Here is a 218,026-nt window from a genome sequence, read left to right on the forward strand (position 1 = left end):
CAGCGCGGCTGAAAGACCGTTTCTTGCCGAATGGGCCGGGCCCCTAACCTGGGTCCACCCTTACAGGCAGGATAATAAAAGAAACGGTGTAAAATTCGGCGAGCGCAGCAGTCGCCGACGTAGGTTTCTGCGGAAGGTGATGGATGAGCGGCGGACCGCGGTGCGGACTATGGATTCCCAGGTCATGATGCGGGGCGTACAGGAGGCACTCTCCTCCTATCGGATCGCAGCCGGAAGCCTGGACACCCAAGCCATGATACGCGGCGCACAGGAGAAGAATCGCCCAACTGGGCCTTTTACCAATCAGCGCCGTGGTTGGTAGACGGTGTAGCACGATTTGGCGAACGGCGGGTCCTTACCTCATAGGAGACACAGATGTTATAGGAGCCACGGTGCCCTTCAGGACATCCTCCCGTTGACATATTTTTTGGGCATCCCGCAAACACCCCGACGTCTTCCGGGATGGATCTATGTCCATGATCGGCTGTACCCAGAGGCTACAACTGAAAAGGCAAATTTCCAGCACAAGCAACCTCAGGGTGACGTCGATATTGGCACCCGCTCCTACCCCAGCCTTCTCTGCCGGAACATAGGAAACTGTTCCTTCACCCGCGCCACCGTCCGCAGCGAAACCTCCACCGACCGCACCCCTGGCTCCAGCCCAAGATCCGCCTCGACGTACCCCATCGGATCCACCAGCAGGCTGCGCCCCACCGACACGGGCGGCGCCTGGCACACCCCGGCCACGTACACGCTGTTCTCGATGGCACGGGCCGCGTTCAGGGCCAGCCACTGCTCCGTCTTGTGAGTCCCCGGCACCCAGGAGGAGCAGACCAGCAGCACCTGGGCCCCGGCGTCGGCCAGGGACCTGGCCAGCTCCGGGAACCGGAGGTCGTAGCAGGTCATGAGGCCGAACACCGCTCCCCCGGCCTCGAACACCACCGGCTCCGTGGACGGGCCGGGCTTGATGTACGCCGACTCCCCGAAGCCCTGCGCGTCGAACAGGTGGATCTTCCGGTACACGGCCAGCCGTGCACCGCAAGGTCCGAAGGCCACCAGGGTGTTGTACGCCCGGTCCTCGTCGGACGTTTCCACCACACCCGCCACGAGCGTAATCCCGTGGCGGGCGGCGGTGGCCGCGAGTTCCCGGCAGACGGGGCCGTCCAGCGGCTCGGCCACCGCCGGGAACGAGGCGTCCACGATCTTCTTCTCGTACGTGGCGTACTCCGGGAAGGCCACCAGCGTGGCGCCGTCGGCTGCGGCGGACGCCGCGAACCGGTCGATGGCGGCAAGGTTCGCCTGAATGTCCGTGCCGGACTCCAGCTGCCCGAGCGCTATCTTCACGCCGGTTCCTCCAGTCTCGTCAGCATCCAGTACAGAACCTAAAGCACCTCCGCCCTAGGCGGCGGCCTCCACGGTGGCCTTTTCCGTCGTCGTCATTTCCGGCGGCGCGGCCCGGAAGCCGCGGGTGATCAGCGCCAGGACCACCACGCCGAGGGCCAGCCAGGACAGTCCCAGCGTAATGGCGTTGCTGTCCAGCTGGGAGAGGAGGTAGGCGCAGATGATGGCGCCGACCGCCGGGACCGCCACGTAGGAGACGGCGTTCAGCTGCTCCCCGGCCCGGCGCCGGCGGACGTAGTGGAACACCACGGAGGCGTTGACCAGCGTGAAGGCGGTGAAGGCGCCGAAGTTGATGAACGAGGTCGAGGTGGCCACATCCAGGAAGATCGCGATCAGGCCCACGATGCCGGTGACCACCAGGTTCACCACGGGCGTGTGGAACTTGGCGCTGAGCCGGCCGAAGACCGCCTTGGGCAGGACCGAGTCGCGGCCCATGGCGTAGATCAGGCGGGAGGCGCTGGCCTGCGCGGCCAGGCCGGAGGCGAACTGCGCCACCACCAGCCCGGCGAGGAACACCGCGCCGAAGAGCTGACCGCCGATCTGCAGCGCGATGGCGCTGGCCGCCGACGCCGAGTCCTCGAACACGCCGCCCGGGTGCACCAGCTGCGTGACGTAGGAGACGGCCACGAAGATGCCGCCGCCGATCAGTGCGATGAGCATGATGGCACGGGGCACGTTCCGGCGCGGGTCCACCGTTTCCTCGGTGAGGGTGGTGACGGCGTCGAACCCGAGGAAGGAGTATGCCGCGATGGCCGCGCCGGCGGAGATGGTGGCGAAGCTGGACGTGCTGTTGAAGAACGGCTCCGTACTGGCGAGCCCGCCCGCGCCGGAGGTGGACACCACGTTGCCGATGGCCAGCACCACGAAGAACACGATCACCAGCAGCTGGAACGCCATCAGCACATAATTCGCCTTGTCCGCCACCTTGATGCCCAGGATGTTCAGGACCGTGGTGATGAGGATGAACGCGACAATCCACAGCCACATCGGGACGCCCGGGAACTGCGCGCTCAGGTAGGAGGAGCCGATCAGCCAGATCACCATCGGCAGGAACAGGTAGTCCAGCAGGATCGCCCAGCCCACCAGGAAGCCCACCCGGGGATCGATGGACCGGCGCACGTACGTGTACGCGGAGCCGGCCACCGGGTAGGCGACCGCCATCCGCCCGTAGCTGTGCGCCGTGAACAGCATGGCCACCATCGCCACGAGGTAGGCCGACGGCGCCGCCCCGCCCGTGGTCTCGGCGATGAGGCCGAAGATGGCCAGGACGATCAGCGGGGTCAGGTACGCCAGGCCGAACAGCACCAGCGAGGGCAGCTTCAGCGTGCGGGTCAGGGTTGGTGTGGTCACGTGGTTTTCCTTAGGCATTGAAGGACGGGGGTGTCCAGGTCACCGGATTGATCCGGCCCTGGTAGACGGGCAGTTCGACGGCGGCCTCGCCGTCCCGGAACTGGGACCAGGGCCGGTTGAGGTTCTCGGTCCCGTGGGTGCGGACGTGCCCGACGGCGGCCAGGTCCAGGTCCGCTGTCAGCAGCACCGGGGCGTCGCCGTCGGCCTCCGTAATGGTGTTGCCCTCGGGGTCGACGATGATGCTGCGGCCTTTGCCGGTGGGGCCGGCGCAGTTGACGCTGACCACGAACACCTGGTTCACGATGGCGTTCGCCCTGGCCAGCACCAGTTCCTGGCGGCGGTCCGGCGTGGTGGTCTTGACGACGTTGAGGATCACCTCGGCACCCATCCAGGCGAGCTGGCGGGAGACTTCCGGGTACCAGGCGTCGTAGCAGATGTTCAGGCCCACCCGGCCGATGCCGGCCAGGTCCACGGTGGTGAACCGGTCGCCGGGGTCGTACGGCTCGAACGGGCGCCAGGGGAAGATCTTCCGGTAGTAGCCAGCCAGCCCCCCTTCCGGGGACAGCACCAGCTGGGTGTTGAACAGCTGGCCTTCGGGGCCGCGCTCGCAGACGCTGCCCGGCACCAGCCAGATGCCCAGGTCCGCGGCGAGCTGCTGCAGTTCTTTGACCCGCGGGCCGTCCAGCGGCTCGGCGGAGTCCTGCAGGGCTTCGGTGCGCTGCTGGTCGGGACTCCCGTCGCCGAAGAGGTGGAGCTCCGGGAAGACCACGAGTTTGCTGTCCGGCTTGGTTTCGAGGGCAGCTTTGACCTCGTCCGCGAAGGCCGATACGGGTTCGCCGATGAGCCGGGGCGCTGCCTGGGCGGCAATGAGGGGAAGGATGCGTTGCATGGATTTGTCTCCGCGTTGGGGTGTGATCTGCCTTATATTAGATCAGAATGATCTAATAATGGGAAGGGTCTGCAGATGGGCCGTAAAGTAGCGGATATGACCCGTCAGTTGGAGGACACCGCCTCTCCCGCCGGCGCCTCAAGCAGTGGCGCATCGAGTACCGGCGCATCGCGCATTGGCGCCGGGGCGCTCGCCGGCATCGACCGCCGGAGCGCCATCGATGCCGTGCGGCTGCGCATCGGCATGGCCATTTCACTGGGACTGCTGAAGCCCGGCGAGCGCCTGCCCGACCAGGAGGACGTGGCACTGGGCCTGTCCGTCAGCCCGATCACCGCCCGCCGTGCGCTGGCGAGCCTGGCCGACCAGGGCGTGGTGGTCCGCCGTCGCGGCCGGGCCGGCGGGACCTTCGTGGCGGACGAGCCGCCCCGTCAGGTCCTGGCGGAACTGACTGCATCGCCGGCCGAGTCCCAGGCAGTGAACGGGCTGGTGGACCGGCGGCTGCTCTTCGAATGCGCTGTGACCCACTACGCAGCCATCAACGCCACCGCGGAACAGCTGGACGAGCTCGAGCGGCTGACCCGGGACATGGCTTCTTCCGCCAACTGGTCGGACTACCATCAGGCGGACGAGCAGTTCCACCAACTGGTGGGCACAGCGTCCGGGCTGGGGACCGCCGTCGAGGTTTACCACGAGACGCTCGCCGAGCTCTATGCCTACTTCATCCCCTACCCCATCGAGCTGCTGCACAAATCAAACTGCGACCACGTCGCGCTGGTGGCTGCCCTGCGCGCCGGCGACGTTCCCGGCGCCGTCGAGGTGTCCCGCAAGCACGTGGACATCCTGCACCGCACGATGTTCATGGGCCTGGCAGCGCGAACGAACACTTAAGCCCCGCGGACGTGGGCCTCAAGTGTACGTTCGCGCTCCGGCCCACGGTCCTGCTGGACGGACCCTACTGCCCCGGGGCCCGGTACGACGGTGTCTTCTTGACCGCTTCGTCGATGTCTTCAGGCGTCATGAGGGGCTTCAGCCGCACGTTCACGTTGCCCGTAGAATTGATCATCAGCGACAGAGCTGCGGCACCGGCCTGGTCGGGGACATCAAAAACACCCAGAACGTCGGTCTCCCCGAAGGCGTAGTAGAAACTCTCAAGGGATCCGCCCACGGAATTGAGGGCCTCGGTCAGCGCGTCACGCCGCTTCGTGCCGCCCTCGCGCATGAGCCCCTTGATTCCATCGCCCACGTAGTTGGCTTCAAATAGGTACTTGGTCATGGTCTTTTCCTGTTCCGCGATGTCCAGGACAGAGGCAACCGCGGGCGCGCCTGGCACCCTCGCCGGCAGGTCCTGGAAAAGGTCCCCCGAATGGGGGCCGTGCGCACAGCGTAGGCCCACTTCCATGCGCTGACAACGGCCCGCGGAAAGTCCGCGGATAGAGGCCCGGGCGTTCCCCCACAAAGTCACGACGGTGACAGGTCCTTCCCTTGTAGGCCCACGCGTGCAGCAGTACCATCCCCTCACCTGATGGCTGCGTGCCATATATGACACTGTGCTGCATAAGAACTGCGGAGGTGGGCAACGATGCTCGAGACTGCGCGCAACACCCGAACTGACGGTCGCCGGGACCTGGTCACCGAACTCCTGGGCCTGTGGCTGCTGCTGGCCGTTTTCCTCGACGGCTGGGCTCACATCAACCTGCCCGGCCTGGAGACGTTCTTCACCCCATGGCATGCCGCCCTCTACTCCGGCATGCTCGCGACGGCGGCGTGGACCGCCGTCGTAATCTGGCGCAACCGGACGCCCGGGCAGCCGCTGCTGCAGGCCGCTCCGCCGGGCTACCGCGGGACCGCCGTGGGCGTGGTCCTGTTCGCCGTCGCCGGCGGCCTGGACCTGCTGTGGCACGAGATTCTGGGCATTGAAGTCTCGTTGGATGCCCTGGTCAGCCCCACCCACCTGCTGCTCGGCTTCAGCCAATTCCTTATCCTGGGCACCGCGGTCCGGAGTGCCCGCGCCGCCAGCCACGCCGGAAACCCCGAATTGACCCCAGCGGCGCTGTTCGCCGTCGTTCTCATGACGGGGCTCGGAGCGTTCTTCCTCATCTACGTCTCCGCGTTCGTCCGGCCGGGGCCGACAGCCGTCTTCACCCCGACCCCGGTGGGAACGCCCGGCCGCATCCAGGCCGAGCTGCCGGTGGTCATCACCCTGGCGAGCTACCTGCTGACCACCGCGCTGATCATCGCGCCGTTCCTCTTCACGCTCACCGCGGCCGGACGGCCCGCCCGCGGAATCGTCACCATGCTGGTCGCGGCGGCGGCCTGGCTGCCGGTGGTGATGATCGGCCTGCGCCCCACGTCGATCGCCGGAGCCGCGGGGACGACGGTGGCGGCCATCGTCGTCGACCTCCTGCTGACCAGGGTTCCCGAAACCTGGCTGGGCAGGCGGCTGCCGGCGGTCACGGCAGGAATCGCCGCGCTGCTGTGGACGGGCCAGCTCGTGGCGTTCGCGGTGACGGACGCGATCCGCTGGCCGGTCTCGCTCTGGCTGGGCGCGGTGGTGCTCAGCGCGGCAGTGGCCGCGGGCCTCGCCCTCCTCAGCTCTTGGGGTTCGGCGCGTCCGGTGCCGGACGCCGCGGGTGACAGTACCGCCGTCGGAAGTTCCTGACTGGGGGCGCAGCCCCCTACCCCGTGAGCTTTGACGGCAGGTCCGCTTCCGGGCCCGCCTCGCCACCCATGGCGGCGACCAGCCGTTCCCGCGCGCGTCCGAGGTGTTCGTCCAGGAGCCGCGCGGCGGCCTCGCCCTTGCCCTCCCCGATCAGTTCGAGGAGCTTCTGGTGCTCCGCCTGGATGAGGTTTGTGTCCAGCAGATGCAGCGACTGCACCCGGGACATGCAGAACCGCACCTCCCCCACCAGCGAGAGGTACATCTTGCTGATGCGCTCGTTGCCCAGGGCGTCCACCAGGCTGGTGTGGAACCGCATGTCCGGCTCCACCACGTCCAGGGGCGCGCCCGTCTTCAGGGCAGCGATGTCCTTGTTGGCCCGCACGGCCTCGTCGGGCACGGTCCGGCCGGACGCCAGCCGCCGGAGCACTTCGCTCTCCAGGTAGGCCCGGGCAAGGTAGATGTCGCGCACGGACTCCGGGCCGAGGTCGGCCACGCGGGCGGTCTTGTGCACTCCCCTGACCAGCAGCCCTTCAGCCACGAGCTTCTCGATCGCGGCTTTGGCTGTGGGCCGGGCGACGTCGTAGGAGGATGCGACCTCGGTCTCCGTCAGCGCATGCAGCGCCGGGAGTTCGCCGGAAAAGACCCGGGCACGAATGTCTGAGGCGATCGCCTCGACGATCGATACAGCTGAAACACGGCTCACGGCTCTCCGCTTCTCCACGTCTTCTACACGTCGCTTGAGGGGCTGGCTTCCTTCATTTTGCCAGACAAGCCACCAAAGTAGTCTTGACCGACTTGTGTACTTGTTAGACAATCGAAGGGCGCCACGAAGCTGTGACGCCTCACACATCCTGGAGATCTCATGTTTCAGCAGATCCTTGACCCCATCGGCGGGTCGCTCTTACTCTCGGCCCTTTGCGCCGCGCTACCGCTCGTCCTGCTCTTTGTCCTTCTGGGCGTCTTCCGGGTCAAGGCACCCAAGGCCGCCATTGCCAGCCTGGCGGTGTCGCTGATCCTGGCGATTATTGGCTGGCAGATGCCTCTCGGCCAGGCCCTCAGCGCCACCGCCGCCGGCATCTTCTACGGCCTCTTCCCGATCCTCTGGATCCTGGTCAACGCCCTGTGGATCTACAAGCTCACCGTCGCCACCCCTTGGTTCGAGGCCCTGGGCCGCACCATCCGCTCCATCTCCGACGACCTGCGCATCCTCTCGATCCTGATCGCCTTCTGCTTCGGCGCCCTGCTGGAATCCCTGGCCGGCTTCGGCGCCCCGGTGGCCATTTCCGCGGCCATGCTGATGGCCGCCGGGATGAAACCGCTGAAATCCGCCATCGTCTCGCTGCTGGCCAACACGGCGCCCGTCGCCTTCGGCGCCATGGCGGCCCCGATCATCGCGCTCAACGGCGTCACCGGCCTGCCGCTTCACGACCTCTCCTCGATGGCCGGGCGGCAGACCCCCTTCATCGCGCTGATCGTGCCGCTCCTGCTGGTGTTCATCGTGGACGGGCGCCGCGGCGTGAAGCAGGCCTGGCCCGTCGCGCTGGTGGCCGGCGTTGCCTTCGCCGTGTCCCAGTTCGTCACCTCCAACTACCTCGCCGTGGAACTGACGGACGTGGTGGCCGCCGTCGTCACCGTCGCCGCGGTCCTGGTGATGCTGCGCTTCTGGAAGCCGAAGGAAACCATCGGCATGGCCGGCGGCGTGACGTCCGGAGCAGCCCAGGCGGGCACCGGGGCCGTACCCGTCGAGGCGAACGTCTCCCGGGCCGCTGTTGGATCCGCGACAGGAACGACGCCGGCCTCCCGCGGTTCCGAAGGCACCGCGCCGGCAGGCACCGCGCCCGCCGACGCCGCGCTGCCAACGGACAGCACCCGCCCGGAACCGCGCCAGATCTGGATGGCCATTGCCCCCTAACTGATCATCATCACGGTGTTCTCCATTGCCCAGATCCCGGCCATCAAGTCCTGGCTGAACCAGGTGGGCACCGTGACGTTCCACTGGCCGGGCTTGGACGTCGCCGACTCTGCCGGCAAGCCGGTGGCGGCCACCAAGTTCAAGCTCGACCACCTCAAAGCCACCGGCACGCTGCTGCTGTTCTCCGGCCTGATCACCATGGCCCTCTACAGGATCACGGCCGGCCAGGCCTGGCGAATCTACCGCGAGACGCTCGTTCAGCTCCGCTGGACCATCGTCACCGTGACCTCCGTCCTCGCCCTGTCTTTCGTGATGAACCTGTCCGGCCAGACCACCACCCTGGGGTTCGCCCTGGCCTCCGCGGGCGGATTCTTCGCCGTGCTCTCCCCGCTGATCGGCTGGATCGGCGTGGCCCTGACGGGTTCCGACACCTCGTCCAACTCCCTGTTCGGTCAGATGCAGGCCACCGCGGCCCAGCAGACCGGGCTGTCCCCGGTCCTGATGGCGGCGTCCAACTCCTCCGCCGGCGTCATGGGCAAGATGCTCTCGCTGCAGAACCTCGCGGTGGCCTCCGCCGCCGTCGGACTGGACGGCTCCGAAGGGACCCTGTTCCGTAAGCTGATCGGATGGAGCGTCGGGCTGCTGGCCCTCATCACCGTCCTGATCCTCCTGCAGTCCACCCCCGTACTTGGCTGGATGGTTCCCTGATGACAACACTGCAACTTGCCGGGCTCCGTGAGGCCGTGGCCGATCCCGCCCAGGTGAAAACCCGGCCCATCGACCTGCACGCCAACGCGCACGACGCCTCCCATTTCCTGCTCATCCCGCAGGCAGTGGTGGTGGCCGGGAACGCTGACGAGGTGGGCCGCCTGCTCCGCGCCAGCGCCGCCCAGGGCGTTCCGCTGACCTTCCGCTCCGGCGGCACCAGCCTCAGCGGACAGGCCGTGTCCGACGGCGTCCTGGTGGACGTGCGCCGCAACTTCCGGAACATTGAGGTGCTCGACGGCGGTGCCCGGGTCCGTGTCCAGCCCGGCGTCACGGTGCGTGCGCTGAATGCCCGGCTGGCGCCCTACGGCCGCAAGTTCGGGCCGGATCCGGCCAGCGAATCGGCCTGCACCGTGGGCGGTGTGGTGGCGAACAACTCCTCGGGCATGAACTGCGGCACGGTGGACAATGCGTACCGCACGCTCGAGTCCCTCACCGTGGTACTGCCCTCGGGCACCGTGATCGACACGGGCGCGCCGGACGCGGACCACAAACTGCGCACGCTGGAACCCGATCTGTACGCCGGCCTGGCCGAGCTGGCGCGGCGGGTGCGCGGCAACAGCGGTTCGGTGGGCAGGATCCGGCAGCAGTTCGCCATGAAGAACACCATGGGCTACGGCCTGAACTCCCTGCTGGACTATGACAGTCCGGTCGAAATGATGGCCCACCTGATCGTCGGCAGTGAGGGCACGCTCGGCTTTGTGGCGGAAGGGGTCTTCCGGACGATCCCCCGGCCGACCCACGCGGCCACCGGGCTGCTGGTGTTCCCCGACCTGCAGACAGCCAACGAGGCACTGCCCGCACTGGTGGAATCCGGGGCAGCCACGGTGGAGCTCATGGATGCCCTGTCCCTCAAGGTGGGCCAGACGCTCAAGGGGACTCCCGCCGTCGTACAGGACCTTGCGGTCCGGGACCATGCCGCACTGCTGGTGGAATACTCGGCCGAACGGCCGGACGAACTGGCTGCACTGCAGCAGGGCGGCGAGCGCATGCTCACGGGCCTGGGCTTGGCCGCCCCGGCGCAGTTCACCGGCGACGCCTCCGCCCGCTCCCAGCTGTGGCACCTGCGCAAGGGCCTGTACGCCTCGGTGGCCGGAGCCCGTCCGCAGGGAACCACGGCCCTGCTGGAGGACATCGTGGTTCCGGTGCCCGTGCTTGGCCGCACGTGCCGGGAGCTGATCGGGCTGTTCGACAAATACAGCTACGCCAACAGCGTCATTTTCGGCCACGCGAAGGACGGCAACGTCCACTTCATGCTCACCGACGGCTTCACCACCCAGCAGGAGCTGGACCGCTACAGCTCGTTCACGGAGGACATGGTGGACCTGGTCCTGGGTGAAGGCGGCTCGCTCAAGGCCGAACACGGCACCGGCCGGGTCATGGCACCCTACGTGCGGAGGCAGTACGGCGACGAGCTGTACGCGGTGATGCGCCGGATCAAGCAGCTGTTCGACCCGTCGGGGATGCTCAACCCGGGCGTCCTGATGGACGACGACCCGCAGGCGCACCTGCGGCACATCAAGACGGCGCCGCCGGTGGCCGAGGAGGTGGACCGCTGCGTCTCCTGCGGCTACTGCGAGCCGGTGTGCCCCAGCAAGGACCTGACCCTGACGCCGCGCCAGCGCATTGTCACGCTGCGGGCCATCGAGCAGGCCCGGCTGGCGGGAGACACCGCGCTGGCCAGGCAGCTCGAGAAGGATTACGACTACGAATCGGTGCAGACCTGCGCGGTGGACGGCATGTGCCAGACCGCGTGCCCCGTGGAGATCAACACCGGCCTGCTGGTGAAGCGGATCCGGCGGTCCGAGGCCGGGCCCGTGGAAAACGGCGTGTGGAACGCCGCGGCGAAGCATTGGGGCGGAGTCACGCGCGGGGCATCCCTGGCGCTCACCGTGGTGAACAAGCTTCCGGCCGCGGCGGTGGTCCCGCCCAACAAGGCGGCCCGCGCGGCCCTCGGGACGGACACGGTTCCGCTGTACTCCTCGGAACTGCCGGGCGGCGGTTCCGCGCGGAAGCGGCCGACGCCGGATGGCGCACCGGACGCCGTCTACTTCCCTGCATGCGTGGGGACGATGTTCGGGCCGGCCGGGTCTGGCTCCACCGGTTCCGGTGGCGCCGGTGGCGCCGGTGGCGCCGGTGGCGGCGGCGCGGGCCGCGGCGTCCAGTACAGCTTCGAGCAGCTCTGCGAGCGGGCTGGGGTGACACTGCTGGTGCCGGAGGGCATCGACGGGCTGTGCTGCGGAACGCCCTGGTCCTCCAAGGGCATGGCCGCCGGGCAGGCAACGATGCGCGAGAAAACCCTGGCGGCGCTGCGGCAGGCCACCCGCAACGGGGAACTCGCCATCGTCTGCGACGCGTCCTCGTGCACCGAGGGGCTGCTGCAGGCGGTGGAATCCGACACTCCGCTGCCCGGGCAGCGTGAGCTGCGGATCGTGGACGCCGTGGACTTCGCCGTCGAGCACATCCTGCCCAAGCTGCCGGAGCACGAGAAGCTGGATTCGCTGGCGCTGCACCCCACCTGTTCATCCACCCGCATGGGCATCAACAGTTCGCTGACGGCCATTGCCCAGGCCGTGGCCGAGAAGGTGGAGGTGCCGGAGAACTGGGGCTGCTGCGCCTTCGCCGGAGACCGCGGCATGCTGCACCCCGAGCTCACGGCCTCCGCCACCAGGAAGCAGGGCGAGGAAGTTGCCGAAATGGGGGCGTCGGCGCACGTGTCCTGCAACCGCACCTGCGAACTGGGCATGACCCGGGCCACCGGAAAGGACTACCGTCACGTGCTGGAACTGCTGGAGGAAATGACGCGGAACTAGTGCTCTATGGCGGCTGGCCACTTGGTATTGGGGCGGCTACATCGGCATGCCTGGCGCCGCACCGGGCACCAGCGCGATTCCCACTGCGATCAGCACCAGCGCCGCCGAGACCGAGCGGTTGGCCAGCCGCTTCCAGGGCAGCATCTTCTCCACGGCGATGAAGGCGCCCACCAGCGCCATCCACCCGACGCTCATCACGCCCAGCGCAAACAGCGCCGCCATGAGCGCCCAGCAGCAGCCGACGCACCAGGCACCGTGCTCCATTCCCATCCGCAGCGCCCCGCGGTACCCGGTCCGCATACGGTGCAGGATGAAGTCCAGAGGCGTCCGGCACTTGGTGAGGCAGACGTTCTTGGCCGGCGTCAGCTGGTACACCGCGGCCGCCAGGATCACCCCGGCCGCGGCGTAACGCCCGCCCGGCTCCGCCGCGAACGCTCCGGGAAGCAGCTGGGCCACGGCCTCGTAGAGGGCGTACGCCACCAGCCCGAATGCCGTCCACGAAACCAGGTATCCGGCGACGAACAGCGCGGTGGATCCCCGCGGGGCGTACCGCCCGGTTTCCCGACGCCGGCGGCTGATCTCGGCGTACGCCGTCACCATGGGCGCCACCGACGGAAACATCATGGCGGCGAGCATCACTACCCACGTGGTGAGGAAGAAGTCCAGCGGCCCCGGGTCCGTCCAGCCTCCCATGTCCATCCCGCTCATCCGCTCGGCGGTGAACACCCAGCCCACCGCCGCGAGGACGAGCAGTACGGCAATTAGCCCGGCCTCCCGCGCGTCGATGGCGCGCAGGGTGTGCTGCCGGGGTTCAGGCACGGCCTTTGGGTGCACCTTCAGCCATCTCGCTTGCGAAGGTATAGTCCGCCGATTCAGCGTAGACCGACTGGTAGTCGAGGCCGAAGAAGTCGGAGCCGCCTTTGCCCTTGCCGATCACGAATTCCGGGGCGAAGCCGTACATCGCATTCTTGACGGTGGTGACTCCCCCGCCGGGGCCGGGGAGCGGTTCGATCGCCAGGTTGATGCGCCCATCCACCGAAGCCGACGGGGCATCGCCGTCGGAGAATGTGATGTTCCCGCGCTCGACGCCAAGCCACTCGCCGTAGAGGGCGGCGAAGTCAGCAAACGGTCCGCCCTCGTCGCCGTGGAGGATCCGCTCCAGGGCCTGCGCCTGGCCGTCGGATGCACCGCTGTCGACGACGATGCCAACCTTCCAGTTGCCTGCGGTGAGGTTCGACGGGAAGAAGTTGCAGAAGGCGAAATCAACACCGGAAAGGTCGGTGTCATCGAGCCGGCCGCTGGCAATGTGGAAGACCGCTGCACCCCGGCATTCCCCGTTCTTACCGGTGGGCGGGCCGTCCATCGCGCAGGCGCAGATCAACTGGCAGTCGCAGTTTGCGACATACTTACCGGAAATTTCCCATGACATTGAGGACTCTCCTTGGTGGCGCCGGTGCCAGGCGGGAGCGGCGAGGTCGCGCGCCGAAACTACTGGGAAACAGGGCGAAAGGGTCCTGATACCGCTGAGATTACTCCGGGCCGCATGCGTGTCAATACGCTGTATCTTCGGCCGAAGCCGTGGCGGTTCACCTGCTCAGAACGCGCTCTGACAACGCCAAAGCGACCAGCGCTGTTCGAGAAGATGGGCGTGAGGGGCCGCGGGAATTTCGTGGCCACACTGCCTGCGTGATGGGCGGCGGGTCCTGCCGGGACGGCCCTGATCCTAAGATGGGGCATGAACTTCTGGGACGTCTTGTGGACGGTGGTGGGAGCCGGGCTGATTCTGCTGATGCTCGTCGACGTCTTCCACACACTGCTTTACCCGCACGGTTCCGGCCCGGTATGCAGGACCATAATGCACGGGTGCTGGCGTCTCTCCCGGATATCCAGAGGAGGAGCCTCCTCCGTCGCGGCGCCTGTGGCCATGGCTGCCGTCATCTTCGCGTGGGCCGGCATGGCCATCCTGGGCTGGGCGCTGCTCTACCTCCCGCACCTGCCGGAGGGTTTCATCTACGGTGCGGGGGTCCCCCGGGAGGCGGATTTCCTCGAAGCCGTCTACCTCTCCATGGTCACTCTTTCCACTGTCGGGTTCGGGGAAGTCGTGGCGGGATACCCTCTGCTGAGGCTCGTCTCGGCCGCCCAGGCCGTCACAGGATTCGGTCTGCTGACGGCCACGGTTTCCTGGATTCTTCAGATGTACCCAGCCCTGAACCGCCGTCGGGCACTTGCCCACCAACTGAACCTGTTCCGGGAAGCGGCAGCGCCTGGCGACCCGTTCTCAATGGACGCAAGCCATGCTGCCGCACTGCTCGAATCGCTGTCCGGCAGCGTCGCCGCCGTCAGCATCGACCTGCTCGCCTTCCACGAAACGTACTATTTCCAGGAAGTCGAGCAGCGGGGTTCCCTGCCGGCGACGGTCACCTATGCGCAGGAACTCGCGTCCGAAGCCAAGGCCAGCGATCACCCCGATCTCCAGTTTGCCGGGCGGATGCTGGAGGCCGCGTTGGAGGACCTCGCGAAAGTTCTCCGCGGCCGGTTCGGGCATGCCGGAACCACCTCCTCCGAGGTGTTCGAACACTATTCCACGCACCACAGACACCGCCGGCCCCGTGAAGGGGCTGATTAGCGGGCGCCTGAGTCTTCACGCCAGCCGAGCCCTCTGGCGCGAGCATGGGTGGACCCCGGGCCTCGTTGCCGAATGGCGTGGGGGCTGGCAAGCCCCTCGCCCGTTGGGGCGAGGGGCCTCATCTTTGGCGGATAAAAGTCCAGCAGAGCCTTCTCCGGGTCAGTTGATCGGCGTGCCGCCGCTAAAGGTCCCCGGAATCGCAAGGGTCGCACCGCTGTCATCATCAGTGATGGAGATAGCCGTGTAGGACACCACCGTCAGGGTCGCCCTTTGGCCGGACGGGCAATCCAAAACAGTGGCGGCAGCCGGTGCGCTCAGCGTGAGCGATCCGGTGATATTGCCGTTCTTGTCGGCCTTGAATTCTCCGCTTGTGGATACCGCGGTGTTGATTGTTGTCTTCTTGGGGTCGTTCGGGTTCTTGCCGCCATTGTTGACACACTGGTAGGTCGCGCTCAGGGTCGCTGAAACCGTCACGGTTTCGGTGGCGCCGGACGGAAGACCCGCCTCCTTGAACTTGACCACCAGGCTCGTTCCCGAGAGGCTCGCGCTGGTCGCATTTTTGATGAAATGTGGATTTCCGGCCTGCGCGGGACTGGCGAGGACCAATAGAGCTGTGAAAAGGGCGGCGAAAAGGGCAAGAATACGCTTCGACATCATTGTCTCCAGATTCTGGGTAACGGTTTCAGACCACGGCCCATCGTCGAAGGGCTGGCGTCGCCAGCTTTTCGATGCGGGATGTCGTCCTGATGATCGGGACGATGGACTGGTTCCCCCAGTGGACCGGGCAGCGGGTCGGCGAGGGCTGCTTGTTATTCCAAGGCCGCCGACGCCTCATTTTTTATGCGCGGAACCTTGTCAGATTCCTGTGGTCATGTGTCTTTTCAATGGACTAAACCCCTTCTTTGGGGAGAACCCACGGGTTAAACCCCTCATTCGGGGGAAGAGCCCATGCGTTAGACCCCCCGTTCGAGGGGGAGACCCCTCTTGCTAAACCTCTTGTTTGAGAGGATTAGCGCCCATCCTTGGTTCTGCGGGCATTGACCGGCATCATATGTAATGACAAACTTACAAAGTTCACATTCCGCCCGGTTCCTTCCCGGGCCGGGGCCCGCATGCTGCATAGGCAGCCGCCTTCCAGAGAGGAAAACATGAAGATCTCCATGAATTCGACGGCTGCGTTCCACGGAACCACCGTGCGGGACATCGCGGTGGCCAAGGCCGCCGGCTATGACGCCGTCGAATTGCAGACGCCCAAGCTGTTCCGGTTCCTGGACGCCGGCTATACGGGACACGACTTGGTGCCGCTGCTGGACGGATTCCCGGTTTCCGGTGTGGGCGCCATCCAGGAAGCACCGGACGAGGAGTTCAAGCGTGATGCCGTCCGGCTCTCCGAGGTGGCAAGCATTGTGGGCGCGCCGTTCGTGCAGATGTGCACCGGACCGGTGGACGTACGGGTCGTCAAGGAGTTCCGCGCCGGTAGCCTCGGCGACAACGATCTGCGGTTCCGCGGCGCGCTTGGGCTCACCGACAAGGAGGCCCTGGCCGACACCGCGCGGCGGGTCGCGCTGGCCGCGGACATCGCCGCCGACCACGGGGTGACCCTGTACCTCGAGCCGCTGGCCTGGTCCCCCATCAACCGGGTCAGCCAGGCGCTGCAGATCTTCGAGACCATCGACCGGCCCAACGCGAAGCTGTGCGTGGATTTCTGGCACTTCTGGGCCTCGGGCGACACCCCCGAAGAGATCGCCGCCCTGCCCGCGGACCTGATCGCGGCGGTGCATGTCTGCGACGGCCTGCACGTGCCGCCGGGCGAGGTGCCCGACCAGTCGGTCTCACGGAACGTCTGGACCGGGGCGGGGAACATCCCGCTCCAGGAGTGGATCGACGCGTGCAAGTCCACGGGCTACGACGGCTGGTACTGCCCGGAAATCTTCTGCGACAAGGTGGCCGAGCTCGACGACGTCCTCGTCGCCTCCACACTGCGCAACACGGTCCAGATGCTCCTCGCCTGACAGTTCTGCGGCAGGCCTGCGATGCCGTGTGGCTAGCTGAGCAGGAATCCTCTGACGTTTCTGACCGACGGGGGTTGAAGCCCGGCCGTTAAGGACTTTCTGTCAGCATGGCCACGGCGGCTATGTCCTCCGGGGTCGTTCGGCAGCACCCGCCAATGAGCCGGGCACCAAGTTCACGCCAAAGGGCGGTTCCTTCCGCAAGGCTTGCGGCATGGTTACCATCAGGTCCTCCAATGGCCGTGGCCGGCCGCCATGTTTTACTGACGGCGTCATAGCTTTCGCCGGAATTTGGATACGCGATCAGGGGCGTGTCCGTGGCTTTGCGCAGGGCGCCCAGGGATGGGGCAACCAGCTCCAGCGGCACACAGTTCACGCCAATGGCCACGACGGACGGTTGCGCCCTGCTGAGCTTTGCCACCTGGGCAAGCGGCGTGCCGTCGCTGATGTGCCCTCCGTCCCGGAGTGTGAAGGAGAGCCAGCCTTCGACGTCGAACTCTTTCATGAGTTCCACCAGGGCCTCGGCTTCCGGCAAGGACGGCAGCGTCTCACAGGCAAGAAAGTCTGCTCCGGCGTCCACCAACGCGGCAACTCGCGGCCGGTGGAACTCCAGGAACTCGTTTCGGCTGAGGAAGTAGTCTCCCCGGTACTCCGACCCATCGGATAGGTATGCGCCGTACGGACCGACCGATCCTGCAATCAGGAGGGGGCCCGCGCCCGGGTTTTCGGCCAGGTGCTCGCTGCGGGCTTCGTCGGCCAGACGCACACTCAATGCCACCAGTTCCAGGGCCTCTTCTTCGTCAATGCCTCGCCGCGCAAATCCCTGCGGTGTGGCCTGATAGCTCGCCGTGATAGCGACCGCGGCTCCCGCGCGGAAGTAATCACGGTGCACATGCTTGACGAGCTGCGGCTGTTCCAGGAGGACTTTAGCCGACCATAAAGGGTCGTCCAGATGGCAGCCGTGCGCTTCCAGTTCGGTGGCAAGGGCGCCGTCCACGGTCAGGTTCGCTCCGGCATCAAGCATGCGGGAGAGCTTGGTGTTACTGGGCATCGTTTGGGCTCCAAGCGGTTCGTACATCCATGCCTGTCCGGCACGAGGCACCGGATACACGTGTAATTGCACGATGAATATGGTCATAATAAGCATCTTTCAATGCTTGTAATGATCATCACACCGTGCCACGATGGCATGCAAACACGTTACGAACTGATCTGGAGCCTTCCCTTGAAGATTGAAATGAAAGCAGTACGCAAGCTGCGTGTGCATTGGCCCGTAGCGTCGGAAACCTTCTCACGCCTCGCCCGCGGCGACGCAGAAGCCTTCAAAGACGAGGCTGGCATTACGGCCCTGCTCGACGCTGTCGCTGCATCCCCGGACCTCGGGGACTTTGGCAACTACCGGCATGTCTTCGAATCCGGCTTGGGCTTTGAGGGGTTCACCTGCGCTGAAGGCGCCAGCCCTACGTTGGGGCAGGTTGGTCAGCAGACAATTTCGCCGACCCTGGTCTTGACGACGTATTTCGATGCTGCGCTCGACGACGCTGCCGTGGAACGCTTGCTGCAGCACATCGTGGATATCCATCCTTGGGAGGTACCCGTCATTGAGCTGACAGGGCCAATCGGGGTTTCCAACACTGCCCTTCCGGCGTTGGTTGAAAGCCAGGCCACGTCATGACTCAAGTCACCACAACCGCCCTCTGGGACGGCCTGCAGACACTGTTTGCCGGCAGATCATTCACCGACCTGACGCACGCCTTCCACCCCGGCCAACCACACTTCCCAGCCTTCCCCGACGAAATCAGAGAAGCGGTCTTCGACCTGGAGAAAGGTGACGGCTTCACCGCTCACCGCTACTCGATCATCGGACAATGGGGAACCCACGTTGATCCTCCCTCGCATTTCATCTCAGGGGGAAGGACCCTGGACCAGATTCCGGTGGAGGAGATGGTCCTTCCGCTGGTCGTCCTGGACATCACCGAGCGCGTCACCGCTACTGCGGACGCCACTCCCCGGATGGAGGACGTCCAGGCCTGGGAACGCCGGAACGGTGTCATCCCGTCCGGGGCCTTTGTGGCATTGCGGACAGGCTGGAGTGACCGTTGGCCTGACGCTGCCGCCATGGCAAACAGGGACGATCACGGTGTCAGCCACACGCCGGGCTGGTCGCAGGAGGTCCTCTCCTTCCTGATTGAGGAGCGGTCGGTTACCGCCGTCGGTCATGAGCAGACGGACACGGACCCGGGACTGGCCACATCCCGCCAGGATTTCACACTGGAGACCTACGTCCTGGCGCAGAACCGGTGGCAGATCGAGCTGATGGCGAACCTGGACGGACTTCCAGAAGCGGGTGCTGCCCTCTTTGCCACCTGGCCCAAGCCACTGCGGGGCAGCGGTTTTCCTGCCCGGGTCTTCGCCATCCACTAGGAGGCGTTCCTCCAGTGACTAGAATCGGACCCATGTCTAAGACATCCAGCATGGGCCGGGGAATTATGGCTCTCCTAGCGGTGGGCTCCCGCAACGCAGAAGGCCTGTCTGGCGGAACGGTCGCTGACATAGCAACCGACCTGGGCAAGGACCGCAGCCAAATCGCGCGCAGCCTGCGGACGGCCCAGCAGGAGGGGTTTCTGCTCCGCAAAGACCACCGGACCTACGCCGTCGACTGGTCGCTCCTGACGGACGCGCAGCTGTTGTCCGAACAACGCCTGCAGACCGACGGCGCCACCGCGCTGGCCGGCTTGGCCCGTGAAACTGATGAAGGATGCTTCCTTGGAATTCTGAGCGGAGACAGCACCGTCACCATCGGTGAGCATGTTCCGGCAAGCAGCAACATGATCGGTTCGTGGCTGGGCCGGCCCTATCCGGCCTACTGCAGCGATGCCGGCCAGGCTCTGCTGTGGGAAGCGTCGGACGACGAGGTCCGGACCCTTTTCTCAGGTGTCGCTTTCGTGCGCCATGGCCCCAATACACCCGTTGACGCGGAGGACTTCCTGTCACGACTCCGCGCGGCCCGGGCACGGGGATACTCCATCGTCGACGAGGAAGCCGAACCCGGGCTGTATTCCGTGGCCGTTCCGATTCGGGACTTCAAGGGCGACGTGGTGGCAGCGCTGCAGGTCGTAGGCGCCAAGGCTCGCCTGCAGCCGAGGTTGGAGGCCTGCGCCACGGCCCTGGTGTCCTGGGGAAGGTGGCTTGAGTCCATGCTGGGTCAGGTCCCGCTGCAGAACGTGCCTTAGCTGGCAAGACCGTTCCGGCCAGCGCTGTTCCGCGTGCCGCCCTGGCAGGACCCCAGCCGTTGTCCTGCTTCCCACAGGGCCTTGGCTACGTCATCTGCGCCGGACGTGATCTCGGCCCGGCTGCCCAGGACGCTGAGCGCCGCAAGAATAGAACCCTTGGCGGTGCGTACCGGAACCGCCAGTTCGTAGACCCCATGCTCGAACTCTTCCTCCGCCACAATGAATCCCCGCGCCCGGTCGCGGTCCATCAATTCGACGACTTCCTGCGGCGAATGGGCCGCCCCCGGGCCGCCTACGCCAATGAAGTTGACGTCCGCAAGGAGGGCCTCAATGGCGGGCTGCTCCTCGTCCCACAGCAGGGCCCGGCCGGACCCGGTGCACCACGCGGGTGTCACCATGCCGGGTTTCACGAAGCTGCCGGGAACCGCGTCATTGCTGGAGGTCCGCAGGAGAATGACGCGGAAGCCCTCCCGGACGGAAAGTCTGGATCTAAGGCCGAATGAGGCCACCAAAGCCTCAAGTTCGGTTTTTGATTCCCGGACCCAGCCGGTATTCAAAGCGGCAGCCAGGCCGAAAAAACGTGGACCGGTCCGGAATGGCCCGCGTTCGACGCGTTCCAGCAGTCCCAGCTCACACAGTTCCTGAGTCAACCGGGAGACACGGCTTTGGTCCATTTCCAGCTCGGATGCGATCTGGGAAACGCCGAGTAGCCGCCTCCCCCGCTTCTCCCGGTCTGCGACCAGCCGAACTATCCGAAGGCCTTGGGCCATGGATGACGCTTCCGAGGAAGAATCCATGCTCCGTGCTCCTTCCGCCTGATAACTACGCCTATTCTCACATGCCCCCACAGAACGCCGAGCTTGGCGGCGGGCGACGAAAGCCTCCCGCCGCCAAGCTACGTGGACGATAGTTCGTGACGGCGTCAGGAGGGCTGGTTTGCGCGCGCCTTGCGTCCGTACTTGAAGTAGAAGAAGGCATAGCAGGCGCCAACGAAAGTGAACCCGAAGTAGAGCGCTGCCACCTGGTTCGGGTCATAGGCGATGCCGACGAGCGAGATGAGGCAGAGCGAGAAGGCCAGGATCGGCACCAGCGGGAACAGCGGGGCCTTGTAGGGAAGCGCAGCGACATCACCGCCGTTTTTGACAAAGGATCTCCTGTGGAAGAAATGCGAGGCGGTGATGGACATCCAGACCCCGACGACGGCGAAACCCGCCACCGATACGAGAGCCAGATATACCGTTTCAGGCGCGACGACGCTGCTGATGAGGGATGCCAGGCCACCGAGCATGCTGACGGAGAGTGCAGTCATGGGAATACCGCGCCGGGTCAGCTTCTTCAGCGCCCGGGGCGCTTGCCCTTCGTCGGCAAGGGAGTAAAGCATCCGTGCGCAGGAGAAGAGGCCGCTGTTACCGGCTGAAAGGAGCGCGGTGATGATGACGAAGTTCATGATGTCGGCGGCGTAAGGAATGCCGATGGATGAGAAGACCGTCACGAACGGGCTCTCATCCAGCCCGATCTGCTCGAAGGGGATGGTGGCGGCAATGACAGCGATCGCCCCGACGAAGAAGATCAGCAGACGGATGACGGTGCTGCGCATCGCTTTGGGGATGCTGGTGGCCGGGTCAGCGGTTTCGCCCGCCGCCACACCGATGAGCTCTGAACCCGAGAAGGCGTAGAACACCGCAAGCGCAGTGACCAGGACACCCGTGAAGCCGTTGGGGAAGATACCGCCGGAAGTGTTGAAGTTCTCAAACATGCTGGGGTGGTTGGCCGCCTCGCTGAGCGGGTGGAAGCCGAACAGTGCCGCCCCGCCGAAAACGATGAGAACCACAATGGCGCCGACCTTGACGATGGCAAACCAAAACTCAGATTCGCCGAAGAATTTCGAAGAAACCGCATTGAAGCCGAAGAGGACCGAGGCGAAGATAAGGCACCAGACCCAGACGTCAACACCCGGGAACCAGCGCTGCATCAGGAGACCAGACGCCGTGAACTCCGATCCGATGGCCACCGCCCAGCAGAGCCAGTAGAGCCAGGCTGTGGTGAACCCGGTGGCCGGCCCGATCGACCTCGCCGCGTAGATGTGGAAGGCCCCCGAGACCGGATAAGCGATGGCAAGTTCACCGAGGCAGGCCATCACGAGGTACACAACAAAAGCGCCAATGAGATACGCGATGACTGCCCCGAGCGGCCCGGCCTGGGAAATGGTGTACCCCGAGCTCAGGAAAAGTCCGGAGCCGATCACCCCACCCATGGCGATCATGACCAGATGCCGTGCCCCCATGGACCGCCGGAGCCCCGAATCGGTCGACGGCGGAATGGTGGGCTGAGGTTCCAGCTGGACAGGTGGTGACGGTTCCATGGTTTCTCCCAAGGTGAGTGGCGGTTCTGATGCGGGGATGCGCATGTGGCCCGGCGTGGGTCAAGGCGATTCGGGCTGCGCAATAGCGACAGTGATGAAAGTAACACGAATAGGCCGTTTTGGTCGTTAAAAACATCTTTGCATGCCTATGTTGAACGCAGGTTACGTTCCGGTACATGACGAATCGGCAGGAGGATGGTCAGTTCGCCCTGCTTTTCGGTCACAATCACATGCCTGACGGACATGGAATGCAGTCAGCATTAGAGGACCGATGTACCTGACTGAAGGAGCACCATGACCACCTACGACATTGCGTTGATCGGCTTCGGCGGCGTCAACAGGACGCTGGCCGAACTGATCAATACCCGTGGTGAGAAACTTCGTTCCGAACTTGGCTTCGACCTACGGGTCGTGGCCATCACCGACCTGCGTCTCGGATCCCTGGTCCAGCCTGAAGGCGTAGACCTCTCCGTTGCCCTCAAACTGGGCGGCGACAATGAAACCTTTGCAGCGTACGGCGGATCCGCAGACACCAACAACGAAGCCGTGATCCGCAACTGCACCGCGGACATTATCTGCGAGGCCACCTTCACTAATCCCGACGACGGCGAGCCGGCAGTTTCACATGTGCGCTGGGCACTCGAATCCGGCAAGAGCGTCTGCACCACAAACAAGGGCCCGGTCGCCCTCCGCGGCGCCGAACTGAGCTCCCTTGCCGAACAGAACGGTGTGCACTTCGAGTTCGAGGGGGCCGTCATGAGCGGCACTCCCGTCATCCGCCTGGCCAAGAAGATGTTCGCCGGGCTGAAACTGAACGGCTTCGAAGGCATCCTCAACGGCACCAGTAACTACGTGCTCGGGCGGATGGAAGACGGACTGGACTTCGACGCTGCCATCAAGGAGGCGCAGGAACTCGGCTACGCCGAAGCAAACCCCGCAGCCGACATCGAGGGCTACGACGTTCAGCTCAAGGTCCTCATCCTTGCCAACGAACTGCTGGACGCCGGCATAGAGCTCAAGGACGTTCATCGGCAGGGAATTTCGAGCATGGCGCCGGAAGATCTTCGGAAGGCAGCCCGCGCTGGGCGCCACTGGAAGCTCGTCGGCGCGGCACGACGGAATCCGGACGGGTCCGTGACTGCAGGCGTATCCCCTGTAGCGCTCCCCCTTGATCATGGGCTGGCCGGGGTTTCCGGCGCGACCAATGCCGTGTCCTTCGAGACCGATCTTCTGGGCGCTGTAACCATCTCCGGACCGGGTGCCGGGCGCGTGGAGACCGCCTACGCGCTGCTCTCTGACATCATCGCCATGCACGCAGCCAGGACGGAGGTAGCCGCAAATGCCTGAGTCCATGCTGTGTTCGACAGAAACCCCGCTGCCACAGTTCCGTGACGTGACGAGCCCCTACGACGGCAGGGTGGTCGGCGCGGTTTCGCTGACCGGAGCCACCGCCGGCAACGCCGTGATCGAAACGGCCCGCGTCGGCGCCCGGAAGGCACGGGCCCTGGCCCGCGCCGCACGCGGGAAGATCCTGGATGGTGCCGCAACGGAGATCGAACAGCGCAGCGAGGAGTTCGCGCTAACGATAGTGTCCGAGGCCGGGAAAACGATCCGCCAGGCACGGAAGGAAGTGCTGCGCGCGGTCAACACGCTCCGCCTGTCCGCTGCCGAAGCGCGCCGGAACGCAGGCGAAGTCATCCCCTTCGACTCCTATGAAGGCTCAGAGGACCGCACCGGGTGGTATTCGCGCGAACCACTGGGCATCATTGCCGCGATCACCCCGTTCAACGACCCCCTCAACCTGGTGGCGCACAAGATCGGCCCGGCAATCGCCGGAGGAAACGCCGTGATCCTCAAACCCTCTGCGCTGACGCCGCTGTCAGCCCAGCTGCTCGCGGACGTCCTCGTGAGCTCAGGGCTCCCGCCGGAGGCCCTCACACTCGTCCACGGCGGCCGGGAAATGGCCGAAACAATCATCGGGTCGCGGGACGTACGAATGGTGTCCTTCACCGGGGGATTCTCCACGGGTGAAAGCATCGCCCGCACGGCGGGCCTGAAGAAGCTGTCCATGGATCTCGGCGGAAACGCTCCCGTGATCGTCCTGGACGATGCCGACATCGAAGACGCAGTGGAATCCTGCGTCTCCGGAGCATTTTGGGCCGCCGGCCAGAACTGCGTGGGGGTGCAGCGGATTCTCGTAGCCGCCCCGGTGTACGGCGCGTTCCGCCGGCACTTCCTGGAGGCGACGGCCAGGTTGGTTGCCGGAGATCCTTTAGATGAACGGACGGACGTCGGGCCCATGATCAGCCAAGCTGCGCTGCAGGAGCTCCAAACCAAGTTGGACGAGGCCCTCGGCGCCGGCGCTGTCCTTCTTGCAGGCAATGTCACGGACGGCAGTGTGCTCCACCCGACCGTCCTGGAAGGGGTCCCGACGGACAGCCGGCTGTGGCGGGAGGAGGTTTTCGGGCCTGTGGTCATGTTCCGCCAGTTCAGCACGTTCGAAGAGGCCATCGAAGTCGCCAACGCCATCGAGTTCAGCCTTCATGCGGGCATCTTCACCGACTCCCTGGCCAGGGCCATGGACGCGGCCCAACAGCTCGAAGCAGGCGGCGTCATGATCAACGACTCCTCTGATTACCGCTTCGACGGCATGCCGTTCGGTGGGGCCAAGTACGGAAGCATGGGCAGGGAGGGCGTCCATTTCGCGTATGAGGAGATGACCCAGCCAAAGGTCATCTGCATCAGGAACTGATCGCTTCACTCGGTGGCGCGGGCACCTCCGGGGGCCCGCCTGATGTAACTGGACAGCGTCATGGCCGTCACCGTGTCCGTGACACCGGGAATGGCCGCAATCTGCTCCCAGATCTCCTGAACCCTCTCCAGCGACCGGGCCTCGACCCTCACCAGCAGATCAAAGTCACCGCTCACGACATCGCACAAAACCACTTCCGGAATCGACCGCAGGACCGTGATGACGTCCGACCCCCGCACCCGGTCCTTCCTGTAAACCATGAGGAAGGCGGACACCGACCCCTGCCCCGGCGGACCGGCAACGATCGTGTACCCCTGGATATACCCTTGCCGCTCCATCCGTTCGATCCGTTGGCGTACGGCGTTCCTCGACAGCAGGACTTTGGTCGCCAGCTCCGCGTGGCTCATCCGAGCGTTCTTCGTTAGCTCCGCAAGAATCCTCTGGTCTATCTGGTCAAGACTCACTCGATCCATGCCTACCCTTCACACCAAAATTTTCCCCGGCACACCCGGAATCGAACCAACTCCACGAGCGAAAGCACCCGAAAAAATGACACTTATGCAGCAAGATCGCCCACCTCTCACCGGCATTAGCTGCGTCCTGTTCGACATGGACGGAACGCTGCTGGATTCAGCCCCGGGCGTTACGGCAAGTGCTGCCCGAGCCCTGGCAGCCGTAGGCGCGCCGGTCCCCCCGATGGACAAACTGCGCCAATTCGTCGGCCCGCCGATGATCGAGTCCTTCAGGACAGTCTCAAAGTTGGACGAGATAACCGCCCAAAGGGCCCTCCAACACTACCGCAAGGCATACGCCGACTACGGCGCCGAGCAGTCCAGCCCATACGACGGGATCATCGAACTGCTTGACCACCTGCACTCGGCCGGCATGCCGATGGCTGTCGCCACATCCAAGGTGGAAGATCAAGCCGTAAGACTCGCGCGAAGGTTTGGAATCGAAGGCCACTTCATCAACATCTGCGGGGCGTCCGACCGCGATGGAAGAGCGAGCAAGGCAGAGGTCGTCGCCGAATTGCTGTTCCGCCTTCAATCCGAAGGCGTAGACATCTCCAGTCCCGTAATGATCGGAGACCGGAGCTACGACATCGCCGGAGCCGCCCAATACGGAATCCCGACAATATTCGCGCTCTGGGGCTACGGGGACGCTGGGGAAGCGTCGCAGGCGGCAGCCGTTGTCACGTCCGCCGCAGATCTGCTGCCACTCATCGTGACCAATCGCCGCCTGTCGGACAGATATACGAAGACGTCCTGCGCTGCGATGTGAGCACACGGATACAAGAACGAAACGTTGAATCGATGCGCTGAAACATACCGTGGCTACGCTAATTCCTACCTGAAAGAGGGTCGTCCGCACCCTCGATTGAAAGGAAATAGCCATGCTTTGGAATACCTTGAACCTGTTCTTCACCACGCGCGCTGACGGGAACTCCCAATTCGGCGAGTCCGCGTCGAATACCGATTTTCCCAAGGGTCAGCTCACGTCCGCCGCTTGGGAAGGCTGGTGGGACAGCGCCGCGCAGGTCTGACAGGTCCCACCCGGAGTAGGCTCACCGAAAAGGGAACCAGCGAGCGGGAGGGTATGGCGTGACCGAACAAGGACGCAGTACCGAACTTGAGGACCAGGGGCTGCCACTGACGGCCCTGGCCGTGGCCGCGGGCCGCGCCGTCGAGACCTCGCGGGCCGACCAGCTCGTGGCGGATCCCTTCGCCTCGGCCCTGGTGGTGGCCGCCCGCTCCCACCTGGACCTGCCGACGGTGTGGCCCGCTCAACCGGCGGAGGCCCCTCCGCTGCAGCAGCCACTCCTGCTGGCCTCCATCTACATCGGCATGCGGACCAGGTTCATCGACGACTTCCTGCAGTCCGCCCCTGCCACCACGCAGACAGTGGTTCTCGGCGCCGGGCTCGACACCCGGGCCTTCCGGCTGCCATGGCCAGAAGGCGCCAGAGTCATTGAGGTCGACAGCGCCAACGTCCTGGAGTTCAAGGCCCATGTGCTGAGCCGGCTGTCCGCGGAGCCGCGGTGCGAGCTGATCACCCTGGCTGCGGACCTTTCCCTGCCGTGGCGGGAGGGGCTCCTGGCTGGCGGTTTCGACCCGGCGCAGCCCACCACGTGGGTCCTCGAAGGCCTGCTGCCGTACCTCGATGCTGCGGCCCAGCATGCAGTGCTGAACGAAGTTGCGGTGTTGTCGGCGCCAGGTTCGCGGGCGGTCATTGAGCGGGCAGTTGCCCTTCCCAAAACTGACGGCATCGAGGCCAAGCTGCGCGAGTTCAGCGAGCAGACGGGCCTGCCCATGAGCGAACTGCTGGCTCGGGCCGATCCGCAGGACCCAATCGAGCTGCTCGAAGCAGCGGGCTGGCGCTGCACAGGACACACCGTTGAGGAGCTGTGTTCGACCTATGGCCGCGTCCTGTCGCTGGCCGCTCCCGACGCTGCCGCTCCCGTCGCCGCAGGACCCGGCGTTCCCGGGCCAGACCTGACCCGATCAGGCGGGCCGGCACCGGAACAGCAGCCGACCCCCGACCAGTCCCGGGGTGGATTCGTCACCGCGTGGATGCCGTAGGCCCGCGGCCAATCCTCCAAAACTATTCCGGCTCAGCGCCCGACGGTGCGGACGAAGCAGGCTTCGCGAGTTCGGCTGTCACCTGATCCGTCCAGGCGTCGACGGCGGCCCAGTCTCGCAAGTCTCCGAAGCGGCCGCCGGCGAGCCGGAACAGCCCCCGGAGCGGCGCCGATAACTGGCTGGCCTCGTAGACCCCGGAAAAGACAGTGTGGCCGCGAAGCTGAACTTCCTGGAACTGCGTTTCTTCCAGACGTTGCTGTTGCAGTGCAGCACCGCGCTCGCGGAACAGCTTTGGCAGGCCGTCGGACATCCCCACGCTGAAGGCCCAGACGGGCCGCTTGGCGAGCTCGGGCGCATGCTGTGTGAGGAACTCCGAAGCCGGGGGCAGCCACGCCTGATTGTGGATGGCGCTGCCGATCACCACAGCCTCGTAGCCGAAAACGGATTCGATCTCCTCCACAGACCGGCACTCGACCTCGCCCAGGGCCACCGCCATTCGTGAGGCCACATGTTGGGCTATCTCCCGGGTGGAACCCAGTGCACTCGCATAGGCAACAAGGACAGTCATGGTGGAGCCTCCCGTCTTTCCTTTCTCCATTCTGATGGAAGATGTCCCGGCTGGAACCTGGCGTACGCCCGGCACTGCCGTTAACCTCACCGCCACCTGCCCGCATGCCGCTCGCCACCTGGCCTCCCTAGGGTGAACGGGTCGGCGGCTCAGCGCCGGCCACAGCCATCCGGGAGGAACCAAAACCATGCGCAAAGTCCTGACCGCAGCAGCCGCCGTCGCGCTTTTCACCACAGCGATTGCCTCAACGGCGGGCACCGCCGTTGCCGCCCCGAGGGCGGACGCCGGCCCGCCGTCGTCGAACGCGGCAGGAACTGCAAGCTCCCCCATAAAGACGAACGAGCGCAACGGCTCCTTCGACCTGCAGTCGCACCGCGGCGGCCGCGGCGAGTGGACCGAAGAATCCCTGGCCGCGTTCGCGAACTCGCTGAAGCTGGGCGTGAGCACGCTCGAGCTGGACACCCACCTGACCGAGGAAGGCAAGGTCATCGTCTGGCACGACGACACGATCCAGGCCAACAAGTGCGTGGACACCTCTCCCGCCACGCCGGGTGACGCCGAGTTCCCGTACGTCGGCGACCGCGTGGCCGACCTGTCGCTGGCGCAGATCAAGACCCTGGACTGCGGTTTCAAGCAGCTGCCCGGCTACCCGGAGCAGGACGTCATCGAGGGCAACCGCATCGCCGAGCTCAAGGACGTGTTCCAGCTGGTCCGCGACTACGGCGCCAAGAAGGTCCGCTTCAACGTGGAAACCAAGGTGGAGGATGGCCAGGCCGGCGGCGAGGGCTCGGTGGCGCTGACCAAGGCCGTGGTCACCGAAATCTACATGGCGGGCATGTCCGGCCGCACCACCGTGCAGTCCTTCGACTGGTCCACGCTGAACTACACGAAAAAGATCGCCCCGCAGCTGCCGACAGTGGCTCTCTCGAGTGGCGACGCGTGGCTGCAGGTGGGCAGGCCCGGCGCGGCGCCCGAGCTCGGCGGCATCGACATCGACGACTACGACGGCTCCCTCGCCAAGGCAGCCAGGGCCCAGGGCTACGATGTCATCTCCCCCGCTTTCGCCTCCGTCACCCCGAAGATGATCGCCGAAGCACACGAATTCGGCCTGCCCGTCATCCCGTGGACCGTGAACACCACCGCGGACATGGCGCGCCTGATCGACCTCGGCGTGGACGGCATCATCACCGACTACCCCACCCGCCTGCGCACCCTCATGAACGGGCGCGGCCTGAAGCTCCCGCAGGCTTACGGCAAACTCTGATCGAGCCTGGGCCCACGCCAGGCGGGTTCCCTGAGCAAGTTTGCGAGCTTAGGGTGCTGGTGGGGAGCGAGATCAAAGTTTCGACAGTCGACCACCAGGACGTACGACGGCGGGCCGCGGGCATCCGCTGGCGCGGCAGGATGCCCTAAGCAAGGCAAGCTGGCATACTGCTTGGTGAGCGTTGGGGGATCACTTGAAAATCGTGCTGTACGTCGTCTGGGCGCTGTTCGTTGCCGGCGCCATCTACTCCGTCATCCACGCGGCCAGGAAGACCAGGCGGCACGAACAGCTGACAGCCGGTTGGCCACGCGTGCAGGCCACGGTGACAGGGAGCCGCGCCGGCTGGAGCGGAGGTACCGGCAACATGACGAGAAACCGGCGCTTCTGGCCCACGTACCAGTTCACCGACCCGCACGGAACGCTGTTTGTGGGCGAGTCCGAGGTCTCGTCTGCCGAAAAGCCCTTGCCCGGATCGCCGATAAACATTGCCTACAACCCGGCCAACCCGAACGAGTCTTTCCAGCCCTCCTCCGAAACGAGAACCGCGCTGGGCTGCCTGATACCGTTCTTCGCCGTCTTTGCCGCCGCCCTGTTCTGGTTCATCGGCGTCTTCCCGCTCTGACCTGGCATAAACGCCGGGCAGTGGAAATTTCAGTCAAACAACAACAGGGGGATTGTGTGAATATCGTGGGACTGCGTAAGCCCGGGCAAAATCTGGCCGCACCCCGGCCAGGAGGCGGGACCGTCGCCGCCGCTCTGCTGACAGTCGGCCTGCTCCTGACCGGATGCACTGTGACCAGTGGGCCGGGGACGCCGACAACCACCGCCACCCTAGCCCCCGGTGCCTTCTCCACCCTCGATGACGCCGGCGTAGAACAGATCAAGGCGAGCCGGACCGCCAGGCTGGACATGAGTTCCGGCACCCTGGAAAAGGCCGCCGTCAACGTCGAGGCCACCGCAAATTTCGGTCCTGAGATCAATACCCGAGGCGACGGGAAGATCAGTCTCACGATCGTTGGCCCGACCGGGGAGGTCACCGGAAAGACGGACAGGATCCGCTTCAATTCAGGAAAGACCCGGACCGACTTCAGCGAAGTCACCTACTTCCTCACCACGGATTCCAGGGAGGAGTTCTACGGGCTCATCCGCGATGGCGTGGAGCGCTACGGCATCGACAAGGAATCCGCCGAGAACTGGATCAGTTCCACGGAGAGCGATCCCGGAGACAGGAGCGACTTCTCCATTACCTCGGGCTACGCCACCGGCCTCGGGGTGAACTACGACCTGCGCTACGACGGCTCTAAAACCACCCAGGTCATCATCGTCCATGTCAGTCCGGCCGCCTGAGCCCGACGGCGGGGCGGCCGCCTTCATTTCCCATGCGCCGGTTTTGCCAAATATGGCCGCTCAAACGCGTCACATGCGACCATATTTGGCAATTCACCCCGACGTGGTTTCGACAGGCTCAACGAGCGGCGGAGAACGGCCCTTCCTGGACGAGGTTGGCCGGGCGGTTGCCTGCGGCGAGGGCTTCGAGCTGGCTGGCCAGGAGCTTGACGATCCGCGGCTCGAAGGCTGAGGCGTTGCCGCCGATGTGGGGCGTGACCAGCGCGTTCTCCGACTTCCACAGCGGGTGGTCGCTGGGCAGCGGTTCCGGGTCCACGACGTCGAGGGCGCAGTGCAGCCGTCCGGACACGACCTCCGCGGTGAGGGCGTCGGTGTCGACGACGGGCCCGCGGCCCCCGTTCACCACCAGGGCGCCGTCCGGCAGTGCCGACAGGACGTCGGCGCTGACCAGCCGGTGCGTTTCCTCGCTCAGGGGCGTCACCGCCACGAGGACGTCATGCGACGCGGCCAGGGAAACGAGCTCCGCCGCAGCGTGAACTTCACCGTACGCATCCGTGCGGGCACTGCTGCCCACCCGCGTCAGTTCCACCTCGAACGGCGCCAGTCGCTTGGCGATCTCGTGCCCGATCCCGCCGACGCCGAGCAGCAGTACCCGGCGGTCCGCCAGTGACCGGCGGCGCTGGGGACGCCAGCTGCCGGTCTGCTGGTCCCTGGCCGCCGCGTCGATCCCTCGGAGCTTGGCCAGGATGAGCCCGACGGCGAGTTCGGCGGTCGCCGCAGCATGCACACCCGCAGCGGTGGCGACGGCGGCCGCGGGACCTGCAGCCTCCGGCACGCCGTCGTACCCCGTGGACTGCGTCTGGACCAGCTGAAGGTTGCTCGCCTTGCTCAGTGAACCCAGCACGGCACCCGCATCGATGTACGGCAGGACCACCGCGTCAATCTCCGCCAGGGCGGCGTCCTTCGGGTCAGATTTCAGGTCCCAGATGGTTCCCCGGATGCCCTCCGGGAGGGGCGACAGGCGGTCGAGGAGGTCCCGGTCGGGAAAGCTGACGGTGCGGATTGACGGCATGAGGCGTCCTTTTCGTGAGTGGCAGATTTCGGAAAACGGTCTGTTGACCACCCGACTCGGATCTGCGAAACTTTTCTCATATGCGACCTTCATCGCATTCGGATGCAGACGTGGCAAGGGTGCCGCGAGAAGGATTCATCAATGACGAAGACGACTTTTCCACCCCTGGTGGTCATGGGCGTATCAGGGTGCGGCAAATCTACGGTGGGCAGCCTGCTCGCCTAGCGCCTCGGCCTGGCCTTCATCGACGGGGACGACCTCCACCCCGCGGCAAACAAGCAGAAGATGGGCGCAGGCGTGCCCCTGAACGACGACGACCGCCGCCCCTGGCTTGCCGAGATCGGCAGGACCCTGCGGGACGGTGCCGGCGCTGATGGCGGCGTCGTCGTGGCCTGCTCGGCCCTCAAGCGCCGCTACCGCGACCAGCTCCGGTCCGAGGCGAGCGAAGTGCTGTTCCTCCATCTCAGTGGCGACGCCGAAACGCTGAGCCGGCGGCTGGCGGGCCGGCAGCACGAGTTCATGCCCGCTGCCATGCTGGCGTCCCAGCTCGCCGCCCTTGAGCCGCTCGACGCCGACGAGCAGCACATCCTCCTGGATATCGGCGAGTCCCCCGCTGCCCTCGTGGAGCAGGCGCACCACGCCCTAACGGAGCCGGGCGCCGTCCGCCCCACCCGGACAAACACCTAGCCACCACCCCCGCCCGTCCGGCAAGCCCTGCCCGGAACCTTTTACATCCCCGAAACAGAAAACGCTTGACGGATGGAAAAAGAAACGCGAAACTTTTCTCATATGTGATTGGCATCTCAAGTATTGCCACCGCATTCCACCCCTCCACACCAAAGGCTGAACCCCATGGCAACAACGCTCGAACTCACCGTCCGCACCGCACAGTGGACCCGCCCGTCCCGGGAGCTGGTCAAGGCTTTCGAGAAGTTCCCGGTGGCCAACATCGGCGACGCGATGGAACGGCTGGGCCTGGTGGACGGCAACATCAACCCCGTCTGGGCCGGCGCGCACTGCGTCGGGTCGGCACTGACCGTCCTGGGTGCGGCCGGGGACAACGCGGCCGTGATTGAAGCGCTGAATTACATCGAGCCCGGCGACGTGGTGGTCATCAACGGCTTTGGCCACGAACACCGCGCACTGGTGGGCGAGCAACTCTCCCAGCGCTTCGAGGCTGCCGGCGCCACCGGAGCAGTCATCGACGGCTACATCCGCGACCGTGCCACCATAACGGACATCAAGTTCCCGGTCTTCGCCCGGGGCACCACCCCCGCAGGCCCGTTCAAGAACGGCCCCGGTGTCATCGGCGAGCCGGTGGCCATCGGCGGCATCGTCTGCTCCCCCGGTGACATCGTCGCCGCCGACGACGACGGAGTCGTCATCATCCCCCAGGCCCGCGCCGCGGAGATCCTGGAACGCGTCATCGAAGTCGCCGCACACGAGGCCGAAATGACGGCCGAAGTCACGCGCGAATACAGCTAACCCAAGCTTCTCCCACCACCGGGACCCTCCTAGACTGAGAGAACTCCAATGACTAATTCATCGACGGATTCAGTGGACCTCAACACCGCTCAAGTACAGGTCGTCACAGCCGACGGCAAGATGGTGCGGAAGGCAACCTTCGCCGGCACCGCGGGCTCCTTCGTGGAGTGGTACGACTACGGCATTTACGGCCTTCTGACCACCTACCTGGCCATCAACATCATGGGCTCGAAGGACCTCGGCTCCCTGCTGCTGACCAACGTCGGCTTCCTGGTCAGCTTCCTGGCCCGCCCGTTCGGCAGCGTGATCTGCGGCTACCTGGGCGACAAGCTGGGACGCAAGAACCTGCTCGCCGTGCTCCTCCTGCTCATCTCCGGCGCCACGGCCTGCATCGGCCTCATCCCGTCGTCGTCCGTCATCGGCTGGGCCGCGCCGGCCCTGCTGATCCTCTTCCGCATCCTGCAGGGCTTCTCCGCAGGCGGCGAAGTGGCCGGCGCCATGGCCTTCGTGGGCGAATATGCCCACAACCGGCACCGCAACTACAACATGAGCTTCATCGCCGTGGGATCGTTCTGCGCCCTGCTCTTCGGCAGCGCCCTGTCCGCCGCGCTCATCACCACCCTCGGCGACGCCACCATGGAGTCCTGGGCCTGGCGCATCCCGTTCCTGTTCGCCCTGCCGCTGGGCTACGTGGGCTACTACATCCGCTCCAAGATGGAGGACACCCCCCATTTCGCCGCACTCCGTGACCGCAACCAGGTGGAACGCAACCCGCTGCGCGCCGCGCTGACGTCCAAGCGCCACCTGAAGGCCATCGCCCTGACCATCTTCCTCCCGGCAGTCAACGGCCCCGGCTACTACCTGCTGTTCGCCTACATGCCCACCTACCTGAAGACCCAGCTGGGCACCGGCAACAACTTCAGCATGGTCCAGGCCCTGACCGTCACCGCCTTCAGCCTGGTGGCCATCATCATCTCGATCCCGCTCATGGCCCGCCTGTCCGACCGCATCGGCCGCAAGCCCGTGCTGGCATTCTCCGCAGTGCTCATGGCAGTGGTGTCCTACCCGATGTTCGCGATGATCACCACCGGCAACATGGTCCTGGCCTGCGTCGCCACCGTGGTCATGGCCATCGCCTTCTCCGGACACGCCGCCGTCGTCCACACCGTCCTGACCGAAATGTTCCCGACCACCGTGCGCTACAGCGCCTACAGCATCGGGTTCAGCATCAGCACCATCATCTTCGGCGGCAGCGCCCCGCTGGTCATGACCGAGGTCATCAAGGCCACGGGCAACAGCATGGTCCCCGCCTACGCCGCCATCGGCACCGCCATCATCACCCTGGTGTCCGTGTACTTCCTGAAGGAAACCAAGGGACTGCCGCTGCAGACTCACTAAGCAAAGCACGACGGCGGCCTGCCGCCCTTGCCGGCCGGCCGCCGTCGTCGGACCATAAGCACCACAACCTGAACCACCGGGAGCAAACCTTGAGCATCAATTCAGTGGCCGTCGTCGCAGACCTCGGCGAAAGCTACGGCAACTACACCATCGGCGACGACGACGCCCTGCTGGGCCTGGTCACCGCATCCAACATCGCGTGCGGCTTCCACGCCGGCGACCCGCGCGTCATGGACGCCACGGTGAAGTCCTGCGTGGAGCGCGGCATCGAGCTCGGCGCCCACCCCGGATACCCGGACCTGGTGGGCTTCGGCCGGCGCCTGATCGAAGCCAGCGAGGAGGAAATCCGCACCGACGTTCTGTACCAGATCGGCGCCCTGGACGCCTTCGCCCGCATCCACGGCGGCAAGATCAGCCACGTGGCCCCGCACGGCCGGATGGGCAGCATCGCCCAGACCGACGCCAAGCACGCCCGCGCCATCACCGACGCCATCAAGGCCTACGACCCCTCCTACATCGTGATCTGCCAGAACGGGCTTCTGGCCGACGAATCCCGCAAGCGCGGACTCGAGGTGGGCTACGTGTTCCTGGCCGACCGCGGCTACGGCGAGGACGGCATGCCCGTCTCCCGCAACACCGAGGGCGCCCTCCTGCACGAACCCGAGGAAATCGGCCGCCGCGTGGTCCAGGTGGTCACCGAAGGCACCGTCCGCGCCGTCACCGGCAACGTGGTCCCGCTCGGGCACGACGCCGACGTTGTCCTCCTCCACGGTGACCACCCGCAGGTCCTGGAGAACGGCACTGCGCTCCGCAAGGCACTGGAGGCCGCCGGCATCAAGGCCACCGGCCTGCAGGAAGTCCTCGCCGAAAAAGCACGTCTGGCCGCGGCCTAAACTGCCCTTCCCCGACCCGCCAGCCACAGCCGGCGCCTGACACGAACCAAGGAACCATGAACCTCCAGCCAGCGCCCGAGCAGCCGACGCAACGATTATTGGACATCGAGGCGACACCATTCGGCGACTCGGGCCTGATGCTGAGGGTGGCGGCCAGCACAGCGGAAGAACGCCAGGCCGGAAGCCGCCTGATCCGCGAACTGGTGTTCGACCTGCAGCCGCACGGACTGCTGGACGTGGTGGCCGGCGTGGACTCGGTGCTGGTGGAGTTCGACTGCCTGGCCGTCAGCCACGGCCAACTCGCCCAGACCATCCGGCTCGCCGCGGCGGGCGGCGCCCGTGTCGCCGGCGGCTTGGGCGCTGCCGGCGGACCCGCCGCTGCGGGCGGGCCGGAGAAGACCGCTGCCGAGCTCTTCGAGATCCCGGTGGTGGTCAGCGAGGCCTTCTCCCCCGACCTTCCCGGCGTCGCCGACGAGCTGGGCATCAGCCAGGAAGCCGTGCTGGGAATCCTGGAGAGCACGGAGCTCTCCATCAACCTGCTCGCCTCCGCGATGGCGCCCATGATGGGCAGTCTCCCGTTCCCCGGCCAGGTCAGCCGCTGCCGGGAACCGCGCACCAACGTGGATCCCGGATCGGTGATGGTGGCCGGCACCAGCGCCATTATCCAGCCCTTTCCCGGCCCGAGCGGCTGGAAAGTCATCGGCCGCACGCCACTAACCGTGTGCGACATCAAGGAAGACCCCGCTACGTCCTACGCCCCGGGCGACCGCGTGCGCTTCCGGGTCGTCCCGGAGAGTGAATGGGAGGCGCTGGAGGGCCAGTTTCTCCGCCCGGCTGCCGCAAATTCCAGGGGGACCACCGATGGCAACCGCTGAACAAACCGTTGGACTGAAGATCCGCGAGGCCGGCTGGCTTTCCACGTTCCAGGACCTGGGCCGTGAACACTCCGAACACATGGGTGTCCCCTGCGGCGGCGCTGCCGACCAACATTCCGCCTCGGTGGCCAACATCCTCGTGGGCAACCTCCGCACCGGCACCTGCATCGAGACCATGGGCGGCCGGTTCAGCTTCACCCCCGACGCCCCGGTGCTGATCGCCGTCACCGGCGCCCCGGCGGATGTGACCGTCAACGGCGAGGCCGCCGCCATGTGGGAACCCGTCTGCGTCCCCGCCGGTGCGCGCGTGATCATCGCCAACGCGCGGGGCGGCATGCGCAACTACCTGGCCTTCAACGGGACGCTCGCCACCGGCCTTTTCATGGGCAGCGCGGCACCGGAGGCGCGCATGGGCTTCCCGCAGCAGATCGGCGTCGGCCAGGACCTTCAGCTCGCCACCAGCTACGCGGGCTTCGAACATCCCTACCTGTCCCAGCCCCTCTTCCGGCTTCCGGTCCCCGTTCCGGCCTTCAGCCCGGGCACGTGGCACATCGACATCGTCGACGGCCCGGAAACCGGCGCGGCACCCGGCATCAGGGAACTGCTGGCCTGCCGCGAGTACACCGTCACCGCGAAATCGAACCACGTGGGCCTGCGCCTGGACGGCCCGGTGGTCCACCCGGAGGGACTCGGCGAAATCGTGTCCCACGGCGTGCCGATCGGCGCCTTCGAGATCCCGCACGGCGACGAGCTCATCATCCTGGGCCGGTACCGGACGCTGACCGCCGGCTACCCGATCGTCGCCTTCGCCACCAAGGCGTCCCTGCCCATGCTGGGCCAGGCCCGCCCCGGCCAGAAGATGACCTTCCGCTGGGTCAGCAACGACGAAGCCGTGGAACGTTACCGCGAACAGCAGCGCCTGCTCACTGTTCTGGAGGAGCGCGTCCGCAGCCTGTTCGGTGCCGTCCGGCTGCCGCATGCCTCCGTCCAGGCTGCCCGGCCCGCCGCGGCGTGAAGTTCCACTGTCAGGGTGCTTGACCGAGCCATCCAAAAGATGAGAAACTTTTCTCATATGAAGCATGAATATCACTGCGATTAGGAGCGGTAAATTGGGACTTCTCGAAGGCAAGGTGGCCGTTGTCACCGGAGCCGGCACCGGCATGGGGCGCTCCACCGCCGCGCTGCTGGCAGCCGAGGGCGCGATCGTAGTGCTGGTGGGCCGGCGCAGTGAGGTGCTGGACGACGTCGCCTCCGCCATCACAGCCGACGGCGGCCGCGCCGTGGTGCGGGCAGCGGACATCTCCTCGAAAACGGACGTCGACGCCCTGATCGAGGACGTCCGCACCTCGCTCGGCCCGGTGGACATCCTGGTGAACAATGCCGGCAGCGCCAGCAAGGTCCTCAACGTCCGCTGGATCAGCCAGGAGGAATGGAACGAGGTCCTGGACGTCAACCTCAACGCCGTCTACCTGCTCACCCAGGCCGTCCTTCCAGACATGCTCTCCCGGAACACCGGCACCATCATCACCGTCTCCTCGCTGGCCGCCGTGAACCCGAACCTCCTGGGCGGCGCCGCCTACGGTGCGGCCAAGGCAGCCGTCCGGAACTTCATGACGTACCTGCACAACACCTTCCGCAACGAGGGCCTGCGCGCCGTCACCATCCTTCCCGGCGAAACCGCCACACCCATCCTGGACAACAGGGCACGCCCGCCGCACGCCGAGGAACGCGATGCCATGGTCCAGCCCGAGGACGTGGCCCGGGCCATCCACCTCGTGGCCACGCTGCCGCAGCGCACGGTGGTGCAGGAACTGATCATCGCCCCCACCGTGCAGCGCGACACCTCCGGAGACATCGAAATCAGCCGGTGGACCGGCGCCCCCGCAGGGGAAGTACCCCAGAGATGAAACGCCGCCGCACGTACTCCGCCAGCGCCACCGCCGCCGTCACGTCCAGCAGCGTCGCGACCCCCGCAAGCCATCCCTCAACACCAGGCAGGACCACCATGACCCTCGAACCAGCCGCTACCCTCGTCAGCGCCTTCCAGCCCTCGGAGGCAGTGCAGCGCGTCCAGCGCACGTCGCTGCGCGTCCAGCAGCCGCAGTCCAAGGGGGACCTCGTGTCCCTGGCGATGGGCGAACCGGACTTCGACACTCCCGCCCAGGTACGCGCCGCGGCCGCACAGGCCCTGGAAGAGGGCCACACCCACTACTCGCCGCTGCTCGGCGAGCAGGTGCTTCGCGAGGAGCTGGCCGCCCGTATCGGCCGGCTCCTCGACGGAGTGGCCAGCCCGGGCGACGTGCTCATCACCCAGGGCGGAACCGCCGGACTCTCCGCCGCGATCCTCGGCATCGTCAATCCCGGCGACAAAGTGGTCATTCCGGACCCCACCTACTCGTTGTACGCGGACCTGGTGAGCATGGCCGGCGGCACCACCGTTCCCGTGCCGCTCGCAGAGGACCTGCACTGGGACCTGGAAGCACTGGCCGCGGCATTGGAAGGCGCCAAGCTGTTCGTCTTCTGCAACCCCTCCAACCCGACGGGCATCGTGCACAGCCGCCGCGAACTCGAAGCCCTGGCGGACATGGTGGCCGGCACCGAGACCCTGGTGCTGTCCGACGAGGCCTACAGCGACCTCGTCTACACGCCCGAGCCCTTCGTCTCTGCTCTGGAGATCGAAGGCCTTCGCGGCCGGACCATCTACTGCCAGACCTTCTCCAAGAGCTACGCCATGACCGGCTGGCGGGTGGGCTACCTCTGGGGCCCGTCCGACGTCATCGCCTCGGCGGCCCGGGTCCACAACACGTTCAACGGCTCCATGAACACCGCCGTCCAGCTGGCCGCGCTGACCGCCCTGAAAACCTGCGGTCCGGACATCGAGCGCATGCACGCCTCCTACTCCCAGCGCCGCGAGCTGATGGCCAGCGGCCTCCGGAACATTCCCGGGCTCACTGTCAGTTCACCGGAAGGTGCCTTTTACCTCTTCCCCAAGTACGACGTCGACCTTCCGGCGGCCCAGATGGTGGCCCACCTGCGAGACTTTGGTGTGGCTGTCCGTCCGGGCAGCGAGTTCGGCCGCAACGGCGAATTCCACCTCCGCCTTTCCTATGCCGCGAGCGCCGAAGCCATCACGGCCGGCGTGGAACGCCTGGCCTCCGGCCTGGCAGCCCTCCGGTAGATGCTGGTCTCCAACCCCGCCTCGGGGCTCCGGCCCGACACCCTGCGCAGCCGGACGCTCCTGGTCAACGCCGCCGGCGCCCTGTTTGGCGCCGGCACGGCTGCGTCCATGGCAGACGTGGCCGCCGAGGCCGGCATTTCCACCGCCACCGCCTACCGCCATTTCGCGTCGGTTGATGAGGTGCTGGCTGCGTACCGCTTCGAGGTGGGGCGCGAGTTGCTGACTTTCAGCGCTGCCCAGGAGGCGCACGGGCACGAGCTGCTTGAGCTGGTCTGCCGGAAATGGGTGGAGCTGGTGGTGCAGCATGGCGGCTCGATGGTCCATACCCGCTCCGCCGAAGGCTACCTCGCCCGCATGCGGGACAGCGCCTACTACCTCACCGTGCAGGCCGACGCGCTGGCGCGGCCCCTCGACGAGGTGACCCGGGTCCTCGGCGTAGAGGGACAGGGCGACGAGGCCCTGTTCCTGTGGAATCTCTTCTTCGACCCGCGCGAAATCTTCGACCTCATTGAGAGCCTCGGCCTGACGCCGGACCAGGCGTCGGAGCGGTTGGTCCGCACGTTCACCGCCGCCCTCACAGGGTGGGCCGCCGCCAAGGCCCTAAGCTAGGTGAGTACCGAGAGGGGACCCAACATGCGTAGCGACACCCAGCGCAACCGACGACAACTCATCAAGGCCGCGGGCCAGCTGTTTGCTGCCCGCCGGGGTCCCATCAGCATGACCGACATCGCCAAGCATGCCGAGATCTCAACCGCCACGGCCTACCGCCATTTCGCCTCTGTCGAGGACATCCTGTCCGAATACCGTTTCGGCGTGGGCCAGAAACTGCGGGACTTCAGCCTCAAGCAGGACGCCACCGGGCTGGAACTGCTGGTAGCCGTCAGCCGTAAATGGGTGGACCTGGTCACCCGCCACGGCGGCGCCATGCTCTACACCCGTTCCGGTGAGGGCTACCTGGCACGCCTGCGCAAAGGCGCCTTTTACCTGACCGTCCAGGCGGAGGCGCTCGAACGGCCGCTCCGGGAAACCTGCGACGAGCTTGGCCTGGAGCCGCTGGGCGACGAGGCGATGTTCCTGTGGAACATCCTGTTCGACCCCCGCGAAATCCTCGACCTCATCAACACCGTCGGCCTCACCAAGGACCAGGCAACGGAACGGCTCGTCGCCGCGCTCAAGGGCGCCATGACGGGGTGGAGCGAGGACCGCGCCAGCGGCGGACGGACCAGCGACGAGCGCGCCGGCGCGGACAGCTCACGCGCAAACAGCTCAAACGACGCCTCGGCCGAGGGCGCTGCCGAGGCGGCATCGGATAAGGCCGCCAGCTAGGATCCCAGCCGGAAGTTCTCTGAACGGAGTCCCGTTCCGCGGGTGAGTTCGCGCAACCGGTCGGCCGTTATTGCCGTTAACGCGGCAATCCGGAAGACGTCCATTTCCCCGCTGCGAAGGACGTCCACGACGTCGGCACGAAACTGCCGGTCGGCGCTTTCCTTCTCCTCGATCACCGTCCGCAACTGCTCCGCCAGAGCGGCAAGTAGGGCAATGTGCTGCTCACGGGTGAGCTCCGGAACGTGGGAATCGGAAAAAGCCTTTGCTGTTTTCTTGACCTCGGTGATCTTCAGGCCGGTGGCGGCGGCCACGGCCGCCGCCTGCACGCCGCCGGCCACCGCCGCTGCCACGGACTCGTTGCGCCTGCCCAGCAGCCCGCGGAGGCGGCTTTGCCGGTGCGCCCGGGCCGCCTTTTCCTGGGCGAGCCTGCGCTCCAGGTCCAGGATTCCGCCGGATGCGGCCCGGGCTGAGGCAGCCCGGGCCGGCGCGGCGTTGGTGCGCTCCGCGGCGACGCGGCGCCGCGGCCGGGCATCAGGAATGTACGTCACGGCGCTGCAGGCACTCAACCAGTTCCCATTCAGCCGCCCGGTTCCGGAATGCCGGCATCATGCTTCCTTCCAGCACGCGGCAGACGGTGCCATCCGCGCCGACGGGTGCCCACTCGCCGCTGACAGGGCAGTGTGTCCCCGTCGTGGCGGTGACGGTGCGGGAGCGCGTGCTGGTGGCTTGGGCTGTGGTGCGCAGCATCAGATCTCCCCTGTGGCTGTCTCGGGAATGAACGAGATCAGGACCTTGCCAGAGCGGCCGGCGTCCTTGGCCGTAGCGAAAGCCTCCAATGCCTGGCTGAACGGGTACTCGTGCGTGACCACCGGATCCACGTGGAGGCTCCCCTCTGCCAGGGCGGTGAGGACCTCGTCCATTTCCGTGTTGAAGCGGAAGGAGCCCAGGAGGTCCAATTCGCGGGTAATGGCAAGCGAAATGGCCACCGGCTGTGCTCCGCTGGGCAGCAAGCCCACCATCACCACCTTGCCGCCGCGCATCGTTCCGCGGATGGCCGAGTCCAGGCCGCGGTGGTTCCCGGAGGACTCCACGGTGACGTCGGCCTCCACGGCGGCGATAGCATCGGCGTCGGACGCCAGAATGGTGCCGGTGGCACCCACCAGGCGCGCCCGCTCCAGCGGCTCCTCATGTACGTCGACGGCGATGATTTCCGACGCGCCCGCACGCTTGAGGACGGCGACCGCCAGGCATCCAATCGGTCCGCTGCCAATCACCAGCGCGCGCTTTCCCCGGACGTCGCCGGCGCGGGCGACAGCGTGCCAGGCAACGCTGGCGGGCTCGGCCAGGGCAGCCGCCCGCAGCGGAAGGCCGTCGGGCAGCGGGCGGAGCATGCGTGCGGGCAGGGCGGCGTACTGGCTGAAAGCACCCTGGGTGTGCGGGTACCGGGCGGCGCTGCCGAGGTAGGTGCATCCCGGGGACAGGTTGGGGCGGTCCTGCGGGTAGCGGGCGCCGTCGTCGCCGGGAGTGGCAGGATGGACCGCCACCCGGGTGCCTGCTGCCGGGCCCGAACCGTCCGCCGCTGCCTGCACGACCGTGCCCACCACTTCATGCCCGAGCACGAGCGGTTCGCGAAGCACGGATTCACCGGCGGCGCCATGCAGCCAGCAGTGGAGGTCGGATCCGCAAATGCCGCCGTAGGCGATCTGGACAACGGCCTCGTCGCTTTCCGGCTCTGCGGGTTGCATTGGATCCAGCCGCAGGTCGTCCACGCCATGGACCACCAGGGCCGCGCCCGCCGTCATGCTGTGGTTGATCATCTCAAACCACCGCCGTCATTCCGCCATCGATGAAGATGGTCTGTCCGTTGACGTACGCCGAAGCATCCGAGGCAAGCCACTGCACGGGCCCCATCAGGTCCTGCACGGTTCCCCACCGACCGGCAGGAGTCCGTTTGCAGATCCAACTGTTGAATTCCGGATCGTCCACCAGGGCCTGCGTCATCTCGGTGTGGATGTAACCCGGTGCCACCGCGTTGACCTGCAGCCCGGCTCCCGCCCACTCGGCAGTCATGGCACGGGTCAGATTCCGGAGGCCGCCCTTGGCCGCCGTGTAGGCACCAATCGTGGGACGTGCCAGGTCGGACTGCACGGAGCCGATGTTGATGATCTTGCCCCGAGCCCGCGGCAGCATCCGCCGGGCAACCTCGCGGCCCACCAGGAAAGCGCTCGTGAGGTCGGTGGAGATCACCCGGTTCCAGTCCTCGACGGCGAGGTCCAGCAGCGGGACGCGGTGCTGGATTCCGGCGTTGTTGATCAGGATGTCCAGCTCGCCCAGGTCCTCCTCGATGTGGGCGATGCCCTGTGCGACGGAGTCCTCGTCCGTGATGTCGAACGCCACAGCGTCCACACGGTCCGGGCCGAAGCGCTCGGCGAAGGCCTCGTGCGTCCGCTCCAGCCGTTCGGCGTCAAATCCATGCAGCACCAGACTGGCACCGGCTGCGGCTAGGCCGCCGGCCAATGCCTGTCCGATGCCCCTGGAGGAGCCGGTGACCAGGGCGCGGCGTCCCGTCAAATCAAAAGGGGTTGTTTTCATCAGCGCTTCCTTCGTGCCTCGAAAGGCGCCGCGCTTCTCTGCGGCGGCGAAATTTGGTTCCTTCCCAGCGTAGGCACGGACTCGGGTAAATACAAGAATTTTTTCTCATTTGAGTATAAAATCTTATTTCCTTGGTCCAACTGAGCAGCAGCGTAGGGCCTTCTCAGCTGTGGGCACGCCGCTGGTGCTGCTTACCTGGGGAAGCAGGTCGGTTTTTCAGCCTGCGTATGGCACGTCGGCAGCTGGTAGCGGAACGTTCAGCTGCCGGTTCAGGTGTCGTGCATGTCCTTCAGCTGGCGTAGCCATGCCTTCAGCTGACCGATTTCCGGGGAGCTCAGGACGCGCCCTTTGATGCTGCTCTGCAGTTTCTCGACAAACTTGCCAGCGGGAGCATCAGGTGGCACGTCGGCATCAAGCCATTGGTCATGGATCTCCTCAGGGGATTCGATGCCGGCCTGCACCAGCGCGCCCACCACTTCCACCCGGTATTCATGAACCGGTCCGGCTTCCCCTTCAGCGCGGACAGCTTGGGCCCGGCGAACGAGCGCTGCCAGCCTGCACAGCCGCTTCAGCACCAGGGGGCTCACCTGAAGGTAGGCACTGACGGCACTCTGCCCCACTTCTTTCTGGTAAAGGTCGCCGGGCCTTGCGATCCCCGCCTCCCGCAACCGCTTCTCGTGGGGCTCGAACGCCTCCAGCTTCCAGTAGTCCTCACGCGGCTTCACGCCCAGGAAGTGCAGGAAGTCCCCATCCTTCCGGAGTGCCCCCAGCTCTGGGTCCTTCCGTGCCCATTCCTTGAGGTCCTGGTCAGAAAATGCAAACGTGAGCCGCCGCTTCACGTCCTCCTTCGCTGCCAAGCCTTCCTGCCGGGCGATGCTGCACGCCGCGCTGTAGGCGGTGTGCGGAGCCACAGATGCGAGCGCCTGCTTGCGCAGGTCCTCGGACTGCGGATCACTCGGATCTCCAGATCCGAGCAGGTCGCAGTAGGCCAGCGCGGCATCCAGACGCATGGCCCGGGCCAACGGAGCCGGGACGTCTAGATGCCGCGACGGCTCAAGCTTCCGCACCAGATTCGCTGCGACCTCCAGCGCCCGCGGCTGCAATTGCTGGAAGGCTGGAGAGCCAGGCGGCAAGTTGAGTACAGCGGTGAGAAACGTCTTTTCAATGCGATGCAGCAGCGGCGTATAGCCAGCCTGAGAAATGGCTCGGCGTGTGATGCCGTCCTTGATCGCCGCGGCCCTACCGGACAGCCACTCCGCGTAGGCACTGATCGTCCATGAATCTGTGCTGTCCCGGTACATGTGGTTTTGAAGTGCCACCTCGGCGAGCATGTTCGCTGCGTCGTAATCCATGGCGGCACCGAGCAGCCTCTTTGCCCGCTCGCCGGCCATGGCGCTGTCTGTGGTTGCAACGTATTGCAGCCCGAGGCTGCGCCAGTCCGTGGTCCCACACAGGCCCTCAAAACCGTAGTGCTTCCTGGCCAGCATCACGAGGATGTAGGCGGCAGCCATCTTGTGGAGTTCGAGCTCCGCGGCGCTGTCCGCCTTGGCGGCACTTTTGGCATCCTGGCTGGCTCCTTCGCTCTGACCGCCCGCCAGATGCAGTTGTTTCCTGTCAATCGTGGTGGCGCCAACGCTGGCTCCGTTTCGGGCTACAGCCACGGCCAACGAATCGTCATCGGCGGAGGAAACCACCACCCGCCATGGCCGGACGCCGAAGATGGAGAGCAGGATCTTCTGAACTGCAGCCAGCACCTTGTTGGTGAAGGTGAGAGGCATTGTGTCAGGGCCCAGCGCCGTGACGTCGGCTCCTTCAGGAATTTCCAGTCCTCGGGGCGCGTCGCCACCCAGCTCGTGGAGCAGGGCACCGATCCGTGATACGTCAACCTTGCTCGTTTCTCCCTTGGTGTCACGCACGTCCAGCGACACGCGCAGCCGGCTGCTCAGGTAGGTAGCCAAAATCAGTGAACCGGCTATTGCGAGCAAGCCACCCCCTAGCATCGGCCCGGTGGCGCTCCCCACTACGGGAGTCATTTCCCAGGCAGGCGCCAGGACGATCAAGCAAGTGCCCACCAGAATGGAGGCCAGCCCAGCGAGCGCCAAAATGGCCCGGTCCGCCGGGCTCTTCCTCGCCCCGGCGATCTTCGGCAGGAAGACAAGCAGCCTACCCAGCACCAAGAATGCAGCAATCAGCCCCAGCAGTGCGGGACCCGCCTTTGCCAGTGGATCTATTGATTCCGCGGTAAACCGGTCCCAGTTGGCGCCTACATCCTGGATAAAGGTAGTCTCGGCCGGCGGCGCTGCTGGCGCTTGTTCTATCCTGAGGACTGCCGCGAGACGCTGCGCCTCGCATGCCGTAGTTGCTGCCAGCGCGGGGCTGCGCAACTGGCCGCGGATCTTTTCTATGAGGGCAAGAGCTTCCTCAGGTTTTTTGTCCGCGGTCAGCTTGTCGGCCCGCGCGCAGAGAGAGCCGAGGCTGTCCGTTGGTGCCGGGGCAGGAGTCGGCTCCGACGTTGGAGCGGGCGCCGTAACAGAAGTAGATGAAGTGGTGACCGGCGAGCCGGCAGGCGTCGGATTAGGCAACAGAACCAGGCCCAAGCCCAGTCCCAGGAGCCCAACAATTAGGGCACTGGCCCAAGCCAACCGGTGTCGCTCAATCGGGGTTTCTGTAATTACCTCGGATATCGAAGCAGACGCCTTCGAAAGTTCTGTACCCATATAACTCGCCGGCTTTCGGAGCCCTCACGGTTATTGTGCTCTTCGGCTGAACAAAGGAAAAGACTGGTTTCGGCAGGCTCAAACAGCGGACACAAAAGGCCCCGCCGGACCGGGCTTGGTGCCGGGTCCCGCTGGGCCTCTTCGGTGAGAGCCAGGAACGCTACTTCGCCGTGATGGTCCAGTCGCCGTCGGAGTTGACCTGGACGAAGCCCGGCGTCAGCTGCACGGTGCCGCTGTAGTCGCCGATCTTGTTGACAGCCAGCTCGGGGACCTCGCTGCCGAAGCCCTGCACTACGAAGTTGCTTTCGCCCTTGTTGGTGATGGTTGCCTTGTCGCTGGCCACGTCCCAGTAGAGGACCTTGTCGCCGTGGCCGCTGACCTTGTCCGTGGAGGAGGGGACATTGTCGATGTCCTCGATTTTTAAGGTCCAGGCGGAGTCGGCGCTGACGTTGAACTCGGTGGTGGGCGCACCGGCGCTGGTGTCCACGAGGTGCGAACCGGCGTAGGCGCCTGTGGTGTTGACCAGCAGTATCTCGGCGCCGTTGGTTTCCAGGACGGTGTTGCCACTGCAGGCTTTGCAGGTGAAGGTCACCACGGCCGGGAGTCCCTTGAGGTCAACCGTCTTGACGTCATCGCCGGTACCCGTCAGCGTCTGCGCCTTGAGGTGCGGCCGGTCTTCTCCGGCGGCTGCCTCCTCAGTGGTTGTCGGCTCCGCGGAGGAACTCGCGGCGCTCTCCTGGGTGACAGGTGCGGCCGAGATGATCGGCGGGGTGGCGGCCTGCCGGACAATGGTGGCAGCAGCAATCCCGCTGAACACGCCGATCACCAGGTTGACCACCAAAAGGACAACCGTGACCACAACGGCCACCTTCTTGTGCTGCGCATATCCTGCCAGCGGCCGCCGGTTCTTGTCCGTCTGCCTCCCCGCCAGTGTGACGATCAGGTCAACAAGCGACCAGATGCCCAGACCGCCCAGGGTCAGCAGCTTGGCGATGCCCGTGCCGATCTTGCCCAGGTAGAACCGGTCCACGCCCAGGCCGCCCAGGAGGAGCGAAAACAGCCAGGTGACCAGGAAGGACTTCTGCGGTTCCGCCCCGTACTGTCCCGGGAAGGCCCCGTACTGCCCCGGATACGCCTGCCCAGCGTTCTGCCCGTCCAACAACTGCCCGTTCGCATACTGCGGCGCGCCGTAGGTGGTGTAGTCGGAGGGCGGCGGCGGGGTTGGGCCGGGGTGGCTCATTGCGGTCCTTTCAGGGCAGGCGACGGCAGGGGTCGCCGAGGTGGCGGAGTCAGGAAAGTGGGTGGGCAGTGCGGAAAGGGAGCGGCGCGGAAGGGTGGGGTCGGGCGGGAAATCCACCTGCGGAAGGAATACCGCGTAAACGGAATCCTGTGGTGAATGACACGTCGCCTGACAGCGGGCACATGGCTTCAAAAAGCCCGTTTGCTTAAGGCTTTATGGCTTGCACATCTGCTGCTGTCCCCCAGTTTGACGCTTTGGCGTCACCGCCCCCAGAAGGGATATTACAGGGCTTCCGGAGGGCTTGCGGGGACGCCACGGCGCGTCCCGGAAGACGCGCCGGAAAGACGTACGACGACGACGGTCCCCGCCCGCCGTCGTCGTACTTTTGCCCTCTATTGGGGTCGCTTTCCCGGCCCTACTTTGGCACTGCTCCGATCTGCTGCATGAGGCTCAGCGTGTCCGTCGATCCCCAGTGTTCGGCCACCTTGCCGTCCTCCACCCGGATGATGTCGATGCCCGAGAATTCCACCGACTTGCCGGTGGCCGGGACTCCGGCGAAGTCACCCTGGTGCGTCCCCGTGAGGACCGTGTGGACGGCCTCCAGGTTCCCGTCGGCGAGCGCCGGTTCGGACGTCTTCACCGCGAGGTCCGGAAACGCGGTCCGGATGGCGTTCACATAGAACTTCACACCCTCCTTGCCCGGGGGTTGGCCGGGGAAACCCTCCTCGTGGTCGACGACGTCGTCCGTCACCAACTCGTCGATGAGCGACAGATTGCCGCCCGTCAGTACCTCGTCGTAAAAGCGCTTGATCAATCCCTGTCCGCCAGCCATCTCGTGCTCCTTAGTGCTTGTGGCTGTGTATGGCAGTTGCATTGTCCTCCTGCCCGATTACCGCTTCAACGGTCAAATGCCTTCTCGGAATCCGACGGTTGTGAAGCTGGGGAGCCTACGGCAGCTTCAACGGCAGCCAAGAGAGATTGGACGTCGGTTTCGGTGGTGTCCCAGGAGCACATCCACCGGACTTCGCCGCGTGCCTGGTCCCAGTCATAGAAGCGGAAGGATTCCCGGACTTTCGCGGCTGCCCCGGGCGGGAGGAGGGCAAAGACGCCATTGGACTGTGTTGCTTGCGTCAGGGAGACGCCCTTAATGGCCGAGATTCCTTCGCTGAGACGTTGAGCCATCTCGTTGGCGTGGCTGGCGGACCGTAGCCATAACCCGTCCGTTAGCAGGGCGACCATTTGCGCGGAGACGAAACGCATCTTTGAGGCAAGCTGCATGTTCATCTTGCGCAGGTAGCTCATGCCTGGGTCAGACTGTGGGTTGAGCCAGATAACGGCTTCGCCGAACAGCAGCCCGTTTTTGGTGCCGCCAAAGGACAAGACGTCGACGCCGACGTCGGTGGTGAATGCCTGCAAAGGAACCCCGAGATGTGCTGCAGCGTTGGCCAGCCGTGCTCCGTCCAGGTGCAGTTTCATTCCCTTCGCATGGACGTGTTCAGCGATCCGTTGGATTTCTTCCGGCGTGTAGCAGGTGCCGAGTTCCGTGGGCTGGGTGATCGATACGGCCAGCGGTTGCGCCCGGTGCTCGTCTCCCCATCCCCAGGCTTCGGCGTCGATCAATTCCGGGGTGAGTTTGCCATCCGGTGTGGGGATCGGGAGGAGCTTTATCCCACCAATCCGTTCCGGGGCGCCGTTTTCGTCGGTATTGATATGCGCTGTTGCTGCGCAGATGACAGCACCCCAACGCGGGAGCAGGGCTTGCAGGGCAAGGACATTGGCCCCTGTTCCATTGAAGACCGGATATGCCGTAGCAGTTGTCCCGAAGTGGGACCGGATGACCTCTTGAAGCGCCGCTGAGTAGACATCTTCGCCGTATGCGGTGACGTGGCCTTCGTTGGCTGCCTGGACTGCTTCGATGATTTCGGGGTGAGCCCCAGCGTAGTTATCCGAGGCGAAGCCCCGGTATGCCGGGTCGTGCAGGCGCCCCGCCAGTACCTGCGGGGCGCCTGCCTTGGCATCAACGCTGACGCTCATGCCGGTGCGCCCACGAGGTGGCCGGCCGTGAGGGGCAAGCGCTGCCCGTTGATCTGTTCTGCATCCAGGCCGAAGATCCGCTGTACAGCGTCGGCAAGGACACCGACATCCGTGAAGCCCGGAAATTTCCGTTCCGGCTGGGCTGCGCGCATCCGGTCATCGACCAGAGCCTTGACGACGAAGACCAGGGCGGCTGAGTGCTGAGCGGAGAGGGGGCTTTCGTTTCCTCCCTGCAGGTGCCGGAATCCGTCGGCCACGGCCAGGGTCCACGCCTCGGCGGCGGACTTGACGGCGGCATAGGCGGCGCCGTCCACTGTCGGCGAGGAAGCGGACTGTGCAGAAACAATGGCCAGGCGACCCACCGGGGAGGCAGCCAGGTCATCGTAAAACGCGCGGCTGGTGTTCCTCAGGGTGGTGAGGACACTGGTGTGCAGGAAGTCCCAGTCTCCATCCGTCTGGCCTTTAATGCCGGTACCGCCTCGCCACCCTCCTACAAGATGGATAAGGCCGTCCACGGGACCCAGATCTTTCCGGACAGACGCCGCCAAGTCCTCAACGGCTTGCAGGTCCGCGAGGTTGCAGACATAGCCCGTGACGTTGTCATACGCCGCCGAGAGCTCCTGCACACGGTCCTCAAGGATGTCCACGGCGGCCACGCGTGCCCCTGCCTGCGAGAGGGTTCGGACTACCGCAGCGCCGGCAGCGCTTGTCGAACCGGCGACGACGACCGTACGTCCCAAGAGCTCCTGGCTCATGCGCCCACCCCGCCCTCAGTCTTCACCGGGCTCTTACCGGTGATCCCGGCAGTTGATTCAATGACCGAGGACATCTTCTTCTCCAGTGCCTCGTAGAACATCGACAGGGGGAATTCGTCATCAAGGACCTGGTCCGTCAGTCCCCGGGGAGGGCCGTCGAGCGGAAGGGCCTCCGGTCCCTTGGCCCACACGGAGGCCGGGTGGGGGGTGAGGGTTTCCGAGACGAGCTCGTAAGCAGCCAGCCAGTGTGCGGTCTTCGGCCTGTCGATTGAACGCCAGTAGAGTTCCTCGATGCGGAGACCCAGCTCGACGACCACGCCGGCGACGTCCTTCCAGTCGATGCTCAACTTTCCATCGGTCCAATGCAGAACCCGGTGCTGGTGCATCCAGGCGAACAGCAACTGGCCGCCCACGGCGTCGTAGTTCCGGACCCGGTTCCCCGTAATCGCGAAGCGGAAAATGCGGTCGAAGATCACGGCGTACTGGACCAGCTTGGCGTGCTTGCGGGCGTCCTCGGAAGCCGTTTCGTCCCGCTCGATGAGGACTGATTCGCGGAAGGCGGTCAGGTCACAGCGGAGCTCCTCCAGGGAGTACAGGAAATACGGCATCCGCTGCTTGATCATGAACGGGTCAAAGGGCAGGTCACCGCGCATGTGGGTCCGGTCATGGATCAGATCCCACATCACGAAGGTCTTCTCGGTGAGGTGCTGGTCGTCGATGAATTCCGCGGCGTCAGCGGGCAGGTCCAGGGATGTGATGTCGGCAGCAGCTTTGAGGACGCGACGGAACCGGGCAGCTTCGCGGTCCGCGAAAATGCCTCCCCACGTGAAGGACGGGGTGCTCCGGACCGCCACGCTCTCGGGGAAGAGAACCGCGGAGTTCGTGTCATAGCCGGGCGTGAAATCGACGAAGCTGATGGGGACGAACAGCTTGTTGGAGTAGCTTCCTGCCTCCAGTTCAGCGACGAAGGAAGGCCAAATGACCTCGATGAGGACGGCCTCGAAGTAGCGGTTGGTGCTGCCGTTCTGCGTGTACATGGGGAACACAACCAGGTGCGGAAGCCCATCGATGCGCCACTGCTCGGGGTGGAAGGCCACCAATGAGTCAAGGAAATCCGGTACGACGAAGCCCTCGGCCGCCCACCGCTGGAAGTCCTGCACGAGCAGTTCAAGATAGTCCGTGTCATGAGGGAGGTGGGGGCGCAGGTCATTTATTGAGTCAGTGATGATGCCGACATTCTGGCGGGCCTGGTCATGGTCGGCGGGTTCCGGAACGGAACCGTCCTGCACCTGAACCTGCTGCAGCCCGATGACGGCTGCCTTCAGGGCTTGCCATGCCGGGAGCGCCTTGAGGTCTTCTGCCCGGGTGATTGTCACTTCCGGGTTTGCGATTACAGACATGCTGGTTCCTTCCGTTGAGGGGATTCCTGAAGAAGCTAGCAGTGCGTAAGCATGCGTGAAGCATAATTCGCCAATGCATAAGAAATGCTTTTGCTAAAGCGCCCCTCCCGACTGCTTTGCTGCGCCCGGACTTAAGGTCGGGTGCAATTGGGACACCCCTCGTGGCCCCCCTGCGCTTGACGAGAGACTCCGACACCTCTCGTGCATTTTTTATCCCGGCCCCATTCGCCCAACGCTCGCGGCTGACATAGCAGATCGTCAGAGCTGCTTACTCACTGGAAAGAACCAAATCAGCAAGTCTTACGCTCAGTTCGGGTAACCGACGCCCATTCGTAAGGACTTCACCCGTCGGACGTGCAACATTCGCCACGCCAAAAGCCGCTTCCTTCACCTGTGTTAGCTTGATCACCATCCTTCCCGGCCCGGGGGCGCCGGAAGGCCTAAATCCACCGCAGCTACCTTTTCGGAGGCACCATGGGACTTGGCTCCCACACGCAAAAAAGTGACCGGGCTATTGCTCCCGGCACCCCTGAAACCGGTCTTCGCTCCGGCTCAGGACTGTTTCTTAGTTCGGGGTCTACCACCGCGCATGCAGGACCACGCGGGCAAGTTATGGCCAACCTGTTCGACCCGGCAGTCGCAGAAGCCTGCACCGGTCGAGCCGCTGGTGGCACCGAGAACCCGACCCGGCTCGCATTGATACCCCTTGGTGGTGTTGCATGACACCAATGAGCGGAATTTCCACAGACGTCAAGCCCGATGAAACAGCACAGCAGGCGTCCTCCCTTGCGATAGGGGCAGATCGCGCTTCCGGCGAAATCACCAACGAACTCAAGCGCGGGCTAAACAGCCGCCACCTGCAGATGATCGCTATCGGCGGGGCGATCGGTACCGGGCTGTTCGTGGCCTCGGGCAGCACCATTTCCCAGGCGGGTCCCGGCGGTGCGTTGGTCGCCTACGCGCTGGTGGGGCTGATGGTATTCCTGTTAATGCAGTCGCTGGGCGAGATGTCGGCCAAAATTCCCGTCGCCGGGTCTTTCCAGTCCTTTGCCACCCGTTTCGTCTCCCCTTCCTTTGGCTTCGCGATCGGCTGGAACTACTGGTTCAACTGGGCCATCACGGTGGCCGCCGAGCTGGTCGCAGCCGGAATCATCATGGACTTCTGGTTCCCGGGGGTCCCGGGATGGGTGTGGGCCGGGATCTTCCTGCTGGTGCTGACCGGGCTCAATGCCCTCTCGGCGAAGTCCTTTGGTGAGTCGGAGTTCTGGCTCTCCCTGATCAAGGTCAGCGCAGTGGTGCTCTTCCTGATCGCCGGCGTGCTGATGATCTTCGGCATCCTCGGGGATGACGCTCCGGGACTGAGCAACTGGGAAAACCGAGATGACGTTTTCCACGGCGGCTGGATCTCGATCATCTCGGTCTTCATGGTTGCCGGGTTCTCCTTCCAGGGCACCGAGCTCGTGGGGGTCGCCGCAGGCGAAGCCAAGAACCCGCGGCGCGAAGTGCCGAAGGCTATCCGCACTGTCTTCTGGCGCATCATGCTTTTCTACATTGGCGCCATCTTTATCATCGGCTGCCTGATCCCGTTCACCGATCCGAGCCTGCTGGCCTCCGGCGAGTCCGATGTTGCAGCATCGCCGTTTGCCCTGGTCTTCTCGCGCGCCGGAATCGCCTTCGCAGCGGCCTTGATGAACGCCGTGATCCTGACCGCAATCCTGTCCGCGGGCAACTCCGGACTATATGCCTCCACCCGGATGCTTTACGCCATGGCCCATGACGGCATGGCCCCGAAGATCTTCGGCCGAACCAATGCGCGTGGTGTGCCGATCGCGGCGTTGCTGGCGACCGCGGCCGTGGGGCTCTTCGGGTTCCTCTCCGCGATCGTCGGCCAGGGTGCAGCCTACTCCTGGCTGCTCAACATGTCAGGCCTATGCGGCTTCATCGTCTGGGCGGGAATTGCGGTCTCCCACTACCGTTTCAGGCGCGGCTTCCTGGCCCAGGGAAACAAAGTCAGCGACCTGCCCTACAAGGCATCCCTGTTCCCCATTGGCCCGCTGCTGGCCTTCGCCCTGCTGATACTGGTGATCGCCGGACAGAACTACGAGGCTGTTCTTGCCGGACGGACCATGGAGGTCCTTTCCTCCTACATCGGGTTGCCGGTCTTCATCGCTCTATGGCTGGCTCACCGCTTCATCACCAAGTCCAAGGTGGTGCCGCTGCTCGAGATGGATCTCGCGGCACCCAAGGACCTCGACGACGAACCTAGCGGCGGCACCCAGTAGCCATGTTGCCCGGCTACCCCACCCATTGCGGGGCCCGGTGGTAGCCGAGGGCCAGGAGGGCTAGATCGCGGAATCTAGCCCAGAAAGAGGGAAGCCGGGTGAGAATTGCGCCCGGCTTCCCTCTTCGTCCAGGTCAATAGCCTTCCTTCCGGGCAGGAAAGGTCCAGAATGTTCCTAGGGGACATGCCAGGAAACGCAGCACGAACGGAGGGAATTATCATGGCCGGACACTTCGAAATCATCGACGCTCCGGACGGCGGCTTCCGCGTCAGGCTTCTGGATGCCACAGGAACCCTGGTGGCGACCTCGGTGAAATACCCCACCAAGCAGGCGGCTGTTGCCGGGATCTCCTACACCAGGGAAATCGCCGGGACAGGCCTCATCCGCGACATGAGCCGTGGGGGCCACGGTGAAATCATCATCCCCAAGTCCAGGCACGGCCACGCAACCGTCAGAATCAACTCCCACACGCGGTTCCCGGCCGCCGATCGGCAGGCCCATTTCCGCTGACCCGCCGGGCGTGACCCGGCTGAACCGCCAGGTGGCATGACGTCGGGGCGGGCCCGGGACTAGGGTGGATTCACGGCTGAAGACACCCGGCCCCTGGAACGCCCCTACGGAGCTGCCACCATGACCGAAGCCGCCACCACCGATAGAGCCGACGAGTCCACCCTCCGCCGCATCGCCGCCGACAGACTCGGCCTCCCCCACCTCCGCGACGGCCAGCTCGCCGGCATGTGCGCCCTCGCCGCCGGCCGGGATGTCCTGGCCGTGATGCCCACCGGCTACGGCAAGTCGGCCATCTACCAGGCGGCCGCCCTGTTCATCCACGGCGGCCACGGCAGAGTGAAGCACCCCGACGGCACCGCCGCCAACAGCGCAGGGCGAGGTCCCGCCGTCGTCGTTTCCCCGTTGATTGCGCTGCAGGAGGACCAGCTCGACGGACTGCTGGAGGACCTGGGCGGGGAGTCCGCCGTCGCCATTAACTCCGGCCGGAAGGACTCCGAGGTGGAGGGCGCCTGGGAGGCCGCCGAGCGGGGCGAGGCCGCATTCCTCTTCCTGGCCCCCGAGCAGCTGGCCAAGGCTGAGACTGTGGAGCGGCTGGCTGCCATGAACGTCGCACTGTTCGTGGTGGACGAGGCCCACTGTGTCTCCTCCTGGGGCCACGACTTCCGCCCGGACTACCTCCGCCTCGGCGAGGTCCGGGGGCAGCTGGGCAATCCGCCCGTCGCCGCCCTCACCGCTACCGCTTCTCCCCCGGTGCGCGACGAAATCCAGCAACGCCTGCACATGTTGGACCCGCTGGTGCTGGTTCACGGCTTCGACCGCCCCAACATCCGGCTCGACGTCGTCCGCCACCTCGAGGACAGGGACAAGGAGCGCGCCGTCGTGGAGCAGGCGGCCGAACTCCACGCCGGACTCAACGGCCCCGGTCTGCTCTACGCCGCCACCCGCAAGGACACCGAAACCTATGCCGCCGAGCTCGCCGGGCACGGGCTCCGCGCCGCGGCGTACCACGCCGGCCGGAAGCAGAGCGAGCGGGATGAGGTCCACGAGCAGTTCCTCGACGACGAATTGGACGTCGTGGTGGCGACCACCGCCTTTGGCATGGGCATCGACAAGCCCAACGTCCGCTTCGTGATCCATGCCGACATCCCCGAGTCCCTGGACGCCTATTACCAGGAGATCGGACGCTCCGGCCGCGACGGGCAGGCCGCGTCCGCTGTCCTGCACTACCGGCCCGAGGACCTCGGACTGCGCAAGTTCTTCGGCACCCACAAGCCGGACGAGGACGCGCTGCTCACCGTCCTCACAGCCCTGCGCGCCGCCGACGGCCCGGTCACCCAAAAGGCGCTTGCCGAGCAGACCGGCATTCCCGGCCGCCGGCTCACCGGGCTCCTGAATGAGCTGCAGGAGACCCGGTCGGTGAAGACCGGCAAGCGCGGTGTCCGGCTGGACGCCGGCGCCAAACTGCCCAGGGTGGTGGAACATGCCGTCGAACTCGCCGAAGCGCGGCAGCGCGTGGACCGATCCCGGATCGAGATGGCGCGCGGCTACGCGGAGACGGACGCCTGCCGGCGCCAGTTCCTGCTTGGTTACTTCGGCGAGGACCTGCGCGAGCCGTGCGGCAACTGTGACAACTGTGCCGACGGATCTGCTTACGAAGAGGATTACGACGACGGCGCCGCGGCCGCCGCGGGCGGGGAACCGTTCCCGCTCCAGGCCGCCGTGGTGCACAAGCAGTGGGGTTCGGGCATCGTGATGCGGCACGAGGAGGACGTGATCACCGTGCTCTTCGAGCAGGAGGGCTACAAGACCCTTTCCCGCCAGGCCGTGACCGACGGGAAGCTGCTGACGCTGGCGACGTGACGCCGTCGCGCCCCACCCAGGTAGGTGGCAGCACAGGGCGTTCTCAGCGCTGGGAACGCCCTGAACTGCTACCTACTTGGGCAAACCCGGGAACCCACGGACCGTTGACATGTGACCAAATGGTCACCTATCCTGACCGTGTGGACGCCGTATTCAAGGCCCTCGCCGACCCCATCCGCAGGGACCTGCTGGACGCGCTCTTCCGCGAGGACGGCCAGACCCTCAGCGCACTGGAGGCACGGTTCGAGATCACCCGTTTCGGCGTCATGAAGCACCTGAAGATCCTGGAAGAGGCCGGCCTCGTGGTGACCCGGCGCCGCGGCCGCGAGAAACTGCACTTCCTCAATCCGGTGCCCATCAGGCTCGTCCACGACCGCTGGGTGAGCAAATATGCAGAACCATGGGCCGCTGCGCTCAGCGACCTCAAAACCCGATTGGAAAGTCCCATGGAAAAGATCTTCGAAATCTACATCAAGACCACTCCGGAACGGCTCTGGGAAGCCATCACGGACAGTGACATCCGCAGCAAGTACCAGTTCGGGAACACGCTGACGTCGGACTGGACGCCGGGCTCCCGTTTCGAGATGGGCAACCCCAAGGCCGGGGCACTCCTGGGTGAGGGCGAAAACCTGGAGGTCGATCCCCCGCGGCGGCTGGTCCAGACCATGCGCGCGCTCTGGGGCGAGGACGTCAAAGCCGAGGGCACCTCCCGCGTTACCTGGGAAATCGAGCCGGTCGGCGACGACTCCTGCCACCTCACCGTCACGCACGACCAGCTCCGCGAAGGCGCAAATGAACAGCTCTACGGCGGCTGGCCCATGATCCTCTCCGGCCTGAAGACCTGGCTCGAGACCGGCGAAAAACTCACCACGCCGGGCTCGCTGATGTACGGCTAAACGCAGCCCCCGGTTCGGCCTCTCCCGCCCGACTGACTGGCAGTAGTTGTCGTCCTGCGCGCTCAGAACGACAACAACTGCCAGCCAGTCGGGAAGGCTGGGTAGGGTAGATTCCAAGCGCTCCGCCCGAATCGCATTCAGGAAAGAGGCACCATGGAAGTTCCCCCTATCGTCTGGATCCTCACGGTCGCCGGGATTATCGCGCTCCTGGTCTTCGACTTCTTCTTCCACGTCCGCAAGGCCCACACCCCGTCCCTGAAGGAATCCGCCACCTGGTCGGCCATCTACGTGGGCATGGCCCTTGTCTTCGGCCTCGGCGTCTGGTTCTTCGGCGGTTCCAAGATGGGCACCGAGTACTTCGCCGGCTACGTGACGGAGAAGGCACTGTCCGTGGACAACCTCTTCGTCTTCCTCATCATCATGTCCAGTTTCAAGGTGCCGCGTGCCGACCAGCAGAAGGTGCTGCTGTTCGGCATCGTCTTCTCGCTGCTCGCCCGGACCGGCTTCATCTTCCTCGGCGCCGCGCTGATCAACAGCTTCGCCTGGGTGTTCTACATCTTCGGGCTGATCCTGCTCATCACCGCCGGCAACCTGCTCAAGCCGGACAACCACGACGACGACAGCGACACACTCGTGGTCCAGCTCGCCAAGAAGTTCCTGCCCGCCTCCGAGCATTTCGACGGCGACAAGCTCTTCACCGAGGTGGACGGCAAGAGGGTCCTCACCCCGATGCTCCTGGTGATGGTGGCCATCGGCGCCACGGACATTCTCTTTGCGCTGGACTCCATCCCGGCCATCTTCGGCCTGACGCAGAACGTGTTCATCGTCTTCACGGCCACGGCATTCTCCCTCATGGGCCTGCGGCAGCTGTTCTTCCTGATCGATGAGCTCCTCGACCGGCTCATCTACCTCTCCTACGGCCTCGCCGCCATCCTCGGCTTCATCGGCGTGAAGCTGATCCTGCACGCCCTGCACGAGAACAACCTGCCGTTCATCAACGACGGCGAACACGTGAACGTCATCGAAATCAGCACCGGCACCTCGCTCAGCGTCATCCTCGGCGTCCTGGCCGTCACCATCATCGGCTCCGTCCTCAGCCCCAAGGGCAAGGCCAAGAGCATGGTCTCGGGCGCCAAGCGGCACGCCACCACGTACGTCGACCTCAACTACGAGACGGACATTGCTGAGCGCGAGCGGATCTTCGACAAGCTGGTCCACGAGGAGCAGGAACTGAAGAAGCTCCCGGAGAAGTACAAGCGGCTCATCCGGAACGAGACCGAGTTCATGAAGCTGATCCGCCAGGCCCACGCCGAGCACGACCAGGCACTCGAGCGCGCCGGCGAGAAGTAGTCCGCAACAGCAACGGGGCCCACACCCGCAGGGTTCCCTGGCCGAGCTTGCGAGGTTAGGGCGCGGGTGGGGAGGTTCCCGTCACGTCCGCAATCTCCGCCAGGAGCCGGAAGCCGTGGCGGTCCACGGGTGCCGCTGTCGCGGTCAGAAGTACGACGGCGGCCCCCGCCTTCCGGTCCAGCCCCACCCAGGAGCGGAAACCGCCGGTGCCGCCGTTGTGCCAAGTGACCTCGCGGCCCTTGGCATCCAGGGTCATCCACCCGGCGCCGATGCGGGCGGCCGGCCCGGCGAAGTTCGCCACCGGGTCCAGCGCGGCCAGGCCCGGGGCCCAGCCGTCCAGCAGGGCCTGCACCAGCCGGGCCATGTCGCTGATGGAGGCGCGGATTCCGCCGGTGGGGGCAAGCGCCTCACCGGTCCACGGCTGCATCACTTTGCCCGAGCGGCTCCGGCCGGTGACCGCCGTCGGACGCGCTTCAGCGGGAGTGGCTGGCGCGTACGTAGAACCGAGCCCGAGTGGACGTGCGAGCCGTTGCTGGAGAAGCTCCCGGAAGTTCAGCCCGGCACCGGCCGCGACGGCATGGCCGAGGAGCTCGAAGCCGAAGTTGGAGTAGCGCGGCCGCGGGGCTCCCGGCCGCACCGAGCGGGCCTGCTCGAGCAGTTCCGCCAGGGTTTCGCCGTAGGGATTGGTGCCGCGCAGCATCAGTTCCAGGGTTCGGCGAAGTGTGCCCGCCTGCCGGGGCAGCCGCGGCAACCCTGAGGAGTGGCGGCTCAGGGACGCCAGCGTCACGCCCGCCGCGGGGCAGTCGCCCAGCGGCAGCCGCTGCCCCAGCGTGGTGCCCGGACTGAGCTCGCCCCGGCCCAGGGCGTCGGCATAGAGGAGCCCGGTGATGCCCTTGGAGACCGAGCCGATTTCGAAATCAGCGGCAAGGGAGGCGCCGTGGCTCGCCACGGCGACCTCCCCTGCGGAAACAGTGGCCGCAGCAAACACCGGATGGTTGCGGCCAAGGAGTTGTTGTAGTTGTTCTGACAGCCGTGCGTCGCCCTGGACGTCAGGACCCGGCAGGCGCTCCAGTGTCAGTGCCTGTGAAGCATGTGGCGGATCTTGTCTCCAAGTCCTCCGGCGGTGCGGCCGCGGCCCATGGCTGAGGGCCGTCCCGTGGTGTAGGGCTTGGTGCCCCGCGTGTATCCCCTGGTGTATCCACCGGTTGTTCCGGGCGTGGTCCGTCCGGAAATACGTCCTGCGGCATTCCTGATCATGTTGCCCAAGTTCATTGTGAACTCCTTAGGTTGTGCGTCTGTTCAGGCTGCGACCGGTTTTAGGACCGGTCTTTCCCGACTCTACGCGCGTCCCGAAGGCAGATCTACGGTCAAGTAGATTCGGGGCAACTTTCCTCAGGCCAGGGCTGCCGCTTCCCGGGCCAGTTCGGTGATCTGCTGCCAGTCCCCGCTTTCGACGGCGGCACGCGGCGTGAGCCAGCTTCCTCCGACGCACCTGACGTTGGGCAGTTTGAGGTAGTCCGGCGCCGTGGCCAGGCTGATGCCGCCGGTCGGGCAGAACGTCACCTGCGGGACGGGTGCCCCGATGGCTGCCAGGTACGACGGGCCGCCGGCAGGGCCGGCCGGGAAGAACTTCATGGTGTCCAGCCCGCGCTCCAGCACCGCCATCACCTCGCCCACCGTGGCCACGCCCGGAAGCACCGGCACCTCGAGGGAGAGCATGTGGTCCAGCAGTGACGGCGTCACGCCGGGGCTGACCAGGAACTGCGCACCCGCGGCCACGGCGGCGTCGGCCTGGCCGGGTGTGAGGATGGTGCCGGCGCCCACGAGGATGTCCGGAACCTCGTTGGCGATGGCCTTCAGCGAGGTGAGTGCCGTGTCCGTCCGCAGGGTGAGCTCGATGATCCGGACGCCGCCGTCGGCCAGGGCCCGGGCAACCGGAACCGCATGCTGCGGGTCTTCTATGGTCACCACGGGGATGACCGGGGAAACATCCAAAACACTGGTGGTGTCAGCCATGGTTGATCTCTTTTCTCAGGCCTTCGAGCCCGTGCGTGTCGATGATGGTGTACCAGTGGATGAGGAGGTCTGCGAACCCCTGGTTCCGGGCGAGTTCGGCGTCGAAGATGCTGCGGCAGCCCAGCAGCGCGGGAACCACATCGGCCGCGGCCCCCGACGCCGGCAGCGCCGCATGGAGTTCGGCGGCCAGCGGATCGTTGAGCTGGTCCGCAGGCGTGGTGGCCACGTGCCGCATCCAGGCCGCGAGGGCGAGCGCAGCCCACCGTGGTTCCCGCCCGGCGTCGAGGTTTCCGCTTACGGTGCTGAGCAGGCGCAGTCCGATCTTCTGCGAACCGTCGCTGCCCACCTTCGCCGTGGTGTGGCCCAGGGCGGGGTTGGCGAACCGCGTCAGGACTTGTGCGCAGTATTCGTCCGCGTCGAGCCCGTGCGGGAGCGTGATGGTGGGCAGGACGTCCTCGGCCATCATGCGCCGGGCGGCAGTGAAGAACGCCTCCTCGGCCACGGCGTCGCTGATGGTCTCCTTGCCGGCGGCGAGGCCGAGATAGGCCAGCAGCGAGTGGCTCGCATTCAGCAGCCGCAGCTTCGCCGCTTCCCATGCGGCGACGTCGCTGCTGAACAGCGCTCCGGCGGCCTCCCACCGCGGGCGACCCGCGGCAAAGTTGTCCTCGATGACCCACTGCATGAACGGCTCGGCCACCACGGCGGCCTCGTCCCGCAGTCCAAGTTCATGTTCGACGGCGTCCAGGTCACCCGCCGTCGTGGCCGGCACCATCCGGTCCACCATGGTGCTGGGGAACGTGACGTGGGCGTCGAGCCAGGCGGTCAGCGGTTCGGCCTCCGCGGGCGGCAGTGCGGCGGCGAAGGCGTGCACCAGCGTCCTGGTCAGTTCGCCGTTCGCGGGGAGATTGTCGCACGAAACCACGGTGAGCGGACCAGTGCCGGTACGCGACCGCTGCTGCAAGCCTCGGGCGATTTGGCCAATGGCCGTGAGCGGCGCGCGCCCCTCAAGGTCTGCGCGGACCTCCGCATCCTCCAGGTTGAGGGATCCGGTTAGCGGGTCGATCCGGTACCCCTTCTCCGTGATGGTCAGTGTGAGCACCAGCGTTTCCGGCGCGGCGATCCGGTCCACCACGGCGGCCGGGTTGTCCCGTCCGGAGATGGCATCCACGATGCTGGACACCACCCTCAGCGGCGCAGCACCCTCGCCCCGTTCGGCCACGGTGAAGAGTCCGTCCTGTGGTGCGAGCTGCCGGGCCACGGTGTCCGAGCGCTGGGTGACGCCGGTGATCCCCCAGCCGGTTTCTCCGCTGGCCAGCATGGCGTTCTCGGTGAAGACAGCGGTGTGGGCGCGGGCGAAGGCGCCGAGGCCCAGGTGCACGATGCCGGGCTTCAGTCCGCTGGCCCGCAGCGCGGCGCCCGGGAATTCGGCCGAGTTTCCAGCGGTGCCGCTCAGGTTGGCGCTACTCAGGTTGGCGCTGCTCAGGTTGGCGCTGCTCAGGCGTGCGATGACAGCTCTCCTTCGGGTGTCCCCAGCGGCTGTGCTCCCAGGGCGTGGGCGCGCGTCTGCTCGAAGCTCGGGATGAAGCCGGTGCCGCCTTTTCCGCCCACCACGAGGGAGGCCGCCGCTGCCCCATACCGGACGGCGGCGGCGAGGCTGTCGCCGAGCACCAGACGCGCGGTCAGCGTGCCCACGAAGGCGTCGCCGGCCCCGGTCTGGTCCACCACGGCAGGTGCAGGAATGGCTTCGATCCAGGCCGACTCGGAGTCGCTCTCCAGCTGGATTCCCTCAGCCCCGCAGGTCACGGCAACGTTGGCGGTGCCCAGCGAGCGCAGCCTCGCGGCGGCCTCCTGCGGCGAGGACGTGCCCAGCAAGGCGGACGTCTCCCCCGGGAAGGAAGGCGTCACCAGGAAGGCCTGCGGTGCCAGCTCGACCACGGCCGCCGTCGCGTCCTCCACGGAGGTGAGCCGCGGCCGGTAGTTCGGGTCAAAGACAAAGCGGCTGGCAACCTCGGCGGCCTTGTAGACGGCGGCCCGGGACGAAGCCGAGATGGCGCACGCGATGCCCCCGGCAATCACAGCGCCGGCTGTGGCAAACACGTTCGGGTCGACGTCGTCCGGCCCCAGCGTGGAGCCCACGCTGCCGCTGCGCGCGTAGGAGAACTCGCGCTGCCCGTCCGGGTCGCAGTGCACCAAATACACGCCCTGCTGGCCCGGACGGAACTTCAGTAGCTCGGTGGAAATGCCTAGCTCGGCGATCCGGGCGGCGACCGCCTGGCCGAGGTCGTCGTCGGGCAGTACTGCCAGCAGCGCGGTGCGGGCACCGGCCGCGGCGGCGGCCGCGGCGACGTTCAGGGCATCGCCGGAGATGCCCAGCTGCGCCGGAACGCCGTGCCCGAACGGGACGTCGGTGGCCACCTCGAGGAGGATCTCCCCCATGGCGACGACGTCGAACGGCTGTGCTTCTGTCGGGTTACTCACCAGTCATGCACCGACCCGTCGAGCCGCCGGTTGATGGGCAGGTACTTGGGGTCGAACGGGAACGCGGCGGCCGCTTCCTCGTCGAACTGAACGCCGAGGCCCGGGGCGTCGCCGGGGTGCATGTAGCCGTCGGTGAAGGTGTAGGAAGTCTTGAACACCTCGTTGGCGGGGTCGCGGTGGCCCATGTATTCCTGGACGCCGAAGTTGGGGATGCTCATGTCCACGTGCAGCGCCGCGGCGAAGGACACCGGCGAGAGGTCACCCGCGCCGTGCGAGCCGGAGCGGACGCCGTACAGGTCCGCAAGCGAGAAGATACGGCGCAGGTGCGTGATGCCGCCGGCGTGCGAGACGGACGTGCGGATGTAGTCGATCAAGCGTTCGGTGATCAGCTGCTGGCAGTCCCAGATCGAATTGAATACCTCGCCCACGGCGATCGGCGTGGTGGTGTGCTGGCGGATCAGGCGGAACGCGGACTGGTCCTCGGCCGGCGTCGGGTCCTCGATCCAGAACGGGCGGAACGGTTCCAGCGAAGCGCCCAGCCGGCCAGCTTCAATCGGCGTCAGCCGGTGGTGGACGTCATGCAGGACGTGCACACCGTAGCCGAACTGTTCCCGCACGTGCGCCAACATCTTCGGCGCGAAGTCCAGGTACGCCGTCGTCTCCCACAGGTCCTCCTGCGGAATGTTGCCGCTGGCAGGCTCGTAGGTCTTGCCGTCCACCGGCCCGATCCCGTAGGTCTTCTCCAGCCCCGGCACCGCGGCCTGGGCGCGGATGGCCTTGTAGCCGAGGTCCAGGTGGTGCTGGAAGTCGGCGCTGAGGTCCTCCAGCGAGGAGCCGCTGGCGTGGCCGTAGACCATGACGCCCTCGCGGGCGGCGCCGCCCAGCAGCTCGTACACCGGCATGCCGGCGGCCTTGCCCTTGATGTCCCACAGTGCGACGTCAATCGCGGCGATCGCGGTCATGGTCACCGGGCCGCGGCGCCAGTAGGCACCCTTGTAGAAGTACTGCCAGGCGTCCTCGATGCGGCGGGCGTCGCGGCCGATCAGCAGCGGGCAGAGGTGCTCGGACAGGTAGGACGCCACAGCGAGTTCACGTCCGTTGAGGGTGGCGTCGCCGATGCCGGTAATCCCGTCCTCGGTTTCGATAACGAGCGTGACGTAATTCCGTCCTGGCGACGAAACCACTACGCGTGCGTCGGTGATCTTCACTGGTGGGGTCCTTTTGTGTGTCGGGTTTTGCAAGTAGGTCGCAGCAGATGGCGTTATGAGCCCTCAGAACGCCATCTGCTGCTACTCAGTTGGGTCAGGAGAGAGACGCGCGGTGGGTCGTGCCCACGCTGCCGTCGTCGGAGGGCTGCGAATCCAGTCCCCAATCCGCATATTCCTTGCCTCCGAGCCTGCCCGGGGCGGTCTCGGGCAGGAATGCGAGACAGACGACGCTGACAAGGATCAGCGCTGAGACGTAGATGGCGACGCCCGTCACCGAGCCGCCTCCAGCGGCGAGCAGAGCAGTGGCAACGACGGTGAAGGGACCGCTGGCGATCATGGCGCCGAACTGCCACACGATGGAGACACCGGTGTAACGGCCGCGGACCGGGAAGAGCTCGGGGTAGTAGGAAGCCTGAGGCGCGTAGGTTCCGGCGTGTCCCAAAGCCAGACCGGCGATGAGGATCGCAATGATGGGGAGAGGATCGCCGCTGGCAATGGCGTTGAAGGCAGGCCAGATCAAGAAGAGGTTCAGCACGGCAACGCCCAGGAAGATCTTCTTGCGCCCGAACCGGTCAGTCAGATGCCCCCAGATTGGGATCATGATGAGTTCGGCGATGATGGCGATGATGATGGCCTGGAGGACGAATGCCGAGTCATTGCCGAGGTGCTTGGAGTAGGCGACCAGGAAGACGGTGTAGAACGGGAACACCGCGGCCTCGACGAACTTGGAACCCATGCCCAAAAGGACTTCACGGCGGCTCGTCTTGAAGATCACCTTTATCGGGGCCTGCTGTGAGGCAGCATTTTCCTTCACCGCTTTGAACGTCTCCGACTCATCAACGCGCAACCGGATGTACAGGCCGACAGCGACCACAACGATGCTGAGCAGGAACGGCACGCGCCAGCCCCAGAGGAGGAACTGCTCCTGGGACAGCTGGGTGGTCAGGAAAGCGAATAGGGCGGAGGGAACCAAATACGCCGCGGGAGATCCGAGCTGGACAAGGCTGGCGAAGAAACCCCTGCGGTTTGGTGGGGCAGCCTCAGCGGTAAGCAGTACCGCACCGCCCTGCTCGCCACCGACGCCAAACCCCTGCAGAAGGCGCACGACAACAAGGATCACTGCCGCCCAAAGGCCAATGGTTTCGTAGGTCGGCAGGAGACCTATGGCAAAAGTGCCAAGACCCGTGATGAGCAACGTGTAGACGAGGGCCTTCTTCCGGCCGATCCGGTCGCCGATGATGCCCCAGACGATCCCGCCCAAGGGCCGGGCGAAGAACCCGACGGCGTAGGTCGAAAAGGCGGCGAGTGTTCCCAAAAGAGGGTCAATTTCAGGAAAGAAAATCTTGTTGAAGACGAGCGCCGACGCTGTTCCGTAGATGAAGAAGTCGTAGTACTCAGCCATCGTTCCGATGAATGACGCGGCTGCTGTGCGGCGGACCTTCTTCGGATCATGCGTGGGGGCCGCGGCGGGGGTGTTTGCCGCCGACGCTGTTGGGTCGTGCATTGCCAGTCCTTCTTCCTTGGAGGTTCTGATGGCCAGGAGGCCTTATAGGCGCCGCTTCGGCGCCAGCCTGAAAAGCGGGGAATCCCGATCACGCGACTTCAGTGCATTCGGGGGAATCTGCTTCCTCCTCGCGCTTTGCTGACTACCATACAAGCACTACCATTCTAGTTTGTCAACGATGGCTACACTGGATGCATGGCAACCGGCAAACCCGAAAAAGGGCAGTCTCCGCGGCTCTCCGTGCGGGACCAGACACTGGATACGCTCCGGCGTCGCATCATCTCCCTGCAGCTCCCTCCCGGCGAGCCGCTGTCCGAGAACGAGCTCGCCCAGGAACTGGGTGTCAGCCGGACGCCCGTGCGGGAGAGCCTCATCCTGCTGCGTGAGGAAGGGCTGGTGCAGGTCTTCCCGCAGATCGGTTCGTTCGTCTCGCTCGTGGATCTGGGACGGGTTGCAGAGGCCCAGTTTGTGCGCGAGGCCATCGAGTGTGCCTCCCTGAAGGATGCCGTCGTTGACGCCGCAGGGCTTGCCGGGCTGCGGGAAATTTTGGCTGCCCAGCGGGACGCGGAATCCGCCGGCGACGTCGAGGAGTTCTTCCGGCTCGACGAGGACTTCCACCGCGAGCTGCTCCGGCTGGCGGGGCACGAGTCGGCGTGGACAGCGGTCAACTCGGCCAAGGCGCACCTGGACCGCGCGCGCCGGCTCAGCCTGATCGACACCCGGCCCGTGTCCACGCTGATTGAGCAGCACACCGCCGTGGTGGACGCGCTCGAAGCCAACAACCGCCCCGAAGCGGACAGCTCCCTGCGGGTCCACCTGCGCGGCGTCTTCGAGGACGTCAAGCGCATCCAGGCATCGTCGCCCGAGCTCTTCTCGGACGGCACAGCATCACGCCCGGTCCGCCGCAGCATCGCCCGGCTTTCCTAAGCCCGTTCGGCCCGTCGGTCCGCTGGTTGGGCTTGTCGAAACCCGACGGGCCGCTTGCTACTGCTGCTTCACCAGGGCCGCTTCAAGGTTGATCTTCACCTTGTCGCTGACCAGGAGTCCGCCTGCTTCCAGGGCGGCGTTCCAGGTCAGGCCGAACTCCTTGCGGCTGATGTCGGCCTCGGCCGAAAAGCCTGCGCGGGTGGCTCCGAAGGGGTCGACGGCCACGCCGGTGAACTCGACCTCCAGTTCAACCGGCTTGGTGATGCCCTTGATGGTGAGGTCGCCCGTCAGCGTGTAGTCCTCGCCGTCGCCGTCAATGTGCGTGCCCGTGAAAGTCATCTCCGGGTACTTCCCGACGTCGAAGAAATCCTCCCCCTTCACGTGCGCGTCACGGTTGGCGTCGCCGGAATCGAAGCTTGCGGTGCTGACGGTGGCATGCAGCGAAGAATCGGCCAGGGAGTCCCGCACGTGGGCTTCGCCGGTTGCTTCCCGGAACCGCCCGCGGACCTTGCTGATCCCGGCGTGCCGTACGCTGAAGCCGATCTCACTGTGGGACATATCGAGTGTCCAAATACCGGGAGTCAGGCCTGCGGGAAGAGTCATGACGCATCTCCTTTGAAGGAAAAACCTGCTGGTCAGTGCGATTTCAACACTGGTTTAGCCCGGCGGTGAAGTCAAGGACGAGTAGCTTCATCGGGAGCGCATTCGAGCGGCAAGCGGACCCACCGGGAAGAACACATTCCTAGCCAATTTTCAGGAAACTTCTCTAGCCTAGGAACAGGCCCACCGCGTATCCCCCATCCGGGGTGGTCCTGCCGCTAGGAGAAGCCCCGCAAAGCCGTCAGGCAGTGCGGGGCTCTCTGCGTTTCGGGCACGTCTCCCGCGTGGCACCGCCAGCTCCGTCGCGCCGGCCAGTACGATCGACCGTTGAATCGACGACCAGCGCCACGGGAGTAAACCGCCTTGCATCAAGCACCACCCCGCAAAAGAAACTGGTTTGCCGCTGGCGCCCTTGCCGCCGTCATCCTGGCCACCACCGCCTGCGGCGGGGTTATCAGCGCAACCCGGCAGCCGTCGTCGGACGCTGTCCCCGGCGGGTCAACCGGAAACGCACCGGGGTATGCCGTCAAGGCAGCCGACCTCCTCGCCACCCTGCCCGTCAAAGGCCGCGCCCCGAAAACCGGCTACGACCGGGAGAAGTTCGGTCCGGCGTGGTCGGACACGGACCACAACGGCTGCGACACCCGCAACGACATCCTGGCCCGGGACCTCACCAAGACCACGTTCAAGCCCGGAACGAAGAACTGCATCGTCCTGACCGGCACCCTCGCGGATCCGTACACCGCCACCAGTATCGCTTTCACCCGCGGCAGCAAAACCAGCAGCGCAGTCCAGATCGACCACGTCGTTGCCCTCAGCGATGCGTGGCAAAAGGGCGCCCAGCGCCTCAGCAAGGCACAGCGGACCGCGTTCGCCAACGATCCCCTCAACCTGCTCGCCGCTTCCGGTCCCGCCAACCAGCAGAAGTCCGACGGCGACGCCGCCACCTGGCTGCCCGGCAGCCGTGCCTACCGCTGCCCGTACGTCGCGCGGCAGATTTCGGTCAAGGCGAAGTACAAGCTGTGGGTGACGCAGGCCGAACGCACCGCGATGGCCTCGGTCCTGGCCCAGTGCGGCGGCACTGTAGCTGGAGGTACAGCGGCTGGAGGAACGGCGGCTGGAACCAAGTAACTGGAACCGTGTAGCCGGACCCGCCGCCCGGCGACCGGCCAGACGGGCCGCTCCTCAGCCCTGCTCCGGCTCCACCTCCCCGGCGAACGGGTAGTCGTCCTCGTCGCTGCCAGGCGTGCCCGCGGCCTGCTCAATGGCGTCGGCCTCGGCAGCTTCCTCGGCGGAGAGATCCGGCGCCGCCGGCGGGCCGTTGGACCGCAGCGGGGTCCGCTGCTCCAGGGCGTCCGCCTCGGGAACGTCCTCGGGCAGCGGCCGCTGTTCCTCCTCCCCGAATTCCCCGCCCGCCGACTGGCGCTGCTCAAACGCGTCGACTTCCGGGACTTCGAGAGGTGTTTCGTCAGGCTGGCTGTTCATGGATCCTCCTGCGGCTGGGTCGGTTGTTCCACGAGTCTGGCCCTACTCTACGACGACGGCAATGGGGGCCGCGTGCTGCCCAACCCCTATGTGGAAAACTGCACGCGGCCGCGCATTGCTGCCCTACGTCAGCTGAGGTATCCGTTCGGGTTCAGCACGTACTTGGTGGCGGCGCCGGCGTCGAACTCGGCGTAGCCCTTGGGTGCGTCCTCCAGCAGGATCGGCTTCGCGTTGACGTTCTTGGCGATGTGCACGCGGTCGTTGAGGATGGCCATCATCAGCTGCCGGTTGTACTTCATCACCGGGCACTGTCCTGTAGTGAAGCTCAGTGACTTCGCCCAGCCCGTGCCGAGGCTCAGGCTCAGCGATCCCTTCTTGGCGGCCTCGTCGATGCCGCCCGGGTCACCAGTGACATACAGTCCCGGAATGCCCAACGCCCCGCCGGCGGCAGTGATGTCCATCAGCGAGTTCAGCACCGTGGCCGGCGCCTCCTTGGCACCCTCGCCATGCCCTTTCGCCTCAAACCCCACAGCGTCCACGGCGCAGTCCACCTCCGGGACCCCCAGGATCTGCTCGATCTGCTCCGCCGGGCCGCCCTTGGTCAGGTCGACGGTTTCGCACCCGAAGCTGCGGGCCTGAGCCAGGCGATCGCCGTTCATGTCGCCCACAATTACGACGGCGGCACCCAGCAGATGCGCGCTCGTCGCCGCTGCCAGTCCAACCGGACCGGCCCCCGCGATGTATACGGTGGAGCCGACGCCGACCCCTGCCGTCACAGCACCGTGGAAGCCCGTGGGGAAGATGTCCGAGAGCATGGCGAGGTCCAGGATCTTCTCCATGGCCTTGTCCTTGTCCGGGAACTTGAGCAGGTTCCAGTCTGCGTACGGCACCAGGACATAGTTGGCCTGGCCGCCCACCCAGCCGCCCATGTCCACATAGCCATAGGCGCTCCCCGGCCGGTCAGGGTTCACGTTGAGGCAGATGCCGGTCTTGCGCTCCTTGCAGTTCCGGCACCGGCCACACGAAATATTGAACGGCACTGAGCAGATGTCCCCGACCTTGATGAATTCGACGCCGGGCCCCACCTCCACCACTTCACCGGTGATTTCGTGGCCCAGCACCAGGTCCGGTGGAGCTGTGGTCCGGCCGCGGACCATATGCTGGTCCGAACCGCAGATGTTGGTGGCCACAGTTTTTATAATTGCTCCGTGGGGAACCTGGCGCCCCACGTTGGCCGGATTTACGCCCGGCCCGTCCTTGAGTTCAAAAGTGGGGTAGTCGATGTCGATGACTTCCACCTGGCCGGGTCCCTTGTAGGCAACGGCTTTGTTCCCTTCCATCTCTTTCCTCCTGGCGTCACGGACCCTTCCCGGTGAAGGGTCGGCGGTGAATTCCTGAGTGATGTGATGCGCCCTCCAGGGCATTCCCTTGAAAGGCCGGACGGCGCCGTCGGGCCCTAAAGGTGGAGGGTCCTGCCAGTCTAGAACGGTGCCTGCCAAGGGTCCATGGGGCTCCTGCTAAGCCATGCCGGGCGACTACGGGGCAGATCCTGCAATTACGATAATTACGCAACACAATTGGGTCTTTTTGATCCGGCGCATCGGGCCTACGTTGGGAACAGCGAGTCGCCCAGCCAGGGCGTCCGGAACCGTGGAGGAATCCCATGAGCACGCATGTAGCCGATTGCAGCGTTACCAACTGCTCCTTCAACGACCACTCTGAATGCAACGCCGAGGCCATCACAGTTGGCGGCACCACAGACCACGCTTCGTGCGCCACCTTCATTGACACGGGCACTCACGGCGGCCTTCCGAAGGTCCTTGCCGGTGTCGGAGCATGCCAACGGGCCGAATGCGTCCATAACAACCATCTGATGTGCAGCGCACCGGAAGTCCACGTCGGCCCCGGTCCGGACAACGCCGACTGCCTTACCTACTCCCACAACGGCAAGCAGCCGGTCACCTAACCGGCAGGCACGTAGGGTCCCCCATTGGCGCAGTCCCCGGCCGGTGGGGCTTGATTGTCACAGCCTCTTGCTAGATTCGAATCAGCGCACCGGGAACCGTCCCGGAGCGAGGCTGCCAATGGGGAGGCCCCATGTTCCTGCTCGACCCAACCACGCCGGGAGCCCCGGCTGATCTGGTCTTTTCAGCCAGCGACCTCGTGGCCGCCAGCGAATGCGAGTACCGCACGCTCCGGATCCTGGACGAGAAGCTGGGCCGCTCCCCTAAAGCCGACTTCCCTGCCGATGAGATGCAGGCACGGGCGGGCAAGCTCGGCGACCTCCACGAGCACAAGGTGCTCGCTTCACTCGTCGACCGCCATGGCACGTGGGATGCCTCGCGCGGAAACGGCGTCTACTGCATAGAACGTGGAACTCCGGACCGGGCCAGCCTGACGGACAAGGCGCGCGAAACCGCCGCTGTGCTCCGCGCCGGGGCCGACGTCGTCTTCCAGGCCACCTTCTTCGACGGCGAGTTCCTCGGCTACGCGGACTTCCTCGTGCGTGAGGAGCCTGCCTTGCCTGATGGAGTGCCTGATGGAGTGCATGAAGCGCAGCGGTACGCGGTCTGGGACACCAAGCTGGCGCGTCACGCCAAGGTAGGGGCCCTGCTGCAGCTCGCCGCCTACGGCGACCAGCTGATCGGCCTCGGACTGGAACCGGCCCCGCGCGTCACCCTGATGCTGGGAAACATGGAGCGCAGCTCGCACTCACTGGACGATCTGCTGCCGGTGTACCGCGAGCGCCGGGCGCGCTTCCGCGAGCTCACTGCTAGGCATCGTCGCGGGGAGACCGCCGTGGCGTGGCAGCAGCCGGGTGTCAGCTACTGCGGCAGGTGCGACTACTGCGCCGAGCAGGTGGCCAGGCACCGGGACCTGTTGATGGTGGCCGGCATGACGTCCGTCCAGCGGAAGAAGCTCGTCGCGGATGGCATCACCACCATCGACGCCCTCGCCGAACTGCCGCCGAACCTGGCCACAGGTTCGCGGCGGCGCCTGCGTGACCAGGCCAGGATGCAGACCGGGCTGGAGGCGGCCGACGGCTCACGCACCTTCGTGAAGGAGGGCCAGCCGCACACCGTCACGTACAGGGTGCTGGCGGACAACGCGCTGGCCGGCATCCCTGCCCCGAGTGACGGCGACATCTTCTTCGACTTCGAGGGCGACCCGCTCTGGCAGGATCCCGCTGGCCAGTGGGGCCTGGAGTACCTCTTCGGCGTGATTGAGGCCGCGCGGCCCACCGACCCGCCAGGCCAGGAACCGGTCTTCCGTCCGTTCTGGGCTCACTCCCGGGCGGACGAACGGCAGGCGTTCCTGGACTTCCTCGCCTACGTGGAGGAGCGCCGCGCGCAGTATCCGGACATGCACGTCTACCACTACGCGCCCTACGAAAAAACGGCCCTGCGCAACCTCTCGCTGAACCACGTTGCCGGCGAGGATGTGGTGGACTCGTGGCTGCGTGACGGGCTCCTCGTGGACCTCTACGCCACGGTCCGGCATTCACTCCGGATTTCCGAAGCCTCGTACTCCATCAAGAAGCTCGAGCCCCTGTATATGGGGGACAACCTGCGCTCCGGGGACGTCAAAGACGCCGGAGCCTCGGTGGTGGCCTACGCCGCTTACTGTGCGGCGCGCGACGCCGGCCCTGACACGCAGGCGGAGGCGGCCGCCATTCTGGCCTCCATTTCCGACTACAACCAGTACGACTGCCTGTCCACGCTGCGCCTGCGGGACTGGCTGCTGCAGCTGCGTGGCGGTGCGCCTGCCGCTCCTGGCGAGGCGGGCGCGGCGGACGCCGCGGGAATGCCCGGGGTGGACGCAGTCCCGGGGATGCCCGGTGCGGATGCAGCTCCGGACGCGGGACCTTCGCCGGAGGAAGCAAGCCTGCGCGCCTTCCTGGACGCCATTCCGGAGCACCGCGAGCTGGGGCCGGACGAGCAGGCCGTGGCCATGGTCGCGGCGGCCACCGGCTATCACCGGCGGGAGCGCAAGCAGTTCTGGTGGGAGCACTTCGACCGCCTCGAATCCGAGGTCGACAGGTGGCGGGACCAGCGCAACGTCTTTATCGTGGAAGCGGCCGAGGTGGTCTCGGACTGGGCGCCGCCCACCTCCCGGGCCCGGACTGAGTCCCGCACCTTGCAGCTCACCGGGATCATGAGCGAGGGCTCGGAATTCAAGCCGGGCTCCACCTGGTTCCGGATGTTCGAGGACCCCCTGCCCGACGGTCTGGGGGAGGTCGACGGCGGGCGGACGCCGAGGCGTGCGGGGACCGGCCAATCTGCGGGTGCGGGCACAGCGGCCGGGGGCAGCGTGGCAAGCACGGACCCGGGCACGGTTGGGGCCGGCTCGTCGGCAGGCGCGGAGTCAGCACGCCATGAAGCCGCCATGCCGCCCTCCCGTGACGGCATCTTCGGCACGCTCGTGGTGGCCGTCGAAGACCATCCTGATCAGCCCGGCCGGACCGTCATCACCATCACGGAGAAGTCCACGGGCAAGGTGCCGCCGTACTTTCAGCTACCCATGGCGCTGACGGACGACCGCCCCATTCCCACCGTCAGCATCGAGGCAGCCCTGACAGAGCTCGCGCAGCTTGTCGGCTCCACGCTGCCGGAACTCCCCAAGCATCCCGGAGTGGACATCCTGCGGCGCACAGCACCCAGGCTGGCCGGCATCCCGAATCTGCCTGCCGTCGGCAATGATGAATCGGGGCACGCCGACTACGTCTCAGCCATTACCCAGGCGCTGAAGCACCTGGACCGGTCCTACCTCGCGGTGCAGGGACCTCCGGGGACCGGCAAGACGTTCGTCGGCTCCCACGTTATTGCCCGGCTCGTGGAAGCCGGCTGGAAGGTTGGTGTGGTCGCCCAGTCCCACGCCGTCGTCGAGAACATGCTCTGCACGGCCATTACGAAGGCCGGGGTGGATCCTGCAGCCGTGGCCAAAAGGCTGGCGCAACCGCACGACGTTCCGTGGACCTGCATCGCCGACGAGGACATCGCGAGGCTCTTGAACGCCGACGGCGGCTGCCTGGTTGGCGGAACCGCCTGGACCATGACGGGCAAATGCGTCCCGGCAGGGTCGCTGGATCTGCTGGTCATTGACGAGGCCGGCCAATATTCGCTGGCCAACACCCTGGCTGTGGCCCGGTCCGCGAAGCGGCTTCTGCTGCTCGGCGACCCGCAACAGCTTCCGCAGGTCACCCAGGGCTCCCATCCGGAGCCGGTCGATGAATCGGCACTCGGCTGGCTGTCGGCCGGGCATGCCACGTTGCCTGCAGAGCTGGGCTACTTCCTCGCCGATTCCTGGCGGATGCATCCCGAGCTGTGCCGCAAGGTGTCAGTGCTCAGTTACGACGGCCGGCTGGAGTCCGCACCGGCGGCATCCCTGCGCCATCTCGACGGGGTGCCGCCGGGCGTCGAAACCGTCCTGGTGCCGCATGCCGGCCACACCACGAGTTCGGCGGAAGAGGCAGCCGCGATCGTCGGACTGGCACGCGAACATATCGGACTCAAGTGGACGCCGGGCAAGGACGAGCCGATCCGGCGGCTGGAAGCCAGGGACATCCTGGTGGTGGCTGCCTACAACGCCCAGGTCCAGACCATCCGGCATGCCTTGGATCAGGATGGCCTGCCGGGCGTGCGGGTGGGCACCGTGGACAAGTTCCAAGGGCAGGAAGCTCCCGTGGTGCTCGTGTCCATGGCATGCTCGGCCATTGCCGAGGCACCCCGGGGAGCCGAATTCCTGCTCAACCGCAACCGGATCAACGTGGCTGTGTCGCGGGGCCAGTGGCGGGCCGTGATCGTCCGCTCCCCCGAGCTCACGAACTACATGCCCTCGCGCCCCTTCGCACTTGAGGAGCTCGGGGCCTTCCTGGGCCTCAGCCCGGGTGAGCTCAGCCGACGACCTGAAAGCTCCTGAATCCGCCCTCAGCCGGGGAAACTTTCTCATCGACGTGGGCCACCCTGCCCGGCGCCTGGGATGAACCAAGCCAACGCCTGAATTCGACGATGTCGGGCTGCGGGCCCTCCGCGACGACGGCGACCGAACCGTCGTCGTCGTTCCGGACCGAACCGGTCAGCCCCAGCTCGTCGGCCTTTCGCGCGGTCCAGTAGCGGAAGCCGACACCCTGGACCATTCCCGTGACGCGTGCGGTGAGGCGGACGCTGTCCGGGTCTGCTGCCTTCGAGTCAGTCATGGAACCAATGTAGCGCCGGCGGCTTGGGTCTAGACAGGCTCGACCAACGCACAGCGAAGCCCCGCTGCAGCGTGGTGCTGCAGCGGGGCTTCGGCCGGATGGGGTCAGTTGACGGTGATGTCCCGGGTCCGGTGGTCGTAGCGGATCGTGAGCTGTCCGCCGGAGTGGTGCAGTTCGTGGTTGGCTCCATCGAACGCGCCGAACGCGCCATAGTTCTCATCCCAGGAACGGTTGAGGGCGATCTTAAAGGTGTAGTAGCCAGCCGGGACTTCAGCCGAAAGCTTCCACAGCTGGTCCAGCTCGTCCAGCTTCATCTGCGCTTCGTCGTACTGCGGTGCCCAGTTCTCCGGGGCTCCCAGCAGGGTGTTGAAGTCGCCGGCCACAGCTACGGCGGCGGGCTGGTCGATGGCTTCCGCGGAGCTTTCGACGGCGGGAGCCTGCGCTTCAGCGTCGGCCTCTGCCTTCTTCAGGACAGCCTTGGCCACGGGAGCGACTGCATCCTCGATCAGCTTGGCGGCCTTGTCGACAACCTTCGCTGCCTTGGACGGAGCCTTCTCTGCCTTGGCTGCGGCGGCCTTCGCGGGCGCTTTCTTGGCTGCCGGCTTGGCAGGTGCAGCCACCGGAAGGGGCGTGTCGGCAGGGACCGGGGTACCGGCGTCGAGCGCTGCCGAGAAGCTGGCTGCGTCCGGGAAAGCAACCGTAGCGCGCTGCCCGTCCTCGGTGATGGTCCAGCCGGAGCGTCCCTTGACCAGCCAGCCGGCCTTGACCAGCTTGGCCGTGGCGGTGGTCAGCGATTTGTGGCCGCGGGGGATCCCGCCGCTGAGGAGTTCAGCTTCGTAGGCGTTCAGCGGAACCCGGACGAGGGCTTCAGCCAGCACGGCGCCGGCGTTCTGCGACTCACCGGACAACACCCCCTCTGCCAGAACGTCCAGCACGGCCTTAAGGCGGATGTTGGTGTTTTCGGCGGCAGTCTTGCGCATGGTTCCCCTTACAGAGCGATTGTTCCCCCAGTAGTTTGCCAAGTACTGGGCAAATCTGGCGACTTTGTTCGGTAAACATTGTGTGTCGTGACCGACTATGACGGGGATTACACCGAAACCGAGCCGGAAATCTCGGTTTCTGGAGATTTGCGGGGACTAGCTTACCCCTCGAAATTTTCTGGCGGCGGAAATAGAAAGTAGGCTTACGATACAGAGTGAGGCACTAGTCGGAAGGGATGAATTCAGTGAGTGAACACAGCAGCAAGGCAGACGGCTTTATCGTTCCGGACCCCTCGAAGCTCCGGGACGACGTTCCCGGCGATGCGGGTGATGACGCCAACGCCATCCGCTTCAGCGAGGAGCAGGCGCTCATCGAGGAACAGTCACACGGCATCCGCCCGCAGCGCTACAGCGTCCCGTCCGGCGGCCCCACCATGGAGGAAGCCCGCGGCAACATGGACCTGTCCGACGACACCGGCGACGCGGCCTCCTCAGACAGCAGCGACGACGGACTGCACAGCGGCCAGGAACAGTAAGCACTGACCGCGGATCAGCGACACGGAAGGGCGGCTGCCGGCGGCGGCCGCCCTTCCGCATTACCGGCGACTTACTGCACGTAGCCTTCCACCTCATTGACGGGCCGGGCATCCGCCTCGTTGGGATCTTCGCCGGCCTTCGCCTTCGCGCGCCGCTGTCGCAGCAAATCCCAGCACTGGTCCAGCGCCTCCTCTACCTGCCGCAGCCGCGCGCGGCGTTCACCCCGATCCTCCTCGTCCCCATCCTCCCCATCCCCGTCGGAACCGTCCCCGCCGGAGCCGCCGGCCGGGCCCGACGCCGCCCGCTCACGGAGCTGGTGTTCTTCGTCAACCAGCGCCTGAATGCGCTGCAGAATGTCCTGGTCGTCCATCGCCTTCACTCCTTAGTTACCGCGTGCTGGTCACCGCATGCTGGTCACCGCGTGCTGGTCACCGCATGCCGGATTCACTCATGAGGACCGCCACCGGCGCGTCGCTCGCCCGTGCTGGGACTGCCAGCCTAATGAGGTGCCGCAGCCCGCGGAAGAGACTGCCGGATGCCCTTCGCAGCGGGAGCCTGCGCCTCGCATTCCGAACTGCGGCACCACTGGCGGCGCCGCCGTCGTCTCGTTAGGGTAGACGGTAAGCATGCTTAGCATTATCCCGATGCCAGCACCGCCCGGAGCACGATGATCCTGTCCGCGTTCAACACCATCTGGAGGAGAACCATGACCGACCAGTACACGTTCAAGAATCCTGTCACCGCCTACGAGCACATCGAGCCGCCCAAGCAGCACCAGCCCGAGCCCGGCCTGGACGCCAAACTTGAACCCAAGGCCGACCTGGGCGAGGACACCTACCGCGGCACCGGACGCCTCGACGGCCGGAAGGCAATCGTCACTGGCGCGGACTCAGGCATCGGCGCAGCGACGGCGATCGCGTTCGCCCGGGAAGGGGCCGACGTCGTACTTTCCTACCTGCCGGAGGAGGAGGAAGACGCGGCAAAGATCGCGAACCTGATTGAGAAGGCCGGCCGCAAAGCCGTGAAGGTGCCCGGAGACCTCAAGGACGCCGCAATCTGCCAGAAGCTGGTGGACACCGCACTGCAGGAACTGGGCGGACTGGACCTCCTCGTGAACAACGCCGGAAAGCAGGTGGCGCAGGAGGACATCGGCGACATCACGGACGAGCAGTTCGACCACACGCAGAAGACCAACGTGTACGCCATGTTCTGGCTCACCAGGGCCGCGGTTCCACACCTTCCCGCTGGCTCCACAATCATCAACACCACGTCGATCCAGGCCTACAACCCGTCGCCGACACTCCTGGACTACGCCACCACGAAGGCGAGCATCAACAACTTCACCAAGGGACTTGCCCAGCAACTGGCACCGAAGGGCATCCGCGTGAACGCCGTGGCTCCCGGGCCGATCTGGACGCCCCTGCAGGTCAGCAGCGGCCAGCCCAAGGAAGCGCTGCCCGAGTTCGGCAAGGACACTCCCCTGGGCCGCGCCGGACAGCCCGCCGAACTCGCCCCGGCCTACGTGTTCCTGGCCTCGGCGGAATCGAGCTTCGTGGTCGGAGAGACCCTGAACGTCAACGGCGGCAGCCCCACGCCATAGCTGTCGCCCCGCTCTGCGTCAGGTTGCAGCAAATATCCGCACCACTTCAGGTAGCAGCACCGCCGCCAGCCACCGGGAAAACCGCACCAGCATGCGGAAGACCCGGGGCCGGCGGCATTTCGGCGCCACGAAAGTGGAGCAAGATTGCCGCGAATCGACTTATAGTGGCGACTAGACCGCACCTCCCTGAGCCACTCCCGCAACCTACCTGAGGAGAGCCCCATGGAATCCCGCACACTTGGTCCACTTTCCGTCTCCAGCCTGGGCCTCGGCTGCATGGGCATGAGCGAGTTCTACGGAAGCGGCGATGACAGCGAGTCCATCGCCACCATCCACGCCTTCCTGGACGCCGGCGGAACCCTGCTGGACACCGCAGACATGTACGGCCCGTTCACGAACGAGTTGCTGGTGGGCAGGGCCATCGCGGGCCGGCGCTCCGACGTGGTCCTGGCCACGAAATTCGGCAATGAGCGGCGGGAGGACGGTTCCTGGGTGGGCATCAACGGCCGCCCCGACTACGTCCGCGCCGCCTGCGACGCCAGCCTGCAGCGGCTCGGGGTGGACCACATCGACCTCTACTACCAGCACCGGGTGGACAAGACCATTCCGATCGAGGACACCGTCGGGGCGATGGCGGAGCTCGTCGAGGCCGGCAAAGTCCGTCATCTCGGGCTGTCCGAAGCCAGCGCTGACACAATCCGCCGGGCGCATGCCGTCCATCCAATCACCGCGCTGCAGACCGAGTATTCACTCTGGGAGCGGGAGCCGGAGACGAAGGTCTTCCCCGTGCTGGCCGAACTGGGAATCGGTTTCGTGCCCTACAGCCCCCTGGGCCGGGGCTTCCTCACCGGCCAGCTGCGCAGCCCCGACGACTTTGCGGCGGATGACTTCCGGCGGCACTCCCCCCGTTTCCAGGGCGAAAATTTCACCCGGAACCTGCAGCTCGTGGACCGGGTCAAGGAACTCGCAGATGAGAAGCAGTGCACTCCGGCGCAGCTCGCTCTGGCCTGGCTGCTCGCGCAGGGCGATCACATCGTCCCCATTCCCGGCACCAAAAAGCGCGAACGCCTGGCCGAGAACCTGGGCGCGGCCGCCGTCGAGCTTTCAGCCGGGGACCTTGCCCGCCTTGATGAGCTTGCCCCGGCGGGCGCTGCCGCGGGAGCGCGCTACCCGCACATGGCCTCGATAGATACTTAGAACCCGGCGCATCCGCCGGGATCACCGCACCAATGAGTTAGAGACGAGCAGGAAAGGTAATCCAATGACAGGCAACACCGAAGGCGACGGCGGCACCGCCTCCGCCGGAGCGACCGGCACCGGCGACACTGACCAGGACCTCGCAGACTGGAGCCATCGACTCATCCAGGCGCTGCAGATCCTGGATCTGAAGGTGGACCAGCAGCTGGTCGCTCGCCTGGCCGACGAGTCTTCCCGCGCGGTGAACGGACGTGCCGCTCCTGTCACCGCGATGCTGGTCGGCTACGCCGCCGGACTCCGGGCACACGGCAGCAGCGCGTCGCCGCAGGAGGCGGTGCAATCGGCGGCCGACGTCGCCCTGCGGCTGTGTGAGCACGGCACCGAGGGCGGCCCGGACAGCGAAGGCTGGTCACGCACCGCCCAGTAAGGGCGATGCGTGACGGGGCGGTCAGGAAGCTTCGGGAGCTAAACAGGCTCGGCGGTGGGCTCCAACCGCACGAGCACAGCTTTGGACGCCGGCGTGTTGCTTCCCTCCGCGACGCTGTCCAGGGGCACCAGCACGTTGGCCTCCGGGTAGTAGGTGGCCGCGCAGCCGCTGGCCGTGGGATACGAAACGACGCGCAGCTTCCGCATCACCCGCTCCACGTTATCCTCGTATACGCCGTGGATATCCACGAACTGGCCGTCGCTGAGGCCAAGTTCGGCGATGTCCTCGGGGCTCACGAACACCACGTCGCGGCCCTTCTTGATGCCGCGGTAGCGGTCGTTGTGCCCGTAGATGGTGGTGTTGAACTGGTCGTGCGAGCGGACGGACTGCAGGATCAGCGTGCCGGCTGGCCGCTCGATGCTCTCCAAGTGATTGACCGTCAGTATGGCCTTGCCCGTGGGAGTGGGGAAGGTCCGCGAATCGCGCGGGCCGTTGGGCAGGACGAAGCCGCCTTCCTGCCGGATCTTGTCGTTGTAGTTCTCGCAGCCGGCCACCACGTGGGAAATGTGCTCGCGGATGAGGTCGTAGTTCTTCTCAAACCCTGCCCAGTCCGCGCTGGACTTCCCCGCCACCGTCTCCCGCGCGATCCGGCAGACGATCGCAACCTCCGACAGCAGGTTCGGCGCAACGGGCTGCACCCGCCCTGCCGAGGGATGAACGGCGCAAACGGTGTCCTCCACGGAAACGAACTGCGGACCGGACTCCTGGAGGTCGATTTCCGTGCGCCCCATGGTGGGCAGGATGAGGGCTTCCCTCCCCGTCACCGTGTGCGAGCGGTTCAGCTTCGTGGAGATTTGGACGGTGATGTCGGTGTTCTCCATTGCCGCTTCGGCGGCGTGCGTGTCCGAAATGGCGGCCACCAGGTTTCCGCCCAAGGCCACGAAAACCTTGATCCCGCCGTCGCGCATTCTTCGGATGGTTTCCACGGCATCAGCGCCGTGCTCGCGCGGCGGGTCGAAGCTGAACTCCTTGCCGAGCGCGTCGAGGAAGGCGGGCGGCATCTGCTCCCAGATGCCCATGGTCCGGTCCCCCTGCACATTGCTGTGCCCGCGGATCGGCGAGGCGCCGGCCCCCGGCTTGCCGATGTTTCCACGCAGCAGGAGAAGGTTGATGATCTCCTTGATGGTGGCCACACCCTTCTTGTGCTGGGTGATTCCCATGGCCCAGGTGATGATGACCCGGTCGGCTTTCAGATACCGGGCGGCCAGCTCATCGATCTCGTCGCTGCGGAGTCCCGTGGCGGCCAGGACGGTCTCGTCGTCAAGACCCTCTAGATGTGCTTTGAGGTCGTCCAGCCCCTCACAGTGCTCCTCGAGGAATTGATGGTCCAGCACGGTCCCCGGGTTCTTCGCCTCGGCGTCGAGGACCCGCTTCGAAATGGCCTGCAGCAGCGCCATGTCGCCGCCCACGCGGATCTGCAGAAACTGGTCCGCGAGGTCGGTGCCGTGGCCGATGATGCCTTTGACCTTTTGCGGGTTCTTGTACCGCAGCAGCCCGGCTTCCGGCAGCGGGTTGACGGCCACAATCTCCGCGCCCGCCTCCTTGGCCTCCTCGAGGGCCGTGAGCATGCGCGGATGGTTGGTGCCCGGGTTCTGCCCCATGATGATGATGAGCTGCGCCTTGGCGAAGTCGTCGTAGGTGATGGTGGCCTTGCCGATGCCGATGGTCTGGCCCATAGCCCAGCCCGACGATTCGTGGCACATGTTGGAGCAGTCCGGCAGGTTGTTGGTGCCGAAGGCCCGCACGAACAGCTGGTAGATGAAGGCGGCCTCGTTCGACGTCCGGCCGCTCGTGTAGAAGGCGGCCTCGTCCGGGCTGGCCAGTCCGTTGAGCTTTCGGCCCAGAATCCCGAATGCCTCGTCCCAGCTCACGGGACGGTAACGGTCTTCGCCTGCCGGCTTGTACACCGGCTCCGTCAGGCGGCCCTGCATCCCGAGCCAGTACTCAGTCCGCTGGCGCAGCTCACTGACAGTGTGCTCCGCCCAGAAGTCCGACTCGATCACCACAGGTGTGGCTTCCCAGGTGACAGCCTTGGCCCCGTTTTCGCAGAACTCAAAAGTCTTCCGGTGGTCCGGGTCCGGCCAGGCGCAGCTCATGCAGTCGAAACCGTGCTTCTGGTTCAGGGCCAGCAGCGTCTTCTCTGTCCTGCCCAGGCCCATGTGCTTGATGGCCGGCTGCATCGAGTGCAGGACGCCCGGGATGCCGGCGGCCCACTCCTTCGGCTTGCCTACCTCGAGGTCCTTCTCGTCCGCCTCTTCAACGTCTGGGTTCTTGCGCGGCATGCTGCACACTCCTTGACTCGGCATGGTCCAAGTACTGCTGTCCGCGGCTCCGTCGCCGCCGTTTGCCTCCCTCACAGGACTAGCAGTTATGGAAGGCGCCTGCAAGCATTCGGCCAGCTGCCGGGCCGGACGGTCCTGCCTGGGTCCTGCCTGCTGGCGCGTCGAAGCAAACGGGGCGGACAATTGGAGCACCTGCAGACCGTTTGGAGCCGCAATGGGCCGTTCAATGGGCTGGCTAAAGCACCACAGGCTTCTGGCTTTCTTTATCGTCGCCTACGCAATTTCCTGGGCCTCCTGGCCGTTCTTCGCGGCCGGGCTGTTGCCGCGAATGGAATTCCTGCCGGTTGGTCCGCTTGCCGCGGCAGTCGTCGTCATGGCCCTGACCGAAGGACGTCCCGGGTTCCGTGCCTGGGGACGGCGGTTGATCCGGTGGCGCGTCGGGTGGATCTGGTACGCCGTTGCACTCCTTCTCCCCGCAGCACTCGTCCTGGTTACCGGCTTGGTCACCATGGCACTCGGCGCCGCCGCCCCGGGCCTGGAACGGCTGACGTGGAGCGGCCTGCTGACCGTGTTCGCGGTCAGGCTGGTGAATCCGCTGGACGGACCACTGGGCGAAGAGCCCGGTTTCCGCGGCTACGCCCTGCCCCTGCTCCAGGCATCGCGTCCGCCGCTGCTGTCCGCGGCGATCCTCGGTGTGCTTGTAGCGCTGTGGCACCTGCCGCTGATCCTCTTCGGTGGGCTAAGCCCGATCGGTCTGCCGACGACGTTCGCTATCACGTTCCTCTACGTGTGGCTTTTCAACCGCACCGGCGGCAGCGTCCTCTTGACGCTTCTGTTCCACAACAGCCAGGGCACCTTCACCGTTGGTTCCTTCGGCTTCAGCACCGCCGCCGCTGGCCGCGCCGAGCTGATTTACTTCCTGGTGGTGGTCCTGGCAGTTCTTGCAACCGTGGTGCTGGACCGCCAGGCGTGGCGCAAGGCACCCCGCTCGGCCACCGCCGTCGGGCGTTTCCCGCTTGCCATGCGTCCCAAGTGAACGACGGCGGGTGATTGGCGCCGGATGATCGGCGCTGGGTGATCGGTACCGTGCGAACGGCGCCGGCGCTCCCATTCAGGAACCGGTAACCCATACCCCAGGAGGAAAAATGTCCTCACCGTTAGCTAGATCCGCCGGTCCCATCGCGCTGGTGTCCGGCCTTGTCTTTGCCGCAGCGGACGTGGCGCGCCTGCTCGCTGCCGACCTGAGCCTGGACCGGATCGAGATGATGCGGCAGGCGCCCTTCCAGATCACGAACGCCCTGTACTGGGTGGTCTTCATCGGCCTCACCCTCGCCCTGGCATCCGTCTACTTCAGGCTCGGTGGCAGGGCAGGCGGACTGGGCGCCGTCGGCTTCTGCTTCGCGCTGGTGGGCACCCTGGACATGGCCGGCAACATGTGGTTCGACGGTTTCGCCGCCCCCTGGATCGCAGACGTCGCCCCTGGCGCGATCCTCGCCGGAGGGTCCGGAATGCTGGCGGTCGGAGGGCTCTCCAGCTACGTGCTTTTTGGCTCTGGGCTGGATGGTCTTCGGCATCACCGGCTGGCGCTCAGGCATGTTCCCTTGGTGGCTGGGTGTGGCCTTCGTCGTCGCCGGCTTCCTCGGTTACAACGCCGGACTGCCGCCCTACGGGATCCCCGTCGGGCTGGTCATGGCGGCGCTGGGCTGGTGGATCATCCGGACGGGCGCGCCGGCGGTCACCAAGCCGCTGACCACCCCTCCCGATTCCTAGCCCGACAGTTCGGCCAGCAGCTCCTGCTTCCGTTCCTCGCTGGCGAAGGACGACCTGATCGAGTTGGCGGCCAGCCTGACCCGGTCGAATTCGGACAGGCCCAGAACCGACTCGAGCTGGGCAAAGTTGCTGTCCACGTAGCCGCCAAAGTACGCCGGGTCGTCCGAGTTCACGCTGACGTTGAGCCCGGCGGCCAGCATCGCCGGCAGCGGATGGGCGGCCAGCATGTCCACGGCGCGGAGCCGGACGTTCGACAGCGGACAGACCGTCAGCGGCACCCTGTCATTGACCAGCCGTTCCACGAGCTCGGGATCCTCCATGCACCGGATTCCGTGGTCGATCCGCTCCACGGCCAGGACATCCAGCGCCTCCACAATGTACGACGGCGGGCCTTCCTCCCCCGCGTGCGCAATCTTCCGCAGGCCTGCTTCGCCGGCCCGGGCAAACAGCCGGGTGAATTTCGACGGCGGGTTGCCCACCTCTGCGGAATCCAGACCGATGCCGGCGATCGGCGCGTTCATCGCAAGAAGCCCCTCCAGGACCTCGAGCGCCGAGTCCTCGGAGAGGTCGCGCAGGAAGGCGGCAATCAGCAGCGTCGAAACGCCGAACTCCTCCTCAGACGTGGCGAGCACCGACGCCACGCCGTTGACGCACGTCTCCAGGGAAACCCCGCGCGAGAGGTGCGCCTGCGGATCCATCATGATTTCCGCGTGCCGCACCCCGGCCGCCGCAGCCCGCGCCAGGTAAGCCCGGGTCATGTCCGCGAAGTCCTGCTCCGTCCGCAGCACAGCCATGTTGGCGTAGTACAGATCGAGGAAGGACTGCAGGTCGGTGAACTCGTAACGGCTCCGCAGCTCGTCCAGGTTCGCGTACGGCAGCTCGATCCCGTTCCGTTCAGCGAGCGCAAAAATCAGTTCCGGTTCCAGCGTTCCCTCGATGTGAAGGTGGAGCTCGGCCAAAGGCATCGGCGACGCGGCCGCCACCAGCTCCTCTTCACCAGAAATCGCAGTTTGATCTGAAGGCCCAGTTTGACCTGAAGGAGCAGTGGGATCGATCGGTTCGGCGGCGGCGTCGTAAGTGTTCACCCCGACAGAATAGTCCCCGGACCGGCTATGACCGCTAGAGTCGAACAGATGCGGACTGAAGAGTATGCTGCCCCCTTGGCCGATCTGGACTGGAGCCTGGAAGCCGGCCCCGGAGCCGCCCACTCCATCGGTGCCCACCATTCCGCGGACGGCTTCGTCCGCGTGCGCGGTGCCCGCGAGAACAATCTTCGCAACGTGGACGTGGCTGTGCCGCGCGACGCGATCGTTGCGTTTACCGGCGTCTCGGGATCGGGCAAGTCCTCGCTGGCATTCGGCACGATCTACGCTGAAGCCCAGCGCCGGTACTTCGAGTCCGTGGCGCCGTACGCCCGGCGCCTCATCCAGCAGGGCCACAATCCCAAGGTGGAAATGATTACCGGGCTGCCTCCCGCCGTCGCGCTTCAACAGCGCCGCGGGACACCGAGCAGCCGTTCCACGGTGGGGACGGTGACCACGCTGTCCAACTCGATCCGCATGCTGTTCTCGCGCGCCGGCAGCTACCCTGCCGGTGCCGGCACCCTGGACTCGGACGCCTTCTCTCCCAACACGGCCGCCGGGGCCTGCCCCGAGTGCCACGGCCTCGGCGTTGCGCACACCGTGAGCGAAGCCTCCCTGGTCCCGGACCCGTCCCTGAGCATCCGGGACGGGGCCATCGCCGCCTGGCCGACGGCGTGGCAGGGCAAGAACCTGCGCGACATCCTCACCCACCTGGGCTATGACGTCGACACCCCCTGGCAAGAGCTGCCCAGGAAGGACCGCGACTGGATCCTTTTCACCGAAGAGCAACCGGTCGTGGAAATCACCCCTCAGCGCGACCGCGTAGCAAAGCCGTACAAGGGCAAGTTCTGGAGCGCCAAGAGCCACGTGCTGCACACGCTCGCGGACTCCAAGAGCACCACGATGCGCGAACGGGTGCTCCGCTTCATGGAAACCGGCCCCTGCCGGCGGTGCAGCGGCAGCGGCCTCACGCCGGAGGCCCTGGCCGTGACCTTCGCCGGAAAGACCATCGCCGAACTCAACGCAGTGCCGATGGCCGAACTGGCGGACATCATCCGCCCGACGACCGAGCTGAAGGACGCCGGAACCGCCTCCCGCAAGCTGTCCTCCGGCGAAAGCAACGAGGTGGCCGTGGCCATCACGCGCGACCTCCTGCAGCGGATCACCGTCCTGCTGGATCTGGGGCTCGGCTACCTCGCCCTCGGCCGGTCGACACCCACCCTCTCCCCCGGCGAAATGCAGCGCCTCCGGATCGCCACCCAGCTCCGCTCGGGTCTGTTCGGCGTCGTGTACGTGCTGGACGAGCCGTCGGCCGGGCTGCACCCCGCCGACGCCGAGCCCCTGCTCGCTGTGCTGGAGCAGCTCAAGGCGTCGGGCAACTCCGTGTTCGTGGTGGAACACAACATGGACATCGTTCGCCGCGCCGACTGGCTCGTGGACGTGGGGCCGAGGGCTGGAGAGGGCGGCGGTGAAGTACTGTACAGCGGGCCGGTTGCCGGTCTCGCCGCGGTGGAGGCCTCCGTCACGCGTCCGTTCCTCGTGCCGGATGGCCCCAGCGGCGGCGCGCCGGGCACCGACTTGCCCGGCACCCGTGCCACCGGCGCCGGCGAGCCCGGCAGCAGCGAGCCAACCGGCCGCCGTCGGGAACCTGGTGCTTGGCTGGATCTGAACGACATCACGCGGCACAACCTCCGCAGCCTCGACGCGTCCTTCCCGCTGCAGGTCCTGACCGCCGTTACCGGAGTCTCCGGCTCGGGCAAGTCGACGCTGGTCAGCCACGTTCTCGCCGAGGTGGTGGGATCGGAACTGCACGGCGACGCGGGCGCGGGCGGCCCGGATTCTGCCGGCGAGGACCAGCCCCTAGACGCCGTCGAAGCGGGCACCCCGCTGAGTGTGGGAACGGTGACAGGCCTGCACCACGTGGACCGGCTGGTGACGGTGGACCAAAAACCGATCGGCCGCACGCCCCGGTCCAACCTGGCCACCTACACCGGACTGTTCGACGCCGTGCGCAAGGAGTTCGCTGCCACGGACGAAGCCCGGTCCCGCGGATACGGCGCCGGACGCTTCTCCTTCAACGTGGCCGGCGGGCGCTGCGAGACCTGCCAGGGCGAGGGATTCGTCGCCGTCGAACTGCTGTTCCTGCCCGGCAGCTACGGCCCCTGCCCGGAATGCGGCGGTTCCCGCTACAACCCGGAAACCCTCGAGGTCACCTACCGCGGCAAGAACGTGGCCGACGTCCTGGGAATGACCGTGGACGCCGCCGCTGAATTCCTGCAGGACGTTCCCTCAGCCGCGCGCAGCCTGCAGACGCTGCGGGAAGTCGGGCTGGGCTACCTGCGGCTCGGACAGCCCGCCACCGAACTCTCCGGCGGTGAGGCCCAGCGCATCAAACTCGCCACCGAACTGCAGCGGGCCCGCCGCGGCCACACCCTGTACCTGCTGGACGAGCCCACCACCGGGCTGCATCCGGCCGACGTCCGGCTCCTCATGGCCCAGCTGCACCGCCTCGTCGACGCGGGAAACACGGTGGTCGTGGTGGAGCACGAAATGGACGTGGTGGCAGAAGCGGACTGGGTGATCGACCTCGGACCGGCCGGCGGGGACGCCGGCGGAAAGATCATTGCCTCCGGAACGCCCGCCGCAGTCGCCGGTTCACCCGACTGTCGGACAGCGCAGTACCTGGCTTCCGCGCTCGGCCGGAGTGCCCCATAACCACTTGACTGTCAATAAAGATCTCGATTTGATAACGGCGCGCAACACCTCTAGGGTGGGACACATGCCCGCGCACGCGGGCCCATGAATGCCCGGTACCGCCACCACCAGTTACTGCCCGGCCGGCGGATACCGAATTGACCTCTAGTTCGTCAGGGGCGGGCAGTAGCGCGACAACGTCCGGGGACGGACCGAGCGCGGGTGGCCTCAGGAGCATCCCAATGAAGAAGTCCACTCTTAGTACTGCCGCGCGCCGTGGAGTCACCCTGGCCGCCGTTTCCGCCGCAACTCTGGCGCTTTCGGCCACTGCCGCCAACGCTGCAACGCCCACCGCCACGAGCGGCTCCACTTGGGATGCCCTCGCCCAGTGCGAGAGCGGCGGCAACTGGTCCACCAACACCGGCAACGGTTTCTCGGGCGGCCTGCAGTTCACCCCGCAGACCTGGGCCGCTTTCGGCGGAACCGGCTCACCCCAGAACGCTTCCCGCGCCCAGCAGATCGCCGTGGCCGAAAAGGTCCAGGCCAGCCAGGGTTGGGGCGCATGGCCCGCCTGCTCCGCCAAGCTGGGCCTGAACGGTGGCGGTGGCGCTCCTGCACCGCAGATCCTGCCGCAGAGCGCACCTGTTCAGGCAGCACCGGTCCAGGCCGCACCCGTCCAGACCGCTCCCGTTGCCCAGGCCCCCCGTGGCCGAAGTAGCCCAGGCTCCCGTCCAGGCCCGTCACGCCGCCGCCATCGCGGTGAGCGGCGAGACCTACACCGTCCAGGATGGCGACACCCTGAGCAAGATCGCCGACAAGCTTGGCATCCACGGCGGCTGGCAGCACCTCGCCGACGCCAACGCTGACACCATCAGCAACCCGAACCTGGTGTTCGTGGGCCAGGTTCTGCAGCTCCCTGCCTAATCTGCTTGGTCAGGCCGCTTAGCGGCGCTGCCTTAAAGCACGACGCCGGGCGGTCCCTTTTGAGGGGCCGCCCGGCGTTGTCGTGTCCCGGCCGTTGTGTCCGGCTTCGTTGTGTCCGGCTTCGTTGTGTCCGGCTTCGCTGCGTCTGTCTTTCTTTAGAGATAACGACGCCGGGCGCCCCCAGAGTGGGGACGCCCGGCGTCGTTATTTATTCACTACAGCGTGACGGCTGGAAGCGTCAGTGTTTGGCCTTAGGCCGCGGCGGGAAGTTCCCGGACGATGCGCACCTTCCAAGCGGCGTCGTCGCTGGTGTCCAGAAGGGCAACGGTGCCGGACGCGAGGTGCAGGGCAACCCGCTTAGCGTGCAGCAGCTCGAGGTAGAGGTGCTCGTTGACGCGGGCCGGGCTGTCGACGACGAACTTCACGGCGTCGCGCACCTTACGGTAGTTGTCGCTGCGTTCGCGGTGCAGGTGCAGCTCGAGTTCGTGGCGCTGCTTGACGCGCGGCTCGTGCTTGTTCAGCCAGTTCACGGCGGCGTGGACACCGATCACCAGTGCCAGGGACACGGCGTAGATCCACCAGCCGGTGGACATCAGGAAGAGCGGCAGGTTGGCGACCGCCACCACTGCGATGAAAACGCGCAAAGCCACAAGGCGGCGCAGGGTAAGCGCAACGGATGCAAGCGCGGTGCGGAAACGGTGCTGGTCCTTGCGCGCAGCCGCCGGGTCCAGAGTAAACTCGTCGAGAACGAGGATCCCGTTCGCGTCGGCGCCCAGCATTTGGCCGTACTTCGGAACGAACAGCTGGGGCTCCTGTGGCGCATGTGAAGTCGTCTCCGCGGGGGCGGAGGACAAGGGTGCGGGAGAGGTAAGAGTCATGAGTTGGCTTCCAGACGCTGGTGAGGTTTCGGATATCTTAGTGGATTAATCAACCTTCCGTATGCATGGGTCCACTATGTGAACACCGGACCGTCCATTTTGGCCGCTGGCTGTGCCGTCCGGCACTTCAATTGGCACAGGGCGCCAGGGACGGCAGACTGAAGGGATGCAAACCTTCCTTCCCTATCCCGATTTCCGGCAAAGCGCGGCCGCGCTGGACACCCCCCGGCTCGGCAAGCAGCGCGTAGAAGCGCTGCAGACACTCCGTGCGCTGGTCATCCCGGAATACGGGTGGCAGTCACACCCCGCTATCCGCATGTGGATGGGGCACGTGCCTGCGCTCACCATGTACGGCCTGGCCATGGTGGACGAATGGACTAAGCGCGGCTTCGACGACACCACCCGGGACAACATCCGAGAGTTCGCACCCCAGGCCGCGCACCCAGACTATGCAGCCAAGATCCTGCTTCCGCCGTGGCTCGGAGACCCCGACTTCCACCTGAGCCACCGCTCCAACCTGATCCGCAAGGACCCGCACTTCTACGAACAGGTGTTCCCCGGCACCGAGCACGGGCTGGAGTACGTCTGGCCGGAGCCCAAGCACGAGTTCCTGCCGGAGGATCCAGAGGGTGACGTGCTGTGGATTCTCCGCGAGCACGTCGGCCAGGGCGACCCCGAGAAGCTGGTCAAGGTCGGGCTTCCCGCCGTGGGGCGGGCGGCGCAGGGTTCCGCCGTTGCTTCGGGCGGCGGGGCTGCTGGGTCTGGGGCCGGGGCTGGTTCGGGCGCCGGCGGGGATTCCGCGGACTCCGGGGACGACTACCAGTTCGTCTACGCTGAGGAAACATCGCGCCGCCCCGCCAAGGTCGCCCGGAAGGCCGCCCCCAAGCCGCTGGTCAAGAAGCCGTCCCGGAAACGGCAGCGCCAGGAGGCAGCCTTCTCAACACTTCCGGGCAAGTCCCCGGTGGCCGTGCCGTTCGACGGCGGCAGCAGGTTCGCCGTCGGAATGGTCGTGGGCCGTCCCATCACGCTCGACGACGGGCGCTTCGGCCGCAACTTCCAGCTCACGGACATCATCGACCGGTCGGAATTCGACTACCCGGCGCTGCTGCAGGACCCCCGCGTCTTCTTCCCCGTACCGGCGCTCTGAACCGCAGATGACTATCCTTCTGGCCGGTTGCGGCGATCTGGGCACCGAGGCGGGTTTGCGGTTCGCCGCAGCGGGACACCGGGTGGTGGGATGGCGCCGCTCGCCGGACAAGCTGCCGGCTGCGATTGAGGGCGCCGCGGCGAACCTAAGCACCGCAGAACTGCCGCCTGTCCCGGCGGACACCACCGCCGTCGTCATAGCGGTGGCAGCGGACGCGTCCACCGAAGAGGCCTACCGAAGCGCGTACCTGGACGGCGTGGCGCATGTGCTCGACGCTCTTGATCGAGACCGCGTTACCCCCGAACGCGTCCTTTTCGTCTCCTCCACGGCCGTGTACGGCGACGCCGGCGGCGGATGGGTCGATGAGAACACGACGCCGGAACCCGGCGGATTCTCGGGCCGCATCATGCGTGAGGCTGAGGAGCACCTGCTCAAGCGGCTCCATGGAACCGGAACCACACCTGTCGTGCTCAGGCTTGGCGGAATTTACGGGCCGGGCCGCACGCGCCTCATCGACCAGGTTCGAACTGGCGCCGCCGTCATTCCTGACCAGCCCCGTTACACCAACCGCATCCACCGCGACGACGCCGCGGGTGCCATCGTGCATTTGTGCACCATGAACGCTGTGCCGTCGCCGGCCTATCTGGGGGTGGACAACGATCCAGCCGAGTTGGGCGACGTTCTGCGCTTCCTGGCGGCCGAATTGGGGTTGGACGTACCGCCGACGGATTCTCTGGGCAGCGCGCGGGGTGGCAACAAGCGGTGCAGCAACGCGCTGCTTCGGGATACAGGGTTTTCATTCAAGTACCCATCCTTTCGCGAGGGGTACCGCGACATTCTGGCCGGCGTCGGAGTTCGCCACCCATGAGTACACGCGTCGCCCAGGTGGAGATGCCGGTCAAATGACCGGGCCAAAAAAAATTTTCAAAAGTTTTTCACGTTTAGTTCGCAGTGACGCTCCTCACCCCTAAAAATGTCAGACCCCGCTGAGAGAGTTTCTCTATGGAAGCTATTGGGGAGCACGGAGCGCATAGCTCGGCGGGGACTGACGTCTCCGGTCTGGGTTCCGCGGCCCTGCTGCCTGGCCGCCGGCTGCGCAGCGTCCCTGCAGCTCCCCTTTCTGACGCACCGGCCAAGGACGTGTCCGACGGCGGTGCTGCCGCCGGCTTTGCAGCTGGCTCCGGCCCTGCCACTCCACACCTCGGCACGGACGGCCCGGAGTCAGCTGCCCTGTTGACCGCTGAACTGGCGCTGGCAACGACTGATCTGAACGCGGCCCTGGCGCTGCTGGAGTCCGCCACCAGCTCGGCGCCGGAGGAGCTCGCCGCGGCCAACTTCCTTCAGACGGCCGATTTCGCGGAACTGACCGAGAAGCTCTCCCGCCGCGTCGAACACCTGCAAGTACTCGCCGCCGCGGCGGTGGACCGGACACGGACCGAGGCGATCAACGCCGCCGCGACCGCCAGCCGCGCCGCAGGCTGGACCACAGGCTGGTGCACCGAACCCGGGCCTGTCCCGGATCCTGGCGCTCAGCCCTCCGATCCGGCCGACACGGCTGGAGCCTCTGGCTCCTCCTTAGCCGCTGCCGCCGCCCCTGCTCCAACCCCGGCGGCCTCTGCCTCTGCGGTGGCCTGGTCCCCGGCCGATGACGGAGCCCGAAACACCGCCGAGTTCCTCCGCACCCGGCTCCGGATCAGCACCCCCGAAGCACGCCGCCGCCTCGCCCTCGCCAACGCCACCCTCCCCCGCACCGGACTCGCCGGCCGGCCCATGCCACCCGAACGCGAAGAAACCGCAGCAGCCCTCACCACCGGAATCATCTCCTCCCGCGCCGGAACCACCATCACCACCGCCCTGGACAAAGTCCGCCACATCCCCGACCCCGCCCTGATCACCGAAATGGAACACAACCTCACCCAAACCGCGATCGAAAACGACCACGACTTCCTCACCCGCATCGCCCACCGCTGGATCGACGCCCTCGACCAGGACGGCACCGAACCCTCCGAAGAAAACCTCCGCCACCGCCAAGGCGTCTTCCTCCACCACAAACGCGGCGGCCTCCACCACCTCGAAATCCGCGCCACCACCGACCAATACGAAGTCCTCACCACCGTCATGAACACCGCCACCAACCCCCGCACCACCACCCCCAACACCACCACCTGCCGGAATACCGACAACGGCACCAGCGGTGACGGCGGTACCGGCAGCGCCGACGGTATCAGCGCCGCCGCTGCCGACCCCGACGCGGCCTTCAACGCCCCCACCCCGGAACCGGACCTGGACCGCCGCACCCTCGCCCAGCAACGCCTCGACGGCCTCGTCGGCGCGTCCAAGGCAGCCCTCGCCGCCGGCACCCTGCCCACCACAGGAGGACTCCGCCCCCAAGTCATGGTCACCATCGGCTACCGGGACCTCCTCAACAGCATCCAAACCACCGCCAACCGCGGCCCCCGCTACGCCTCCAAAAGACATGACAGACCCAGCAGCATGCGGCCCGCCAGCCCGGAGACATCACAGACCACCGACCCCTGGCTCCCGCCACGCACCTGGCAGACCACCGAACCGGACACCAGCACAGAAGCCGCGCAAACAAGCGAACCCGACGCCCCGACAGGCCACCAGCCCATCACCAACGCCGCCAGCATCACCCCGCCCGGCACCGACTGGTCCGGCACCGACCTCTTCGCCACACCCCTCCCCGGCGGACCGAGCGGCGCGGCCACCGGCAGCGGAACGTTCAACTACACCGGCCCCGTCACCGCCTCCACCATTCGCAAAATCGCCTGCGACGCCGACATCATCCCCGTCCTCCTCGGCAGCCAAGGACGCATCCTCGACATCGGCCGCACCACCCGGATCTTCCCGCCCCACATCCGCAAAGCCCTCAACGCCCGAGACCAGGGCTGCGCCTTCCCCAACTGCACCATCCCCGCATCCTGGTGCGAAGCCCACCACATCACCTACTGGTCCCGCCGCGGACCCACCAGCACCGACAACGGCGTCCTCCTCTGCACCCATCACCACCACTTAATTCACAAGGAACAGTGGAAAATCCACGTCAAAAACGGGGTCCCGTGGTTTATCCCGCCGCCCCACATCGACCCCCGCCAACAACCCCGACAAAACCACCACCACAAAACATGACTCTGCGGACAAGAGGTAGCCGGACCACCAAAAACAGAAGCGCCCAGCCTCCTAAACCAGGAGCCAGGCGCTTCGGTGAAACGATCCTTTGCAGCCGCTACGCGTCCTGCCAGCCACTGCCTTCCGTGAAGGTAGCTACGAGAGTGCCCACGCCTGCCTGAAGCGAATTCGAGGGGTCCTCATACAGGGACGCCTCCGTCGCCCGGCTGTGGGTGATCAGCTGCTCGGCTTCGAGCTTCGCTTCGGGCACGGTGGCACCGATGATGCCGGTACGGGCGGGGAGCTCGGGGGTGTGCACTACGTCGGCGTTGGTCTCCGAGAGCGGGATGGTGGTCCCGGGTCGAATCTCGTCGTGCGGGAACTCGAATTCGGCGTTGTCGGGGGCAGCGGGAATCGTGTAGTCCAGGAAGTAGTTCATGCCCCCAGCCTTGCAGATAACCGCCACGCCAGAAACCCCGCCCCGCGGCCCGCGGGCACGTATATTCGCTGCCCACCCAGCGAGAACGTGAGCGGAAAGGGATTCCGCGCCTACCGGCCCGCCGCGTATCCCTGAGCGCCCCGCGGGTTCGCTGCAGCCTGCAGCACGCCGGTCCTGGGATCGCGTACGGCGGCGGACAGCCGTCCCAGCGTCCAGTCACCTGCCCTGGTGATCCGGTGTCCCCGCCGCTCGAGTGCGGCGATAACGTCGTCGCCCAGTCGATCCTCGACGACGGCACCGCCGGGTTCCCATGTGCGCGGCCAGAAAGACCCGGGCATGGACGTCGTGTGGAACGCCGGCGCATCGATGGCCTGCTGTGGGGTGTACCCGCCGACGATGGTCCGCAGCAGGTACAGCAACTGCCACTGGTCCTGCTGGTCTCCCCCTGGCGAGCCGAGCGCGGAGACAGCAGCGCCATCGCGCAACACCAGCGTCGGCGTCAGCGTGGTCCGCGGCCGCTTCCCCGGCGTCAGCGTGGACGGCGTTCCGGGCTCAAGCCACGTCATCTGCAGCCGCGTGCCCAGGCAAAACCCAAGCTCAGGGATCGCGGGCGACGACTGCAGCCAACCCCCGGACGGTGTGGCCGAAACCATGTTGCCCCACCGGTCCACAACATCGATGTGGCACGTGTCGCCGCGGGTTTCCCCGTTGGCCGTCACGCTGTGTTCGCCGGGCGTGGGTTCACCGATCGTCGGATCACCAACCGCGGCGTCGCCATCCGACAGCACCGCCGCCACATACTCGGTGCGAAGTGCGGGCACATACGGCTCACGCCCGGGCACGGAGCCCGGACGAAACTCGAGCGACGCATTTTCCGTGATCAGCTCCCGGCGCGACGCCGCATACTCATCTGACAGCAGGTAATCGAGCGGGACATCCGCGTCGCCGTAGTAAGCCTCACGGTCCGCCAGTGCGAGCTTCTGGGCCTCCAAGATGACGTGTGCCCCGAGCTCGGTGGAAGGGTCGAGGCGGTCGTCGTCGAAGCCGGCCAGGATAGCGAGCGTCTGCAGCAGGGCCGGCCCCTGCCCCCACGGCCCGGTCTTGGCGATGGTGTACCCGCGGAACTCGAGGGTGGACGCTTCCTCGTACGACGCGCGGAATCCGGCCATGTCGGCCATCGTCATGACACCGCGGTGGTTGGTGCCGGATGAGTGCCGGTGCGGTATGCGGACGCTTTCGGCCACGGCCCGGGCCACGAAGCCCTCGCCCCATTCCCTGCGGGCGGCGTCGATACGCTCCTCGCGGGTATGCGCCGGCTCGGCGGCGAATGCCTCGCCGAGGCCGGCACCGGCCTGGACCAGTTTCTGGAGCGTGCGGGCAAGCGCGGGATTCCGGACCAGTTCGCCCTCCACCGGGATATGTCCCTCCGGCATCCACAGTGCGGCAGAAGTGGGCCAGTGCTCGCGGAACGACTCCGCAACTGCCGAAATGGTGCTGCAGACGCGTGCCAGCACCGGGTGGCCATCGCGCGCATAGCGGATGGCGAAATCCAGGACTTCGGCCAGTTCCCACGTTCCGTGGTCCCGCAGCAGCAGGAGCCAGGCATCGACGGCGCCGGGAACCGCAGCGGCCAGCGCACCTGAGCCGGGCACCAGTTCCAGGCCCTCGGCGCGGAAGTGTTGGACCGTCGCGCCCGCGGGAGCCGGGCCCTGGCCCATCAGGACCACCGGTTTCCCGGGTTCCTCCGCCGTGCAGAAGACACCGGTCATGTCACCGCCCGGCCCGTTGAGGTGAGGTTCCGCCACATGCAGCACGAAGGCGGCGGCCGTGGCCGCGTCGAACGCGTTGCCGCCCCGCTCCAGCACCGCCTGCGCCGTGCCTGTAGCAAGCCAATGGGTCGTGGCGGACATGCCGAACGTGCCCTGCAGCGTAGGACGGCTGGTAAAAGACTCCGGCCTCGTAAAACTCATAGGGGCCACTGTAGTCACCGGCGTCCACCCAGCCCGGGATACGGCCAGCGACACGGCTGCCCGCGAGCGGGAGCCTACTTACCCAGACCGGCCCGGCGCAGGGCTTCGGCCATGGCTGTGTCCGCAGAAGCTGGCCGCTGGCCGGACTGCTTCGGCTGTCGCTTTGCGCTGTTGCGCTCTGCCGCAGCCTGGCCTGAATCACTCCCCTGGCGCGCCCCGGGCTTTCCGGCAGCCTGGCCGGGAGTACCCGCCCGGTTCCGGCCGCCGTCGCGGTTGCCGCCTGCTGAACGTTCGGCGGCGCGGCCGCCTTCCCGGTCCCGGTCGCCTCCGCCGCGTCCCCCAGCCGGGCGTCCCCCGGCTGGGCGGCCGCCGGAAGGGGCCGGTTCGTCGTCGAGCCTTAGCGTGAGGGAGATGCGCTTCCGCTCCGGATCGGCCTCAAGCACCTTCACCCGAACCACCTGTCCGGACTTCACCACCTCGCGCGGATCGGCAACGAACCGGTTCGCGAGCGCCGACACGTGAACCAGCCCGTCCTGGTGGACCCCCACATCCACGAACGCGCCGAAGGCAGCCACGTTGGTGACGGTTCCTTCGAGGACCATGCCAGGTTTCAGGTCGGAGATCTTTTCGATGCCCTCGGAGAACGACGCGGCCTTGAACGCCGGACGCGGATCGCGGCCCGGCTTCTCGAGTTCGGCAATGATGTCGCGCACGGTGGGGAGCCCGAACGTTCCATCGACAAAATCGGCAGGGTCCAGCCGTCCGGCGTCGGCCAGCGGAGCAAGACGGGCGGTGCCGCCGGAAGCGCCGGAAGTGCCGGACCCGCGAGAGGCGCCGGCGGCAGTCAGGACTTTGCGGGCCACCGAGTACGCCTCGGGGTGCACACTGGAGGCGTCCAGCGGCTCCGCTCCCCCGGTGATCCGCAGGAATCCGGCACACTGTTCGAACGCCTTCGCTCCGAGCCGTGGCACCTTCTTCAGCTCGCTGCGCTTGGCGAACGGTCCGTGCTCGTTGCGGTACGCCACAATGTTCTCGCTCAGCAGCGGCCCGACGCCGGCCACCCGGCTCAGCAGCGCCGGCGACGCCGTGTTCACGTCCACGCCCACGGCGTTCACGCAGTCCTCCACCACGGCGTCCAGGCTGCGGTCCAGCTTCGCGGCCGTGACATCGTGCTGGTACTGCCCCACGCCGATCGATTTCGGATCGATCTTCACCAGCTCAGCCAGCGGATCCTGCAGGCGGCGGGCAATGGACACCGCGCCGCGCAGGGATACGTCCATGCCGGGGAGTTCGGCCGCGGCCAGGGCGGACGCCGAGTACACGGACGCACCTGCCTCGGATACCACCAGCTTCTGCGGCGCTGCGGCCGCCCCGGAAGCGCTACCGGTGCCGGCACCTGCGGACAACTGCTTGATCAGTTCGGCCGCGAGCTTGTCCGTTTCGCGCGACGCCGTTCCGTTGCCGATGGCCACGAGTTCGACGGCGTGCTGCCGGGCCAGGCGGGTCAGCGTCGCCAGGGCTTCGTCCCACTTGCGCGCCGGTGCGTGCGGGTAGACGGTGTCCGTGGCCACCACTTTGCCGGTCTTGTCGACCACTGCCACCTTCACGCCCGTCCGCAGCCCGGGGTCCAGGCCAAGGGTGGAACGGTTTCCGGCAGGCGCCGCCAGCAGCACGTCGCGCAGGTTGGCGGCGAAAACGCGCACGGCCTCGTCTTCCGCGGCGGCGAACATCCGTCCCCGCAGGTCGGCCGTCAGCCGGGCAAGCACCCGGGAGCGCCACGCCACCTGGGCGGTTTGAAGCAGCCACGAGTCGGCGGGCCGGCCACGGTCGGCAACCCCGAGGAACCGCGCCACGGCGGATTCGTAACGGGAGCGCGCGGCGGCGAGGGCGTCGTCGTCGGCAGGGTCCGCTTCGGTGAGGTCCAGCTCGAGCACCCCGTCCTTCTCACCGCGCAGCAGCGCCAGCACACGGTGCGACGGCATTCCCGACGGTGCCTGCGAAAACTCGAAGTAGTCCGCGAACTTCTGCCCCTCGGATTCCTTGCCCTTCTTCACCCGGGACACCATCCGGCCCCGCGTCCACAGCCGCTCTCGCAGGTTCTCGGCAAGGTCGGCGTCCTGGGCCACGCGCTCCACGATGATGGCGCGGGCGCCGGCGAGCGCCACAGCGGCGTCGTCGACGGCGTGGTCCGCGTTCAGGTACTTGGCCGCCTCGCGTTCGGGGTCAAGTTCCGGGCGCTTGAGCAAGGCGTCCGCGAGCGGTTCCAGCCCGGCTTCGCGGGCGATCTGCGCCTTGGTGCGCCGCTTGGACTTGAAGGGCAGGTAGATGTCCTCAAGCCGCGACTTCGTGTCGGCGGCCACGACGGCGGCCTGCAGTTCCGGGGTCAGCTTCCCCTGCGCGGCAATCGCCTCCAGGACTGTCCGACGGCGGTCCTCCAGTTCGCGGAGGTAGCGCAGGCGCTCATCGAGCTCGCGGAGCTGGCCGTCGTCGAGCGTCCCGGTGGCTTCCTTGCGGTAGCGGGCGATAAAGGGAACCGTCGACCCGCCGTCGAGCAGTTCCACGGCCGCCTTCACCTGCCACGCCTTCACGCTCAGCTCGGCGGCGATCTGTTCCGCTATTCGGGCTGCGACATCGTCCATGCCCTGGCCGCCGGCCGGCGCGGGTGCGGGGGTGTCCTTCGGCTTTGTCCCGGCGGCGGAGGCAGGGCTGGGCGTGGGCGTGGCGGGGTGCTGCGGCTGTTGGGTCACCAGAACATTTTGCCCTACGCACCCGGATCGGGAGCGTTCAGGCGTCTGAGGGCCGACTAAACCGCACTACCCACAACGGCCCTTAAGTGGTGTAGTGACTTTATGCAGCGGAGGTCAGCGACTTAGGCGGCGCATCATGCAGGAACTGCTCATCATTCTCCAGGACGGCTTCAACGATGATGAAGTCGCCATCACGGTCAACGGCAAGGAGGCCCGGTACGACCGCGAAGTCACCACCCGGGAGCTTTTGGGCATGGCCGAGGAAGTCTCCGTTGAACTGCCGGCAAAAGGCGCAACGGTGGGGGTTGAGGTCACCAGCCGCAATCTCAGTGCGGAAATGAAGCTCCACGGCAGGCCACGGAGCCTCCTGGTCTCCATTGAGGACGGGGAGCTCGTGCTCAGCGAAGGGACGGGCCGGGAGGCATTCCTTTAGTGCTCGCTGTCAGGAGCCCTCCGCGCCGCCAGCGACAGCGCTTCGTCCAGCACTTTTCCGAAGTTCGCGGCGTCGTGCGCGAACCGGCCCAGGAACAGCCCCGACACCCCGTCCAGGGAGGGCAGCAGGCCCGGTTTCGCGGAGCCGCCATAAATGACCGGCAATCCCTGCAGCCCGTGGGCACCAAGCAGTTCCCGCAGAATACGCACGACGGCGGACACGTACGCCGCGCTGGCGGGCTCGGCTGCTCCGATGGCCCAGACGGGTTCATAGGCGATGACCAGCCGGGCGGCGAGCCCCCAGTCGCCGCCGACCGCGGCCTCGATCTGTCCGCAGACAAACCGGGCGGCGCCTTCCGCGCCCGCCGTACTGTCGGCGACGGCTGCTCCGGTACTTGGGGTGGTCTCCGTGCCGCGCGACTCCTCCCCCACGCACAGCAGCGGGGTGACGCCGGCGCCGTCGGCCGCCCTGACCTTGAGCGCGATCATGGCGTCGTCCTCGCCGAAGTGCCGCCGCCGTTCGGCGTGCCCGATCTCCACGAGTCCCACGCCCAGCTCGGCAAGCAGCGACGGCGAGAGCTCACCCGTCCACGGGCCGTCGGCCCAGCCGCAGTTCTGGGCACCCAGGACCAGCGGCGACCCGGCAATGATGTCCCCGGCCGCCGGAAGCATGGGGAAGGAGGGAATCACGAACGGAACCACCCGCCCGGCCGCGAGGGCCGGGCGGGTGTCCACCTGTTGGCGCAGTTCATCCAGCCAGCGCAGGCTGTCCCGGTAGCCCAGGTACATCTTGGTGCTGACGCCAACGAAAGTCGTGCCGGGGTCCTTGCTAGCCTGGCTGAGCTGGGTCACGGGGTTTCCTGCCTTCGCTGGAGGTACTGAGCGCCGGGGTTGCTGCGCTTCTGTGCTTTGCTGCTGACTACTTTTCCAGCAGTACTTCTTCTTGGGCAGTGCCTGCCTTCCCGGTGGCGCTGGTTTCGAGCAGGTCGTCGGCCTTGTTCTTGAACTTCCGCGTGCCGATCATCATCACCGCGGCGAGGAACGGCAGCACGCCGAGTGCGTACACGCCCATGGTGCCGGTGTCCGAGGCGGTGACCTGGTTGACGGTCGTCCGCAGGATCGGAGCCACGAAGCCGCCCAGATTGCCCAGCGAGTTGATGAGCCCAATGCCCGCCGCTGCGGCAGTTCCGGTGAGGAACGCCGTCGGATACGACCAGGCGATGGGGCCGATGGAGAGGAAGCTACACACCGCGAGGGTGATGAACACGATGCCCAGCGCAGGCAGGTGGTTGGCGCCGGCCCAAGCGGAGCCGAAGATGCACAGGCCGGTGGAGATGAACAGGCCGGTTCCCCAGACGCGGCGGCGGATCACGGTGTTGGCGGCCTTGCCGATGAAATAGCAGGCGAAGATGCCGAAGAACCACGGGATGGCAGCCATGAGTCCGACGGCGAGGCCCACCTTCTGGCCGGTCAGCTGGGCGACCTGCTGGGGCAGGTAGAAGGTCACGCCGTACACGGCGATCTGGAGGCAGAAGTAGATGACCGTGAAGTACCAGACGCGGCCGTTCTTCATGGCTGCAAGGACACCGCGGGGGCCGGACTCTTCCTTGACGTTGTCCTCAAGGGCCATGACGTCCTGCAGCGCCTTCTTCTCGTCCTTGTTGAGGAACTTGGCGTCCTGCGGGCTGTTGATCAGGAAGAAGAAGGCGGCGATGCCCGCCAGCACGGCGAGCATGCCCTCAACGAAGAACATGACCTGCCAGCCCTGGACACCGGGAACCTGGTCGCCGATGTTGATCAGCCAGCCGGACAGCGGGGCGCCCATCATCTGGGAGAACGGCTGCGCCAGGTAGAAGATCGCGAACATCTTGACCCGGACCTTGTTCGGGAACCAGGCCGCGAGGAACATGATGACGCCGGGGAAGAGGCCGGCCTCGGTCACGCCCAGCAGGAACCTCAGGATCACAAAGGAGGTCTCGTCCTGCACGAAGGCGAAGCAGGCGGAGACGATGCCCCAGGTGACGGCGATACGTGCCAGCCACACCTTGGCGCCGAACTTGGTCAGGAGCAGGTTGCTGGGGATCTCGAATAGTGCGTAGCCGATGAAGAAGATGCCGGCACCCAGCGCGTAGGCACCCGCGCTGATGCCCTTGTCGGCTTCGAGTGCGGCCTCGGCGAAGCCCACGTTGGTGCGGTCCAGGAAGGCCACGACGTACAGGATGACGAGCATCGGCATGAGCCGGAAGGACGCCTTGGAAATGGCCGATTTGAGAACCGGCGAGTCCAGCAGCTCCTTGGTGGTGGATGGGTTGGTGACAGTCATTCAAACTCCTCTTTGAGTAAAAGTGAGCAAATCAGGTGCCTGCGGGAAAAACCTCAGAGTGAAAAGGCGATGAGCAGTACGCCCGCCAGGCTGGCGAGGACGCCGATGGCCAGGTAGATCTTGCGTTCCCTGGTCCACGAACTGATGCCCGCGGGGACCGCTTGTGCGGTTGCTCGCCGGGTGGAATTGGTGTTCCGGTTGGAAGCCATGGCCGGTCCTTCCTAGTGCATGTAGAGGCCGCCATCCACATTCAGCGTCTGGCCGGAGATGTATCCGGCGTCCTCGCTGATGAGGAAGGCGATGGCTGCTGCGATGTCGCGGGTGGAACCGACCCTGTTGACCACGAGGTCCTTGACCAGTTCGTCCTTGCGTTCCTGGCTCAGGGTCCCGCCCATGATGTCGGTGTCGATGGGGCCGGGTGAGATGGCGTTGACGGTGATGTCGTACTCCCCGAGTTCACGGGCCGTGGCGCGGGTCAGGCCGATCACGCCGGCCTTCGCCACGGAGTACGGGGTCTTGGAGAACGTCCCGCCGCCGCGCTGCGCGGAGACGGAGGAGATGTTCACGATGCGGCCGATCCGGTGCTTGGCCATGGATTCGGCGACGCGGCGGGTGGCGTAGTGGACGCCGTTGAGGTTGATGTTGAGCACGCGGTCCCATTCGGCGGCGTCGAGTTCCAGGTACGGGACGGGAGAGCTGACGCCGGCAACGTTGGCCAGGGCCACGATCTGGGGCAGCTCCGCCTCGATGGAGTCGATCGCTGCGCGGACTGATGCCTCGTCCGCGACGTTCGCGCCCACGCCGTGGGCCTTGACGCCGTACTGGCTGGCGATCTCTTTGGCCGTGGCCTGGCAGAGGGCGTCGTCGAGGTCGATGATGCCGATGTTCCAGCCTTGTTCTGCCAGGTAGTTGGCGGTGGCCCGGCCGATGCCGCGCTCCGAGACTGCGCCGGTGACGATGGCTGTGCGCTCGGATGGAAAAGTACTCATGGCTGTGCTCCTAAGTCGTGGGAGAAATGGGCAGCACAACAGAAGGGCAGCCGCCCGGGGGCGGCGCCCAACTGCTGTGGTGCTCGGTTGATCAGTGCTTAGTTAGATGGCGCGCCTAGTTGATCGGGGCCGGGCCGAGTTCCTCGATGAGCTTCTGCATGGCGACGTAGGCCTTGTTGCGGTACGCGATCAGCTCGGGGGTGCGCTCGGCCGGGACGTTCAGGAAGCCCGCGCCGGTCTTGGTGCCGAGCTTGCCTGCCTCCACGAGGTCCGTGAGGATCTTCGGTGTGGCGAAGCGCTCCGGGAAGTCGGTCTGCAGCGACTTGTAGCAGAAGTTGTAGACGTCCAGGCCGGCCATGTCGGCGATGGCGAAGGGGCCGAAGAACGGCAGCCGGAAGCCGAAGGTGGTGCGGACCAGGGTGTCCACATCCTCCGCCGTCGCGATGCCCTGCTCCACCAGCTGTGCGGCCTCGTGGAAGAGCGCGTACTGCAGGCGGTTCAGCACGAAGCCGGTGACGTCCTTGACCACGGCCGTCTGCTTGTTGGCGGAGTGGACCAGGTCGCGGACAGCGGCAACGGTCTCGGTGGAGGTGCCCTCGTGCGGGATGATCTCGACGCCGGGGATGAACGGCGACGGGTTGGAGAAGTGCACGCCGAGGAAGCGCTCCGGGTTGGCGACCGGCTGGGAGAGTTCGGCGATGGAGATCGTGGAGGTGTTGGAGCCGATGACGGCGTCCGGCCGGGCGGCGGCGCTGATGCGGGCCAGCGTCTCGTGCTTGATGCCAATGACCTCGGGCACCGCCTCCTCGATGAAGTCGGCGTCTGCCACGGCTTCCTCGATGTCCTTCGCGGCCCAGAGGTTCTGTTTGAGGATCTCGGTGGATCCCTCGGGGAACAGCCCGTCCGCCACGAACTGGTCGGACTCGGTGAGCAGGCGCTCGTAGTTCTTCTGTGCCACCTCGGCGGATACGTCGGCGAGGGCAACGCGGGCCCCTCCGAGGGCGAGGACCTGGGCGATGCCGCCGCCCATGTAGCCGGAACCGACGACGGCGAACTTGCGTGAGCTGGTGGGTGTATCGGTCATGTTCAGTCGGCCTTCGTGTAGTCGGGTTCGTAGGAGCAGATGGCGTCCACCTTGGCGGCGGAGGAGGAGTTTTCGTCGAAGCGGTGCTCCAGCCATTCGCCCACGAGCTTCTTGGCAAGTTCCAGCCCAATGACGCGCTGGCCCATGGTGAGGACCTGGGCGTTGTTGCTGAGGACGGAGCGTTCCACGGAGTAGCTGTCGTGCGCCGTGACGGCGCGGATGCCGGGGACCTTGTTGGCGGCGATGGCCACGCCAAGGCCGGTGCCGCAGATCAGGAGTGCGCGGTCCGCTTCGCCTTCGGCCACCTTGCGGGCGGCTGCCACAGCCAGGTGCGGGTACGCGGTGGAGTCGTTGGCCGCGACGCCAATGTCCTCGACGGAGGCAACGCGGGGGTCCGCCTCCAGCAGGGCCTTCAGTGCTTCCTTGTATTCAACGCCGGCCTCATCGTTGCCGATGACAATGCGCCAGCCTTCTGTGTTGCTCATTCCGTTGCTCCGTTTCCGGCCGTCGAGGCCATGTGGGACGCGGCCGGTGTGGAATCGGCCGCATCAGATGCGAGGTAGGTGGCTACGCGTTCGGCGATCAGTCCGAAGGAGACTGCACCGGGGTCCGGGTGGCCAAGGCTCTTTTCAGCCAGCGGGCGGGCGCGGCCCTTGAGCGGGCGCAGGTCCGCGGTCCGGCGGGCTGCTTCGTTCGCCGCGGCAGCGGCGGTGGTGAGGGCACCGGTGAGGGAGGCGCCGCCGTCGAACGCGTCTTTGAACGCGTCCCGGAACGGCAGGAGGGCGTCAACCATGGTCTTGTCCCCCGGCTCTGCCTTGCCGAGCTCGGTGATGGCGTTGCTGAAGGCGGACACGGCGGCGGACGCGTCCCCGGCGGCGTACGAATCCCGGTTGCCCAGCGCGAGGCCGGCGGCCATCACGGCGGTACCCCAGAGCGCCCCCGACGTTCCGCCGGCGCGCTCGCTCCAGGCCTCGCCGGCGGCGGTGAGCACGCGTTCAACCGAGGTTCCGGCTGCTGCATTCTGCTCGCCGGCCGCGGCAGCCGCATCAACGCCGCGGCGCATGCCGATGCCGTGGTCGCCGTCGCCGGCGATCGCGTCCAGGTCACCAAGCTCCGCTTCATGCTCGACGACGACGTCCCGCACCTGGGCGAGGACGGCGGCTGCCAGCCGGCCCAGGTCAGCGGACGCAGCGGTGGCCTTTTCGGTCTCCTCGGCGGCTGTGTCTTCGGCGCTGGAGAGTTCGCGGCGGGCGCGCGGCGCGGTGTTGCCCTTGCGGAAGGCAGGGGTGTCGGCCGGCGCGGCCCAGAACTGTTCGAGTTCGTCGTCGAGCCACAGCAGGGTGAGCGAGAGTCCGGACATGTCCAGGCTGGTGACGAGTTCGCCGCACTCCGGTTCCACGACGGTCAGGTTGGCGGCGATGAGGAGCTTTTCGATCTTGCCGAAGAGGAGGAACAGCTCGTCGTACTTGACCGTGCCCAGTCCGTTGACGATGGCAACCACGCGGTCACCGGCGTCGTCGGGTTTGTCCTCGAGAAGCCGGGAGACCAGCAACTCGGCGAGCTCGGACGCCGTGGGCATGGGGTGCTCGGAGATGCCCGGTTCGCCGTGGATGCCCAGGCCCAGCGACATCTGCCCGGCCGGGACGTGGAACAGCGGCTCGGACGCGCCGGGAAGGGTGCAGCCGTCAAAGGCGACGCCCAGCGAACGCGTGCGGTGGTTCGTCTTGATGGCGAGACGCTCCACCTCGTCCAGGCTCAGACCGGCCTCGGCCGCGGCGCCTGCGATCTTGAAGACCGTCAGGTCGCCGGCGATGCCGCGGCGCTTCTCGATCTGGTCCAGCGGCGCACTGGCGATGTCGTCCGTGACCAGCACCGTGCGCGTCTCGATGCCTTCGGCGTTGAGCCGCAACTGTGCCTGGCCGAAGTGCAGGACGTCCCCGGCGTAATTGCCGTAGCTCAGCAGCACGCCGCCACCCGCGTTTGCCGCCTTGGCCACGCGGTAGACCTGTCCGGCGGCCGGCGAGGCGAACATGTTGCCGCACGCGGACCCGGCGGCCAGGCCAGGCCCGACCAGGCCGGCGAAGGCGGGGTAGTGTCCCGAGCCGCCGCCCACCACGAGGGCCACCTGGCCGGCGGGGATCTCGGTGGAGCGGACGACGCCGCCGTCCACGCGGGCAACGTATCCGCGGTTGGCGGCCACGAAGCCGTCCAGCGCCTCGTCTGCGAAATCAGCGGGATTGTCGAAGATCTGGGTCATGGTTCCTCATTGAATCCGGGTTGGTTGGTCGGTTCTGCTGCGCTGTCCTAATGCGCGACGGCGGCGGGCTGCTGACGGCCCTGCGCCACCTGGCTCTGGCCGAGGGCGTAGCCTTCCTTCTTGGGCAGCACGTGGCGGCGCAGGTAATCCTGGTTGCTGGCCGTCACGGAGAGGCCGTCGCCGCCGTAGTGCTCAGTGCAGAGGATGCCCTGGAAGCCCACAGAGAGGGCCACCTTGAACGCCTCGCGGTAGTTGATCAGGCCGCTTTCCATGGGGGCAGGCATGGCAACATACATGTCGCGTGCCACGTCCTCGTCACGGATGTAGTTCTTCATGTGCCAATAGTTGGAGTACGGCAGGGTCTTGGCAACCATTTCCCGCCAGTCCTCGATCGGCCGGTGCAGGCGGATCAGGTTGCCCAGATCTGGGTTGAGGCCGACGTTCGACAGGCCGATGTCCTGGACGAACTGCACGGAGGAGTCCGCGGTGCCGATGTAGGTGTCCTCGTACATCTCGAGCGAGAGCAGGACGCCCACCTCTGCCGCGTGGCGGCCAAGCTCCTGGAAACGGGCGACGGCGTTATTCCAGGCGTCCTTGTCGCCGACCGGGTCCTTGTAGCCTTCGACGGTCCAGAACCAGAGCTGCTTCTGCTGTTCCGGGGTGATGGCCTGGTGCAGGCCGAAGGAAACCACTTCGCAGCCGAGTTCAGCGGCGGCGTCGATCGTGCGGTGGCTGTAGGCCAGGTTGTCCTCCCACTTGCCCTCCTCGATCACGCTCTGGCGGATGGCGGAGATGACCGGGATGCCGATGCCGACGCTCTCCGCACTCTGCTTGAACTCGGCGAGGCGCTGCTTGCTGAGGTCGCCGGGACGGACCCAGCTGTCGGTGAGGTCGGCGTTGGCGAAGCCAGCTTCCTTGACCTCCGTGAAGACCTCCGCCCAGGCGGAGGCGTCAGCGTCGTTGATGTGGGTGCCTTGGGCGTCAACGCCCGGGAACTGCAGCAGTGCCGCGGTGATGGGCCAGTTGTCGGCGGTGTAAGCCATGGTGTTCACTCCCTCGTGGATCCTGTTTCCTATAGGATTTACTATCTAGTAGGAGTTGTCAAGGTCACACCCACTTCCACTGCAAGCCACGATTGTTGGCCATCGAAGATCCTATAGGGGTGATGTCCGCCTGTGAAGGGCCCTCACTCTCGAGGCCCTATAGTCGTTGCACCTTCCACGCTACGCCTCACCCAACTAGGTAGCAGCAGAGGGCGTTCCCACGGCTGGGAACGCCCTCTGCTGCTACTTACTTGGGGTGTGCTGTCGCTACCGCGCGGGTGCCGCTACTCCTCCGGGGCGTCCGCCATGGCGCGCTCGCGGACCTTCTGGATGTGGGCCGCCATGGCGGCTTCGGCCTTCTCGGGGTCGCCGCTGGACAAAGCGTCCAGGACGGACTGGTGCTCGGCGATGGCATTCTCGGCGTCGGTGATCCCCACTCCGCCGAAAAGCCGGAAGCGTTGGACCTGTCCCCCGAGTGCAGCATAAGCGCCGACGAGGAACTGGTTGTCCGTCTGCTGGGCAATCAGCTGGTGGAATTGCTCGTCGGCCTCGAGGTAGTCCTTGTACTCGGCAAAGGACGGGCCGCGCGGCGCCGACTTCAGGTCGGTGACCGTTTGCTCAAGCTCGGCGAGACGATGCGGGTTCAGGCGCGCGCAGGCAAGCCGGGCGTTGACCGGCTCGATCGCGAGGCGGGCCTCCATGAGATCCGCAAAGTCCTCCCGGGTGAACACCGGCGCCACGCGGTAACCCTTGAGCGCCACCCTGCGCACCATGCCGGTGTGTTCCAGCCGGGCCAATGCTTCGCGGACGGGGGTCGGGGAAACGTCCAGCTCGCGGGCAGTACCGTCGATGCTGACGGCCGCCCCTGGTTCCAGCCGGCCGTCCATGAGCGAGGCCAGAAGCTCCTCGTAGACGTGGTCGGCCAGGACCTGGCGGCTGACAGTCCGGCCCGCTTTGCGCCCGGTCGGATCCTCGGGCCGGCTGCCGGCGCGGGTGCCGTTGGACGCTTTTTGCATGATCAGATCCTATAGGGACGCCTCAGGGAAGCATGGCACGCTCAGGCAGACGTTACGGCGCACACTTGACCTTGCCGCCGCTGCTGACGACGCCAAGGGTCCATTCTGCGGTGGCTTTCTGACCGTCCAAGAAGGTGGCGGTCACGCGAACTGTCATTGGGTTTGCGCCGGCGTTGGCAATGACGATGGGCGAGGTCTCGGTCAATGTGAACGTCTGCGCGTTGAGGTCGGCGAGGTACTCGATGGCGAGTGGGCTGTAGGTCCCGTTGGTCCGCCGGGCAATACTGAGCAGCGTGGGCGCCTGGGTAGAACTTACCGCGAGGGTCGCAGTCTTTTCGTTCGTGCTGGGCGTGCAGGCCAACGCTATTGACGGGGAACCCCAGTTGGCAGCAACGGAGACTGACGTCGTCGCCGTTGCTGACTGTTGCCACAGTGCGACGGCGGCCGTGCCGCCAATGCCCAGCAGCACCGTCAGCATGCAAGCGAAAAGCGCCAGCATGGCGCCGGGAACCTTGGCATGAACGACGTCCGGGGGTTTCATGCCGCTGCACCTGCTTCGCGGCGCCGGCTGCGGATGTGCCGGAAGATGAGCAGGGCACCGTAGCCGATGAGGCCGGCAGCACCCACCGACATCCAAAGGCCGCGGTCTGAGTTCCCCAGCGCGTTGGCCACGTAGCCCACATACGGGACGGCGTAGAAGAGCTTGCCCTTCACCTGCGGCTCGCGGACAGGATCGGGATCGGTGATGTCGTTGTTGTCACCCTTGGTGATGAGGGTCTTCTCCCCCGTTTGCGTGGTTCCAAAGCCAATGATGCGGTGAGACTCCACTGCAGGCTTTCCCGACTCCAGCTGGAACGTGATGACATCCCCGGCCTTCAGTTCGCTGAAAGCGGCGGGCTTGACCACCAGGTAGGTGCCCGGCGAGTACTTGGGCGCCATCGAGTTCGTCAGCACCGCGTAGGTCTGGGAGCCCGTGGCCTTGGGAACCAGGATGAGCACCAGAGCAGCAAAAACCGCGACTATCAGCAGCACGAAGTTGACGGTTCTGCCTACGGCCGCGAGCCACTGGACAGCCCGGCGGCCGCCGCGGACGGAACTCTTGGAACCACCAGCCGCCGAACCGGCCCGGCCGGCCTCGCCGGAATCCGGACCGTCAGCCCGACCGGCAACTGCCAGGTCCGCCGTCGGAAGAATACTAGGCGCAGCCACTGGGCACCCCGCAGAGCTGCGTGGCGGAGAGGGGAATCGTGATGGTCACGGATTGTCCTTTCACGGTGGCTGGAGCGTTGGAGGCGAGCTTGACTTCAAAACACAGGGTTGTGCTGGCCAGTTTTGTGACGGCCACCGGTGCTAGTCCGGAAGCAGTGATGTTGGTGTAAGCCGTTGTGCCGCAGGCGGCGGCATTTGCCGCGAACTTAGCGCTGACAGTGAGATATTGCGCCAAATCACCCGGCGCAACATTGCTCTTTGCCGCCGGGCCCGTGGCGACGTTGAGGTTGAACTGGCCTCCGGCGTCGGAACTGTTGGTAACTGCAACGTTGGAGTAGACAGCGCTTCCCGGCGTCAGCGAACCGGACGGATTTACTGACACGATTGCCGACTGTCCCCCTGCCAGGGTCATGTTGGTCGACGGCGTTGAGGGTCCCGAGAGGTTCACGTCGAACGAGGCTGATGTCACGGTTCCGGGTGCCGCGGAGGCAGCAGCAGACCAGAGTGCGTAGCTGCCCTGAACGGTCAGGAGGCCCAGGAGCACTGCCGCGGCGACAACTGCCGCGGCCCGCAGGTGGCGCGGGATGCCCATGGTTCCTCCTGACCCTCATTCGATAACTGCCGACGTTTGGACTTCCGGCCGCCCTAAGCGACGGCCGGAAGCGGCTTAGGACAGACCCGTCTGAGTGATCTGGTTCAGGGTGAAGGAAACCTCATTGAAGTCGTATTCCGCAGTCACGTCGTCGCGGCCTGCTGTGGCCCACTTGAATTCGAAGGTAATTTTGGCGGTGACCTTCTGGCTGGTCTTCAACGGGTTCGTAACCTCCGTACCCAGACCCGTTTCACCAACGGTCAGGACCGGGTCGGTGACAGTGACGTTGGCTGCCGTAAAGCCGTTATCCGGTGTAGCTCCCTCGGCGGCAACCTCTGCGGCCATCTTGTCGCCGGTCAGGGTCACGTCCAGAACCTGGGTGTAGGTGAGCTTGTCGCCGGGGACAACCTTGTAGTTGGCGATGTTGGTGATCGTAGCTCCGGTCCGGTCCTTCCAGACGCCGGTGGCGGCCACGACGTTCAGGTCACCGGCGACGACAGTGCCGGGGGTGGCGGATTGGGATGCGTTCCAGGAGGCCAGGGTGCCGCCACCGCCCAGGAGCAGTGCAGCGCCAACGGCGATGGCGGCGGTTCCCTTGATCAGAGCGCTGTTCTTCATGATGAGACCCTTCGGGGTAAATACTGAGTGGATTTCCTGCTGGACAAAACAATGCAGGGGCTAACTCAGGACTCCATGCGATAAAGGGTCAAGATTCACTCAAGAAAAAACGCCCGGTTAAACCACGGAAACCGCCCGGCGAACGGGCGGTTCCTGTGGTTTCTTTACGGAGGCTGAGCTAGACCAACATGAGCTTAGGCCGGCTGGTACACCGGGTAGTCGGTGTAACCCTGCGCGCCCTCGCCGTAGAACGTGGACTGGTCCGGTTCGTTCAGCGGCAGGCCTTCGCGCCAGCGGCGGGCAAGGTCCGGGTTGGCGATGGCGGGCCGGCCCACGACGACGGCGTCCGCGTGGCCGTCAGCCACGAGCGCCAGCGCTTCCTCGCGTGTGGTGATGACGCCGAAGCCGGTGTTGACCAGGAACGTGCCGTTGAAGCGTGACCGCAGGTCCTGCACCAGATCGCCGGTCGGGTCGGCGTGCAGGATGCTCAGGTAGGCCAGGTCCAGCGGGGCGATGGAGTTGACCAGCACCTCGTAAGTTGCCCGGACGTCGGCGGCGTCGGTCTCTTCGATGCCCTGGACGTTGTGTTCGGGCGAGATGCGGATTCCGACGCGGTTGGCGCCAAGGGCCTCAACGACGGCGTTCACCGTCTCAATGACGAAGCGGGCGCGGTTCTCGGGCGAACCGCCGTAGCTGTCGGTGCGGACGTTGGTGTTGGGCGCCAGGAACTCGTGGAGAAGGTAACCGTTGGCGGAGTGCAGCTCCACGCCGTCGAACCCTGCCTCAATAGCGTTGCGCGACGCCGTGACGATCTCCTCCCGGACAATAGGCAGCTCGTCAATGGAGAGCTCGTGCGGGAAGGGGTGCGCCTGCTTGCCTTTGTAGGTCCGCGTTTCACCTTCGACGGCAATGGCGCTGGGGGCCACGACGCGGTGGCCGCCGTTGATGTCCTCATGCGAGACGCGGCCGCCGTGCATGATCTGGGCGAATATACGGCCACCCTCGGCGTGGACGGCGTCGGTGACTTTCTTCCAGCCGGCGATCTGCTCGGGGGTCACCAGCCCGGGCTGTCCCGGGTAGGAGCGGCCGGCCTGGCTGGGGTAGGTTCCCTCGCTGACGATCAGGCCGAGCGAGGCACGCTGGCGGTAATGCTCCGCCACCAGGGGGCCGGGGACGCCTTCCACGCCGTTGCGAAGACGGGTCAGCGGGGCCATGACGAGGCGGTTGGAAAGTTCGAGCTCGCCGAGTGTCAGCGGGGAAAACAGCATGCGGAGTTCCTTTCAGAATGCATCAGGTTCACCAGCTCTAACTGCCTAGCGTGTGCAACTATTCCGGGTGTGTCCGAGTTCACCGTCCCAAGCACCTCAGGCATGGCGACGGCGGCACCGCAGTTGGGTGCCGCCGTCGGACACTTCTGCTAATTGGCCCGTTCCCCTAGGGGTGAACGATGATTTTGACCGCGGTGTCGTTGTGGTTGATCAGGGTGTCGAATCCCTTGTCCACGAGGTCGTCCAATGCTATTCGTCCCGTGATGAAGGGTTTCAGATCCACCTTTCCGTCCTGGACCAGTTTGATGGCTGCGGCATGATCCCCCTTGTAAGCGATGGTGCCGCGAAGATCGATTTCCTTGAGCACAACCTTCTGCATGTCGACCGTGGCTGGGCGGCCCCAGATGGAAACGTTGACTACAACCCCCGCTGGCCTCACCACGTCGAGCATGCTGTCCAGCACCGCATTGACGCCGGCACACTCGAAGGCGGCGTCGGCTCCTTCCCCGGCGGTCAGTTCCAGCACCCGTGCTTTCACGTCCTCTTGGCTCGGATCGATGACATGGTGTGCGACGCCCGATGAGGCCGCTTTGTCCTTGCGGGCGGCGGACAGTTCCGTGACGATCGTTGTGATGCCGAGGCCCTTGAGCACCGCTGATGTCAGCAGGCCGATGGGCCCGGCACCGCCGACGACGGCCACGTTCCCGGCAGTTAGGCCGCTGCGGCTGACTGCGTGGTACGCGACGGCCAAGGGCTCGATCAGCGCAGCTTCCTCCAGCGGAATGGAGCCCACGGGATGGACCCAGCGCGAGTCGACCACGATTATTTCGCTGAGGCCACCCCCGCCGCCGCCCAGGCCGATGAACCCCATGCGGGTACAGAGGTTGTAGTTTCCGGCGCGGCAGGGCCCGCATTCATCACAGACGAAGTAAGGCTCAACCACCACACTGTCGCCAACCGACAGCCCGGACACCCCCTCCCCCAGTTGCGCGACGGTTCCGGAGAACTCATGGCCCATGGTGACGGGCGCCGCTTCACCCGTGAGCGGATGCGGATGTCCGGGTGATGGGATGAAGATGGGGCCCTCAAGGAATTCGTGCAGGTCGGTGCCGCAGATGCCGCACCAGGCCACGGCTATTTTGACCGCGCCCGGGCGCAGCTCCGGCTCCGGAACGTCCTCGATCCGAATGTCGCGCTGGCCGTGAAAACGTGCCGCTTTCATGCCGTGCTCCTTTTAGCGGGTGTGGTGGGAGGGCTGCAGCTCGTACACCGGGGTGGGCAAGCCCTCCATGCGTGCCTTGAGCTGCAGCGCCAGGTAGCTGGAATAGTGCCGGCTCTGGTGAAGATTGCCGCCGTGAATCCAGAGGTTGTCCACGTTGGTGGGCTTCCACATGTTGCGCAGCTCCCCTTCCCACGGACCCGGGTCCTTGGGGGTGTCAGACCCGAACCCCCAGCATTTTCCGACCGTGTCTGCCACCTCGGGCGACACCAGGTCGGCAAGCCAACCGTTCATCGAACCGTAGCCGGTGGCGTAGATGATCGCGTCAGCTTCCAGCTCCGTGCCGTCATCGAGGACGACGGCGTTGCCCGTGATTTTGCCGACCTGGCCGTTGGCGAGTTTCACCCTGCCGTCGATGATCAGCTGCGAGGCGCCGACGTCGATGTAGTAGCCGGAACCGCGCCGCAGGTACTTCAGGAACAGCCCGGAACCGTCCACGCCGAAGTCAAGGTCGAAGCCGGCGGCCTCAAGCTGGGAGTAGAAGTCGGCGTCGCGCCGCGCCATCTCCTCGTAGACCGGGATCTGTGCCTCCGGCAGGATCCGGTACGGCAGCGAGGCGAACAGCAGGTCGGCTTTCTCGGTCGTGACGCCGTTGGCGAGCGCCTTCTCCGAGTAAAGGTCGCCGAGTGCAAGGTCCATGAGCGACTCGCTGCGGGCGATGTGTGTGGAGGAGCGCTGGACCATGGTGACGTCGGCGCCGTGTTCCCAGAGGTCGGCGCAGATGTCGTGGGCCGAGTTGTTGGACCCGATCACCACAGCTTTCTTGCCCGTCCAGTCCCCGCCGCCCGGGTGCTTGGAGGAGTGGTACTGCTCCCCCAGGAACGTCTCGGCACCGTCGAACTTTGGAACGTTCGGGTAGCCGGAAACGCCCAGCGCGAAGACGAGCTGCTTCGGGCGCAGGGTGACCGGTTCGCCGTCGCGGATCACGCTGACTTCCCACTCGCTCCGGTCCTCGTTCCAGCGTGCGTTGGTGCATTCGGTGCTGGACCAGTAGTTGAGCTCCATAATCCGGGTGTAGTACTCCAGCCAGTCGCCGATCTTGTCCTTGGCGGCGAAGACGGGCCAGTCGTCGGGGAACTTCAGGTACGGCAGGTGGTCGTACCAGACGGGGTCGTGCAGGTGCAGGGACTTGTAGCGGTTCCGCCACGAGTCACCCGGCCGCGCGTTCTTCTCGATGATGATAGTGGGAACGCCAAGCCGGCGCAGCCGTGCCCCAAGTCCGATGCCGCCCTGGCCGCCGCCGATGATCACGGTGTAGGGCTGCTCCTCGTGGCCAAGCTTGGCAGCCTGCTCCTCCTTAAGCTCAAGCCAGGACCGTCGGCCTTTTTCGATGCGGTGGGCCACGCCCTGCTCACGGTTGGGGCCTTTCTTCTCCTCGAATCCCTTGAGTTCCTGCATCGTGGTGAGCAGGGTCCAGCACTTGCCGTTGCGAAGCCGCAGATGGGCGCAGCCGCGGGCCTGTGCAGTCTCGAATGTCACCCAGGCCTCGGTGCTGGCAGCGTCGCCGGTGGCGTCCTCGGCGAGCGCCCAGTTATGCGGCCCGACGTCGTCGAGGGTCGCATCGAGCATTCGCCTGATGCTGTCCTTGCCTTCCATGGTCTTGAGGTTCCAGGTGAAGGACACGAAGTCGCGCCAATACGATTCTTCGTCGAACAACTCGAGCGCGGCGTCGGTGTCCTTCGTGCGCAGCGCCTCGTCGAACTGCTCCAGCCAGCCGGCGACGATGCCGTTTGGTGTCTCGGGCATGATTCCTCTTTCCTTTGATGACCCGGCCGTGTATTGGCCTGGTGCCACGTTGCTGATGCCGGGGCAGCCACACCGCCGCCTCCGTGATCCGCATCACAAGTAAAAGCCGCGGAGGGTTACAATCGGGTTGCACGTTTTTCGTCCTGTGATGGGGGCGGGGCACGATTCAATGGCGAGTTGAGAGGACGCGTATGCCGAAGTCCGATGCTGCCGCCCAGGCGCGCCACCTCCGCTTTACTTCACCCCTCGAGTACGCCCGGGCGCTGCGGCAGGCCCATGAAGCCACCATTTCCGGACGCCCAGATCCGTACATCGCTCCGTCACTCGTGAGCGCTTGGCAGCGGTCCCTGGCGCTGGGCATTGATCCAGACCGGCACCGCCCCGTCCACCGCCACGACGTCAGCGAAGCCCGTCGGCTGGGCGCCGACCACCGCCTGGCAGCTGTGATGCCGGCACTGTCCCAGTTGATTGCCGACGAGACGACGGATGGGCGGCATCTCCTCATTGTCACGGACCACCTCGGCGAGGTTCTTTGGCGGATCGGCAGCCGGCACGCTCTTCGGCAGGCGGATTCCTTGGAGTTCGTGGAGGGCGCCGACTGGTCTGAGTCCGGAGTGGGAACCAACGCCATCAGCGAGGCCCTGGTCACCGGTACCCCGGCCCAGCTGTTCTCCGCGGAGCACCTCGTTCGCACGCACCATGACTGGGCCTGCACCGCGGCACCGATCCGGGATCCGTTCACGGGCGACGTCCTGGGCGTCCTGGATGTCTCCGGCCCGATCGAATCCGTAACGCCGGACAGCCTGCGCATGGTGCGGTGCGGTGTCCGGCTGGCCGAAGAACTGCTGAAGTCTACGGGCGCGCCAGCGATCGGTGCAGTGCCCGGGCGGAGAGGCCTGGTTCCGGCAGCACAAGCCAACCGCACGCCCCATACGTTGACCCTGCGGATACTGGGTGACAGGCCCACTGCAGAGGTCGACGGCGGTGCGCCGCGTGCGCTGACACTACGCCGTGCCGAAATCCTGGCGATGCTCGCCTCCCGGTCCAGTGGCTGGAGCGCTGAAGAACTGGCGTACGAGCTGTATGGCGAGGACGGTGCCGCCGCATCGGTGCGGACTGAGATGCACAGGATTCGCGGGCTACTTGGGAACGTTGTTGAACCCAATCCGTACCGGTTCACTGCGGAGGCGAAGGTTGAGACCGACGCGTCGATCGTGACCGCCCACCTGCGTGCGGGGCGCGTGGCCGATGCGTTGGCGTTGTATCCAGCGAAGCTGCTGACCCGTTCGGCCAACTTCGCCATTGAACTTATGCGCGATGAACTCAACGAGGCCGTCGGTGCCTCGGTGCGTGCCAGCGGTGAAGCCGATCTGGTCCTGCAGTGGTGCTCCACGGACATGGGTGCCGCCGATTCCGCCGCTGCTGCGGTGGTTGAGCAAGTGATCGGTGCGGCTGATCCGCGCTTGCAATTGCTGCGAGCCAGGACGGCACGGTTGGACCGGGAACTGCGGGCGTAGGTCCGGCGGCGCTGTTCTAACGGTTCCCCTGAGCACCCCCTGGACAGCCTTCACCTTGCGGGTTGGTGTTGCAGTCGTCGGCATAATTGCGGGTGACCGAACGCCACACGCTCACAGTCTGGGGCGGAGAACTGAACTGACCCTGGTTGGGGATTGGCAGGTTCGGCCCGCCGTTCACGGAATAGGTGCCCTGGAAGTACGTGGTGAGGACGACGTCGAAGTCGCCGGTCGCGGCGTAGGCGTGGCTGGTCCGGGTCTTCTCACCCCAGCGGTCCTGCGGGAGCGGGCCGCCCATGGTGGTCGTGGGGCCGAGCGACGTGCCGTCGCCGTAGTCCCACCGGTACTGGACGGGCTTGGCGATGATGTGAATTTTCTGGGCCAGGATGGTGATGTCGAACGGCTGCTCTGCGGCTTTGGCGTAGAAGTTGGTCTCGGCACCACGGAGAGTGTGCGGACTGGGCTGTGCGGTTAGGGTTCCCGGGACGACGGGAAGCCTATCGAATGCCCTCTGGATAAGAGCGGCGATCCGGGGCAGAAGGTCCTCGGGGTTCTTGTCGTAGAGGCACGTCGGTCCGCCGCCATTGCCTTGCCAGTCCGTCCAAGTAGGATTCGCTATCTCCCGTGGGGCAACCTTCCAAATCACCGGAACGCCGGGTTTACCATCGGCTCTCGGGGGACACACGCGTTGCTTCGCCAAGCAGTCAATTGCCAAGTTGCCGTCGTCCACTTGGCACTGCGGAAAAGCGTTGTATTGGTTGGGGTCGTTACTGACGTAGCCGGGTGGGGCGGGAACAATCTCTCCGGAATCCTCGTCGCGGACCCAGTTGGTTGCACCGACGTCGATTCCCTTCTCCTCGTACCCGACGGCGATTGGATCCTTTGCCGTAGCCTCAGCCACTAAAGGGAAAACGACGAAAGGCACCACACAGAACCCGATCATGAGAGCGCGATTGTGCGATTTCATGATTTACCGAATTAGGCCGAGGTCGATGATGCTCCAGCCCTTCGAATCAAAGCTAACAACTGCCTGGCTCGCGGTGTTTGATTCCTTCGTCACCGCTTGGAGTAGCTTTCCAGGAGCCTTGTAGATAGCAATTTCCTTTTGGATGACCTGCACAGTAGCTTGCTGAGTCTTTGCTCCACGGGTGTACTTGCCAGTGACTGAGGGTGTCTCAATTTTGCCTCCAGCCACCCATTGAGCCCCTTCCCATGCACTCTCCAGCCCTTCTGCAAGTCCGCTGCAGAACCGGCAATTTGGACCGCTAATGGATTGAACCAGTGAAGTGTCGCCCGTCTCGTAGGCGTAAGACAATGCTTGGTACCAATACTTCGTAAACGCCTCCAGCCCCTCTTTCGTGTTCTTATCGGCAAGAGCAGGCTTGGCCGGAAGCGGAACATTCTGCGCCCTCCCCTTCGCGTCGGCCGGCTTGTAAGCCGGCGTCGGTTTGGCAGAGGGAGTGGCGCTTGGCGTGGCGGATGCCGAACCGGAACCAGACGCAGCTGGCGAGGCGACGGCAGTGGCAGTTGGACCGGTCTGGGGATCCCCGCCACCGCTGCAGCCGGCGAGCGCAAGGACGGACACAGTGACCGCGGAAATGACAGGCAGACGGAGGCGTTCGGAAATGCAGGTACGAGAAGTCATGCGCTAATCCCCCCGGATAGGTTTCAAGACATCTGTGTCCAAACAATGATTAAAGGGTAACCGAGGTCACACTTTTCGGCTCAAAGTTATCCACAGCCAATGTAGCGCCCGAGGGGCCGCCAAGGCGCCGCGGCCCACATACAAAGCGGGCCCGGTGAGAATCTCACCGGGCCCGCTTCAGTCCCCCATCACGGCGCCGTCATCATGGCGCCAGCCATGCCCTACAGCGCTACCCCCGGGGCTTCGCCGGAAGGAGGGGCTGCCCCGGAAGGAGGTGCTGCCCAGGACGGAGTGGCTGCCCCGGAAGGGGCAGCTGCGCCGGCAGTACCAGCTCCCCCGTCTTATCCGTCGACAAGGCGAGCGACGAGACATACTGGGGTTCGCCGTCGGGCCCGTCCTGGGCGGAGCGCACCATGTCCGGGCGTTCGAACTCAATCCCGGTCACGTGGCAGAGCAGCCTGGCGTCGCTGGGGTTCCCGTCGGCGTCGAACATCGGCAGGTCAATGCCGTCGTCCGTGCGGCGCAGGTAGTACTTGCCCTTGGTCAGGACCGCCAGAACCGGCGGCAGGACGAGCGCCAGGCCCACTGCGAATATCGGCGAGTACGGCTGGATTCCGGAACCAAAAGCACCGAAGAACACCGCGATGGACACCCCGGCAGAAACCAGCATGGATACAAACCCAACCGGGTTCACGGCGTGCAGCATGCCCCGCCGGAATTCGGGGGTCTTGGGTGAGATCTTCAGCAGGTATTTGTTGATGGCGATGTCCGCGGCCACCGTGACCACCCAGGCCATGGCACAGTTGGCATAGAAGCCCAGAATCGTGTTGAGGAAGTCGAACATATTGGCTTCCATCAGGACCAGCGCAATCAACAGGTTCACCGCAACGAACACCATGCGACCCGGGTACGTCTTGGTCACGCGGGTGAAGCTGTTGGTCCACGCCAGCGAGCCGGAATAGGCGTTAGTGACGTTGATCTTGATCTGGGAAATAACCACCAGCACCACGGCCAGGCTCATCGCCAGCCACGCCGGCATCATCTCCTCGTAGACGCCCAGGAACTGGTGCACCGGCTCATTCGCCGTGGCCGAGGCCGCCGGATCCAGCTTGGCGATCAGGTAGACGGCGATGAACATGCCCACGATCTGCTTGACCGCACCGAACAGCACCCAGCCCGGCCCTGCGAGAATCACGGCGCGCCACCACGCGCCCTTGTTGTCGGCAATCTTGGGCGGCATGAACCGCAGGTAGTCGATCTGCTCCGCGATCTGCGCCATCAGCGACAGGCAGACGCCGGCGGCCAGCATGACCGAGGCCAGATTGGTTCCCTCACCACCGGAATTCCCGGTGTAGGCGAAGAAGTCATCGATGCTGCCGGGGTGGGATACCAGCAGATAGCCGACCGGAACCACCATGAGGAGCAGCCACAGCGGCGTAGTCCAGACCTGGAGTTTGGCCAGCGTGTTCATCCCGTAAATGACCAGCGGAATGATGATGACCGTGGACGCGGCGTAACCCAGCCATTGCGGAATTCCCAGCCCCAGCTCGAGGCCCTGCGCCATGATCGAGCCCTCGAGCGCAAAGAAAATAAACGTGAAGGTCGCAAAGATCACGTTTGTCACCACGGAGCCGTAATAGCCGAATCCGGAGCCGCGGGTAATCAGGTCCAAATCGATGTTGTACCGGGCTGCGTAATAGGCGAGCGGAAAACCCGTGGCGAAAATAATCACGGCGGCCACCACAATTCCGAGGATCGCATTCACCGTGCCGTAGGCAATCCCGATATTCGCCCCGATCGAAAAATCAGCCAGGTAGGCAATGCCTCCCAGCGCACTCGTCGCCACCACGCCCGCGCTCCACTTGCGGTAGGAACGCGGTGCGAACCTGAGCGTGTAATCCTCCAGGCTTTCCTTCGTGGCGCTCAAGGCGTCCGCGTTACCGGCCGCCTGTTTATCGCCCGCCGGGTTACCGCCCGCCCGTGCCCGCTTGGTTTCCGGCCCAGCGCCGGAACGTTCGACGGCGGCACGTTCGACGGCGGCACCGCCGCTCGGGCTATCCAACAGTTCGCTGTCCTTCAGGTCATTAGTCATTAGGCATCCGCTTTCGTCACCGGTTTATCCTTGCCGACGCTAGTCACACCGTGCGACAGCACGGTTCCGGCAGTATTACAGCGATGTAAAGTGTCCTACCCACCCGTCAAACGCTGCCATGCCCCGTGGCGCAACTCCGCACTTATTGGGAAAATCTGTCCATACCCCTATCGTTTTTCTACAAGCTGTAGAAGAATGGAGCACATGATGTTCAACCATGCCGACGGCGATCCCATCCTGGTCCTCGACGAAGAGCAGTGCTGGCAGCTTCTTGAGGGCACCACGCACGGCCGCCTGGTGGTCACCGTGGCAGGCGAGCCGGACATCTTCCCCGTCAACTACGTGACCAGCCGGAGGAAGCTGTACTTCCGCACAGCGCCGGGCAACAAGCTCGCCCAGGTGACCATCAACGACAGGGTCCTGTTCGAGACCGACGGGATCATGTCGGACCAGGCGTGGTCGGTGGTGCTCCGCGGCACGGCCCGCGTCCTGAGCAAGTCAGCGGAGATTGCCGAAGCCGAAGAGCTGGGGCTCGCATCCTGGGTGCCCACACTGAAGGACTTCTATGTGGAGATCGATCCCGGTTCCGTGAGCGGCCGGCACTTCCAGTTTGGCGAGCAGCCGGAGCGCGATTTCTAGCAGGGCCGCCGGCCTAGACTGGAAATATGGCGGACCGGCTGACACCTGAGCAGCGCAGCTGGAACATGTCCCGGATCCGGGGCAAGAACACCAAGCCCGAACTGCTGGTGCGCAGCCTCCTGCACGCCAAGGGCTACCGGTACCGCCTGCACGGCGCCTCGCGCGGCATCAAGCTGCCCGGCAACCCGGATCTCGTCTTCGCCGGACGGCGCAAGGTCATCTTCGTCAACGGCTGCTTCTGGCATTTCCACGACTGCAAAGTGGGCCAGCACGCGCCCAAAGCCAACGCCGAATTTTGGGAAACGAAACGCGCCCGCACCCGGGACCGCGATGCCAGCCAGCGCAGGCAGCTGGAAAACGACGGCTGGGAGGTACTTACCGTCTGGGAGTGCGAACTCAAGGACATGTCCGCCGTCGAGAAACAGCTGGAGCTGTTCCTCACAGCGGGCTGACCCCGATCAGGCGTGGCTCAGTTCTCAGCCGGAGCCAGCCGGTATCCCACGCCGCGGACAGTCTGCAGCCACCGCGGGTTCTGTGCCGAATCACCGAGTTTCTTGCGCAGGTTGCCCATGTGCACCTCAACAGACCGCTCGTCCGCCTCGCTGATGTAGCTTCCGACGTCGTACGGTTCGTCCCGCAGTCGGCGCACCAGGTCCGCTTTGGTACGGACCATGCGGCCCGCCTCCAGCAGGGCATGGAGCAGGTCGAATTCGGTGCGGGTCAGGCTCAACTCCTGGCCGTCAACCGCCACGGTCCGGGAGTCATAGCTCAGGTCAAGGCCGTTGTGGGTGTACTTACGCCCCTCGTTCGCGGCGGCGGCAGGTGAGCCGCCCTCCTCGGCGAGATCCGGCGTCGAACGCGGACGCCGCATCATGGCCGCAACACGGGCACGCAGCTCACGCGGTCGGAACGGCTTGGTGAGGTAATCGTCGGCGCCCGACTCAAGGCCGATCAGGGTATCCAGCTCTTCCGCACGGGCAGTGAGCATGACGATGTAGGCATCGGAGAACTGGCGGATCTGCCGGGCCACCTCGAAGCCGTCGATGTCCGGCAGTCCGAGGTCGAGCGTGATGACCGCCGGATCCAGTTCCTTGGCGGCCAGAACGCCCTCGGCTCCGCTGCTCGCGGCGCGCACCTCAAAACCGGCCTGCGTCAGAACAACACGAACCAATTCGCGAATATCGTGATCATCCTCGATGACCAGTCCCACGCGTGTATCACCCATCGCAGCCCCCTCAGCCCGCTACATCCCGTCTGCAGTATAGCTCCCGGCGGATATCCTGCTCCTATGCGTTTCTCACGCCCCGTCCAGATGGACCATCGCCCATGAGCAGTATCGCCTGGAAAGATTCCTCGGGCCGGATCCTGCTTTTCCGGCGCCCCTTCCACGAATACTCCCTGCGGGGCAGGGTAATGCTGAGCCAAATGCCGCTTTCCGTGACGGCAGGAATCACAGCTTTTCTTATTCTGGCGTTCTTCCCTGAAACGCTGCTCAATCCCCTTTTCATCAGTTTTCTGCTGTCACAGGCAGTAATCCTGATCCTTTGCTTGGCCGTGCCGTGGCACCGGTTGCCCTATCCCTCTTTCCTGGTAATACCCCTCCTGGACCTGGTGTCGATCTGCCTGGGCAGGGAAGGCGGCCAGGACAGCCTGACAGGGCTCAGCCTCATGGCCGTATTTCCGGTCATCTGGCTGTGCGCCTCCGGGCTATTCCCCAAGGCCGCGGTGGCGATCTCCTTCTTCGGACCCTTGGCAATCATCTGGGTGCCACTCTTTCTCCGCGGCGCCGTCTCCGGCCAGGACCTGGCGCGCTCCTTCCTGCTGCCGGTGATGATGCTGGGCATCGGCGTTACCGTGTCCGTCATGACGCTCAGCATGGTCCGGCAGCAACGGGACCTCGAGGAGCAGCAACGGGACCTCGAAGAAAAGGACTCCCAGCTCCGCGTTGTCCTGACCGGAAGCAAACGCCAGGAACGGCTACTGAACACGGTTTTGGACACGGTGCATTTGGGCGTCCTCGCCGTGGATGCGGAGGGCCATGACATCCTGATGAACCGCAAGCAGCGCAAGCATCACCAGCTGGCTTCGCCACCGACCATCGAGGATCCCAACGAGTCGCAGCTGCTGGTGTTTGCCGCCGACCGGACCACACTGGTCCCCACCGACCAGCGGCCGGTCCGGCGCGCGGTCCTCGGCGAGGAATTCACCGATTACCTGGTGTGGCTCGGAGCGGGAGCCGAACAGCGCGCGATCTCCACCAGCGCGAGGCCCATGACGGACCAGGACGGGAATTTCGCCGGCTCCGTCATCGTGTTCGGCGACGTCACCGAGCTGGTGAACGCCCTGGCCGCCAAGGACGATTTCGTCTCCAACGTCTCCCACGAATTCCGTACTCCGCTCACGTCGATTCTTGGTTACGTCGAGCTTCTGTTGGACGACGACGACGATCTCACCGACTCCCAGCGTGGCCCCCTGGAAATCATCCGGCGGAACTCGGAGCGGCTGCTTACGCTGGTCTCGGACCTGCTGTCCAGCCGCAACGGCCAGCTGCTCGTCACGCCCGAGGCCGTGAATGTGGCAGAGCTTGTGCGCACCAGCGTCACCGCCGCCCTGCCGCGCGCCGCGGAATCCGGCATCCACCTGCGAGCCGATGCCCCGGACCGCTTGGAGGCCCACATCGACGCCGCGCGTATCTCCCAGGTGCTGGACAACCTCGTCTCCAATGCCATCAAGTACTCGCCCGATGGCGGCGACGTGGTGGTGTCGCTGCGGTCCGAGGGCGGCCACATGGTGTGCAGCGTGAGCGATACAGGCATGGGGATGAGCCAGCAGGACCAGGAGGAGGTCTTTGCCAAGTTCTTCCGGGCCGCAGCCGTCCGCAATTCAACGATTCCCGGCGTCGGGCTGGGGCTGTCCATCAGCAAGGCCATCGTGGAAGCCCACGGGGGCCGCGTCTCACTCCGCAGCGAGGTGGGGAAAGGCACAACGTTCACGTTCGCCGTGCCGGTGCAGAACTGAGTTGCCGGCCTACACCCGGTGGTGCTCGATCAGCCAGCCGGCCAGCCGGCGGGCCCGATGGGCTGCCTCAAGATCCCCCTCCGCCGCGGAGATGATCGAGCCCTTCATCAGGATGTGCCAGGAGCGGGAGAAATCGTCGGTCCGCTGCAGCCCTGCCTCGTCCGCGAGCTGCTTCACGTGACCGCGGATCCTGGCGAGGTAATCAATGCTGGCCCGTCCCAGCGGATGCGAGGCGCCCATCTCCAGCAGCACGTTGATGAAGGAACAGGCCTCAAAGTCGGTGCGGTGGAACCAGTCGGAGAAGACATCGAAGATGGCCAGTAGCTGCTGCTCGGCAGTGTCCGCCCGGCGCCGCGCCTCCCCCATGATGGCGTTGACCGTCCACACTTGGTCGCGCTTCTCCAGGAACGCCAGCACGAGCTCGTCCTTGGAAGCGAAATGTCGGTAGAACGTGGCCTTTGCGACCCCGGAACAGCTGATGAGTTCGTTGATGCCGACGTCCCGGACACCACGGCTGGCGAAAAGGTCATAGGAGGCGTCAACGATCCGTTCGCGCATTCCGGCAGCACCGGATGCCGCAATTTCCTCGCCGCGCAACGGGTTCCCCGGTCTTAGGGGATCACCCGGCGTGGCGGCCGGCTGCGGTCCAGTCTGAAGCCCTCCGGAAGGCACTCTCCCGGCGCTCCACGGCTTGGAGCTGGGTACCTCTGCCATTACAGACAGTCTATCCCAAACCGCGAGACAGACCTGTCTGTCTTGGGATATTGTTCTCACAGGTCAGTGCATATTCTGCTGGCCGAAACCTTGGCCCATGCAGAGGCCTGGATATAGCGGAAGTCGATTATCGAGCGGTCGCCATGACGGACTACATACGGTTGGAAGCGCCCAACTCCCCACACCCTGACCCACGGCAGGGCGGCACGGCCGGCCTCGCAGCGGAGGCGTTGCGGGGACAGGTCTTAGGGGTTATTTCGTCGGTACTCGAGGACACTGACCCGGAATGCGCCGGCGCCAGGAGCCAGCTCCGGCATATCCTAGTCCACAATGCTGGGTCTCCGGAGAAGGCCCTCCTCGAGCACCTGCTCCATCTGCACGGTTCGGAGCTGTGCGGTTCCGAGCTGGACGGTGATCAGGAGGAGCCGGAGGAGCCGGAGGAGCCGCAGGACTAGCGCCCGAGGCTCGCTTGGCGCACCACTTCACCCCAGGACTGCTCCGCCAGGTCGGCGACGGCGGCCAGGATCTCCGACGGCGGCCGGGAAAGGTCCAGCGGAAACTCCACGATGTCGATATCCGTGTTCAGGATCCGCCTCAGCTTCACCTCACCCGCCCCGGCGTAGACCAGCCAGGCCGTGGGCACGCGCAAAGCCGTGCAGTACGCCAGCATCTGGAAGTGGTCCGCCGAAAGCGACGCGCCTTGGTCGGTACCGGCCCGGTACTGCGCGTCGTACACCACCACCGGCCGGCCGCCCAGCAGGTGCACGGCATCGGGGCGGACGGTCAGCCGGTCCGAATCCCGCACTGCCTCGTTCAGCATCGCGTTGTACTGCAGCCTCATCTCGCCGGGGAAGGCCGCCATGGCCCGGCGCAAGGCCGCGCCGACGAAGTCCTCAAAGACCTTGCCCATATCGACGACGAAAGACGCCGTCTGCTGTTTGCCCTCCCCTGCCTCGGCGGAGGCATTGCGCAGGACCACCTCGGAGAGCCGCAAAGCACCGTGGTAGCGGAGGTTCATCCGGCTGGCCCGCCACGGCGGAAGCGGAGCGCCGGCGTGGAGGCGGGTGACGCCGTCGAGCTTTCCCTTCAGCTGCCGCAGGCGGCTCAGCACATCGGGGCGCACTCCCGGGACGCGCGACATGCGGTCCAGCGCGGCACGCAGGATCCGGTTTTCCGGGATGTCCTCGGTGAACTCGTCGTAGGACACCTCGAGGGGCACCAGCATCCCGGGCCGGCGCGATATCTGGTCGGAAATGCGGATGCGGCCCTTGACCGTCCGGAGCGAATCGTCGACAGTGACATAGCCCTGCAGGACGCCGCGCTGCAGTGCCCGTTCGGCGAGCTGCACCAGTGACGCCGCCAGGGCGCTCCACAGCTCGGCATCTTCGTCGGCCGCCACGGTGTCGTCGCGGAAGCCTTGGTCCCCGGCGTAGCTCAGCAGGAAAAGCAGCCGGCTCAGCCCGAGCCGGTCCTTGGGCCGCACGTCCAGTTGCACCAGCGGAGTGCGCACCGACCCCACCATGCCGACGGGTTCGATCCGAAAGAGTCCCATGCCCATCGGCGTCGCCTTGGCCAGGCCGCTGGAGTTCAGGGAGGCGGCGCTGTCCGGGTCGAGCTTCTCCACAGTGCCGCCGGAGAGCTCGTCCAGAACGATGTGCTGCCGCGCCGGCGCGGAGCCCGCCGGGCTAGCGAGCCGCAAGGCGTCCCAGCAGCTGGTCCAGCCCGAAGCGCTCTTCCAGCTGGGCCCGGTTCAGCTGCCCGTGGTAGTGCTCCTCCAGCAGCGGCATGAGCTCGTACTTCCAGATCCGGCGCAGGCCGGCGGGGGTCTGGGCGGCCTTCTTCATGAAGTAGGACGGCCCGATCATGAGGTCGCGGTCCCACTCGTCGATGGCCTGGTTGAGCGCATCCAGCAACAACGCGGGCGTGGTGTCCAAGCGCCGCGCCTCCAGGAATCTCAGCAGCGACCCCCTCACCGGCTCGGTCTGGGGGTGCAGCTCGATGAACGCGAAACGGCGGCGGATGGCGGCGTCCATCATCGCGATGGAGCGGTCCGCGGTGTTCATGGTGCCGATGATGTACAGGTTGTCCGGGAGCGTGAACGGCTCGTTGGGGCTGTACTGAAGGTAGATCCGGTCATCGCGGTATTCCAGCAGGAAATACAGCTCACCGAACACCTTGGCGAGGTTGGCGCGGTTCATCTCGTCGATGATCAGGAAGTACGGCTTGGACTCGTTGCCCGGTTTCGCTGCCTCCTCCGCCAGCCGGCGCAGCGGCCCGGCGACGAGCTTGAAGGAGACCTGCCCCTCGTCCGTCTTGTCCGGCCGGTACCCCTCGAAGAAGTCCTCGTAGGCATAGGACGGGTGGAACTGGACGAGCTTTACCCGCTCGTCGGTGCTGTCCTGCGCAAGTTCCGCCGCGAGGTGCTTGGCGAGGTAGGTCTTGCCGGTTCCCGGCGGGCCGTACAGCACCAGCTGCCGGTTCTCTTCGAGCAAGTCTGCGATCTCCTGCAGCGGCTCCACCTCCATGTGGAGGGAATCCGCGAACTCCCGCGTCACCGGGCGGAAGCCGCCCAGCATGGGCAGGGCGACGGTGGCCGGCGATGTGTCGGCGTCGGGTTCGGTCTCCGCCTCGGCGGGCAGCAGCGCCTGCAGCGCCTGCACCACCCGGGTGACGTCGACGACGATGCCCGGGGTGGCCAGCTGGCGCTGGATGTGCCGCGGCAGGTCGGTCACGGCGTGGGCCTCGTCGAACCAGCGCACCTTGCGGCGCATCCGCCGGCTGTCTCCGTTGTGGTCGGGCTCGCCCAGCACGACGCCGATCCGAACGGCTCCGGCGTTCTGGTACAGCGCGAGGTCCCCCGGCTTCATGACGGTCAGGAAGGCGAAGACGGCGGTCTTGGTGTCCTCCCGCTCCACGTAGCCGAGGTGCTTGTAGTCCTCATCGACGGCGTGCTGGACCAGCCCGGCGGTAACGCCGGCGTCGAGCAGGCGGAGGTGTTCGACGTCGAGCGTCACCTTCTCCTCTGCCTGCCAGGCTGCCAGGAGTTCGGCGTTATCGCGGTGGGTGCGCAGCAGCCAGGCACGGCGGCCCGGGTCCCCGACCTTCCGCCACTGGCTCACCAGCTGCCGGGCGTACCAGTCGATGCGCTGGCCGGCCTGCTCATCGAGGTGCAGGCGGATGCGGCGGATGTCAGCGGTGATTTCAACCTCGCTGTCCCCCTTCGCCCCGCCAACCAGGGAGGCGAAGGCGTCCCTGATCTCCTGCCGTTCGATGTCCGCCACCACCGGCTCGAAGTAGCTGGGCCAGGCAAGGTATTCGATGCTGCGGCGGATGGCCGGCTGGTCATCGGGCGTTCCCGCCGCGAGCAGGTGGAAAGCCAGCGGATCCTTCAGTGCCTTGCCAATTTCCGCCGTGGACTGCCGGTCGACATGCTGAACGAACCGGCAGAGCCATTTCAGGTGGTCCCAGATGGTCCAGTTGAACTCGGCGGTCCGGTCGCGGATGACGCCATGGTCGGTCATGCCCTGGTACAGCTCCTCCGGGAGCTCCAGCGGCGGCTCCAGCCAAGACGCCGCCTCGGCGACGCGGGCGCGCTTGACCTTGAGCGACTTCACCTCGTGCGCCAGCGGCAGGGACTGCAGGAAGAGGAGCTCCACGGCCAGTTGTTTCGCCGAAGGGGACGCGTCCGCCAGGTTGTGCCGCAGGTTGGTCATCATGGGCGCCTTGGCGTCCGCGACTCCCCGGTCAAGCCGTTCCAGCAGTTCCGCCGCGGCCTCCGCCGTCCATGTCTGCGTGCGGCCGTCCAGCGCCGACGGTCTGCCCTGCAGCCCGGCGCCGAGCACGAACCACGCCGCGTCCTCGATCTCCTTGGAGATTCCGAGGGCGCGGGGCATGGCAGGCTTTGGGGCGGGGGTCATGCGTTCAAATTTACAGGGTTAACCTGAACGCCAGCACCATGGCCGGCCCGAAAGCTACCTCCGGGTAACAGCTGGCAGCCCCTTCCGGCCGAAGGCAAAATAGCAACCCGGGCCGATGAAGTTGACCAGGGTGGCCAGCCGCCAGAACATCTTGGAGCCGCGGATCTGCTCGGCGGGGCGGCGCGAAAGGTCCCGCTGGGCCGCGGTGAGGAAAGCGAGCTGCGCGGCTCCGATCACGATGGTGCCGATCCGGGCAGCGGGCGGAAGTTCCTTCCAGGACTTGTTTTTCTTCCAGTCCGCTTTTTTCGTTTTCAGGTTCCTGGTTCCCACGGTCAATGCTCCTTGCGCTCTTGGAAGGGCTCCAGCAGCTGCTTCTGCTCCGGAGTCAGCCGCAGTACCCTTCCGGTGGCTTCATCGACGAAGGCCAAATGGCTTGAGGCCTTCACACAATCGTCGCCAGTTACGGGGTCCTGCACAAGGTAGTGAATGTCGAAGCTCGCACCCTTGACGGCGCCGACCCACACCTGGACGGCCGCCGGAACGTTTCGGTATTCGAGGGTCTTCACGTACCGGATGCGGTGGTCCACCACCAGCGCCATCGTCCCTTGGGGAACGTCGTTGAACAGCGACACGTGGGGGTCGATCCCGGGGAGCCCGGCACCGGCGGGCGGGCCGAAGGCGGCGATGCGCGCCTCCTCCAGCATGCGGACGATCTCCACGTTGTTGATGTGCCCGTAGGCGTCCATGTCCCCCCAGCGCATGGGCACGAGTACCTCAATGCGCCGGGGGGCGGGGTGGCCTCCGGGGTTCGCGCCGGTCAGCTGTGCACCGCCGTCGAATCGTCCACGGGCGTTTCCTCCGCATCCGCGCCGGCGAACTGCGACATGTACAGCCGGTAGTAGGCGCCTTCGGCGGCAAGGAGGGTCTGGTGGTTGCCCTGCTCCACGATCTTGCCGTTCTCCATGACCAGGATGGTGTCGGCGTCGCGGATCGTCGACAGGCGGTGCGCGATGACGAAGCTGGTCCTGTCCGTGCGCAGCGCAGCCATGGCCTTCTGCACCAGGAGCTCGGTGCGGGTGTCCACCGAGCTGGTGGCCTCGTCCAGGATGAGCAGCGACGGGTTGGCCACGAAGGCGCGGGCGATGGTGATGAGCTGCTTTTCACCGGCGCTGACGTTGTTGCCCTCTTCGTCGATGACGGTGTCGTACCCGTCGGGCAGCGCCCGGACGAAGCGGTCCACGAACGTGGCCTTGGCCGCCGCCATGACCTGGTCTTCGGTGGCGTCCAGCTTGCCGTACCGGATGTTGTCGTAGATGGTGCCGCCGAAGAGCCAGGCGTCCTGCAGCACCATGCCCACCTTGGAGCGCAGCTCGGCCCGGCTCAGCTGGGTGACGTCCACGCCGTCGAGCGTGATGGAACCGGAGTTGAGCTCGTAGAAGCGCATGACCAGGTTCACCAGCGTGGTCTTGCCCGCGCCGGTGGGTCCGACGATGGCCACGGTGTGCCCCGGCTCCGCGGTGAAGGACAGGTTTTCGATCAGCGGCTTGTCCGGTGTGTAGCTGAACGTGACGTCCTGGAACTCCACGTGGCCGTCGGTCTTGGCGGGCAGGTGCTGCGTGGCGGTCTCTGCGTCCTGCTCATCCGCGTCCAGGAACTCGAACACGCGCTCGGCGGATGCCACGCCGGACTGCAGCATGTTGGCCATGCCGGCCATCTGGCCCAGAGGCTGGGTGAACTCGCGCGAGTATTGGATGAATGCGGTGGCGTCGCCCAGGCTCATGCTGCCCGAGGCTACCCGGAGGCCGCCCACGACCGCGATGCCGACGTAGCTGAGGTAGGAGACGAACTGCATCACGGGGAAGATGATGCCGGATACGAACTGCGCGCCGAAGCTGGCCTTGTACAGGGCCTCGTTGCGCTCCTCGAAGCGTTCCAGCATGTCAGCGTCGCGTCCGAAGACCCGCACCAGGTCATGCCCGGAGAAGGACTCCTCGATCTGGCCGTTCAGCTCACCGGTGTTCTTCCACTGCGCTGCGAACAGCTTCTGGCTGCGCGCGCCGATCACGCCGGCCGCGGCGCCGGACAGCGGCAGGGCGATGAGGGCGATCAGTGCCAGCTGCCACGAGACGATGAACATCATGATGACGATGCCGATCACGGTCAGCAGCGAGCTGATGAGCTGCGCGAACGCCTGCTGCAGCGCCTGCTGGACGTTGTCGACATCGTTGGTCACCCGGGAGAGCACGTCACCGCGCTGGCGGGTGTCGAAGTAGTTCAGCGGCAGCCGGTTGAGCTTCTTTTCGGTGTCGTCGCGGAGCTGCCGGATCACCTTCATGACGATCCTGTTGAGGACGTAGCCCTGGAGCCACAGGAAGATGTTGGCCACGAAGTACATCAGCAGCACGGCCGAAATCAGGACGGTCAGCTTCTGGAAGTCGATGCCGGTTCCGGGCACCAGCTCCATCCGGGAGACCATGTCCGCGAAGTTGTTCTGGCCCTGGGCCCGCAACCCCTCGACGAATTGGTCTTTGCTGACGCCGGAGGGCAACTGTTTGCCCACCACGCCGCCGAAGATGACGTCCATGGCCTGGCCCAGCACCTTGGGCGCAATGACGTTGAGGACCACGGAGACGATCACCATGCCGACGACGACGTAGATGCCGGCGGCTTCCGGTTTCAGCAGGCCCATGAGCCGCTTGGCGGACGGCCAGAAATGCTGGGCCTTCTTGGCGGGCATCGCACCGAACATGCCGCCGTCGGCCTCGCCCGGCTTGTATTCCTCCTCGACGAAGTCGTCGTCCTCGAGGACGACGGGTTCGTTTGCTGCCTGGGCACGCACGGAGCTCTCAGCGGGGTTCTGGCTGGTGCCTTTCTTGTCGGCGCTCATGCCACTTCCTCCACGCTCAGCTGGGACTCAACAATTTCCTGGTAGGTGGGCGACGTTTCGAGGAGCTCCTCATGCGTTCCGCGGTCCACGATCCTGCCGTTGTCCAGCACCAGGATCTGGTCCGCTTCCGTGATGGTGGAGATGCGCTGCGCGACGATGATGACGGTGGCGTCTGAGGTGGTGCGCTTGAGCGCCGCACGCAGCCGGGCGTCGGTGGCGACGTCCAGCGCCGAGAAGGAGTCGTCGAACAGGTAGACCTTGGGCCTGGTGACCAGAGCGCGGGCGATGCACAGCCGCTGGCGCTGGCCGCCGGAGACGTTGGTGCCGCCCTGGGCGATGCGGGACGCGAGCCCGTTTTTCTTTTCCTTCACGAAACCGTCGCCCTGGGCCACATGCAGCGCGTCCCAGAGTTCGTCGTCGGTAGCCTCCGGCTTTCCGAAGCGGAGGTTGTGCTCAATGGTTCCGGAGAACAGGTAGGGCCGCTGCGGAACCAGGGCAATGCGCCTGGTGATTTCCGCCCGGTCCAGTTGGCTGACAGGGACGCCGTCGAGGAGCACTTCGCCGTCGGCCACGTCGTAGAGGCGCGGCAGCAGCGACAGCAGGGACGTCTTGCCGGCACCGGTGGAGCCGATGATGGCCACGGTCTCCCCCGGCCTGGCGGTGAAGCTGATGTTGCTCAGGACCGGGGCTTCGGCTCCGGGGTAGGCGAACGTGACGTTGCGGTACTCCACGACGCCCTCCAGCTGTCCCGGGGTGACCGGCCGCTCGGGGTCATGGATGGACGGTTCGACGTCGAGCACCTCGCCGATGCGGTCCGCGCAGACGGACGCGCGCGGAATCATCATGGCCATGAAGGTGCCCATCATCACCGCGATGAGGATCTGGAGAAGGTACTGCAGGAACGCCGTCAGGGAGCCCACCTGCATATCGCCGGAGTCCACCCGCTGGCCGCCGAACCAGAGCACGGCGGCGGTGGACAGGTGCAGGATCATGCCGATGGCAGGAAACATAAGGACGAACAGCGCGCCGATCTTCAGCGACACGTCCGTCAGTTCCTTGTTGGCCTGGCCGAAGCGCTCCGTTTCGTACGGTTCCCGCACGAAGGCACGGACCACGCGGATGCCGATGATCTGCTCGCGCAGGACCTCGTTGATGCGGTCGATCTTCGTCTGCATGGAGCGGAACAGCGGCATGAGGCGCACCACGATGTATCCGACCACCACGATGAGGATGGGGACCGAGACCCAGACCAGCCAGGACAGGCTGATGTCTTCGCGCAGGGCCATGATGATGCCGCCGATGCACATGATCGGCGTGGACACCATGAAGTTCAGGCCCATCAGCACCAGCATCTGGACCTGCTGGACGTCGTTCGTGCCGCGGGTGATCAAGGTGGGCGCACCGAATGCGTTGACGTCCTTGGCCGAGAAGCTGGTCACCTTGCGAAAAACGCCGCGGCGGAGGTCGCGGCCCACCGCCATGGCAGTCTTCGAGCCAAAGTACACGCCGGCAATGGCGGTGCCCACCTGGAGGAAGGCCACGAGGAGCATGACGGCCCCCGTGCGCCAGATGAAGTCGGTGTCGCCGCGGGAGACGCCCTCGTCAATGATCTGGGCGTTGAGGCTGGGCAGGTAGAGCGCCGCAATGGTGGATGCCAGCTGGAAGGCGATGACAGCCAGGATGTACGGTAAGTACGGTCTGGAGTAACGCCGTATAAGGGTGACGAGCATGCTCACGGATCCTTCGGGAGAGCGCGAATGAGTTAAGAGAAGTAATAGCAGACGGGTCTGACAGCCCAAGCCATCCAACTCTACGAAATCTGTTGCCCATGCGAAACGTCGCGGGCGAAGATCATCCCAACGGACGACGCCGGCCCGCCCAAGCCCGAGCGCGAACGGACATTTAAGCCCCAAGCCAATCGCCGCCGTCGTACACGCTCCCCGCACAACTGGAGTTTTTTGTACAGATACTGGCCTCTGGCCGGGGGTTTTGCGGCCATTATCCGTGCAAAAACTCCAGTCGCGGGACGGCTATTCGCCGCGGTGCTTGCCGTGCGAGGCGATGTAGTGTGCGGCGGCGCTCTGGAGCTTCCGTTCCTTGGCCAGCTGCCGGCTCAGCGCCTTCAGTTCCGCGCTCACCCGGGCCTGCTCCTGCGCGATGATCCGCTGCTGCTCGGCCTGCCGGGCGACGGCGTTCAGTGCCGTGGCCAGCTGAAGCTGCTGTTCCGCGAGGAGCCCCTGCGTTTCCTGGATGATCGGCACCAGGTCAGCGGGCTTGTTGTGCATCTCAGCCAGCATGGTCCGGGCCCGCGCCGGCGGTTCGTTCATCGGCAGGACGGGTTCCGCCGGCCGCTGCCTGCCGGGGTAGGCGCCCTTCGCGTCGTCGGCCAGTTGGCGGGTCAGCACTTCGGCGAACTCACGCTCGAGGTCGTCGTCGGAATACTCACCGCCGTTTGTAGGCTCAGCGGCGGGCAGTCCGGAGGCAGGTGCGGAGTCGGGAGTAGCATCCGGCCGGATATCAACGGTCCGGCGCAGCGGCTGTTCCTTGATCAGGAGCACGGCGATGAGGGCAACAACCGCGATGGCGCCGGCAATCAGGAAGATCTCTGCGGTGGCATCGCCGTAGGCCGCCCGCATGATGTCCCGGACCGGGGCGGGCATATCGGCCAGGTCCAGGCTGGCACCGGACGCGCCGGAGCCTGCCCGGATGCCGGCGTCGGCCAGCCCCTGGGTGGCTAGTTCCCTGACCCGGTTGCTCATGACCGCTCCCAGCACGGACACGCCGATGGCGCCGCCCACGGAGCGGAAGAACGCCACAGAAGCACTGGCCGTGCCGATGTCGCTGGCGCTGACGGTGTTCTGTACGGCCAGGACGAGGTTCTGCATAAGCATGCCGAGCCCGAGGCCCAGGATCGCCGTGAAGACGCCGGACTGCCACAGTTCCGTCGTGTGGTCCATGGTGCCGGCGAGGCCCAGCCCGCCGATCAGCAGGACCGACCCGGCGATCAGGTAGCGCTTCCACTTGCCAGTGCGGCTGATCAGCTGGCCGGAAAACACGGAGCCGACCAGGTTGCCGGCGATCATGGGCAGGGTCAAAAGGCCCGCCTCGGTGGGGGTCGCCCCGCGTGCCACCTGGAAATACTGGCCCAGGAAGGTCGAGGACCCGAACATCGCCACGCCCACGGCGACGGAGGCCCAGATGGCAAGGGCGGTGGTGCGCTCAGAGATGATCTTCAGCGGAATGATGGGCTGCGAAACCTTGGATTCCACCACGACGAGCAGCGCCAGCAGCACGACGCCGCCGCCCACCATGAGTGCCGACTGCCAGGACCACCAGTCGTAGTAGTCGGGGTTGCCGGCGAACGACACCCAGATGAGGAGGAGGCTGACGCCGGTGGTGAGGAGGATGGAGCCTAGCCAGTCGATCTTTGCAGGACGCTTGACGTGCTGGATCTTGAGGGTGATCTGCAGCAGGATGAGGGCGACGACGGCGAGCGGCACGCAGACGAAGAACGTCCAGCGCCAGCCCAGCGGGCTGTCCACGATGAAACCGCCAAGCAGCGGCCCGCCGGCCGTGCCGACGGCCATGACCGCGCCCATGTAGCCGGAGTACTTTCCGCGGTCGCGCGGCGGGATCATGGAGCCGATGATCGCCTGGGCCAGGGCAGTCAGGCCGCCCATGGCGATGCCCTGGACAACGCGGGCCGTCAGCAGCAGCGGGATGGTCTGGGACAGTCCTGCCATCACCGATCCGGCCACGAAGATCACGATGCTCAGCTGGACCAGGGCCTTCTTGTCGAACAGGTCAGCGAGCTTGCCCCAGATCGGGGTGGTGGCCGCGTTGGCCAGCAGTGCTGCGGTGATGACCCACGCGAAGTCCGTCTGCGTGCCCTTGAGCTCGGACATGATGGTGGGCAGCGCGTTGGCCACGATGGTGCTGCTGAGGATCGCGGTGAAGAAGGCAGCCAGGAGCCCGGTCAGGGCCTCCATGATCTGCCGGTGTGTCATGGGAGCCTGGGCCGGGTGGGCCGAAGGGCGTGACGTGGCCGTCACGGGGACGGCAGCATGGCTAGCCAATGAACTGCTCCTTGCGTTGGGTAGTGGCGGTGATGGTGCCGGCCGTCGTTGCCCGGGCGGATTCCCGAAGGGATTCCGCAAGTTTGGAGAGTACTTTCGCCGTCTCCTCGGCGTCCTGCTGGCTCCAGTCCTGCAGGAATTCCTGCAGCGTGGCCACGCGGTGCTCCTCGATCTCGATGAGCTTCGCGCGGCCGGCGTCAGTGAGGGCCACCAGTTGCGCGCGGCCGTCGTCGGGATCGGGTCTGCGGTGGACCAGCCCGAGTTCCTCAAGCTCTGCAATGTGCCGGCTGAGGACGGGCGCGCTGACGCCCAGCCGCGCGGCCAGGTGCGTGGCGCGGGATTCCCTCTCCCCCACGAAGCGCAGGACGCCCTGCAGCGCAACTCCCGCCTCCAGGCCGCGCGAGTTGGACACGGCCACGCACCGCACGACGCGCTGGAGGTCGAAGATCTGCCGCACGAGTTCAGCTGCCGTGTTTGGCTCAACTGCCATGATGGAAAAACCCCTTATTGCTTGCCTTAGGCAACTATAGCAATAAAAGGTTGCTTTAGGAAACTAAGCATTCGGGTTCGGCTAAAAGGTAACAGCGCGAACGAAGACTTGAGGCCCCAATTCCGGATGGAAACGGGGCCTCAAGTGTGCGTTCGCGCTGGAAGGATGGGGCTTAACTGTGCGTTCGCGCTTAGCTGTCCAGGTGGGTCGGGGCGAACATTTTGAGCAGCGTTTCGACGACGACGACGTTCGGACCGTCCGCGGCAAAGCCCGCCTTGAGCGCGTCCCCCACGTTTTCCGGGGACACCCGGGTGGCGGGAACGCCGAACGACTCGGCCAGCTTCACGAAGTCCGGCCGGCCGAGTTCGGTGGCGGTGGCCTTGCCGAACGCCCCCACCATGTATTCGCGCAGGATGCCGTAGCCGCCGTCGTCCACGATCAGCCAGGTGACGGGCACGTTGTGCTGCTTCGCGGTGGCGAGTTCGGCGATGGAGTACATGGCCGAACCGTCACCGGAGACAGCGAGCACGCGGGCCGAAGCCGCGGACTTGCCCACGGTCTCCAGGCCCACGGCCCCGCCGATCGCTGCCGGGAAGCCGTAGCCCAGGCCGCCGGCACCCTGTGCCGAGTGGAACTGCCCTTCACGGGCGTCCCAGCAGCTCCAGCCCCAGTACGCCGAGATGGTCATGTCCCAGAACGTCTGCATGTCCGCCGGCACGGCCTCCCGGATATCGGCCATGAACTGCAATTCCTTGGCCAGGTCCTGCGATTCCAGCCGCTCCTTCACCTTGCGCAGCGACTCCCGCACGAGGTCCTCCGGCGAGGTTCCGTGCCAGTCGGGCCGCGTATCGGCGGGCACCGTCAGCGAGGCGTCGAGGGCCGCGAGGGCCTGGCCGGCGTCGGCGCGGATCCCGAGGCCGGGCCGGTTGGATTCCAGCACGCGCGGTTCGGCGTCGATCTGGATGATCCTGCCGCGCGGTTCAAACGTGAAGTAATTGGAGGTGACCTCGCCCAGTGACGAGCCGATGACCACCAGGACGTCAGCGTCCTCGAGGAGGTCCGTCATGTGCCGGTCTTCGATCCACGACTGCAGCGACAGTTCGTGGTTCCACGGGAAAGCCCCGTTGCCGCCGGGCGTGCAGATGACAGGAGCCCGGAGCTTTTCCGCTATCGACAGCAGCGACTTTTCCGCCCGGCCCCGGCGGGTCCCGCCGCCGGCGATGATGGCGGGACGCTTCGCCGCCGACAGCCATTTCACGGCTTCCCGGACAAGCTCGACGCGCGGCGGGTTGTCCGCCGCTTCGGCGAGCGCATCTTCCACGGGCGGCACCATGATCGGGTCCAGCAGCACGTTCTGCGGGACCTCGAGCCAGACCGGGCCCTGCGGCGAGGAAATCGCCTCGGTCCAGGCGTCCTGGATGGCGGACGGAATACCGGACGCGTGCTGGATCAGGCGCTGGCTCTTGGTGACATTCGCGGCCGACGCCTTCTGGTCATCCAGCTGGTGCAGCATGCCTTTCCGGCGGGCGCCCAGGCCCTCGAGCGGGATCTGGCTGGCAACCACCACCATGGGCACCCCCGTGGCGTAGGCTTCCTGCAGCCCGGCAAGCGACGTCAGCGCACCCGGCCCGGTGGACAGGAACAGCACACCCACCTCCCCCGTGGCCCGCGAGTATCCGTCGGCGGCGAAGGCACTGTTGTTCTCCACGCGGGAGGACACGAACTTCAGGTTGCCCCGGCCCATCGCGTCGAAGAGGCCCAGCGCGTGCTGGCCGGGGATGCCGAACACCGTCTTCGCGCCCAGCGCCTCCAGGGTCTCGACAACGAGGTCCCCGCCGTTGCGGACACCGGTCCCGGCGCCCGCCCCTGCGGGACCGGCGTCTGCTTCTGCTGGTGCAGACGTCGCGCCGGACTCGACGGCGGTCACTTGGAGTACTCCCCCACAGCGGCATGGACGGCGCCATTGCCTGCCGGTGCCGGCGAGGCTGCCGCGAACCCTGCCGGACGGCGGGCTTCCCGGCCCAGCGCCTGGGCGGCGTAGCCGGTCTCGGCACCGAAGCGGTCGCCCGCGACGGTGTTGTCCGCCATCAGGGTGACGAGTTCGTAGGCAACGTGGCTGGCGGCCACGCCGGTGATCTCGGCGTGGTCGTAGGCCGGGGCCACTTCAACGACGTCGCCGCCGACGAGGTTCATGCCGCGGAAGCCGCGGATGATCTCCAGCAGCTCTCGGCTGGTAATGCCGCCGGCTTCCGGCGTGCCGGTTCCGGGCGCGTGCGCGGGGTCCAAAACGTCGATGTCCACAGAGATGTAGAGGGGACGGTCACCGATCCGGTCCCGGACCTTGGCCACAGTCTCAAGGACGCCCTGGTAGTAAACGTCCGCGGAGGTGACGATGCCGAACCCGAAGCGGTGGTCGTCGTCGAGGTCCTTCTTCCCGTACAGCGGGCCGCGCGTCCCGATGTGGCTGATGGCCTCCGTGTCCAGGATGCCCTCCTCCACGGCGCGGCGGAACGGCGTGCCGTGCGTGTACTCCGCGCCGAAGTAGGTGTCCCAGGTGTCCAGGTGGGCGTCGAAGTGCAGCATGGCGATCGGACCGCCGGCGCGTTCGGCTGCTGCGCGCAGGAGCGGCAGCGCGATCGTGTGGTCACCGCCGAGCGTGAGCAGCTTGCTGCCGCCCGCCGTCAGGTCGAGAGCGTTCTGCTGGATCGTCTCGATGGCCTCGTTGATGTTGAACGGGTTCACGGCCATGTCGCCGGCGTCGGCCACCTGGCAGTTCTCAAACGGGCTGACGTCCCAGGCCGGGTTGTACGGGCGGAGCAGCCGGCTGGCCTCACGGACGTGATTGGCGCCGAAGCGGGCACCGGGGCGGTACGAGACGCCGGAATCAAAGGGCACGCCCACCACTGTGATGTCGGACTTGGCCACCTGGTCCAAGCGCGGCAGGCGGGCATAGGTTGCCGCCCCGGCGTAGCGGGGAATACGGGATGAATCGATGGGGCCAAGGTTGCCGTTGGCCTCGATGCGCAGCTCTTCCAAAGGAACGCCTCTCCTTCGAGGATGATTTGTCGAGGGTGGGTTGTGACAGCCATCATACACTCGAAGTTGCCCAATGTGCACCGACTGTTTACAAGAAACTCTCAGCGAGCGCAGAAAAAAGCCCGGGCCGCCCAACAGGCGGCCCGGGCCGGGTTTCGCGGAGCACTACCGGCTGGCAGCCGGCACCAGGACCCAGAGAACCTCGACGGGCTCATCGGTCGGATTGACCCAGGTGTGGGGTTCCCGGCCAGGGAAGGTGACGGTGTCGCCGGTGGTCAGTTCGTACTCCTCGTTGGTGAGGATGAGCTTGATGGTCCCCTTGATCACATGCAGGACATCGACGTCGCAGTCAACGGCATACAGTTCCGATTCGCCGCGGCCCCGCGGATCGATGACGGCCTGGATGATCTGGACGCGCCGCTCGGACCGCGCGGTCAGCAGCCGCTCCACGATCCCCTCACCGCCGAGGGAGATGCGGGGACCCGCGTCCCGCTTGGTCAGGTGGGTCTCCGGAGCGGCGAACAGGTCGCCAATGGAGATCGACAGAACCTGGCACAGGGTGACGAGGGACGCCACGGACGGCGAGGTCAGGTCCCGTTCCACGCGGCTGAGGAAACCCTTGGTCAATCCGGTGGCGTCGGCCACCTGCTCGATGGTTAGCCGCTGGGACTGGCGCGCGGCACGGATTCTTGAACCGATGGCAACCGGAACATTGCTCGGCTCAACTGGTAGTGCCTTCATTTACGAACCTTTCACGGCCGGCCGCCCGGCCCCATCATTGGAGACATATTATCGGCCCGGCCCTTCTGTGACGCGGGGCAAACCGCCCCGCGGAGCTTTGCGTCTTGACTGTTACTCGAATCACAGCCTACGCTTTTATGCAACAAGTGTTGCTTGTGAAACAACTCCCACGAGGAGCCGTCAGCAAGGAACCCAGCGTTCCCCCCGATTTTCCGTTAATGCAGCACCCTCCGGGCAGCCAGTTCCCCGGCGAGGCCCGCAAGCTGCCAAAGCTCCAAGGATCCCCAATCATGGACGCAAGTTTCGTCAATATCGCCATCGTGGTGATCTACCTGGCCGCCATGCTAGCCTTCGGCTGGTGGGGCAAGTCCCGCACCAAGAACAACAGCGACTTCCTCGTGGCCGGCCGCCGCCTGGGGCCGTTCCTCTATACCGGAACCATGGCCGCCGTCGTCCTGGGCGGTGCCTCCACCGTTGGCGGCGTCGGCCTGGGCTACAAATTCGGCATCTCGGGCATGTGGCTCGTGGTGGCGATCGGTGCCGGTGTGCTGCTGCTGAGCCTGCTCTTCGCCGGCACCATCCAGAAGCTGAAGATCTACACCGTCTCCCAGATGCTGTCCCTCCGCTACGGCAGCCAGGCCACCCGGACTTCCGGCATCATCATGCTCGCCTACACCCTGATGCTCTGCGCCACCTCCACGGGCGCCTACGCCACCATCTTCGTGGTGCTGTTCGGCTGGGACCGCGCACTCGCCATCGCCATCGGCGGCGCCATCGTGCTGGTGTACTCCACCATCGGCGGCATGTGGTCCATCACCCTGGCCGACCAGGTCCAGTTCGTCATCAAGACCGTGGGCATCTTCTTCCTCATGCTGCCCTTCACACTCAACGCAGCCGGCGGCCTGGACGGCATCCGCAGCCGCGTGGAGGCCAGCTTCTTCCAGATCAACGGCATCGGCGTCCAGACGATCATCACCTACTTCGTCGTCTACACCCTGGGCCTGCTGATCGGCCAGGACATCTGGCAGCGCGTGTTCACCGCCAAGACGCCCCGGGTTGCCCGCTGGGGAGGCGCCACGGCCGGCATCTACTGCATCCTGTACGGCGCAGCGGGCGCCATGATTGGCCTGGCCGCCCGAGTGGCGCTGCCGGCCATCGACGTCGCCACCAAAGGCAAGGACGTGGTCTATGCCGAGGTTGCCCAGAACCTGCTGCCCATCGGCATCGGCGGCCTGGTGCTCGCCGCCGCCGTCGCGGCCATGATGTCCACCGCGTCCGGCGCCCTGATCGCGGCAGCCACCGTCGCCCGTGCTGACGTGCTGCCGTTCGTCGCCGGCTGGTTCGGCAAGACCATCAACACCGATGACTCCGACAACCCCGAGCACGACGTCAAGGCCAACCGCATGTGGGTCCTCGGGCTGGGCATCGTGGCCATCCTGATCGCCATCATCACCAAGGACGTCGTCGCAGCCCTCACCATCGCCTACGACATCCTGGTGGGCGGCCTCCTCGTGGCCATCCTCGGCGGACTCATCTGGAAGCGCGGAACCGGCATCGCGGCCGCGGCGTCCATGGCCGTGGGTTCCGTGGTGACGCTCGGCACCATGATCGTCCTGGAGATCAACGCCAAGGAACCGCTGGAGGGCATCTTTGCGAACGAGCCGATCTACTACGGCCTGATCGCCTCCGCAGTGGTCTACGTCGTAGTATCGCTCCTGACCAAGCCCACGGACCCAGCGGTCATGGGCCGCTGGTACCGCCGGGTGGCCGGCCGGGAAACCGAGGAAGTGCCGGTTTCCGCCCCGGCCCGGTGACCTTGAGTCCACTGGCCTGCCCGGCCACCTGCCGCCGGCAGGTTTAGCAAAAAGCGCACGACGACGGCGGTGCCTCCCAGCGCGGGGAGGCACCGCCGTCGTGGTTTTAAATGAGTTGGGCTGGTGTTGAAGAGCGGGCTAGAGCGGGAGCGACCGGTCCAGGGACGAAACGCACGTCCGCGCCGGAACGGACGCCTTAATCTTCGTAGCCTTCGTCCGCACGGAACTCGTCGTCCGCATCCCGCGGAACCACCCTTTCGTCACCGTCCACTGCCTCGTGGCTGGCGGGAACCACCCTTTCCTCGGAATCAAGGAATTCGTCCTCCGCATCCCAGTCTTCGTCCACCGGCGCGTCCTCGGCAAAGTCGTAGGCGGGATCGGACTCAATGGTGTGGCGGGTGTCCGGCTCGGGGCGCGATCCGTTGGTGTTCATCAGGCAGACCTCCGTGTGGTTGGACTTCCGTACCCGCCGGCGGCGGGGCACCTTTTCATCAGATCACCGCGGGTGCAGGCGGTCAAGGGCGCTTGGGCGGGCCGGCGGCTTGGCCCCGTCCGGGCGCAGTCATTGAGGTTTCCCTAAACTTTCGACTAAGGGTCACCGGCCGAAAAACCCCGGAATTACGCGGTAAAGTGGGCGATGCAATGGGGCCGCATCACGTCCCATCTACCCAGGAGTTCCCGTGTCTCAGCACGCAAAATCTGACCCCCACACCGCCGGCAACGCGTCCGGCCCAACCAACGGTTCCGCAGCCGGCGCCGCGGCGGCCGGCGGCGGCGCACCCCGCCCGAAACCCAGCGCAGCGGACATCAAGCGCTGGCGCCAGTACCTGGCCGACGAGCGGGCAGAGGCCGCCGTCTACCGCGACCTCGCCCAGAACCGCTCCGGCGAAGAGCGCGCCATTCTCCTGGCCCTCGCCGAGGCCGAAGGCCGCCACGAGGCGCACTGGCTGAAGCTCCTCGGCGAACACGCGGGCAAGCCCCGGCACGCTTCCCTGCGCAGCCGCCTTCTGGGCTTTCTCGCCCGGCACTTCGGGTCCGTGTTTGTGCTGGCGCTGGCGCAGCGGGCCGAGGGCCGCTCCCCCTACATCAGGGAGCCGTCGGCCACTCCGGCCATGGCGGCCGACGAGCAGATCCATGAGGAAGTGGTCCGCGGCCTGGCAACACGCGGCCGCAACCGGCTGGCCGGCACGTTCCGCGCCGCCGTCTTCGGCGCTAACGACGGACTGGTCAGCAATCTCGCGCTGGTCATGGGCATGGCCGCCACCGGCGTTGGCAGCGGCGTGGTCCTGCTCAGCGGGATTTCCGGACTCCTGGCCGGAGCGTTCTCCATGGGCGCCGGCGAATTCGTGTCGGTCCGTTCGCAGCGTGAACTCCTGGACGCCACACGCCCCACGCAGGTGACGCTGGTGGCGGCACCCCAGTTGGACATCGAACACAACGAGCTTCTGCTGGTCTACCTGGCCCGCGGCATGTCCCGCGAGGCGGCCGAACACCGGGTGGCCGAGCGCATGGGCCTCTTCACGTGCGACTGCGACCCAAGTCTCTCGCTCCATCCCGAACTGCCCGAGACTGAGGACGAGCACGAAGCCGTGGGCACCGCCTGGGGCGCCGCGCTCTCCAGCTTCTGCTTCTTCGCCTCCGGCGCCATCGTGCCCATCATTCCCTTCCTTTTCGGCATGACCGGAATCGGCGCCCTCATCGTGGCGGCCGTCCTGGTGGGCATCGCGCTGCTGGCCACCGGCGGCACCGTCGGCCTGCTGTCCGGCACCTCACCGCTGACCCGCGGACTGCGGCAGCTCGCCATCGGTCTGGGAGCGGCCGGCGTCACGTACCTCCTGGGCATGGCGTTTGGTGCTGTCATCGCCTGATTGGCGGCTATCGCCCGGCAGGTTTCATGGGCCGGTGAGCTGAACTGTAAAGTAGGCCTGTTTGCCTGGTGCTTGAGTGCCTGGCCTGATTCGCCGGCAGAGGGGACGCGGCAGCGGTATGCCGTGAAAGGGGGTGCAGTGGAGGGTCAAGACCCCGGTCACAGTCAGCGCCGGCACCAGCCGCGCCACTCAGGTCCGGCTACCGCGGCGGCGAGGTTTATCCGCCGCCTGATCGTACTCGCTGCCCTTGGTTGCGCAGCCTTCCTCGCTGCCGGAATGGCGTACGGGGACCCGCGCTTTGCGGGCGTGCTGAACTTCCGCCTCGGGTCCGGGGACCAGTCCGCGTCCCGGCAGGGTGATTCCGGGCAGGACCCGGCCGGGCAGGATTCGGCCGGGCAAGATCCGACCGGGCAGGCGGGGCAACCCGGGCCGGACCGACGGTCCGGTGGGGCTCAGGCCGGTGCGTCTGCTGGCCCGGACGGTACCGTGGGCGCACCGCCGCCGGGCCGCGAGGAGGCAGGTACTCCCCTGGGCAACCCGGAGCCACCTGCGGAGCCCAGCACCTCGTACAAGTTTCTCGCCGTGAACAGTGACGGCGCCCCCGTGGGCTACTCGCCGTGCCGTCCGTTGCATTACGTGGTGAATGCCAGCCTTGCACCGGAGGGGGCAGCAGGCCTGGTTCCCCTGGCAATCCAGGCCATCTCCAAGGCCACCGGCATCCAGTTTGTTGACGACGGCGCCACAGATGAGCAGCCCTCGGACCAGCGCGCCCCCTACCAGCCGGAGACGTACGGCGAGCGCTGGGCACCCCTGCTCATCAGCTGGACCACGCCGGACGTGACCCCCAAGCTGGGCGGCAAGGTCATCGGCACCGGCGGCAGCACGTATTACAGCTACGGGACCGGGCCCAAGAGCTATGTCACCGGCAGCCTGGAGCTGGATGCCCCGCAGATGGCGACGGAACTGGAACGCCCCGACGGCACCGCCTACGCCACCGCAGTCATCCTCCATGAACTGGGCCACGTGATGGGGCTCGAGCACGTCACCGACCCCGTGCAGCTCATGTATCCGGAAATCGGAGCCCCCGACGGCCTCGCGGCCGGCGACCTGAACGGCCTCTACCAGCTCGGCAGGACACCCTGCCGCGCTGACCTGTAGGCACCCGGCGCGTTCATCCGGCGCGTTCAGCCACCGCTGTGTTCATCCTCCAAGGACCGCGAGCGCCTCCTCCACGCTGTCCACCAGGAAGATCCGCTGTTCCATGGCCCGCCCCGCGGCGAGGCTTTGCAGCATCGGCCAGGCCGGGAACCGCTGCTCCCAGTGCTCCCTGCCGACCAGCACCATGGGGGTCATGGTCTCCGGGGCACCGTAGTAGTTCTCGCAGGCATCCTGGAAGATCTCCTGCACCGTACCCGCCGCACCCGGCAGGAACACGATCCCTCCGTTGCAGACCTCCAGGAGGATGGCCTCGCGGACCGCGTTGGCAAAGTACTTGGCAATGTGGGTGGCGAAGTAGTTGGGCGGTTCGTGGCCGTAAAACCAGGTGGGAATGCCGAGGGACGCGGTTCCGCCGGGAAAGCGTTCGACGGCGGCTGCCGCTGCACGTGCCCACGCGGACACCGAGGGGCGGAAGCCGGGGACGGCTGTGAGCTCTCGAAGCACACCGTGGAAATCGTCGTCGTCGGCCGTGCTGAGGTAGGCACCCAGGTTCGCGGCCTCCATGGCACCGGGGCCTCCGCCGGTGGCCACCAGGTGGCCGCGGCGGGCCAGGAGCCGGCCCAGTGTGGCGGCGGCGGCAAAGCCGCCGGTCCCCCGCTGCAGGGCATGGCCGCCCATGACCCCGACGATGGAACGGCCTCCGCTGTTCAGGGTACGGACGAATTCCTCCAGGGCATCGCCGACGGCGTGATCGTGCAGGGCTGCCGCGAGGGTGGAGTCGAGGCGGTGCCGCTGGCCCGGCCGCATGCTCCATTGGTAGACCAAACCGTCGGGTGTTTTCTCGTACGGTCCATCGACGATGCCTGCGTACAGTTCCTGCGGGGTGTAGAGCCCTGCCCGGTACGGATTGAAGGGAACGCCGGTGAGCCGCGGGAAGATCAGCGCGCCCCGGCTGCGGAGTGACGCCTCCACGCCCGGGTCGAAGGTGCAGCCCAGGAAAACCGCGCCCTCGGCGTCCAGGGCTGCCAGGGCGGCACCCCGGCCGCGAAGGTCAAGCGACTGTGCGTGCCAGCCGTGCATCGCCCGGGCCCCGGCGCTTACCAGCCGGTCGAACCTGGCGATGCTGTCCACCTCAAGGGTGCGCGGGCTGGGGTTCAGGCTGCCGGAGGGGTTCATGCTGCCCAGCCTAATGCGGTGTTCTGCCCGAAGTGCCCCGCCGGGAATCCCGGCGGGGCACTTCGGATAAATCAGGAACGGCTCAGGAACCGGGTTAGGAAACCTGGAGGCCGCCGTTGATGTCGTAGGTAGCGGCCGTGATGTAGCCGGAGTCCGCACCCAGCAGGAAGGAGATCAGCGCAGCCACTTCTTCGCGGGTACCGACGCGCCCCATCATGATGCCCTCGGACATCTGGGCCTTGCGCTCCTCGGTCAGCGTCCCGCCCATGATGTCGGTGTCGATCGGACCCGGGGCGATGGCGTTCACGGTCACGCCGAACTCTCCCACTTCACGGGCCAGGGCCCGGGTGAAGCCGATGATGCCGGCCTTGGAGGCGCTGTAGGCCACCTTGGAGTAGGTGCCGCCGCCGCGCTGGGCGGAGATGGAGGAGATGCTCACGATGCGGCCGAGCTTGCGTTCGATCATGCCCTTGAGCACCCGCTGGGAAACAACGAACGTGCCGCGCATGTTGATGGCGAAGACCTTGTCCCACTCGGCAACCGTGGTTTCCATGAAGGGGGTCGGGGAGCTGATGCCGGCCAGGTTGGCAAGTGCCACGATCGGCGGCAGGGACGCTTCGATCTCGCTGATCGCCCGGTCGACGGAAGCTTCGTCGGAGACGTCGGCGCCGACACCGATAGCCTTCACGGCACGGTTGGACCCGATCTCCGCGGCGGCGGCCTTCGCGTCCTCGGCATTGATGTCCAGGATCGCGATGGACCAGCCTTCGCTGGCCATGCGGTCAGCTGCTGCGCGGCCGATGCCGCGGGCGGACGCAGCGCCGGTCAGCACCACGGTGCGCTCTGCGGGGAAAGGGGTGATTGAGCTCATTGCGAGTATTCCTTCGGGTGTTCTCGGATGGGTCTTTAGTGGCTGGCCGGGGCGTCTGCGGCGGCCTTGACTGCGGGGTCCAGGGCAGCGTCGCCTTCGGGGCGCTTGCGGGCGTAGAGGTAGGTGGCCACAGCTGTGACACACAGGCAGAAGGAGAGGAACAGGAGGCCGCTCTGGTTGCTGCCCGTGGCGTCGTTGAACAGGCCGACGGCGTAGGGGGCAACGAAGCCGCCGAGGTTACCCAGCGAGTTCACCATGGCAAGGCCGGAGGCTGCTGCTGCGCCGGTCAGGGCTGCGGACGGCATGGACAGGAACGGGGCGATGGCTCCGTAGATACCCATTGCCGCTGCCGTGAGGGCCACCAGGGCCAGGACGGGGTTGACTTGGAGCAGGTAGCCAGCGGACAGCAGACCCACACCCGCGAGCACCATGCTGACCGAACTGTGCCAGGCACGCTTGCCCGTCTTGTCGGCACGCTTGCTCCAGAAGTAGACGAAGACTGCTGCGATGGCGTACGGAATGAGGACGATGAAGCCGACCTGGGCGGTGGAGAACTTGCCGAGGGCAGCAACGATCGTGGGCATCCAGAGGCCCAGGCCGTAGATGCCGCAGACCAGGCCAAAGTACAGGGCCGAGTAGACGATGGTGCGCTTGTCCTTGAGGCCGGCCAGGAAGTTGTGGCTGCCGCCCTTGGACTTGGCTGCCAGTTCGGCGTCCATGGTGGTGGCAAGCCATTCGCGCTCGTCGGCGTCGAGCCACTTGGCGTCCCGCGGGCGGTCCGTCATGAGGATCGGGGTCAGCACGCCAAGGAGGATGGCGGGGATGCCTTCGATGATGTAGAGCCACTGCCAGCCCTGCAGTCCAAGGATGCCGTCCATCTGGAGCAGCAGGCCCGAGACGGGCGCGCCCAGGGCGTTGGAAATGGGCTGGGCCAGGATGAAGATGCCCAGCACGGTGACGCGCTGTGCGGCCGGGAACCACAGGGTCAGGTAGAAGAGGATGGCCGGGAAGAAGCCGGCCTCTGCAGCGCCGAGCAGGAACCGGATGATGTAGTACGTGGTCTCGCCGTTCACCAGGGCCATCGCGGTGGCGAAGAGACCCCAGGTGATTAGAATGCGGGCCAGCCACTTGCGGGCGCCGAACTTGTACATGCCGGCGTTGCTGGGCACCTCCAGGAGGGCGTAGCCCAGGAAGAAGATTCCTGCGCCAAGACCGTAGGCCGCAGCCGTCAGGCCGATGTCCTCGCTCATGGTCAGCTTGGCGAACCCTACGTTGTTGCGGTCAAGGTACGCGACGAAGTAGAGGAGAACGATCAGCGGCATGACGCGGCGGCGGACTTTGCGGAGCGTGCGGTCGCCAAGCTCGCCGAGTCCGAAGGACTTTGTGGTTAATGAAGTCATCATCGACCTTCTGTCTGGCGGTTCCCTGCCCTGCGGCTTCGCGGGGGGAATCCGCTGCTTGTCTGTGTGGGGGTTCTGTCCGGTTTTCAGTGATTACGTCTTACTTATCTGATGTCAGACATCTGACGGAAGAACATGACCAAAAGCATAGGAGGGTGACGAGCATTACGTCAAGACGAAAAAGGCGGACGCGAGGAAAAGAAAACGCGGGCTAAGAAACCGGTGCAGCTACGGGCAAGCCGGGGCCCGGCTAAAAGTCAAGACCCAGCAGAAAGTCAGGACCCGGAAACAGTCGGAGCCTAGGAGCGCTGGCCGTGGACGTAACGTTCGTAGTCCTCGAACGTCTGGTCCATGTGCTCGTCCATGGCCTTGCGGGCCAGCTCGGCGTCGCCGGTGAGGATGCTCTCCAGCACGCGCTGGTGGAAGGCGATGGCGTGGCGCTGGATCTCCTCGATGGCCGACGTCTCGCGGCGGGCGCGGTAGAGGGACTGGCCCAGCTGGGCCAGGAGGGCGCGGACAAACGGGTTGCCGGAAGCCTTCAGCACGGTGTCGTGGAAGGCGATGTCCGCCGCCACGAACCCGTCAAGGTCTCCGGCCTGGTGATACCGCTTCATGTCCGCGATGGACGCCCGCATCTCCTCGGCATGCTCGGGGGTGTGGCGTCTGGCCGCGAGCGCGGCGGCGCCGGTTTCCACCATGCGCCGGACCTCGATCAGTCCACGGGAAACTTGGTCGTCCGCGTTGCCGTGCGAGGCCGCCTTGATGATGGCGTCGAGGCCGGTCCAGTTGTCCGCCGGATTCACGAACGTCCCGCGGCCTGCTTTGACGTAAAGGATGTTCTGCGCCCGGAGTGCCTTTAGCGCCTCCCGGGCGGTCAGCCTGCTGACGTCATAGGCTTTGGCGATGTCGGCTTCCGGCGGCAATGCGTCATGCGGTTTCAGCCTGCCGTCGAGTATGTCGTCCAGCAGACCGTCAACGAGGTCGTCAACAAGTGTCCTGCGCCCCACCGACTGCCCTACTTTCGCCTTGCCTCTTGCTGCCAACACTACCGAAGCCGGGCCAGCCGCAGTAAAAACGGTACAAAGTGCGTCAGCTTGTGGCCTGGTCGCCCGTAACGTAGGAGTCCAGCCTGGCGAGCGTCCGGTCAATATTCTCCGGATGGCGGCCAAGATAGCCGGCAAGCCGAAGCAGGAACTTGCCGCGGACATGACGGGCATCCCACTGTTCGGTCACGAGCGTTCCGGGCACGCCGCTGCTGTCCGTGGACGGTTCCAGCAGGTATCGCCACACATGCCCGTAGAAGTGGCGCCAGGCGATCAGGCGGCCCTCCTCGAACTCCGTGACGGTGTTGAGGATGCGGTAATTCAGTCTGATCTTCATTTCCATCCCGAAGTTGGCGCCCGGGCCGAGGCGCAGCGGGCCCCTCGGCTGGGCGCCTTTGACGGTGCCTGAACCGTCGATTTCGCTGTGCAGCGCTGGAGTGGCCAGGACCTCGAAGATGCGGTCCGGTGCTGCGGCGATGAAACGGTCCCGGGACACCAAATAGCGGTTGTTCATCGGCCCAGCCTAAACCGCCCGGATATGGGGCAGAATTTGAGGATGCAGAATTCAACGCGGAATTCAGGACCGGTGCAGACACCGGACTCGACCCTGAGTGCGGTGCCGGGCGATGTGCGCCGGCCGCGGATCGGCATTCCCGTCCGGCTGAGCAGCTCGGCGGATCCGGACCCGCGGGTCGCAAAGGCCAACAGCCTCTTCGGCTGCATCGTCAGCCTCATCCGTGATGTCGGCGGGGAGCCGGTACTGCTCACCCCGGCGTCGCTGGAGCGCGGCCTGGCCGGCCCACCCTCGAGCGGAACGACGGACAGTGCCGTACCCGGCAGCGGCACACCCAAAAGCGGAACGGCCGACGGCGGCACTTCCGACGGCGGGAAGGTGCCGGACGCGCCCGAGGCGCTGGACGGCGTCGTACTTCCCGGCGGCGGCGACGTTGACCCGCGCCTCTACGGCGAGGAACCTGGACCCTCCCTCTATGACGTCAACACGGAGCAGGACCGGCTGGACACCGCGGTGGCGCGGCGCGCGCTCGATGCCGGCATGCCGGTACTGGGAATCTGCCGCGGGCACCAGCTGCTCAATGTCCTGTACGGCGGGACGCTGGTCCAGGACATGACGCCGGGTACGGTGCCGCACCGCCAGATCCCGGCAGCGGCCAACCGGCCCTGGGTCTGGCACGAGGTGACAATCACCCCGGGATCCAAGGTGGCGAAGATGTACGCTGCCGTCCAGAATCTGGACGCCGGCGGGACGGAGTCCGCCGGGTCTGGTGAGGCCCCGGGTGATGAAGCGGCGGCCGCACCAGACCCGGCGGCCCCCGTCGAGGTCAAGATCGCATCCGGCCACCATCAGGCTGTGGACCGCGTGGCGCCGGGTCTGCTGGTGACCGCCGTGGCTGATGACGGCACGGTGGAGGCGCTGGAGGACCCCGATCGGTGGGTCGCGTCGGTGCAGTGGCATCCGGAGGCCCTGGAACCGACCGAAGAGCAACGGCTTGCCCCGTTCCGGGTGTTCGTGGAGGCCTGCCGGACCCCCTGACTCACCGGCTTTGCTGACCGACCGCGCTCCTTGACTGCCGGCGGCTCCCTGCTATGATCAAAATCAGAGTATGTCCTAACAAACGGACATGCCCTGACATACAGGACTCTGGACGCAGGACCCTGCAGCACAAAGGGAGCACTCAATGGCGAACCAACTACACCTCAGCATCGACCGCTCGTCGCCGGTGCCGCTGTACCATCAGGTCGTCCAGGGCATCGAAGCTGCCATCCACACCGGACTGCTGGAACCCGGCAGCCGGCTGGAGAACGAGATCGATCTCGCTGCCCAGCTGAACCTCTCGCGCCCCACCATGCGCAAGGCCATGGACGAACTGGTCCGCTCGGGGCTCCTTGTCCGCAAGCGCGGCGTCGGCACGCAGGTGGTGTCGAGCCAGGTCCGCCGGCCGCTCGAGCTGTCCAGCCTGTACGACGACCTGACCAACAACGGCAGCAAGCCCACCACCGAGGTGCTCACCTTTGCGCACGTCGAGGCCGACGCCGCCACCCGGGAGGCTCTGCACCTCGCCGCCGGGGCCAAGGTCTACCATTTCACCAGGCTCCGGAAGGTGGGCGGCAAGCCGCTGGCCCTGATGGAGAACTGGGTGCGCGACGACATCACGCATATCGACGAGGACCTGCTGAAGACGCAGGGCCTGTACAGCATCCTGCGCAGCGGCGGCGTCAACTTCCGCCTGGCCACACAGCGGATCGGCGCGATGGTGGCCAACGACTACCAGGCTCCGCTCCTGGAGACCGAGCCCGGCTCAGCCCTGGTCACCATGGAACGCACCGCCGTCGACGACACGGGGCGGAACGTCGAGACCGGCCACCACGTCTACCGCGGTGACTCCTACAGCTTTGAAATGACACTGGTCCAGCGCTAGGGCAGTTCGGCGCTGAGCCCGCAAAGGCTCCTTCAGCGCAGGGGCGGCGTCATGCCTGCCCTTGCGCCGGGCTGCCGCGCCCCGGACCGACCACCACACATCCGAAAGGAACATGAACTTATGGCCGAATGGGTTTACCCCCTGGGCAGTGCAGCCGAAGGTTGCTGGGACGTTTCACTGGGAACGTCGGACTCGAAAGTTGCCGTGAAGGGCTGGGAACACACGGGATTGAAGGTGGCCACACTGGCGCCGGGCGCCGCAGTCGAACTTCCGCCTGCGGCTGAGGAACGAATCGTCATCCCGCTGAGCGGGGGGTTCACCGCCTCCGTGGACGGGCTGGACTACCCCCTTGCCGGGCGGGCCAGCGTCTTCAGCGGCCCCACCGACGTGCTTTACTCGGGGACGGACAAGGCGGTCACGGTCACGTCGTCCGACGGCGGCCGTGTTGCCATTGCGACGGCGCCCGCCAAGGTCCAGTACCCCACCCGCCTGATCACCGCGGCGGAGACGCCGGTGGAACTGCGCGGAGCCGGAAACTGCTCGCGCCAGGTCCACAATTTCGGCACCCCCGCTGCGCTGGAAGCCGACCGCTTCATCGTCTGCGAGGTCCTCACGCCCGCCGGCAACTGGTCGTCCTACCCTCCGCACAAGCATGACGAGGAGAAGGAGGGTGAGACCCGGCTCGAGGAGATCTACTACTTCGAGACGCGCGTGGCCGACGTTCCCGGCTCCACCGGACCGGGCGAGAATGCTGACGCCATCGGCTACCAGCGCGTCTACGCCTCCGACCACCGCCCCATCGATGTTGCCGCCGAAGTCCGTACCGGCGACGTGGTACTGGTCCCCTACGGCTGGCACGGTCCGGCCATGGCCGCGCCCGGCTACGACATGTACTACCTCAACGTCATGGCCGGACCCGGCCGCGTGCGCGACTGGCTCATCAGCGATGACCCCCACCACGGCTGGGTCCGCCAGACCTGGGACAGCCAGAACCTGGACCCCCGGCTGCCGTTCGGGGCGAAGTAGGCGGGCCTACCCGCGGACGGCTAGCGGACGGAAACGGGTCCGACGTCGGCCGTTTCAGCCTGGCCTGAACCGGCCGCTTCCGTCTCCAGGCCCGATGGGGACGCAGCAGTCGGGGACGCAACAGCCGCGGACGCGGCGGTCATGTCCGGAGCCGGAACCCGGCGGGCCGTTGCCTTGGCCCTGGCGGCAGCGCCCGCCATCACCGCCAGGCCCAGCAGGGTGATCGCAGCCCCTGCCCAGATGGGCGAGGTGTACCCGAGGCCGGCGGTGATTGTCACGCCGCCGAGCCAGGCGCCCAGGGCGTTGCCCACATTGAACGCGCCGATGTTGGCTCCGGACGCCAGCGTGGGTGCTTTGGCTGCGTACTTCATGACGCGCATCTGCAGGCCGGGCACAGTGGCGAACCCGAATCCGCCCAGGAGCAGCAACGAGCCGACGGTGAGCACCTGGTTGCCCGCACTCAGGGCGAAAACCACCAGCACCACGACGAGGACCGACAGCACGGCAAGCAGGGTGCGGTCGACGTCGCGGTCGGCAGCCCTGCCGCCGAGGGTGTTGCCGATAAAGAGCCCGACGCCGAAGACGATCAGCAGCCATGGCACGGTGGAGGCGGCGAATCCGGAAACCTCCGTGAGGGTGAAGGCGATGTACGTGAACGCGCCGAACATTCCGCCGTAGCCGAGGATGGTCACCAGGATGGACAGCCACACCTGCCCGGAGCGGAAGGCGCGCAACTCGCCGCGAAGGCCGCCGCTTGCAGTGTCATCGTTCCCCGCCTTGGGCACCAGGGCCAGGATGCCTGCGAGCGCAAGCACTCCGATGCCGGTGATGGCCCAGAAGGTGGATCGCCACCCTGCCGCCTGGCCCAGGAGCGTGCCGAGCGGAACGCCCAGGACATTGGCTGCCGTGAGGCCGGTGAACATCATGGCGATGGCGGCGGCCTTCTTCGTCGCCGGGACCATGCCGGCTGCCACCACCGCCCCGATACCGAAGAAGGCGCCGTGCGCGAGGGCTGCAACCACCCGGCCGGCCATCATCGCCCAGTAGTCAGGGGCAACGGCGGACAGCAGGTTGCCGGCGATGAAAAGCACCAGCAGCATGGCCAGCACGGGTTTGCGCCGGAAGCGGGAGACTGCAGCGGTGAGTCCCAGCGCTCCCACCACGACGGCGAGGGCATAGCCGGAAATGAACCAGCCGGCAGAGGCTTCAGTCACCCGGAAGTCCGCGGCCACTTCGGGAAGCAGGCCCATGATGACGAATTCGGTGAGTCCGATGCCGAACCCGCCGAGGGCTAGGGCTATCAGGCCAACAGGCATGGATGTGCTCCTTCGGAACTGTACTGAACGGGGAGCGCGACGTAAGCTAATAGTTGCAAGCGCGCTATATTTTGTTGCACAAGCAAATATTGCACAGAAAGATATAACGCGCAAGCAACTATTTGCCGCGCTCTGTCCCGAGTGAGCCGGAGAACTGAAGGAGGAGAGAGCCCATGGGCATCAAGGACGACGCCGTGGAGGTGCGCGCCCAGGGGTGGCGCACCCTGGCGGCCCTGCACGGGCTGATCGAGGCGGAGCTGGAACGGTCGCTGCAGGGGCAGGCCCGGCTCTCCGTCGTCGAATACACCGTGCTGGACGCGCTCAGCCGGCAGGACGGGTGGCACATGCGCATGCAGCAACTGGCGCGGGCCACGGCCCTCAGCGCCAGCGCGACCACCCGCCTGGTGAACCGGCTGGAGGACCGCGGCCTGCTGACCCGTATCCTGTGCGCGGACGACCGCCGCGGCATCTACACCGAGCTCACGGACAGCGGGAGCAAGCTGCTGGCAGAAGCGCGGCCCGTCCACGACGCCGCGCTGGAGCGGACCCTGGCCGAGGCGCAGCAGGTGCCGGAGCTGGCGCCCCTGGTGGACGCCCTCCCCCGCCTCCACGCCGGCGTCTAGCTTTAAGCTCCAGGAACCCTCCCGGCGCTGGTGGGTTTACAGATAATGCCCCCTCGAAGGCCTCGAGAGGGCATTATCTGTACAACAACTCCGGCGCGGGGCGGGCTTAGCGGACCGGGGATCCCGCTTCGGCAGGGGCCTTTGCTTCGGTAACGACACCGGCCTGGTGCTTGAAGTAATGCTCCACGTCCTCAAGGCTCTTGTCCTTGGTCTCCGGGACGTACTTTGCGGCGAACAGAATCGCCCCGACACCCAGGACGGCGAATACGAAGAACGTGTTGGAGATGCCGATGGCCGCGAGCAGCTGCGGAAAGCCGAAGCCGATCAGGAAGTTCACGATCCAAAGCACGAACGCCGATGCGCCCATGCCCAGGCCGCGTAGTTTCAAGGGAAAGATCTCTGAGAGCATGAGCCAGGTGACCGGTGAAATGGCCCCCTGCTGGAAGGCGAGGAACGTGACGGTCAGCGCCAGGATCACGTAGCCGCGGCCGGTGCCCTCGGGCAGGACCAGCGAGAACAGGCCGATCAGCAGCAGCGCCGAGGTGGTTCCGATCTGGCCGGTGATGAGCATCCGCCGGCGACCCACCTTGCCGAGGAGCCAGATTCCCGCGAACGTGGCCAGCACGGAGATGACACCGTTGGCAATGTTGGCGCTCAGTGCCGCTTCCCGGCCGAAGCCGGCATCCGCGAGGATCTGCGTGCCGTAGTACATGATCGAGTTCACGCCGGTGATTTGCTGGATCACCGCCAGGCCGACGCCGACGAAGAAGATCCGCCGCAGCCAGGGCACCTGCAGGTCCTTCCAGGACCCCATCTTGGACTTGTAGTCCTCCACGGCCATGGCCTTGACTTCTTCAAATTCTGCCGTGGCCTCGGCCTTGGAGCGGATGCGCTGAAGCACGCCGAGCGCCTCTCCGAAGCTGCCCATGGAGGCAAGCCAGCGGGGGCTTTCGGGCATGAAGGCCATGCCGATCCACAGGGCGACGGCCGGCAGTGTGGCGATCACCAGCATCCAGCGCCAGATGCCCCCGGCCTCGCCGAAGGTGTTGCCGAGGTAGGCGTTGAAGATGAAGGCGAGCAGCTGGCCGGTGACGATCATGAGCTCGTTCTGCGTCACGATCCGTCCGCGCCGGGCCGACGGCGACACCTCCGCGAGGTACACCGGCACCGTCACGGACGCGCCACCCACGGCCAGGCCCAGGATGAACCGGGCCGCCACCATGAACTCGGTGCTGGGGGCCAGCGTGCAGGACAGCGTGCCGACCAGGAAGATCACGGCCAGGACCATGATCATCTTGCGGCGGCCGTTCCGGTCCGCCAGCCGGCCGCCGAACAGGGCACCGAAGGCGGCACCGAACAGCAGCGACGACGTCACCATGCCCTCGGCCAGCGGGGTCAGGCCCAGGTCCTCCTGCATGTAGGGCAGGGCACCGTTGATGACGCCCGTGTCGTAGCCGAAGAGCAGGCCGCCGAAGGTGGAGATGATGGTGACGGTGCGCAGCGCCCTGTTGTGTTTTAAGTCAGCCTTCCCAGAAGGCGCCGCCGTCATACGCTGACCTTCTGCACGTACTGCTTCATGGTGTCCAGCTGGAAGCGGGAAACCTCCTCGGCGTTCTCGTTTTCGGCGAACACGCTGGACACCATCACGGTGTCGTCCCGGTCCAGGAACCCGATTTCCTTCAGGCCGCCGAAGAACTCATCCCAGTTCACGTCGCCGTCGCCGATCTTCAGGTGCTGGTGCACGCGGACGGCGTTGCCCGGCGGGTTGGTGATGTAGCGCAGTCCGTGCGAGGCGTGGTGGTCCATGGTGTCGGCGACGTGGACCAGGCGGAGCCTATCCCCCGCCGCGCGCATGATGTCCAGCGGCGAGTTCTTCATGTGGAAGCTGTGGGAGGCCACGTAGACCATGCCGACGTTCTTCGAGTTCAGTCCGCGGATGACGCGGATCGCGGCGAGGCCTTCTTCCACGAAGTCGTCCGGGTGCGGGTCGATGAGCAGGTCGATGCCTTCGCGCTCGATGATGGGGAGCAGTTCCTCCATGGAGCGGTAGAACGCGCGCTCGGATTCCTCGGCCAGTTCCGGCCGGCCGCTGAACTCGGTGTTCATGGTGCTGACGCCCAGGTCAACGGCGATCTGGATGGCGCGCTTCCAGTAGCGCACGGCTGCCTCACGGGCGTCCTCATCCGGGCCGGACCAGCGGAGCACCGGCAGGATGGACGCGATTTCGATTCCGGCGTCGGTGCACGCCTTCTTCAGCTGGCCCACCAGGTCGTCGTCGGCCTTGGGGTGGTTGTAGAAGGGGATGAAATCCGGATGCGGCGTCATCTGCATGTACTTGTAGCCGAGGTCCGCCACCACCTTGGGGAACTCCAGCAGGCTGTGGCTGTGGTGGAAGGGGGTGGGATCGAGGGCGATTTTCACGGGGAACACTCCATTGTGGAAAGAGTCGGGTAACGAACGGAGTTTTCGTCCGGATAATGCAACCTTGCGGGCCTCGAAGGCGCATTATCCGGACAAAAACTCCTAGGGCGGGGCCTAGCTGTAGAGGGCCGGCTTGGCGTTCAGCTTCACGGCCACCTTCTCGCCGTTCTTCTGCGCCTCCACGCCGGCCTCGCAGCATGCCGCCGTGGCGTAGCCGTCCCAGGCGCTCGGTCCGCCGATTTCACCGCGGAGCGCGGCGTCAACCCAGGCCTGGATTTCGACGTCGTACGCGGCGCCGAAGCGCTCTTCGAAGCCGGGGGTGACCTTGCCGCCCCAGCGGCCGTTGCTGCGGACGTACGGGCCGCTGTCACCGCCGATGCTGACGATGCCGTCCTCGAAGGAAGCCTGGGTGGCCACTTCGTAGCCGAACTTCGCGTTCACATAGATTTCGACGTCGGCCAGGACACCGGACTCGGTTTCGATCAGGACATGCTGGGGGTCGTGCTGGCCGGCCGGGGCGTTCTTCGTGGCCTTGCCGAGGCGGACCTGGACGGAGGTGATCTCTTCGCCGGTGAAGAACCGGATGGCATCGAATTCGTGGACCACGGAGTCGTTGATGAGCATCTCGTTGGTGAAGCCCGCCGGGGTGGTGGGGTTGCGGTGCTGGTGGTGCAGCATCAGGAGCTCGCCGAGTTCGCCGTCGCGGATGACCTGGCCCAGGGCGGAGTATTCGGCGTCGAAGCGCCGCATGAAACCTACCTGGATGCGCTTGCGGCCCAGCTTCTCCTCCGCCTGGACGATCTTCCAGGACGACTCGGCATCCGGCGTCAGCGGCTTCTCGCACAGGATGGGAATGTCCTTGGCAATAGCCTTGAGCAGGATCTCCTCGTGCAGGAAGCCGGGCGTGGCGATGAGGACGGCATTGACGTCGCCGTTGTTCAGCGCCTCTTCGGCGTCGGCCAGGGCAACGGCCCCGGGGATGCCCTCGATCGCGGCCTGGGCGCGGGCGAGGTCAACGTCGACGACGGCGGCTACTTCAGCGCCGTGGATGCGCTTGCTGAGGCGCTGGATGTGGTCCGCGCCCATGCGGCCGGCGCCGATAACGGCGACGCGAAGGGTTTCAGTCATTGTTCTTTCCTTAGGTTTGAATTGCCGGGGCGGAGGTCAGCTGACCGCAGTGCGGGAGCCGCAGGACAGCAGGTAGTTGCGGGTGCGCTTGGCGATGGGCATCGGAACGTCGAATGCCACCGGGTACATGTCCTGCTCCACGATGCCGAAGATCGGCCGGTCCAGGGCCTCCACTGCTTCGATGACCGCGCGCAGGTCCGGCAGGCCGTTGGGCGGTTCGGTCATGACGCCGGCCAGGTTTGCCGCTGCCCAGGTCATGTTTTCCTCGTTGACCTTCTTGAGGACGTCCGGGTTGATCTGCTTCAGGTGCAGGTACCCGATCCGGTCCGGGTAATTCTTGATGAGCTCCAGGCTGGAGGCGCCGCAGTATTCCGCGTGGCCGGTGTCCAGGCAGAGGTTGAGGTACTCCGGATCCGTGGCTCCAAGGAGCGTCTCAATGTCATCCTGGGCTCCGACGTGGGAATCAGCGTGCGAGTGGAACTGCTGCTTCAGGCCGAAGTCCTCCAGCAGGGTCTTGCCCAGCCGGTTGTGGCCGGCGAACAGGTCGCTCCAGGCCTTTTCCGTGAGCTGGCCGCTTTCGACGGCCTCACCGGTGACATCGTCGCGCCACATGGCGGGGATGACCACGATGTGCTCGCCGCCCATGGCTGCTGTCAGTTCGGCGACCTTGCGGGCCGGCTCCCAGGCCGTCTCCCACTGGTCCAGGCCGCGGTGGAACGCGGTGAAGACCGTTCCCGCGCAGACCTTCAGATCACGCTGCTTGAGCTCCTCGGCGAGGCGGGTGGGGTCGTTGGGCAGGTAGCCGTAGGGGCCGAGCTCGATCCACTTGTAGCCGGATTCGGCTACCTCGTCCAGGAAGCGCTCCCACGGGGTCTGCTTGGGGTCATCCGCAAACCACACACCCCAGGAGTCGGGCGCGGTGCCGATGATCAGCTTGTTCTCAGTCATTGCTCAATCCTTCCGGTTTCGACGGGCTCAACCACCGGTGGTTGAGCCCGTCGAACCGATGGTGCCGGGTTAGTTGGACGGGAAGTTGTAGGAGGCGCCGGAGGCGTGGGTGGGTTCGGGCCAGCGGGAGGTGATGACTTTCCCGCGGGTGTAGAAGGAGACGCCTTCGGGGCCGTAGATGTGCTTGTCGCCGAAAAGCGAGGCTTTCCAGCCACCGAAGGAGTGGTAGGCCACCGGGACCGGGAGCGGGACGTTGATGCCGATCATGCCGACGGTGACGGCGCGCTGGAACTTGCGGGCTGCGGCGCCGGAGGAGGTGAAGATCGCGGTGCCGTTGCCGTAGGGGTTGGAGTTGATCAGCTTGATGCCGTCCTCGAGGGTATCGACGCGGACGACGACGAGGACGGGTCCGAAGATCTCCTCCTGGTAGGCGGTCATTTCGGTCTTGACGTGGTCGATCACCGTGGGTCCGACCCAGAAGCCTTCCTCGTGGCCGGGAACGACGAGGTCGCGGCCGTCCACGACCATCGCGGCACCGGCTGCTTCGGCTTCGGTGACGATCTTCACGATCCGTTCCTTGGAGGCGGGGGTAATGACCGGGCCCATTTCGGCGCCGGGGACGGTGCCGTTGTTGACCTTGACGGCGACGGCGCGCTCTTCGACCTTCTTGACCAGCAGGTCCGCGGCGTCGCCGACGGCGACGGCGACGGAGATGGCCATGCAGCGCTCACCGGCGGAGCCGAACGCGGCGGCGGCGAGGTGGTCCGCGGCGTTGTCCAGGTCGGCGTCGGGCAGGATGATTGCGTGGTTCTTCGCCCCGCCCAAAGCCTGGACGCGCTTGCCGTGGGCGGTGGCGGTCTCGTGGACGTACTTGGCGATCGGGGTGGAGCCGACGAAGGAGATGCCGTCCACGTCCGGGTGGGTCAGCAGCCCGTCAACGGTTTCCTTGTCGCCGTGCAGGACCTGGAACACGCCATCGGGCAGGCCGGCGTCCTTCCAGAGCTTGGCCAGCAGCAGGGACGCGGAGGGGTCGCGTTCGGAGGGCTTGAGGATGAACGCGTTGCCGGTGGCGATCGCCATCGGGGCCATCCACAGCGGCACCATGACCGGGAAGTTGAACGGGGTGATGCCGGCGACGACGCCGAGGGGCTCGCGGAAGGAGAAGACGTCGATGCCGGTGGAGACCTGGTCGGAGTAGTCGCCCTTGAGCAGGGACGGGATGCCGCAGGCGAACTCGATGACCTCCAGGCCGCGTCCGATCTCACCCTTGGCGTCGGAGAGGACCTTGCCGTGCTCGGCGGTAATCAGCTCGGCCAGCTCATCGATGTGCTCGGCGACGAGCTCACGGAACTTGAACAGCACGGCGGTGCGCTTGGCCAGGGAGATGTCGCCCCAGGAGTCGGCAGCGGCGCGGGCGGCGGCGACGGTGTTGTCCAGGTCGGCGCGGTTGGCCAGGCGCAGCTCGGCGGTGACCTGGCCGGTGGCCGGGTTGTAGACGGGCTGGGTGCGGTCGCCTTCGCCGGCGGACTCGGCACCGTTGATGAAGTGGTTGATGGTGGTGGTGACGGTCGTCGTTGACATAGAGATGACTTCCTTGGTCTGACTGTTCGGAAACTGAGGCTTTGGAGGGAGGGTTAGCCGAGCAGCTTGCGCTGGCGGTTCTTGTGGCCGGTGTAGGTCTGGTAGGCCTGCTGGGTGGATTCGAGTTCGGAAACGGCGGAGACGGGCACGTCCCACCAGGATTCGGAGCTCGGCGCGTCCAGCAGCGGGTCGGATTCGACGTGGATCACGATCGGGCCGCCGCGTTCCGGGGCGGCCTTGGCGTCGCGGATGGCCTGCTCGAGTTCGGCGATGGCCTTCTCCCCCGGCTCGATCCGGATCACCTTCACGCCCAGGGATTCGGCATTCAGGGCCAGGTCCACCGGGAGGGTTTCGCCCTCGTCGAAGCTGTGGTGCTCCTCGTCCAGGACGCGGTACTGGGTGCCGAAGCGCTGCGAGCCGAGCGATTCGGAGAGCGATCCGATGGAGGCGTAGCCGTGGTTCTGGATCAGGACCACGATCAGTTTGATCCGTTCGGCGACGGCGGTGACCAGTTCGGTGTGCATCATCAGGTAGGAGCCGTCCCCCACCATGACGACGACGTCGCGCTGGGTCCCGCCCTTGGCGGCCTCGGCCAGCGCTGCGCGCTTGACGCCCAGCCCGCCGGGGATTTCGTAGCCCATGCAGGAGTACGCGTATTCGACGTGGTAGCCGAACGGGTCGCGGACGCGCCACATCTTGTGCAGGTCACCCGGCAGGGAACCGGCGGCACAGATGACCACGTCGGAGGCGTCCATGGCCCGGTTGGTGGCGCCGATGATCTCGTTCTGTGCCGGCAGCGGGCTGAACCGGGTGTCGAACGCCTCATCCACAGTGGCGTCCCAGCGCTGTTTCTCGGCGGCGATCTTCTGCTCCAGGTCGGCGCCCACGCGGTAGCCGCCCAGGGCCTGGTTGAGCTTGACCAATGCCTTGCGGGCGTCGGCGACGATCGGCAGCGAGGTGCCGTGCTTATACGCGTCGATCGGTGCGACGTTGATGTTGATGAACTTCAGGTCCGGGTTCTGGAACGCGGTCCGGGACGCGGTGGTGAAGTCCTCGTAGCGGGTGCCGATGCCGATGATCAGGTCCGCTTCGGCGGCAAGTGCGTTGGCCGCCGTCGTGCCCGTGGAACCGATGGCACCGAGGGAGAACTGGTGGTCCCACGGCAGGACGCCGACGCCGGCCTGCGTGTTGCCGACAGGGATGCCAGTCAGTTCGGCGAACTTCGCGAGTTCCTCATTGGCGTAGGCGTACAGGACACCGCCGCCGGCGATGATCAGGGGATGCTTCGCGGCCCGGATCGCTTCGGCGGCGCGGCGGATGTCGTCGTCGTCCGCTTCGGGGCGGCGGATCCGCCACTCACGCTCGGCGAGGAATTCCTCGGGCACGTCGAAGGCCTCGGCCTGGACGTCCTGGGGCAGCGAGATGGTCACCGCGCCGGTCTCGGCCGGGTCGGTCAGGACCCGCAGGCCGTGGTGGAACGCGGAGAACAGCTGCTCCGGGCGGGTGACGCGGTCGAAGAACTTGGACAGCGGCCGGAACGCGTCGTTGACCGTGAGGTCGTAGGCGTAGGGCTGTTCGAGCTGCTGCAGGACCGGGTCCGCCGCGCGGGTCGCGAAGGTGTCGGACGGCAGCAGCAGGACCGGCAGCCGGTTGGTGGTGGCCAGGGCGGCACCGGTGAGCAGGTTGGACGAGCCCGGGCCGATGGAGGTGCTGATCGCGAAGGTCTGGCGGCGGCGGGTGTGCCGGGCGTAGCCCACGGCCTGGTGCGCCTGGGCCTGTTCGTTGCGGCCCTGGTAGTACGGCATGATGCGCGGGTCCGCGGCCTGGTACTGCTTCAGGGCCTGGCCCACACCGGCCACGTTGCCGTGCCCGAAAATACCGAACATGCCCGGGATCAGCCGCTCGCGGAAATCGACCCCGCCAACGGAATCAACGGTGTACTGCTTGGAAAGGTATTCGACCACGGCCTGCGCCACGGTCATCCGGCGGGTTCCTGTTCCCATCGTTTACTCCGATACTTCTGCGGTGTGGGCTGATGCGGTGTGGTGGAGGAGCGAAGCGGCCGCGGCGACAGCGCCGGCAACATCGCCGTCCTGCGGGTACAGCAGGGTCCGGCCGACGGTGAGTCCCTGCACGCCAGGGAGGGCGAGGGCGGCTCCCCAGGTGGCGAAAACCTCATCCTGGGTGCCCGCCGGGTCTCCGCCCAGCAGCACGGTGGGCATGGTGGTGGCGGCCATGACGCGTTCCATCTCGGCCACAACGGGCAGCTTCATCCAGGTGTAGGCGCTGGTGGACCCCAGACCCTCGGCGATGGCAATCGACTTGATGACGGCGTCCGGGGACAGGTCGTTGCGGACCCGGCCGTTCTCCCGAACCGACAGAAAGGGCTCCACCATGGCGATGAGCCTGCGCTCGGCCAGCGAATCGATCGCCTTCGCCGTAGCCTCCAGCAGCGAGACGGTGTCGGGGTCGCCGAGGCAAATGCGGGTCAGCATCTTGCCGCCGTCCGCGCCCAGCTCTTCCAGTGCCGAGGCGGTGTGGCCGGTGAAACGGTCGTCGAATTCGTTGACCAGGCCGGTGAGGCCGCCGCGGTTCATCGAACCGAACACGAGCTTGCCCTCCAGCGCCCCCAGGAGCAGCAGGTCGTCCATGATGTCCGGGGACGCCAGGACGCCGTCCACTGCCGGGTTGGCCAGTGCAATCTGCAGCCGGTCCAACAGCTGGCGGCGGTCGGCCATGGCCACGGGGTCGTTGCCGACGGCGAGGGCTCCGCGGGCCGGGTGGTCGGCGGCGACGATGAAGTTCTGCCGGCCGTACTTCAGGCCGGGGTGGCGGCGGCGGGCCTTGGCTGCCCGGGCCACGGCGTCCGGGTCTTCGAGCCGGATGCTACTCAGGTGCTCGTAGCGGCGGGGGTTGTCATCCACCGCGAGGGTCGCGGTGCCGGGGTTGAGGCTCACAGGGCCGCTCCTTCGGGGATGGGGGTGCCGGGAACAGCACCGGGAACAAGCCGTCCGCGCTCGGCGAGCAGGGAGGTGACCTCGGCCGGGGTGGGCATGGCATCCGCGCAGGACAGCCGGGAGGCAACAATGGCCCCGGCAGCGTTCGCGTAGTCCAGGACCTGGGCCAGCGGCCAGCCGGAGAGCAGGCCATGCACGAAGGCTCCGCCAAAGGAGTCGCCGGCACCCAGACCGTTGACGGTCTCCACCGGGACGGGGGCGGAGACCACGCGCTCGGTGCGGGTCTTGGCCATCACGCCTTCCGGGCCGAGCTTGACGACGGCGATTTCCACGCCGGCGTCCAGCAGGCGGTCCGCCTGTTCATCCGGGGTGCCCGGGCCAACGGCCACGGAGCATTCCTGGTCGTTGCCGATCGCGACAGTGACGTGCGGCAGGATGCGGGCCACCTGCTCCCGGGCTTCCTCTTCGGAGGCCCAGAACATGGGCCGGTAGTCGAGGTCCAGGACGGTGTACTGGCCTTCCGCCAGGCCGGTGCGGGGCCGTGCTTCGTGGGCCTTGATGTGTGCCTCGCGGCTCGGCTCCTGGCACAGGCCGGTGACCGTGGACCAGAAGATCCCGGCGTTGCGGATGGCGTCCGTGTCGAGGTCGTCGGCCTTGATCTGCAGGTCAGGCGCCGTCGGGAAACGGCCGTAGAAGTAGAGCGGGAAATCATGCGGCGGCTGGATGGCGCAGAACGTGGCGGGCGTCTGGAGCCCCGGGACCGGGCTGACGAAGGAGTCGTCGACGCCGAACTTCTCCAGTTCGCGGTGCAGGTACTGCCCGAACGGGTCATCGCCGGTACGGGTGATGACGCCGGTCCGGCGGCCATGGCGGGCGGCGGCAACAGCAACGTTCGATGGCGAGCCGCCGAGGTACTTGCCGAAGGACGTGACATCCTCCAGCCCCACCCCGATGTCATTCGGGTAGATATCAACGCTGATTCGCCCGATCGTGAGCAGTTCGTGGGTCACGGTGATCGTGGACCTTTCTTTTGGATCTCAACCTCTAAGCAGCCGAACGGCCAAGGCTCCGGCGTTCCGCGGCCCCGTGAGCGGGACCACATGAACTACTGTGCCCTAGAATTTATGTCCTGTCAAAGGTTTGTACTGACATACTTACAACAAGCAGAACTCGGCCCAAAACCGCGCGTTGCGGAGCTGCCGACACGGGTCGGCAGGGGTGCTATTTCCGCATTTATTTCTTCGGCACGGCGAGCTCGCCGGTAACGTACTGGGCGCGGCCGAACCCGAAGGACCAGTCCCCCGCCGTGTTCTCGACGTATCCGATGAAAACGTCCTCGCCGGCGACCCCCAGCCCCGCCAGCTTCGCCGCCACTGCCGCAAAGAGGCTCTGCTTCGCCTCCTGGCTGCGCCCGCCCTGGGTGAAGATCTGGATCATGATGACGTCGCGGGTGCGCTCAAATCCGAGGCCCGCATCCTGCGCCACAATCTGGCCCGGCGCATGTTCGGTGACAATGTGGAAGTAGTCGCGTTCCGGGATGCCGTACTCGGCCAGGATGGCATCATGGATGCCTTGGCTGAGGCGGTTGAGTTCGTCCTGGCTGCGCCCAGAGTGGATGTCTATTCGTACGAGCGGCATATGCCCTCCTTTGATAGTTTGTCCTGACATACTATCAAAGCGCCGGCGGCGCGCAAGGTTTTCGTGTTCGTCCGCCCAAGTAGGTAGCAGCAGATGGCGTTCTGGGCGCTCAAAACGCCATCTGCTGCTACCTACTTGGGCGCGGGCCCGGCTTAAACGGCCGACGGCGGCCGGTGACCTTCAGGGTGAAGGTCACCGGCCGCCGTCGGACGATGTGGTTGCGGTGCAGGCCCTACCTGGCCAGCACCTCCTCGAGCCGCTCGTAGCCGTCGCTCAGGCCGCTTTCCATGCCTGATTGGGCCATGCCGTCGCGGGCCTCCATGGTGGGATAGACCGAGTGGCCGCGGAGCCTGCATCGGCCGCCGCCGAGATCCTCAAAGTTCATGAATTCGATGCTGACGATGTCCGGGTAGCCGCTGAACTCAAAAGTCTGGATGGCAAACTCGTTTTCCCGGACAGTGTGGAAGATGCCGCTGAACGCGTAGGACACGCCATCGGGGCCAGTGTGGTCGTACAGGTAGCTGCCGCCGCTGCGGAAGTCATAGTGGTCGATGTCCACATTGGTCCCACGCGGCCCTAGCCACTGGGTGATCAGCTCCGGTTCTTTGTGGGCACGGAACACCTCGGCGACCGGGAAATCGAACTCACGCTCGAAATCGATGAACGGGACGCCGTCGGGAACGGTGAGTTTCAGCGCGTTGCTCATTGTCTGTCCTTTTGACTACTGCCGCATGGGGCGGTGTTGGTGCGGAGTACGGCATCGAGACTGCGGAACTGCGCCTCGCGGACCAGCCGGTACTGGTCGATCCACGCGGTAAGTGCTTCGAGCCGTGCGGGGTTCAGGTGCACGGGCCGGCGTTGCGCGTCACGGCTTCGCGTGACCAGCTGCGCCTGCTCGAGGACCTGGATGTGCTTCGAGACCGCCTGCTTGGAGATCGCGAAGGGCTCGGCCAGTTCATTGACGGTGGCAGGCCCCCGGCTAAGCCGGGAGATAAGCTGGCGGCGCACCGGATCCGACAGGGCCAGGAAGGCCGCATCCAGTAGGTCGTCGTCATTGCTCATGTCCACTGTCCTTGCCCTGGCTCTATAATCAACCTAATTGTTTATCAACCATCTGGTTGATAACAACCATAGACCTCGCCTCGCTGACAGACAAGGGTTAAACGAAGAAACGCGGGGTCACCCTGCGCCCAATCCGGGGGGTGGATTGGGCTGGGAGCGACCCCGCGTTGCCTGAGGTGGTGCTTAGAGCGCTGCGTAGACTTCGCGCAGCAGCTTGGCGGTCTCGGACGGCGTCTTGCCGACCTTCACGCCTGCAGCCTCGAGGGCTTCCTTCTTCGCCTGGGCGGTACCGGCGGAACCGGAGACGATGGCGCCTGCGTGGCCCATGGTCTTGCCTTCCGGCGCGGTGAAGCCAGCCACGTAGCCGACAACCGGCTTGGTGACGTTGGCCTTGATGAAGTCGGCGGCACGTTCTTCGGCGTCGCCACCGATTTCGCCGATCATCACGATGGCCTTGGTCTCCGGGTCAGCCTCGAACGCAGCCAGGGCGTCAATGTGGGTGGTGCCAATGATGGGGTCACCGCCGATGCCGATGGCCGTGGAGAAGCCGAGGTCGCGCAGTTCGTACATCATCTGGTAGGTCAGCGTGCCGGACTTGGACACCAGGCCGATGGGGCCCTTGCCGGTGATGTTTGCCGGGGTGATGCCAACGAGGGCCTCGCCCGGGGTGATGATGCCGGGGCAGTTCGGTCCGATGATGCGCGTGACCTGGTTGCCGTCGGCGTCGACCTTGGACTGTGCCAGTGCCCAGAACTCGGCGGAGTCCTGAACCGGCACGCCTTCGGTGATGACGACGACCAGGCCGATGCCGGCCTCGATGGCTTCAACGACAGCGTTCTTGGTGAATGCCGGCGGGACGAAGACGATGGAGACGTCGGCGCCGGTCTCTGCCATGGCTTCCTTGACGGTGCCGAAAACGGTGATCTCGTTTTCGCCGTGCAGGACGGTGGTGCCGGCCTTGCGGGCGTTAACGCCGCCCACAATGTTGGTGCCGGCCTTGAGCATGAGGGCGGTGTGCTTGGTGCCCTCGCCGCCCGTGATGCCCTGGACGATGACCTTGGAGTCCTTGTTCAGATAAATAGACATGTTTTCTTTCCTAGATCTCGACAGGCTCGATCAGCGGGCGTTGGCGAGCTCGGCGGCCTTGTCGGCGCCCTCGTCCATGGTGGCGGCCAGGGTAACCAGCGGGTGGTTGGCCTCGGCGAGGATGCGGCGGCCCTCTTCGACGTTGTTGCCGTCGAGGCGGACAACCAGCGGCTTGTTGGCGGAGTGGCCCAGCTCGGCCAGCGCGCCCACGATGCCCTTGGCAACAGCGTCACAGGCGGTGATGCCGCCGAAGACGTTGACGAACACGGACTTGACCTGCTCGTCGCCCAGGATGACGTCCAGGCCTGCGGCCATGACCTCGGCGGAGGCTCCGCCGCCGATGTCCAGGAAGTTGGCGGGCTTGACGTTGCCGTGGTTCTCGCCGGCGTAGGCGACGACGTCCAGGGTGGACATGACGAGGCCAGCACCGTTACCGATGATGCCGACTTCACCGTCCAGCTTGACGTAGTTCAGGTCCTGCGCCTTGGCCTTGGCCTCCAGCGGATCTGCGGATTCCTTGTCCTCAAGCTGGGCGTGCTTGGGGTGGCGGAATTCGGCGTTCTCGTCGAGGGTGACCTTGCCGTCGAGGGCAACGATCTCGCCCGCACCGGTCTTGACCAGCGGGTTGACCTCCACGAGGGTGGCGTCTTCCTTCTTGAAGACGTCCCAGAGCTTCAGAATGACGCCGGCGACCTTGCCGCGCAGTTCTTCAGCGAAGCCGGCGGCTGCGACGATTTCATCAGCCTTGGCCTGGTCGATGCCCACGGCGGGGTCGATGGCTACCTTGGCCAGGGCCTCGGGCCGCTCAACGGCGAGCTGCTCGATCTCCATGCCGCCTTCTACCGAGCACATGGCCAGGTAGTTGCGGTTGGCCCGGTCCAGAAGGACGGAGAAGTAGTATTCCTCGGCGATGTCCGCACCCTGGGCGATCATCACCTTGTTGACGGTGTGGCCCTTGATGTCCATGCCCAGGATGTTGGTGGAGTGCTCAAGTGCCTCGTCGGCGGACTTGGCAACCTTGACGCCGCCGGCCTTGCCGCGGCCACCGACCTTAACCTGTGCCTTGACGACAGTTACGCCGCCGATCTTCTCGGCAGCTGCCTTTGCTTCTTCAGGGGTGTGCGCCACGATGCCGGCGAGCACGGGTACACCGTGCGCTTCGAACATATCGCGCGCCTGATATTCAAACAGGTCCACGGTTTGTGTCCTTCTACGTCGAAGTAGTTTCTGTACAGCCGGACAACACCAAAGGTGCGGACCGGGCTGCGGAATTAAGGCGCCCTGCGGCAGGTCCGGAAACGAGCCACGCGGCGCAATGCTCCTGTGGGAACTCTAGTCCTTTGGAGGGACCGGCCCGTTCCAGACTACCTGTTCTGTGAGTAAGGACACTATTCTATGGACCGTAGAAAAACCCCGGGATTACGGGGTTTTTGAGGCCTTGGCGGGCGCCGTTTGGACGTTTTTGCCGTTCGCGGAGATGAGTTCGTAATGATCCCGGCTGATAAAGAAGCCGACGCCGCCTGAGACGTTTCCGCAGGCCACTCCGGAGCGGTATGCGGAGCACCGCAGGCCGTTCCGTTCGAGGTTGCCGCCCTCGGGCAGAACGGGAAGCTTGGAGATGGGCCCGTTGCGCGTGCCCTTCGGCCCGTACTCGGCCTCCATCTGGGTGACGCCGGACCGGCATTCACCGTACCCGGCCCGGCTTGGCGTCAGGAGGGCAGCACCGCCCAGATATCCGAGTCCGGTGCCCGAGCAGTCGTCACCGATGTCCGCTGGTGCCGGCGCGGGATACACGGCGAGCTCGCAGTGCGCCACGGGCACAGTCGCCAGTTTTTGGTTGTCGGAGTCGCTGAAGTTGTTGGTTTCGTAGGGCAGATTCAGATGGGGTCCGCGGGCCGAGGTGAGGGCGCACACCACGTTCCGGTCCGCGGTGACGAACGCCAGCACGTCTTCCCCTGCGGCGAACCCCGCCGGGTCTGTGAGCGGTGCCTGTTTGAGCTGTTCCAGGGAAGGCAGCGGCGGCGGAGGGGTGTACTCCGGATCCGCGACGGTTACCGAACAGCCGGCCAGGGTCATCGACAACAGGGCAACCGGGACCAGGGCCATCGAGACCAGCAGGCCCCGGCCCGCAGCAACGCGAGCCAGGCGCCGCACCGCCACGCTCAGGCGTCGATCTTGGTCAGCGGCGCGTAACGGAGCAGCAGCCGCTTCTCGCCGACGTCGAACTTCACCTTCGCTACGGTCTTGTCCCCGGCGCCTTCGACGGCGAGCACAGTGCCGTTGCCGAAGCTGGTGTGGTTGACCTTGTCCCCCACGCTGACCGCAATGACTTCTTTCTGAGGCTGCACCCGGTTTTTCGCGACGGCGGCCGGGACGTCGGCGTTGAAGCCCGCGGAGGAATCAGTCCGGGTGCCGCGGGCCGATCCGGCGCCCCAGAAGGATCCGCTGTACCGGTTGGATCCGATGGCGGCGCCGCTCCCCCAGCCACCGGCCTGCCGGCTGGTGCCTTCGCGCTTCCATTCGACGAGTTCGGCGGGGATTTCCTCCAGGAACTGGCTGGCCGGGTTGTACTGGCTTTGCCCCCACATGTTGCGGACCTCGGAACGCGTGACGTACAGGCGCTTCCGGGCACGCGTCAGTCCCACATAGGCGAGCCGGCGCTCCTCCGCCAGTTCCTTGGGGTCCGTTGCGGAACGCTGGTGCGGGAAGAGCCCATGCTCCATGCCGGTCAGGAACACCACGGGGAATTCGAGGCCCTTGGCCGTGTGCAGCGTCATGAGCGTGACCACGCCCAGCCGCTTGGCTTCAGCCACCGCGGCGTCGATGTCCGCGCCGGGGGCGTCCGGGATCTGGTCGGCGTCGGCCACCAGGGACACCTGCTCGAGGAAGGCGCCCAGGGATCCTTCGGGATTGTCGCGCTCGTATTCACGGACGACGGCGACAAGCTCGGCGAGGTTCTCCACCCGGGACTCGTCCTGCGGATCATTGCTGGAGCGCAGCGTGGCGAGGTAGCCGGTCTGTTCCAGCACCGCCTCGAGCGCGGCCGCGGCGCCGGAACCTGCGGCGACCTCGGCGAGGTCGTCCAGAAGTTTCACGAAGCCGAGCACAGCGTTGACGGAGCGGGTGGCCATGCCGGGCGCCTGGTCGGCGCGGCGGGCCGCAGCCATGAAGGACGTGCGCTCCCGCTCGGCGAGGGCCGCCACGGCACCCTCGGCCCGGTCCCCGATCCCGCGCTTGGGTTCGTTGAGGACACGGCGGAGGTTGACGTCGTCGTCCGGGTTGACCAGCACGCGCAGGTACGCCAGGGCGTCCTTGATTTCCTTGCGTTCGTAGAACCTGGTGCCGCCCACCACTTTGTACGGCAGCCCGACGCGCACCAGGACGTCCTCGATGGAACGGGACTGGGCGTTGGTGCGGTAGAAGATGGCGACGTCGCCGGGGCGGAGGTTGTCCTCGTCCTGGAGCCGGTCGATTTCCTTGGCAATGAACTGGGCTTCGTCGTGCTCGTTCTCGCCCACGTAGCCGATGATCTTGTGGCCTTCGCCCTCGGCCGTCCACAGCCTCTTCTCGGGGCGGTTGGGGTTGCGGGAGATCACGGAGTTGGCCGCGCTCAGGATGTTCTGGGTGGAGCGGTAGTTCTGCTCCAGCTTGATGGTGCGGGCGGCGGGGTAGTCCTTCTCGAACTCCACGATGTTCCGGATGTCCGCGCCGCGGAACGCATAGATCGACTGGTCCGAGTCGCCGACGACGGTCAGTTCCGCCGCCCCCGTCCCCTCGCCGACGATTTCCCGGACCAGCGCATACTGCGCGTGGTTGGTGTCCTGGTATTCGTCCACCAGGACGTGCCGGAACCGGCGCCGGTAGGAATCCGCGAGTGCCGGGAACGCCCGGAACATGTAGACGGTCTGCGCGATCAGGTCATCGAAGTCCATGGCGTTGGCCTGGCGCAGCCGCTGGGTGTAGCCCTTGAAGACATCTGCCACGGCGCTTTCGAACGGGTCGCTGTGGTTGGCAGCGGACGCGAAGGAGTCGTCGTCGATCAGTTCGTTCTTGAGCGCGGAGATCTTGTGCTGGATGGCTTTGGGCGCGAACTTCTTGGGATCCAGGTCCAGGTTTTTGGCCACCAGCGTGATCAGCCGCAGGGAGTCGGCGGAGTCGTAGATGGAGAAGTTGGAGTTCAGGCCGACGTTGGCGGCCTCGCGCCGCAGGATCCGCACGCAGGACGAGTGGAACGTGGAGATCCACATGGCCTTGGCCCTGGCGCCCACGAGGGCCTCGATGCGTTCACGCATTTCCGCGGCGGCCTTGTTGGTGAACGTGATGGCCAGGATCTCGCCGTGGTGCGCCCGCTTGGTGGCAATCAGGTAGGCGATCCGGTTACTGAGGACACGGGTCTTGCCGGAGCCTGCACCGGCCACGATCAGCAGCGCGCTGCCGGAGTGTTTGACCGCTTCCTCCTGCTGCGGGTTCAGGCCGGCAAGCAGCGCCCCGGCATCAGGGAGCTGGTGCCGGGCGTGCTCCTCTCCCGGGCTCCCGCCAGCCGGTCCGGCCGCGGGGCCAGCTGCCGGGCGGGGCGCGGATTCACCCGGGCCGCCGCCGAACGCGGGCGTCATCAGCCCTGTTTCGGGGCGCGACTTGGTGATGGCACCGGCGTGGGAACCAGCCTTGAACGGACCGTCAGCGTAGGGGTCAAACAACATATCCATGGTGACTACAAGTCTAGGCGGTGGGGCTGACACCGGATTCCGCCCTGTGGATAACCCGGTGCGGGCAGGTCCGCGGGGAGTTCCGGACGTCAGATCCAGCCGGAGGGAAATCTAGTCGACAGAGCCCGACTCGAGGGCGGCACGCAGCTGGTGCACCGCCGTCGTTCCTCCCGCCATGAACCATTCCAGGCCGTTGACGTGGACGCTGCCGGCGACGCCGCCGGCGGCCGTCACGATCGCTTTCCCGGGAAGCCAGTCCCATTCGGGGCAGCTGTGCTGGAACCAGCAGCCAAGCTGCCCGTCAGCGACGCGGCCGAGGTCGCACGACCCGGACCCGAGCATCCGCAGCGTCGCGGCCGACGTCGCGGCGGCGTGCCACGGCATGGCGCACATCGGGTCGGAGAGCCAGCGCGGGTGGATATAGGTGGCGGCGCCGAGGTGGGACAGGTCGGCGGCGTTGCGGTTGGTACCGTCCTCCCTGAAGGTGGTGACGGGATCGCCGTTGAGGGTGGTGGCGCGTTGCTTGCCGCCGATCCAGAGTTTGTCCTCCTCCGGCTGGAATATGGCGCCGAGCAGCACATCGGATTCGTCCTTGAGGGCGATGGCGGAGCACCAGTAGGTGGAGCCCTGCAGGAAGTTGTAGGTGCCGTCCACCGGGTCGATGACCCAGGTCCGCCCGCTGCTGCCGCGCACCGCTGCGCCTTCTTCGCCCAGGACGCCGTCGTCCGGGCGGCAGCGCTGCAGCTGCTCCAGCACATACGCTTCGGCCGCATGGTCTGCGGCGGTGACGACGTCGGAGATTGAGGTCTTGCGCTGGGCGTCCAGGCCGCCCTGCCGCATCAGCAGCGCCAGTTGCCCGGCCTCGCGGACCAGTTCGGCCGCCAGCTGATAGTCGTCGAGCTCGGGGCTCAGGTTGGTGGCGCTGTGTCTGCCCAGTTTGTGTTTGCCCAGTTCCGTCACGGTTCCCACCCTATCGGCGCCGGGCACGCGATGGACAGCAGAGGCGCGGTGCACAGCGGGCCTGGCGTGCTCGGGGCGATAATGGGCACATGGCCAAAACACCTGCACAGCGGATCAAGAAGCACGGCGCGAGGGCCGCAGTACCCCAGCACCACCTGCCCCCGGTGATCAACCCCGGCACGGACCGGACTCCCGCGAAGGCGCAGAACAACGCCAGCCTGATTGTCATCGCCGGCGTGGTGGCCAGCCTCTTCCTGTTCTGGTACGTCCACCTGCTGACCCTGAACCAGCTCACCCAGCTGTCCGGCGGGCTGGCCATGCCCGATTCCCTGGTCGGCGGCTTCGACACCGGCTACGCCGAGCAGCTCCGCCGCGCCCTGGACGCCGACGGCCGCGGCCAGCTCAATTACGTCCACAAGACGGCGGGCACCCTGTTTCCGCTGATCTTCGGCTTCACCTGGCTGCTGCTGATCGGCACCAACGTGGCCCGGAAGGCGCTGCGCTGGGCGCTGTGGGCGCTGCCGCTGCTGTTCGTGGTGGTCCGGCTGTGGGGCAACGTCACCATTGATTCCATGATCGCGGCGGTAAACCTCGACGCCGGCCAGGTCGCCTTGGCGTCGGGCCTCACCGTGGCCGGCTGGGTACTGTTCGTGGCCAGCCTTATCGCCGGCGGCGCCGCCGTTCTCCTGGGGCGCCGGTCCTCGAAGAAACCGGCCGCGCAGCAGGAAGCCTAGGCGCTCCGGGCAGCCCGGGCCCGGGCGAGCGCCCTGCGCACCTGCCGTTCCTGCCGGACGCGCTGGGCGATGACCAGGCCGGCGGTGGCGAGGCCGATGGTGATCGGATAGCCCATCAGCCGTTCCAGGGTTCCCGGCTCGGGGACGTCCAGGCCGGTGACGGCCGCCGTGACGAGCGCGGCCGCGGACACCCCGCCGGAGGCCAGAACGAACCAGCCCAGCGGCGACTGGCGGAACCACAAGGCGCCGAGCAGCAGCAGCGCCAGGGAGCCGGCGATGAAGTACATCACGGCCCCGGCGTAGTGCCAGCCCGATTCCAGGTCCTCCGGGACCAGCCCCACAATGATCGTGCCTGTGCCTGCGGCACCGGTGAGGATCCGCGCCGCCACCGCCGAGTACCAGGGCACTTCACCGGAGTGGCTTGCCGCCACCCGCACGCCGGCCCGGGCAGCCACCCGCAGCAGCGCCGAGCTCAGCAGCAGCGCGCCCAGCAGCATGCCCAGGCCCTGCACCACGAAGGAGGAATTCATCAGTACGTGCAGAGGCGAACAGATGCTGCGGCCGTCAAAGACGCCGCAGCTCACGGCGCCCAGGTCGCTGATGAGGCCGGTCCGCCGGCTGTAGGGGTCGGGTCCGGCCCAGGCGCCGATGACCGCCGCCTCCGCCACGAAATACTGGACAACGCTGAGCACCGCCCATGCCCCGATGTACTGCCGTGTGGAGGCGGTGTCTGGCAGGAACGTTGCCCGGGCGGAAGGGACTTGAGCTGCGGCGGCCATGCCAAGAGCGTAGTACGCGCCGTCACCTTGTATGCTTGTAAGCGTGCCCGAACGGGCCGGTCCAAAACCCGGCAGCGGCGGGCGCCCGCCCTCGTAGCTCAGTGGATAGAGCACGGCTCTCCTAAAGCCGGTGTCGTTGGTTCGATTCCAATCGAGGGCACTTGAATCTGCAGCACCCGTCCGGGCTCCGCGACTATCTGCTGGGCACAACGCCGGCTGATCCGGCATCCCCCGGCCGTGCCCAGGCAGGGCATTGGTCCGTGGAACGGACCCTGCTGGACCGGGCCGCCGGCACCCGCGGCACCTTCACCGGCGTCGTGATCTTTTCCCCCGACGGCGACGGCGGGCTCCACTTCCACGAGGAAGGGACCGTGGTCTGGCCCTCAGTGAAGTGGCCCGCCGGGGACTTGCCGGCAGAGCAAGGCGACACCTTCACCGGCCCGGCCACCCGCGACTATCTGCTCAGGCCCGCCGACACGCCGGACGCCATGGACATGCTGTTTCCCGACGGGCGCCCCTTCCACCGGATGAGCTTCTCGCCGGAGGCCAGCCAGGACCGGCACTGGTGCGATCCGGACACCTACCGCGTCACCTACGAGTGCCACGGCGAGAACGAGTTCAGCTACGTCTGGGATGTCACCGGCCCGCGCAAGGACCTGCTGCTGGAGTCAGTCCTGCGGCGGCTGCCAGAACCGCCGCGACCGCAGACGGGCTAGGCTCGAAACCGTGAATCCGCGCATCATCGTTTCCGCCGTGTGTGTCTACGACGCCGCTGGCCGGCTCCTCACCGTCCGCAAGCGCGGTACGGACAAGTTCATGCATCCCGGCGGTAAGCCCGAACCCGGCGAGACCGCGGTGCAGGCCGCCGCGCGGGAGCTCCAGGAGGAAGTCGGCATCATTGTCGATCCGCGGGAACTGACCCTCATGGGCGTCTGGCTGGCCGATGCCGCCAACGAGGCAGCCACGGAAATCGAAGCCACCGTCTTCACCGCGCCGGGGACCTGGGTGGCCCACCCTTCCGCGGAGATCGCCGAGATCCGGTGGCTGGACCTCACGGCGGAACTGCCCGGGGACCTGGCACCGCTGCTCACGGACCACATCCTTCCGGCGCTGGCGGAATCCGGGCGCTGACGCTTTGGGCGCTGACACGGCGCTCTGGCGCCCTGGCAACGACTCAGTATTCCGGAACGGCTTCCTCTGCCACTGCCGTGGCCTCGGCGAACTGGGTCCGGTACAGCTCGGCATAGCGGCCATCCGCGGCCAGCAGCTCGGTATGGGTGCCGCGCTCCACAATTTGCCCGTCCTCCACCACAAGGATGGCGTCGGCCGCGCGGATCGTCGAGAGCCGGTGGGCAATAACGACGGCGGTGCGGCCTTCCAGCGCAGCGCCCAGCGCCGCCTGCACGGCGGCTTCGTTCGTGGAGTCCAGCGCGGCGGTCGCTTCGTCGAGGATGACCACGCGGGGCTGGGCGATCAGCAGCCGGGCGATGGTGAGCCGCTGCCGTTCCCCGCCGGAGAGCCGGTAGCCGCGCTCCCCCACCACGGTTTCCAGGCCATCGGGAAGGGACCGGATCATGGTTTCGAGCCGGGCCTGGCGCAGCACCGACCACATGTCCTCGTCGGTGGCCTCCGGGCGGGCCAGCCTGAGGTTGGAGGCGATGGTTTCGTGGAACAGGTGCCCGTCCTGGGTGACCATGCCCAGCGTGGCTCGGATGGAGTCGAAGGTCAGGTCGCGCACGTCCAGGCCGGAGGCCGGGCCGGTGCCGCCGAGGCGCACGGCGCCGGAGTCGACGTCGTACAGCCGGGACAGCAACTGGGCCACGGTGGACTTGCCGGCGCCGGAGGAGCCCACCAGGGCGACGGTCTGCCCCGGTTCCACCCGGAAGCTGATACCGTGCAGCACCTCCTCGCCGCCGCGGGTGTCCAGCGTGGAGACCTCCTCCAGTGAGGCCAGCGAGACCTTGTCCGCCGAAGGGTAGGAGAACCGCACGTCGTCGAACTCCACTGCCACGGGCCCGGGCGGGACTGCCAGCGCGCCGGGCTTTTCCTGGATGAGGGGCTTGAGGTCCAGGATTTCGAAGACCCGTTCAAAGCTGACCAGGGCGCTCATGATTTCCACGCGGGCGTTGGACAGCGCGGTGAGCGGCGCGTACAGCCGGGTAAGCAGCAGCGCCAACACCACGACGTCGCCCGGGGCGAGCTGACCGCCGATAGCCAGCCAGCCGCCCAGGCCGTAGACCAGGGCGAGGGCCAGGGCGGAGACGAGCGTCAGCGCCGTCACGAATGTGAACTGCAGCATGGCCGTCCGCACACCGATGTCCCGGACCCGGCCGGCACGCAGCGCGAACTCGCGGGATTCGTCGTCGGGCCGTCCGAAAAGCTTCACCAGGGTGGCACCGGGGGCGGAGAAGCGCTCCGTCATCTGGGTGCCCATGGCCGCGTTGTGCTCGGCTGCCTCGCGCCGCAGGTCCGCCAGCCGGGAGCCCATCCGCCGGGCGGGGATGAGGAAGATCGGCAGCAGGATCATGGCCAGCACGGTGACCAGCCATGAGGTATTGAGCATCACCACGAGGGTGAGGATGAGGGCCACCACGTTGCTGACCACTCCGGACAGGGTTCCGGCGAAGGCGGACTGCGCGCCGATGACGTCGTTGTTGAGGCGGCTGACCAGCGCGCCGGTGCGGGTCCGGGTGAAGAACGCGATGGGCATTCTCTGGACATGGTCGAACACCCTGGTGCGGAGATCCACGATGACGCCCTCGCCGATGGTGGAGGACAGCCAGCGGCTCACCATGCCCAGGGCTGCTTCGGCCACCGCCACGCCGGCGATCAGGGCCGCCAGCCGGATCACTTCGCCGGAATCGGCGCGGGCAACGATCGTGTTGACCACCTGGCCGGCGAGCACCGGCGTGGCCACCGCCAGGAAGGCCATGGCGACGGACACGGCCACGAACGCGATCAGCCTGCCGCGGTGCGGCCGGGCAAAGCCGAGAACGCGCTTGAGGGTCTCCTTGGAGAACGGCCGGGAGCCGCTCTTGGCCCGGGTGATGTTGTAAAGCGAGCGCCAGGCTACGCCGTCCATGCTCATCTGTTCTGCTCCATCTTGCCTGCCGCCAGTTCGGTGACGACGCCGTTGTCCACGTTCCAGCGCACGTCCAGGCGGACGTTTTCCAGCAGCCGCCGGTCGTGGGTGACCAGCAGCAGGGCGCCGTCGTAGCTTTCCAATGCTTCTTCCAGTTGCTCGATGGCCGGGAGGTCCAGGTGGTTGGTGGGCTCGTCCAGGACCAGCAGGTTCACTCCCCGGGCCTGCAGCAGGGCCAGTGCGGCGCGGGTCCGCTCCCCCGGCGACAGCGAGTCCACCGTGCGCGCGGTGTGGTCGGCCTTGAGGCCGAACTTCGCCAGCAGCGTGCGGACCTCGGCGGACGTGTATTCCGTCAGGACTGCTTCGACGGCGTCAGCAAGCAACAGGTGCCCGGCCAGCAGCCCGCGGGCCTGGTCGATCTCGCCGACGGCCACGGACACACCGCGGGAAGCGTCGCCGGAGTCCGGTTCCAGTGCCCCCAGCAGCAGCCGGAGCAGCGTCGACTTGCCGGCCCCGTTCGGCCCGGTGATGCCGATCCGCTCGCCGGCGTTCAGCTGCAGGTTCACCGGGCCCAGGGTGAAGCTGCCCTGCCGGACCACGGCATCGCGCAGCGTTGCCACCACAGAACTGGACCGCGGCGCCTGGCCGATAGTGAACTGCAGCTGCCACTCCTTGCGCGGTTCTTCCACCACGTCCAGGCGGGCGATGCGCGATTCCATCTGCCGGACCTTCTGGGCCTGCTTCTCGGACGATTCGGTGCTGGCCGCGCGGCGGATCTTGTCGTTGTCGGGGCTTTTCCGCATCGCGTTCCGGACGCCCTGTGAGCTCCATTCCCGCTGGGTCCTGGCCCGGGACACCAGATCGGCCTTGGTCGCGGCGAATTCCTCGTACCGTTCGCGGGCGTGCCGGCGCGCGACGGCCCGTTCCTCCAGGAAGGCCTCATAACCGCCGTCGTACACGGCCACCGAGTTCTGGGCGAGGTCCAGTTCCACGATGGAGGTCACGCAGCGGGCGAGGAACTCGCGGTCGTGGGAGACCAGCACCACGCCGCCGCGAAGGCCCTGCACGAACGCTTCCAGCTTGGTCAGGCCGTCCAGGTCCAGATCGTTGGTGGGCTCGTCCAGGAGCACGACGTCGAAGCGGCTCAGCAGCAGGGCGGCGAGCGCCACGCGCGCAGCCTGGCCGCCGGACAGCCCGGTCATTTCGGCGTCGGGACCGACGTCCAGGCCAAGGTCCGCGAGGACGGGGGCTATCCGTTCGTCCAGGTCCGCGGCACCTGAGGCCATCCACCGGTCAAAGGCCACCGAGTAGGCGTCGTCGGATCCGGGGGCTCCCGACCCCAGGGCCTCGGCCGTGGACTCCATCTCAGCGGTGGCTTGGGCGCAGCCGGTGCGGCGGGCGATGTAGGCGGCGACCGTTTCGCCGGCCTTGCGTTCGTGTTCCTGTGGGAGCCAGCCCACGAAGGCGTCGGCCGGCGCGAGGCTGACGGTGCCGTCCTGCGCCTGGTCCACGCCGGCAAGGAGCCGCAGCAGCGTGGACTTGCCGGCACCGTTGGCGCCGACCACGCCCACAACGTCCCCGGGAGCCACTGTGAGGGACAGCCCGGAGAAGAGGGTGCGGTGATCATGACCGCCCGAAAGGTCCTTCGCAACAAGGGTTGCAGTCATCAATCCATCCTCTCACCGCTGCCCGTTTTTACCCGAAAATTCAGGCGGGCATGAAAGAACCCGCTGGTCCGGACTTGGGGGGTGTACGGACCAGCGGGTTCGACCATCTAGCATAGTTGAAGCGGCGCGCTACGTAAAATCGAGGCCGGCGGGCCGCGTCTCCGCACCACCCCCGCCCGTCAGCAGAGAGCGTTCCATGCCCCTATCCGCCAAGGCCTTCCAGCGCTGGCTGCACGGCGTCGCGCCGGACGCCAGCGTTGCTGATGTGGCCAGGGCGTCCGGGGTCAAGCGCACCACCCTGGCCCAGCAGCTGGTCCGCGGCAAAGTGTCCGAGGCAACCGTTGTGGGGATCAGCCGGGCCTTCAATATCAACCCGGTGGCAGCGCTGGGCTAGTTTGAGCCTTATCAGGATCTGGGACAACCGCCGGTCCCGCCGACACTGCAGGAACTGGTCAGCCAGATCGCCACGGCGGACCTGCTGCACGCCATCATTGCCCGCACCGAGATCATTGCCCGGACCGATCCGGACACCGGCACAGGCACTGGTCCGCCCGAACTTAGCCCGCCGCCGCACGCCACCTCCGTGAAGAACTGGGTGGACGCCATCGACGACGGCGAACTCCGCCACCGGGTCTCCGCCGCCACCGGCGTCGCCCCGCAAAACTACTCCGCCCAGCTGACCGCCAACCGGCTCGCCCCGGAACTGGCCGTCGCCACCTCCCGGGCCGCCGGCGTCGGACTCGCAGGCGGACTCGTCGCCGCCGGGCTGGTGACCGAAGCCGAGGCCGGCTGGCCGCCCGGCGCACGGCAGGCGGCCCTCGACCTGCTGACCGACGGCGAACTGGCCGTTCTGGCCGGCGAGCGCCTCCACGCGCTCGGCAAGGCCCTGCGCCGGCAGGAACACGACCAACGACAAACCGAAACGATCTGGGAGAACCTCGGATGATTGAAATCCTGCAATGGACCACCCTGATCGCGTCCGGCGCCGCCGCGCTGAGCCGGATCCCGAACCTGGTCCGCCGGAAAAACAGGTCCATCTTCTATGCCCTGGCGCTCCTGACGCTGGCCATCCTGCTGAGCATCCGCGGTCCCTACCTGGCGATCGATACCCTGTTGGGCGGCACAAACGTGGCCAACCTCCTGCTGCGTTTCATCATCTTCGGGGCCATCTTCTTCCTTGCCCTGCGGATTGCGGCCGGGTTTGGGGACAGCCGTGGCGTCCAGCTGATCCGGGGCCGCGCCGGCATGCTTGCCCTGGGACTGATTTCTGCCGTGCTGGTGGTGTGCTTCGTCCTGATGGACACGTCGGGCTCATCGGCGGGGCTCGTGGACGTGGCAGCCAAGAGTCAGCAGAACGCCCTCCTCGTCGAGTACTACGGCGCCGCGGGCCGGGCCTACCCGGCTTACGTGTGCCTGGCGATCCTGCCGGGGATGCTGCGGGCCGTCAGGAGCCCGCTGCCCGCCATGCTCCGGATGAGCGCGGCGCTTCTGGCGGTGGGCAGCATCGCGATCCCCCTTTCGTTGCTGTTCCCTCTCGTGCCGCCCGGGCTGGGATTCCTGCGCTTTGTTGTCAATTACACAGCCATCCTGTGCTTTGTGGCAGGCCTGGCACTCATCTGGGTAGCCAGCGGCCGGGCCGGTCGGAAGCACGGGCGTGTGTCCGCCCAACGCCGTTAGTATGGGTCAAACATTCGTTCAGCAGAGAGCGTTTCATGCCCCTCCCCGCCAAAGCATTCCAGCGCTGGCTTAGTGGCGTAGCACCGGATACCAGTACGGCCGATATTTGCAGGGTCTCGGGAGTCAAGCGCACCACCCTCGCCCAGCAGATGGTGAGGGGGAAGGTTGCCGAGACCACAGTCGTGAGCATCAGCCGGGCCTACAACATCAATCCGGTTGCCGCGCTGGCCACGTTCGACACGTACAGCGGCCTCGCCAGTTCTTCCCTCCCGCCCACCGAGAAGGAACTGGTCAGCCAAATCGCCACCGTCGATTTGCTGCGGGCGGTCATTGTCCGCACCGCGCCCGAAGGTTCCACCGGCCCGGGCCAGCCTGGACTCAGTCCGACTCCGCATGCCACCTCCGTGAAGAACTGGGTGGACGCCATCGACGACGGCGAACTCCGCCACCGGGTCTCCGCCGCCACCGGCGTCGCCCCGCAAAACTACTCCGCCCAGCTGACCGCCAACCGGCTCGCCCCGGAACTGGCCGTCGCCACCTCCCGGGCCGCCGGCGTCGGACTGGCCAGCGGACTCGTGGCCACCGGACTGGTCACCGAAACCGAAGCCGGCTGGCCACCCGGCGCCCGGCAAGCGGCCCTCGACCGGCTCAGCGACGGCGACCTCACCGCCTTGGCCGGCGAGCGCCTCCAGGCGATGGGCAGGACCCTGCGGCGGCAGGAACAGGACCAGGAGCAGACCGAACGAATCTGGGAGAACCTGGTGTGAGCGAGATTCTCCCGTGGATAACACTGGTGGTTTGCGCCGCTGCCGCCCTGGCCCGGATTCCGAGCACCATGCGTGGAGTCAATCCGGCCCTGTTCTTCATTTTCCTGCTGGCGACGGCCGCCGCGGTCCTGAGCATCGAACAGTTCTATGTGGCCATCGACGGGGCCCTGGGCGGGCTGAACATTGCCCACGTCCTGCTGCGCCTGATTGTCTTCGCCACGATCTACCTCATCGCAGTCCGCGTCACCAAGGGGTTTGGTGCCCCCGATGCCCACCGCATGATCGCCGGCCCTCCCGGTCTGGCTGTGCTCGCGATTTTCTCCGTGGCCCTGGTCGCGGTCTTCCTCATGATGGCCCCCGCCGCGTCGTCGGTCCGCTTCCAGGACGCCGGGGCGGCAAGCCCGCGGAATGAGGCCCTGCTGCCCTTTTACTGGGCCGCGGCCCGGGGCTACCTGGCGTATGTCTCCCTCGCACTGCTGCCCGCCCTGCTCCGCAGCGTCAAGGAACGCCTGCCCCTGCTGGTCAGGACCGGGGCTGCCCTGATGGCGGCCGGAGCAGCTGCCACCGTCGCCGGTCTCTGCCTTGAGTTTTCGCCCGCGCAACTGCTCCCCATAGCGCCGGCGGTGAACAACGGGGCGGTGGTTTTCTACACATCCGGCCTCGTCATGGTCTGGCTGGCACGGGTAAAAGCCGCCCAACGCAGGAGTCACGGAACGTCATCTACCGAAAGGTAGCAAACCGGGATTCACAAAATCATTAGACCGTGAGAGAATCATGAATGTGTGAAAGCAGTTGCTGCCTGGCTCACAAGCTGTGGCGCCTGCCGGATCGCACATTGGGGGGATGAGTGGTGGCGGCCGTTGGGGACCGCCCCCACTCAGCCTTTTTAAAGACCCTCCCCAGCGGATCCTCCGGCCCCGTATGACACCCCCGTATGATGGCGAAATAAAACGTCTTTTCAAATGCGTTGCAGGCAGTAGCGTCGCAGGTGGATCCGCCCGCCGCTCCCGCACCGCCGCCGCCGCCTGAAGAAGAAGGTATTCGCCATGAACCGTGTCCCCTCCCGCCGCTCCGCCCTTGCTGCCACCCTCGCCGGACTGGCCCTGGCTCTGACGGCCTGCGGTGGCGGCGGTTCCCAGACACCGGCCGCCAGCAGTTCCGACACCTCGCTCAGCGACGTGAAGTCCAAAGGCGAAATCGTCGTCGCCACCGAGGGCACGTACAAGCCCTTCTCCTTCCACGCCGAAGGAGCCGGCGACCTGACGGGCTACGACGTGGAAATCGCCCGGGCAGTTGCCGAGAAACTGGGCGTGAAGGCCACCTTCCAGGAGACCCAGTTCGACGGCATCTTCGCCGGCCTCGACGCCAAGCGCTTCGACACCATCGCGAACCAGATCTCCATCAACGACGAACGCAAGGCCAAGTACGACTTCTCCAAGCCGTACACCGTCTCCACGGGCGTGATCGTGACGAAGGCGGACAACAACAGCATTACGGGCTTTGACAGCCTCAAGGGCAAGACCACAGCGCAGTCGCTCACCAGCAACTTCTACAAGATGGCCGTCGATGCCGGCGCCAACGTCCAGTCCGTGGAGGGCTGGGCCCAGGGTGTGGCGCTGGTTCGGCAGGGACGCGTGGACGCTATCGTCAACGACAAGCTCACCTACCTCGACTACGCCAAGACAAACCCGGACGCCGGGCTGAAGATTGCTGCCGAAACCACGGAGAAGTCCGAAAGCGCCTTTGTGTTCCGCAAGGGTTCCACGGAGCTCACCAAAGCGGTGGACAAGGCGCTGGACGACCTCCGCACCGACGGGACGCTGGCCAAGATCTCAGAAAAGTACTTCGGCACGGACGTCACCAAGTAGATGCCGTTGAACTGGGATCTCATCTGGAGCTCCTTCGGCCCTATTGTCACGGGTGCCATCACCGGCACCATCCCGCTGACGCTGGCGTCGTTCGTGATCGGCCTTGCCCTGGCCCTGCTGGTGGCGCTGATGCGGCTGAGCCGGAACGCCGTGGTGTCCGGCGTGGCGCGGTTCTACGTTTCGGTGATCCGCGGCACGCCGCTGCTGGTGCAGCTGTTTGTGATCTTCTACGGCCTGCCCAGCCTGGGCGTGAAGCTTGATCCCTGGCCCAGCGCCATCATCGCCTTTTCGCTCAACGTTGGCGGTTATGCCGCCGAGGTCATCCGCGCCGCAATCCTCTCGGTGCCCAAGGGGCAGTGGGAAGCCGGCCACACCATCGGCATGTCCCGTGGCCAGTCGCTGCGCCGCATCATCCTGCCACAGGCTGCGAGGGTATCTGTGCCGCCGCTCTCCAACACCTTCATTTCGCTGGTCAAGGACACGTCCCTGGCCTCGCTGATCCTGGTCACGGAGCTCTTCCGCAACGCCCAGCAGATCGCGGCCTTCAGCCAGGAGTTCATGGCGCTCTACCTCGAGGCTGCCCTGGTTTACTGGGTGATCTGCCTGGCGCTCTCCTCCGGGCAGTCCGTCCTTGAAAGGAGATTGGACCGCTATGTCGCCCACTGACGGAGCAGCTCATTCGGGAGCCCACGGAGCCACATCCCAGGCCAGGCCCGTGCTGTCGGTCCGGAACCTCGCGAAGGCATTCGGCAGCAATGTGGTGCTGCGGGACATCGACCTCGACGTGCGCCGGGGCAACGTGGTGGCCCTGATCGGGCCGTCAGGTTCCGGCAAGACCACCGTGCTGCGCTCACTCAACGGACTGGAAACGCCCGACGCCGGGACTGTCACCTTTGCGGGGCCGGGCACCTCCGCAGGCCCGGGCACCGATCTTGCGCTGGATTTCTCCGCCAGAGTCTCCAAGAAGGAGATTTCAGATCTGCGGGACCGCAGCGCCATGGTCTTCCAGCACTACAACCTGTTTCCGCACATGACCGTCCTGCAGAACGTCATCGAAGGACCCGTCCAGGTGCAGAAGCGCAAGCGGGCCGAAGCGGTGGCCGAGGCCGAAAAGCTGCTCGCCAGGGTGGGACTGGCGGACAAGCGTGACGCCTACCCGTTCGAGCTCTCCGGCGGCCAGCAGCAGCGGGTAGGGATAGTGCGTGCCCTGGCCCTGAAGCCCCAGCTGCTGCTGTTCGACGAGCCCACCTCGGCGCTGGACCCGGAACTCGTGGGCGACGTCCTGGCCGTCATCCAGGAGCTGGCCGACGAGGGATGGACCATGGTCATCGTCACCCACGAGCTTGCCTTCGCCCGCCAGGTGGCGGACGAGGTCATCTTCATGGACGGCGGCCTCGTGGTGGAGCGCGGACCGGCCGCCGAGGTTCTCCGTGCGCCGCGTCAGGAACGCACCCGGCAGTTCGTCCGGCGCCTGCTGCATGAGTTCTGAGCGCGGTTCCGGCGGCGCCTGACGTGTCGGGCGCCGCCGGAAGAACCAGCTCAACAGACAACAGCGCTTAGCGGACGATCCTCAGGGTCACCAGCTGAAACGGCCGCAGGGTGAGCTCGGCGGAGTCCGCCCCAGCCACCACGCCCGTCGCCTCAACCGGACGCTCGAGCAGGTCCACGGTCTGGATTCCCGTGGCCGGGAAGTTGGCTGTGAGCCGTCCGGCCGACCGCTGGCCGAGCGATTCGTACAGCCGGACGATGACGTCGCCGGAGCCGTCTTCGGCCAGCTTTACGGCCTCAATTACCAGGGCCGGGTTGTCCACCGTAACCAGCCCTTCGGCTGGGTGTGCGCCCCGCACCGTCCTCGGGACGAGGTTGGCGCGGTAGCCCTCCTCCACTGCCTCCGCGATTCCTGCCGCCGGGCGGACCCAGACGTCAAGCACGTGCCGGCCGCGGTCGGCCTGGGGGTCGGGGAACTTTGCTGCCCGCAGCAGCGAGAGCCGTACGGTAGTGGTGGTCCCGCCGTCGTCCCGGACAGACCGGGCGACGTCGTGCCCATAGGTGGACGCGTTGGCGATGGCCACGCCGTACCCGGGTTCGGCGACGTGGATCCAGCGGTGCGCGCAGATCTCGAACTTCGCCGCCTCCCATGAGGTGTTCACGTGGGTCGGCCGGAAGACGTGGCCGAACTGGGTCTCCGCCGCCGAGCGGTCGGCCCTCAGGTCGAGCGGGAATCCCAGCTTGAGCAGCTTCTCGCGTTCCTGCCAGTCGACTTCGGTGGAGATTCCCAGGGACGGGCTGCCCGCCCCCAGCGTGATGCGCTGGGTGATGCGGGAGGAACCGGTGAGCCGTTCCACCACGACGACGGCGTCCCCGCCGTGCCGCTGCAGCGTCACCTCCGCGGCGTCGGTAAGGCTGGTGACGTTCCGCCGGTAGAACTCGTCGATGTCCCAGGCGTCCCATTCGTTGGGGGTGTCGCGGTGCAGTTCCAGGTGGTTTCCGAACTGGCCGGGGGCGATGGCTTCGCGGCCTGTCCCGTAATCCCGCAGGGAGGTCAGGAGCCCGTTGTCATCCAGCACGGCACGGATCACGCCGTTGTCCAGGACAAAGCCGCCGTCCAGCGGCGTGGCCTGGACTCCGTCTTGGGTTGACACGGGCACTCCGGCCGCGAGCGCCGGGACCCCCAGGCGGCCATGGGGGTTGGCATTGAGCAGGAACTCCTGTGCCCCTTCGCCGAGGAGTGCCGCGGCAGCCTCGCTGATGAGTGCTTCCAACCCCCTGGCCACGGCTGCGTAGTTCCGTTCGGCGTCCTGGTGCACCCAGGCGATGGCGCTGCCGGGCAGGATGTCGTGGAACTGCTGCAGCAGGACCAGCTGCCACAGCCGCTTCAGCTCGGCCGCGGGGTACGTGTACTCCGCTCCGCAGCGGACGGCGGCGGTGGCGCACCACAGCTCCGCCTCGCGGAGGAGGTGCTCGGACCGGCGGTTGCCCTGCTTGGTCCTGGCTTGGCTTGTATAGGTGCCGCGGTGCAGCTCCAGGTACATCTCCCCCACCCAGACCGGCAACGCTTTGTACTCGGCCTCGGCCTGTTCAAAGAAGCTGCCAGGCGTTCCGATCCGGACTTTCGGCGAGCCTTCCAGGTCGGCCGCGCGGTGCGCGGCAGCGACCATCTCCCGCGTCGGTCCGCCGCCGCCGTCGCCATAGCCGAAGGGAACGAGCGAGATGGTGCCGTGTCCGTGGTCCCGGTAGTTGCGCTCGGCGTGCGCCAGATCCCGTCCGCTAAGTTCGGAGTTGTATGTGTCCACCGGCGGGAAGTGCGTGAAGAGGCGGGTGCCGTCGATGCCTTCCCAGTTGAAGGTATGGTGCGGCATCCGGTTGATCTGGTTCCAGGAGATCTTCTGGGTCAGGAACCAGCGGCTGCCGGCGGCCTTGACGATCTGCGGCAGGGCTGCGGAGTACCCGAAGGAGTCCGGCAGCCAGGCTTCCCTGCACTCGACGTCGAATTCCTTGAGGAAGAAGCTCTTGCCTTCCACGAACTGACGGGCCATGGCTTCCCCGCCCGGCATGTTGGTGTCGGATTCCACCCACATGCCGCCCACGGGAATGAACTGGCCTGACTTCACCTTTTCCCGGATGCGTCCGAAGAGCTCCGGGTAGTATTCCTTGATCCAGGCCAGCTGCTGGGCCGAGGAGCAGGAGAACACGAAGTCCGGGTCCTCGTCCATGAGGGCTACCACGTTGGAAAAGGTCCGGGCGCACTTGCGCATGGTTTCCCGCACCGGCCACAGCCAGGCCGAGTCGATGTGCGCGTGCCCGGTGGCGAGCAGCCGGTGGGCGGACGCGTAGGCAGGCCTGGCCAGCACCTCGGCCAGCGTTTCCCGTCCGGCCGCCGCAGTGCCCGCGACGTCGTCGGGGTCCATGGTGTCCATCATGCGCTCGAGGGCGCGGAGGATCTCGTGCCGGCGTGGCAGTTCCGTGGGCAGCTCGTGCATGAGGCCGCTGAGCGTCAGCACGTCCTGCTGGAGCTCCCACACGGCGCGGTTCAGTTCGGCTATGGCGATGCTGCCAAGACGGTACTGTGGTTCGGTTCCGGCGGTGGCCTTGTCCCCGTACGGCGTCGCTGCGAAGCTCCAGCCCTGGGCAACGTCGGGGTTGGCTGCTGCCTCCACGTAGAAGTCCACGGCCAGGCCGCTGCCCAGAAGCTTTAGCGGGATGTGCTGGTTGCGGGGCGAGATGGCTTTGATGATGGTGCCGTCCGGGCGCCACGCGATCCCCTCGCACTGGAAGCCGGGAATTTCCGTGGTGAAGCCAAGGTCCACCACGATCTCCACCTCGGTATCCGGCGCGGTACCCCAGGCATCCGGCACCTCCCCCTGGAGCCGCAGCCATTTTGTGCTCCACGGACGTCCCCAGGCGGCACCGTGTTCCTGCGGCGTGAACTCCTGGCGCAACGCCTCCAGAACCGGGACAGGTTCATCCGGAACGTCCCAGCTGCTGAGCTCCAGCGGCACGCTGCGACCGTAGATGGCGGGTCCAATCCGTTCGCGGAGAAAGCGGTCCAGGCGGACTTCCGTGATCCGGCGGTCGTCGTGCAATGTGTACCTCTTTAGTACGTGAAAGCAGAAGCGGGGTGTGCTGGCTTTCGTGTGGGCATGGGGGGGTCGCGGTCCGCTTGGGTCCTGGCAGTTCAGCTGCCGTCTGAGCAGATCAACGCTTCCATTCGATGGATAAAATCTACCGCTTTGGCATCCGGCCGCCAAGGCCCCACGCCCGCTACCGCGGCATCGGCGCAGGCGTCGAAATGCGGCCGGAACCCGCGTAGACATTCAGGCTGGTCCCCCGGCTGAACCCGGCAAGGGTGACACCGGTGGACTCGGCCAGCTCCACTGCCAGGCTCGAGGGCGCGCTGACCGCGGTGAGTACAGGGATACCGGCCAGCGCGGCCTTCTGGACGAGTTCGAAGGATGCCCGCCCCGACACCTGGAGCACGGTGTTGGTAAGCGGCAGTCGGCGTTCACGAAGGGCCCAGCCAACTACCTTGTCCACCGCGTTGTGCCGGCCCACGTCCTCCCGCAGGCACAGCAGCTCCGCACCGCCGTCGTCGTCGATCCTGAACAGTCCGGCAGCGTGCACTCCCCCGGTCACTTCGAAGACTGCCTGCGCCTCCCGCAGCCGGTCCGGCAGGGAGGCGAGCGTTTCGACCGGAACGGTGAGCCTGTCGGCGGCGGGGTTGAAGTGCGAAGACTTGGTGACCGATTCAATGGAGTCCGTGCCGCAGATCCCGCACGAGCTGGAAGTGTATACGTGCCGGCCGGTGTCCGGCAGGGGCACATCGGGCCGCAACTGGGCTTCGACCACGTTGAATGTCTGGACCCCGTTTTCGTCCTCACCGGCGCAGAATCTGAGCGAGATCAGCTGGTCGGCGTCCCAGATGACGCCTTCGGAGACGAGGAAACCTGCCACCAGGTCGAAGTCGTCCCCGGGTGTGCGCATGGTGACCGAGAAGGACAGGTTGCCCAACCGGATTTCCAGCGGTTCCTCCACGGCGAGCACGTCCTCGCGGTGCCTGACGGGGAACTCCATTGCCGCGGCCGAGCCGTCCAGGACATAGCGGTGCACTTTGCGTCGTTGCGTTACGCGGCCCATGGGAGACTCCGCGCTGAGTGGCTGTTCATGCCTCCATCATTGCATCTCAGTCGAGCAGGGCACTCCAGTCCACGGGCCCGCTTTGGGCTGCCTGCTTGGCGGAGGTGCGGGAGGAGGAATTCCGCGTCGGGTTCTTGGGCTTGGATTCGGCGCTCTTGGGTTCGGGAATGGCCGGACCCCAGGGCAGGGCGAAAGCCGGCACCATCTCGCCCAGTTGCACGCCGTGCGGCGGCACCACCAGGACGCCGTCGGCGGACGCCAGTCCACGCATCATGCCGGGGCCGGTGTGCTGCGCGGGCGATGCCATGCCGTAGAGGAGCCGGAAGGGCATAAGCCGGGTGCGGCCGGGGTCGGGTTCGAGCATGGTTCCGGAGGGGACTTCCCGGACCGGCGGCAGCTGGCCATGTCCGAGGGCGGCCAAGAGCGGTGCGCCCACCGTGGAAAGTGCCATCATGGCGGCCAGGGGGTTGCCCGGCAGCCCCAGCACAAAGCGCCCGTCGGGCAGTTCGGCGAGGACGGCCGGGTGTCCCGGCCGCATTGCCACGCCGTCAATGATCAGCCGTCCGCCCAGTTCAGCCACGGCTCGCCTGAAATGGTCGGTGCCGGACCGGCCGGTTCCGCCGGTGGTGATGACGACGTCGGCAGGCAAGTTATGTGCCTCGGCGATGCCTGAGTCCTCGAGGCCCTCCAGCCATTCCGCGTAGCCGTCGCCGATCCGGACCTGCTCCCGGCACAGGCCGCCCAGCATTTCCACCACGGTGGCCAGCTGCGGTCCGAAGGTGTCACGCACCCGCCCGGGCTGGGGCACTCCCTGCTCCACCACTTCGGAGCCTGTCAGCAGCAGTTTCACCACCGGTTTGCCCAGGACCTCCACCTCGTCGTACCCGGCGAGGGCTGCAAGGGCCACATGGGCGGGGTTAAGCACGACGCCGGCCCTGACCAGCACGTCCCCGGCGGTCGCCTCTTCTGCCGCCTTGCGGATGTGCTGGCCGTTCCTTGGTTCGCCGGGCCTGGCGGTGCCGCCCAGTGTCAGGACTGGCAGCCCCTCGTCGTCCGTGGAGATCACGCCGCTTTCGGTGCGCAGCACCGCCTTGGCACCGGGGGGAATCAGTCCGCCCGTTACGATCACGCTCGCCTGGTGCGGTGCCAGACGCTGCCCCGGCTCGGCCAGGATCCACGGACCTGTTCCGTTGACGGCCCAGCCGTCCATGGCCGACGACGCGTAGTGCGGCAGGTCCTGGTGGGCGGTGATGTCCACGGCCAAGGTCCGGCCCACGGCGTCGCGCAAGGGAACGGGTGCCGCGGGTATCGGCGCAGCACAGTCGAAAGCGGCCTGCCGGGCCTCCTCCCAGGTGTGCGCCAGGTGCTTGGCGGGCGCGTCCGGCTGCCCCGCCGCGGCGGGTCCGGCGTCGGAAGCGGGCCCGGCGTCGGAAGCGGGTACGGCGTCGGGACCGGGTTCGACGTCAGAAGAGGGTTCGACGTCAGAAGAGGGTACGGCGTCGGGGACGGAAGCAGTGCCGCCGCCAGCAGCAGTCGCGCCCCTGGCAGGCGTTGCCTCCACGGCGGAGTAGGGGTCGTCAGAGCGGTGCTCGGGCGCGGCTGTCATTCCCCCGGAGTCCCGCTGGGCGCCGAAGTGCCGGCGGAACCCACGGCCGGGGTACCTGCCACAGCCTGCGCCTCATCGGCCGCATAGGCCTTGGCAACGGCACGGGCCACCTCCATGGCGCTTTGCATCGCCTGGACATCAGGCGCCTGGCCCGAAGCGCAGTCGAGGCCGGCGGCGAGCCCGGCTATGAAAGTTGTCAGCGGCGCCGCTGGACGCACCACGGAGTGCGCAGCCACTCCCGCGACGGACAACACCTCGTTGATGTCCACGTCCACATCCTCGAGCTCAAAGGCCCGCAGCAGCAGACGGCACCATTCCTCAAGCGTCTCGTCCTGGCTTTTCATGCCTGCCTCCAAATTCACGGCGGTCCGGTATGCGGGTCATTGCTCCCGGACAGCTACTCCCAACGCGGCGGCATCATCCCACGTATCCACGTCGTCCGTGGAGCCGGCGGGGACAACCACAGCCTGCACGTCAAGACTAGCAAGGAGGGCGAAGACTGACCCGTGAACCAGGGCGTTGCGTGCGGCGGCAGCCTGCACGGCGCGTTCTAGCGCAGCTGTGCTATAAAAACCCGCCAGCGGCTGCAGCCGCCCGTCGGACGATGCCGCCATGACGCCGTCAACCCCGGAGCCGGGGAGGGCGGCAAAGAGCGCGCGGACCGCCTCGCCGACGCGGGGCATGTCGCACGCGAGGACCAGGACCAGGCCTGCGGGGTCTGCACCCCTGAGCGCGTCAAGGCCGGCAGCGATGGCCGCGGCCGGACCTGCAAAGGGCGGGTCCTCACGCGAGGTGAGAACACCACCGGGAAGGCCCGCCGCCTCAGGTCCCACCACAACGGTGTGCCGGGCACCCGCGGCCGCCGCGAGCGAGCGCTCAAGGAGGGTGGCGCCGTCGAACATCAGGGCAGACTTGGGTGAGCCGCCCAGCCGCGAGGAGCGGCCGCCGGCCAGGATTACAGCGTCAAAGTCCACACACCCAGCTTAAGGCTGCGGGGCCCAGACCAGCGTCAGGCTGCTCTTTCCGGGAGCAGGAACGGATCCCACGCCGGTGTGGGCTTCTCCAGTTCCTTGATCTGCCACATGGTGCCCACCGGTGGAGCCGGATCGAACCGGAGCTTCCAGCCCATTTCACTGGGGGTGTGGTCACCCTTGACATTGTTGCAGCGGAGGCAGGCTGCGACGAGGTTCTCCCAGGAGTCCGCACCGCCCCTGGATTTGGGCTGGACATGGTCTATTGTGTGGGCTGCCTTGCCGCAGTAGGCGCACCGGTGGCCGTCGCGGCGAAGCACACCGCGCCTGCTTACCGCGGTGATCATGTTGTACCGGGGGCGGATGTAGCGGTTAAGGAGAATCACGGACGGACGGCCCATGATGTCCTGCGGCCCGACGACAGGATCGTCGCCTTCGGCCACCACGCTTGCCTTTCCGGTGAGCACAAGGACCAGCGCCCGGCGGAATGTCACTACCGCCAGCGGTTCATATCCAGCATTCAGAACGAGTGTGCGCATGCACATACCTCTTCACGGCCGCACCCGGCAGAGGCGCGAGGGCCGGCTGCCCTCTGCATGTCCGGGCTATGGATCGACACCATAAGAGTAAACACTCACTAGGCAGATGAGCGAATCGAACACAAGCATCGTCAGGGTGTGTCACCAAAAATTCATGCGGACGCAAGGCAAAAAAAGGACCCCCGCCAACTGGCGGGGGTCCTTTTGAAGGCTTTGGATGTCTTAGCCGCCGACGCGGATGAAGACCGGGCCGGATCCGACGTTCACGCTGAACAGGGCCGTGGTTCCGCCGTTCCAGCCGCCGTGGACGGCCTGGCCGTTGCCGACGTACACAGCGATGTGGGCCAGGCCCATGCCGCCGTTCTGGTAGTAGGCGAGGTCGCCCGGCCGGGCTTCAGCAGCACTGACGGTGCGGCCGAGTGACAGGTAGCCGGCCGGCCAGCCGTGGTAGTGGACGCCCACAGCGGCGAGTGCGTTGGTAGCCAGCGCGGTGCAGTCCTGGGAGACGCCCAGCTGGGCGTAGGCCGCAGCAGCGATTGCAGCGCCCTTGCCGCTGGCGGCAGTGGTCTTCGGCGCTGCCGGGGCAGCGGTCTCGACGGCGGCGGTGGCCTGGACGGCCGGTGCGGCGTCGGCAACCGGGGCCTCAACGGCGGGAGCGGCTTCCTGGACCTTGACAACAGGCTTGGGGGCCTCGACGACGGGAGCCGGCGTGGTGGAGACAGCAGGCTTCTCGTAGGAGATGGCGATGCTGGAAGCAGCGGAGATGTTGGCCGGTGCAGCGGACTGGACTTCCAGCGTGGAGGCCGCGGCAGATTCGCGCTGAACGTTGGTCTCAGCGGCGTTGGCGGCGATGCCGCTGGTCAGGACAAGACCGGACGCAGCAGCGATAACTGCAGCCTGGCGGCCCACGCCACCGGCGTTGTCGCCGACAGCCTTGGCAATGACAGCCAGCGAGTTGGTCTTGGTGACCTCGGCGCGGTGCCGTGCAATGGTCGCACGTGTAGTCATTAATTTCTCTCTTTCGTGTTCCACGGACCGCGGTAGCAGGCCATGGGTTATCGACGCGCCGGCATCTTGGGGGTAAGCCGGCCCGCCTCGAATCGGATTCTTAGCGAAGGGTGTAAAAAGCGGACGTGCCCGTTGCGGACACCGCGTGCAGGAGAGTGCCCTGCGAGGGGTTCAGCGCGCTGATCATCATGCCGTTGCCGACGTAGATGCCCACGTGGGCGCCGCCGTTCTGCATGACCAGGTCGCCGGGAGCAGGCGTTGAAGTGGGCTTCATGGCGTTCCACGCGTTGACGCGGGGAATGCTGATGCCTGCCTGAGCGTAAACCCACTGGGTAAAGCCGGAGCAGTCCCAGCCGCTGGGCGTGGTACCGCCCCAGACGTAGGGGCTGCCAATGCCGGTGTACGCGATTGCAGCCAGCCCGGAAGCTGCGGCGGAGGCCGCACCATCGGTGGACTTGGCGGTGACGGCCAGGGCCGCACCTGCGATCTCGCTGCCGGCCTGGCTTGCGTCGGCCGCCTGGCTCTCATCGTTCGACTGGGGAGCGATGGTTTCGGCGACCGGGGCTGCCACCGTGGTGACGGCAGGACGCTCGAAGGAGACAGTGGCGGTGGGTGCGGCGGTCACAGCAAGCTGCGATGCCTGGGAACCGGTCTCCGAGGAGGCGGAAACACCAATGTTGGCGTCGGCTGCGTTGGCAGGCATGCCAACACTCAGGATGAGTCCTGAAGCAGCTGCGATAACAGCTGCCTGGCGACCTACTGTGCCGGCATTGGCGCTAACCGCTTTGGACACGGAGTCCAACGGGTTCATACGAACCGTGTGCGCGCGGTGGCGCGCGGCATTGTGGCGTGAAGACACGAAGGTAGCCTCTCCCAATGCCTACGAGGTGAGCTGTCGGATTCGGATGGGAGTCACCCGGCCGCTCCGCTTCCTGGGAAGCATTGCGACTTAACCCCAAGGCCTTCTTGCGAAGACCAAAATTGGTTCCCCCGCCCCTGCCAGACGATGTAATGCGAACGGACCTTGAGCGGTGGCAGAGTTAGGCAATCCACTCAAGAGCGTCAACTTCGGAAAAGTTGACGCGGTTTAGACGGTACAGCAGTTCGGAGCCAATGTCACATTCAGGTCACGGCGTGTCACAGGAATGAGAGTGCTCACTCGGCTTGGCTCAGAGCCAGCCGGTGGGATCAACGACGTCCCCGTTGACCATCACCTCGAAGTGGAGGTGGCAGCCGGTGGAGGCGCCTGTGGTCCCGCTGAGGGCGATTACTTCGCCGCGGGTGACCTTCTGGCCAACCTGGACGCTGGAGGACGACAGGTGGTTATACGTGGTCTCGAGGCCGTTGCCGTGGTCGATCACCACGCGGTTGCCTCCCCCGTACGGGTGCCACCCCGAGAATGTCACCGTGCCGCTGGCTGCGGCCAGCACCTCGGTGCCGCACTGGGCGGCAAAGTCCTGGCCGCGGTGGAACTCGCCGGCGCCGCCGGTGATCGGGCTGACCCGGTAACCGAACGGCGAGGACTTGACCAGCGTGGTCAGCGGGCCACCCAAGGTGCCCACCGACGCCGAACGGCTGATGCTGCCGGCCGACTGGGCACTCAGGAGCTGCTTGAGCTTTCCGTCCGGGTCCCCCGTGGTGGAGACGGACGTGCGGCTGAAGTCGATCTCTGCCGCCGCTTCAGCCGAGACTTTGGGCTGGGCCGGGGAGGCAACAGACGCGGACGCCTCTCCCTGCTGCTCTCCGGCGGCAAGAACAGGACTGGTGGCAGGGACGGTCACAGTCAGCAGCAGGCCCGTGGCTGCAAGGGCTACGCCGGCTTTTTGCCCAACGCCGCTGGCCGAGGCGAAATCCGTAACCTGCCGGAACGGACCCCGGCGGCGACGGCGCGCTTCACGCTGGGCGTCCCGGGGACGGTCCGCGGCAATGGCCTCCGCGAGGCGCGGCTCCGGAGCGGGACCGGACGCGCGGCGGCGGCCCCGGGCATTCTGCATGGACAAGTACTGTTTCCTCTCTGGATAGCCTGCGAAGTTAGCTGTCGGATTCGGGTCAGAGAGTTCGGACCCGGTCCGCCGTAACAAGCCATTCCGGCACAGGGGTATCCCAGGAGGATTCCTTCTGCGGAAGAGACTTGCTGCTGCGGACTTCACCCCAAGGCTGTTAGAAACAGCCGGTTGTGGTTCCCCCGCCCCTGCCAGTGGGTGACTCGTGCTGCTGATCTGCTGGCAGGGTTCGGCTCCAGATCAGGTAACGCTTATGTATCGGCGTTGCCGTTTAACTATAGGCGATTAAAAGGCACAGTAATAATTCCGTTATATTCACTGTGCAAAAGTGGTAGGTCATCCTGCCTGCAGATGTCAGACAGATGCGTCATAGGCCCCGAGGGGCTGTTGAGAAGCTAGCCGACTCGCACGAACACGTGCGCAGCCACTTCCGGCGGCAGCTCAAGGGCACCTTCGAAACCGGGCACGCGGACAGAGATGTACTCCCCCACACGCTCCAGCGAGACGGCAGCGCCGGGCCGGATCCCGCCTTCATCCAGCTGCAGCAGCAGCTCCGGCTCCACCTGGATGGGTTCTGCCAGACGGATGACGGTGACCTGGGATTCCGGGCCGTAGCCGGTCATGGCATCGAGCAGGCTCACCACCCCGTCCGTAAAGGGACTGGCAGGCGGCCCGCCCAGCGCCGCAAGGCCGGGGATCGGGTTGCCGTACGGCGACTCTGTGGGGTGGTCGAGCAATTCGTAAATCCTGCGCTCCACCCGTTCGCTCATGACGTGCTCCCACCGGCAGGCCTCGTCATGCACGTAGGCCCAGTCGAGGCCGATGACGTCGGCGAGGAGGCGTTCGGCGAGCCGGTGCTTGCGCATCACCTCGGTGGCGCGCTTCCGGCCCACTTCGGTCAGTTCAAGGTGGCGGTCATTGGAGACGACGACGAGGCCGTCGCGCTCCATCCTGCCGATGGTCTGGGAAACGGTGGGGCCCGAGTGGCGGAGGCGTACGGCGATGCGTGCCCGAAGCGCCACGATGTTCTCTTCCTCCAGCTCCAGAATGGTGCGAAGGTACATCTCCGTGGTGTCGATCAGATCCGTCATTCAGCTCAGCTCCTCGAGCACAGTATTTGTGTCCGTCCCACCGTACCGCGGGCCCGCCGCACCGGGATCCGGCAAGCTGCAGCGGCGGTCGTATATCCGACGGCGGCGCAGCACCGGCTGTCTGCCCGTACGTTCAGTGCCAGCTTAGCCTATTTTGAATTAGTCCGGATAATTCGCAGGGCGGACGGCGGGCACTGTCTCAGTGACTGGACTATGACGGGGGCGTGTTCCTCCGGTATCGGCGCTTCGGGCAGAATAAGGAGGGTCGACGTGGCGGTCAAGGTTGTCTGCCGGCCATCGCCCCGACCCAGCCGAACCGCATTTCCATGCCGAAAATTGGAGCCACTGTGAGCGACACCAGCATCACTATTCCCGCAAACCTCCTGCCCAAGGACGGACGGTTCGGCGCCGGTCCCTCCAAGGTCAGGCCGGAGCAGATCGAGGCGCTCTCCGCAGCCGCCACGACGCTCCTTGGCACGTCCCACCGCCAGGCCCCGGTGAAGAACCTCGTTGGCTCCGTCCGCGAAGGCCTCAGCACTTTCTTCCGTGCCCCCGAAGGCTACGAAGTGGTCCTGGGTGTCGGCGGTTCCACCGCGTTCTGGGATGTCGCCAGCTTCGGCCTGGTGGAACAGAAGGCGCAGCACCTGTCGTTCGGCGAATTCGGGTCCAAGTTCGCCGCGGCCACCAACAAGGCGCCGTTCCTTGCGGAATCCTCCATCATCAAGTCCGAGCCCGGCACCTGCCCCGCCCCCAAGGCCGAGGCGGGCGTTGACGTTTACGCCTGGCCGCAGAACGAGACCTCAACGGGTGTTGCCGCGCCCGTCCAGCGGGTGAATGGCGCCGACGAGGGCGCACTGGTGCTGGTGGACGCTACCTCGGCTGCCGGCGGCCTTGACGTCGACGTGGCCCAGACGGATGTCTACTACTTCGCACCGCAGAAGAACTTCGCCTCCGACGGCGGGCTGTGGCTGGGCCTCTTCTCCCCGGCAGCGCTGGAGCGGGCCGAGCGCGTCAAGGCGAGCGGGCGCTGGATCCCTGACTTCCTGGACCTGAAGACCGCCATCGACAACTCCAGGCTGAACCAGACGTACAACACCCCGTCGCTGTCCACGCTCGTCACGCTGGATGCCCAGGTGCAGTGGCTGAACGCCAACGGTGGCCTGGACTTCGCCGCCGGACGCACGGCCGACTCGGCCGGACGCATCTACAAGTGGGCGGAAGCCTCCGAATTCGCCACGCCGTTCGTTGCCAATGCCGCCGAGCGCTCCAACGTCATCGCCACCATCGACTTCGATGACTCGATCGATGCCGCTGCGATTGCCAAGGTGCTCCGCGCCAACGGCATCGTGGACACCGAGCCCTACCGGAAGCTGGGACGCAACCAGCTGCGCATCGCCACCTTCGTGGCCATCGAGCCATCCGATGTTTCCGCCCTGCTCGAGTGCATCGACTACGTGGTGGGCGAGCTGAAGAAGTAGCCAGGAGTTTGAGTTTATGTCCAGATAATCGGAGCTCCACGGCCGTTTAGCCCCATTATCTGGACAAAACTCTTCCGCTAAGGTTCGACGGCGTCGGGCGGGCTTGCGCCAGGCCGGTTCCGTCCGGACTCATGGGAATGCCCCCGCTACCTACGAGGTAGCGGGGGCATTCCGCATTAAGTCCCGGCTGATCCGGCGGTGTGATCAGTCCTGCTCTCGGCCGCGAGTTTCCGTCTCGCCATTGGTACCAGCCTCATCCGCGGAGGCCGCGTCGGCGCCAGACTCTGTTTCGGCGCCGGACCCTGCGTCGGCGCCGGCCCCTGTTTCAGCGGCGGCTTCGGCGCCCGCGGCCGTCTCACCCGGAGCGCCGTCGGCCCCGTCTTCAGCAGGAGCTTCGTCCTGGGCGTCTTCCGCGTCCTGCTCCTGAGCGTCCTCAGGGCGCACGCGCTCGGCCCACGGCACCCACTCCGGGGCGAGGATCGAGTCTTCCGAGGGAAGCAGGCCAAGCTCGTTGACCGTGATCACCTTGGAGCGGGAGTTCCGGGTCAGGACGGCATACCACTGCCAGCCGATGTACCCCGGCAGCCGTGATTCAAAAAGGTGCGTCACCACGCGGTCGCCCTCGGTGCGGGCGGCCAGGTGCTCCCCGATTTCGGATGCCTTCGCAATGCCTTCGATGGCGGTCCGGGCGGTGTCCACGGCAGCGGCCAGCACGGCGTCGGGTTTCCCCGTCCGCCACACCGGGACACCGGCACGCCGCTTGGGTGCCTTGGGTTCCACCTTGGATTCGGCCTGTTCAGGTTCCGGGTTCATCGGGAGGCCTAGGCGTCCAGCTCGTCGGCAACCTTACGCAGGGCAGCGGCAATGGCCTTGCCCTTGTTGCCATCCGGGTACTTGCCGGACGACAGCGTGCCGGACAGGTTGTCCAGAACCGTCACCAGGTCCTGCACCAGCGGGGCGAGATCCCTCGCGCTGGGGCGCTTTGCCTTGGCGATGGACGGCGTCTTTTCGAGGACGCGCAGGCCCAGGGCCTGGGCGCCTTTGCGTCCGTCCGCGACGCCGAACTCAACCCGGGTGCCGGCTTTCAGTTCAGAAACTCCGGCGGGCAATGCGGACTTGGGAAGGAACACTTCCTGCCCGTCCTCGCCCGCGAGGAATCCGAAACCTTTGTCCTTGTCGTACCACTTGACCTTGCCGGTAGGCACCTAATCAACCTTCTTCGTTCTGACGTTCTGGGACATGGCCAGCCGTCACCGCATCCACACTGATGTGCGGGTTCAAGGTATGACTGACTGGTCCATGTTGGTCTGTTCCTTCAAGGTTATCCTGACTGGCAGGCTAATCCCGCTTTGAGGCGCGGCCGCGGCGCTGCTGTTAGCGTTACGTCCATGAATTCCGCGCGTTTCCGGCGGCCACTGATGGCCACCGCAGTGCTCCTTGCAGTTTTGTCCCTTGCCGCCGTCGGGGCGGTCATGGCGCTGGCCGCTGCGGGCCAGGCCGCGCCGCAGTGGATCACATCAACGGCGCTTTACGGCCTTCCGGCGGCCTTCCTGCTGATGCTTGTGCTGGTGGTCGACGGCGTTGCCGCCCGCCGCCGGGCAGGAAGCCCCGGCGGGCGGTAACGTTGGACTGATGTCCCTCATTCGAGCGCTCAGCAAGGAACTGGAGGCACGCAGCGACGAGTCACTGCGTGCCCTGTTCGCTGCGCGGCCGGACCTGATCTCCCCCGGCGTTCCCGACTTCCCCGCGCTGGCCGCCCGCGCCAGCGCGCGGGTGAGCGTGCAGCGGGCCCTGGAACGACTGAACCGCCCGCAAATGCAGGTCCTGGAGACCCTGCACCTGTGCACCAACACGGACACCGGGCACAGCGCATCGGCCGCGGTGCTGAAGAAGTCCATCGCAGGGGCCACGGTGGCGGCCATCGAGCAGCTCCTGCAGTCGCTGCATGACCTGGCCCTCGTGCAGCGGGCGGAGCCGCCGCACGGCGCGGGACCCGGCGCCCAGCGGCAGCGCTTCTACCTTCCGGTGAGCAGCCTGAAGGACGTCGTCGGGATCTACCCCGCCGGGCTGGGGCGCAGCTACACCGAGCTGGTCAGGCTGCAGCCGGCTTTCGCCCAGCGCGTTGTCCAGCTTGTCGCGGAGCTGCACCGCAGCGGCGCCGCCGTGCAGCCTGCCACCACCCCGATGGAGGCGGCGCTGGCGCTGCAGCACTGGACCTCTTCCCCGGAAGGGCTGCACGCGCTCCTCGGCAGCGCCCCGGAACGGACGGCTGCACTGCTGGCACGGTTCAGCAACTGGGCCATGGGCGCCGTCCCCCAAGCCCAGCGGAAGGCTTCCGTCACAACTGAAGGTCACGACGTCGGGCCCGTCGACTGGCTGTTGGCCCGCGGCCTGCTGGTTCCGCTGGACGCCGCCCACGTGGAACTTCCGCACAGCGTAGGCATCTCCCTGCGCGGCGGCGCCATCATCGACAACTTCTCCCTCACGCCCCCGGCGCCGACGCTCGGCGTCACCACTGCCGCGCTCCGCCGCAATGCCGCGCTCGGCGCGATCGCCGAGACCCTGCGCCTCACCGGCGAACTGCTGCACGCCGTGAGGGGCCAGCCCCTGGCCACCCTGCGGAGCGGCGGCGTGGGCATCCGCGAAATGCGGAGGCTCGCCGAGACGCTCCGCGTGGACCACCACACCACCGCCGTGCTGCTGGAGCTCAGCGCCCTGGCGGGCCTGATCCGGCTGGACGTGGACAGCTCGTGCTGGGTGCAGCCGCCCCAGCTGGAATGGCTCGGACTGCCGCGGCAGGAACAGTGGCTGTGGCTCGTCAACGCCTGGCTGGCGAGCGAGCGGGCCCCGTCACTCGTGGGGCAGCCCATCAATGGCCAGCCCGCAGGGCCCGCGAGCCACCGGGCCGCCCCGGCGGCCACCGTCAACGCCCTCTCCGCCGAGGCCCAGCGGGCCGACGCACCCGTTATCCGCAAGAGGATCCTGGAGATACTGCGGGAGCTGACGCTCGAAGCGGAGATGCCGGACGGTGCGGCGCCGGTACTCAACGCGGAGGCAGTGCTGCAGCGTGCTGAGTGGTCCCAGCCCCGCATGGCGCGGCGGTTCAGTTCCCTGATCGGTGGCGTCCTGGCCGAGGCGGAGCTGCTGGGGCTGATCGGGTCCGGCGCCCTCAGCCAGCTGGGTGCCGCCATCGCCGCGGATGCGCCTGACGACGCCATGAACCTCCTCGGCGAACACCTGCCCGCAGCCCTCAACCACGTGCTCCTGCAGGCGGACCTGACCGCGGTAGCGCCCGGCTATCTGTCCCCCGAGCTGGCCGAGCAGCTCCAGCGGATGGCCGACGCCGAAGGGCAGGGCCCGGCCACCACGTACCGGTTCTCCGTGGAGTCCATCCGGCGCGCGCTGGACTCGGGCCAGGACGCAGCAGCAATCCTCGATTTCCTCCGCCGGCACTCCGCCACCGCCGTACCGCAGCCGCTGCAGTACCTCGTGGAGGACACGGCCGCCAGGCACGGCAAGCTGCGGGTCGGGGCGGCCGCCAGCTTCATCCAGAGTGACGACGAAGCCGCACTCAGTGAGCTCTGCCGGGAAGCTGCAGCCTCATCCCTGGGCCTGGTCCGGATCGCCCCCACCGTCCTGGTCTCCATGGTCTCTCCCCGGCAGACGGCTCTCGTGCTGCGCGGGCTGGGACTGTCACCCGCCATAGAAGAGGCCGGATCCGCCGTCGTACACCTCAACCGCACCGCGCCCGCAGCGGCCACCGGGCGCCCCGTCTACAGTGCGCCGCGAACCGCCCTCCCCGACGCCGACGTCACCGCCCAGCTCGCCGTCCTCCGCCGCCATGCGGAGCACGGCGGCAGCCCCAACGGTGCCCGTCCGGCTCCCGCCGGCGGCGAGGCGGCAACCCAGCTGGGACTGGAGACCCTGCACAAGGCCATCCGACTCCGGCAGAAAGTCGTGATGAACGTGGTGGACAGCCTGGGGAATGCGAAACTGGAAACGGTGGTTCCGGTATCCGTGGCGGGCGGACGCGTCCGTGTCTTCGACCCCGCGAAGGACACGGAGCGGGTGCTTTCCATCCACCGCATCATCGATATCGAGGCAGCAGAGGAAATGCAGCAGTGAAGGTTCTATCTGCGTGAATGACGGCCCCCTGATTGTCCAGAGCGACAAGACCATCCTCCTCGAAGTGGACCACGAGCAGGCGACGGAGGCCCGGCACGCCATCGCGGCCTTCGCCGAGCTGGAGCGCGCGCCCGAGCACATGCACAGCTACCGGCTCACGCCGCTGGGGCTTTGGAACGCCCGGGCAGCAGGGCTCGACGCCGAGAGGGTGCTGGACACGCTGCTCACCTATTCCCGCTTCCCGGTGCCGCACTCGCTGCTGATCGACATCGAAGAAACCATGTCCCGGTACGGCCGGTTGCGGCTGGAGAAGGACCCCCAGCACGGGCTGGTCATGCGCACCAGCGACTATCCGGTGCTGGAGGAGGTCAGCAGGGCCAAGAAGATCCAGCCGCTGCTGGGTCCGCGCATCGACGCGGAGACCGTGGTGGTCCATTCCTCCCAGCGCGGCCAGCTGAAGCAGCTGCTGCTGAAGATCGGCTGGCCCGCGGAGGACCTGGCCGGCTACGTGGACGGCACACCGCACCCCATACTGCTCAACGAATCCGGCTGGACACTGCGGCCGTACCAGCGGCTGGCCACGGAGAACTTCTGGGCCGGCGGCAGCGGCGTCGTCGTGCTCCCCTGCGGCGCCGGAAAGACACTCGTGGGCGCCGCGGCGATGGCCACGAGTTCCACCACAACGCTGATCCTCGTCACCAACACGGTCTCGGCCCGGCAGTGGAAGGATGAGCTGCTCCGGCGCACCTCGCTGACCGAGGACGAGATCGGCGAGTATTCTGGCGCCGTCAAGGAGGTCCGTCCGGTGACGATCGCAACCTACCAGGTCCTCACCACCAAGCGCGGCGGCCTGTACCCGCACCTTGAGCTCGTGGACGGCCACGACTGGGGGCTGATCATCTACGACGAGGTCCACCTGCTGCCCGCGCCGATCTTCCGGATGACGGCGGACCTGCAGGCCCGCCGGCGGCTCGGCCTCACGGCAACCCTGGTGCGCGAGGACGGCCGGGAAGGGGAGGTCTTCAGCCTCATCGGCCCCAAACGCTATGACGCGCCGTGGAAGGACATCGAAGCGCAGGGCTACATCGCCCCCGCGGACTGCGTGGAGGTGCGCGTGGACCTTCCCAAGGACGAGCGCGTGGCCTACGCCATGGCCGAGGACGCGGACAAGTACCGGCTGTGCGCCACGTCCGAGACCAAGACCCTCGTGGCCGAGCAGCTGGTGGCGCACCACCGAGGCGAGCAGGTCCTCGTGATCGGGCAGTACATCGACCAGCTCGACGAACTCGGTGAGCGGCTGGGCGCCCCGGTCATCAAGGGCGAAACCCCGGTCAAGGCGCGGCAGAAGCTCTTTGACGCCTTCCGCGCCGGAGAGGTCCAGACGCTCGTGGTGTCCAAGGTGGCCAACTTTTCCATCGACCTCCCGGAAGCCTCCGTGGCCATCCAGGTCTCCGGCTCCTTCGGCTCGCGCCAGGAGGAGGCCCAGCGGCTCGGCCGGCTGCTGCGCCCCAAGCAGGACGGCCGGGCGGCACGCTTCTACTCCCTCGTTGCCCGCGACACCCTGGACCAGGATTTCGCGGCCAAGCGCCAGCGCTTCCTGGCCGAGCAGGGATACGCCTACCGCATCATGGACGCCAAGGACGTCGAATCCTGCTGACCCAAGCAACGCACAACATACATCCAGAAAACTCCCAGATTCTGGGAGCATCATGGGAGATATGAAAAAGAACAGCGCCGAAGCGAAGCTCCTCGTGGTTGATGACGAACCGAACATCCGCGAGCTGCTTTCCACGTCCTTGCGCTTCGCCGGCTTTGAAGTGGTGTCCGCCGGGAACGGGCGGGAGGCGCTGGCCGCCGTCGAGGCGCACGCACCCGACCTCGCGGTGCTGGACGTCATGCTTCCGGACATGGACGGCTTCACCGTCACCCGCCGGCTGCGCGCGGCAGGCAAGCATTTCCCTGTCCTCTTCCTGACCGCCAAGGATGACACCGAGGACAAGGTCACCGGCCTCACAGTGGGCGGGGACGACTACGTCACCAAGCCCTTCAGCCTGGACGAGGTGGTGGCCCGCATCCGCGCCGTGCTCCGCAGGACACAGCCGATGCTGGAGGACGACGAGGCCGTCATCCGGGTGGACGATCTGGAGCTCGACGACGACGCCCACGAGGTGCGCCGCGGCGGCAAGGTGATCGAGCTGTCGCCCACCGAATTCAAGCTGCTCCGCTACCTGATGCTGAACCCGAACCGGGTCCTGTCCAAAGCACAGATCCTGGACCACGTCTGGGAATACGACTTCAACGGTGACGCCTCCATCGTTGAGTCCTACATTTCCTACCTGCGGCGCAAAGTGGACATCGATCCTGACGCCCCGGCCCTCATCCAGACCAAGCGCGGCGTCGGCTACGTGCTGCGGACAGCAGAAAAGCGCTGACGTTGCTCGAGCGTTGGAGGTCCGCGCTGGAGCGCTGGAAGTCCGCCACCCTCAGGTCCCAGCTGGTAGCCATCATGATGGCCCTTCTGCTCGTTGCCCTCGCCGTGACCGGGACAGGTGCGCTGACGCTGCTGCGCGGCTACCTCCAGGGCCAGGTGGACGATAAGCTGCGGGCCGCCGTCGAAGCCGCCCAGCGCCAGCGCTCCATCTCCCCCATTGCCAACCCGGTGATTCCCACGGATTACACAGTGACCCTCTATTATCCGGGAGCCGCGGCGAGCCACCTGGACGAGAAGCCCGACCGCCCTGACATTGAATCGATCTCCCTGGATGAAGCCCGTGAGCGCGATCTGAGGCCGTACCAGGTGCGGGGCACCGACGGTGAGAACTGGCGCGTGGTGGCAGTTCCCGTTGTTGTGGGAAGCGAGCAGCAGCGGGCGGTGGTGGTTATCGGGCTGCCGCTGTCCACGGTGGATGAGGTGCTGCGCCTTTCCACCCTGGTGGTGGTGGGTGTTGGACTGCTGACGCTCATCCTCGCCTTCTTCATCGCCAACTGGACCGTGACCAGGTCCTTCCGTCCGCTGGCAAGAGTGGAGAAGACCGCCGCCGCCATTGCCGCCGGCGACCTGTCGCGCCGTGTCGACGTGGAGAACCCCGCCACGGAGGTGGGCCGCCTCGGCCGGTCGCTGAACGCCATGCTCGCCCACATCGAGGCCGCCTTCGCGGCCCGGATGGCGTCCGAGGACCGGATGCGCCGGTTCGCGGCGGACGCGTCCCATGAGCTGCGGACCCCGCTGGTGACGATCAGGGGCTACTCGGAGCTGTACCGGCACGGCGCGCTGCAGTCGTCGGAGGACGTGGCCAGCGCCATGGGCCGGATCGAGAGTGAGGCCAAGCGGATGGGCTCCATGGTGGAGGACCTGCTGCTGCTGGCACGGCTCGACGAGCAGCGGCCGCTGCAGCGCAAGCCGATCGACCTGCAGCTGCTTGCCCATGACGCCGTGGTGGACACCCAGGCCAGCGAACGGAACCGCACCATCACCCTGACCGGCCTGCACAACGGCAGCGCCGAACCGGCACCGGTGCTCGGCGATGAGGCGAAGCTCCGCCAGGTCATCGGCAACCTGGTGGGCAACGCGCTGCGCTACACGCCCGGGGGAACCCCCATCGAACTCGCCGTGGGCGTCCGGCGGGCCGACGACGGTTCCGCTCAGTCCGTCCTGGAGGTCCGGGACCACGGCCCCGGGATCTCCGACACGGAGGCGCCCAAGGTCTTTGAGCGCTTCTACCGGGCCGACACGTCACGCACCCGGGAGACGGGCGGCAGCGGGCTGGGACTGGCGATCGTGGCTGCCATTGTCGGCTCGCACGGCGGCTCCGTCCGGGTGGAAGGTACCGACGGCGGAGGCGCAACCCTTGTGGTCAGCCTTCCACTCCGGGAGGACTCCCCCGAGGCGGACAGCCGGGAAGTGGATGCTCCGGAGGTGGACGGCATCGGGACATTCTCGGACAGCGCCGACGCAGACGGTGTCACCGGGTCCGACGCTGCCGGCGGGAACCGCGCTGCCGGCGGGCACCGGTTATCCACATAGCGGATCCGGCTGTGGTGCCGGCCGCCCGCGGGTTCCTAGGCTCGATGTAGCGGACCGGAACGGCCGGTCCGCCAGCCACAGCGACTGCCCTGCCGGGGCAGTTCCTCAAGTTGTCGAGAGGCCCGCCATGAGCATCATTACCGTCGATACCGATCAACTGCAGGTGAAGTCAGCCAACGTCAAGGCAACCGTCGACCGGATCAGCGCCGACGTCCAGGCGATGAAGCACGGCCTGGACGAACTGCAGGCCACGTGGCGAGGTTCGGCTGCCACCAACTTCCAGGCCCTCGTTGCCGAGTGGACGCTGACGCAGGGCAAGGTCGAGGCCTCCCTCGCCTCCATCAACCTGGCCCTGTCATCGGCCGCGGACACCTATGCGCAAGCGGAACTGGGCAACGCGCAGCGCTTCAGCTGACGACTGCCCGGCTCGGGCCCCGGCTCAGGCCTCGGGTGTGCCCTGGTGGAACCGCAGGCGCCACTGTTCGCCGTCCAGGACCCACAGGGAGCTCCGCAGGGCTGAGCCGGCGCGCGAGTAGCTGCGGTAGGTCAGCAGGACCGTGTCCGTGCCGATCCGGTCGGCGCTGAGCACGTCCAGGTCGACAGGACCTGCGGGGCTTTCCTCGAGGGACATCATCATCGCGTCGCGGGTCCAGAGGCGCCCGGCGGTACCGATTTCGGTGAAGTCCGGGTGCAGGAGCTGCCCCGTCCGGCCGATGTCGCTCCGGACATCAGGGCGAAGAAGCTCACGTTCGAAGGCCTCGACAATCTGTTCGGGCGTGGCGCCGGCCGGAGGCTGCGAAAACTCCTCTACACCAAGGTCGCCGGCACTCAGTTCACTGAAGAGGTCGGGCTCGTCTCCGAAGAGGGCCGGAGTTCCGGACTCGAAGCGGACCTGGTCGGCGGCTTCGCTGCGGGCCGGGGTTCCTGCCGTGCCGCGGGCCAGTGTTTCAGCCGCGCCCCGGGCCGGTGTGTCGGGTTCAAACAGCGGAGGGATGCCGCCCTCGCCACGGCCCTCCTTGACGGGCCGCCGGCCTGCCGCCGGTTCCGCGTCGGGGAAGCCGGGTCCTGAGCGGGCGGCAACACCCTGCTGGTAGGCGATCGCCACGGCCCTGGCGCGCTCGTCGGCGGCTTCGTTCAGCTCGTGCCCGGCGTGGCCCTTGACCCATTCGAACCTGTACTTCCGCCCGGCGAGCTCCCGGTCGATGTCCTTGAGGATGTCCACGTTGAGCACGGGCTTGCCGTCGGCTTTGCGCCATCCTTTGCGCTTCCATCCGGGCATCCACTTGGTCACGGAATTGATCACGTACTGGCTGTCGCAGAGGATGTGCAGGTCCTCGTCGGGGAGATGCGCGGTGGAGCGGAAGAGGTCCAGGACAGCCATCAGCTCACCCTGGTTGTTGGTGCCGTGCGGCCAGCCGCCGGCCCGCCAGCAGTCGTCGTTCACGTACCAGGCCCAGCCTGCGGGACCCGGGTTTCCCAATGCCGAACCGTCGGCTGCTGCAGTAATCGTCACCGAACCATCCTGCCAGACTGGACAGACAAAAAATGCGCAGACAAAACGCGCACACAAAAAAGTGCGGCCCCCTCGGTGGAGGGGACCGCACTTTTAGACTCTAGAAGCAGCGGGTGGCTAGAAGCCGCCCATGCCGCCCATCTCGTCGCCGCCGCCGACGGCCGGGGCGTTCTTCTCCGGCTTGTCGGCCACAACGGCCTCAGTGGTGAGGAACAGACCGGCAATGGAAGCCGCGTTCTGCAGGGCAGAGCGGGTCACCTTTACGGGGTCGTTCACGCCGGCAGCCAGCAGGTCGACGTATTCGCCGGTTGCTGCGTTCAGTCCGTGGCCTGCGGGCAGGCCGCGGACCTTGTCGACCACGACGCCGGGCTCGAGGCCGGCGTTGAAGGCGATCTGCTTCAGCGGGGCGTCGATGGCAACGCGGACGATGTTCGCGCCGGTTGCTTCGTCGCCGGTCAGGTTCAGGTTGGCGAATGCCTTGGCGCCGGCCTGGATCAGGGCCACGCCACCACCGGCAACGATGCCCTCTTCGACGGCAGCCTTTGCGTTGCGGACAGCGTCCTCAATGCGGTGCTTGCGCTCCTTGAGCTCGACCTCCGTGGCGGCACCGGCCTTGATGACTGCAACGCCGCCGGCCAGCTTGGCCAGGCGCTCCTGCAGCTTCTCGCGGTCGTAGTCGGAGTCGGAGTTTTCGATCTCGGCGCGGATCTGGGAAACGCGGCCGGCGATCTGGTCGGCGTCGCCTGCACCTTCGACGATGGTGGTCTCGTCCTTGGTGACAACAACCTTGCGTGCCTTGCCCAGGAGTTCGAGGCCGGCGGTCTCAAGCTTGAGGCCAACTTCCTCGGCGATGACCTGGCCGCCGGTGAGGATGGCGATGTCAGCAAGCTGTGCCTTGCGGCGGTCACCGAAGCCCGGAGCCTTGACGGCGACGGACTTGAAGGTGCCACGGATCTTGTTGACGATCAGGGTGGCCAGGGCCTCGCCCTCGATGTCTTCGGCGATGATCAGCAGCGGCTTGTTGGACTGCATGACCTTCTCGAGGACAGCAACCAGTTCCTTGACGTTGGAGATCTTGGAGTTGACGATCAGGATGTACGGGTCTTCGAGGACCGTTTCCTGGCGCTCGGTGTCCGTGACGAAGTATGCGGAGATGTAGCCCTTGTCGAAGCGCATGCCTTCGGTGAGCTCCAGCTCGAGGCCGAAGGTGTTGGACTCCTCGACCGTGATGACGCCTTCCTTGCCCACCTTGTCCAGGGCTTCGGCGATCAGGGCGCCGATTTCGTCGTCACCGGCGGAGATGGAAGCCGTGGCTGCGATCTCTTCCTTGGTTTCGATTTCCTTGGCGGAGTTCAGCAGTTCAGCGGTTACGGCTTCAACGGCCTTCTCGATGCCGCGCTTGAGGGACAGCGGGTCAGCGCCGGCCGCGACGTTGCGCAGGCCTTCCTTGACCAGTGCCTGGGCCAGGACGGTGGCCGTGGTGGTGCCGTCACCAGCGACGTCATCCGTCTTCTTGGCAACTTCCTTGACCAGCTCGGCGCCGATCTTCTCGTAGGGATCGTCCAGCTCGATCTCCTTGGCGATGGAAACACCATCGTTGGTGATCGTGGGAGCGCCCCACTTCTTTTCGAGGACGACGTTGCGGCCACGCGGGCCGAGGGTGACCTTGACGGCGTCGGCGAGGATGTTCAGGCCCCGCTCAAGACCGCGGCGTGCCTCTTCATCAAATGCAATGATCTTGGCCATAACGGCAATAGTCCTTTCGGGACAGTCGTTAAGAAGGAACCTCGCTGCGGTGCCCGCGACGGACGATCCTTTCTGCAGGCCTCTGTATGCCCGACAGTCCGGATCTCACCCCAACCAGGTGTTTCTTTCGCTCCTTGCGCCGCCGCCGGGGAGGTGCCGGCGTGAACCGGACGACCCTTTAGCAGTCGGCACGCTGGAGTGCTAATCAATAATTAGCACTCCCCCGGGGAGAGTGCAAGCAGATGCGCCTGTTAATCCCGCGAACGTGCGGAGTATTCGCTGCCAGCGATCAGCCAGCGATCAGCCGGCAGACCTGCCGGCGGCCTCGCTGCCCGTGAGCTTCGCCTTGTTGTCGGCTCCGTAGGTGAACACCATGAACTTGGCAGCGGTGACGTCTCCGTTAGCATCGAAGCGGACAGGTCCAGACTCGCCGTCGTAGTCGATGGCCTTTCCGTCCCGGATGGCGGCAAGGCAGTCCTTGTACGTCGAGCAGACGGCCCGCGGGCCGGACGGCGAGGCGGACGCCCGGCTGCCGGAAGTGCCGCCGGAGACGGGAATGAGCGTACCGGCGATGGAGGCACCGGCGTCGTCCTCTGCCTCAGCGGCGGCCAGGGCCGCGAGGTTCACGGCGTCATAGGTCTCGGCGGCGAACGTCATGTCCTTGAGTCCCGCATCGATGGCCACGAGTTCAGCCTGGAAGTGCGCCGAGGGGAAGACCCCGGGCACCAGGGCACGCGTTCCCTCCAGCGACTTCGATCCGAGGGCGGACCCGTACTGCCTGAAGCCGCCGTCGCCGAGGATGAGTTTGTTGCCCGGCAGCCCGGCGTTGGTGAGCTCGGCGATGGCGCCCTGCGCACCGTCCCGGGCAATGACGACGACGGCGTCCGGTGCCGCGTCGCGGGCAGCGGCCGCGGACTTCTGTGCCTCGCCCGCTTTGAAGCCGGAGACGGTGACGGGGTCCAGCCCGCCAGCCTTGGCCGAAGCGGACACTGCCGCAGACACGGCCTGGCCGTAGCTGCCGTCCTCGTAGACCACCGCGAGGCTGTTGGCTCCAGCGTCCTTGGCGAGTTTCACCAGCACGGGAGCCTGCGCGATGTCAGCCGCCGCCGTGCGGAAGTAGTAGCCGCCGCTTTTGTAGCTGCTGAGTTCGGGTGCCGTGTTGGCGGGAGAGATGAGCGTGATCCCGGCTTTGGACAGCACGTCGATGGCGGCCGGCGCTCGGCTGGAGTCGGTGGGACCGATCACGACGTCGGCCTTGGCATCGGCGAGTTTCCGGGCCTGCGCGGCGGTGTCGGCCCCGGCGGTTTCGGGCAGCAGTTCCACGGGCCGTCCCTTGTGTCCGCCCGCCGCGTTGATCTGCTGGACGGCGAGCTTGGCCGCAGCGAGTTGGGCGGCGTTCAGGAAGGCCTGGGGTCCGGTGTTGTCGAGGATCAGTCCGATCCGCAGGGTCCCGTCGCCGCTGGCTTCCACCGGAGCCGTCCGGGCATTGTCCCCGGATCCGGAGCAGGCAGCCAGCGTCATCACGACGGCGGCGCCCCAGACAGCGGATCCCAGGAGACCTGTGCGTCGTGCCACTAGACGGGCCGGACCTTTTCTGCCTGCGGACCCTTTTCGCCTTCGCCCACTTCAAGCTCCACCCGCTGGCCCTCATCCAGGGCCCGGTACCCGTCGGTCTGGATGGCCGACCAGTGCACAAAGACGTCGTCGCCCGATTCGTCAACGGTGATGAAGCCGTAGCCCTTGTCCGCGTTGAACCACTTCACGGTTCCCAATGCCATGATCCCCACACTTTCAGGTTGCTTCCGTAAGGCCCACGTCGGTGTGTGCCGTGAATTACGCCTTGAAGCCTGTCATAACTGTATCCAGTCAGGCCCTTGCAGGCGCAGGCCGACGGCCGGCAGCGGAGGCAATAGTTATTCAGGCGTAACCGGACCAGCTACTCGTAGCCGGGGCCCAGGACCACCGCAACGGGCGTCGGGAAGTCCGCGCTCTCGACCAGCGTGGGGATGTTCAGCAATGCACTGAGTGCCTCGGCGTTGGCCCTGTGGGCAGCGTCCGAGTAGAAGATCACCGACTGTTGCTGGGGAGCACCCTGCCAGTTGGCCACCTCACCGAGCACCCAGCCGTCGGACTTGACCGTGGCACCAACACGTCCGGCCAGTCCGGAAGTCAGCGTGCCATTGAAAATGGCGACCGGCTGCGACTTGTCCACCGCCGCAGGGACAATGGTTTCCGAGGTGGCCGGCTCCAGCGCGGAGGGCGACGCCGGGTCGGAGGCGGACGCCGAAGCCGAGGCGGTGGCGCTGGGTGCCGCACTTCCCGATGGCCTCGCCGTGGGGCTGGCCGACGCCGTGGAAGTGGAAATGGAAGTTCCGGCCGCCGCGGCGGGCTGTGGCGAGGTGGCGGTCTGGAAGCCCAGCTGCGGCAGCAGGAGGAAAGCAACCAGGCCGACGGCGAGCGCCCCGATTCCCACGGAAAGGATCGGCCACAACTTCGGGCGCGACGGCGCGGAGACAACGCGGTGTACGCCCTGCCGGGAGGAGTCCTCAGGCACCCTGTCGAATTCGTCCCGAGCAAAATTAGTCATGGTAAACAGGCGTCCTTGTTGGTTTTCGCCGGCAGTCCGGCACTAGCAGTTACGCGTCAGATCCAAGGCGGCGGGCAGTGCGGGCCCGCTGACGTGACGTACGTAGTCTACGCAATCTCTTTACCAGCATGGGGTCGTGGGCCAGCGCGTGCTCTGTATCAATGAGGGCATTGAGGATCTGGTAGTAGTGCGTCGCGGACAGGTCAAAGAGCTCGCGGATGGCCTGTTCCTTGGCGCCGGCGTACTTCCACCATTGCCGTTCCAGGGCAAGAATCTGCTGCTCCCGCTCACTCAGTGGCGAGTCCCGTGGCGTGAAGCCGTCCAGCAGCGAGCCGCTCCGCAACCCGTGCTCCTGCACTGAATCGTGCCCTGAATCCTGCACTGAATCCTGCTCGGTGAGATGGTCCTGCAACGGCTCGGCCACTGCGCTCTCCTTAGCTGAATCCGGTCAAAGTACCTCCCCTATGTTACGGAGGAATAACAGCCTTGTCATTTGCGGCGCGGCGGCACGGGCCGCCCATCCGTCGACGGTTGCGGCGGGCTCGGGCCAGCCGTGCGGGAGAATGGACACCGTGGAACCTGAACCGCTCTTCGACCTCGAGCCCATCATGGCTGGCCCGGACTTCGCGGAGCTGGCCGGCCTGCCCCTTGGCGAGCTGATGGCACCCGACTGGGCGGACGCGCTGGCGGGAGTGGAGGCCGAGTTGCGGTCCGTCCTGTCCTTCCTCGCCGGCGAGGAGGCGGCCGGGCAGCGTGTGCTGCCGTCGGCGTCGAACGTCCTCAGAGCTTTCCGGCAGCCCCTGAACGGGGTTCGGGTCCTGATCGTCGGCCAGGATCCCTATCCCACCCCCGGGCACGCTGTGGGGCTGGCCTTTTCCGTGGACGCCGGCACCCGCCCCATCCCGCGCAGCCTGGTTAACATCTACAAGGAACTCGAAACGGATCTGGGCCTGCCGCCGCGGATCCACGGCGATCTCGGCGCCTGGGCAGACCAGGGCGTCCTGCTGCTCAACCGGGTGCTGAGCGTACGTGAGGGCGCTGCCGGGTCCCACCGCGGCAAGGGCTGGGAACCGATCACGACGGCGGCTGTTGACGCCGTCGTCGGCCGCCGGACAGCGGGGGGAACCACAGCGCCTCTCGTCGCCGTGCTCTGGGGCAAGGATGCCGAGAGCGTCCGCCCCCTGCTGGGCAGTACGCCCGTGGTGGCCAGCGCCCACCCCAGCCCGCTCTCCGCCTCGCGGGGGTTCTTCGGCTCCCGGCCGTTCAGCCACGCGAACGACCTGCTGAAAGAGCAGGGTGCCGGGCCTGTGGACTGGGAACTCCCGGCGGTCCCGCCACGGTACTTAGGCTAGGCTTACCTGCATGACTTCCCTTCCGGCCACCACCACCGCCACGAAAAATTCCCGCCCGCAGGTCACCCTGAGCGTCCTTCGCCGGGAGCAGCTTTCCGCACACATGGTGCGGATCGTCGCCGGCGGTCCGGGGTTTGCTGACTACGTCAACAACGACTTCGTGGACCGGTACGTCAAGATCGTCTTTCCGCAGCCCGGGGTGGACTACCCCCAGCCCCTGGACCTTTGGGCCATCCGGGAGACCATGCCCCGCGAGCAGTGGCCGCACACCCGGACCTACACGGTCCGCTGGGTGGATACGGCCGCCGGCGAACTGGCCGTTGATTTCGTCGTTCACGGCGACGAGGGCCTGGCCGGTCCCTGGGCTGCCGCGGCCCAACCGGGCGACACCCTCATCTTCACGGGGCCCGGAGGCGGCTACAACCCCGATCCGGCCGCGGACTGGTACCTGCTGGCCGGGGATGAGGCCGCACTGCCGGCGGTGGCCGCCGTCATCGAATCCCTTCCCGCACACGCCCGCGGCGTCGCCTTTATCGAGGTGGGTTCGGACGCGGACGTCCAGGAGATTGCTGCCCCTGCCGGACTCGAGCTGGTCTGGCTTCAGCGCGGAGACGTTCCCGCCGGTGAGAGCAGCCAGCTGGTGGAGGCAGTGCGCACCGCCGCCTGGCCCGAGGGGCGCTTGAACGTGTTCGCGCACGGAGAGCGCGGCTACATGAAGGGCCTGCGGGAGGTGCTGTTCCGTGAGCGCGGCCTGGACCGCAGCCAGGTTTCGCTGTCCGGCTACTGGGCCAAGGGCCGGGTCGAGGACGTGTTCCAGGCTGAGAAGAAGCTGCCGATAGGCCAGATCTAAAGCCGGAAGATCTAACGCCGCAGGATCCAGCAGGCCTAGCGGCGGCGGGCGCGCCGCCGCTCGTTGCTGGCGAGGCTGCGCGTGAGCGGCCGGGCAAGCGTGTCACCGAGCACAATGCCGCCGGCCACGCCGAACACGATCGCACCGGCGCTGAGCATCCCGCCGGCCCCCAGCAGGATCTCGGACTCCTCGATGGTCAGAACATACATCGACCGGAATATAGTGAGGCCGGGCAGGAGAATCAGACCGGCCGGCACGGCGACCACCAGCTGCGGAGCCCCCATCTTCAAGGCCACCACGCGGGCCAGCAGGCCGATCACGACGGCGGCAAGCGCCGGCGAGAACCGCGCGCCAGCGCCCAGCAGGTCACTGCCGATGAGGACCAGGTGCCCCACTACGCCGACAGCCGCCGTCGGAAGCAGCAGTTTCCAGTCCGTTTGCTCGGTGATGCCGATCGCCACAACAGCGACGGCAACCATGATCACCTGTATCCACAGCGGATACGCGGGCGGAAAGGTCTCCGTGACGTCGATCGGCGCCATGCCGATCCGGTCCCCCACCACGAACGCGACTGCGATCCCGGCGACCACCGCCCCGAATGTCAGCAGCGTGGAAAGGAAACGTCCGGCCGCCGTGACGGGAAAGCCGTTGATGGCGTCCTGCACCGAGGAGACCAGGCGCCCGGTGGGAAGCAGCAGCAGGATGCCGCCCACCACCACAATGGCGGGGGCCAGCCGGAAGCCCACGGGACTGCCGAACTTCCACATGAGCAGCGCGATGACCGTAACCACAAAAGAGCACGCCGCCGTGACGAAGAAGTCAGGCGTCCGCCAGCGGCCCAGCTTCCTGGCCAGCAGGCTGATCAGGATATTGGACGCGAAGGCCACCGCGGAGGCGCCGGGGCCGCCGCCGATCACGCCAACGAACACCGCCGAGAAGACGGCGAACGCGACCGTCACCATCCAGCGCGGAAACGGCTTGGGGCTGCGGATGATCTCGTCGAGCCGCCGGATGGCCTCGTCCCGGCCAACGCCTCCGGCCACGATGTCGGTGACCAGTTGGTGGACCTTGGCAAGCCCGGCGTAGTTGTTCGTCCAGGAACGGACCACCCGCAGGAGCGCGATGGGAGTCTGGTCCTTCGGGGCGTAGTTGATGCCCACGGACTGGTTGGTGATGTCCACCTCGATGTTCTTCAGCCCCAGGGCTGCGGTGACCGCAATGATGCTCGTCTCCACCTCGAGGGAGCCCGCACCGTAGCGGAACATGGATTCAGCGAGATGCAGCGCAAAGTCCATGGTCTTGCGTGCCGACGTGTCGACGCCGCCCACCTGGATCATCGGGTTGGCATAGGGGCTCCCGGCGAGCCGGTCCACGATGCTCAGCGGCGCCGTCGGCGGACTTTCACTCTGCACCAGCCGGCGGAGCATGCGCTTGGCCGCCGCGTTCTGGTGCATCTGCGAGGGGGTGAGTGGCTCCGTTTTGGGCAGCCCGTCCGTGGGCGGCCGGTTTGCGCCGCGGGGTTGTTTGGCCATCAGGGCTCCCTCCGTTCAGGCCTCAGCCGTTCAGGCTCGCAGGTTGTGCAGCTGTATGGATCCAGTCTTTCAGGCTTCTGTCGCAAAAGGTCCCGGCTCCCCGGCGCAGTGCCGGGAATCACGGTCCTCAGTAAAACTGCTGCCCGGTGCGGCGCGTGTACAGCTGCCGGGCGACGCGTTCGCCTGCAACAATCCACGCCTTGTACTTCAACGGGCTGATGACCTGGTCATAGCAGCCGACGAAATCAGTGACCGTCTTGCTGAAGCTGGTCTTGAACAGCCCCAGCCCGTGGAAGGGATTCGACGTGTCCTTGAGTTTGTCGCTGGGTGGCGTTCCGCAGAAATCGTATTCGGTGCAGCCCAGCTCCTTGAGCTGGTTGATCGCTGTCCACTGCACCAGGTGCGAATCACCGTACTGGTTGCGTTTCTGGAGCGACCCGCCGTCCTTGTACGTGCCCTTGCGGCCGTAGTTGATGACAAACGCGCCCACCGAGGGAACCCCGTTTTCGTACACAAACATGAGCCTGCCCTGGCCGCGCTTGATGAAGTTCGTCCAGAACTGGCGGTAGTACTCGTATTCGCGGACCCGGACCTGCGACTTCGCCTGGACGGTGTCGGTCATCAGGGCGTACATGGACTTGAAGTTTTCCTCGCTGGGATCCACGTTGTGCACCTCGACGCCCTCACGGATGGCGCGGCGGACGGCGTTCCGTCCCCGTGAGTGGAGGTTGCGGAGCAGCTGGTTCTCCTCGGGGGAAATATCCAGCAGTGCCGTGGAGTCGTTGGGCTGCAGATTGTGCGTCTTGACCAGCCCGGCCCCCTCGATCACCCTTCGGGCGGCGTCGCTAAGGATGACGTCCGGCTCGATCTTGATGGCGAAGACGCCCAGCCGTGCGCGCTTGACGAACTCCGCGTTGGCCGCGGCGATCCCCGGGATGTCCTCGACGCCGGCAACGTCCGGCCCCTTGATGAGGTACCAGAGCTTGCCCAGCACCGGGAAGCTCTTTTCCAGGACGAGGTTGTAGCTCGTGTAATCGGCCGTTTCGTAGACAAGGTGCAGGGTCTTCCAGCCGAAGTGCTGCTTGACCTCGGCGAAGGCCTCCGACTGCAGCAGGTTTCCGCCGTTCGGATTCGCGGTGACGTGGGAGTCCCAGTTGGCAACCTCTTCGGAGGTGGCAAAGCGGGCAGTGAATTCTCGCAAGTGTGCCGTGTCCAATCTTCGCTTACGTTTCGTGCAGTTGCCGGAGAAGCAGCCTCAAGTCTATCCGCCAGGCCTCCCGGACCGCTTGCCGCGGGCACGTGATCCGGGAGGCCTCCTTGACTCTGGCTGCGCCCTTGGCAACTGTAGAGAAATGGAAAGCAGGGAGCGCGTACCGGCCGCGGGAGCCGGAGGAGGCACCAGCAGCAGAGGTGGCGGCGCGGAGCCTAAGCCGCGGCGCACCGCCGTCGACCTGGCCGCGCTCCCGGGGTTCCTGGCCGCGTCCGCCCTGGTGGCCTGGCTGGGTTCGCAGGCGACCATCAGCAACGTCACCGGCTGGTACGCCACCGCCGACAAGGCGCCGTGGTCTCCGCCCAACTGGCTGTTCGGGCCGGTCTGGACGGTGCTGTACACGGCCATGGCGGTGGCGGCGTGGCTCGTTTGGCGGAGCCGCAGCCCGAACCGCCGGACTGCGCTCACCGTGTACGGCGTGCAGTTGGGCCTGAACCTGGCCTGGACGCCCGTGTTCTTCGGGCTGTACCCGGTGTGGGGTTCGGCCGCGCTCTGGCTGGCACTGGGCATCATCATTGCGCTGGCGCTGGCCGTCGCCGCCACCGTGCTCCTGTTCGGGCCGATCCGCCGCACGGCCGGGCTGCTGATGCTGCCGTACCTGTCGTGGATCGTCTTCGCGGCGAGCCTGAACCTCTGGGCGGCCGTCAACAACTAGGTCAGCACTCGACGACGTTGACCGCCAGGCCGCCCATTGCGGTTTCCTTGTATTTGGAGCTCATGTCCTTGCCGGTCTCGCGCATGGTCACGATGACCTCATCCAGCGAGACCCGGTGCGAGCCGTCGCCCCACAGCGCCATCTTGGCCGCGTTGATCGCCTTGGCTGCGGCGATGGCGTTGCGTTCGATGCAGGGCACCTGGACCAGCCCGCCGATCGGGTCGCAGGTCAGGCCCAGGTTGTGTTCCATCGCGATCTCCGCGGCGTTCTCCACCTGCTGTGGCGTCCCGCCCATGACCTCGGCCAGGCCGGCCGCGGCCATCGACGACGCCGATCCCACCTCGCCCTGGCAGCCCACCTCCGCCCCGGAAATGGACGCCTGCTCCTTGTACAGGACCCCGACGGCGCCGGCGGCGAGCAGGAACTTCACCACCACGTCGTCGCGGTCCTCCCGGGTCGCCTGATCCATGCCCGGCGCGAAGTGCAGCGCGTAGTAGAGCACGGCCGGGATGATGCCCGCGGCGCCGTTCGTGGGGGCAGTCACCACCCGCCCGCCCGAGGCGTTCTCTTCGTTGACCGCCAGGGCGATCAGGTTCACCCACTCCTGCCAGTACTTCGGGTCCCGGTAGTCGGGATCGTGGTCCCGGCTTTCCTTCAGGAGCCGTTCGTGCCAGTCCGGGGCACGACGGCGGACCTTCAGTCCGCCGGGCAGCAGCCCCTCACGCTTGAGGCTGGTCGCCACGCAGCCCTCCATCACCGAGTAGATGTGCAGCAGGCCGTCCCGGATGTCCTCCTCGGACCGGGAGGCGCGCTCGTTGACCAGCATGACCTCGCCGATGGACAGGCCCTGGGCGCCGCAGTGCTCCAGCAACTCGGCGGCGGTCCGGAACGGCAGCGGCAGTTCCTTCCTGGACTCATCGAGCTCCTGCTGGGCTGCGTCCTCCTCACCCTCGC

At 66.3% G+C, this 218,026-nt stretch carries 200 protein-coding genes, 1 tRNA gene, 3 pseudogenes and 2 riboswitches; of the genes and pseudogenes, 81 read left to right on the forward strand and 123 right to left on the reverse strand.

Going from position 1 to position 218,026, the window contains the following annotated elements; genetic code table 11:
• Window positions 1-564: 564 nt before the first annotated feature.
• The 3 genes from ARGLB_RS15680 to ARGLB_RS15690 are packed head-to-tail and all read right to left on the reverse strand — an operon-like array spanning window position 565 to window position 3,640.
• The gene (locus ARGLB_RS15680) at window positions 565-1,344 is read right to left on the reverse strand and encodes a carbon-nitrogen hydrolase family protein (protein WP_003804350.1); all 780 of its coding nucleotides are present in this window, start codon (window positions 1,342-1,344) and stop codon (window positions 565-567) included.
• A 54-nt stretch (window positions 1,345-1,398) separates the two neighbouring features.
• Window positions 1,399-2,751, reverse strand: a complete 1,353-nt coding sequence (locus ARGLB_RS15685; protein ID WP_003804352.1) for an APC family permease — start codon at window positions 2,749-2,751, stop codon at window positions 1,399-1,401.
• A 10-nt stretch (window positions 2,752-2,761) separates the two neighbouring features.
• A complete protein-coding gene (locus tag ARGLB_RS15690; RefSeq protein ID WP_003804355.1) occupies window positions 2,762-3,640 on the reverse strand; it encodes a carbon-nitrogen hydrolase family protein in 879 nt (292 codons plus the stop codon).
• Between the two features lie 96 nt (window positions 3,641-3,736).
• On the opposite strand from ARGLB_RS15690, the gene ARGLB_RS15695 reads away from it, so the two are divergent.
• Window positions 3,737-4,528, forward strand: a complete 792-nt coding sequence (locus tag ARGLB_RS15695; protein ID WP_003804357.1) for a FadR/GntR family transcriptional regulator — start codon at window positions 3,737-3,739, stop codon at window positions 4,526-4,528.
• 64 nt (window positions 4,529-4,592) lie between these two features.
• On the opposite strand, the gene ARGLB_RS15700 is transcribed toward ARGLB_RS15695, so the two are convergent.
• Window positions 4,593-4,913, reverse strand: coding sequence for a GYD domain-containing protein (locus ARGLB_RS15700; protein ID WP_043419488.1), 321 nt, complete (start codon window positions 4,911-4,913; stop codon window positions 4,593-4,595).
• A 306-nt stretch (window positions 4,914-5,219) separates the two neighbouring features.
• On the opposite strand from ARGLB_RS15700, the gene ARGLB_RS15705 reads away from it, so the two are divergent.
• On the forward strand, window positions 5,220-6,299 hold the full coding sequence (locus tag ARGLB_RS15705) for a hypothetical protein (RefSeq protein WP_003804361.1): 1,080 nt from the start codon (window positions 5,220-5,222) through the stop codon (window positions 6,297-6,299).
• Between the two features lie 16 nt (window positions 6,300-6,315).
• On the opposite strand, the gene ARGLB_RS15710 is transcribed toward ARGLB_RS15705, so the two are convergent.
• Complete coding sequence (locus ARGLB_RS15710; protein WP_003804364.1) at window positions 6,316-7,002, reverse strand: GntR family transcriptional regulator; 687 nt, start codon at window positions 7,000-7,002, stop codon at window positions 6,316-6,318.
• Between the two features lie 159 nt (window positions 7,003-7,161).
• Between ARGLB_RS15710 and ARGLB_RS24475 the strand changes: the two are divergent.
• Together ARGLB_RS24475 and ARGLB_RS15720 are read left to right on the forward strand one after the other, a co-directional pair.
• A pseudogene (locus tag ARGLB_RS24475) lies at window positions 7,162-8,919 on the forward strand (L-lactate permease).
• The gene (locus tag ARGLB_RS15720) at window positions 8,919-11,789 is read left to right on the forward strand and encodes an FAD-binding and (Fe-S)-binding domain-containing protein (protein ID WP_003804373.1); all 2,871 of its coding nucleotides are present in this window, start codon (window positions 8,919-8,921) and stop codon (window positions 11,787-11,789) included. Before ARGLB_RS24475 ends, ARGLB_RS15720 begins: the two are co-directional and overlap by 1 nt.
• A 36-nt stretch (window positions 11,790-11,825) precedes the next feature.
• On the opposite strand, the gene ARGLB_RS15725 is transcribed toward ARGLB_RS15720, so the two are convergent.
• The gene (locus tag ARGLB_RS15725) at window positions 11,826-12,608 is read right to left on the reverse strand and encodes a DUF2182 domain-containing protein (RefSeq protein WP_003804375.1); all 783 of its coding nucleotides are present in this window, start codon (window positions 12,606-12,608) and stop codon (window positions 11,826-11,828) included.
• Window positions 12,601-13,218, reverse strand: coding sequence for a DUF1326 domain-containing protein (locus ARGLB_RS15730; RefSeq protein WP_003804377.1), 618 nt, complete (start codon window positions 13,216-13,218; stop codon window positions 12,601-12,603). Before ARGLB_RS15730 ends, ARGLB_RS15725 begins: the two co-directional genes overlap by 8 nt.
• A 306-nt stretch (window positions 13,219-13,524) precedes the next feature.
• Here ARGLB_RS15730 and ARGLB_RS15735 point away from each other — a divergent pair, with 306 nt between their 5' ends.
• Entirely contained in the window at window positions 13,525-14,415 is an 891-nt protein-coding gene (locus ARGLB_RS15735; protein ID WP_003804378.1) for a potassium channel family protein, read from the forward strand.
• A 159-nt stretch (window positions 14,416-14,574) separates the two neighbouring features.
• On the opposite strand, the gene ARGLB_RS15740 is transcribed toward ARGLB_RS15735, so the two are convergent.
• On the reverse strand, window positions 14,575-15,072 hold the full coding sequence (locus tag ARGLB_RS15740; protein ID WP_139023371.1) for a hypothetical protein: 498 nt from the start codon (window positions 15,070-15,072) through the stop codon (window positions 14,575-14,577).
• Window positions 15,073-15,563: 491 nt separating this feature from the next.
• Here ARGLB_RS15740 and ARGLB_RS15745 point away from each other — a divergent pair, with 491 nt between their 5' ends.
• The gene (locus tag ARGLB_RS15745) at window positions 15,564-16,427 is read left to right on the forward strand and encodes a sugar phosphate isomerase/epimerase family protein (RefSeq protein WP_003804383.1); all 864 of its coding nucleotides are present in this window, start codon (window positions 15,564-15,566) and stop codon (window positions 16,425-16,427) included.
• Window positions 16,428-16,515: 88 nt separating this feature from the next.
• Here ARGLB_RS15745 and mmuM read toward each other — a convergent pair whose 3' ends face one another.
• The gene (gene mmuM, locus ARGLB_RS15750; protein ID WP_003804386.1) at window positions 16,516-17,475 is read right to left on the reverse strand and encodes a homocysteine S-methyltransferase; all 960 of its coding nucleotides are present in this window, start codon (window positions 17,473-17,475) and stop codon (window positions 16,516-16,518) included.
• Window positions 17,476-17,613: 138 nt separating this feature from the next.
• Between mmuM and ARGLB_RS15755 the strand changes: the two genes are divergently transcribed.
• From ARGLB_RS15755 to ARGLB_RS15765, 3 genes are read left to right on the forward strand one after another with little or no spacing between them, the layout of a single operon-like run.
• The gene (locus ARGLB_RS15755; protein ID WP_373279129.1) at window positions 17,614-18,099 is read left to right on the forward strand and encodes a hypothetical protein; all 486 of its coding nucleotides are present in this window, start codon (window positions 17,614-17,616) and stop codon (window positions 18,097-18,099) included.
• Window positions 18,096-18,848 (forward strand): cyclase family protein, encoded by a 753-nt coding sequence (locus ARGLB_RS15760; RefSeq protein WP_003804390.1) that lies wholly within the window; start codon window positions 18,096-18,098, stop codon window positions 18,846-18,848. Before ARGLB_RS15755 ends, ARGLB_RS15760 begins: the two co-directional genes overlap by 4 nt.
• Window positions 18,849-18,880: 32 nt before the next feature.
• Window positions 18,881-19,657, forward strand: coding sequence for an IclR family transcriptional regulator (locus ARGLB_RS15765; RefSeq protein WP_043419432.1), 777 nt, complete (start codon window positions 18,881-18,883; stop codon window positions 19,655-19,657).
• Here the strand turns inward: ARGLB_RS15765 and ARGLB_RS15770 are convergent.
• Window positions 19,654-20,454, reverse strand: a complete 801-nt coding sequence (locus tag ARGLB_RS15770) for an IclR family transcriptional regulator (RefSeq protein ID WP_003804392.1) — start codon at window positions 20,452-20,454, stop codon at window positions 19,654-19,656. The genes ARGLB_RS15765 and ARGLB_RS15770 overlap by 4 nt on opposite strands.
• 125 nt (window positions 20,455-20,579) lie before the next feature.
• Window positions 20,580-22,019, reverse strand: a complete 1,440-nt coding sequence (locus ARGLB_RS15775; protein WP_043419433.1) for an amino acid permease — start codon at window positions 22,017-22,019, stop codon at window positions 20,580-20,582.
• Window positions 22,020-22,313: 294 nt separating this feature from the next.
• Here ARGLB_RS15775 and ARGLB_RS15780 point away from each other — a divergent pair, with 294 nt between their 5' ends.
• Window positions 22,314-23,366 carry a homoserine dehydrogenase gene (locus ARGLB_RS15780; protein WP_003804395.1) on the forward strand — a complete coding sequence of 351 codons (1,053 nt, stop codon included), beginning with the start codon at window positions 22,314-22,316 and terminating at the stop codon, window positions 23,364-23,366.
• Window positions 23,359-24,771 (forward strand): aldehyde dehydrogenase family protein, encoded by a 1,413-nt coding sequence (locus ARGLB_RS15785; RefSeq protein WP_003804396.1) that lies wholly within the window; start codon window positions 23,359-23,361, stop codon window positions 24,769-24,771. The genes ARGLB_RS15780 and ARGLB_RS15785 overlap by 8 nt, the downstream gene beginning before the upstream one ends.
• A 5-nt stretch (window positions 24,772-24,776) precedes the next feature.
• Here the strand turns inward: ARGLB_RS15785 and ARGLB_RS15790 are convergent, their stop codons facing one another.
• On the reverse strand, window positions 24,777-25,244 hold the full coding sequence (locus ARGLB_RS15790; protein WP_003804398.1) for an Lrp/AsnC family transcriptional regulator: 468 nt from the start codon (window positions 25,242-25,244) through the stop codon (window positions 24,777-24,779).
• 76 nt (window positions 25,245-25,320) lie between these two features.
• Here ARGLB_RS15790 and ARGLB_RS15795 point away from each other — a divergent pair, with 76 nt between their 5' ends.
• The 3 genes from ARGLB_RS15795 to ARGLB_RS15800 all read left to right on the forward strand — a co-directional run bounded on the left by ARGLB_RS15795 (window position 25,321) and on the right by ARGLB_RS15800 (window position 27,350).
• Entirely contained in the window at window positions 25,321-26,052 is a 732-nt protein-coding gene (locus tag ARGLB_RS15795) for an HAD hydrolase-like protein (protein WP_050934381.1), read from the forward strand.
• A 112-nt stretch (window positions 26,053-26,164) separates the two neighbouring features.
• A complete protein-coding gene (locus tag ARGLB_RS23685) occupies window positions 26,165-26,314 on the forward strand; it encodes a hypothetical protein (protein WP_175305011.1) in 150 nt (49 codons plus the stop codon).
• A 58-nt stretch (window positions 26,315-26,372) separates the two neighbouring features.
• The gene (locus ARGLB_RS15800; protein ID WP_003804400.1) at window positions 26,373-27,350 is read left to right on the forward strand and encodes an SAM-dependent methyltransferase; all 978 of its coding nucleotides are present in this window, start codon (window positions 26,373-26,375) and stop codon (window positions 27,348-27,350) included.
• A 22-nt stretch (window positions 27,351-27,372) separates the two neighbouring features.
• Here ARGLB_RS15800 and ARGLB_RS15805 read toward each other — a convergent pair whose 3' ends face one another.
• Window positions 27,373-27,948: a flavodoxin domain-containing protein gene (locus ARGLB_RS15805; RefSeq protein ID WP_373279126.1), complete on the reverse strand. Its 576-nt coding sequence runs from the start codon at window positions 27,946-27,948 to the stop codon at window positions 27,373-27,375.
• Window positions 27,949-28,105: 157 nt separating this feature from the next.
• On the opposite strand from ARGLB_RS15805, the gene ARGLB_RS15810 reads away from it, so the two are divergent.
• The 3 genes from ARGLB_RS15810 (at window position 28,106) to ARGLB_RS15820 (ending at window position 30,529) form a co-directional block, all read left to right on the forward strand.
• Entirely contained in the window at window positions 28,106-29,182 is a 1,077-nt protein-coding gene (locus ARGLB_RS15810; protein ID WP_003804402.1) for a glycerophosphodiester phosphodiesterase family protein, read from the forward strand.
• Window positions 29,183-29,375: 193 nt separating this feature from the next.
• The gene (locus ARGLB_RS15815; protein WP_003804403.1) at window positions 29,376-29,804 is read left to right on the forward strand and encodes a DUF3592 domain-containing protein; all 429 of its coding nucleotides are present in this window, start codon (window positions 29,376-29,378) and stop codon (window positions 29,802-29,804) included.
• 56 nt (window positions 29,805-29,860) lie between these two features.
• Window positions 29,861-30,529: a hypothetical protein gene (locus tag ARGLB_RS15820; RefSeq protein WP_003804404.1), complete on the forward strand. Its 669-nt coding sequence runs from the start codon at window positions 29,861-29,863 to the stop codon at window positions 30,527-30,529.
• Between the two features lie 118 nt (window positions 30,530-30,647).
• Here ARGLB_RS15820 and ARGLB_RS15825 read toward each other — a convergent pair whose 3' ends face one another.
• Entirely contained in the window at window positions 30,648-31,601 is a 954-nt protein-coding gene (locus ARGLB_RS15825) for a 2-hydroxyacid dehydrogenase (protein WP_003804405.1), read from the reverse strand.
• A 234-nt stretch (window positions 31,602-31,835) separates the two neighbouring features.
• Between ARGLB_RS15825 and ARGLB_RS15830 the strand changes: the two genes are divergently transcribed.
• The 10 genes from ARGLB_RS15830 to ARGLB_RS15875 all read left to right on the forward strand — a co-directional run bounded on the left by ARGLB_RS15830 (window position 31,836) and on the right by ARGLB_RS15875 (window position 40,756).
• Window positions 31,836-32,288: a gluconokinase gene (locus ARGLB_RS15830; protein ID WP_245531555.1), complete on the forward strand. Its 453-nt coding sequence runs from the start codon at window positions 31,836-31,838 to the stop codon at window positions 32,286-32,288.
• A gap of 165 nt (window positions 32,289-32,453) precedes the next feature.
• Window positions 32,454-33,086, forward strand: a complete 633-nt coding sequence (locus ARGLB_RS15835; protein ID WP_003804407.1) for an RraA family protein — start codon at window positions 32,454-32,456, stop codon at window positions 33,084-33,086.
• 48 nt (window positions 33,087-33,134) lie between these two features.
• The gene (locus ARGLB_RS15840; protein ID WP_003804408.1) at window positions 33,135-34,484 is read left to right on the forward strand and encodes an MFS transporter; all 1,350 of its coding nucleotides are present in this window, start codon (window positions 33,135-33,137) and stop codon (window positions 34,482-34,484) included.
• A gap of 89 nt (window positions 34,485-34,573) precedes the next feature.
• Window positions 34,574-35,377: a LamB/YcsF family protein gene (locus ARGLB_RS15845; protein WP_003804409.1), complete on the forward strand. Its 804-nt coding sequence runs from the start codon at window positions 34,574-34,576 to the stop codon at window positions 35,375-35,377.
• Between the two features lie 56 nt (window positions 35,378-35,433).
• Window positions 35,434-36,252, forward strand: a complete 819-nt coding sequence (locus ARGLB_RS22515; protein ID WP_003804411.1) for a carboxyltransferase domain-containing protein — start codon at window positions 35,434-35,436, stop codon at window positions 36,250-36,252.
• Window positions 36,239-37,267, forward strand: a complete 1,029-nt coding sequence (locus ARGLB_RS15855) for a 5-oxoprolinase subunit C family protein (protein ID WP_003804413.1) — start codon at window positions 36,239-36,241, stop codon at window positions 37,265-37,267. Before ARGLB_RS22515 ends, ARGLB_RS15855 begins: the two co-directional genes overlap by 14 nt.
• A 94-nt stretch (window positions 37,268-37,361) precedes the next feature.
• The gene (locus tag ARGLB_RS15860; RefSeq protein WP_003804415.1) at window positions 37,362-38,159 is read left to right on the forward strand and encodes an SDR family oxidoreductase; all 798 of its coding nucleotides are present in this window, start codon (window positions 37,362-37,364) and stop codon (window positions 38,157-38,159) included.
• On the forward strand, window positions 38,156-39,430 hold the full coding sequence (locus ARGLB_RS15865) for a pyridoxal phosphate-dependent aminotransferase (RefSeq protein WP_003804416.1): 1,275 nt from the start codon (window positions 38,156-38,158) through the stop codon (window positions 39,428-39,430). The genes ARGLB_RS15860 and ARGLB_RS15865 overlap by 4 nt, the downstream gene beginning before the upstream one ends.
• A complete protein-coding gene (locus ARGLB_RS15870; protein WP_003804418.1) occupies window positions 39,431-40,039 on the forward strand; it encodes a TetR/AcrR family transcriptional regulator in 609 nt (202 codons plus the stop codon).
• A gap of 24 nt (window positions 40,040-40,063) precedes the next feature.
• Complete coding sequence (locus ARGLB_RS15875; RefSeq protein WP_003804420.1) at window positions 40,064-40,756, forward strand: TetR/AcrR family transcriptional regulator; 693 nt, start codon at window positions 40,064-40,066, stop codon at window positions 40,754-40,756.
• Here ARGLB_RS15875 and ARGLB_RS15880 read toward each other — a convergent pair.
• From ARGLB_RS15880 to ARGLB_RS15925, 10 genes are all read right to left on the reverse strand, one after another.
• On the reverse strand, window positions 40,753-41,304 hold the full coding sequence (locus ARGLB_RS15880; RefSeq protein ID WP_043419436.1) for a hypothetical protein: 552 nt from the start codon (window positions 41,302-41,304) through the stop codon (window positions 40,753-40,755). The genes ARGLB_RS15875 and ARGLB_RS15880 overlap by 4 nt on opposite strands.
• Window positions 41,288-41,503: a hypothetical protein gene (locus tag ARGLB_RS15885; protein ID WP_043419439.1), complete on the reverse strand. Its 216-nt coding sequence runs from the start codon at window positions 41,501-41,503 to the stop codon at window positions 41,288-41,290. Before ARGLB_RS15885 ends, ARGLB_RS15880 begins: the two co-directional genes overlap by 17 nt.
• A complete protein-coding gene (locus ARGLB_RS15890; RefSeq protein ID WP_003804423.1) occupies window positions 41,503-42,573 on the reverse strand; it encodes an L-idonate 5-dehydrogenase in 1,071 nt (356 codons plus the stop codon). The genes ARGLB_RS15885 and ARGLB_RS15890 overlap by 1 nt, the downstream gene beginning before the upstream one ends.
• A gap of 1 nt (window position 42,574) precedes the next feature.
• On the reverse strand, window positions 42,575-43,348 hold the full coding sequence (locus ARGLB_RS15895) for an SDR family oxidoreductase (RefSeq protein WP_003804425.1): 774 nt from the start codon (window positions 43,346-43,348) through the stop codon (window positions 42,575-42,577).
• Window positions 43,349-43,617: 269 nt separating this feature from the next.
• Complete coding sequence (locus ARGLB_RS15900; protein WP_139023373.1) at window positions 43,618-45,945, reverse strand: hypothetical protein; 2,328 nt, start codon at window positions 45,943-45,945, stop codon at window positions 43,618-43,620.
• Window positions 45,946-46,225: 280 nt separating this feature from the next.
• A complete protein-coding gene (locus tag ARGLB_RS22885) occupies window positions 46,226-47,305 on the reverse strand; it encodes a TM2 domain-containing protein (RefSeq protein ID WP_003804429.1) in 1,080 nt (359 codons plus the stop codon).
• 415 nt (window positions 47,306-47,720) lie between these two features.
• Entirely contained in the window at window positions 47,721-48,137 is a 417-nt protein-coding gene (locus tag ARGLB_RS15910) for an ester cyclase (RefSeq protein WP_043419443.1), read from the reverse strand.
• Window positions 48,138-48,202: 65 nt separating this feature from the next.
• Window positions 48,203-49,339 carry a threonine aldolase family protein gene (locus tag ARGLB_RS15915; protein ID WP_003804432.1) on the reverse strand — a complete coding sequence of 379 codons (1,137 nt, stop codon included), beginning with the start codon at window positions 49,337-49,339 and terminating at the stop codon, window positions 48,203-48,205.
• Window positions 49,336-50,094 (reverse strand): SDR family NAD(P)-dependent oxidoreductase, encoded by a 759-nt coding sequence (locus ARGLB_RS15920; protein ID WP_043419444.1) that lies wholly within the window; start codon window positions 50,092-50,094, stop codon window positions 49,336-49,338. The genes ARGLB_RS15915 and ARGLB_RS15920 overlap by 4 nt, the downstream gene beginning before the upstream one ends.
• Complete coding sequence (locus ARGLB_RS15925; RefSeq protein WP_003804436.1) at window positions 50,091-51,494, reverse strand: DUF6421 family protein; 1,404 nt, start codon at window positions 51,492-51,494, stop codon at window positions 50,091-50,093. The genes ARGLB_RS15920 and ARGLB_RS15925 overlap by 4 nt, the downstream gene beginning before the upstream one ends.
• A 719-nt stretch (window positions 51,495-52,213) precedes the next feature.
• On the opposite strand from ARGLB_RS15925, the gene ARGLB_RS15930 reads away from it, so the two are divergent.
• The 5 genes from ARGLB_RS15930 (at window position 52,214) to ARGLB_RS15950 (ending at window position 58,392) form a co-directional block, all read left to right on the forward strand.
• Window positions 52,214-53,776: an amino acid permease gene (locus ARGLB_RS15930; RefSeq protein ID WP_003804438.1), complete on the forward strand. Its 1,563-nt coding sequence runs from the start codon at window positions 52,214-52,216 to the stop codon at window positions 53,774-53,776.
• Between the two features lie 219 nt (window positions 53,777-53,995).
• The gene (locus tag ARGLB_RS15935) at window positions 53,996-54,286 is read left to right on the forward strand and encodes a YegP family protein (protein WP_050934383.1); all 291 of its coding nucleotides are present in this window, start codon (window positions 53,996-53,998) and stop codon (window positions 54,284-54,286) included.
• A gap of 120 nt (window positions 54,287-54,406) precedes the next feature.
• A complete protein-coding gene (locus ARGLB_RS15940; RefSeq protein ID WP_003804442.1) occupies window positions 54,407-56,146 on the forward strand; it encodes a RecQ family ATP-dependent DNA helicase in 1,740 nt (579 codons plus the stop codon).
• A gap of 140 nt (window positions 56,147-56,286) precedes the next feature.
• Window positions 56,287-57,042, forward strand: a complete 756-nt coding sequence (locus ARGLB_RS15945; protein WP_043419507.1) for an ArsR/SmtB family transcription factor — start codon at window positions 56,287-56,289, stop codon at window positions 57,040-57,042.
• 153 nt (window positions 57,043-57,195) lie between these two features.
• Complete coding sequence (locus ARGLB_RS15950) at window positions 57,196-58,392, forward strand: TerC family protein (protein WP_003804446.1); 1,197 nt, start codon at window positions 57,196-57,198, stop codon at window positions 58,390-58,392.
• Between the two features lie 55 nt (window positions 58,393-58,447).
• On the opposite strand, the gene ARGLB_RS15955 is transcribed toward ARGLB_RS15950, so the two are convergent.
• The 7 genes from ARGLB_RS15955 to ARGLB_RS15985 all read right to left on the reverse strand — a co-directional run bounded on the left by ARGLB_RS15955 (window position 58,448) and on the right by ARGLB_RS15985 (window position 65,598).
• On the reverse strand, window positions 58,448-59,380 hold the full coding sequence (locus ARGLB_RS15955; RefSeq protein WP_280959914.1) for a serine hydrolase domain-containing protein: 933 nt from the start codon (window positions 59,378-59,380) through the stop codon (window positions 58,448-58,450).
• An 86-nt stretch (window positions 59,381-59,466) separates the two neighbouring features.
• Complete coding sequence (locus ARGLB_RS15960) at window positions 59,467-59,664, reverse strand: hypothetical protein (protein ID WP_003804449.1); 198 nt, start codon at window positions 59,662-59,664, stop codon at window positions 59,467-59,469.
• A gap of 120 nt (window positions 59,665-59,784) precedes the next feature.
• Window positions 59,785-60,408 (reverse strand): bifunctional 4-hydroxy-2-oxoglutarate aldolase/2-dehydro-3-deoxy-phosphogluconate aldolase, encoded by a 624-nt coding sequence (gene eda, locus ARGLB_RS15965; protein ID WP_003804452.1) that lies wholly within the window; start codon window positions 60,406-60,408, stop codon window positions 59,785-59,787.
• A complete protein-coding gene (locus ARGLB_RS15970) occupies window positions 60,401-61,915 on the reverse strand; it encodes a mannitol dehydrogenase family protein (RefSeq protein ID WP_505578012.1) in 1,515 nt (504 codons plus the stop codon). The genes eda and ARGLB_RS15970 overlap by 8 nt, the downstream gene beginning before the upstream one ends.
• Complete coding sequence (locus tag ARGLB_RS15975; RefSeq protein ID WP_050934391.1) at window positions 61,903-62,844, reverse strand: PfkB family carbohydrate kinase; 942 nt, start codon at window positions 62,842-62,844, stop codon at window positions 61,903-61,905. Before ARGLB_RS15975 ends, ARGLB_RS15970 begins: the two co-directional genes overlap by 13 nt.
• Window positions 62,845-62,882: 38 nt before the next feature.
• Window positions 62,883-64,094, reverse strand: coding sequence for a D-mannonate dehydratase ManD (gene manD / locus ARGLB_RS15980; RefSeq protein ID WP_003804458.1), 1,212 nt, complete (start codon window positions 64,092-64,094; stop codon window positions 62,883-62,885).
• A 94-nt stretch (window positions 64,095-64,188) separates the two neighbouring features.
• Complete coding sequence (locus ARGLB_RS15985) at window positions 64,189-65,598, reverse strand: MFS transporter (protein ID WP_003804460.1); 1,410 nt, start codon at window positions 65,596-65,598, stop codon at window positions 64,189-64,191.
• Window positions 65,599-65,793: 195 nt separating this feature from the next.
• Here ARGLB_RS15985 and ARGLB_RS15990 point away from each other — a divergent pair, with 195 nt between their 5' ends.
• The gene (locus ARGLB_RS15990; protein WP_003804462.1) at window positions 65,794-66,525 is read left to right on the forward strand and encodes a GntR family transcriptional regulator; all 732 of its coding nucleotides are present in this window, start codon (window positions 65,794-65,796) and stop codon (window positions 66,523-66,525) included.
• A gap of 57 nt (window positions 66,526-66,582) precedes the next feature.
• Here ARGLB_RS15990 and ARGLB_RS15995 read toward each other — a convergent pair whose 3' ends face one another.
• The gene (locus tag ARGLB_RS15995; protein ID WP_003804464.1) at window positions 66,583-67,128 is read right to left on the reverse strand and encodes a YceI family protein; all 546 of its coding nucleotides are present in this window, start codon (window positions 67,126-67,128) and stop codon (window positions 66,583-66,585) included.
• A gap of 360 nt (window positions 67,129-67,488) precedes the next feature.
• On the opposite strand from ARGLB_RS15995, the gene ARGLB_RS16000 reads away from it, so the two are divergent.
• A complete protein-coding gene (locus ARGLB_RS16000) occupies window positions 67,489-68,256 on the forward strand; it encodes an HNH endonuclease family protein (RefSeq protein ID WP_003804466.1) in 768 nt (255 codons plus the stop codon).
• Between the two features lie 54 nt (window positions 68,257-68,310).
• On the opposite strand, the gene ARGLB_RS16005 is transcribed toward ARGLB_RS16000, so the two are convergent.
• Together ARGLB_RS16005 and fdhA are read right to left on the reverse strand one after the other, a co-directional pair.
• Window positions 68,311-68,610 carry an Rv3202a family protein gene (locus ARGLB_RS16005; protein WP_003804468.1) on the reverse strand — a complete coding sequence of 100 codons (300 nt, stop codon included), beginning with the start codon at window positions 68,608-68,610 and terminating at the stop codon, window positions 68,311-68,313.
• A gap of 128 nt (window positions 68,611-68,738) precedes the next feature.
• Window positions 68,739-69,950, reverse strand: coding sequence for a formaldehyde dehydrogenase, glutathione-independent (gene fdhA, locus ARGLB_RS16010; protein WP_003804469.1), 1,212 nt, complete (start codon window positions 69,948-69,950; stop codon window positions 68,739-68,741).
• Between the two features lie 323 nt (window positions 69,951-70,273).
• On the opposite strand from fdhA, the gene ARGLB_RS16015 reads away from it, so the two are divergent.
• A complete protein-coding gene (locus ARGLB_RS16015) occupies window positions 70,274-70,576 on the forward strand; it encodes a DUF1540 domain-containing protein (protein ID WP_003804472.1) in 303 nt (100 codons plus the stop codon).
• A 131-nt stretch (window positions 70,577-70,707) separates the two neighbouring features.
• Complete coding sequence (locus ARGLB_RS24180) at window positions 70,708-74,529, forward strand: TM0106 family RecB-like putative nuclease (protein WP_043419453.1); 3,822 nt, start codon at window positions 70,708-70,710, stop codon at window positions 74,527-74,529.
• Here the strand turns inward: ARGLB_RS24180 and ARGLB_RS16025 are convergent.
• Both ARGLB_RS16025 and ARGLB_RS16030 read right to left on the reverse strand, forming a co-directional pair.
• Window positions 74,504-74,806 carry an acylphosphatase gene (locus ARGLB_RS16025; RefSeq protein WP_003804475.1) on the reverse strand — a complete coding sequence of 101 codons (303 nt, stop codon included), beginning with the start codon at window positions 74,804-74,806 and terminating at the stop codon, window positions 74,504-74,506. The two genes, ARGLB_RS24180 and ARGLB_RS16025, sit on opposite strands and share 26 nt — an antisense overlap.
• A gap of 104 nt (window positions 74,807-74,910) precedes the next feature.
• Window positions 74,911-75,786, reverse strand: a complete 876-nt coding sequence (locus tag ARGLB_RS16030; protein ID WP_003804479.1) for a pullulanase X25 domain-containing protein — start codon at window positions 75,784-75,786, stop codon at window positions 74,911-74,913.
• Between the two features lie 236 nt (window positions 75,787-76,022).
• On the opposite strand from ARGLB_RS16030, the gene ARGLB_RS16035 reads away from it, so the two are divergent.
• On the forward strand, window positions 76,023-76,322 hold the full coding sequence (locus ARGLB_RS16035; RefSeq protein WP_003804481.1) for a hypothetical protein: 300 nt from the start codon (window positions 76,023-76,025) through the stop codon (window positions 76,320-76,322).
• A gap of 71 nt (window positions 76,323-76,393) precedes the next feature.
• Here ARGLB_RS16035 and ARGLB_RS16040 read toward each other — a convergent pair whose 3' ends face one another.
• Window positions 76,394-76,693, reverse strand: coding sequence for a DUF2630 family protein (locus ARGLB_RS16040; protein ID WP_003804483.1), 300 nt, complete (start codon window positions 76,691-76,693; stop codon window positions 76,394-76,396).
• A gap of 336 nt (window positions 76,694-77,029) precedes the next feature.
• Here ARGLB_RS16040 and ARGLB_RS16045 point away from each other — a divergent pair, with 336 nt between their 5' ends.
• The 3 genes from ARGLB_RS16045 (at window position 77,030) to ARGLB_RS16055 (ending at window position 79,547) form a co-directional block, all read left to right on the forward strand.
• On the forward strand, window positions 77,030-77,923 hold the full coding sequence (locus ARGLB_RS16045) for a glucose 1-dehydrogenase (protein WP_003804485.1): 894 nt from the start codon (window positions 77,030-77,032) through the stop codon (window positions 77,921-77,923).
• 222 nt (window positions 77,924-78,145) lie between these two features.
• A complete protein-coding gene (locus tag ARGLB_RS16050) occupies window positions 78,146-79,120 on the forward strand; it encodes an aldo/keto reductase (RefSeq protein ID WP_003804486.1) in 975 nt (324 codons plus the stop codon).
• Window positions 79,121-79,184: 64 nt separating this feature from the next.
• Complete coding sequence (locus ARGLB_RS16055) at window positions 79,185-79,547, forward strand: DUF6457 domain-containing protein (protein WP_003804488.1); 363 nt, start codon at window positions 79,185-79,187, stop codon at window positions 79,545-79,547.
• Window positions 79,548-79,585: 38 nt separating this feature from the next.
• On the opposite strand, the gene ARGLB_RS16060 is transcribed toward ARGLB_RS16055, so the two are convergent.
• Window positions 79,586-81,889: an FdhF/YdeP family oxidoreductase gene (locus ARGLB_RS16060; protein WP_003804490.1), complete on the reverse strand. Its 2,304-nt coding sequence runs from the start codon at window positions 81,887-81,889 to the stop codon at window positions 79,586-79,588.
• 214 nt (window positions 81,890-82,103) lie between these two features.
• Between ARGLB_RS16060 and ARGLB_RS22525 the strand changes: the two genes are divergently transcribed.
• Window positions 82,104-82,925, forward strand: coding sequence for a CPBP family intramembrane glutamic endopeptidase (locus tag ARGLB_RS22525; protein ID WP_003804492.1), 822 nt, complete (start codon window positions 82,104-82,106; stop codon window positions 82,923-82,925).
• Window positions 82,926-83,046: 121 nt separating this feature from the next.
• Here ARGLB_RS22525 and ARGLB_RS23365 read toward each other — a convergent pair whose 3' ends face one another.
• The gene (locus ARGLB_RS23365) at window positions 83,047-83,484 is read right to left on the reverse strand and encodes a hypothetical protein (protein WP_003804494.1); all 438 of its coding nucleotides are present in this window, start codon (window positions 83,482-83,484) and stop codon (window positions 83,047-83,049) included.
• On the opposite strand from ARGLB_RS23365, the gene ARGLB_RS23695 reads away from it, so the two are divergent.
• Window positions 83,483-83,659 carry a hypothetical protein gene (locus tag ARGLB_RS23695; protein ID WP_175305012.1) on the forward strand — a complete coding sequence of 59 codons (177 nt, stop codon included), beginning with the start codon at window positions 83,483-83,485 and terminating at the stop codon, window positions 83,657-83,659. The two genes, ARGLB_RS23365 and ARGLB_RS23695, sit on opposite strands and share 2 nt — an antisense overlap.
• Here the strand turns inward: ARGLB_RS23695 and ARGLB_RS16080 are convergent.
• The gene (locus ARGLB_RS16080; RefSeq protein ID WP_050934385.1) at window positions 83,656-84,624 is read right to left on the reverse strand and encodes an adenosine deaminase; all 969 of its coding nucleotides are present in this window, start codon (window positions 84,622-84,624) and stop codon (window positions 83,656-83,658) included. The genes ARGLB_RS23695 and ARGLB_RS16080 overlap by 4 nt on opposite strands.
• Before the next feature lie 168 nt (window positions 84,625-84,792).
• Between ARGLB_RS16080 and ARGLB_RS16085 the strand changes: the two genes are divergently transcribed.
• Window positions 84,793-87,456: an excinuclease ABC subunit UvrA gene (locus ARGLB_RS16085; RefSeq protein WP_175305013.1), complete on the forward strand. Its 2,664-nt coding sequence runs from the start codon at window positions 84,793-84,795 to the stop codon at window positions 87,454-87,456.
• A 221-nt stretch (window positions 87,457-87,677) separates the two neighbouring features.
• Window positions 87,678-88,359 (forward strand): annotated as a pseudogene (locus tag ARGLB_RS24330) (transglycosylase family protein).
• Between the two features lie 251 nt (window positions 88,360-88,610).
• Here the strand turns inward: ARGLB_RS24330 and ARGLB_RS16095 are convergent.
• Window positions 88,611-89,138, reverse strand: coding sequence for a hypothetical protein (locus ARGLB_RS16095; RefSeq protein WP_139023381.1), 528 nt, complete (start codon window positions 89,136-89,138; stop codon window positions 88,611-88,613).
• Between the two features lie 265 nt (window positions 89,139-89,403).
• Between ARGLB_RS16095 and ARGLB_RS16100 the strand changes: the two genes are divergently transcribed.
• The 3 genes from ARGLB_RS16100 (at window position 89,404) to ARGLB_RS16110 (ending at window position 93,534) form a co-directional block, all read left to right on the forward strand.
• Window positions 89,404-90,384, forward strand: a complete 981-nt coding sequence (locus ARGLB_RS16100) for an MSMEG_6728 family protein (RefSeq protein WP_003804505.1) — start codon at window positions 89,404-89,406, stop codon at window positions 90,382-90,384.
• Between the two features lie 7 nt (window positions 90,385-90,391).
• Window positions 90,392-91,252: an SDR family oxidoreductase gene (locus tag ARGLB_RS16105; protein WP_003804506.1), complete on the forward strand. Its 861-nt coding sequence runs from the start codon at window positions 90,392-90,394 to the stop codon at window positions 91,250-91,252.
• A 134-nt stretch (window positions 91,253-91,386) separates the two neighbouring features.
• Entirely contained in the window at window positions 91,387-93,534 is a 2,148-nt protein-coding gene (locus ARGLB_RS16110; protein WP_003804508.1) for an HNH endonuclease signature motif containing protein, read from the forward strand.
• A gap of 97 nt (window positions 93,535-93,631) precedes the next feature.
• Here ARGLB_RS16110 and ARGLB_RS16115 read toward each other — a convergent pair whose 3' ends face one another.
• The 3 genes from ARGLB_RS16115 to ARGLB_RS16125 all read right to left on the reverse strand — a co-directional run bounded on the left by ARGLB_RS16115 (window position 93,632) and on the right by ARGLB_RS16125 (window position 98,561).
• Complete coding sequence (locus tag ARGLB_RS16115; RefSeq protein WP_043419461.1) at window positions 93,632-93,952, reverse strand: hypothetical protein; 321 nt, start codon at window positions 93,950-93,952, stop codon at window positions 93,632-93,634.
• 110 nt (window positions 93,953-94,062) lie between these two features.
• Entirely contained in the window at window positions 94,063-95,922 is a 1,860-nt protein-coding gene (locus ARGLB_RS16120; RefSeq protein ID WP_043419462.1) for a gamma-glutamyltransferase family protein, read from the reverse strand.
• A 74-nt stretch (window positions 95,923-95,996) separates the two neighbouring features.
• Window positions 95,997-98,561 carry a Tex family protein gene (locus ARGLB_RS16125; protein WP_050934387.1) on the reverse strand — a complete coding sequence of 855 codons (2,565 nt, stop codon included), beginning with the start codon at window positions 98,559-98,561 and terminating at the stop codon, window positions 95,997-95,999.
• Between the two features lie 244 nt (window positions 98,562-98,805).
• Between ARGLB_RS16125 and ARGLB_RS16130 the strand changes: the two genes are divergently transcribed.
• Window positions 98,806-99,102: a hypothetical protein gene (locus ARGLB_RS16130; RefSeq protein ID WP_003804518.1), complete on the forward strand. Its 297-nt coding sequence runs from the start codon at window positions 98,806-98,808 to the stop codon at window positions 99,100-99,102.
• Here the strand turns inward: ARGLB_RS16130 and ARGLB_RS16135 are convergent.
• The 16 genes from ARGLB_RS16135 to ARGLB_RS16205 all read right to left on the reverse strand — a co-directional run bounded on the left by ARGLB_RS16135 (window position 99,099) and on the right by ARGLB_RS16205 (window position 114,525).
• Window positions 99,099-99,890, reverse strand: coding sequence for a triose-phosphate isomerase family protein (locus ARGLB_RS16135; RefSeq protein WP_139023382.1), 792 nt, complete (start codon window positions 99,888-99,890; stop codon window positions 99,099-99,101). The two genes, ARGLB_RS16130 and ARGLB_RS16135, sit on opposite strands and share 4 nt — an antisense overlap.
• Before the next feature lie 130 nt (window positions 99,891-100,020).
• Complete coding sequence (locus ARGLB_RS16140; RefSeq protein WP_003804520.1) at window positions 100,021-101,424, reverse strand: MFS transporter; 1,404 nt, start codon at window positions 101,422-101,424, stop codon at window positions 100,021-100,023.
• Between the two features lie 53 nt (window positions 101,425-101,477).
• On the reverse strand, window positions 101,478-101,633 hold the full coding sequence (locus ARGLB_RS23700) for a hypothetical protein (protein ID WP_003804521.1): 156 nt from the start codon (window positions 101,631-101,633) through the stop codon (window positions 101,478-101,480).
• Between the two features lie 12 nt (window positions 101,634-101,645).
• Window positions 101,646-102,413 carry an SDR family NAD(P)-dependent oxidoreductase gene (locus tag ARGLB_RS16145; RefSeq protein ID WP_003804522.1) on the reverse strand — a complete coding sequence of 256 codons (768 nt, stop codon included), beginning with the start codon at window positions 102,411-102,413 and terminating at the stop codon, window positions 101,646-101,648.
• Between the two features lie 115 nt (window positions 102,414-102,528).
• Window positions 102,529-103,497 (reverse strand): 3-hydroxyacyl-CoA dehydrogenase family protein, encoded by a 969-nt coding sequence (locus tag ARGLB_RS16150; RefSeq protein ID WP_003804523.1) that lies wholly within the window; start codon window positions 103,495-103,497, stop codon window positions 102,529-102,531.
• A 2-nt stretch (window positions 103,498-103,499) separates the two neighbouring features.
• The gene (locus ARGLB_RS16155) at window positions 103,500-103,982 is read right to left on the reverse strand and encodes a ribose-5-phosphate isomerase (RefSeq protein WP_003804524.1); all 483 of its coding nucleotides are present in this window, start codon (window positions 103,980-103,982) and stop codon (window positions 103,500-103,502) included.
• Window positions 103,979-105,754, reverse strand: a complete 1,776-nt coding sequence (gene dhaL / locus ARGLB_RS16160) for a dihydroxyacetone kinase subunit DhaL (protein WP_003804525.1) — start codon at window positions 105,752-105,754, stop codon at window positions 103,979-103,981. Before dhaL ends, ARGLB_RS16155 begins: the two co-directional genes overlap by 4 nt.
• A 47-nt stretch (window positions 105,755-105,801) precedes the next feature.
• Window positions 105,802-106,797, reverse strand: coding sequence for a sugar phosphate isomerase/epimerase family protein (locus ARGLB_RS16165; protein WP_043419519.1), 996 nt, complete (start codon window positions 106,795-106,797; stop codon window positions 105,802-105,804).
• Window positions 106,798-107,081: 284 nt separating this feature from the next.
• The gene (locus tag ARGLB_RS16170; protein WP_003804527.1) at window positions 107,082-107,813 is read right to left on the reverse strand and encodes a GntR family transcriptional regulator; all 732 of its coding nucleotides are present in this window, start codon (window positions 107,811-107,813) and stop codon (window positions 107,082-107,084) included.
• Window positions 107,814-107,865: 52 nt separating this feature from the next.
• Window positions 107,866-108,354 carry a hypothetical protein gene (locus ARGLB_RS16175; protein ID WP_003804528.1) on the reverse strand — a complete coding sequence of 163 codons (489 nt, stop codon included), beginning with the start codon at window positions 108,352-108,354 and terminating at the stop codon, window positions 107,866-107,868.
• Window positions 108,351-109,022 (reverse strand): signal peptidase I, encoded by a 672-nt coding sequence (locus ARGLB_RS16180; protein ID WP_003804529.1) that lies wholly within the window; start codon window positions 109,020-109,022, stop codon window positions 108,351-108,353. Before ARGLB_RS16180 ends, ARGLB_RS16175 begins: the two co-directional genes overlap by 4 nt.
• A complete protein-coding gene (locus ARGLB_RS16185; protein ID WP_003804530.1) occupies window positions 109,009-109,614 on the reverse strand; it encodes a hypothetical protein in 606 nt (201 codons plus the stop codon). The genes ARGLB_RS16180 and ARGLB_RS16185 overlap by 14 nt, the downstream gene beginning before the upstream one ends.
• A gap of 75 nt (window positions 109,615-109,689) precedes the next feature.
• Window positions 109,690-110,232, reverse strand: a complete 543-nt coding sequence (locus ARGLB_RS16190; protein WP_003804531.1) for an alternate-type signal peptide domain-containing protein — start codon at window positions 110,230-110,232, stop codon at window positions 109,690-109,692.
• 194 nt (window positions 110,233-110,426) lie between these two features.
• Window positions 110,427-111,500 carry an alkene reductase gene (locus tag ARGLB_RS16195; RefSeq protein ID WP_003804532.1) on the reverse strand — a complete coding sequence of 358 codons (1,074 nt, stop codon included), beginning with the start codon at window positions 111,498-111,500 and terminating at the stop codon, window positions 110,427-110,429.
• 166 nt (window positions 111,501-111,666) lie between these two features.
• Window positions 111,667-112,722, reverse strand: a complete 1,056-nt coding sequence (locus tag ARGLB_RS16200; protein ID WP_003804533.1) for a 2,3-butanediol dehydrogenase — start codon at window positions 112,720-112,722, stop codon at window positions 111,667-111,669.
• A gap of 12 nt (window positions 112,723-112,734) precedes the next feature.
• Window positions 112,735-114,525, reverse strand: a complete 1,791-nt coding sequence (locus ARGLB_RS16205) for an NAD(P)/FAD-dependent oxidoreductase (RefSeq protein ID WP_003804534.1) — start codon at window positions 114,523-114,525, stop codon at window positions 112,735-112,737.
• Between the two features lie 191 nt (window positions 114,526-114,716).
• On the opposite strand from ARGLB_RS16205, the gene ARGLB_RS16210 reads away from it, so the two are divergent.
• Window positions 114,717-116,042, forward strand: a complete 1,326-nt coding sequence (locus ARGLB_RS16210) for a GAF domain-containing protein (protein WP_003804535.1) — start codon at window positions 114,717-114,719, stop codon at window positions 116,040-116,042.
• Window positions 116,043-116,058: 16 nt separating this feature from the next.
• Here ARGLB_RS16210 and ARGLB_RS23705 read toward each other — a convergent pair whose 3' ends face one another.
• The 3 genes from ARGLB_RS23705 to ARGLB_RS16225 all read right to left on the reverse strand — a co-directional run bounded on the left by ARGLB_RS23705 (window position 116,059) and on the right by ARGLB_RS16225 (window position 119,776).
• On the reverse strand, window positions 116,059-116,685 hold the full coding sequence (locus tag ARGLB_RS23705) for a PKD domain-containing protein (protein WP_245531553.1): 627 nt from the start codon (window positions 116,683-116,685) through the stop codon (window positions 116,059-116,061).
• Window positions 116,686-117,009: 324 nt separating this feature from the next.
• Window positions 117,010-117,684 carry a DUF6318 family protein gene (locus tag ARGLB_RS23375; protein WP_003804537.1) on the reverse strand — a complete coding sequence of 225 codons (675 nt, stop codon included), beginning with the start codon at window positions 117,682-117,684 and terminating at the stop codon, window positions 117,010-117,012.
• 229 nt (window positions 117,685-117,913) lie between these two features.
• On the reverse strand, window positions 117,914-119,776 hold the full coding sequence (locus tag ARGLB_RS16225) for a purine-cytosine permease family protein (RefSeq protein ID WP_003804538.1): 1,863 nt from the start codon (window positions 119,774-119,776) through the stop codon (window positions 117,914-117,916).
• Between the two features lie 204 nt (window positions 119,777-119,980).
• On the opposite strand from ARGLB_RS16225, the gene ARGLB_RS16230 reads away from it, so the two are divergent.
• The gene (locus ARGLB_RS16230; protein ID WP_043419466.1) at window positions 119,981-120,415 is read left to right on the forward strand and encodes a pyridoxamine 5'-phosphate oxidase family protein; all 435 of its coding nucleotides are present in this window, start codon (window positions 119,981-119,983) and stop codon (window positions 120,413-120,415) included.
• 26 nt (window positions 120,416-120,441) lie between these two features.
• Complete coding sequence (locus ARGLB_RS16235) at window positions 120,442-120,867, forward strand: very short patch repair endonuclease (protein ID WP_003804540.1); 426 nt, start codon at window positions 120,442-120,444, stop codon at window positions 120,865-120,867.
• 17 nt (window positions 120,868-120,884) lie between these two features.
• On the opposite strand, the gene ARGLB_RS16240 is transcribed toward ARGLB_RS16235, so the two are convergent.
• Complete coding sequence (locus ARGLB_RS16240) at window positions 120,885-121,640, reverse strand: response regulator transcription factor (RefSeq protein WP_003804541.1); 756 nt, start codon at window positions 121,638-121,640, stop codon at window positions 120,885-120,887.
• Window positions 121,641-121,741: 101 nt separating this feature from the next.
• On the opposite strand from ARGLB_RS16240, the gene ARGLB_RS16245 reads away from it, so the two are divergent.
• Window positions 121,742-123,433, forward strand: a complete 1,692-nt coding sequence (locus tag ARGLB_RS16245; protein ID WP_003804542.1) for a sensor histidine kinase — start codon at window positions 121,742-121,744, stop codon at window positions 123,431-123,433.
• A gap of 9 nt (window positions 123,434-123,442) precedes the next feature.
• On the opposite strand, the gene ARGLB_RS16250 is transcribed toward ARGLB_RS16245, so the two are convergent.
• Window positions 123,443-123,991 carry a TetR/AcrR family transcriptional regulator gene (locus ARGLB_RS16250; protein WP_083839678.1) on the reverse strand — a complete coding sequence of 183 codons (549 nt, stop codon included), beginning with the start codon at window positions 123,989-123,991 and terminating at the stop codon, window positions 123,443-123,445.
• 299 nt (window positions 123,992-124,290) lie between these two features.
• Here ARGLB_RS16250 and ARGLB_RS16255 point away from each other — a divergent pair, with 299 nt between their 5' ends.
• Complete coding sequence (locus tag ARGLB_RS16255; protein WP_003804544.1) at window positions 124,291-124,602, forward strand: hypothetical protein; 312 nt, start codon at window positions 124,291-124,293, stop codon at window positions 124,600-124,602.
• Here ARGLB_RS16255 and ARGLB_RS16260 read toward each other — a convergent pair.
• The 11 genes from ARGLB_RS16260 to ARGLB_RS16310 form a co-directional block, all read right to left on the reverse strand.
• Complete coding sequence (locus ARGLB_RS16260) at window positions 124,599-125,846, reverse strand: 5-methylcytosine restriction system specificity protein McrC (RefSeq protein ID WP_003804546.1); 1,248 nt, start codon at window positions 125,844-125,846, stop codon at window positions 124,599-124,601. The two genes, ARGLB_RS16255 and ARGLB_RS16260, sit on opposite strands and share 4 nt — an antisense overlap.
• On the reverse strand, window positions 125,833-128,064 hold the full coding sequence (locus ARGLB_RS16265; protein ID WP_003804549.1) for an McrB family protein: 2,232 nt from the start codon (window positions 128,062-128,064) through the stop codon (window positions 125,833-125,835). The genes ARGLB_RS16260 and ARGLB_RS16265 overlap by 14 nt, the downstream gene beginning before the upstream one ends.
• 54 nt (window positions 128,065-128,118) lie before the next feature.
• Window positions 128,119-128,394: a hypothetical protein gene (locus ARGLB_RS16270; protein ID WP_245531554.1), complete on the reverse strand. Its 276-nt coding sequence runs from the start codon at window positions 128,392-128,394 to the stop codon at window positions 128,119-128,121.
• Window positions 128,395-128,396: 2 nt separating this feature from the next.
• Window positions 128,397-128,825, reverse strand: a complete 429-nt coding sequence (locus tag ARGLB_RS16275) for an acyl-CoA thioesterase (protein ID WP_043419468.1) — start codon at window positions 128,823-128,825, stop codon at window positions 128,397-128,399.
• A gap of 56 nt (window positions 128,826-128,881) precedes the next feature.
• Window positions 128,882-130,813: an ABC transporter ATP-binding protein gene (locus ARGLB_RS16280; RefSeq protein WP_175305017.1), complete on the reverse strand. Its 1,932-nt coding sequence runs from the start codon at window positions 130,811-130,813 to the stop codon at window positions 128,882-128,884.
• 134 nt (window positions 130,814-130,947) lie between these two features.
• On the reverse strand, window positions 130,948-132,681 hold the full coding sequence (locus tag ARGLB_RS16285; RefSeq protein WP_003804558.1) for an ABC transporter ATP-binding protein: 1,734 nt from the start codon (window positions 132,679-132,681) through the stop codon (window positions 130,948-130,950).
• Window positions 132,682-132,981: 300 nt separating this feature from the next.
• Complete coding sequence (locus ARGLB_RS16290) at window positions 132,982-134,958, reverse strand: MDR family MFS transporter (protein WP_083839682.1); 1,977 nt, start codon at window positions 134,956-134,958, stop codon at window positions 132,982-132,984.
• 61 nt (window positions 134,959-135,019) lie between these two features.
• Window positions 135,020-135,517, reverse strand: a complete 498-nt coding sequence (locus ARGLB_RS16295; protein WP_003804562.1) for a MarR family winged helix-turn-helix transcriptional regulator — start codon at window positions 135,515-135,517, stop codon at window positions 135,020-135,022.
• 190 nt (window positions 135,518-135,707) lie between these two features.
• Window positions 135,708-137,444: a thiamine pyrophosphate-binding protein gene (locus tag ARGLB_RS16300; RefSeq protein WP_003804564.1), complete on the reverse strand. Its 1,737-nt coding sequence runs from the start codon at window positions 137,442-137,444 to the stop codon at window positions 135,708-135,710.
• Window positions 137,441-138,553, reverse strand: a complete 1,113-nt coding sequence (speB, locus tag ARGLB_RS16305) for an agmatinase (RefSeq protein ID WP_003804565.1) — start codon at window positions 138,551-138,553, stop codon at window positions 137,441-137,443. Before speB ends, ARGLB_RS16300 begins: the two co-directional genes overlap by 4 nt.
• A gap of 165 nt (window positions 138,554-138,718) precedes the next feature.
• A complete protein-coding gene (locus tag ARGLB_RS16310) occupies window positions 138,719-139,294 on the reverse strand; it encodes a helix-turn-helix domain-containing protein (RefSeq protein WP_003804566.1) in 576 nt (191 codons plus the stop codon).
• Between the two features lie 290 nt (window positions 139,295-139,584).
• Between ARGLB_RS16310 and ARGLB_RS16315 the strand changes: the two genes are divergently transcribed.
• Entirely contained in the window at window positions 139,585-141,108 is a 1,524-nt protein-coding gene (locus tag ARGLB_RS16315; protein WP_003804568.1) for a sodium:solute symporter family protein, read from the forward strand.
• 196 nt (window positions 141,109-141,304) lie between these two features.
• On the opposite strand, the gene ARGLB_RS16320 is transcribed toward ARGLB_RS16315, so the two are convergent.
• Window positions 141,305-141,541: a hypothetical protein gene (locus ARGLB_RS16320; protein WP_003804569.1), complete on the reverse strand. Its 237-nt coding sequence runs from the start codon at window positions 141,539-141,541 to the stop codon at window positions 141,305-141,307.
• A gap of 247 nt (window positions 141,542-141,788) precedes the next feature.
• Here ARGLB_RS16320 and ARGLB_RS16325 point away from each other — a divergent pair, with 247 nt between their 5' ends.
• Window positions 141,789-142,976, forward strand: coding sequence for a VIT1/CCC1 transporter family protein (locus ARGLB_RS16325; protein WP_003804571.1), 1,188 nt, complete (start codon window positions 141,789-141,791; stop codon window positions 142,974-142,976).
• 138 nt (window positions 142,977-143,114) lie between these two features.
• Window positions 143,115-144,134 (forward strand): matrixin family metalloprotease, encoded by a 1,020-nt coding sequence (locus ARGLB_RS16330; RefSeq protein WP_003804574.1) that lies wholly within the window; start codon window positions 143,115-143,117, stop codon window positions 144,132-144,134.
• Window positions 144,135-144,176: 42 nt separating this feature from the next.
• Here the strand turns inward: ARGLB_RS16330 and ARGLB_RS16335 are convergent, their stop codons facing one another.
• The 5 genes from ARGLB_RS16335 to ARGLB_RS16355 all read right to left on the reverse strand — a co-directional run bounded on the left by ARGLB_RS16335 (window position 144,177) and on the right by ARGLB_RS16355 (window position 149,138).
• Window positions 144,177-145,310 (reverse strand): LOG family protein, encoded by a 1,134-nt coding sequence (locus ARGLB_RS16335; RefSeq protein ID WP_003804576.1) that lies wholly within the window; start codon window positions 145,308-145,310, stop codon window positions 144,177-144,179.
• A gap of 94 nt (window positions 145,311-145,404) precedes the next feature.
• Entirely contained in the window at window positions 145,405-146,181 is a 777-nt protein-coding gene (locus tag ARGLB_RS16340; protein WP_003804577.1) for an SDR family NAD(P)-dependent oxidoreductase, read from the reverse strand.
• Between the two features lie 35 nt (window positions 146,182-146,216).
• Window positions 146,217-147,584: an MFS transporter gene (locus ARGLB_RS16345; protein WP_003804579.1), complete on the reverse strand. Its 1,368-nt coding sequence runs from the start codon at window positions 147,582-147,584 to the stop codon at window positions 146,217-146,219.
• Between the two features lie 296 nt (window positions 147,585-147,880).
• Entirely contained in the window at window positions 147,881-148,588 is a 708-nt protein-coding gene (locus ARGLB_RS16350) for a FadR/GntR family transcriptional regulator (RefSeq protein WP_003804580.1), read from the reverse strand.
• Between the two features lie 82 nt (window positions 148,589-148,670).
• Window positions 148,671-149,138 carry an SRPBCC family protein gene (locus ARGLB_RS16355; protein WP_003804582.1) on the reverse strand — a complete coding sequence of 156 codons (468 nt, stop codon included), beginning with the start codon at window positions 149,136-149,138 and terminating at the stop codon, window positions 148,671-148,673.
• Between the two features lie 42 nt (window positions 149,139-149,180).
• Here ARGLB_RS16355 and ARGLB_RS16360 point away from each other — a divergent pair, with 42 nt between their 5' ends.
• From ARGLB_RS16360 to iolB, 3 genes are all read left to right on the forward strand, one after another.
• Complete coding sequence (locus tag ARGLB_RS16360) at window positions 149,181-150,176, forward strand: gamma-glutamyl-gamma-aminobutyrate hydrolase family protein (RefSeq protein ID WP_003804586.1); 996 nt, start codon at window positions 149,181-149,183, stop codon at window positions 150,174-150,176.
• A gap of 145 nt (window positions 150,177-150,321) precedes the next feature.
• Window positions 150,322-151,062 (forward strand): GntR family transcriptional regulator, encoded by a 741-nt coding sequence (locus ARGLB_RS16365; RefSeq protein ID WP_003804588.1) that lies wholly within the window; start codon window positions 150,322-150,324, stop codon window positions 151,060-151,062.
• A gap of 120 nt (window positions 151,063-151,182) precedes the next feature.
• Window positions 151,183-152,088, forward strand: coding sequence for a 5-deoxy-glucuronate isomerase (gene iolB, locus ARGLB_RS16370; RefSeq protein WP_003804590.1), 906 nt, complete (start codon window positions 151,183-151,185; stop codon window positions 152,086-152,088).
• 20 nt (window positions 152,089-152,108) lie between these two features.
• Here iolB and ARGLB_RS16375 read toward each other — a convergent pair whose 3' ends face one another.
• Window positions 152,109-153,404, reverse strand: a complete 1,296-nt coding sequence (locus ARGLB_RS16375) for an MFS transporter (protein ID WP_003804593.1) — start codon at window positions 153,402-153,404, stop codon at window positions 152,109-152,111.
• 173 nt (window positions 153,405-153,577) lie between these two features.
• On the opposite strand from ARGLB_RS16375, the gene ARGLB_RS16380 reads away from it, so the two are divergent.
• The gene (locus ARGLB_RS16380) at window positions 153,578-154,027 is read left to right on the forward strand and encodes a MarR family winged helix-turn-helix transcriptional regulator (protein WP_003804596.1); all 450 of its coding nucleotides are present in this window, start codon (window positions 153,578-153,580) and stop codon (window positions 154,025-154,027) included.
• A gap of 106 nt (window positions 154,028-154,133) precedes the next feature.
• Here ARGLB_RS16380 and ARGLB_RS16385 read toward each other — a convergent pair whose 3' ends face one another.
• The 16 genes from ARGLB_RS16385 to ARGLB_RS16460 all read right to left on the reverse strand — a co-directional run bounded on the left by ARGLB_RS16385 (window position 154,134) and on the right by ARGLB_RS16460 (window position 172,514).
• A complete protein-coding gene (locus ARGLB_RS16385) occupies window positions 154,134-155,576 on the reverse strand; it encodes a sugar porter family MFS transporter (RefSeq protein WP_003804599.1) in 1,443 nt (480 codons plus the stop codon).
• Window positions 155,573-156,448 (reverse strand): sugar phosphate isomerase/epimerase family protein, encoded by an 876-nt coding sequence (locus tag ARGLB_RS16390; protein WP_003804602.1) that lies wholly within the window; start codon window positions 156,446-156,448, stop codon window positions 155,573-155,575. The genes ARGLB_RS16385 and ARGLB_RS16390 overlap by 4 nt, the downstream gene beginning before the upstream one ends.
• A 114-nt stretch (window positions 156,449-156,562) precedes the next feature.
• Window positions 156,563-157,576, reverse strand: a complete 1,014-nt coding sequence (locus ARGLB_RS16395) for a Gfo/Idh/MocA family protein (RefSeq protein WP_003804604.1) — start codon at window positions 157,574-157,576, stop codon at window positions 156,563-156,565.
• Between the two features lie 36 nt (window positions 157,577-157,612).
• On the reverse strand, window positions 157,613-158,524 hold the full coding sequence (locus tag ARGLB_RS16400) for a sugar phosphate isomerase/epimerase family protein (RefSeq protein WP_003804605.1): 912 nt from the start codon (window positions 158,522-158,524) through the stop codon (window positions 157,613-157,615).
• A 69-nt stretch (window positions 158,525-158,593) separates the two neighbouring features.
• Entirely contained in the window at window positions 158,594-160,105 is a 1,512-nt protein-coding gene (locus tag ARGLB_RS16405; protein ID WP_003804607.1) for a CoA-acylating methylmalonate-semialdehyde dehydrogenase, read from the reverse strand.
• 53 nt (window positions 160,106-160,158) lie between these two features.
• On the reverse strand, window positions 160,159-162,108 hold the full coding sequence (iolD, locus tag ARGLB_RS16410; protein ID WP_003804608.1) for a 3D-(3,5/4)-trihydroxycyclohexane-1,2-dione acylhydrolase (decyclizing): 1,950 nt from the start codon (window positions 162,106-162,108) through the stop codon (window positions 160,159-160,161).
• A gap of 3 nt (window positions 162,109-162,111) precedes the next feature.
• Entirely contained in the window at window positions 162,112-163,062 is a 951-nt protein-coding gene (locus ARGLB_RS16415; protein ID WP_003804609.1) for a Cgl0159 family (beta/alpha)8-fold protein, read from the reverse strand.
• Window positions 163,059-164,072, reverse strand: a complete 1,014-nt coding sequence (gene iolC / locus ARGLB_RS16420) for a 5-dehydro-2-deoxygluconokinase (protein ID WP_003804611.1) — start codon at window positions 164,070-164,072, stop codon at window positions 163,059-163,061. The genes ARGLB_RS16415 and iolC overlap by 4 nt, the downstream gene beginning before the upstream one ends.
• A gap of 223 nt (window positions 164,073-164,295) precedes the next feature.
• A complete protein-coding gene (locus ARGLB_RS16425) occupies window positions 164,296-164,700 on the reverse strand; it encodes a tautomerase family protein (protein ID WP_003804613.1) in 405 nt (134 codons plus the stop codon).
• Window positions 164,701-164,932: 232 nt separating this feature from the next.
• On the reverse strand, window positions 164,933-165,406 hold the full coding sequence (locus tag ARGLB_RS16430; protein WP_003804616.1) for an SRPBCC family protein: 474 nt from the start codon (window positions 165,404-165,406) through the stop codon (window positions 164,933-164,935).
• Entirely contained in the window at window positions 165,403-165,762 is a 360-nt protein-coding gene (locus tag ARGLB_RS16435; RefSeq protein ID WP_003804617.1) for an ArsR/SmtB family transcription factor, read from the reverse strand. The genes ARGLB_RS16430 and ARGLB_RS16435 overlap by 4 nt, the downstream gene beginning before the upstream one ends.
• 183 nt (window positions 165,763-165,945) lie before the next feature.
• The gene (sucD, locus tag ARGLB_RS16440) at window positions 165,946-166,848 is read right to left on the reverse strand and encodes a succinate--CoA ligase subunit alpha (protein WP_003804619.1); all 903 of its coding nucleotides are present in this window, start codon (window positions 166,846-166,848) and stop codon (window positions 165,946-165,948) included.
• Window positions 166,849-166,878: 30 nt separating this feature from the next.
• Entirely contained in the window at window positions 166,879-168,045 is a 1,167-nt protein-coding gene (gene sucC / locus ARGLB_RS16445; RefSeq protein ID WP_003804621.1) for an ADP-forming succinate--CoA ligase subunit beta, read from the reverse strand.
• Between the two features lie 222 nt (window positions 168,046-168,267).
• The gene (locus tag ARGLB_RS16450) at window positions 168,268-168,954 is read right to left on the reverse strand and encodes a hypothetical protein (protein ID WP_043419541.1); all 687 of its coding nucleotides are present in this window, start codon (window positions 168,952-168,954) and stop codon (window positions 168,268-168,270) included.
• Window positions 168,955-169,010: 56 nt separating this feature from the next.
• The gene (gene pcrA, locus ARGLB_RS16455; protein WP_175305018.1) at window positions 169,011-171,548 is read right to left on the reverse strand and encodes a DNA helicase PcrA; all 2,538 of its coding nucleotides are present in this window, start codon (window positions 171,546-171,548) and stop codon (window positions 169,011-169,013) included.
• 117 nt (window positions 171,549-171,665) lie between these two features.
• Entirely contained in the window at window positions 171,666-172,514 is an 849-nt protein-coding gene (locus ARGLB_RS16460) for an inositol monophosphatase family protein (protein WP_003804627.1), read from the reverse strand.
• 89 nt (window positions 172,515-172,603) lie between these two features.
• Between ARGLB_RS16460 and ARGLB_RS16465 the strand changes: the two genes are divergently transcribed.
• Window positions 172,604-173,248 (forward strand): hypothetical protein, encoded by a 645-nt coding sequence (locus ARGLB_RS16465; RefSeq protein ID WP_003804629.1) that lies wholly within the window; start codon window positions 172,604-172,606, stop codon window positions 173,246-173,248.
• Here the strand turns inward: ARGLB_RS16465 and ARGLB_RS16470 are convergent.
• Entirely contained in the window at window positions 173,245-174,027 is a 783-nt protein-coding gene (locus ARGLB_RS16470) for a DUF998 domain-containing protein (RefSeq protein ID WP_043419475.1), read from the reverse strand. The genes ARGLB_RS16465 and ARGLB_RS16470 overlap by 4 nt on opposite strands.
• A gap of 87 nt (window positions 174,028-174,114) precedes the next feature.
• On the opposite strand from ARGLB_RS16470, the gene ARGLB_RS16475 reads away from it, so the two are divergent.
• The 3 genes from ARGLB_RS16475 (at window position 174,115) to ARGLB_RS16485 (ending at window position 175,158) form a co-directional block, all read left to right on the forward strand.
• Window positions 174,115-174,187 (forward strand) — tRNA-Arg (locus tag ARGLB_RS16475).
• Between the two features lies 1 nt (window position 174,188).
• Window positions 174,189-174,743 carry a DUF6314 family protein gene (locus tag ARGLB_RS16480; RefSeq protein WP_003804633.1) on the forward strand — a complete coding sequence of 185 codons (555 nt, stop codon included), beginning with the start codon at window positions 174,189-174,191 and terminating at the stop codon, window positions 174,741-174,743.
• 10 nt (window positions 174,744-174,753) lie between these two features.
• Window positions 174,754-175,158 (forward strand): NUDIX hydrolase, encoded by a 405-nt coding sequence (locus ARGLB_RS16485; protein WP_003804634.1) that lies wholly within the window; start codon window positions 174,754-174,756, stop codon window positions 175,156-175,158.
• Window positions 175,159-175,201: 43 nt separating this feature from the next.
• Here ARGLB_RS16485 and ARGLB_RS16490 read toward each other — a convergent pair whose 3' ends face one another.
• Both ARGLB_RS16490 and ARGLB_RS16495 read right to left on the reverse strand, forming a co-directional pair.
• Window positions 175,202-177,115, reverse strand: coding sequence for an ABC transporter ATP-binding protein (locus tag ARGLB_RS16490; protein ID WP_003804636.1), 1,914 nt, complete (start codon window positions 177,113-177,115; stop codon window positions 175,202-175,204).
• On the reverse strand, window positions 177,112-178,776 hold the full coding sequence (locus ARGLB_RS16495) for an ABC-F family ATP-binding cassette domain-containing protein (RefSeq protein ID WP_003804638.1): 1,665 nt from the start codon (window positions 178,774-178,776) through the stop codon (window positions 177,112-177,114). Before ARGLB_RS16495 ends, ARGLB_RS16490 begins: the two co-directional genes overlap by 4 nt.
• Before the next feature lie 196 nt (window positions 178,777-178,972).
• Here ARGLB_RS16495 and ARGLB_RS16500 point away from each other — a divergent pair.
• The 7 genes and pseudogenes from ARGLB_RS16500 (at window position 178,973) to ARGLB_RS16530 (ending at window position 184,577) form a co-directional block, all read left to right on the forward strand.
• Window positions 178,973-179,722: pseudogene (locus ARGLB_RS16500) on the forward strand (hypothetical protein).
• Window positions 179,719-180,453 (forward strand): hypothetical protein, encoded by a 735-nt coding sequence (locus ARGLB_RS16505; protein WP_003804643.1) that lies wholly within the window; start codon window positions 179,719-179,721, stop codon window positions 180,451-180,453. Before ARGLB_RS16500 ends, ARGLB_RS16505 begins: the two are co-directional and overlap by 4 nt.
• Window positions 180,454-180,488: 35 nt before the next feature.
• On the forward strand, window positions 180,489-181,220 hold the full coding sequence (locus tag ARGLB_RS16510) for a hypothetical protein (RefSeq protein WP_003804645.1): 732 nt from the start codon (window positions 180,489-180,491) through the stop codon (window positions 181,218-181,220).
• Window positions 181,217-181,954 carry a hypothetical protein gene (locus ARGLB_RS16515; protein WP_003804647.1) on the forward strand — a complete coding sequence of 246 codons (738 nt, stop codon included), beginning with the start codon at window positions 181,217-181,219 and terminating at the stop codon, window positions 181,952-181,954. Before ARGLB_RS16510 ends, ARGLB_RS16515 begins: the two co-directional genes overlap by 4 nt.
• A gap of 312 nt (window positions 181,955-182,266) precedes the next feature.
• Window positions 182,267-183,088, forward strand: a complete 822-nt coding sequence (locus ARGLB_RS16520; protein WP_003804649.1) for an amino acid ABC transporter substrate-binding protein — start codon at window positions 182,267-182,269, stop codon at window positions 183,086-183,088.
• Entirely contained in the window at window positions 183,089-183,754 is a 666-nt protein-coding gene (locus ARGLB_RS16525; RefSeq protein ID WP_175305015.1) for an amino acid ABC transporter permease, read from the forward strand.
• Complete coding sequence (locus tag ARGLB_RS16530; protein WP_003804651.1) at window positions 183,741-184,577, forward strand: amino acid ABC transporter ATP-binding protein; 837 nt, start codon at window positions 183,741-183,743, stop codon at window positions 184,575-184,577. The genes ARGLB_RS16525 and ARGLB_RS16530 overlap by 14 nt, the downstream gene beginning before the upstream one ends.
• A 67-nt stretch (window positions 184,578-184,644) precedes the next feature.
• On the opposite strand, the gene ARGLB_RS16535 is transcribed toward ARGLB_RS16530, so the two are convergent.
• From ARGLB_RS16535 to ARGLB_RS16580, 10 genes are all read right to left on the reverse strand, one after another.
• Window positions 184,645-187,671, reverse strand: a complete 3,027-nt coding sequence (locus ARGLB_RS16535) for an alpha-mannosidase (protein WP_003804653.1) — start codon at window positions 187,669-187,671, stop codon at window positions 184,645-184,647.
• Between the two features lie 178 nt (window positions 187,672-187,849).
• Window positions 187,850-188,722, reverse strand: a complete 873-nt coding sequence (fdhD, locus tag ARGLB_RS16540) for a formate dehydrogenase accessory sulfurtransferase FdhD (protein ID WP_003804655.1) — start codon at window positions 188,720-188,722, stop codon at window positions 187,850-187,852.
• Window positions 188,723-188,768: 46 nt separating this feature from the next.
• Complete coding sequence (locus ARGLB_RS16545) at window positions 188,769-190,328, reverse strand: molybdopterin molybdotransferase MoeA (RefSeq protein ID WP_003804658.1); 1,560 nt, start codon at window positions 190,326-190,328, stop codon at window positions 188,769-188,771.
• Window positions 190,325-190,672, reverse strand: a complete 348-nt coding sequence (locus tag ARGLB_RS23710) for a DUF6457 domain-containing protein (RefSeq protein ID WP_003804660.1) — start codon at window positions 190,670-190,672, stop codon at window positions 190,325-190,327. Before ARGLB_RS23710 ends, ARGLB_RS16545 begins: the two co-directional genes overlap by 4 nt.
• Window positions 190,673-190,708: 36 nt before the next feature.
• Complete coding sequence (gene mobA / locus ARGLB_RS23715; protein ID WP_003804662.1) at window positions 190,709-191,302, reverse strand: molybdenum cofactor guanylyltransferase; 594 nt, start codon at window positions 191,300-191,302, stop codon at window positions 190,709-190,711.
• A gap of 35 nt (window positions 191,303-191,337) precedes the next feature.
• Complete coding sequence (locus tag ARGLB_RS16560) at window positions 191,338-191,838, reverse strand: HNH endonuclease (RefSeq protein WP_003804664.1); 501 nt, start codon at window positions 191,836-191,838, stop codon at window positions 191,338-191,340.
• Window positions 191,839-192,060: 222 nt separating this feature from the next.
• Window positions 192,061-192,846, reverse strand: coding sequence for an NlpC/P60 family protein (locus tag ARGLB_RS16565; RefSeq protein ID WP_003804666.1), 786 nt, complete (start codon window positions 192,844-192,846; stop codon window positions 192,061-192,063).
• Window positions 192,847-192,946: 100 nt separating this feature from the next.
• Window positions 192,947-193,639, reverse strand: a complete 693-nt coding sequence (locus ARGLB_RS16570) for a C40 family peptidase (RefSeq protein WP_043419551.1) — start codon at window positions 193,637-193,639, stop codon at window positions 192,947-192,949.
• 70 nt (window positions 193,640-193,709) lie between these two features.
• A riboswitch (cyclic di-AMP (ydaO/yuaA leader) is annotated at window positions 193,710-193,879 on the reverse strand.
• A gap of 136 nt (window positions 193,880-194,015) precedes the next feature.
• A complete protein-coding gene (locus ARGLB_RS16575; RefSeq protein ID WP_003804670.1) occupies window positions 194,016-194,840 on the reverse strand; it encodes a M23 family metallopeptidase in 825 nt (274 codons plus the stop codon).
• A gap of 11 nt (window positions 194,841-194,851) precedes the next feature.
• A riboswitch (cyclic di-AMP (ydaO/yuaA leader) is annotated at window positions 194,852-195,094 on the reverse strand.
• Window positions 195,095-195,244: 150 nt separating this feature from the next.
• The gene (locus tag ARGLB_RS16580) at window positions 195,245-195,940 is read right to left on the reverse strand and encodes an iron-dependent transcriptional repressor DtxR (protein ID WP_003804672.1); all 696 of its coding nucleotides are present in this window, start codon (window positions 195,938-195,940) and stop codon (window positions 195,245-195,247) included.
• 347 nt (window positions 195,941-196,287) lie between these two features.
• On the opposite strand from ARGLB_RS16580, the gene serC reads away from it, so the two are divergent.
• A complete protein-coding gene (gene serC, locus ARGLB_RS16585) occupies window positions 196,288-197,418 on the forward strand; it encodes a phosphoserine transaminase (RefSeq protein WP_003804674.1) in 1,131 nt (376 codons plus the stop codon).
• A gap of 204 nt (window positions 197,419-197,622) precedes the next feature.
• Here the strand turns inward: serC and ARGLB_RS22890 are convergent, their stop codons facing one another.
• Both ARGLB_RS22890 and ARGLB_RS16595 read right to left on the reverse strand, forming a co-directional pair.
• Entirely contained in the window at window positions 197,623-198,231 is a 609-nt protein-coding gene (locus tag ARGLB_RS22890) for a DUF3027 domain-containing protein (RefSeq protein ID WP_003804675.1), read from the reverse strand.
• Between the two features lie 8 nt (window positions 198,232-198,239).
• On the reverse strand, window positions 198,240-198,623 hold the full coding sequence (locus ARGLB_RS16595; protein ID WP_003804678.1) for a cold-shock protein: 384 nt from the start codon (window positions 198,621-198,623) through the stop codon (window positions 198,240-198,242).
• Between the two features lie 183 nt (window positions 198,624-198,806).
• Between ARGLB_RS16595 and ARGLB_RS16600 the strand changes: the two genes are divergently transcribed.
• The 6 genes from ARGLB_RS16600 (at window position 198,807) to ARGLB_RS16625 (ending at window position 205,982) form a co-directional block, all read left to right on the forward strand.
• Window positions 198,807-199,040 (forward strand): hypothetical protein, encoded by a 234-nt coding sequence (locus ARGLB_RS16600; protein WP_043419480.1) that lies wholly within the window; start codon window positions 198,807-198,809, stop codon window positions 199,038-199,040.
• Window positions 199,041-199,050: 10 nt separating this feature from the next.
• The gene (locus tag ARGLB_RS16605; RefSeq protein WP_003804682.1) at window positions 199,051-201,543 is read left to right on the forward strand and encodes a helicase-associated domain-containing protein; all 2,493 of its coding nucleotides are present in this window, start codon (window positions 199,051-199,053) and stop codon (window positions 201,541-201,543) included.
• Between the two features lie 13 nt (window positions 201,544-201,556).
• Complete coding sequence (locus ARGLB_RS16610) at window positions 201,557-203,200, forward strand: DNA repair helicase XPB (protein ID WP_003804684.1); 1,644 nt, start codon at window positions 201,557-201,559, stop codon at window positions 203,198-203,200.
• Between the two features lie 61 nt (window positions 203,201-203,261).
• Window positions 203,262-203,975 carry a response regulator transcription factor gene (locus tag ARGLB_RS16615; protein ID WP_043419482.1) on the forward strand — a complete coding sequence of 238 codons (714 nt, stop codon included), beginning with the start codon at window positions 203,262-203,264 and terminating at the stop codon, window positions 203,973-203,975.
• Window positions 203,976-204,049: 74 nt separating this feature from the next.
• A complete protein-coding gene (locus tag ARGLB_RS16620) occupies window positions 204,050-205,567 on the forward strand; it encodes a sensor histidine kinase (protein ID WP_050934394.1) in 1,518 nt (505 codons plus the stop codon).
• Window positions 205,568-205,694: 127 nt separating this feature from the next.
• A complete protein-coding gene (locus ARGLB_RS16625; RefSeq protein ID WP_003804689.1) occupies window positions 205,695-205,982 on the forward strand; it encodes a WXG100 family type VII secretion target in 288 nt (95 codons plus the stop codon).
• Window positions 205,983-206,006: 24 nt separating this feature from the next.
• Here ARGLB_RS16625 and ARGLB_RS16630 read toward each other — a convergent pair whose 3' ends face one another.
• The 6 genes from ARGLB_RS16630 to ARGLB_RS16655 all read right to left on the reverse strand — a co-directional run bounded on the left by ARGLB_RS16630 (window position 206,007) and on the right by ARGLB_RS16655 (window position 211,837).
• The gene (locus ARGLB_RS16630; protein WP_003804693.1) at window positions 206,007-207,080 is read right to left on the reverse strand and encodes a ribonuclease HI family protein; all 1,074 of its coding nucleotides are present in this window, start codon (window positions 207,078-207,080) and stop codon (window positions 206,007-206,009) included.
• Between the two features lie 117 nt (window positions 207,081-207,197).
• Window positions 207,198-208,826, reverse strand: a complete 1,629-nt coding sequence (groL, locus tag ARGLB_RS16635) for a chaperonin GroEL (protein WP_003804695.1) — start codon at window positions 208,824-208,826, stop codon at window positions 207,198-207,200.
• Between the two features lie 300 nt (window positions 208,827-209,126).
• The gene (locus ARGLB_RS16640; protein ID WP_003804697.1) at window positions 209,127-210,401 is read right to left on the reverse strand and encodes an ABC transporter substrate-binding protein; all 1,275 of its coding nucleotides are present in this window, start codon (window positions 210,399-210,401) and stop codon (window positions 209,127-209,129) included.
• Window positions 210,401-210,604: a cold-shock protein gene (locus ARGLB_RS16645; protein ID WP_139023375.1), complete on the reverse strand. Its 204-nt coding sequence runs from the start codon at window positions 210,602-210,604 to the stop codon at window positions 210,401-210,403. Before ARGLB_RS16645 ends, ARGLB_RS16640 begins: the two co-directional genes overlap by 1 nt.
• A gap of 158 nt (window positions 210,605-210,762) precedes the next feature.
• Window positions 210,763-211,413: a LytR C-terminal domain-containing protein gene (locus tag ARGLB_RS16650; RefSeq protein WP_003804701.1), complete on the reverse strand. Its 651-nt coding sequence runs from the start codon at window positions 211,411-211,413 to the stop codon at window positions 210,763-210,765.
• Window positions 211,414-211,462: 49 nt separating this feature from the next.
• The gene (locus ARGLB_RS16655) at window positions 211,463-211,837 is read right to left on the reverse strand and encodes a DUF3263 domain-containing protein (protein WP_003804703.1); all 375 of its coding nucleotides are present in this window, start codon (window positions 211,835-211,837) and stop codon (window positions 211,463-211,465) included.
• Window positions 211,838-211,976: 139 nt separating this feature from the next.
• On the opposite strand from ARGLB_RS16655, the gene ARGLB_RS16660 reads away from it, so the two are divergent.
• Window positions 211,977-212,765 (forward strand): uracil-DNA glycosylase, encoded by a 789-nt coding sequence (locus ARGLB_RS16660; protein ID WP_043419484.1) that lies wholly within the window; start codon window positions 211,977-211,979, stop codon window positions 212,763-212,765.
• A gap of 10 nt (window positions 212,766-212,775) precedes the next feature.
• Window positions 212,776-213,615 (forward strand): siderophore-interacting protein, encoded by an 840-nt coding sequence (locus ARGLB_RS16665; RefSeq protein WP_003804707.1) that lies wholly within the window; start codon window positions 212,776-212,778, stop codon window positions 213,613-213,615.
• 35 nt (window positions 213,616-213,650) lie between these two features.
• On the opposite strand, the gene ARGLB_RS16670 is transcribed toward ARGLB_RS16665, so the two are convergent.
• Window positions 213,651-215,147, reverse strand: a complete 1,497-nt coding sequence (locus tag ARGLB_RS16670; RefSeq protein WP_003804709.1) for a threonine/serine exporter family protein — start codon at window positions 215,145-215,147, stop codon at window positions 213,651-213,653.
• Between the two features lie 127 nt (window positions 215,148-215,274).
• Complete coding sequence (locus ARGLB_RS16675; protein WP_043419485.1) at window positions 215,275-216,348, reverse strand: lipid II:glycine glycyltransferase FemX; 1,074 nt, start codon at window positions 216,346-216,348, stop codon at window positions 215,275-215,277.
• A 151-nt stretch (window positions 216,349-216,499) separates the two neighbouring features.
• Here ARGLB_RS16675 and ARGLB_RS16680 point away from each other — a divergent pair, with 151 nt between their 5' ends.
• Window positions 216,500-217,072 (forward strand): TspO/MBR family protein, encoded by a 573-nt coding sequence (locus tag ARGLB_RS16680; protein ID WP_003804714.1) that lies wholly within the window; start codon window positions 216,500-216,502, stop codon window positions 217,070-217,072.
• 1 nt (window position 217,073) lies between these two features.
• Here ARGLB_RS16680 and ARGLB_RS16685 read toward each other — a convergent pair.
• The coding region (locus tag ARGLB_RS16685; RefSeq protein ID WP_003804717.1) for an L-serine ammonia-lyase at window positions 217,074-218,026 on the reverse strand (953 nt) is incomplete at its 5' end.

Origin of the sequence: Arthrobacter globiformis NBRC 12137 (genome assembly GCF_000238915.1) — a bacterium.
Taxonomy (GTDB): Bacteria; Actinomycetota; Actinomycetes; order Actinomycetales; family Micrococcaceae; genus Arthrobacter; species Arthrobacter globiformis.

Excerpts from the sequence above, each read along its gene's own strand:
- ARGLB_RS23685 (WP_175305011.1), top strand. The coding sequence starts at position 26,165 with ATGCTTTGGAATACCTTGAACCTGTTCTTCACCACGCGCGCTGACGGG.
- ARGLB_RS16315 (WP_003804568.1), top strand. The coding sequence starts at position 139,585 with ATGGACGCAAGTTTCGTCAATATCGCCATCGTGGTGATCTACCTGGCC.
- ARGLB_RS15935 (WP_050934383.1), top strand. The coding sequence starts at position 53,996 with ATGGCCGGACACTTCGAAATCATCGACGCTCCGGACGGCGGCTTCCGC.
- ARGLB_RS15775 (WP_043419433.1), bottom strand. The coding sequence starts at position 22,019 with ATGGAACCGTCACCACCTGTCCAGCTGGAACCTCAGCCCACCATTCCG.
- ARGLB_RS22890 (WP_003804675.1), bottom strand. The coding sequence starts at position 198,231 with ATGAACCCGGAACCTGAACAGGCCGAATCCAAGGTGGAACCCAAGGCA.
- ARGLB_RS16025 (WP_003804475.1), bottom strand. The coding sequence starts at position 74,806 with ATGACTGACTCGAAGGCAGCAGACCCGGACAGCGTCCGCCTCACCGCA.
- ARGLB_RS16650 (WP_003804701.1), bottom strand. The coding sequence starts at position 211,413 with ATGACTAATTTTGCTCGGGACGAATTCGACAGGGTGCCTGAGGACTCC.
- ARGLB_RS15805 (WP_373279126.1), bottom strand. The coding sequence starts at position 27,948 with ATGGAGAAAGGAAAGACGGGAGGCTCCACCATGACTGTCCTTGTTGCC.
- ARGLB_RS16430 (WP_003804616.1), bottom strand. The coding sequence starts at position 165,406 with ATGAGCAACGCGCTGAAACTCACCGTTCCCGACGGCGTCCCGTTCATC.
- ARGLB_RS16225 (WP_003804538.1), bottom strand. The coding sequence starts at position 119,776 with ATGACTAATGACCTGAAGGACAGCGAACTGTTGGATAGCCCGAGCGGC.
- ARGLB_RS15770 (WP_003804392.1), bottom strand. The coding sequence starts at position 20,454 with ATGGATTCTTCCTCGGAAGCGTCATCCATGGCCCAAGGCCTTCGGATA.
- ARGLB_RS16150 (WP_003804523.1), bottom strand. The coding sequence starts at position 103,497 with ATGACCGATACACCCACCAGCTCACGCAAGTTCGCCGTCGTCGGTTCC.
- ARGLB_RS16060 (WP_003804490.1), bottom strand. The coding sequence starts at position 81,889 with ATGCCGCGCAAGAACCCAGACGTTGAAGAGGCGGACGAGAAGGACCTC.
- ARGLB_RS16615 (WP_043419482.1), top strand. The coding sequence starts at position 203,262 with ATGAAAAAGAACAGCGCCGAAGCGAAGCTCCTCGTGGTTGATGACGAA.
- ARGLB_RS16105 (WP_003804506.1), top strand. The coding sequence starts at position 90,392 with ATGACTATCCTTCTGGCCGGTTGCGGCGATCTGGGCACCGAGGCGGGT.
- ARGLB_RS16505 (WP_003804643.1), top strand. The coding sequence starts at position 179,719 with ATGATTGAAATCCTGCAATGGACCACCCTGATCGCGTCCGGCGCCGCC.
- ARGLB_RS16030 (WP_003804479.1), bottom strand. The coding sequence starts at position 75,786 with ATGCGCAAGACTGCCGCCGAAAACACCAACATCCGCCTTAAGGCCGTG.
- ARGLB_RS15960 (WP_003804449.1), bottom strand. The coding sequence starts at position 59,664 with ATGAACTTGGGCAACATGATCAGGAATGCCGCAGGACGTATTTCCGGA.
- eda (WP_003804452.1), bottom strand. The coding sequence starts at position 60,408 with ATGGCTGACACCACCAGTGTTTTGGATGTTTCCCCGGTCATCCCCGTG.
- ARGLB_RS15885 (WP_043419439.1), bottom strand. The coding sequence starts at position 41,503 with ATGCTGCGCACCACAGCCCAAGCCACCAGCACGCGCTCCCGCACCGTC.
- ARGLB_RS22885 (WP_003804429.1), bottom strand. The coding sequence starts at position 47,305 with ATGAGCCACCCCGGCCCAACCCCGCCGCCGCCCTCCGACTACACCACC.
- ARGLB_RS24180 (WP_043419453.1), top strand. The coding sequence starts at position 70,708 with ATGTTCCTGCTCGACCCAACCACGCCGGGAGCCCCGGCTGATCTGGTC.
- ARGLB_RS16565 (WP_003804666.1), bottom strand. The coding sequence starts at position 192,846 with ATGACTACACGTGCGACCATTGCACGGCACCGCGCCGAGGTCACCAAG.
- ARGLB_RS15920 (WP_043419444.1), bottom strand. The coding sequence starts at position 50,094 with ATGAGCCAGGAGCTCTTGGGACGTACGGTCGTCGTCGCCGGTTCGACA.
- ARGLB_RS16095 (WP_139023381.1), bottom strand. The coding sequence starts at position 89,138 with ATGCTGGGCGCCGACGCGAACGGGATCCTCGTTCTCGACGAGTTTACT.
- ARGLB_RS15925 (WP_003804436.1), bottom strand. The coding sequence starts at position 51,494 with ATGTCTGTAATCGCAAACCCGGAAGTGACAATCACCCGGGCAGAAGAC.
- ARGLB_RS16165 (WP_043419519.1), bottom strand. The coding sequence starts at position 106,797 with ATGGCTTACACCGCCGACAACTGGCCCATCACCGCGGCACTGCTGCAG.
- ARGLB_RS16670 (WP_003804709.1), bottom strand. The coding sequence starts at position 215,147 with ATGGCCAAACAACCCCGCGGCGCAAACCGGCCGCCCACGGACGGGCTG.
- ARGLB_RS16575 (WP_003804670.1), bottom strand. The coding sequence starts at position 194,840 with ATGCAGAATGCCCGGGGCCGCCGCCGCGCGTCCGGTCCCGCTCCGGAG.
- ARGLB_RS15930 (WP_003804438.1), top strand. The coding sequence starts at position 52,214 with ATGACACCAATGAGCGGAATTTCCACAGACGTCAAGCCCGATGAAACA.
- ARGLB_RS16055 (WP_003804488.1), top strand. The coding sequence starts at position 79,185 with ATGACAGGCAACACCGAAGGCGACGGCGGCACCGCCTCCGCCGGAGCG.
- ARGLB_RS16605 (WP_003804682.1), top strand. The coding sequence starts at position 199,051 with ATGTCCCTCATTCGAGCGCTCAGCAAGGAACTGGAGGCACGCAGCGAC.
- ARGLB_RS15870 (WP_003804418.1), top strand. The coding sequence starts at position 39,431 with ATGCTGGTCTCCAACCCCGCCTCGGGGCTCCGGCCCGACACCCTGCGC.
- ARGLB_RS15780 (WP_003804395.1), top strand. The coding sequence starts at position 22,314 with ATGACCACCTACGACATTGCGTTGATCGGCTTCGGCGGCGTCAACAGG.
- ARGLB_RS16665 (WP_003804707.1), top strand. The coding sequence starts at position 212,776 with ATGACTTCCCTTCCGGCCACCACCACCGCCACGAAAAATTCCCGCCCG.
- ARGLB_RS16100 (WP_003804505.1), top strand. The coding sequence starts at position 89,404 with ATGCAAACCTTCCTTCCCTATCCCGATTTCCGGCAAAGCGCGGCCGCG.
- ARGLB_RS16560 (WP_003804664.1), bottom strand. The coding sequence starts at position 191,838 with ATGCGCACACTCGTTCTGAATGCTGGATATGAACCGCTGGCGGTAGTG.
- ARGLB_RS16285 (WP_003804558.1), bottom strand. The coding sequence starts at position 132,681 with ATGCTCGTCACCCTTATACGGCGTTACTCCAGACCGTACTTACCGTAC.
- ARGLB_RS15835 (WP_003804407.1), top strand. The coding sequence starts at position 32,454 with ATGGCAACAACGCTCGAACTCACCGTCCGCACCGCACAGTGGACCCGC.
- ARGLB_RS16495 (WP_003804638.1), bottom strand. The coding sequence starts at position 178,776 with ATGACTGCAACCCTTGTTGCGAAGGACCTTTCGGGCGGTCATGATCAC.
- ARGLB_RS15730 (WP_003804377.1), bottom strand. The coding sequence starts at position 13,218 with ATGTCATGGGAAATTTCCGGTAAGTATGTCGCAAACTGCGACTGCCAG.
- ARGLB_RS16185 (WP_003804530.1), bottom strand. The coding sequence starts at position 109,614 with ATGGGCATCCCGCGCCACCTGCGGGCCGCGGCAGTTGTCGCCGCGGCA.
- ARGLB_RS16240 (WP_003804541.1), bottom strand. The coding sequence starts at position 121,640 with ATGGGTGATACACGCGTGGGACTGGTCATCGAGGATGATCACGATATT.
- ARGLB_RS16435 (WP_003804617.1), bottom strand. The coding sequence starts at position 165,762 with ATGAGCAATGACGACGACCTACTGGATGCGGCCTTCCTGGCCCTGTCG.
- ARGLB_RS16365 (WP_003804588.1), top strand. The coding sequence starts at position 150,322 with ATGGCGAACCAACTACACCTCAGCATCGACCGCTCGTCGCCGGTGCCG.
- ARGLB_RS16135 (WP_139023382.1), bottom strand. The coding sequence starts at position 99,890 with ATGTACCTGGGCTACCGGGACAGCCTGCGCTGGCTGGATGAACTGCGC.
- ARGLB_RS15940 (WP_003804442.1), top strand. The coding sequence starts at position 54,407 with ATGACCGAAGCCGCCACCACCGATAGAGCCGACGAGTCCACCCTCCGC.
- ARGLB_RS16510 (WP_003804645.1), top strand. The coding sequence starts at position 180,489 with ATGCCCCTCCCCGCCAAAGCATTCCAGCGCTGGCTTAGTGGCGTAGCA.
- ARGLB_RS15795 (WP_050934381.1), top strand. The coding sequence starts at position 25,321 with ATGACACTTATGCAGCAAGATCGCCCACCTCTCACCGGCATTAGCTGC.
- ARGLB_RS16355 (WP_003804582.1), bottom strand. The coding sequence starts at position 149,138 with ATGAACAACCGCTATTTGGTGTCCCGGGACCGTTTCATCGCCGCAGCA.
- ARGLB_RS15705 (WP_003804361.1), top strand. The coding sequence starts at position 5,220 with ATGCTCGAGACTGCGCGCAACACCCGAACTGACGGTCGCCGGGACCTG.
- ARGLB_RS16265 (WP_003804549.1), bottom strand. The coding sequence starts at position 128,064 with ATGACCCCCGCCCCAAAGCCTGCCATGCCCCGCGCCCTCGGAATCTCC.
- ARGLB_RS15865 (WP_003804416.1), top strand. The coding sequence starts at position 38,156 with ATGAAACGCCGCCGCACGTACTCCGCCAGCGCCACCGCCGCCGTCACG.
- mmuM (WP_003804386.1), bottom strand. The coding sequence starts at position 17,475 with ATGCCCAGTAACACCAAGCTCTCCCGCATGCTTGATGCCGGAGCGAAC.
- ARGLB_RS15985 (WP_003804460.1), bottom strand. The coding sequence starts at position 65,598 with ATGCACGACCCAACAGCGTCGGCGGCAAACACCCCCGCCGCGGCCCCC.
- ARGLB_RS16110 (WP_003804508.1), top strand. The coding sequence starts at position 91,387 with ATGGAAGCTATTGGGGAGCACGGAGCGCATAGCTCGGCGGGGACTGAC.
- ARGLB_RS16195 (WP_003804532.1), bottom strand. The coding sequence starts at position 111,500 with ATGCTGTTTTCCCCGCTGACACTCGGCGAGCTCGAACTTTCCAACCGC.
- fdhD (WP_003804655.1), bottom strand. The coding sequence starts at position 188,722 with ATGGGCCGCGTAACGCAACGACGCAAAGTGCACCGCTATGTCCTGGAC.
- ARGLB_RS16250 (WP_083839678.1), bottom strand. The coding sequence starts at position 123,991 with ATGCGCGAACGGATCGTTGACGCCTCCTATGACCTTTTCGCCAGCCGT.
- ARGLB_RS16080 (WP_050934385.1), bottom strand. The coding sequence starts at position 84,624 with ATGCCTTTGGCCGAGCTCCACCTTCACATCGAGGGAACGCTGGAACCG.
- ARGLB_RS23365 (WP_003804494.1), bottom strand. The coding sequence starts at position 83,484 with ATGCCTGAGCGCCAGCCGGTGATGCCGAAGACCATCCAGCCCAGAGCC.
- ARGLB_RS16190 (WP_003804531.1), bottom strand. The coding sequence starts at position 110,232 with ATGAAGAACAGCGCTCTGATCAAGGGAACCGCCGCCATCGCCGTTGGC.
- ARGLB_RS16115 (WP_043419461.1), bottom strand. The coding sequence starts at position 93,952 with ATGAACTACTTCCTGGACTACACGATTCCCGCTGCCCCCGACAACGCC.
- ARGLB_RS16275 (WP_043419468.1), bottom strand. The coding sequence starts at position 128,825 with ATGCGCTGGGGGGACATGGACGCCTACGGGCACATCAACAACGTGGAG.
- ARGLB_RS16380 (WP_003804596.1), top strand. The coding sequence starts at position 153,578 with ATGGGCATCAAGGACGACGCCGTGGAGGTGCGCGCCCAGGGGTGGCGC.
- ARGLB_RS15700 (WP_043419488.1), bottom strand. The coding sequence starts at position 4,913 with ATGACCAAGTACCTATTTGAAGCCAACTACGTGGGCGATGGAATCAAG.
- ARGLB_RS15975 (WP_050934391.1), bottom strand. The coding sequence starts at position 62,844 with ATGGGGGAGATCCTCCTCGAGGTGGCCACCGACGTCCCGTTCGGGCAC.
- ARGLB_RS16015 (WP_003804472.1), top strand. The coding sequence starts at position 70,274 with ATGAGCACGCATGTAGCCGATTGCAGCGTTACCAACTGCTCCTTCAAC.
- ARGLB_RS15840 (WP_003804408.1), top strand. The coding sequence starts at position 33,135 with ATGACTAATTCATCGACGGATTCAGTGGACCTCAACACCGCTCAAGTA.
- sucD (WP_003804619.1), bottom strand. The coding sequence starts at position 166,848 with ATGTCTATTTATCTGAACAAGGACTCCAAGGTCATCGTCCAGGGCATC.
- ARGLB_RS16255 (WP_003804544.1), top strand. The coding sequence starts at position 124,291 with ATGACGGACTACATACGGTTGGAAGCGCCCAACTCCCCACACCCTGAC.
- groL (WP_003804695.1), bottom strand. The coding sequence starts at position 208,826 with ATGGCCAAGATCATTGCATTTGATGAAGAGGCACGCCGCGGTCTTGAG.
- ARGLB_RS16035 (WP_003804481.1), top strand. The coding sequence starts at position 76,023 with ATGAATTCAGTGAGTGAACACAGCAGCAAGGCAGACGGCTTTATCGTT.
- ARGLB_RS16200 (WP_003804533.1), bottom strand. The coding sequence starts at position 112,722 with ATGAAAGCGGCACGTTTTCACGGCCAGCGCGACATTCGGATCGAGGAC.
- ARGLB_RS16155 (WP_003804524.1), bottom strand. The coding sequence starts at position 103,982 with ATGAGCAACACAGAAGGCTGGCGCATTGTCATCGGCAACGATGAGGCC.
- ARGLB_RS23695 (WP_175305012.1), top strand. The coding sequence starts at position 83,483 with ATGTTCCCTTGGTGGCTGGGTGTGGCCTTCGTCGTCGCCGGCTTCCTC.
- ARGLB_RS16280 (WP_175305017.1), bottom strand. The coding sequence starts at position 130,813 with ATGTTCGGTGCGATGCCCGCCAAGAAGGCCCAGCATTTCTGGCCGTCC.
- ARGLB_RS16130 (WP_003804518.1), top strand. The coding sequence starts at position 98,806 with ATGCAGGAACTGCTCATCATTCTCCAGGACGGCTTCAACGATGATGAA.
- ARGLB_RS15875 (WP_003804420.1), top strand. The coding sequence starts at position 40,064 with ATGCGTAGCGACACCCAGCGCAACCGACGACAACTCATCAAGGCCGCG.
- dhaL (WP_003804525.1), bottom strand. The coding sequence starts at position 105,754 with ATGACCCAGATCTTCGACAATCCCGCTGATTTCGCAGACGAGGCGCTG.
- ARGLB_RS16525 (WP_175305015.1), top strand. The coding sequence starts at position 183,089 with ATGCCGTTGAACTGGGATCTCATCTGGAGCTCCTTCGGCCCTATTGTC.
- ARGLB_RS16400 (WP_003804605.1), bottom strand. The coding sequence starts at position 158,524 with ATGACTGAGAACAAGCTGATCATCGGCACCGCGCCCGACTCCTGGGGT.
- ARGLB_RS23375 (WP_003804537.1), bottom strand. The coding sequence starts at position 117,684 with ATGACTTCTCGTACCTGCATTTCCGAACGCCTCCGTCTGCCTGTCATT.
- ARGLB_RS16450 (WP_043419541.1), bottom strand. The coding sequence starts at position 168,954 with ATGGCCCTGGTCCCGGTTGCCCTGTTGTCGATGACCCTGGCCGGCTGT.
- ARGLB_RS16210 (WP_003804535.1), top strand. The coding sequence starts at position 114,717 with ATGCCGAAGTCCGATGCTGCCGCCCAGGCGCGCCACCTCCGCTTTACT.
- ARGLB_RS15990 (WP_003804462.1), top strand. The coding sequence starts at position 65,794 with ATGGCAACCGGCAAACCCGAAAAAGGGCAGTCTCCGCGGCTCTCCGTG.
- ARGLB_RS16490 (WP_003804636.1), bottom strand. The coding sequence starts at position 177,115 with ATGAGCATGGACGGCGTAGCCTGGCGCTCGCTTTACAACATCACCCGG.
- ARGLB_RS16290 (WP_083839682.1), bottom strand. The coding sequence starts at position 134,958 with ATGACACACCGGCAGATCATGGAGGCCCTGACCGGGCTCCTGGCTGCC.
- ARGLB_RS15760 (WP_003804390.1), top strand. The coding sequence starts at position 18,096 with ATGACTCAAGTCACCACAACCGCCCTCTGGGACGGCCTGCAGACACTG.
- ARGLB_RS15740 (WP_139023371.1), bottom strand. The coding sequence starts at position 15,072 with ATGATGTCGAAGCGTATTCTTGCCCTTTTCGCCGCCCTTTTCACAGCT.
- ARGLB_RS15855 (WP_003804413.1), top strand. The coding sequence starts at position 36,239 with ATGGCAACCGCTGAACAAACCGTTGGACTGAAGATCCGCGAGGCCGGC.
- ARGLB_RS16580 (WP_003804672.1), bottom strand. The coding sequence starts at position 195,940 with ATGACGGATCTGATCGACACCACGGAGATGTACCTTCGCACCATTCTG.
- ARGLB_RS15825 (WP_003804405.1), bottom strand. The coding sequence starts at position 31,601 with ATGCCGTCAATCCGCACCGTCAGCTTTCCCGACCGGGACCTCCTCGAC.
- ARGLB_RS15695 (WP_003804357.1), top strand. The coding sequence starts at position 3,737 with ATGACCCGTCAGTTGGAGGACACCGCCTCTCCCGCCGGCGCCTCAAGC.
- ARGLB_RS15995 (WP_003804464.1), bottom strand. The coding sequence starts at position 67,128 with ATGACTCTTCCCGCAGGCCTGACTCCCGGTATTTGGACACTCGATATG.
- ARGLB_RS16235 (WP_003804540.1), top strand. The coding sequence starts at position 120,442 with ATGGCGGACCGGCTGACACCTGAGCAGCGCAGCTGGAACATGTCCCGG.
- ARGLB_RS22525 (WP_003804492.1), top strand. The coding sequence starts at position 82,104 with ATGGGCCGTTCAATGGGCTGGCTAAAGCACCACAGGCTTCTGGCTTTC.
- iolB (WP_003804590.1), top strand. The coding sequence starts at position 151,183 with ATGGCCGAATGGGTTTACCCCCTGGGCAGTGCAGCCGAAGGTTGCTGG.
- fdhA (WP_003804469.1), bottom strand. The coding sequence starts at position 69,950 with ATGGAAGGGAACAAAGCCGTTGCCTACAAGGGACCCGGCCAGGTGGAA.
- ARGLB_RS16050 (WP_003804486.1), top strand. The coding sequence starts at position 78,146 with ATGGAATCCCGCACACTTGGTCCACTTTCCGTCTCCAGCCTGGGCCTC.
- ARGLB_RS16170 (WP_003804527.1), bottom strand. The coding sequence starts at position 107,813 with ATGCAAAAAGCGTCCAACGGCACCCGCGCCGGCAGCCGGCCCGAGGAT.
- ARGLB_RS15755 (WP_373279129.1), top strand. The coding sequence starts at position 17,614 with ATGCAAACACGTTACGAACTGATCTGGAGCCTTCCCTTGAAGATTGAA.
- ARGLB_RS15765 (WP_043419432.1), top strand. The coding sequence starts at position 18,881 with ATGTCTAAGACATCCAGCATGGGCCGGGGAATTATGGCTCTCCTAGCG.
- ARGLB_RS16295 (WP_003804562.1), bottom strand. The coding sequence starts at position 135,517 with ATGGCAGTTGAGCCAAACACGGCAGCTGAACTCGTGCGGCAGATCTTC.
- ARGLB_RS15785 (WP_003804396.1), top strand. The coding sequence starts at position 23,359 with ATGCCTGAGTCCATGCTGTGTTCGACAGAAACCCCGCTGCCACAGTTC.
- ARGLB_RS16385 (WP_003804599.1), bottom strand. The coding sequence starts at position 155,576 with ATGACGGCGGCGCCTTCTGGGAAGGCTGACTTAAAACACAACAGGGCG.
- ARGLB_RS15690 (WP_003804355.1), bottom strand. The coding sequence starts at position 3,640 with ATGCAACGCATCCTTCCCCTCATTGCCGCCCAGGCAGCGCCCCGGCTC.
- ARGLB_RS16040 (WP_003804483.1), bottom strand. The coding sequence starts at position 76,693 with ATGGACGACCAGGACATTCTGCAGCGCATTCAGGCGCTGGTTGACGAA.
- ARGLB_RS16320 (WP_003804569.1), bottom strand. The coding sequence starts at position 141,541 with ATGAACACCAACGGATCGCGCCCCGAGCCGGACACCCGCCACACCATT.
- ARGLB_RS16375 (WP_003804593.1), bottom strand. The coding sequence starts at position 153,404 with ATGCCTGTTGGCCTGATAGCCCTAGCCCTCGGCGGGTTCGGCATCGGA.
- ARGLB_RS16120 (WP_043419462.1), bottom strand. The coding sequence starts at position 95,922 with ATGAGTTTTACGAGGCCGGAGTCTTTTACCAGCCGTCCTACGCTGCAG.
- ARGLB_RS16005 (WP_003804468.1), bottom strand. The coding sequence starts at position 68,610 with ATGAACAGCCAGCCTGACGAAACACCTCTCGAAGTCCCGGAAGTCGAC.
- ARGLB_RS15720 (WP_003804373.1), top strand. The coding sequence starts at position 8,919 with ATGACAACACTGCAACTTGCCGGGCTCCGTGAGGCCGTGGCCGATCCC.
- ARGLB_RS16085 (WP_175305013.1), top strand. The coding sequence starts at position 84,793 with ATGCGGACTGAAGAGTATGCTGCCCCCTTGGCCGATCTGGACTGGAGC.
- ARGLB_RS16145 (WP_003804522.1), bottom strand. The coding sequence starts at position 102,413 with ATGAGTACTTTTCCATCCGAGCGCACAGCCATCGTCACCGGCGCAGTC.
- ARGLB_RS15890 (WP_003804423.1), bottom strand. The coding sequence starts at position 42,573 with ATGATCAACCACAGCATGACGGCGGGCGCGGCCCTGGTGGTCCATGGC.
- ARGLB_RS16530 (WP_003804651.1), top strand. The coding sequence starts at position 183,741 with ATGTCGCCCACTGACGGAGCAGCTCATTCGGGAGCCCACGGAGCCACA.
- ARGLB_RS16245 (WP_003804542.1), top strand. The coding sequence starts at position 121,742 with ATGAGCAGTATCGCCTGGAAAGATTCCTCGGGCCGGATCCTGCTTTTC.
- ARGLB_RS16395 (WP_003804604.1), bottom strand. The coding sequence starts at position 157,576 with ATGACTGAAACCCTTCGCGTCGCCGTTATCGGCGCCGGCCGCATGGGC.
- ARGLB_RS15910 (WP_043419443.1), bottom strand. The coding sequence starts at position 48,137 with ATGGCTGGCGGACAGGGATTGATCAAGCGCTTTTACGACGAGGTACTG.
- ARGLB_RS15950 (WP_003804446.1), top strand. The coding sequence starts at position 57,196 with ATGGAAGTTCCCCCTATCGTCTGGATCCTCACGGTCGCCGGGATTATC.
- ARGLB_RS15915 (WP_003804432.1), bottom strand. The coding sequence starts at position 49,339 with ATGAGCGTCAGCGTTGATGCCAAGGCAGGCGCCCCGCAGGTACTGGCG.
- ARGLB_RS16310 (WP_003804566.1), bottom strand. The coding sequence starts at position 139,294 with ATGAAGGCACTACCAGTTGAGCCGAGCAATGTTCCGGTTGCCATCGGT.
- ARGLB_RS15810 (WP_003804402.1), top strand. The coding sequence starts at position 28,106 with ATGCGCAAAGTCCTGACCGCAGCAGCCGCCGTCGCGCTTTTCACCACA.
- ARGLB_RS16230 (WP_043419466.1), top strand. The coding sequence starts at position 119,981 with ATGATGTTCAACCATGCCGACGGCGATCCCATCCTGGTCCTCGACGAA.
- ARGLB_RS16045 (WP_003804485.1), top strand. The coding sequence starts at position 77,030 with ATGACCGACCAGTACACGTTCAAGAATCCTGTCACCGCCTACGAGCAC.
- ARGLB_RS16660 (WP_043419484.1), top strand. The coding sequence starts at position 211,977 with ATGGACACCGTGGAACCTGAACCGCTCTTCGACCTCGAGCCCATCATG.
- ARGLB_RS23710 (WP_003804660.1), bottom strand. The coding sequence starts at position 190,672 with ATGAAAAGCCAGGACGAGACGCTTGAGGAATGGTGCCGTCTGCTGCTG.
- ARGLB_RS16545 (WP_003804658.1), bottom strand. The coding sequence starts at position 190,328 with ATGACAGCCGCGCCCGAGCACCGCTCTGACGACCCCTACTCCGCCGTG.
- ARGLB_RS16205 (WP_003804534.1), bottom strand. The coding sequence starts at position 114,525 with ATGCCCGAGACACCAAACGGCATCGTCGCCGGCTGGCTGGAGCAGTTC.
- ARGLB_RS16470 (WP_043419475.1), bottom strand. The coding sequence starts at position 174,027 with ATGGCCGCCGCAGCTCAAGTCCCTTCCGCCCGGGCAACGTTCCTGCCA.
- iolD (WP_003804608.1), bottom strand. The coding sequence starts at position 162,108 with ATGGGAACAGGAACCCGCCGGATGACCGTGGCGCAGGCCGTGGTCGAA.
- ARGLB_RS16340 (WP_003804577.1), bottom strand. The coding sequence starts at position 146,181 with ATGAGCTCAATCACCCCTTTCCCCGCAGAGCGCACCGTGGTGCTGACC.
- ARGLB_RS15895 (WP_003804425.1), bottom strand. The coding sequence starts at position 43,348 with ATGAAAACAACCCCTTTTGATTTGACGGGACGCCGCGCCCTGGTCACC.
- ARGLB_RS16405 (WP_003804607.1), bottom strand. The coding sequence starts at position 160,105 with ATGTCAACGACGACCGTCACCACCACCATCAACCACTTCATCAACGGT.
- ARGLB_RS16520 (WP_003804649.1), top strand. The coding sequence starts at position 182,267 with ATGAACCGTGTCCCCTCCCGCCGCTCCGCCCTTGCTGCCACCCTCGCC.
- ARGLB_RS16680 (WP_003804714.1), top strand. The coding sequence starts at position 216,500 with ATGGAAAGCAGGGAGCGCGTACCGGCCGCGGGAGCCGGAGGAGGCACC.
- ARGLB_RS15790 (WP_003804398.1), bottom strand. The coding sequence starts at position 25,244 with ATGGATCGAGTGAGTCTTGACCAGATAGACCAGAGGATTCTTGCGGAG.
- ARGLB_RS16175 (WP_003804528.1), bottom strand. The coding sequence starts at position 108,354 with ATGAAACCCCCGGACGTCGTTCATGCCAAGGTTCCCGGCGCCATGCTG.
- ARGLB_RS15745 (WP_003804383.1), top strand. The coding sequence starts at position 15,564 with ATGAAGATCTCCATGAATTCGACGGCTGCGTTCCACGGAACCACCGTG.
- ARGLB_RS15735 (WP_003804378.1), top strand. The coding sequence starts at position 13,525 with ATGAACTTCTGGGACGTCTTGTGGACGGTGGTGGGAGCCGGGCTGATT.
- ARGLB_RS16360 (WP_003804586.1), top strand. The coding sequence starts at position 149,181 with ATGCAGAATTCAACGCGGAATTCAGGACCGGTGCAGACACCGGACTCG.
- ARGLB_RS16140 (WP_003804520.1), bottom strand. The coding sequence starts at position 101,424 with ATGACTGTCACCAACCCATCCACCACCAAGGAGCTGCTGGACTCGCCG.
- pcrA (WP_175305018.1), bottom strand. The coding sequence starts at position 171,548 with ATGTTGTTTGACCCCTACGCTGACGGTCCGTTCAAGGCTGGTTCCCAC.
- ARGLB_RS22515 (WP_003804411.1), top strand. The coding sequence starts at position 35,434 with ATGAACCTCCAGCCAGCGCCCGAGCAGCCGACGCAACGATTATTGGAC.
- ARGLB_RS16645 (WP_139023375.1), bottom strand. The coding sequence starts at position 210,604 with ATGGCATTGGGAACCGTGAAGTGGTTCAACGCGGACAAGGGCTACGGC.
- ARGLB_RS16425 (WP_003804613.1), bottom strand. The coding sequence starts at position 164,700 with ATGCCGCTCGTACGAATAGACATCCACTCTGGGCGCAGCCAGGACGAA.
- ARGLB_RS23700 (WP_003804521.1), bottom strand. The coding sequence starts at position 101,633 with ATGGCTTCCAACCGGAACACCAATTCCACCCGGCGAGCAACCGCACAA.
- ARGLB_RS16620 (WP_050934394.1), top strand. The coding sequence starts at position 204,050 with ATGATGGCCCTTCTGCTCGTTGCCCTCGCCGTGACCGGGACAGGTGCG.
- ARGLB_RS16600 (WP_043419480.1), top strand. The coding sequence starts at position 198,807 with ATGAATTCCGCGCGTTTCCGGCGGCCACTGATGGCCACCGCAGTGCTC.
- ARGLB_RS16335 (WP_003804576.1), bottom strand. The coding sequence starts at position 145,310 with ATGAACCCCTCCGGCAGCCTGAACCCCAGCCCGCGCACCCTTGAGGTG.
- ARGLB_RS16345 (WP_003804579.1), bottom strand. The coding sequence starts at position 147,584 with ATGATGACTTCATTAACCACAAAGTCCTTCGGACTCGGCGAGCTTGGC.
- ARGLB_RS16465 (WP_003804629.1), top strand. The coding sequence starts at position 172,604 with ATGGCCAAAACACCTGCACAGCGGATCAAGAAGCACGGCGCGAGGGCC.
- ARGLB_RS16125 (WP_050934387.1), bottom strand. The coding sequence starts at position 98,561 with ATGGACGATGTCGCAGCCCGAATAGCGGAACAGATCGCCGCCGAGCTG.
- ARGLB_RS16625 (WP_003804689.1), top strand. The coding sequence starts at position 205,695 with ATGAGCATCATTACCGTCGATACCGATCAACTGCAGGTGAAGTCAGCC.